224 protein-coding genes, 2 tRNA genes, 1 pseudogene and 1 riboswitch (2 of these 228 only partly in view) are annotated in these 220,950 nt (G+C 64.5%); of the genes and pseudogenes, 112 read left to right on the forward strand and 115 right to left on the reverse strand.

Annotated elements, in window-relative coordinates; translation table 11 throughout:
• Positions 1-813: the 5' portion of a metallophosphoesterase family protein gene (locus tag ACXAG6_RS01250; RefSeq protein WP_475334231.1), read on the reverse strand. It extends 15 nt beyond the left edge of the window; the window shows 813 of its 828 coding nt (coding positions 1-813); its start codon is at positions 811-813; its stop codon lies off the left edge, out of view.
• A complete protein-coding gene (locus ACXAG6_RS01255; RefSeq protein ID WP_475334233.1) occupies positions 810-1,748 on the reverse strand; it encodes a diacylglycerol/lipid kinase family protein in 939 nt (312 codons plus the stop codon). Before ACXAG6_RS01255 ends, ACXAG6_RS01250 begins: the two co-directional genes overlap by 4 nt.
• A 146-nt stretch (positions 1,749-1,894) precedes the next feature.
• Between ACXAG6_RS01255 and ACXAG6_RS01260 the strand changes: the two genes are divergently transcribed.
• The 3 genes and pseudogenes from ACXAG6_RS01260 (at position 1,895) to ACXAG6_RS01270 (ending at position 3,693) form a co-directional block, all read left to right on the forward strand.
• The gene (locus tag ACXAG6_RS01260; protein ID WP_475334235.1) at positions 1,895-2,476 is read left to right on the forward strand and encodes a hypothetical protein; all 582 of its coding nucleotides are present in this window, start codon (positions 1,895-1,897) and stop codon (positions 2,474-2,476) included.
• Between the two features lie 128 nt (positions 2,477-2,604).
• Positions 2,605-2,766 carry a hypothetical protein gene (locus ACXAG6_RS01265; RefSeq protein ID WP_168223073.1) on the forward strand — a complete coding sequence of 54 codons (162 nt, stop codon included), beginning with the start codon at positions 2,605-2,607 and terminating at the stop codon, positions 2,764-2,766.
• A 231-nt stretch (positions 2,767-2,997) separates the two neighbouring features.
• Positions 2,998-3,693 (forward strand): annotated as a pseudogene (locus ACXAG6_RS01270) (dimethylsulfonioproprionate lyase family protein).
• Positions 3,694-3,714: 21 nt separating this feature from the next.
• On the opposite strand, the gene ACXAG6_RS01275 reads toward ACXAG6_RS01270, so the two are convergent.
• The gene (locus tag ACXAG6_RS01275; RefSeq protein WP_475337893.1) at positions 3,715-4,974 is read right to left on the reverse strand and encodes an FAD-dependent monooxygenase; all 1,260 of its coding nucleotides are present in this window, start codon (positions 4,972-4,974) and stop codon (positions 3,715-3,717) included.
• Between the two features lie 43 nt (positions 4,975-5,017).
• Here ACXAG6_RS01275 and ACXAG6_RS01280 point away from each other — a divergent pair, with 43 nt between their 5' ends.
• From ACXAG6_RS01280 to ACXAG6_RS01295, 4 genes are all read left to right on the forward strand, one after another.
• Positions 5,018-6,343, forward strand: a complete 1,326-nt coding sequence (locus ACXAG6_RS01280; protein ID WP_475334237.1) for an amidase — start codon at positions 5,018-5,020, stop codon at positions 6,341-6,343.
• 155 nt (positions 6,344-6,498) lie between these two features.
• Positions 6,499-7,686, forward strand: a complete 1,188-nt coding sequence (locus ACXAG6_RS01285) for an aminotransferase class I/II-fold pyridoxal phosphate-dependent enzyme (RefSeq protein ID WP_475334239.1) — start codon at positions 6,499-6,501, stop codon at positions 7,684-7,686.
• Positions 7,687-7,706: 20 nt separating this feature from the next.
• Positions 7,707-10,580 carry a DNA translocase FtsK gene (locus tag ACXAG6_RS01290; protein ID WP_475334242.1) on the forward strand — a complete coding sequence of 958 codons (2,874 nt, stop codon included), beginning with the start codon at positions 7,707-7,709 and terminating at the stop codon, positions 10,578-10,580.
• A gap of 354 nt (positions 10,581-10,934) precedes the next feature.
• Positions 10,935-11,537 carry a LolA family protein gene (locus ACXAG6_RS01295; RefSeq protein WP_475334245.1) on the forward strand — a complete coding sequence of 201 codons (603 nt, stop codon included), beginning with the start codon at positions 10,935-10,937 and terminating at the stop codon, positions 11,535-11,537.
• Between the two features lie 65 nt (positions 11,538-11,602).
• On the opposite strand, the gene ACXAG6_RS01300 is transcribed toward ACXAG6_RS01295, so the two are convergent.
• Together ACXAG6_RS01300 and ACXAG6_RS01305 are read right to left on the reverse strand one after the other, a co-directional pair.
• Positions 11,603-12,190, reverse strand: a complete 588-nt coding sequence (locus tag ACXAG6_RS01300) for a transglycosylase SLT domain-containing protein (RefSeq protein ID WP_140012237.1) — start codon at positions 12,188-12,190, stop codon at positions 11,603-11,605.
• A gap of 102 nt (positions 12,191-12,292) precedes the next feature.
• Positions 12,293-13,174: an AEC family transporter gene (locus ACXAG6_RS01305; RefSeq protein ID WP_475334247.1), complete on the reverse strand. Its 882-nt coding sequence runs from the start codon at positions 13,172-13,174 to the stop codon at positions 12,293-12,295.
• A gap of 85 nt (positions 13,175-13,259) precedes the next feature.
• Between ACXAG6_RS01305 and hspQ the strand changes: the two genes are divergently transcribed.
• Complete coding sequence (hspQ, locus tag ACXAG6_RS01310; RefSeq protein ID WP_140012239.1) at positions 13,260-13,586, forward strand: heat shock protein HspQ; 327 nt, start codon at positions 13,260-13,262, stop codon at positions 13,584-13,586.
• Between the two features lie 31 nt (positions 13,587-13,617).
• Here the strand turns inward: hspQ and ACXAG6_RS01315 are convergent, their stop codons facing one another.
• The 3 genes from ACXAG6_RS01315 to ACXAG6_RS01325 form a co-directional block, all read right to left on the reverse strand.
• A complete protein-coding gene (locus ACXAG6_RS01315; protein ID WP_475334250.1) occupies positions 13,618-15,186 on the reverse strand; it encodes a gamma-glutamyltransferase family protein in 1,569 nt (522 codons plus the stop codon).
• Between the two features lie 316 nt (positions 15,187-15,502).
• On the reverse strand, positions 15,503-15,898 hold the full coding sequence (locus tag ACXAG6_RS01320) for an ATP-binding protein (RefSeq protein ID WP_475334253.1): 396 nt from the start codon (positions 15,896-15,898) through the stop codon (positions 15,503-15,505).
• 120 nt (positions 15,899-16,018) lie between these two features.
• Positions 16,019-16,363, reverse strand: a complete 345-nt coding sequence (locus ACXAG6_RS01325) for an STAS domain-containing protein (RefSeq protein WP_475334256.1) — start codon at positions 16,361-16,363, stop codon at positions 16,019-16,021.
• 93 nt (positions 16,364-16,456) lie between these two features.
• On the opposite strand from ACXAG6_RS01325, the gene ACXAG6_RS01330 reads away from it, so the two are divergent.
• Genes ACXAG6_RS01330 through ACXAG6_RS01345 form a run of 4 tightly spaced genes read left to right on the forward strand, consistent with a single transcriptional unit; the run spans position 16,457 to position 19,092 of the window.
• A complete protein-coding gene (locus ACXAG6_RS01330) occupies positions 16,457-17,617 on the forward strand; it encodes an acetyl-CoA C-acyltransferase (RefSeq protein WP_475334258.1) in 1,161 nt (386 codons plus the stop codon).
• Positions 17,604-18,080, forward strand: coding sequence for a GAF domain-containing protein (locus ACXAG6_RS01335; protein ID WP_475334260.1), 477 nt, complete (start codon positions 17,604-17,606; stop codon positions 18,078-18,080). The genes ACXAG6_RS01330 and ACXAG6_RS01335 overlap by 14 nt, the downstream gene beginning before the upstream one ends.
• Entirely contained in the window at positions 18,077-18,448 is a 372-nt protein-coding gene (locus ACXAG6_RS01340; protein ID WP_475334263.1) for a GFA family protein, read from the forward strand. The genes ACXAG6_RS01335 and ACXAG6_RS01340 overlap by 4 nt, the downstream gene beginning before the upstream one ends.
• Complete coding sequence (locus ACXAG6_RS01345; RefSeq protein ID WP_475334265.1) at positions 18,445-19,092, forward strand: RluA family pseudouridine synthase; 648 nt, start codon at positions 18,445-18,447, stop codon at positions 19,090-19,092. The genes ACXAG6_RS01340 and ACXAG6_RS01345 overlap by 4 nt, the downstream gene beginning before the upstream one ends.
• 48 nt (positions 19,093-19,140) lie before the next feature.
• Here the strand turns inward: ACXAG6_RS01345 and ACXAG6_RS01350 are convergent, their stop codons facing one another.
• Together ACXAG6_RS01350 and ggt are read right to left on the reverse strand one after the other, a co-directional pair.
• A complete protein-coding gene (locus ACXAG6_RS01350) occupies positions 19,141-19,809 on the reverse strand; it encodes a glutathione S-transferase family protein (protein ID WP_475334267.1) in 669 nt (222 codons plus the stop codon).
• 85 nt (positions 19,810-19,894) lie between these two features.
• Positions 19,895-21,616 carry a gamma-glutamyltransferase gene (gene ggt, locus ACXAG6_RS01355; RefSeq protein WP_475334269.1) on the reverse strand — a complete coding sequence of 574 codons (1,722 nt, stop codon included), beginning with the start codon at positions 21,614-21,616 and terminating at the stop codon, positions 19,895-19,897.
• 266 nt (positions 21,617-21,882) lie between these two features.
• On the opposite strand from ggt, the gene ACXAG6_RS01360 reads away from it, so the two are divergent.
• The 4 genes from ACXAG6_RS01360 to ACXAG6_RS01375 all read left to right on the forward strand — a co-directional run bounded on the left by ACXAG6_RS01360 (position 21,883) and on the right by ACXAG6_RS01375 (position 24,803).
• Positions 21,883-22,536: a redoxin domain-containing protein gene (locus ACXAG6_RS01360; protein WP_475334272.1), complete on the forward strand. Its 654-nt coding sequence runs from the start codon at positions 21,883-21,885 to the stop codon at positions 22,534-22,536.
• Positions 22,537-22,709: 173 nt separating this feature from the next.
• Complete coding sequence (locus ACXAG6_RS01365) at positions 22,710-23,342, forward strand: peptidoglycan-binding domain-containing protein (RefSeq protein ID WP_475334273.1); 633 nt, start codon at positions 22,710-22,712, stop codon at positions 23,340-23,342.
• 31 nt (positions 23,343-23,373) lie between these two features.
• A complete protein-coding gene (locus ACXAG6_RS01370; RefSeq protein ID WP_475334276.1) occupies positions 23,374-24,042 on the forward strand; it encodes a hypothetical protein in 669 nt (222 codons plus the stop codon).
• 2 nt (positions 24,043-24,044) lie between these two features.
• Complete coding sequence (locus ACXAG6_RS01375; protein WP_475334279.1) at positions 24,045-24,803, forward strand: metallophosphoesterase; 759 nt, start codon at positions 24,045-24,047, stop codon at positions 24,801-24,803.
• 116 nt (positions 24,804-24,919) lie between these two features.
• Here ACXAG6_RS01375 and pnp read toward each other — a convergent pair whose 3' ends face one another.
• The 6 genes from pnp to ACXAG6_RS01405 form a co-directional block, all read right to left on the reverse strand.
• Positions 24,920-27,055: a polyribonucleotide nucleotidyltransferase gene (pnp, locus tag ACXAG6_RS01380; RefSeq protein WP_475334280.1), complete on the reverse strand. Its 2,136-nt coding sequence runs from the start codon at positions 27,053-27,055 to the stop codon at positions 24,920-24,922.
• A gap of 218 nt (positions 27,056-27,273) precedes the next feature.
• Complete coding sequence (locus ACXAG6_RS01385; RefSeq protein WP_475334282.1) at positions 27,274-28,401, reverse strand: GAF domain-containing protein; 1,128 nt, start codon at positions 28,399-28,401, stop codon at positions 27,274-27,276.
• Between the two features lie 184 nt (positions 28,402-28,585).
• A complete protein-coding gene (locus ACXAG6_RS01390) occupies positions 28,586-29,299 on the reverse strand; it encodes a sterol desaturase family protein (RefSeq protein WP_475334284.1) in 714 nt (237 codons plus the stop codon).
• 139 nt (positions 29,300-29,438) lie between these two features.
• A complete protein-coding gene (gene rpsO / locus ACXAG6_RS01395) occupies positions 29,439-29,708 on the reverse strand; it encodes a 30S ribosomal protein S15 (protein WP_140012255.1) in 270 nt (89 codons plus the stop codon).
• A 161-nt stretch (positions 29,709-29,869) separates the two neighbouring features.
• Entirely contained in the window at positions 29,870-30,361 is a 492-nt protein-coding gene (locus ACXAG6_RS01400) for a DUF5665 domain-containing protein (RefSeq protein ID WP_475334287.1), read from the reverse strand.
• Positions 30,362-30,415: 54 nt separating this feature from the next.
• Positions 30,416-31,381, reverse strand: a complete 966-nt coding sequence (locus tag ACXAG6_RS01405) for a calcium-binding protein (protein WP_475334290.1) — start codon at positions 31,379-31,381, stop codon at positions 30,416-30,418.
• A gap of 221 nt (positions 31,382-31,602) precedes the next feature.
• Here ACXAG6_RS01405 and ACXAG6_RS01410 point away from each other — a divergent pair, with 221 nt between their 5' ends.
• Positions 31,603-32,508 carry a hypothetical protein gene (locus tag ACXAG6_RS01410; RefSeq protein ID WP_475334291.1) on the forward strand — a complete coding sequence of 302 codons (906 nt, stop codon included), beginning with the start codon at positions 31,603-31,605 and terminating at the stop codon, positions 32,506-32,508.
• Here ACXAG6_RS01410 and ACXAG6_RS01415 read toward each other — a convergent pair.
• From ACXAG6_RS01415 to ACXAG6_RS01455, 9 genes are all read right to left on the reverse strand, one after another.
• Positions 32,505-33,011 carry a DUF1643 domain-containing protein gene (locus ACXAG6_RS01415; RefSeq protein WP_475334293.1) on the reverse strand — a complete coding sequence of 169 codons (507 nt, stop codon included), beginning with the start codon at positions 33,009-33,011 and terminating at the stop codon, positions 32,505-32,507. The two genes, ACXAG6_RS01410 and ACXAG6_RS01415, sit on opposite strands and share 4 nt — an antisense overlap.
• Before the next feature lie 76 nt (positions 33,012-33,087).
• A complete protein-coding gene (gene truB / locus ACXAG6_RS01420) occupies positions 33,088-33,990 on the reverse strand; it encodes a tRNA pseudouridine(55) synthase TruB (RefSeq protein WP_475334296.1) in 903 nt (300 codons plus the stop codon).
• A gap of 81 nt (positions 33,991-34,071) precedes the next feature.
• Positions 34,072-35,397 (reverse strand): M16 family metallopeptidase, encoded by a 1,326-nt coding sequence (locus ACXAG6_RS01425; RefSeq protein ID WP_475334298.1) that lies wholly within the window; start codon positions 35,395-35,397, stop codon positions 34,072-34,074.
• Complete coding sequence (locus ACXAG6_RS01430) at positions 35,394-36,803, reverse strand: M16 family metallopeptidase (protein WP_475334300.1); 1,410 nt, start codon at positions 36,801-36,803, stop codon at positions 35,394-35,396. The genes ACXAG6_RS01425 and ACXAG6_RS01430 overlap by 4 nt, the downstream gene beginning before the upstream one ends.
• Before the next feature lie 118 nt (positions 36,804-36,921).
• On the reverse strand, positions 36,922-37,431 hold the full coding sequence (locus ACXAG6_RS01435; protein ID WP_475337894.1) for a DUF3035 domain-containing protein: 510 nt from the start codon (positions 37,429-37,431) through the stop codon (positions 36,922-36,924).
• Positions 37,432-37,502: 71 nt separating this feature from the next.
• Entirely contained in the window at positions 37,503-37,994 is a 492-nt protein-coding gene (gene lspA, locus ACXAG6_RS01440; RefSeq protein ID WP_475334303.1) for a signal peptidase II, read from the reverse strand.
• Between the two features lie 14 nt (positions 37,995-38,008).
• The gene (gene purH, locus ACXAG6_RS01445) at positions 38,009-39,598 is read right to left on the reverse strand and encodes a bifunctional phosphoribosylaminoimidazolecarboxamide formyltransferase/IMP cyclohydrolase (protein WP_475334305.1); all 1,590 of its coding nucleotides are present in this window, start codon (positions 39,596-39,598) and stop codon (positions 38,009-38,011) included.
• 18 nt (positions 39,599-39,616) lie between these two features.
• Positions 39,617-41,347, reverse strand: coding sequence for a heparinase II/III family protein (locus ACXAG6_RS01450; RefSeq protein ID WP_475334307.1), 1,731 nt, complete (start codon positions 41,345-41,347; stop codon positions 39,617-39,619).
• A gap of 187 nt (positions 41,348-41,534) precedes the next feature.
• Positions 41,535-42,758, reverse strand: a complete 1,224-nt coding sequence (locus ACXAG6_RS01455) for an RsmB/NOP family class I SAM-dependent RNA methyltransferase (protein WP_475334309.1) — start codon at positions 42,756-42,758, stop codon at positions 41,535-41,537.
• 70 nt (positions 42,759-42,828) lie between these two features.
• Here ACXAG6_RS01455 and ACXAG6_RS01460 point away from each other — a divergent pair, with 70 nt between their 5' ends.
• Positions 42,829-43,014, forward strand: coding sequence for a DUF1674 domain-containing protein (locus ACXAG6_RS01460; RefSeq protein ID WP_140012265.1), 186 nt, complete (start codon positions 42,829-42,831; stop codon positions 43,012-43,014).
• Positions 43,015-43,089: 75 nt separating this feature from the next.
• Here the strand turns inward: ACXAG6_RS01460 and dapB are convergent, their stop codons facing one another.
• The gene (gene dapB, locus ACXAG6_RS01465) at positions 43,090-43,908 is read right to left on the reverse strand and encodes a 4-hydroxy-tetrahydrodipicolinate reductase (RefSeq protein WP_475334311.1); all 819 of its coding nucleotides are present in this window, start codon (positions 43,906-43,908) and stop codon (positions 43,090-43,092) included.
• Positions 43,909-44,008: 100 nt separating this feature from the next.
• On the opposite strand from dapB, the gene rbfA reads away from it, so the two are divergent.
• The 6 genes from rbfA to ACXAG6_RS01495 all read left to right on the forward strand — a co-directional run bounded on the left by rbfA (position 44,009) and on the right by ACXAG6_RS01495 (position 49,653).
• Positions 44,009-44,428, forward strand: a complete 420-nt coding sequence (gene rbfA / locus ACXAG6_RS01470; protein ID WP_475334313.1) for a 30S ribosome-binding factor RbfA — start codon at positions 44,009-44,011, stop codon at positions 44,426-44,428.
• The gene (locus tag ACXAG6_RS01475; RefSeq protein WP_140015940.1) at positions 44,412-45,161 is read left to right on the forward strand and encodes a phosphodiester glycosidase family protein; all 750 of its coding nucleotides are present in this window, start codon (positions 44,412-44,414) and stop codon (positions 45,159-45,161) included. The genes rbfA and ACXAG6_RS01475 overlap by 17 nt, the downstream gene beginning before the upstream one ends.
• Before the next feature lie 101 nt (positions 45,162-45,262).
• A complete protein-coding gene (gene mutL / locus ACXAG6_RS01480; protein WP_475334315.1) occupies positions 45,263-47,119 on the forward strand; it encodes a DNA mismatch repair endonuclease MutL in 1,857 nt (618 codons plus the stop codon).
• Complete coding sequence (locus ACXAG6_RS01485) at positions 47,116-48,354, forward strand: DNA recombination protein RmuC (RefSeq protein WP_475334317.1); 1,239 nt, start codon at positions 47,116-47,118, stop codon at positions 48,352-48,354. Before mutL ends, ACXAG6_RS01485 begins: the two co-directional genes overlap by 4 nt.
• Before the next feature lie 166 nt (positions 48,355-48,520).
• The gene (locus tag ACXAG6_RS01490; RefSeq protein ID WP_475334320.1) at positions 48,521-49,273 is read left to right on the forward strand and encodes an SDR family NAD(P)-dependent oxidoreductase; all 753 of its coding nucleotides are present in this window, start codon (positions 48,521-48,523) and stop codon (positions 49,271-49,273) included.
• A 53-nt stretch (positions 49,274-49,326) separates the two neighbouring features.
• Entirely contained in the window at positions 49,327-49,653 is a 327-nt protein-coding gene (locus ACXAG6_RS01495; protein ID WP_475334323.1) for a DUF3775 domain-containing protein, read from the forward strand.
• A 67-nt stretch (positions 49,654-49,720) separates the two neighbouring features.
• Here ACXAG6_RS01495 and ACXAG6_RS01500 read toward each other — a convergent pair whose 3' ends face one another.
• Positions 49,721-50,113, reverse strand: a complete 393-nt coding sequence (locus tag ACXAG6_RS01500) for a rhodanese-like domain-containing protein (RefSeq protein WP_475334325.1) — start codon at positions 50,111-50,113, stop codon at positions 49,721-49,723.
• 73 nt (positions 50,114-50,186) lie between these two features.
• On the opposite strand from ACXAG6_RS01500, the gene ACXAG6_RS01505 reads away from it, so the two are divergent.
• The 4 genes from ACXAG6_RS01505 (at position 50,187) to ACXAG6_RS01520 (ending at position 52,713) form a co-directional block, all read left to right on the forward strand.
• Positions 50,187-50,543, forward strand: a complete 357-nt coding sequence (locus ACXAG6_RS01505; protein WP_140012273.1) for a hypothetical protein — start codon at positions 50,187-50,189, stop codon at positions 50,541-50,543.
• On the forward strand, positions 50,543-51,553 hold the full coding sequence (locus ACXAG6_RS01510; protein ID WP_475334327.1) for a TIGR00341 family protein: 1,011 nt from the start codon (positions 50,543-50,545) through the stop codon (positions 51,551-51,553). Before ACXAG6_RS01505 ends, ACXAG6_RS01510 begins: the two co-directional genes overlap by 1 nt.
• Before the next feature lie 119 nt (positions 51,554-51,672).
• Positions 51,673-52,107 (forward strand): hypothetical protein, encoded by a 435-nt coding sequence (locus ACXAG6_RS01515; RefSeq protein ID WP_475334329.1) that lies wholly within the window; start codon positions 51,673-51,675, stop codon positions 52,105-52,107.
• Positions 52,108-52,221: 114 nt separating this feature from the next.
• On the forward strand, positions 52,222-52,713 hold the full coding sequence (locus tag ACXAG6_RS01520) for a hypothetical protein (protein ID WP_475334331.1): 492 nt from the start codon (positions 52,222-52,224) through the stop codon (positions 52,711-52,713).
• A gap of 94 nt (positions 52,714-52,807) precedes the next feature.
• Here the strand turns inward: ACXAG6_RS01520 and ACXAG6_RS01525 are convergent, their stop codons facing one another.
• Positions 52,808-54,403: a Hint domain-containing protein gene (locus ACXAG6_RS01525; protein ID WP_475334334.1), complete on the reverse strand. Its 1,596-nt coding sequence runs from the start codon at positions 54,401-54,403 to the stop codon at positions 52,808-52,810.
• Between the two features lie 297 nt (positions 54,404-54,700).
• On the opposite strand from ACXAG6_RS01525, the gene dapE reads away from it, so the two are divergent.
• The 7 genes from dapE (at position 54,701) to ACXAG6_RS01560 (ending at position 60,981) form a co-directional block, all read left to right on the forward strand.
• Positions 54,701-55,849, forward strand: coding sequence for a succinyl-diaminopimelate desuccinylase (dapE, locus tag ACXAG6_RS01530; RefSeq protein WP_475334336.1), 1,149 nt, complete (start codon positions 54,701-54,703; stop codon positions 55,847-55,849).
• A gap of 46 nt (positions 55,850-55,895) precedes the next feature.
• Positions 55,896-56,162, forward strand: a complete 267-nt coding sequence (locus ACXAG6_RS01535) for a hypothetical protein (protein ID WP_475334339.1) — start codon at positions 55,896-55,898, stop codon at positions 56,160-56,162.
• Positions 56,162-56,473 (forward strand): type II toxin-antitoxin system RelE/ParE family toxin, encoded by a 312-nt coding sequence (locus ACXAG6_RS01540; protein WP_475334340.1) that lies wholly within the window; start codon positions 56,162-56,164, stop codon positions 56,471-56,473. The genes ACXAG6_RS01535 and ACXAG6_RS01540 overlap by 1 nt, the downstream gene beginning before the upstream one ends.
• Positions 56,470-56,886, forward strand: a complete 417-nt coding sequence (locus ACXAG6_RS01545; RefSeq protein ID WP_475334343.1) for a GNAT family N-acetyltransferase — start codon at positions 56,470-56,472, stop codon at positions 56,884-56,886. Before ACXAG6_RS01540 ends, ACXAG6_RS01545 begins: the two co-directional genes overlap by 4 nt.
• Positions 56,883-57,317, forward strand: a complete 435-nt coding sequence (locus tag ACXAG6_RS01550) for a GNAT family N-acetyltransferase (protein ID WP_475334344.1) — start codon at positions 56,883-56,885, stop codon at positions 57,315-57,317. Before ACXAG6_RS01545 ends, ACXAG6_RS01550 begins: the two co-directional genes overlap by 4 nt.
• Positions 57,318-57,401: 84 nt before the next feature.
• Positions 57,402-59,657 carry a ribonuclease R gene (rnr, locus tag ACXAG6_RS01555; RefSeq protein WP_475334347.1) on the forward strand — a complete coding sequence of 752 codons (2,256 nt, stop codon included), beginning with the start codon at positions 57,402-57,404 and terminating at the stop codon, positions 59,655-59,657.
• A 70-nt stretch (positions 59,658-59,727) separates the two neighbouring features.
• Entirely contained in the window at positions 59,728-60,981 is a 1,254-nt protein-coding gene (locus ACXAG6_RS01560; protein WP_475334348.1) for a lytic murein transglycosylase, read from the forward strand.
• A 66-nt stretch (positions 60,982-61,047) separates the two neighbouring features.
• On the opposite strand, the gene ACXAG6_RS01565 is transcribed toward ACXAG6_RS01560, so the two are convergent.
• The 5 genes from ACXAG6_RS01565 to dapD all read right to left on the reverse strand — a co-directional run bounded on the left by ACXAG6_RS01565 (position 61,048) and on the right by dapD (position 64,455).
• Positions 61,048-62,079: a sodium:calcium antiporter gene (locus ACXAG6_RS01565; RefSeq protein ID WP_475334351.1), complete on the reverse strand. Its 1,032-nt coding sequence runs from the start codon at positions 62,077-62,079 to the stop codon at positions 61,048-61,050.
• Positions 62,080-62,083: 4 nt separating this feature from the next.
• Entirely contained in the window at positions 62,084-62,335 is a 252-nt protein-coding gene (locus tag ACXAG6_RS01570; RefSeq protein WP_475334352.1) for a GlsB/YeaQ/YmgE family stress response membrane protein, read from the reverse strand.
• 95 nt (positions 62,336-62,430) lie between these two features.
• Entirely contained in the window at positions 62,431-63,300 is an 870-nt protein-coding gene (locus tag ACXAG6_RS01575) for a hypothetical protein (protein WP_475334354.1), read from the reverse strand.
• Positions 63,297-63,572: a hypothetical protein gene (locus tag ACXAG6_RS01580; RefSeq protein ID WP_475334356.1), complete on the reverse strand. Its 276-nt coding sequence runs from the start codon at positions 63,570-63,572 to the stop codon at positions 63,297-63,299. Before ACXAG6_RS01580 ends, ACXAG6_RS01575 begins: the two co-directional genes overlap by 4 nt.
• A gap of 55 nt (positions 63,573-63,627) precedes the next feature.
• A complete protein-coding gene (gene dapD, locus ACXAG6_RS01585) occupies positions 63,628-64,455 on the reverse strand; it encodes a 2,3,4,5-tetrahydropyridine-2,6-dicarboxylate N-succinyltransferase (protein WP_475334358.1) in 828 nt (275 codons plus the stop codon).
• A gap of 131 nt (positions 64,456-64,586) precedes the next feature.
• Here dapD and ACXAG6_RS01590 point away from each other — a divergent pair, with 131 nt between their 5' ends.
• Positions 64,587-65,426 carry an LOG family protein gene (locus ACXAG6_RS01590; RefSeq protein ID WP_475334361.1) on the forward strand — a complete coding sequence of 280 codons (840 nt, stop codon included), beginning with the start codon at positions 64,587-64,589 and terminating at the stop codon, positions 65,424-65,426.
• Between the two features lie 7 nt (positions 65,427-65,433).
• On the opposite strand, the gene ACXAG6_RS01595 is transcribed toward ACXAG6_RS01590, so the two are convergent.
• The 7 genes from ACXAG6_RS01595 to ACXAG6_RS01625 are packed head-to-tail and all read right to left on the reverse strand — an operon-like array spanning position 65,434 to position 70,489.
• Positions 65,434-65,634, reverse strand: coding sequence for a Trm112 family protein (locus tag ACXAG6_RS01595; RefSeq protein WP_140012293.1), 201 nt, complete (start codon positions 65,632-65,634; stop codon positions 65,434-65,436).
• Complete coding sequence (locus ACXAG6_RS01600) at positions 65,631-66,287, reverse strand: LON peptidase substrate-binding domain-containing protein (protein WP_140012294.1); 657 nt, start codon at positions 66,285-66,287, stop codon at positions 65,631-65,633. The genes ACXAG6_RS01595 and ACXAG6_RS01600 overlap by 4 nt, the downstream gene beginning before the upstream one ends.
• Before the next feature lie 27 nt (positions 66,288-66,314).
• Positions 66,315-67,229 (reverse strand): thioredoxin, encoded by a 915-nt coding sequence (trxA, locus tag ACXAG6_RS01605; protein ID WP_140012295.1) that lies wholly within the window; start codon positions 67,227-67,229, stop codon positions 66,315-66,317.
• A 39-nt stretch (positions 67,230-67,268) separates the two neighbouring features.
• On the reverse strand, positions 67,269-67,580 hold the full coding sequence (locus tag ACXAG6_RS01610) for a hypothetical protein (RefSeq protein ID WP_475334364.1): 312 nt from the start codon (positions 67,578-67,580) through the stop codon (positions 67,269-67,271).
• Positions 67,564-68,607 carry a hypothetical protein gene (locus tag ACXAG6_RS01615; RefSeq protein ID WP_475334367.1) on the reverse strand — a complete coding sequence of 348 codons (1,044 nt, stop codon included), beginning with the start codon at positions 68,605-68,607 and terminating at the stop codon, positions 67,564-67,566. Before ACXAG6_RS01615 ends, ACXAG6_RS01610 begins: the two co-directional genes overlap by 17 nt.
• The gene (locus tag ACXAG6_RS01620; protein WP_475334369.1) at positions 68,604-69,005 is read right to left on the reverse strand and encodes a hypothetical protein; all 402 of its coding nucleotides are present in this window, start codon (positions 69,003-69,005) and stop codon (positions 68,604-68,606) included. The genes ACXAG6_RS01615 and ACXAG6_RS01620 overlap by 4 nt, the downstream gene beginning before the upstream one ends.
• Positions 69,002-70,489, reverse strand: a complete 1,488-nt coding sequence (locus ACXAG6_RS01625) for an FAD-binding protein (RefSeq protein ID WP_475334372.1) — start codon at positions 70,487-70,489, stop codon at positions 69,002-69,004. The genes ACXAG6_RS01620 and ACXAG6_RS01625 overlap by 4 nt, the downstream gene beginning before the upstream one ends.
• An 89-nt stretch (positions 70,490-70,578) precedes the next feature.
• Here ACXAG6_RS01625 and ACXAG6_RS01630 point away from each other — a divergent pair, with 89 nt between their 5' ends.
• Positions 70,579-71,208 (forward strand): SGNH/GDSL hydrolase family protein, encoded by a 630-nt coding sequence (locus tag ACXAG6_RS01630; RefSeq protein ID WP_475334374.1) that lies wholly within the window; start codon positions 70,579-70,581, stop codon positions 71,206-71,208.
• Between the two features lie 258 nt (positions 71,209-71,466).
• Here the strand turns inward: ACXAG6_RS01630 and ACXAG6_RS01635 are convergent, their stop codons facing one another.
• Positions 71,467-72,255 carry an exodeoxyribonuclease III gene (locus ACXAG6_RS01635; RefSeq protein WP_475334377.1) on the reverse strand — a complete coding sequence of 263 codons (789 nt, stop codon included), beginning with the start codon at positions 72,253-72,255 and terminating at the stop codon, positions 71,467-71,469.
• 92 nt (positions 72,256-72,347) lie between these two features.
• On the opposite strand from ACXAG6_RS01635, the gene ACXAG6_RS01640 reads away from it, so the two are divergent.
• A complete protein-coding gene (locus tag ACXAG6_RS01640; RefSeq protein WP_475334378.1) occupies positions 72,348-73,316 on the forward strand; it encodes a hypothetical protein in 969 nt (322 codons plus the stop codon).
• A gap of 48 nt (positions 73,317-73,364) precedes the next feature.
• Here ACXAG6_RS01640 and ACXAG6_RS01645 read toward each other — a convergent pair whose 3' ends face one another.
• The 3 genes from ACXAG6_RS01645 to ACXAG6_RS01655 form a co-directional block, all read right to left on the reverse strand.
• Entirely contained in the window at positions 73,365-74,336 is a 972-nt protein-coding gene (locus ACXAG6_RS01645; protein ID WP_475334380.1) for an alpha/beta fold hydrolase, read from the reverse strand.
• 4 nt (positions 74,337-74,340) lie between these two features.
• The gene (locus tag ACXAG6_RS01650; protein WP_475334383.1) at positions 74,341-74,886 is read right to left on the reverse strand and encodes a L,D-transpeptidase family protein; all 546 of its coding nucleotides are present in this window, start codon (positions 74,884-74,886) and stop codon (positions 74,341-74,343) included.
• 154 nt (positions 74,887-75,040) lie between these two features.
• The gene (locus tag ACXAG6_RS01655; protein ID WP_140012302.1) at positions 75,041-75,727 is read right to left on the reverse strand and encodes a response regulator transcription factor; all 687 of its coding nucleotides are present in this window, start codon (positions 75,725-75,727) and stop codon (positions 75,041-75,043) included.
• 162 nt (positions 75,728-75,889) lie between these two features.
• Here ACXAG6_RS01655 and ribA point away from each other — a divergent pair, with 162 nt between their 5' ends.
• From ribA to ACXAG6_RS01670, 3 genes are read left to right on the forward strand one after another with little or no spacing between them, the layout of a single operon-like run.
• Complete coding sequence (ribA, locus tag ACXAG6_RS01660; protein WP_475334385.1) at positions 75,890-76,957, forward strand: GTP cyclohydrolase II; 1,068 nt, start codon at positions 75,890-75,892, stop codon at positions 76,955-76,957.
• The gene (locus tag ACXAG6_RS01665) at positions 76,954-77,370 is read left to right on the forward strand and encodes a hypothetical protein (RefSeq protein WP_475334387.1); all 417 of its coding nucleotides are present in this window, start codon (positions 76,954-76,956) and stop codon (positions 77,368-77,370) included. Before ribA ends, ACXAG6_RS01665 begins: the two co-directional genes overlap by 4 nt.
• Positions 77,370-77,855, forward strand: a complete 486-nt coding sequence (locus tag ACXAG6_RS01670) for a L,D-transpeptidase family protein (RefSeq protein WP_475337896.1) — start codon at positions 77,370-77,372, stop codon at positions 77,853-77,855. Before ACXAG6_RS01665 ends, ACXAG6_RS01670 begins: the two co-directional genes overlap by 1 nt.
• On the opposite strand, the gene ACXAG6_RS01675 is transcribed toward ACXAG6_RS01670, so the two are convergent.
• The 3 genes from ACXAG6_RS01675 to ACXAG6_RS01685 form a co-directional block, all read right to left on the reverse strand.
• On the reverse strand, positions 77,852-78,505 hold the full coding sequence (locus ACXAG6_RS01675) for a YggS family pyridoxal phosphate-dependent enzyme (protein WP_475334389.1): 654 nt from the start codon (positions 78,503-78,505) through the stop codon (positions 77,852-77,854). The genes ACXAG6_RS01670 and ACXAG6_RS01675 overlap by 4 nt on opposite strands.
• On the reverse strand, positions 78,487-79,986 hold the full coding sequence (locus ACXAG6_RS01680) for a tetratricopeptide repeat-containing sulfotransferase family protein (protein WP_475334391.1): 1,500 nt from the start codon (positions 79,984-79,986) through the stop codon (positions 78,487-78,489). Before ACXAG6_RS01680 ends, ACXAG6_RS01675 begins: the two co-directional genes overlap by 19 nt.
• Positions 79,987-80,111: 125 nt before the next feature.
• Positions 80,112-81,089 carry a porin gene (locus tag ACXAG6_RS01685; RefSeq protein WP_475334394.1) on the reverse strand — a complete coding sequence of 326 codons (978 nt, stop codon included), beginning with the start codon at positions 81,087-81,089 and terminating at the stop codon, positions 80,112-80,114.
• A gap of 271 nt (positions 81,090-81,360) precedes the next feature.
• On the opposite strand from ACXAG6_RS01685, the gene ACXAG6_RS01690 reads away from it, so the two are divergent.
• The 4 genes from ACXAG6_RS01690 to holA all read left to right on the forward strand — a co-directional run bounded on the left by ACXAG6_RS01690 (position 81,361) and on the right by holA (position 86,134).
• Entirely contained in the window at positions 81,361-81,906 is a 546-nt protein-coding gene (locus ACXAG6_RS01690; RefSeq protein WP_475334396.1) for a DUF3576 domain-containing protein, read from the forward strand.
• A 137-nt stretch (positions 81,907-82,043) separates the two neighbouring features.
• Positions 82,044-84,587, forward strand: coding sequence for a leucine--tRNA ligase (leuS, locus tag ACXAG6_RS01695; RefSeq protein ID WP_475334399.1), 2,544 nt, complete (start codon positions 82,044-82,046; stop codon positions 84,585-84,587).
• A complete protein-coding gene (gene lptE, locus ACXAG6_RS01700) occupies positions 84,574-85,107 on the forward strand; it encodes an LPS assembly lipoprotein LptE (protein WP_475334401.1) in 534 nt (177 codons plus the stop codon). Before leuS ends, lptE begins: the two co-directional genes overlap by 14 nt.
• Positions 85,108-85,114: 7 nt before the next feature.
• On the forward strand, positions 85,115-86,134 hold the full coding sequence (gene holA, locus ACXAG6_RS01705) for a DNA polymerase III subunit delta (RefSeq protein WP_475334403.1): 1,020 nt from the start codon (positions 85,115-85,117) through the stop codon (positions 86,132-86,134).
• Positions 86,135-86,146: 12 nt separating this feature from the next.
• On the opposite strand, the gene ACXAG6_RS01710 is transcribed toward holA, so the two are convergent.
• From ACXAG6_RS01710 to ACXAG6_RS01720, 3 genes are all read right to left on the reverse strand, one after another.
• Positions 86,147-86,560 (reverse strand): hypothetical protein, encoded by a 414-nt coding sequence (locus ACXAG6_RS01710; protein WP_475334406.1) that lies wholly within the window; start codon positions 86,558-86,560, stop codon positions 86,147-86,149.
• Between the two features lie 55 nt (positions 86,561-86,615).
• Positions 86,616-87,140: a hypothetical protein gene (locus ACXAG6_RS01715; RefSeq protein WP_140012314.1), complete on the reverse strand. Its 525-nt coding sequence runs from the start codon at positions 87,138-87,140 to the stop codon at positions 86,616-86,618.
• Between the two features lie 132 nt (positions 87,141-87,272).
• Positions 87,273-88,436, reverse strand: coding sequence for a TIGR03862 family flavoprotein (locus tag ACXAG6_RS01720; protein ID WP_475334408.1), 1,164 nt, complete (start codon positions 88,434-88,436; stop codon positions 87,273-87,275).
• 33 nt (positions 88,437-88,469) lie between these two features.
• On the opposite strand from ACXAG6_RS01720, the gene ACXAG6_RS01725 reads away from it, so the two are divergent.
• Entirely contained in the window at positions 88,470-88,772 is a 303-nt protein-coding gene (locus ACXAG6_RS01725; protein ID WP_475334411.1) for an HNH endonuclease family protein, read from the forward strand.
• Here ACXAG6_RS01725 and ACXAG6_RS01730 read toward each other — a convergent pair.
• Positions 88,732-89,379, reverse strand: a complete 648-nt coding sequence (locus tag ACXAG6_RS01730; RefSeq protein ID WP_475334414.1) for an enoyl-CoA hydratase/isomerase family protein — start codon at positions 89,377-89,379, stop codon at positions 88,732-88,734. The two genes, ACXAG6_RS01725 and ACXAG6_RS01730, sit on opposite strands and share 41 nt — an antisense overlap.
• Positions 89,376-90,128: an SDR family oxidoreductase gene (locus ACXAG6_RS01735; RefSeq protein ID WP_475334416.1), complete on the reverse strand. Its 753-nt coding sequence runs from the start codon at positions 90,126-90,128 to the stop codon at positions 89,376-89,378. The genes ACXAG6_RS01730 and ACXAG6_RS01735 overlap by 4 nt, the downstream gene beginning before the upstream one ends.
• 146 nt (positions 90,129-90,274) lie before the next feature.
• On the opposite strand from ACXAG6_RS01735, the gene ACXAG6_RS01740 reads away from it, so the two are divergent.
• The 3 genes from ACXAG6_RS01740 (at position 90,275) to ACXAG6_RS01750 (ending at position 94,265) form a co-directional block, all read left to right on the forward strand.
• Positions 90,275-91,780 (forward strand): DUF2125 domain-containing protein, encoded by a 1,506-nt coding sequence (locus tag ACXAG6_RS01740; protein ID WP_475334419.1) that lies wholly within the window; start codon positions 90,275-90,277, stop codon positions 91,778-91,780.
• A 351-nt stretch (positions 91,781-92,131) separates the two neighbouring features.
• The gene (locus tag ACXAG6_RS01745) at positions 92,132-93,484 is read left to right on the forward strand and encodes a TldD/PmbA family protein (protein ID WP_475334420.1); all 1,353 of its coding nucleotides are present in this window, start codon (positions 92,132-92,134) and stop codon (positions 93,482-93,484) included.
• Positions 93,471-94,265 (forward strand): 3'(2'),5'-bisphosphate nucleotidase CysQ, encoded by a 795-nt coding sequence (locus tag ACXAG6_RS01750; RefSeq protein WP_475334421.1) that lies wholly within the window; start codon positions 93,471-93,473, stop codon positions 94,263-94,265. Before ACXAG6_RS01745 ends, ACXAG6_RS01750 begins: the two co-directional genes overlap by 14 nt.
• Before the next feature lie 51 nt (positions 94,266-94,316).
• Here the strand turns inward: ACXAG6_RS01750 and ACXAG6_RS01755 are convergent, their stop codons facing one another.
• From ACXAG6_RS01755 to ACXAG6_RS01765, 3 genes are read right to left on the reverse strand one after another with little or no spacing between them, the layout of a single operon-like run.
• A complete protein-coding gene (locus ACXAG6_RS01755) occupies positions 94,317-94,814 on the reverse strand; it encodes a DUF6173 family protein (protein WP_475334423.1) in 498 nt (165 codons plus the stop codon).
• Positions 94,815-94,817: 3 nt separating this feature from the next.
• The gene (locus tag ACXAG6_RS01760; protein ID WP_475334425.1) at positions 94,818-95,852 is read right to left on the reverse strand and encodes an MBL fold metallo-hydrolase; all 1,035 of its coding nucleotides are present in this window, start codon (positions 95,850-95,852) and stop codon (positions 94,818-94,820) included.
• A gap of 10 nt (positions 95,853-95,862) precedes the next feature.
• Positions 95,863-97,569 (reverse strand): acyl-CoA dehydrogenase, encoded by a 1,707-nt coding sequence (locus tag ACXAG6_RS01765; protein ID WP_475334427.1) that lies wholly within the window; start codon positions 97,567-97,569, stop codon positions 95,863-95,865.
• A gap of 108 nt (positions 97,570-97,677) precedes the next feature.
• On the opposite strand from ACXAG6_RS01765, the gene ACXAG6_RS01770 reads away from it, so the two are divergent.
• Positions 97,678-98,628 (forward strand): L-threonylcarbamoyladenylate synthase, encoded by a 951-nt coding sequence (locus ACXAG6_RS01770; RefSeq protein WP_475334428.1) that lies wholly within the window; start codon positions 97,678-97,680, stop codon positions 98,626-98,628.
• A 53-nt stretch (positions 98,629-98,681) separates the two neighbouring features.
• Here the strand turns inward: ACXAG6_RS01770 and ACXAG6_RS01775 are convergent, their stop codons facing one another.
• Positions 98,682-99,275 carry a YqgE/AlgH family protein gene (locus ACXAG6_RS01775; RefSeq protein ID WP_475334431.1) on the reverse strand — a complete coding sequence of 198 codons (594 nt, stop codon included), beginning with the start codon at positions 99,273-99,275 and terminating at the stop codon, positions 98,682-98,684.
• A 124-nt stretch (positions 99,276-99,399) separates the two neighbouring features.
• Here ACXAG6_RS01775 and ACXAG6_RS01780 point away from each other — a divergent pair, with 124 nt between their 5' ends.
• Complete coding sequence (locus tag ACXAG6_RS01780) at positions 99,400-100,212, forward strand: protein-disulfide reductase DsbD domain-containing protein (RefSeq protein ID WP_475334433.1); 813 nt, start codon at positions 99,400-99,402, stop codon at positions 100,210-100,212.
• Positions 100,213-100,343: 131 nt separating this feature from the next.
• Positions 100,344-101,897, forward strand: a complete 1,554-nt coding sequence (locus tag ACXAG6_RS01785; protein WP_475334434.1) for an ABC-F family ATP-binding cassette domain-containing protein — start codon at positions 100,344-100,346, stop codon at positions 101,895-101,897.
• Between the two features lie 86 nt (positions 101,898-101,983).
• On the opposite strand, the gene ACXAG6_RS01790 is transcribed toward ACXAG6_RS01785, so the two are convergent.
• The 6 genes from ACXAG6_RS01790 to ubiA form a co-directional block, all read right to left on the reverse strand.
• Positions 101,984-105,352 carry an efflux RND transporter permease subunit gene (locus ACXAG6_RS01790; protein WP_475334435.1) on the reverse strand — a complete coding sequence of 1,123 codons (3,369 nt, stop codon included), beginning with the start codon at positions 105,350-105,352 and terminating at the stop codon, positions 101,984-101,986.
• Entirely contained in the window at positions 105,353-106,816 is a 1,464-nt protein-coding gene (locus tag ACXAG6_RS01795) for an efflux RND transporter periplasmic adaptor subunit (RefSeq protein ID WP_475334438.1), read from the reverse strand.
• Positions 106,817-106,966: 150 nt separating this feature from the next.
• On the reverse strand, positions 106,967-107,617 hold the full coding sequence (locus ACXAG6_RS01800; protein ID WP_475334440.1) for a DUF2268 domain-containing putative Zn-dependent protease: 651 nt from the start codon (positions 107,615-107,617) through the stop codon (positions 106,967-106,969).
• Positions 107,614-107,943: a hypothetical protein gene (locus ACXAG6_RS01805; protein ID WP_475334442.1), complete on the reverse strand. Its 330-nt coding sequence runs from the start codon at positions 107,941-107,943 to the stop codon at positions 107,614-107,616. The genes ACXAG6_RS01800 and ACXAG6_RS01805 overlap by 4 nt, the downstream gene beginning before the upstream one ends.
• A complete protein-coding gene (locus tag ACXAG6_RS01810; protein ID WP_475334445.1) occupies positions 107,936-109,912 on the reverse strand; it encodes an OmpA family protein in 1,977 nt (658 codons plus the stop codon). Before ACXAG6_RS01810 ends, ACXAG6_RS01805 begins: the two co-directional genes overlap by 8 nt.
• A gap of 72 nt (positions 109,913-109,984) precedes the next feature.
• Positions 109,985-110,944, reverse strand: coding sequence for a 4-hydroxybenzoate octaprenyltransferase (gene ubiA / locus ACXAG6_RS01815; protein WP_475334447.1), 960 nt, complete (start codon positions 110,942-110,944; stop codon positions 109,985-109,987).
• A 12-nt stretch (positions 110,945-110,956) separates the two neighbouring features.
• Between ubiA and ACXAG6_RS01820 the strand changes: the two genes are divergently transcribed.
• The 5 genes from ACXAG6_RS01820 (at position 110,957) to ACXAG6_RS01840 (ending at position 114,878) form a co-directional block, all read left to right on the forward strand.
• Complete coding sequence (locus tag ACXAG6_RS01820; protein WP_475334450.1) at positions 110,957-111,676, forward strand: 16S rRNA (uracil(1498)-N(3))-methyltransferase; 720 nt, start codon at positions 110,957-110,959, stop codon at positions 111,674-111,676.
• The gene (locus ACXAG6_RS01825) at positions 111,673-112,536 is read left to right on the forward strand and encodes a GNAT family N-acetyltransferase (RefSeq protein WP_475334451.1); all 864 of its coding nucleotides are present in this window, start codon (positions 111,673-111,675) and stop codon (positions 112,534-112,536) included. Before ACXAG6_RS01820 ends, ACXAG6_RS01825 begins: the two co-directional genes overlap by 4 nt.
• Positions 112,533-113,057, forward strand: coding sequence for a hypothetical protein (locus tag ACXAG6_RS01830; protein WP_475334454.1), 525 nt, complete (start codon positions 112,533-112,535; stop codon positions 113,055-113,057). The genes ACXAG6_RS01825 and ACXAG6_RS01830 overlap by 4 nt, the downstream gene beginning before the upstream one ends.
• 61 nt (positions 113,058-113,118) lie before the next feature.
• A complete protein-coding gene (locus tag ACXAG6_RS01835) occupies positions 113,119-114,489 on the forward strand; it encodes a glutamate--cysteine ligase (protein ID WP_475334455.1) in 1,371 nt (456 codons plus the stop codon).
• A 146-nt stretch (positions 114,490-114,635) separates the two neighbouring features.
• Positions 114,636-114,878: a hypothetical protein gene (locus tag ACXAG6_RS01840; protein ID WP_475334458.1), complete on the forward strand. Its 243-nt coding sequence runs from the start codon at positions 114,636-114,638 to the stop codon at positions 114,876-114,878.
• 37 nt (positions 114,879-114,915) lie between these two features.
• On the opposite strand, the gene plsY is transcribed toward ACXAG6_RS01840, so the two are convergent.
• Complete coding sequence (gene plsY, locus ACXAG6_RS01845) at positions 114,916-115,536, reverse strand: glycerol-3-phosphate 1-O-acyltransferase PlsY (RefSeq protein ID WP_475334461.1); 621 nt, start codon at positions 115,534-115,536, stop codon at positions 114,916-114,918.
• A 258-nt stretch (positions 115,537-115,794) separates the two neighbouring features.
• Between plsY and ACXAG6_RS01850 the strand changes: the two genes are divergently transcribed.
• Positions 115,795-115,950: a hypothetical protein gene (locus tag ACXAG6_RS01850; protein WP_475334463.1), complete on the forward strand. Its 156-nt coding sequence runs from the start codon at positions 115,795-115,797 to the stop codon at positions 115,948-115,950.
• Between the two features lie 42 nt (positions 115,951-115,992).
• Here ACXAG6_RS01850 and ACXAG6_RS01855 read toward each other — a convergent pair whose 3' ends face one another.
• The 6 genes from ACXAG6_RS01855 to ACXAG6_RS01880 form a co-directional block, all read right to left on the reverse strand.
• Positions 115,993-116,994: a Gfo/Idh/MocA family protein gene (locus ACXAG6_RS01855; protein ID WP_475334466.1), complete on the reverse strand. Its 1,002-nt coding sequence runs from the start codon at positions 116,992-116,994 to the stop codon at positions 115,993-115,995.
• Between the two features lie 67 nt (positions 116,995-117,061).
• Positions 117,062-118,339, reverse strand: a complete 1,278-nt coding sequence (gene pyrC / locus ACXAG6_RS01860; RefSeq protein ID WP_475334468.1) for a dihydroorotase — start codon at positions 118,337-118,339, stop codon at positions 117,062-117,064.
• Entirely contained in the window at positions 118,336-118,902 is a 567-nt protein-coding gene (locus ACXAG6_RS01865) for an aspartate carbamoyltransferase catalytic subunit (RefSeq protein ID WP_475334470.1), read from the reverse strand. Before ACXAG6_RS01865 ends, pyrC begins: the two co-directional genes overlap by 4 nt.
• The gene (locus ACXAG6_RS01870; protein ID WP_140012343.1) at positions 118,902-119,462 is read right to left on the reverse strand and encodes a hypothetical protein; all 561 of its coding nucleotides are present in this window, start codon (positions 119,460-119,462) and stop codon (positions 118,902-118,904) included. Before ACXAG6_RS01870 ends, ACXAG6_RS01865 begins: the two co-directional genes overlap by 1 nt.
• Positions 119,459-119,914, reverse strand: coding sequence for a hypothetical protein (locus ACXAG6_RS01875; RefSeq protein WP_475334472.1), 456 nt, complete (start codon positions 119,912-119,914; stop codon positions 119,459-119,461). The genes ACXAG6_RS01870 and ACXAG6_RS01875 overlap by 4 nt, the downstream gene beginning before the upstream one ends.
• Positions 119,911-120,852 carry an aspartate carbamoyltransferase catalytic subunit gene (locus ACXAG6_RS01880; RefSeq protein WP_475334475.1) on the reverse strand — a complete coding sequence of 314 codons (942 nt, stop codon included), beginning with the start codon at positions 120,850-120,852 and terminating at the stop codon, positions 119,911-119,913. Before ACXAG6_RS01880 ends, ACXAG6_RS01875 begins: the two co-directional genes overlap by 4 nt.
• A gap of 74 nt (positions 120,853-120,926) precedes the next feature.
• Here ACXAG6_RS01880 and ACXAG6_RS01885 point away from each other — a divergent pair, with 74 nt between their 5' ends.
• Genes ACXAG6_RS01885 through moaB form a run of 3 tightly spaced genes read left to right on the forward strand, consistent with a single transcriptional unit; the run spans position 120,927 to position 122,856 of the window.
• The gene (locus tag ACXAG6_RS01885; RefSeq protein ID WP_475334477.1) at positions 120,927-121,709 is read left to right on the forward strand and encodes a uracil-DNA glycosylase; all 783 of its coding nucleotides are present in this window, start codon (positions 120,927-120,929) and stop codon (positions 121,707-121,709) included.
• Positions 121,706-122,326 (forward strand): LysE family translocator, encoded by a 621-nt coding sequence (locus ACXAG6_RS01890; RefSeq protein WP_475334478.1) that lies wholly within the window; start codon positions 121,706-121,708, stop codon positions 122,324-122,326. Before ACXAG6_RS01885 ends, ACXAG6_RS01890 begins: the two co-directional genes overlap by 4 nt.
• Positions 122,323-122,856 (forward strand): molybdenum cofactor biosynthesis protein B, encoded by a 534-nt coding sequence (gene moaB, locus ACXAG6_RS01895; protein ID WP_475334481.1) that lies wholly within the window; start codon positions 122,323-122,325, stop codon positions 122,854-122,856. Before ACXAG6_RS01890 ends, moaB begins: the two co-directional genes overlap by 4 nt.
• A 73-nt stretch (positions 122,857-122,929) precedes the next feature.
• On the opposite strand, the gene ACXAG6_RS01900 is transcribed toward moaB, so the two are convergent.
• The 3 genes from ACXAG6_RS01900 to pgsA are packed head-to-tail and all read right to left on the reverse strand — an operon-like array spanning position 122,930 to position 124,238.
• Positions 122,930-123,373: a molybdenum cofactor biosynthesis protein MoaE gene (locus ACXAG6_RS01900; RefSeq protein ID WP_475334483.1), complete on the reverse strand. Its 444-nt coding sequence runs from the start codon at positions 123,371-123,373 to the stop codon at positions 122,930-122,932.
• Positions 123,373-123,618, reverse strand: a complete 246-nt coding sequence (gene moaD / locus ACXAG6_RS01905; protein ID WP_475337898.1) for a molybdopterin converting factor subunit 1 — start codon at positions 123,616-123,618, stop codon at positions 123,373-123,375. Before moaD ends, ACXAG6_RS01900 begins: the two co-directional genes overlap by 1 nt.
• 2 nt (positions 123,619-123,620) lie before the next feature.
• A complete protein-coding gene (pgsA, locus tag ACXAG6_RS01910) occupies positions 123,621-124,238 on the reverse strand; it encodes a CDP-diacylglycerol--glycerol-3-phosphate 3-phosphatidyltransferase (protein ID WP_140012351.1) in 618 nt (205 codons plus the stop codon).
• A gap of 114 nt (positions 124,239-124,352) precedes the next feature.
• On the opposite strand from pgsA, the gene ACXAG6_RS01915 reads away from it, so the two are divergent.
• On the forward strand, positions 124,353-124,766 hold the full coding sequence (locus ACXAG6_RS01915) for a hypothetical protein (protein WP_475334485.1): 414 nt from the start codon (positions 124,353-124,355) through the stop codon (positions 124,764-124,766).
• Between the two features lie 15 nt (positions 124,767-124,781).
• Here ACXAG6_RS01915 and uvrC read toward each other — a convergent pair whose 3' ends face one another.
• From uvrC to ACXAG6_RS01940, 5 genes are all read right to left on the reverse strand, one after another.
• Positions 124,782-126,626 (reverse strand): excinuclease ABC subunit UvrC, encoded by a 1,845-nt coding sequence (gene uvrC, locus ACXAG6_RS01920; RefSeq protein WP_475334488.1) that lies wholly within the window; start codon positions 126,624-126,626, stop codon positions 124,782-124,784.
• Positions 126,627-126,985: 359 nt separating this feature from the next.
• Positions 126,986-127,951: a calcium/sodium antiporter gene (locus ACXAG6_RS01925; RefSeq protein ID WP_475334490.1), complete on the reverse strand. Its 966-nt coding sequence runs from the start codon at positions 127,949-127,951 to the stop codon at positions 126,986-126,988.
• Between the two features lie 3 nt (positions 127,952-127,954).
• The gene (locus tag ACXAG6_RS01930; RefSeq protein WP_168222905.1) at positions 127,955-128,131 is read right to left on the reverse strand and encodes a hypothetical protein; all 177 of its coding nucleotides are present in this window, start codon (positions 128,129-128,131) and stop codon (positions 127,955-127,957) included.
• Positions 128,132-128,926, reverse strand: a complete 795-nt coding sequence (locus ACXAG6_RS01935) for a S49 family peptidase (RefSeq protein ID WP_475334492.1) — start codon at positions 128,924-128,926, stop codon at positions 128,132-128,134.
• A gap of 283 nt (positions 128,927-129,209) precedes the next feature.
• Positions 129,210-129,812 (reverse strand): TetR/AcrR family transcriptional regulator, encoded by a 603-nt coding sequence (locus tag ACXAG6_RS01940; RefSeq protein ID WP_475334494.1) that lies wholly within the window; start codon positions 129,810-129,812, stop codon positions 129,210-129,212.
• Positions 129,813-129,890: 78 nt separating this feature from the next.
• On the opposite strand from ACXAG6_RS01940, the gene ACXAG6_RS01945 reads away from it, so the two are divergent.
• Positions 129,891-130,400: an anthrone oxygenase family protein gene (locus ACXAG6_RS01945; protein WP_475334497.1), complete on the forward strand. Its 510-nt coding sequence runs from the start codon at positions 129,891-129,893 to the stop codon at positions 130,398-130,400.
• Positions 130,401-130,456: 56 nt separating this feature from the next.
• On the opposite strand, the gene ACXAG6_RS01950 is transcribed toward ACXAG6_RS01945, so the two are convergent.
• Complete coding sequence (locus ACXAG6_RS01950) at positions 130,457-131,656, reverse strand: ROK family transcriptional regulator (RefSeq protein WP_475337899.1); 1,200 nt, start codon at positions 131,654-131,656, stop codon at positions 130,457-130,459.
• Positions 131,657-131,842: 186 nt separating this feature from the next.
• On the opposite strand from ACXAG6_RS01950, the gene ACXAG6_RS01955 reads away from it, so the two are divergent.
• The 5 genes from ACXAG6_RS01955 (at position 131,843) to ACXAG6_RS01975 (ending at position 136,399) form a co-directional block, all read left to right on the forward strand.
• Complete coding sequence (locus tag ACXAG6_RS01955) at positions 131,843-132,856, forward strand: substrate-binding domain-containing protein (protein WP_475334499.1); 1,014 nt, start codon at positions 131,843-131,845, stop codon at positions 132,854-132,856.
• 92 nt (positions 132,857-132,948) lie between these two features.
• Complete coding sequence (locus ACXAG6_RS01960) at positions 132,949-134,010, forward strand: ABC transporter permease (RefSeq protein WP_475334500.1); 1,062 nt, start codon at positions 132,949-132,951, stop codon at positions 134,008-134,010.
• Positions 134,010-134,780, forward strand: coding sequence for an ATP-binding cassette domain-containing protein (locus ACXAG6_RS01965; protein WP_140012364.1), 771 nt, complete (start codon positions 134,010-134,012; stop codon positions 134,778-134,780). Before ACXAG6_RS01960 ends, ACXAG6_RS01965 begins: the two co-directional genes overlap by 1 nt.
• Positions 134,777-135,412 carry a nucleoside/nucleotide kinase family protein gene (locus ACXAG6_RS01970; protein WP_475334502.1) on the forward strand — a complete coding sequence of 212 codons (636 nt, stop codon included), beginning with the start codon at positions 134,777-134,779 and terminating at the stop codon, positions 135,410-135,412. Before ACXAG6_RS01965 ends, ACXAG6_RS01970 begins: the two co-directional genes overlap by 4 nt.
• A 108-nt stretch (positions 135,413-135,520) precedes the next feature.
• Positions 135,521-136,399 carry a DMT family transporter gene (locus ACXAG6_RS01975; RefSeq protein WP_475334504.1) on the forward strand — a complete coding sequence of 293 codons (879 nt, stop codon included), beginning with the start codon at positions 135,521-135,523 and terminating at the stop codon, positions 136,397-136,399.
• A 29-nt stretch (positions 136,400-136,428) separates the two neighbouring features.
• Here ACXAG6_RS01975 and ACXAG6_RS01980 read toward each other — a convergent pair whose 3' ends face one another.
• The 3 genes from ACXAG6_RS01980 to ACXAG6_RS01990 form a co-directional block, all read right to left on the reverse strand.
• The gene (locus ACXAG6_RS01980) at positions 136,429-137,028 is read right to left on the reverse strand and encodes a glutathione S-transferase family protein (RefSeq protein ID WP_475334506.1); all 600 of its coding nucleotides are present in this window, start codon (positions 137,026-137,028) and stop codon (positions 136,429-136,431) included.
• 90 nt (positions 137,029-137,118) lie between these two features.
• Positions 137,119-138,222, reverse strand: coding sequence for a chorismate synthase (aroC, locus tag ACXAG6_RS01985; RefSeq protein WP_140012368.1), 1,104 nt, complete (start codon positions 138,220-138,222; stop codon positions 137,119-137,121).
• A 385-nt stretch (positions 138,223-138,607) separates the two neighbouring features.
• Positions 138,608-139,387 carry a hypothetical protein gene (locus tag ACXAG6_RS01990; RefSeq protein ID WP_475334509.1) on the reverse strand — a complete coding sequence of 260 codons (780 nt, stop codon included), beginning with the start codon at positions 139,385-139,387 and terminating at the stop codon, positions 138,608-138,610.
• A gap of 121 nt (positions 139,388-139,508) precedes the next feature.
• Positions 139,509-139,620: riboswitch (TPP riboswitch) on the forward strand.
• 38 nt (positions 139,621-139,658) lie between these two features.
• Between ACXAG6_RS01990 and ACXAG6_RS01995 the strand changes: the two genes are divergently transcribed.
• The 3 genes from ACXAG6_RS01995 to thiQ are packed head-to-tail and all read left to right on the forward strand — an operon-like array spanning position 139,659 to position 142,838.
• Positions 139,659-140,636 (forward strand): thiamine ABC transporter substrate-binding protein, encoded by a 978-nt coding sequence (locus ACXAG6_RS01995; RefSeq protein ID WP_475334511.1) that lies wholly within the window; start codon positions 139,659-139,661, stop codon positions 140,634-140,636.
• Positions 140,612-142,159, forward strand: coding sequence for an ABC transporter permease family protein (locus ACXAG6_RS02000; RefSeq protein ID WP_475334514.1), 1,548 nt, complete (start codon positions 140,612-140,614; stop codon positions 142,157-142,159). The genes ACXAG6_RS01995 and ACXAG6_RS02000 overlap by 25 nt, the downstream gene beginning before the upstream one ends.
• Complete coding sequence (gene thiQ, locus ACXAG6_RS02005; protein WP_475334516.1) at positions 142,146-142,838, forward strand: thiamine ABC transporter ATP-binding protein; 693 nt, start codon at positions 142,146-142,148, stop codon at positions 142,836-142,838. Before ACXAG6_RS02000 ends, thiQ begins: the two co-directional genes overlap by 14 nt.
• A 125-nt stretch (positions 142,839-142,963) precedes the next feature.
• Here thiQ and ACXAG6_RS02010 read toward each other — a convergent pair whose 3' ends face one another.
• From ACXAG6_RS02010 to petA, 3 genes are read right to left on the reverse strand one after another with little or no spacing between them, the layout of a single operon-like run.
• Entirely contained in the window at positions 142,964-143,794 is an 831-nt protein-coding gene (locus tag ACXAG6_RS02010) for a cytochrome c1 (protein ID WP_475334518.1), read from the reverse strand.
• An 18-nt stretch (positions 143,795-143,812) separates the two neighbouring features.
• On the reverse strand, positions 143,813-145,141 hold the full coding sequence (gene petB, locus ACXAG6_RS02015; protein WP_475334521.1) for a cytochrome b: 1,329 nt from the start codon (positions 145,139-145,141) through the stop codon (positions 143,813-143,815).
• A gap of 14 nt (positions 145,142-145,155) precedes the next feature.
• Complete coding sequence (petA, locus tag ACXAG6_RS02020; RefSeq protein WP_475334522.1) at positions 145,156-145,716, reverse strand: ubiquinol-cytochrome c reductase iron-sulfur subunit; 561 nt, start codon at positions 145,714-145,716, stop codon at positions 145,156-145,158.
• Between the two features lie 297 nt (positions 145,717-146,013).
• On the opposite strand from petA, the gene ACXAG6_RS02025 reads away from it, so the two are divergent.
• Positions 146,014-146,694 (forward strand): outer membrane protein, encoded by a 681-nt coding sequence (locus tag ACXAG6_RS02025; RefSeq protein ID WP_475334524.1) that lies wholly within the window; start codon positions 146,014-146,016, stop codon positions 146,692-146,694.
• A 51-nt stretch (positions 146,695-146,745) separates the two neighbouring features.
• On the opposite strand, the gene ACXAG6_RS02030 is transcribed toward ACXAG6_RS02025, so the two are convergent.
• From ACXAG6_RS02030 to dapF, 4 genes are all read right to left on the reverse strand, one after another.
• The gene (locus ACXAG6_RS02030) at positions 146,746-147,360 is read right to left on the reverse strand and encodes a glutathione S-transferase (RefSeq protein WP_140012377.1); all 615 of its coding nucleotides are present in this window, start codon (positions 147,358-147,360) and stop codon (positions 146,746-146,748) included.
• A gap of 92 nt (positions 147,361-147,452) precedes the next feature.
• The gene (locus tag ACXAG6_RS02035; RefSeq protein ID WP_475334527.1) at positions 147,453-148,082 is read right to left on the reverse strand and encodes an FMN-binding negative transcriptional regulator; all 630 of its coding nucleotides are present in this window, start codon (positions 148,080-148,082) and stop codon (positions 147,453-147,455) included.
• Positions 148,083-148,154: 72 nt separating this feature from the next.
• Positions 148,155-149,411: a tRNA (N(6)-L-threonylcarbamoyladenosine(37)-C(2))-methylthiotransferase MtaB gene (mtaB, locus tag ACXAG6_RS02040; RefSeq protein WP_475334529.1), complete on the reverse strand. Its 1,257-nt coding sequence runs from the start codon at positions 149,409-149,411 to the stop codon at positions 148,155-148,157.
• Positions 149,404-150,222, reverse strand: a complete 819-nt coding sequence (dapF, locus tag ACXAG6_RS02045; RefSeq protein ID WP_475334531.1) for a diaminopimelate epimerase — start codon at positions 150,220-150,222, stop codon at positions 149,404-149,406. Before dapF ends, mtaB begins: the two co-directional genes overlap by 8 nt.
• Positions 150,223-150,323: 101 nt before the next feature.
• On the opposite strand from dapF, the gene ACXAG6_RS02050 reads away from it, so the two are divergent.
• Positions 150,324-150,399: transfer RNA gene (locus ACXAG6_RS02050), tRNA-Lys, on the forward strand.
• Positions 150,400-150,668: 269 nt separating this feature from the next.
• The gene (locus ACXAG6_RS02055) at positions 150,669-152,291 is read left to right on the forward strand and encodes a GMC family oxidoreductase (RefSeq protein ID WP_475334534.1); all 1,623 of its coding nucleotides are present in this window, start codon (positions 150,669-150,671) and stop codon (positions 152,289-152,291) included.
• Here ACXAG6_RS02055 and pdxR read toward each other — a convergent pair.
• The gene (pdxR, locus tag ACXAG6_RS02060) at positions 152,272-153,735 is read right to left on the reverse strand and encodes a MocR-like pyridoxine biosynthesis transcription factor PdxR (RefSeq protein ID WP_475334536.1); all 1,464 of its coding nucleotides are present in this window, start codon (positions 153,733-153,735) and stop codon (positions 152,272-152,274) included. The genes ACXAG6_RS02055 and pdxR overlap by 20 nt on opposite strands.
• 95 nt (positions 153,736-153,830) lie before the next feature.
• On the opposite strand from pdxR, the gene ACXAG6_RS02065 reads away from it, so the two are divergent.
• The 6 genes from ACXAG6_RS02065 to ACXAG6_RS02090 all read left to right on the forward strand — a co-directional run bounded on the left by ACXAG6_RS02065 (position 153,831) and on the right by ACXAG6_RS02090 (position 160,343).
• Complete coding sequence (locus ACXAG6_RS02065) at positions 153,831-154,952, forward strand: mandelate racemase/muconate lactonizing enzyme family protein (RefSeq protein WP_475334539.1); 1,122 nt, start codon at positions 153,831-153,833, stop codon at positions 154,950-154,952.
• A 35-nt stretch (positions 154,953-154,987) separates the two neighbouring features.
• Positions 154,988-156,241 carry an NAD(P)/FAD-dependent oxidoreductase gene (locus ACXAG6_RS02070; protein ID WP_475334541.1) on the forward strand — a complete coding sequence of 418 codons (1,254 nt, stop codon included), beginning with the start codon at positions 154,988-154,990 and terminating at the stop codon, positions 156,239-156,241.
• A 132-nt stretch (positions 156,242-156,373) separates the two neighbouring features.
• The gene (locus ACXAG6_RS02075) at positions 156,374-157,441 is read left to right on the forward strand and encodes an extracellular solute-binding protein (RefSeq protein ID WP_475334543.1); all 1,068 of its coding nucleotides are present in this window, start codon (positions 156,374-156,376) and stop codon (positions 157,439-157,441) included.
• Positions 157,442-157,486: 45 nt separating this feature from the next.
• On the forward strand, positions 157,487-158,623 hold the full coding sequence (locus ACXAG6_RS02080; RefSeq protein WP_475334545.1) for an ABC transporter ATP-binding protein: 1,137 nt from the start codon (positions 157,487-157,489) through the stop codon (positions 158,621-158,623).
• Entirely contained in the window at positions 158,620-159,486 is an 867-nt protein-coding gene (locus ACXAG6_RS02085) for an ABC transporter permease (RefSeq protein WP_475334547.1), read from the forward strand. The genes ACXAG6_RS02080 and ACXAG6_RS02085 overlap by 4 nt, the downstream gene beginning before the upstream one ends.
• A gap of 5 nt (positions 159,487-159,491) precedes the next feature.
• The gene (locus ACXAG6_RS02090; protein WP_475334550.1) at positions 159,492-160,343 is read left to right on the forward strand and encodes an ABC transporter permease; all 852 of its coding nucleotides are present in this window, start codon (positions 159,492-159,494) and stop codon (positions 160,341-160,343) included.
• 1 nt (position 160,344) lies between these two features.
• On the opposite strand, the gene speA is transcribed toward ACXAG6_RS02090, so the two are convergent.
• The 5 genes from speA to ACXAG6_RS02115 all read right to left on the reverse strand — a co-directional run bounded on the left by speA (position 160,345) and on the right by ACXAG6_RS02115 (position 166,846).
• Positions 160,345-162,240 carry a biosynthetic arginine decarboxylase gene (gene speA / locus ACXAG6_RS02095; RefSeq protein ID WP_475334552.1) on the reverse strand — a complete coding sequence of 632 codons (1,896 nt, stop codon included), beginning with the start codon at positions 162,238-162,240 and terminating at the stop codon, positions 160,345-160,347.
• 78 nt (positions 162,241-162,318) lie between these two features.
• A complete protein-coding gene (locus tag ACXAG6_RS02100; protein ID WP_475334554.1) occupies positions 162,319-163,404 on the reverse strand; it encodes a sensor histidine kinase in 1,086 nt (361 codons plus the stop codon).
• 2 nt (positions 163,405-163,406) lie between these two features.
• Positions 163,407-163,892: a response regulator gene (locus tag ACXAG6_RS02105; protein WP_475334557.1), complete on the reverse strand. Its 486-nt coding sequence runs from the start codon at positions 163,890-163,892 to the stop codon at positions 163,407-163,409.
• Positions 163,889-166,099, reverse strand: coding sequence for a sensor histidine kinase (locus ACXAG6_RS02110; protein WP_475334559.1), 2,211 nt, complete (start codon positions 166,097-166,099; stop codon positions 163,889-163,891). The genes ACXAG6_RS02105 and ACXAG6_RS02110 overlap by 4 nt, the downstream gene beginning before the upstream one ends.
• A gap of 24 nt (positions 166,100-166,123) precedes the next feature.
• Positions 166,124-166,846: a response regulator gene (locus tag ACXAG6_RS02115; RefSeq protein WP_475334561.1), complete on the reverse strand. Its 723-nt coding sequence runs from the start codon at positions 166,844-166,846 to the stop codon at positions 166,124-166,126.
• 168 nt (positions 166,847-167,014) lie between these two features.
• Here ACXAG6_RS02115 and ACXAG6_RS02120 point away from each other — a divergent pair, with 168 nt between their 5' ends.
• The 4 genes from ACXAG6_RS02120 to ACXAG6_RS02135 all read left to right on the forward strand — a co-directional run bounded on the left by ACXAG6_RS02120 (position 167,015) and on the right by ACXAG6_RS02135 (position 170,080).
• Positions 167,015-167,713, forward strand: a complete 699-nt coding sequence (locus ACXAG6_RS02120) for a DUF1045 domain-containing protein (protein ID WP_475334563.1) — start codon at positions 167,015-167,017, stop codon at positions 167,711-167,713.
• A 111-nt stretch (positions 167,714-167,824) separates the two neighbouring features.
• Positions 167,825-169,072 (forward strand): aminotransferase class V-fold PLP-dependent enzyme, encoded by a 1,248-nt coding sequence (locus tag ACXAG6_RS02125; RefSeq protein WP_475334565.1) that lies wholly within the window; start codon positions 167,825-167,827, stop codon positions 169,070-169,072.
• 74 nt (positions 169,073-169,146) lie between these two features.
• On the forward strand, positions 169,147-169,725 hold the full coding sequence (locus ACXAG6_RS02130; protein WP_475334566.1) for a polysaccharide deacetylase family protein: 579 nt from the start codon (positions 169,147-169,149) through the stop codon (positions 169,723-169,725).
• Complete coding sequence (locus ACXAG6_RS02135; protein WP_475334569.1) at positions 169,712-170,080, forward strand: hypothetical protein; 369 nt, start codon at positions 169,712-169,714, stop codon at positions 170,078-170,080. Before ACXAG6_RS02130 ends, ACXAG6_RS02135 begins: the two co-directional genes overlap by 14 nt.
• An 83-nt stretch (positions 170,081-170,163) precedes the next feature.
• On the opposite strand, the gene ACXAG6_RS02140 is transcribed toward ACXAG6_RS02135, so the two are convergent.
• The 3 genes from ACXAG6_RS02140 to ade all read right to left on the reverse strand — a co-directional run bounded on the left by ACXAG6_RS02140 (position 170,164) and on the right by ade (position 173,868).
• Entirely contained in the window at positions 170,164-170,454 is a 291-nt protein-coding gene (locus ACXAG6_RS02140; protein ID WP_140012407.1) for an HU family DNA-binding protein, read from the reverse strand.
• 130 nt (positions 170,455-170,584) lie between these two features.
• A complete protein-coding gene (locus ACXAG6_RS02145) occupies positions 170,585-172,069 on the reverse strand; it encodes an AMP nucleosidase (protein WP_475334572.1) in 1,485 nt (494 codons plus the stop codon).
• Entirely contained in the window at positions 172,066-173,868 is a 1,803-nt protein-coding gene (gene ade, locus ACXAG6_RS02150; RefSeq protein WP_475334574.1) for an adenine deaminase, read from the reverse strand. The genes ACXAG6_RS02145 and ade overlap by 4 nt, the downstream gene beginning before the upstream one ends.
• A 76-nt stretch (positions 173,869-173,944) precedes the next feature.
• Here ade and ACXAG6_RS02155 point away from each other — a divergent pair, with 76 nt between their 5' ends.
• From ACXAG6_RS02155 to ACXAG6_RS02170, 4 genes are all read left to right on the forward strand, one after another.
• Positions 173,945-174,928, forward strand: a complete 984-nt coding sequence (locus tag ACXAG6_RS02155; protein ID WP_475334576.1) for a DNA topoisomerase IB — start codon at positions 173,945-173,947, stop codon at positions 174,926-174,928.
• Positions 174,929-174,994: 66 nt separating this feature from the next.
• Positions 174,995-175,660: a class II aldolase/adducin family protein gene (locus ACXAG6_RS02160; protein ID WP_475334578.1), complete on the forward strand. Its 666-nt coding sequence runs from the start codon at positions 174,995-174,997 to the stop codon at positions 175,658-175,660.
• Complete coding sequence (locus ACXAG6_RS02165) at positions 175,653-176,510, forward strand: SDR family oxidoreductase (RefSeq protein WP_475334580.1); 858 nt, start codon at positions 175,653-175,655, stop codon at positions 176,508-176,510. Before ACXAG6_RS02160 ends, ACXAG6_RS02165 begins: the two co-directional genes overlap by 8 nt.
• Before the next feature lie 19 nt (positions 176,511-176,529).
• On the forward strand, positions 176,530-177,081 hold the full coding sequence (locus ACXAG6_RS02170) for an exopolysaccharide biosynthesis protein (RefSeq protein ID WP_475337900.1): 552 nt from the start codon (positions 176,530-176,532) through the stop codon (positions 177,079-177,081).
• A 12-nt stretch (positions 177,082-177,093) separates the two neighbouring features.
• On the opposite strand, the gene dxs is transcribed toward ACXAG6_RS02170, so the two are convergent.
• From dxs to ACXAG6_RS02195, 5 genes are read right to left on the reverse strand one after another with little or no spacing between them, the layout of a single operon-like run.
• On the reverse strand, positions 177,094-179,022 hold the full coding sequence (gene dxs / locus ACXAG6_RS02175; RefSeq protein ID WP_475334583.1) for a 1-deoxy-D-xylulose-5-phosphate synthase: 1,929 nt from the start codon (positions 179,020-179,022) through the stop codon (positions 177,094-177,096).
• A 9-nt stretch (positions 179,023-179,031) separates the two neighbouring features.
• A complete protein-coding gene (locus ACXAG6_RS02180) occupies positions 179,032-179,883 on the reverse strand; it encodes a polyprenyl synthetase family protein (protein WP_475334585.1) in 852 nt (283 codons plus the stop codon).
• 12 nt (positions 179,884-179,895) lie between these two features.
• Entirely contained in the window at positions 179,896-180,138 is a 243-nt protein-coding gene (locus ACXAG6_RS02185; protein WP_140012415.1) for an exodeoxyribonuclease VII small subunit, read from the reverse strand.
• A complete protein-coding gene (locus ACXAG6_RS02190; RefSeq protein ID WP_475334588.1) occupies positions 180,135-181,079 on the reverse strand; it encodes a histone deacetylase family protein in 945 nt (314 codons plus the stop codon). The genes ACXAG6_RS02185 and ACXAG6_RS02190 overlap by 4 nt, the downstream gene beginning before the upstream one ends.
• A gap of 36 nt (positions 181,080-181,115) precedes the next feature.
• Entirely contained in the window at positions 181,116-181,916 is an 801-nt protein-coding gene (locus ACXAG6_RS02195; protein ID WP_475334590.1) for a DUF4198 domain-containing protein, read from the reverse strand.
• Here ACXAG6_RS02195 and ACXAG6_RS02200 point away from each other — a divergent pair.
• Positions 181,915-183,057, forward strand: a complete 1,143-nt coding sequence (locus tag ACXAG6_RS02200; RefSeq protein WP_475334592.1) for a HupE/UreJ family protein — start codon at positions 181,915-181,917, stop codon at positions 183,055-183,057. The genes ACXAG6_RS02195 and ACXAG6_RS02200 overlap by 2 nt on opposite strands.
• Positions 183,058-183,060: 3 nt before the next feature.
• Here the strand turns inward: ACXAG6_RS02200 and ACXAG6_RS02205 are convergent, their stop codons facing one another.
• From ACXAG6_RS02205 to ACXAG6_RS02215, 3 genes are all read right to left on the reverse strand, one after another.
• Complete coding sequence (locus ACXAG6_RS02205; protein WP_475334595.1) at positions 183,061-183,969, reverse strand: DMT family transporter; 909 nt, start codon at positions 183,967-183,969, stop codon at positions 183,061-183,063.
• 63 nt (positions 183,970-184,032) lie between these two features.
• Positions 184,033-184,458, reverse strand: a complete 426-nt coding sequence (locus ACXAG6_RS02210; protein WP_475334597.1) for a hypothetical protein — start codon at positions 184,456-184,458, stop codon at positions 184,033-184,035.
• A gap of 76 nt (positions 184,459-184,534) precedes the next feature.
• On the reverse strand, positions 184,535-185,404 hold the full coding sequence (locus ACXAG6_RS02215) for a branched-chain amino acid aminotransferase (protein ID WP_475334599.1): 870 nt from the start codon (positions 185,402-185,404) through the stop codon (positions 184,535-184,537).
• Between the two features lie 159 nt (positions 185,405-185,563).
• Between ACXAG6_RS02215 and ACXAG6_RS02220 the strand changes: the two genes are divergently transcribed.
• Together ACXAG6_RS02220 and ACXAG6_RS02225 are read left to right on the forward strand one after the other, a co-directional pair.
• Complete coding sequence (locus ACXAG6_RS02220; RefSeq protein WP_475334601.1) at positions 185,564-186,070, forward strand: MarR family winged helix-turn-helix transcriptional regulator; 507 nt, start codon at positions 185,564-185,566, stop codon at positions 186,068-186,070.
• 8 nt (positions 186,071-186,078) lie between these two features.
• Positions 186,079-186,780 (forward strand): response regulator, encoded by a 702-nt coding sequence (locus ACXAG6_RS02225; protein WP_140015951.1) that lies wholly within the window; start codon positions 186,079-186,081, stop codon positions 186,778-186,780.
• 68 nt (positions 186,781-186,848) lie between these two features.
• Here the strand turns inward: ACXAG6_RS02225 and queG are convergent, their stop codons facing one another.
• The 7 genes from queG to ACXAG6_RS02260 form a co-directional block, all read right to left on the reverse strand.
• The gene (gene queG / locus ACXAG6_RS02230) at positions 186,849-187,868 is read right to left on the reverse strand and encodes a tRNA epoxyqueuosine(34) reductase QueG (RefSeq protein ID WP_475334603.1); all 1,020 of its coding nucleotides are present in this window, start codon (positions 187,866-187,868) and stop codon (positions 186,849-186,851) included.
• A gap of 72 nt (positions 187,869-187,940) precedes the next feature.
• Entirely contained in the window at positions 187,941-188,609 is a 669-nt protein-coding gene (gene fzlA / locus ACXAG6_RS02235) for an FtsZ-binding protein FzlA (RefSeq protein WP_140012424.1), read from the reverse strand.
• A 55-nt stretch (positions 188,610-188,664) separates the two neighbouring features.
• Positions 188,665-189,411, reverse strand: a complete 747-nt coding sequence (gene mtgA, locus ACXAG6_RS02240; RefSeq protein WP_475334605.1) for a monofunctional biosynthetic peptidoglycan transglycosylase — start codon at positions 189,409-189,411, stop codon at positions 188,665-188,667.
• Positions 189,412-189,451: 40 nt separating this feature from the next.
• The gene (locus ACXAG6_RS02245) at positions 189,452-190,357 is read right to left on the reverse strand and encodes a Hint domain-containing protein (RefSeq protein ID WP_475334606.1); all 906 of its coding nucleotides are present in this window, start codon (positions 190,355-190,357) and stop codon (positions 189,452-189,454) included.
• 178 nt (positions 190,358-190,535) lie between these two features.
• Positions 190,536-195,077 carry a glutamate synthase large subunit gene (gltB, locus tag ACXAG6_RS02250; RefSeq protein ID WP_475334608.1) on the reverse strand — a complete coding sequence of 1,514 codons (4,542 nt, stop codon included), beginning with the start codon at positions 195,075-195,077 and terminating at the stop codon, positions 190,536-190,538.
• An 11-nt stretch (positions 195,078-195,088) separates the two neighbouring features.
• Entirely contained in the window at positions 195,089-195,799 is a 711-nt protein-coding gene (locus tag ACXAG6_RS02255) for a hypothetical protein (protein WP_475334610.1), read from the reverse strand.
• Positions 195,800-195,967: 168 nt separating this feature from the next.
• Positions 195,968-197,404, reverse strand: coding sequence for an NAD(P)-dependent oxidoreductase (locus tag ACXAG6_RS02260; RefSeq protein ID WP_475334612.1), 1,437 nt, complete (start codon positions 197,402-197,404; stop codon positions 195,968-195,970).
• Between the two features lie 211 nt (positions 197,405-197,615).
• Here ACXAG6_RS02260 and ACXAG6_RS02265 point away from each other — a divergent pair, with 211 nt between their 5' ends.
• Complete coding sequence (locus ACXAG6_RS02265) at positions 197,616-198,419, forward strand: undecaprenyl-diphosphate phosphatase (protein ID WP_475334615.1); 804 nt, start codon at positions 197,616-197,618, stop codon at positions 198,417-198,419.
• Here the strand turns inward: ACXAG6_RS02265 and ACXAG6_RS02270 are convergent.
• Complete coding sequence (locus ACXAG6_RS02270; protein WP_475334616.1) at positions 198,416-199,399, reverse strand: complex I NDUFA9 subunit family protein; 984 nt, start codon at positions 199,397-199,399, stop codon at positions 198,416-198,418. The two genes, ACXAG6_RS02265 and ACXAG6_RS02270, sit on opposite strands and share 4 nt — an antisense overlap.
• 129 nt (positions 199,400-199,528) lie before the next feature.
• On the opposite strand from ACXAG6_RS02270, the gene ACXAG6_RS02275 reads away from it, so the two are divergent.
• Positions 199,529-199,615, forward strand: a tRNA-Leu gene (locus ACXAG6_RS02275).
• A gap of 799 nt (positions 199,616-200,414) precedes the next feature.
• Positions 200,415-201,854 (forward strand): FAD-dependent oxidoreductase, encoded by a 1,440-nt coding sequence (locus ACXAG6_RS02280; RefSeq protein WP_475334619.1) that lies wholly within the window; start codon positions 200,415-200,417, stop codon positions 201,852-201,854.
• On the opposite strand, the gene ACXAG6_RS02285 is transcribed toward ACXAG6_RS02280, so the two are convergent.
• Entirely contained in the window at positions 201,836-202,309 is a 474-nt protein-coding gene (locus tag ACXAG6_RS02285) for a MarR family transcriptional regulator (RefSeq protein WP_475334621.1), read from the reverse strand. The genes ACXAG6_RS02280 and ACXAG6_RS02285 overlap by 19 nt on opposite strands.
• A gap of 230 nt (positions 202,310-202,539) precedes the next feature.
• On the opposite strand from ACXAG6_RS02285, the gene ACXAG6_RS02290 reads away from it, so the two are divergent.
• The 9 genes from ACXAG6_RS02290 (at position 202,540) to ACXAG6_RS02330 (ending at position 212,955) form a co-directional block, all read left to right on the forward strand.
• Positions 202,540-203,040: a TRAP transporter small permease gene (locus ACXAG6_RS02290; protein WP_475334623.1), complete on the forward strand. Its 501-nt coding sequence runs from the start codon at positions 202,540-202,542 to the stop codon at positions 203,038-203,040.
• Between the two features lies 1 nt (position 203,041).
• Positions 203,042-204,352, forward strand: a complete 1,311-nt coding sequence (locus ACXAG6_RS02295; protein ID WP_475334625.1) for a TRAP transporter large permease — start codon at positions 203,042-203,044, stop codon at positions 204,350-204,352.
• A gap of 21 nt (positions 204,353-204,373) precedes the next feature.
• Positions 204,374-205,474 (forward strand): TRAP transporter substrate-binding protein DctP, encoded by a 1,101-nt coding sequence (dctP, locus tag ACXAG6_RS02300; protein WP_475334628.1) that lies wholly within the window; start codon positions 204,374-204,376, stop codon positions 205,472-205,474.
• Between the two features lie 121 nt (positions 205,475-205,595).
• On the forward strand, positions 205,596-206,870 hold the full coding sequence (locus tag ACXAG6_RS02305; protein ID WP_475334630.1) for an aconitase X: 1,275 nt from the start codon (positions 205,596-205,598) through the stop codon (positions 206,868-206,870).
• Positions 206,867-207,301, forward strand: coding sequence for an aconitase X swivel domain-containing protein (locus ACXAG6_RS02310; protein ID WP_475334633.1), 435 nt, complete (start codon positions 206,867-206,869; stop codon positions 207,299-207,301). Before ACXAG6_RS02305 ends, ACXAG6_RS02310 begins: the two co-directional genes overlap by 4 nt.
• A gap of 97 nt (positions 207,302-207,398) precedes the next feature.
• A complete protein-coding gene (locus ACXAG6_RS02315) occupies positions 207,399-208,598 on the forward strand; it encodes a TAXI family TRAP transporter solute-binding subunit (RefSeq protein ID WP_475334636.1) in 1,200 nt (399 codons plus the stop codon).
• A gap of 86 nt (positions 208,599-208,684) precedes the next feature.
• Complete coding sequence (locus ACXAG6_RS02320; protein ID WP_475334638.1) at positions 208,685-210,673, forward strand: TRAP transporter permease; 1,989 nt, start codon at positions 208,685-208,687, stop codon at positions 210,671-210,673.
• Positions 210,674-210,732: 59 nt separating this feature from the next.
• Entirely contained in the window at positions 210,733-212,049 is a 1,317-nt protein-coding gene (locus ACXAG6_RS02325) for an FAD-dependent oxidoreductase (protein ID WP_475334641.1), read from the forward strand.
• A gap of 18 nt (positions 212,050-212,067) precedes the next feature.
• Entirely contained in the window at positions 212,068-212,955 is an 888-nt protein-coding gene (locus ACXAG6_RS02330; protein WP_475334643.1) for a TauD/TfdA dioxygenase family protein, read from the forward strand.
• A gap of 45 nt (positions 212,956-213,000) precedes the next feature.
• Here the strand turns inward: ACXAG6_RS02330 and ACXAG6_RS02335 are convergent, their stop codons facing one another.
• Positions 213,001-213,912 carry a LysR family transcriptional regulator gene (locus ACXAG6_RS02335; protein WP_475334645.1) on the reverse strand — a complete coding sequence of 304 codons (912 nt, stop codon included), beginning with the start codon at positions 213,910-213,912 and terminating at the stop codon, positions 213,001-213,003.
• A 221-nt stretch (positions 213,913-214,133) separates the two neighbouring features.
• Between ACXAG6_RS02335 and ACXAG6_RS02340 the strand changes: the two genes are divergently transcribed.
• The 9 genes from ACXAG6_RS02340 to ACXAG6_RS02380 form a co-directional block, all read left to right on the forward strand.
• Positions 214,134-214,859, forward strand: a complete 726-nt coding sequence (locus tag ACXAG6_RS02340; protein ID WP_475334647.1) for a lysozyme family protein — start codon at positions 214,134-214,136, stop codon at positions 214,857-214,859.
• An 82-nt stretch (positions 214,860-214,941) separates the two neighbouring features.
• Positions 214,942-215,556 (forward strand): ribonuclease D, encoded by a 615-nt coding sequence (locus ACXAG6_RS02345; RefSeq protein ID WP_475334649.1) that lies wholly within the window; start codon positions 214,942-214,944, stop codon positions 215,554-215,556.
• Between the two features lie 9 nt (positions 215,557-215,565).
• Positions 215,566-216,543: a KpsF/GutQ family sugar-phosphate isomerase gene (locus ACXAG6_RS02350; RefSeq protein WP_475334651.1), complete on the forward strand. Its 978-nt coding sequence runs from the start codon at positions 215,566-215,568 to the stop codon at positions 216,541-216,543.
• 16 nt (positions 216,544-216,559) lie between these two features.
• On the forward strand, positions 216,560-217,177 hold the full coding sequence (gene lptC, locus ACXAG6_RS02355; protein ID WP_475334652.1) for an LPS export ABC transporter periplasmic protein LptC: 618 nt from the start codon (positions 216,560-216,562) through the stop codon (positions 217,175-217,177).
• 17 nt (positions 217,178-217,194) lie between these two features.
• A complete protein-coding gene (locus ACXAG6_RS02360) occupies positions 217,195-217,698 on the forward strand; it encodes an LptA/OstA family protein (RefSeq protein ID WP_475337902.1) in 504 nt (167 codons plus the stop codon).
• Positions 217,695-218,471, forward strand: coding sequence for an LPS export ABC transporter ATP-binding protein (lptB, locus tag ACXAG6_RS02365; RefSeq protein ID WP_475334654.1), 777 nt, complete (start codon positions 217,695-217,697; stop codon positions 218,469-218,471). The genes ACXAG6_RS02360 and lptB overlap by 4 nt, the downstream gene beginning before the upstream one ends.
• Before the next feature lie 12 nt (positions 218,472-218,483).
• Positions 218,484-219,791, forward strand: coding sequence for an RNA polymerase factor sigma-54 (locus ACXAG6_RS02370; RefSeq protein WP_475334657.1), 1,308 nt, complete (start codon positions 218,484-218,486; stop codon positions 219,789-219,791).
• A 108-nt stretch (positions 219,792-219,899) separates the two neighbouring features.
• Positions 219,900-220,472: a ribosome hibernation-promoting factor, HPF/YfiA family gene (gene hpf, locus ACXAG6_RS02375; RefSeq protein WP_140012437.1), complete on the forward strand. Its 573-nt coding sequence runs from the start codon at positions 219,900-219,902 to the stop codon at positions 220,470-220,472.
• A gap of 39 nt (positions 220,473-220,511) precedes the next feature.
• Positions 220,512-220,950, forward strand: partial view of a PTS sugar transporter subunit IIA gene (locus tag ACXAG6_RS02380; protein ID WP_475334659.1) — the 5' portion only. The gene runs 26 nt beyond the window's last position; only the first 439 of its 465 coding nucleotides appear in the window; its start codon is at positions 220,512-220,514; its stop codon lies off the right edge, out of view.

Here is a 220,950-nt window from a genome sequence, read left to right on the forward strand (position 1 = left end):
GCGCGGGCGGGCAGACACTTCTGCCTCGCCCGCCACCCGCTCCCATCCCGCACCACGGCGGGCGTAGGTTGCGCTGTCTCCGGGCTCAAACTCCGCACCCTGCGCGCCCCATGTGGTGACGGAAACACGCCCGCCCTCGGCGTCCAGCACGTTGAAATTGTTGGTCTCCTCGCGCAGCCGCGTCGAGAGGCCGGTGCCCGCCTGCACGAAGAGCAGCCCGGGAGCGGCGGTGAAGGGCGCGGCGGAGGCGGTGTGCAGATGGCCCGAAAGCACCACATCGGCCCCGCAATCCGACAGCGCCGAAAGCGCCGCGCTGGCCCCGCGCATCAGCTGCTTTTCAACCGTTGGCCCATGCTCGAGCGGATGATGCACCACCACCACCTTCAGCTTGCCCGCCCGCCCGGCAAAGGCATTGCACACCCGCCGCACCGTCCGCCCGGAAAACCTTCCGCGCTGCCATGAAAAGCGGTTGACGGTATTTACCCCCACCACCTGCATTTCGGCGTCTTCCACGCATGGCTCCAGCACCCTGTTGATGTGGCGCTTGTAGCGGTGAAAAGGGGTGACGAACCGGCGGAACAGGTTGTCGATCGGCGTGTCATGGTTGCCGGGCACCGAGAGCACCGGCGCCTCGATCCGGCTCAGGAAGTCCGCCGCCTGCCGAAACTGCCGCCGCCGGGCCCGCTGGGTGAAATCACCGGATATGACAACCAGATCGGGCCGCAGCTTGGCGATGGCCCTGAGCAGCGGGGCCTCAAGGTTGGCGTCGGCCTTGCCGTAGTGCAGGTCGGAGAGGTGAAGGATGCGTCTCATGCGGCTCCGGGCAGGATGATGGTGAGCGGCTCGTCGGCCATGGTGAAGTGGAAGGGGCTTTTCTCGGTGGATTTTTCGCCGTCAAACGCCACGAGCGACCGGGGCCGGGCCGTTTCAACGGTAAGATCGCGCGCCTTCAGCATATCATAATCGCGCCCCTCCTGCATGGTGCCGGTGATCAGCCGCCATGTGATCTTGAAGAGCTTTGCACGGCTGGTCGCCCGCCCGATGAGCACGGCAAACTCATCGTCCGCAATCGCCTCTTGCCCGGCAAGGCCGAACCGTTCGAGCTGATAGGCCGAGCGGGCGACGAAGAGCAGCGGCGCGCGCAGGTTGTGGGCTTTGCCATCTGCGGTGAGGCGCATCTTCATCGGGCGCTGAAACCGCAGGAAGGTTTTGAGCACCGACCAATGGGCCATGATCCGGCGGCGGCCCCAGCGTTTGTAAACCGTTTCGCGCTCCTTGAGGATCGCCGGGTAAACACCGAGCGAAGCGTTGTTCAAAAACACCCGCTCCCCCACCATGCCAACCGAGATATCATGGCGATGACCGCCAAGGATGGCCCGCGCGGCCTCTTCCGGGTCTTCCGGCAGGCCGAGGCCGCGAGCAAAGAAGTTGAAGGTGCCAAGCGGCAAAACGGCCAGCGCGGCGGGCTTGCCGAGCAGGCTCTGCGCCATGGCCATGGCCGTGCCATCCCCGCCTGCGGCGACAATGGTCGTTGCCCCATCGGCCAGCGCCTTGTCGACAAGGCCCGAAAGGTCATCCCCCGGGCTCCAGTGGCGCAGCATGGCGGCCTCGCCAAACACCGCAAGCGCGCGATCTATCGCCTCGGAATCGCGGGCGTTGGTGCCTGATTTGGCATTGGCGATCACGCAGATTTCGCCCGGCTCAATAGCAGGCTGGGCGATATCGGCAGGCTCTGGCAGGGCCACCATTTCGGTCTCCGGATGTTCTGGTTGCAGCGCGGCTTCGGGATCACAACTCGCGGAGCGGCGTTTGGTTGCCTTTGGCCGGTCTCGACATCACGCCACCTGCGGGCTAGCACCGGTGCGAGGCCGGGGGCTGTGAGGGTTAGAAAAACATGCGGTTTATTCAACGAAAGCTGTGGCTTGTCGGAGCCATGCTGCTGGGGCTTGCGCTTGCGGGCTGCGGCACGCCGCCCACCTCCACCCCCGATGACGTGGCACGGCTGGAGCAGGCCATTCTGGCGCTGGGGCCGGGGATTGACCCGGCAGAGGCCGCACGCGCAGCGCAGGTGAGCTACGCGGCAACGGCACGGCTGGCGGTGGCCTATGAAATCGAAGACGGGCCCCTGGTGCACAACATGAAGGTGAACGCGGGCAAAAAGCCCCGGGGCCTGTGCCGCCATTGGGCGGAAGACATGGAAAAGGCGCTGAAAGCCGAAGGCTTCCAAACGCTTGAGGTGCACCGCGCCATCGCCAACGCGCGCAACCCGATCCTGCTGGAGCACTCCACCTCGATCATCTCCCGCAAGGGCGACAGCATGTATGACGGGATCGTCGTGGACCCGTGGCGCGAGGGCGGCCACCTGACGTGGATCGGCACCCGCGAAGACACCCGCTACCCTTGGGAGCCGCGCCTTACCATCCTGAAATGGAAGCAGGAAACCGGGCGCACCAAGCGGATCAGCCGGGTCGATTGACCGCGCTGAACAATTGCCCCGGAAATGCCCGTTTGTTGCTGAAGTCCTGACAAAACACCCCTGTCATCTGCTTCTCGTGGGGGCGAGCTGTTCGCCCGGATGCTCAACGAGATCAAGGGACTGTAACTATGGATGAACTGCGTAAAATCGTGATGCGGGAAAAGGCGCAATCGGTTTCGAGCCGCGAGTGGAAGCACCGGCTCATGGGCTACGGCTACAAGCTGGAAGAAACCTCGACGGGCTATGTCGTCAGCTCGATGCGCGGCAATGAAGCCTTGCTGACGCTCTGAGCCGGGCCACACCGGACAGTTTTGCAACAATGCCGCTGCGCCGAAGCGCGGCGCGGCGTTACCCCCAGGTGTGAGCGCGGCACAGGTGATGCCCTTCCCCTGCACAGCCCATAGCGATGCAAATCCGCAAGCCGCGCGGCCTTAACGCGACGCGCGATGTCGCCCCTTGATTAGATCGGGCACCGCCGAGGCCCCTAGGTGTGGGCGGACTGACGCTTCCGGAGCCCGGCCATGAGCCTCCCCCCTGATCCGCCCGCCATCACCCTCTCCGACCGGCCCGACTGGCTTTACCTTCTGCGCGAGTTCGACTGGCTCTATCGCTACGGCTCGTCCGGCGGCAGCAAGCTGATCCGCGGCCATCGCAAACGGGTGCGCGACATGCTCTCGAAAGTGGTCGACTCCGGCCCCGAGCTGCGGCTGCGCGAGCCCAAGAAAATGCCGGTGGTCGCCCATCTCGGACGGGCGCTGGACCGGGGCGAACGCGGGGCGGTGGTTGGCATGGCGCGGGCGCTGTCGCGCGTGGCAGAGGCGCTGACATGGGAATACGGCTACGAGAAAGTGCCCCCGGCGCTGGCCCGGAAGTACGCCTAGTGCGAGGTGCTCGGCCCGCGCGGCCCGGTGATGAGTGAGCGGCTGATTCTGGGTTTCGTGCTGTTCGCGCCGAAGACGACCTATCCGCAGCACTCCCATGAGGACATCGAGGAAAGCTACGTGTCGGTCTCGGGCGCATGGTCGGAGAATGACGCGGCGGTGCACGCACCGGGCTCGCTGATCCTGAACGGCTCGGGGCAGGAGCACCGGATCACCACCGACGAGACCGAACCCTGCCTGCTGGCCTATGCGTGGATTGGGCCGGAAGAAAAGCTGAACGCGCCGGGGATGAAGCTGACCGGGACGCGCAAGAAGCGGGTCGAGCGCGGCATCTGAGAGCGCGGGCGTTTGACGCGCTTAAAGCGCCTTGCCCTGCAGAAGCCGCGGCAGATCACCCGTAAGGCCCGCCGCCTCCCGAATGAAGCGCCGCCGCGCATCGGGCAGCGCGGCCACGGCAGAAACGCCCAAGTCACGGGCGGCCCGCAGGAGCGGGTTGTCATTTGAAAACAGCCGATTGAACCCATCCGTCGCCAGCGTCAGCGCGGTGCGATCAAAGCTGCGCCACTGCCGGTGCCGCTCCAGCACCAGAGCCGCGCCCGGATCTTCGCCGCGCCGCCGCGCCTCGGTCACAACCTCCGCCAGCGTCGCCACATCGCGCAGGCCCTGGTTCAGCCCCTGCCCGGCAATCGGGTGAATGCCTTGCGCCGCATCACCCACCAGCGCCAGCCGCGCACCAATGATCCGCTCGGCCACGGTGAGCGTCAGCGGGTAGGAAAAGCGTTCGCCCTCAAGCCGGATCTCGCCAAGAAAGTCGCCAAACACCGGGCGCAGCGCCGCCAGAAAGGCCTCATCATCGGCCTTCGCCAAGTCTTTGGCCCTGTCGCGGCGCTCCGACCAGACGATAGAGCTGCGGTTGCCCGGCAGCGGCAAGATGGCCAGCGGCCCGGAGGGCATGAAAAACTGATGCGCGGTTCCGCAGTGAGGGCGTTCATGGGCAACCGCGCAGGTCAGCGCCGTCTGGCCATAGTCGCTGTCGCGCCGCGCAATCCCGGCGCGCCGCGCGGTGGGCGAGCCGCGCCCATCGGCCCCGGCCAGCAGCGCGCCGCGCAGCACCCGGCCAGAGGCGAGCGTCACCGCCACATGCCCCGGCTGCACCTCTTGCGCCACGATCTCTTCGCCCGCCAGCACCTCGACGCCCTCGGCCTTGGCCAGCGCCGCCATCAGCGCGGGACGCAGGTGGCGATCTTCCATCATGTAGCCCATCGGGCCTTCGTCGATCTCGCCGTAATCGAGGTGCAGCAATCCGCCCAGCACCCCTTCGCCGGGCCGCCCATCGCCGGTTTTTACGTGCAGGATCGGTTGCGCCTTGTCGGCCACCGCCTCCCAAACGCCAAGCGCACGGAACAGCCGCTGCGAGGCCAGCGCCAGCGCATAGGACCGCCCGTCAAAATCGGCGGCCACCTGCGCGCCCGCAGGCAAGCGATCAACCACCACAACCCGCGCCCCGCCCTTGGCGAGGGCCAGCGCAAGGCTCGCGCCGGTCAGCGCCCCGCCTGCAACGATTACATCGGCATCAAACATGCGGCGGACTATGGGGCGTGGGCCGGGATTGTCCATATGTCGCGGTGTCGCTACCGTCACCGCAACGAAGGAGAGGCGCATGGACTGGCACGGCAAATCGGCATCCGATCTGGGGCGGGCAATCGGGCGCGGAGATATTTCGCCGCTGGAATTGACCGAGGCCATGCTCGACGCCATCGACGCGCATAAGTTCGCCCCGCGCATCTACGCCCGCCTCACCCGCAAGCGCGCCATCGCGGAGGCCCGCGCCGCCGAGGCCCGCGCCCGCACCGGCACCCGCCGGGGCCTGCTCGACGGGGTGCCGATCAGCTGGAAAGACCTGTTCGACACGGCAGGCGTCGCCACCGAAAGCGGCTCGGCGCTTCTTGCAGGCCGCACGCCTGATCGTGACGCTCTGGTGCTGGCCCGTGCCTCCGCCGCAGGCCTCGTCTGCCTTGGAAAGACCCACCAGACAGAGCTGGCCTTCTCCGGCCTCGGCCTTAACCCCGTCACCCAAAGCCCGCCCTGCGTGAACGACCATGACGCCGTGTCGGGCGGCTCCTCCTCGGGCGCGGCCACCTCGGTGGCTTTCGGGCTGGCGGCGGCGGGCATCGGCTCGGATACCGGCGGCTCGGTGCGCACCCCGGCCGCGTGGAACGACCTCGTCGGGCTGAAAACCACCCACGGCCGCCTGCCGCTCACCGGCACCGTCCCACTCGCCGCCAGCTTTGATACCATCGGCCCGCTCACCCGCACCGTCGAAGACGCCGCCGAGCTGCTCGCCGTGATGGAAGCCGGTCGCGCGCCCGACCTGCGGGGAGCCACGCTCACCGGCACCCGCCTGATGGTGCTCGAAACCGTCGCGCTGGATGAGCTCTCCGGCCCCGCCGCCGCCGGGTTCAACAGCGCGGTGCAGCGGCTTCAGGCTGCCGGGGCGCTGGTGCAGCGCCGCAAGCTGCCCTTTGTCGCAGAGGCCATGGCGCTGGCGGGGCCGCTCTATGCGCCCGAGGCCTATGCCACATGGATAGAGGAGATCGAGGCCGCGCCCGACAAGATGTATCCGCCGGTGCTGGCGCGCTTTCGAGGTGGGCGCGACGTGCCCGCGACCGAACATATCGCGGCCTGGCAGGCGATCCACCACCACCGCGCCGCATGGGCCAAAGCGGTGGCAGGCTATGATGCGGTGCTCATCCCCTCGGTCGCCAACATGCCGCCCAAGCAGGCCGATGTGCTGGCCGACGAGGCGGTGTTTACCTCCGAAAACTTGCTCGCCCTGCGCAACACCCGCATCGGCAACCTCATGGGCCTGCCCGCGCTCACCCTGCCCACCGGCCTGCCCTCAACCGGCCTCATGCTGATGGGCACACCCATGGGCGAAGAGCGCCTACTGCGGCTTGGCGCGGCGGCAGAGAAGGCGCTGGCCTGAGGCGTTTCGCAAGACTTTGACTCAAATGCCACAATTCCCCCCTGACCCGGACCAAAATGCAACGGTTTCGCTGGACGGGGGCCCTTGCTGCGGCCTACTCTACCCTCAAAAGCGGGGCAAAGACCCCGCACCCGAGGCAGTAACGTACACACAAGATGACCTTTCCAGAGCGGTTTTCGAACCTGCCAGATTACGCTTTTCCGCGCCTGCGGAAGCTCCTCGACGGCACCCAGCCGGGAGGGGACGTGATAGATATGACCATCGGCGAGCCGCGCCACGGGCTGCCGGGGTTCGTGGCACCGATCCTCGCTCAAGCCGTTGAAGGCTTTGCCAAATACCCACCCAACGAAGGCACGCCCGAGCTGAAGGCGGCGATCACCGGATGGCTTTCCCGCCGCTATGGCGTTTCACTCGATCCGAACACGCAGGTGATGGCGCTCAATGGCACCCGCGAGGGGCTGTTCAACGCCTGCCTCGCGCTTTGCCCCGAACGCGCCGCCAACGGCGATACGCCCACGGTGCTCATCCCCAACCCGTTCTATCAGGTCTACGCGGTGGCCGCCGCCGCCGCCGGGGCCGAGCCGGTGCTGGTGCCCGCAACGGCAGAAACCGGCTTTCTCCCCGATTTCGCATCGCTCCCCGAGGATGTGCTGGCCCGCGCCGAGGTGGCCTATATCTGCTCGCCCTCCAACCCGCAGGGCGCGGTGGCCGACACGCTGTACTGGCAGGAACTGATCGGCATGGCCGAGGGCTATGGCTTCCGCATTTTCGCCGATGAGTGCTACTCCGAGATCTACCGCGATGTGCCGCCGCCCGGCGTGCTTCAGGTTGCCGCCGAAATGGGCGCGAACCCGGAACGCATCGTCAGCTTCCACTCGCTCTCCAAACGCTCCAACCTCCCCGGCCTGCGCTCGGGCTTCGTGGCCTCCGGCCCGGCCAACATGAGCGCGATCAAGCGCCTGCGCGCCTATGCCGGGGCACCGATGCCGCTGCCTCTCCAGCAGGTGGCACAAATGGCGTGGACGGATGAAGCCCATGTGGAAGAGAGCCGCGCGCTCTACCGCCAGAAATACACCATTGCCGACCAGATCTTTGGCAACTGGCCCGGCTACGTGCCGCCGCAGGGCGGGTTCTTCCTTTGGTTGCAGGTGGATGACAGCGAGCAGGCCACGCTCAAAGCATGGCGCGAAACCGGGGTGAAGGTGCTTCCGGGGGCCTACCTCGGGCGGGAGGTAAACGGGGAAAACCCCGGCGCGGGCTACATCCGCGTTGCGATGGTGACGAAAGATACAGACGAGCTGCAGGACGGGCTGACAAGGCTGCGTGACTGCCTCGCAGGTTGAGGGACAGGACGAGGAAAGACATGGCATATCAGGCAAAACACCGCGATCCGCTTTTCGACAGCGCCATGCAGGCGGCGATCGAGAAACGTGGCAAGGAGATGATCGGCATCGGGCTTATCGCCGCCGGGCTGCTGGTGGCTCTGATGCTCGGCTCCTACGTGCCGGATGATCCCTCGTGGCTCTCGGCCACCGATGCGCCCGCGCAAAACATCCTTGGCCGCTTCGGAGCCTCCATCGCCGGGCCGCTCTTCATTATCGTGGGCCACGCCGCTTGGGCGCTGCCGGTGATCCTTGGCGCATGGGGCGTGCGGTTTGCCCGCCACCTCGGGAGCGAACGGGCCCTGTCCCGGCTGGTGTTCGCCCCCATCGCCGTGGCGCTGGCCGCGATCTACGGCGCGATGCTGACGCCGGGTGGCGGCTGGTCTCACAGCTTTGGCCTTGGCGGGCTCTTCGGCGACACGGTGCTGGGCGCGCTGCTCAACATTCTGCCCTTTGCCGCGGGCCTTGGCGTAAAGCTGCTGGCCATCCCCTTCGGCCTCGCCGCGCTGGCCATGCTGGTGTTTGCGCTCGGCGCAACCAAACCCGAAATCAAGCTGCTGGCCCGCTTCCTCATGGTCGGCATGATCATGCTCTATGCCGGCGCGATGAAGCTGATGGGCAAGGGCGCGCAGGGCTCGCTCTCGCTGGCGCAGGCCATTCAGGCCCGCCGCGCCGCCAAGCGCGAAGCCGCTGCCGAGGCCGAGCTTCTGGCAGAAGCCGCCGCGCCCGCTGTTGCGCGGCATGATTTTACACCGCGCCCGCTGGTGGTGCGCGATGACGAACCGATGGAACAGCCCGTGGCCGCCGTGCCCGCAACCGAGCGCAAGGGCCTGCTGGCCAGCGTAACCGGCTTCGTCCGCCGCCCGGTTGAGCCCGAGCTGGTAGAGCCCGAGCCGCTGCCCGAGCATGACGTGGAGCAACCCAGCGATGACCGCATCCGCGCCCGCATCTCCGATGCCATCCGCCAACGCGCACGCGGTGGCGGTCAGGTGCGCCCGGTGCTCTCCAACGGCCTGCCCGCCGAGCCGCCGGTGCTACGGGCCCGCAAACCCCAGCCGCTTGTGCTGAACACCAAGGGCGCCGTGCCGCCCGCGCCCATGGCCATGCTCGACGAAGAGGCCGAGGTGATGGAGCCGGAGGCCGCGCCGCTGCCGCCGCAACCGCCGGTCAGCGCCGCCCCCGCATCTGCCCGCGTGGCGGCTCCCGCAGCCGCAACCGTGGCCCCTGCCCCGGCGCAAGAAGCCCGCGCCGTGGTGCAGCACCCGCCCCGCAAGCTGGCCCAGCCCTCGCGCCGGGCGCAGGCCGAGGCCCAGCCCACGCTGGCCTTCGACCCCGAAGAAGCCCGCTTCGAGCTGCCCCCGCTCTCGCTGCTCTCGCCCGCCAAGGCGGTGGACCGCAGCCACCTCTCCGACGAGGCGCTGGAAGAGAACGCCCGGATGCTCGAAACCGTGCTCGATGACTATGGCGTGCGCGGCGAGATCGTTTCGGTCCGCCCCGGCCCGGTTGTCACCATGTACGAACTCGAGCCCGCGCCCGGCCTCAAGGCCTCCCGCGTGATCGGCCTCGCCGATGACATCGCGCGCTCCATGTCGGCCCTCTCCGCCCGCGTCTCCACCGTGCCGGGCCGCTCGGTCATCGGGATCGAACTCCCCAACGAACGCCGCGAAATGGTGAACTTCCGCGAGATCCTCTCCGGCAAGGACTACGGCGACGGCAACCACCGCCTGCCCCTCGCGCTCGGCAAGGACATCGGCGGCGAGCCCGTTGTGGCCAACCTCGCCAAAATGCCCCACCTGCTGATCGCGGGCACCACCGGCTCGGGTAAATCCGTGGCCATCAACACCATGATCCTCTCCCTGCTCTACACGCTCCCGCCCGAGGAGCTGCGCATGGTGATGATCGACCCGAAGATGCTCGAACTCTCCGTCTATGACGGCATCCCCCACCTGCTCTCGCCCGTCGTGACCGACCCCAAGAAGGCCGTCGTGGCCCTCAAGTGGGTGGTGGGCGAGATGGAGGATCGCTACCGCAAGATGTCCAAGATGGGCGTGCGGAATATCGAGGGCTACAACGCCCGGGTGCGTGACACGCTGGCCAAGGGCGAGATGTTCAGTCGCACGATCCAGACCGGCTTTGACGATGACACCGGCGATCCGATCTTCGAGACCGAGGAGTTCAAGCCCGAGACCCTGCCCTTCATCGTCGTCATCGTCGATGAGATGGCAGACCTGATGATGGTCGCCGGCAAGGAGATCGAGGCCTGCATCCAGCGCCTTGCGCAGATGGCCCGTGCCTCCGGCATCCACCTCATCATGGCCACCCAGCGCCCCTCGGTCGACGTGATCACCGGCACGATCAAGGCCAACTTCCCCACCCGGATCTCCTTCCAAGTGACCTCCAAGATCGACAGCCGCACCATCCTCGGCGAGATGGGTGCCGAGCAACTTCTCGGCATGGGCGACATGCTCTACATGGCCGGCGGCGGGCGCATCACCCGCGTCCACGGGCCGTTCTGCTCGGACGAGGAAGTGGAAGAAGTGGTGAACCACCTCAAGAGCTTCGGCGCGCCCGAATACGTGAGCGGCGTGGTCGAAGGCCCGGATGACGACAAGGAATCCGACATCGACCTCGTGCTTGGCCTGGGCGGCAACACCGATGGTGAAGACGCGCTCTACGATCAGGCCGTGCAGGTGGTGATCCAGGATCGCAAATGCTCCACCTCCTACATCCAGCGCAAACTCGCCATCGGCTACAACAAGGCCGCCCGCCTCGTGGAGCAGATGGAAGACAACGGGCTGGTGACGGCGGCCAACCATGTCGGCAAACGCGAGATCTTGGCGCCAGAGCAAAACTGACGATCGGTGGGGCTCACCCACCCGGAGTCCCCGCCCTCATCCTGCTCCTGCGCGACCTCTCCCGAACATCGTAGGGTGGGCAATCTGCCCACCTTCCGCCCGGCCCGGTAACCACGATTGGGCCAAAAACTCGTATGCATCGGATGTGCATGATCTGTGCATCACATGTTGCCCTGCCGAGTTCCGGCAATGTTCACATCGGCAACCTTTTGGGACGTGGCACAAATCCGCTGTTAACAGATAGCTGGGGTGAACACCCCAAACTCGCCGCCTTGTTATCGCATATCAGGCTCAAACCCCCTAAGTAGGGCGTTAACGGGCATCACGCCCTGCACGTAACAAGAAAGGCGCCGCATGAAACTCCTGCGCATTCTCATGGCCCCGGCTCTGCTGATGGCCCTCGCTCTTCCGGCTGCGGCCCAAAAGGTCTCCCTGTCGGAATTGTCAAAGTATCTCAACAACTTCACGACCGCGACGGGTGAGTTTACCCAGATCAACGGCGATGGCACCATCTCCACCGGCCAGATCTACATCCACCGCCCCGGACGCATTCGCTTTGAGTATAACAAGCCCGATGAAAGCCTCGTCATGGCGGGCGGCGGACAGGTGGCGATCTTCGACTCCAAGTCCAATACCGGCCCCGAGCAATACCCGCTGCGCCGCACACCGCTCTCTATCATATTGGCCCGCAAGGTAGATTTTGGCCGCTCCGGCATGATCACCGGCCATAAGTCAGACGGCAAAACCACCACCATCCGCGCTCAGGATCCCGAGCACCCGGAGTACGGCCATATCGAGCTGGTTTTCACCTCTTCGCCGGTCGAGTTGCGCCAGTGGATCATCACCGATGATGCGGGCAATCAGACCACGGTGGTGCTTGGCGCGCTGAAGAAGGGCGGAAACCTGCGCTCTTCGCTTTTCAACATCCCGGCAGAGACCCAGCGCCGCGGCAACTGACACCCGGAAAACTCGGCATGGGGCCCCGCCACACGGCGCGGCCCCTTTGCCTTAACATTGCTGCCTCAGGCCTTGCCGCAGGCCGCCAGTTGGGCGCGGTAAACCTCTGAACGCGCACCCACTTCTCCGGCCACCCGCACAAGCCATGGCTTGGCATTGTAGCTCGCTTTGCGATAGCCGGTGTGCCCCTCGTGATAGGCCAGATACTGGTTGCGCGCATCGGTCAGCGCGATGCCGTTCCGCTCGCGGGTCTGGTTCATGTACCAACCCATGAAGTCGGTCGCGTCCTGAATGTCATCGCGCTTGGCGCGGCGGTTTCCGGTTTGGTCCTTATACTCCTGCCACGTCGCATCAAGCGCCTGAGAGTAGCCGAAAGCCGAGCTTTGCCGCCCCATCGGGATCACCCCGAGCGACCATTTGAAGGGCGTCCGCGCATCGCCGTCAAACTTGCTTTCCTGATAGATCGTCGCCATCTGCACGTGCACCGGCACGTTCCAGCGCCGCTCGGTGCGCTTCATCGCCCGCAGGTATTTGGGCCGCTCATCTACCAGGGCACATGCATTTTCCAGGTTGCGCGGACTTTCCAGCTCACGCCCACCACCGCAGCCCGCAAGTAGGGCCATTACCAGCACACAGCCGATTTTCCTGAACATCGTCGCTCGCTCGCCTCGTTGCGCGGTCTTTGCCGCTTTGGGGCCAGAATAAGCGAAATTGACGCGCGGGGGAACGCCCAACTGCGCGAGGCGCTTCACATTTCAGATCAGAAAGGCCAAGGCGAGCGGCAGGGCGGCGACCGATAGCAGGGTGGAAGCCACGACGAGGCCTGCCACGGCGGTGCTGTCGGCCCCGAAGCGTTCGGCCAGTAAGTAATTCGTAACCGCAATCGGTGTTATGAGTTGCAACACCAGCACGGCAAAGGCGGTGCCGGTGAGGCCAAAGGCCCAGCCTGCGCCCACAGCGATACCCGCGCAGAGCACCGCCTTCAGCAGCGAAAGCCAGAACGAACGGCCAAGGTCGCCGGGCTTCAGCCGCGCCACGGCCACGCCGAGGGTGATGAGCATCAGCGGGATGGCGACCTGCGCGATAAGGTCGATGGTGTTGGTGACCCAAACCGGGGTTTGCCAGCCTTGCCACAAAAAGAGCGCCCCCGCCGCGGTGCCAACAACCACGGGTTCTTTGAGCGATTTCAGTGGGTTGCCGCCACCCGAGACGAGCCAGATGCCGAAGGTGAAGCTGAGCATCGCCATGATCGCAAAGATCACCACGGCAAAGCCAAGCCCCTCTTCACCAAAGGCAAAGAGCGCCAGCGGCAGGCCGAGGTTGCCGGTATTGCCGAAGATCAGCGGCGCGAGATAGGTCCGCCGATCCAGTTTGAGGACGAAGGCGACAAGGTAAAACACTGCAATAACAGTGAGGTAGGCCGCAATGGCTGCTAGAGAAACCGCCGTAAGCGCCTGCGGGTCGATCTCGGTTTTCATCAGCGCGCCGAAGATCAGGCAGGGAATCGCAAGGGTCATCACCAGCCGGGTGATAAAGCGCATCGGATAGTCCTGCCCGAGCTTGACCCAGACAAACCCGATGGCCGCCAGAATGAACACGGGCGCGACGATTTGCGCCACTGTCAGAACGAGGTTCACACACTGTTTCCCTGTTTTTCCGGGCCGATTTATAGACATCGCCCTTGGCCTGCACTAACCATCGGCACGTGGGGAGCACAATGGTATGATGAAAACCCGGGCGAAATATCACCTCGGTCAAGTAGTAAAGCATCGCAAACACCCGTTTCGCGGGGTGGTTTTTGATGTCGACGCGATGTTTTCGAACACGGAGGAATGGTATGACGCCATTCCTGAAGAAAGCCGTCCGCCCAAGGACCAGCCGTTTTATCACCTGCTCGCGGAGAATGACCAAAGCTACTACGTGGCCTATGTCAGCGAGCAGAACCTGATTGCCGACTACTCCGGTGAGCCGGTAGACCACCCCGACCTGCCCGATCTGTTCGGGCCGTTCGAAGATGGCGTCTACCCGCTGCACTTCCAGCTCAACTAACTGAAACCACGCGCCTTTTTGCGCCCGACGGTCAGTAGCCGATGGCCGAACCGTCCTTGCGCGGGTCCGAAGCCCCAATCAGCACGCCCTCTGGCGTGATGCGGATGGCCTGCGCGCCGCCAATGGGCGCGGGCGGGGGCACCACCTTGTGCCCCAACTCGGCCAGCGCAGCACGGGTGGCCTCGGGGAAGGGGGCCTCAAGCTGCAACTCGCCCTTCTCGGCAAACAGGCGTGGAAAGTCGATCGCCTCCTGCGGATCCATGCCGAGATCCAGCATGTTTGAGGCGAATCGCGCGTGCCCGGCCGCCTGATACTGCCCACCCATCACGCCAAAGGGCATCTCCACCCGGCCGTCCTGCAGCATCATCCCGGGAATGATCGTGTGCATCGGCCGCTTGCCCGGGCCCGCCTCGTTGGGGTGGCCCTCTTCCAGCGAGAAACCCGCGCCGCGGTTTTGCATCAGGATGCCAAACTTGGGGCTGGCAAGGCCGGAGCCGAAGCTGTGGAAGATCGAATAGATGAGCGACAGCGCCATGCCGTCGCGGTCCACCACGCAAAGGTAAACCGTGTCGCGGTGCACCGCCTCGGTCACGCTGGTGACCTGCGCCATCGCCCGCTTGGGGTCGATCAATGCGGCAAGCTCTTGCGCGAGGCCGGGGCGCAGCAGGACCTTCGGGTCTTTCATGGAGGCCGGGTCTGCGATGAGCCGGTTGCGGGCGTCATAGGCCAGCTTGATCGCCTCGGCCTCGATATGGCTGCGCTCCGGGCCAAGCGGATCCATCGCGGCAATGTCGAATTCAGCGAGGATCGCGGCGAGCAGCAGGGCGGTGGTGCCTTGCCCGTTGGGCGGATGCTCGGCGATCTCGCGGCTGCGATAGGGGCCGGTGAGCGGGCTGCCCCAGTCGGCGCTGACGCTGGCGAAGTCTTGCAAGCTGTGGCTGGCCCCGGCGAGGGCGGCGCACATATCCTCGGCCACTTCGCCCTGATAGAACGCCTGCGGCCCCTCCGCCGCCACCCGGCGCAGCACCTCGGCCTGGCCCGGGCTGCGGAAGATCTGGCCAACCTCGGGGACGGCCCCGCCAATCAGGTAATGCTGGCGAGCCGCGCCCTGAAGCGTGGCCTCTGCGGCTTGCCAATCGCGGGCCACGCGCGGCGCCACGGGCACGCCCTCTTCGGCGTAGCGGATGGCTGGCGCGAGGCTTGCGGCGAGCCCGTTGCGCCCGAAGCGCTCCGATAGGGCCGCGAAGCCGGCAATTGCGCCCGGGAGCGTGACGGCATGGGGCGAGGTCAGCGGAATGGTCGGCCCGCCTGCGCGCAGGGCTTCCACGTCTATGCCTGCGGGCGCCCGGCCAGAGCCGTTCAGGGCGTGGATCTCGTCCGTCCCGGCAGGCTTGACCAAGGCAAAGCAGTCACCACCGATTCCGGTGCTCTGCGGCTCGCAGATGCCCAGCAGAACCGCTGCTGCGATGCCCGCATCCACCGCATTGCCGCCCGCCTGCAGAATCTCCACCGAGACCTGCGCCGCAAGCGGGTGCGAGGTGGCGCAGAGGCCATTGGTTGCAAAGACAGGCGACCGCCCCGGAATCTCGAAATTGCGCATGATTGTCCCTCCGGCGGCGAGACTAGGCGGCGCAGTGCGGGGCGACAAGGCGATGATGATAGGGAAAAATAAGACCTCGACGCCACGCACTGGGTGGGGGCTATGAAGCGTGGCGCCGAGGGAAGCTATATGCAGCTACCCGTCTAATTTGCTCTTTGATCCTGTCGCCGTTTGGGTGTGATCAGGACCATTTTGCGGCGCGAATTTCCAAAGGCGAAACAATTGCGTGCGTGGGGTGGATTGAGCGCGAGATTGGAACCGGGATTCCGGGTTAACCGGCTGGGTTTGCGGGCGGAGCGCTGCGAGAACAGCCGTGTCAGGGCATGGTGGCAAAATCCAGCGAGAAGCTCAGGCGATTCTGGCCACTGTCGCGGGTGTAGTTGAGGTCTTTCGAAAGCTGCCGGATCAAGAACCAGCCAAAGCCACCTTCCGGCAGAGCCTCCAGCGGCACATCAACCTCTGCGGCCCGACCCGCTGGCGCATCGAGCCCCGGCATGGCGCGACCATGATCGGTGACGGTGCAGAAAATCCTGCGCTCCCCCTGAAGCACGTTGATCTCGATGACGCCGGAGGCCGCCTCGTCATAGGCATGCTCGACGACGTTGTTCAGCACCTCGGCCAGCACCAGCTCAACGGTGCCACGATCTTCATCTGAGAGAGCGAGCGGAGAGAGGTTGCCCAACACGTGCTCCAGCGCGCGCCGCACCTCCATAGGAGTGCTTGAGAGCACAATCCGAAGCGCATTGTTTGGTGGGCACGCGGCGGGCGCGGGCTCAGGCTCGGTTGAGGCGATTGCGTGAACGCGGGCGCGGTTGGGCATGATGCTGCCCGGTCAGGCAGCGTTTTCGCCAGAGGCAAGGGCCGCCTCGGCAGAACTGTGGATGTTGAAGACCGTATCCATGCGCGTCAGCTTGAAGACCTTTGCCACCGTTCTGCTGAGGGCCGCCAGTTCAAGCTTTGCCCCGGGATCAACCTGCTTCATCGCGCCCACCACGGCACCGAGGCCCGAGCTATCAAGAAAGCCGACCTCGCCCATGTCGAGCACGATCCGCCCGGCGTGGCCCGACGTCAGCTCGCGCATGGTTTCCTTGAAGGCAACGGCCACTGCCGCGTCAATCCGGCTTTCGCGCACGGTGACGAGCAGAATGTTGCCCTTCTGGCTTGCGTCTAGGTTCATGGCCTGCTCCGTGTCAGTTGGGCGTGCCTCAGGCCTAGACGCGAAACCTTACCATTCGGTATGCAAGTGGCAGATATTTGCGGGGAGAGAGCAATGACACGGGTTGGAATTGCGGGGGCGGCGCGCACGCCGATGGGCGGGTTTCAGGGTGCGTTTGCCACTGTTACAGCGGCTGAACTGGGCGGCGCGGCGATCAGGGCGGCGATGGATCAGGCCGGGGCCGAGGCGGCGGACGATTTGCTGATGGGCTGCGTTCTGCCCGCAGGGCAGGGCCAGGCGCCCGCGCGGCAGGCAGGCTTTGCCGCCGGTCTGGGTGAGAGCCTGCCCGCGACCACGCTCAACAAGATGTGCGGCTCGGGCATGAAGGCCGCGATGGCCGCGTTTGACACCATTGCAGGCGGCGGGGCCGATGTGGTGATTGCCGGCGGGATGGAGAGCATGACCGGCGCGCCCTACCTGCTTCCCAAGATGCGCGGCGGGGCCCGCATTGGGCATGGCCAGGTGATCGACCACATGTTTCTTGACGGGCTGGAAGACGCCTATGACAAGGGACGCCTGATGGGCACCTTCGCCGAGGATTGCGCCGAGACGTTCCAGTTTACCCGGCAGGCACAGGATGACTACGCACTTGGCTCGCTGGAAAATGCGCTCAGCGCCCAGAAGGAGGGCCGTTTTGAGGGCGAGATCACGCCCGTTACGGTTAAAGGCCGCCGGGGTGAGACCGTGGTGGGCGAGGATGAGCAACCCGGCAACGCGCGGCCTGACAAGATCCCTACGCTCAAGCCCGCTTTTCGCGAGGGCGGCACGGTGACGGCGGCCAACTCTTCGAGCATTTCCGACGGCGCGGCGGCGCTTGTGCTGGCGGGCGAAGGCTCTGGCCTGCCGATCCGCGCCCATATCCTCGGCCATGCCTCCCACGCGCAAGCGCCCGGCTGGTTCACCACCGCGCCAGTGCCAGCCGCGCAGAAGCTGCTGAAGCGGCTTGGCTGGAGCGTGGAGGATGTGGATCTTTGGGAAGTGAACGAAGCCTTCGCCGTGGTGCCCATGGCCTTCATGCACGAAATGGGCGTGAGCCGCGACAAGATCAACGTCAACGGCGGGGCCTGCGCGCTGGGCCATCCCATTGGCGCAAGCGGTGCCCGCATCATGGTGACGCTGCTCAACGCGCTGGAAAAACGCGACCTCAAGCGCGGCGTGGCCGCCATTTGCATCGGCGGAGGCGAGGGCACGGCCATCGCGATTGAACGTGCCTGAGGTTGATTACGCCGCGCTGGCAAAGGTTATTGAAAGCCTGACCGAGAACGAGACCGATGAGGTCGCGCTGATGGCAACGCTAGCCTGTGAAATACACCATTCTGACGACCGGTTTGACTGGACAGGCTTCTACCGCGTCACCGAGCCCGGAATGCTGAAGATCGGCCCCTATCAAGGCGGACATGGCTGCCTGCAAATCCCCTTTGGCAAGGGTGTCTGCGGCACATGCGCCGAGACGGGAGAGGTGCAGCTTGTCGATGATGTCGAGGCCTTTCCCGGCCACATCGCCTGCGCCGCGACCACCCGATCGGAAATCGTGCTGCCGGTGCATGGGGCCTCCGGGCGGCTTATCGGTGTGCTCGATATCGACAGCGACCAGCCCGCCGCTTTCACAGAGGCCGACGCAGAGGGGCTGGGGCGGGTGCTCAACACGGTTTTTGGTAACGGCGGACATTGGCGATGAGCCTGCAAGGAAGCTGCCTCTGCGGCGCGATCCGCTTCGAGGTGACCGGCAAGCCAGAAGGCGTTTCTGTCTGCCACTGCGGCCAGTGCCGCCGCCAGTCGGGGCATCTTTGGGCTTCGGCCTATGTGAAGGACGATGAGCTTTCCGTTCATGGCGAACTGCAGTGGTATGCCTCTTCTGCGGAGGCCAAACGCGGCTTTTGCCCCACCTGCGGCAGCTTTCTGTTGTGGAAGCACCGTGACGAAGACACCACCAGCTTTGCGTTGGGCGCCATCAACGGCCCCACCGGCCTGACCCTACAAAAGCACATCTTCACCGCCGACAGGGGCGACTACTACGAGATCAGCGATGGGGTGGAGCAGCGGTGAGCGACACCTATGCCCCGCCGGACACGCCGCTGGACGTGCTCCACCACGACCATGAACTGCTTGCCGTCAACAAGCCCTCCGGCCTGCTCTCGGTGCCGGGCAAGGGCGAACATCTGGCTGATTGCCTGCTGTCGCGGGTGCAAGCGGCCTTCCCTGAGGCTCTGCTGGTGCACCGGCTGGACCGCGACACCAGCGGCGTCATGGTCTTTGCCCTCACTCCGCACGCTCAGCGCCACCTTGGCCTGCAGTTCGAGCATCGGCGAACCAAGAAGCAGTATGTGGCGCGGGTCTGGGGCGAGGTGGCGGAGCCCGAAGGCGAGGTGGACCTGCCGCTGATCGTGGATTGGCCCAACCGGCCACGGCAGATGGTGGACGATGAAAACGGCAAGCCTGCGCTGACCCGTTGGAAGCGACTGAAGGCCAAGGATGGCGAGAGCCGGGTGCGGTTGATGCCCGAGACGGGGCGTAGCCACCAGCTGCGCGTGCATATGCGCGAAATCGGCCACCCGATCCTCGGTGATCCGTTTTACGCCACTGGCCCCGCACTGGAGTTCCCCCGCCTGATGCTCCACGCCGAAATGCTCCGCGTGCTGCACCCGGATGGCGGAAGGGGTGTGAATTTTAAGGCGAAGGCGCCGTTTTAAGAGCCACTCTTCACCGCGCTCGCGCGCCGTGAGGGGCGGATGAGCGGCCTAGCGCGCGTATTTCACGGCGTTGCTCTCGATCTCTGCAATCTGGTCGGCCATCGCCTTTTGATAGGCCGGGCGGGCAAGGCAGCGGTCTCTGTAGGCGAGCAGTGTTGGGTGGTCTTCGATCAGCTTCAGCCCGTCGAGCCCGTGCAGCACGGCGGCCATCATCAAGTCCGAGACGCAGAAGGTATCGCCAAGCAGGTAGTCCTTGTCGCCCAGCGCGCTTGCCAGCCGTTTCAGCTTTTTGCCAGCCATCGCGCGGAGGGTCGGGGCGACCCGTTCTGCTGCCTCGCGGTCTTCCACGAAGGTCTGAACGGTGCCGACCACTCCGGTCAGCGGCTCGACTGAGTTCAGCGCGGCGAAGACCCAGCTGAGGGCGGCGTAACGATCCACCTCCGGGGGCAGAAGCACGTCGCTGGACTCGGCGATCCGCCAGACGATCGCGCCGCTCTCGAACATCGGCGCACCGTCGATTTCCAACACGGGGATCTGGCCGAAAGGTTGCCGCGCCAGATGCTCCGGCTTGCCTTGGCCACCCATCTCGACATGGGCCATCTCGTAGCCCAACCCGGCCTCCAGCAGGGCCCAGCGCACCCGGAAGTCGCGCACCTGACCCTTGGCGAAGTCGGGCACCCACTCATAGCCCCAGACGGTCAGCTTGCTGTCTTTCATGATGCCCTCCACGCTTGATGCGTTGACATCAACATGGAACGTGCAGGAGGGCAAGCCCGCCAGCACATGCCGGCGGGCTTGGGCTTCAGTAGCCGACAGTGGCGGCGTCTACCCGGCGGGGGTCGGAAGCGCCGAAGAGCAGACCGCTCTCCTTGTCGACCATGATTGATTGGGTCGAGCCCATCACCGTTTTGCGCGCCACCTTATGACCCTTCTGCTCAAGGATCGCGATGGTATCGGGGCTGATGCCTTCTTCGATGCGGATCTCGTCGGGCAGCCATTGGTGGTGGATGCGGGGGGCGGTGGAGGCTTCGGCGATGTTCATGCCGTGGTCGATCACGTTCATGATGACCTGCAAGGTGGTGGTGATGATGCGGCTGCCACCCGGGCTGCCCGTCACCATGAATACCTCGCCATCCTTCATCACCAGCGTCGGGCTCATCGACGACAGCGGGCGTTTGCCGCCCTCCACCGCGTTGGCGTCCCCGCCGATCAGCCCGTAAGCGTTGGGCACGCCGGGCTTGGCGGCGAAGTCGTCCATCTCGTTGTTCATCAACACGCCGGTGCCCTCGGCCACCATGCCCGAGCCGTAGGAGAAGTTGATGGTGTAGGTGTTGGACACCGCGTTGCCGTCCTTATCGACAATCGAGAAATGGGTGGTCTCGTTGCTCTCGTAGGGCGCGAGATTGCCCGGCTTGATGGTGCTGGAGGGTGTGGCCACGTTTCGGCTGATCTCGCCCCGGATGGCGGCAGCGTAGTCCTTCGAGGTGATTTCGGAGAGCGGCACATCGACGTAGTCGCTGTCACCCAGATACTCGGAGCGGTCGGCATAGGCGCGCTTCATCGCCTCGGCCATCAGGTGGATCGTCTCCGCCGAGTTATGGCCGAGGAAGCCCACCGGATACTCTTCCAGCACGTTCAGGATCTGCACGATATGCGCTCCGCCCGAAGAGGGCGGCGGCATCGAGACGATCTCGTAGCCACGGTAGCTGCCGGTGACGGGCTCGCGCAGCACCGCCTTGTAGTTCGCCATGTCCTCCGGTGTGATCCGCCCGCCCGCGTCCATCACCGCCTTGCTGATCGCCTCGGCCACCTCGCCCTCGTAAAAGCCGGCTGGCCCCTCGTCGGCGATCTTCTGAAGTGTCTGCGCCAGATCGGCCTGCACAAGCCGCTCACCCGGCTCGTAAAAAGCGCCGCCTTCCTTGAAGAAGATCGCCTCCGACGAGGGCCATTTCTTCAGCCGGCCCTCCAGCCCCTTCAGGCTGTCAGCAAGGCCCGGCGTCACGTCGATCCCGTCGCGGGCGAGCGCGATGGCGGGGGCGACGACCTCGGCCATCGTCATGGTGCCGTATTCCTCCAGTGCCATCTGCATGCCCGCAACGGTGCCGGGCACGCCGGTGGCCAACCCGGTGAAGCGGCTGAGGTTGCTATCGGCATTGCCCTCGGCGTCGAGGAACATGTCGCGGTCGGCATTGGCCGGCGCCATCTCGCGATAATCAATCGCCTTAGTCTCACCGCTCTCCGCATCGTGCACGATCATGAAACCGCCGCCACCGAGGTTGCCCGCGCGGGGCAAAGTGACGGCAAGGGCAAAGGCCACGGCCACACCGGCATCTACTGCGTTGCCACCGGCCTGCAAAATGTCGAGCCCGACCTGCGCCGCCACAGCCTCTTGCGCCGAGACCATCCCATTCTGGGCATAGACCGGGTGAAGCCGGTCATCCCCGGAGAAGATCGCCGCTTCCTGCGCGGCCAATGGCGCGGCGGCAAGCGAAAGGGCCAGCGCCCCTGCAATGACTGGTTTCATGTCTCTCTCCCTGTTGTTTGCCCTGTTCTTCCTCGCAAACCTGTGATGAGGTAACGCAGGGGCAACCGCATCGGCGTGTTTTCGCCCAAGAGTTGAGCGCCCCGGGCAGAACCGCTGTGCCAGCCCGCGCGTTGCCCCGAAACAGACGTTTCTCTCCCGGCGCAGCGACAAAACGCTCTCCTTCTCCCCAGGTGACGGGCCTTCCAATTCTGGCTGCGGGGCGTATCTATTGCCGCAAGGAAACGCTGCCCCTAGGAGGAAACCTCATGGCCCTGCGCATCAACGACACCGTCCCCAACCTGACCTTCCCCACCGATCTCGGCGAGCTGACCCTGCACGACTGGATCGGTGATAGCTGGGCGGTGATCTTCTCGCACCCGAAAGACTTTACCCCCGTCTGCACCACCGAGTTCGGTGCCGTGGCCCAGCTCGCGGATGAATGGGAGAAGCGCGGCACCAAGGTGCTCGGCGTCTCCGTGGATGGGGCGGAAGAGCATAAGAAATGGAAGGGTGACATCGAAGCCTTTGGCGGTGCCAAGGCGGGCTTCCCCATCGTCGCCGATACCGACCTGACCTTTTCCAAGGCCTTCGACATGTTGCCGGCAGATGCCTACCTGCCCGATGGCCGCACCCCGGCCGACAGCGCGACTGTTCGCTCGGTCTTCATCGTCGCGCCTAACAAGAAGGTGCAACTGATGATGACCTACCCGATGTCGGTCGGTCGCAACTTTGCCGAGGTGCTGCGTGCGCTCGACGGGCTGCAACGCACCTACGAACAGCCGCTGGCCACCCCCGCCAACTGGGAAACCGGGCAAGACGTGATCGTGGCCCTGGCGCTGGACGATGCGGCGGCGGAAGAGAAATACGGCGCGCTCGACAAGAAGCTGCCCTACCTGCGCTTTGCCAAGAACCCGGGCTGAGCCCGCAACATCCCATGAACGTGAAAAAGCCCCGTTGGAGTGAACGGGGCTTTTTTGCTAACCTCCGCTGTGAAAGGGGCACCGGGGCAACGCCCGGTCTCCGCGCAGAGGATTGAATGACGCACCCATACCGGCGGATTTTCGCCGCGCTTGTTCTGCTTTCAGGAGTGGCTGTGACCACTCTTCCGCCGCTCTCCGCTCAGGACTTGGGGGATGCTGCGGCTGAGCCAGAAGACGGGGCCGGGCTAGTGATCGGCGACGCTGCCGACCTTGCCGAAGAGGGCGTTGATACCGAGGGGATCGTTGGCGAGGACGTGCAGGTGACATGGGGCGACGATGGCGTGCCCATTGTGCGCGTGGCGATGCCGGCGACTGTCTTCATGCCGATTGAGGAGGAGGAGATGGAGGACATGTACTTCACCCTTCAGGAAGAGCTCAACCGGCTGGGCTGCGACGCGGGCACCGTCGATGGCGACTGGGGCCGAAACTCCGAGCGGGCCATGGCGCGGCTGCGGGATGCGGTGCCCGACATTGCCGAGATGGAGCTTTCGATCACCCTCGCCGGGCTGTTGCAAAAGATGCCCGAGGGCACCTGCCCGCTGGTCTGCTCTGTGCGTGAGGTGAAGGTGGATAACCGTTGTGAGTTGAAGACCTGCCCTTCGGGCCAGTATCTCGACACGCGCGGCTCCTGCCGGGTGCGGCAGGCCAAGGCCTCGAAACCGAAGCGCGCTACCAGCAGTGGCGGCAGCGGGGGTGGCGGGGGCCGCAAATGTGCAACCTACAACGGACGGACCTACTGCAATTGAGGCCGGCCGAGGGAGCGAGAAAGGGACGATGATGCTGAGATGGATCCTTGCGGCCACACTCATGGCCAGCCTGCCTGCCACACCGGCGGTGGCCGAGTTGAAGCTGCGTGTGAGCTTCTCGGAAAAGCAGGTGCGCTCGCGCGGGCTTGGGCGCTCGAACGACACCTGCCGCACCACCTATGACATCAAACAGTTCGGCGGGCTGCTGGCGATTGAAACCGTGAAGTCCAACTGCAAGACCTTCGAGATCGGGGCCGAGCGCGGAGCCGACGGATCGGCCTCGGCGCTGGTGTTTGAGGGCCGCTCCAGCCGCTCCACCAAGAGCTGCGCCTACACGGCCAAAACCCGCACGGAACGCTGCAGCGACGGCTCACGCGTGCGTCTGCCGCCCGGCATCAAGGTGGACTACAAGGCCAATGTGGAAACCCGGGCCCGTTACAACCTGACCCGCAGCGGGCTGACGGCGACGATGGGCATCAACCGGGTGCTGACCGATGCCGAAGGCAGCAAGCAGGTGATGGAAGCGGGCTTTCGGATGGTGGTGGCTTTGCAGGGCAACACCTGCAAGCTGACCGAGCTTGTCTCCTCTGCCACCACCAAGGTCGCCGAAGCCGGGCGAGGCCGGGTGGTAAAGGCGGCTCCGCAGCGGGAAAGCCGCAAGATGATCAAGGCCGAGTCCTGTCAGGTCATTAGCCGCTGAAGATGTTTCGACTGAGCAATATCTTCCGCCGGGCTGGCGCGCGTCCTGCTGTGCAGCCCTTCGACGGTGGCCCGCTTGCCCCTGACGCTCCCTTTGTTGCGGTGGGCGATGTGCATGGCTGCGATCATCTGCTGGAACGGTTGATCGACAAGCTCGAAGCAGAAGCACCGGGCCTGCCGATTGTTTTCGTTGGCGATTATGTCGACCGGGGCGAGGCTTCGGCGGCCGTGCTGCGGCGGCTGAAGACATTTTGCTCCGACGGGAAGGCCACCTGCCTGCGCGGGAACCATGAAGAGATGATGCTCGACTTCGCCCAAGGCAAATACCCGCGCTGGCTGAGACATGGCGGGCTGCAAACGCTGTCGAGCTTCGGGCTCGGCGCGGGTGTGTCGGAGACCGGCGGGCCGGGGCTGGAGGCTGCCCAGGCAGGGCTGGCCGAGGTACTTGAAGCCGAGGGCCTGCTGGACTGGATCAAGGACATGCCCCGCCAGTGGCAAAGCGGCAATGTTGCCGTCACCCATGCTGGCGCCGATCCCGCCCGCCCGCTGGACGCGCAATCTAACTCGCTCACCAATGGCCACCCCGACTTCTTTTCGACCCCGCGCAGCGATGGCACATGGATCATCCACGGCCATTACATCCGCGACACGGCGGAGGTCGCCCCCGGTCGTATTGCGATAGACACCGGCGCTTTTGCCACGGGGCGGCTGACGGCGGTGGTGGTGGCCTCCGGTGAAGACCCGCGCTTCATCGAGGCCTGAGCGGCACAGGGGCCATTTGCCACTCCCGAAAGAGGGCGCGGCGGCCAAGCCTCTTCAACATGCAAAAGGGCCCGAGGTTTCCCCCGGGCCCTTCGCTAATCCGAAAGTGAGTGGCCTCAGTCGGCCTTCTCTTCTTTCTTGATCTCTTCGCCGGTCTCCTGATCGACGACTTTCATCGACAGGCGCACCTTGCCGCGATCGTCGAAACCCAGCAGCTTCACCTTCACGTCCTGACCTTCGGTCAGCTGGTCGCTGGGGTGGTTCAGGCGGGTGTTGGCGATCTGGCTGACGTGCACGAGGCCGTCACGTTTGCCGAAGAAGTTCACGAAGGCGCCGAAGTCGACGATCTTCACGACCTTGCCGTTGTAGATCTTGCCTTCTTCCGGCTCGGCGACGATCGAGTGGATCATCTCGCGGGCCTTCTCGATGCACTCGGCATTCGGCGAGGCGATCTTAATGACGCCATCGTCGTTGATGTCGACCTTGGCACCCGAAACCTCGACGATCTCGCGGATCACCTTGCCGCCCGAGCCGATCACTTCACGGATCTTGTCGGTGGGCACGTTCATGGTTTCGATCCGCGGGGCATGCGCCGAGAACTCGGTGCGGCCAGCGGTCAGAGCCTTGGACATCTCGCCGAGGATATGCAGACGGGCGTCCTTGGCTTGGGCCAGGGCGGTTTTCATGATCTCGGGCGTGATGCCTGCAACCTTGATATCCATCTGCAGCGAGGTGATGCCGTCTTCGGTGCCAGCCACCTTGAAGTCCATGTCGCCGAGGTGATCCTCGTCGCCAAGGATGTCGGTCAGGATGGCGTAGTCGCCGTCTTCTTCCAGCACCAGGCCCATGGCCACACCGGCCACGGGGGCCTTCAGCGGCACACCGGCGTCCATCATCGAGAGCGAACCGCCACAGACGGAGGCCATCGAGGAAGAGCCGTTGGATTCGGTGATCTCGGAGACCACGCGAATGGTGTAGGGGAAGTCGGTCGGTGCGGGCAGCACCGCCTGAAGCGCACGCCATGCCAGTTTGCCGTGGCCGATTTCGCGGCGTCCGGTAAAGCCGAAGCGGCCAACCTCACCCACCGAGTAGGGCGGGAAGTTGTAGTGCAGCATGAAGTTGCTGCGGTAGTTGGCGTGCAGCGCGTCGATGATCTGCTCATCGTCGCCGGTGCCGAGCGTGGTCACAACGAGGCCCTGCGTTTCGCCACGGGTGAACAGCGCCGAGCCGTGGGTCCGGGGCAGAATGCCGACCTGGCTCTCGATGGCGCGCACATCGGTGGTCGAGCGACCGTCGATCCGCTTGCCGTTCTTCACCACGTCGCCGCGCAGGATGCCGCTTTCGAGCTTTTTAAGGGCCGAACCCAGGTTCGCATCCTCTTTCTGCTCATCGGTCAGCGCCTCAAGGATCTTCTCCTTGGCGGCGGAAACGGCAGAGGTGCGCTCCTGCTTGTCGAGGATCGCGTAGGCGGCGCGCATGTCGGCTTCGCCAGCGGCCTTCACGGCCTCATAGAGCTCCGAGTAATCCGGCGGCTGGTAGTCGAAGGGCTCTTTGGCGGCCTCTTCGGCCAGGTCGATGATCAGGTCGATCACCGGCTGGATCTGCTCATGGGCGAAGGTCACGGCACCCAGCATCTCGTCTTCGGACAGCTCGTAGGCTTCCGACTCGACCATCATCACCGCGTCCTTGGTGCCGGCGACCACGAGGTCAAGGCGTTGGTCGGGGTTCAGGCGCAGCTGGTCCATGTCCTGCACTTCGGGGTTCAGCACATATTCGCCATCTTCAAAGCCGACGCGGGCGGCGGCAATCGGCCCCATGAAGGGGGCACCGGAGATGGTGAGCGCGGCCGAAGCGGCGATCATCGCCACGATGTCAGGGTCATTGACCAGATCGTGGGAGAGCACGGTGCAGATCACCAGAACTTCGTTCTTGAAGCCGGGAACAAACAGCGGGCGGATCGGACGGTCGATCAGGCGCGAGGTGAGCGTCTCTTTCTCGGTCGGACGGCCTTCACGCTTGAAGAAGCCACCGGGGACTTTACCGGCGGCGTAGTATTTCTCGTTGTAGTGCACGGTCAGCGGGAAAAAATCCTGCCCGGGCTTTTGCGTTTTCGCAAAGGTCACGTTGGCCATGACAGAGGTTTCGCCCAGCGTGGCGATCACCGAGCCATCGGCCTGGCGGGCCACACGGCCCGTTTCGAGAGTGAGGGTCTCTTCGCCCCACTCCATGCTTTTCGTCGTAATTTTGAACATATTCGTTTCCTGTGGGGGAGCACTCCCGGGCGTATCCCGGGTCTCCCGTTTGAGTGGCGGCCCCATTGCCGCCGGCCCCTTTCATCTATTCCATCGAGCACCGGGGCCTTGGTGCAACGTCTCAGATGGCTGGGCCATACAGGAAAGTTGGAGCGATGGGAAGCGTTGAGACGTGTGCTCCGCGCAGGCACATCGCAGTCGGGCCAGCGGGGGCTGCCCTAATCCGCCAGTCGCTCTCGCGGTAGGGTGATGCGGCGGGTCATGCCTTCGGGGCGCAGATCGGTATGCAACGTGCCATCAAGCTGGCCTTCGATCGCCATGGAGATCAGCCTTGTGCCGAAGCCCTCCGGCTTGCCTTGCTCTGTTGTCGCGCGCCCGGTTTCTTCCCACAGGATATTGAGCGCGTCGTCCTCCACGCCCCAGCGGACCGAAAGGCGGCCTTCGGCGGCGACCAGGGCACCATATTTGGCTGCATTTGTTGCCAGCTCATGCAGGGCGAGCGAGAGAGAGGTGCTGGCGCGGGGGCCGAGCACCACGTCAGGGCCGTCAAGCGCGGTGATGTGCTGGGCACCATAGGGCGTGAGCAGGGTTGTGAGCAGGTCGCGCAGCGAGATCCTGTCTCCCACCGGCTTGCCGGCTTCGATGATCGGGGCCAGCAGGTTGTGTGCCTTGGCCAGCGCCTGCAGCCGTGCCTCCAGCTCCGATGCACTCTCGCCATTGGAATGGCTAAGGCGCACCATGCCGGAGACCACGGTGAAGAGGTTTTTCACCCGGTGGTTCAACTCCTCCACCAGCAATTGCCGCTCGGCCAGCGCCTGATGCAGACGGATCTCGCTTTCGACGATCCCGGCGATGTCTTCCAGCGCCTTCAACTGCTCTTGCGACCACTCGTGCGCCTCTGCGTCTATCGCGCAGAACGAGCCGAGAACCTCGCCGCCCGGGCCATGCACAGGCACACCGAGATAGGCCACCACGCCCATATCGGCCACGGCGCCATTGCCTGCGAGAAGCGGGTGGACAGTGGCGTCAACCACGGCCAGCGAGGTGCGGGAGGAAACGACATATTGGCAGAATGAATGGCTCAGCGGTGTTTCCCGCTCTTCCACCCCGGCTTCCTCGAGGCCGGACTGCGCCTTGAAAAACTGCTTTTGATCATTCACCAGCGAGAGCAGCCCGACCGGCGCGCCGGTGATCTGCCGAGCCAGCCGCACCGCACGGTCGTAGACCTCTTCGGGGACGGTATCCATCAGCCCGGTTTGTTTGAGATCGGCCAGCCGCTCGGTGCGCCCAAGCTCGGCCCTGTGGCCCTCGGGTTCTGCTGTTGGAAAACTCGGCACGGTGGCCATCAGCGCCGCCTTTCTTGCGTGTCGTTCGACCCAAGGAATTATCAGGCCAAGCGCGGGGGGACCATTGCATTAATGGCCGGAACCAGCCGTTTGAGCGACTTTCCGGCCTTTCGAAGGCCGAGAAAGGGGGCGTGTGTGTCTTAGGACATCCGGGCACAGCCGGAACGTGCATGCTAACCCAGCGTCAGGAGATGTGCCGCGGGGTTTTGGAGATGCCATAGGCCTTACGCGCGGTGACAAGGCGAAGGTCTTGCGGGTCCATCCCGATGCTCATTATTGTGTGCCGGTCATACCGGGCTCGGGCGCGAGCCGGGTTGTGGGCGGTGCCAAACAGACGGTCAATCCACGCCATCCCGGCGGTGACGTGAAAGGTGGCGTGATGGTCTTGGTAGTGGTGCGCCATATGCTCGCGCGTCACCCACTTGCCGAAGCGGCCCTTGGGCACGTTGAGATGCGCCAGCGTGTGGCAGTATTCGTAAAAGGTGAAGGCCGAGGCTGAACCGACAAAGAGCGCGACCCACGCAAACTCCACCGCGGGCCACAGCCCCACGAAGGGCCAGAGCACCAGCAGATGCGCCGCGAAGGATATGGCGGCAAAGCGGAGTGGAAACCAGTGATCGTCGCCGGTGAAAAACTCTTCGTCGGCGGGAAACTCGTGGTGGCCGATGTGGCTGCGATAGAGCTTGTTGAACGGGCTCTGCGCAGTAGGCGGCTCGCGGTGGTAGATAAAGCGGTGGATCAAATACTCGTTGAACCACTGGATCACCACGCCATAGGCCAGCGCCGCCAACATCCAGAGCTGAAAGTCGAACATCAGCAGCCCAAGGCCCGCCAGCCAGAATGGGAACAGCCGGTGCAGCCCACCCATGTGGATGATGATGCGCAATGCAGGGATCATCTGCCTCCTCCTGCGGCCAAGTCTGGCCGTGCTCGCCCGACCCGGTCAACCGGAACGCCACGTCGGCGCGGAAGCGCGCGCAAACGAAAAAGGGGCGGCCCGCAGGCCACCCCTTCGATCTTGTCCCTGGCGTTCCGTCTTAGCGGCGGATGCCCAGCTTGCCGATGAGATCCCGGTAGCGGGCCTCGTCTTTGTTTTTCAGGTAGTCCAGCAGCTTACGGCGCTGAGCCACGAGCTTGAGAAGGCCACGACGACCGTGGTTGTCCTTCTTGTGGGTCTTGAAGTGCTCGGTGAGCGTGCTGATGCGCGAGGAAAGGATGGCAATCTGCACTTCGGGCGAACCGGTGTCGCCTTCTTTGGTGCCGTGTTCCTTGATGACGCGGGCTTTTTCTTCAGCGGTGATCGACATCGGGGTCTCCTTTGGTTGGTGTGTGCGGGCGCAAGCCGGGATGTCGTCCAGCAGGGTCCATGGAGTGTGCCTCCCGGGCGGTGCCGGGCGACAGGGGGCGCGTATAGGCGATGGCGGCGCGGATGGGAAGGTGATTCGTGCGGCTTGCCCTGCGCCCGGCTTTACTCGGCATTGGCCGGGGGGATTTCTCCGGGCTCGGCCTGCGGCGGGTCTTGCTGCGGTGCCTCTTCGCCGCCTTCGGCATTGCTGCCTCCGCCTTCGGGTGCTGGCAATTGCTCGTCCACGCGCTGCTCCACCTCCGCTTCGGTTTGCTCCTCCTCCAGCTCGACATCTAGCTCTGCCGCCCATTCGGCCAGAATCGGGATGAAATCGACCTGACTGAGGAGATAGGCGAGGACGGAGACGAGCACCGTTGCGCCGACCACCGAGCCAAGGCCAAAGGCCATGCCGCGCAAGAGTTGAAAGGCCACCAGCCGCCAGAACTGGGCGTAGACCCGCAGGAACTTGTGATCGTTCAGCTTGGCGACCTCGTCACGCAACGCCACTATCTCGTTGCGCAAATCGGTGCGGGTGGCATCGTGCTCCACTTCGGCCTCGGCTGCCACCTGAGGGGGCGCGGGCTTGGAGGAGAGGTGCGGATCAGGGTCACTCATGGGATGAACCCTAGTCGAATATCCAGCTTTGAAAACCCGTCAGAACGGTGCGGGTCAAACCGTTGCTGAGGCCGACATCGGGACAAGCTGGATATCCTCGGGCGAAAGCGCGCCGCCGCCGTGCACTACGCCGATGAGCTCGCCATCGGCGTAGACTTCCACAGCATCGCTGTTGGCCTCGCCTATGGTAATCTCGGGGGGCGCATCGCTCGCGATATCATCCCAGAGCAAGGCGAGGCTGTCTTCTCCGGGCTCGAAATCCATTATCTCGGCCACGGTCTCTTCCACGAGGTCGGGGCCGAGGCGGAACAGATCGGCCCCGTCGCCGCCGGTTGCCACGTCACCATCGCCCAGCAGCAGAATGTCATCACCTGGGCCGCCATTCAGCCAGTCGACGCCAAGGTCATCGTCGCCCGCGAGCGTGTCATGTCCGGTGCCGCCCTGAAGGTTATCCTGCCCATCGCCGCCAAACAGCACGTCATCGCCGAGCCCGCCTTCCAACTGATCGGCATCGTCGCCGCCCAACAGGGTATCGGCCCCGTCACCCCCTGTGAGCCGGTCTTCGCCCGCGCCGCCGAGAAGCCTGTCATCGCCCGCACCACCCCAGAGCGCATCATCACCGGTCCCCCCCTCAAGGCGATCGTCATTTGCCTCGCCAAAGAGGCTATCAGCGCCCGCGCCGCCGTGGATGGTATCGTTACCGGCCTCTCCGAAGGCAACATCATCGCCCTCGTAAGCCATAATCTGATCGTCGCCCTCATAGCCCTGCAGAATGTCATCGCCCGCGCCGCCATCCAGCAGGTCGGCGCCGATGGTGCCGGTTTGGGTGCTGCCGCTATCGGGCTCTGTCGGGTTCAGCGCGCCGGCCTCGCCCAGCACGGCTGCTTCCTCCGTCGGGTCGATCGACGTGGTTTGGTTGGTGCTTTGGCCGCTTTCGTCGAACTCCGCAGCATCCTCATCCGCATCGTCGCCGCTCTCGACAACACCGATCACGGCAGAGCCAACGAGAACCGCGCCCATGATACCAAACAGCAAGAACATCCCGGCTACCCCGCAACAGCCCTTTCGGCGCCGGGCGGCGCAAGAGCCGACCGGTCGCACAGTCACTGGCTTGGGGATAAAGCCCAGATGTGGGCATTTCCCTTACGCGGGATGGAATTGTGCCTAGATTATGCAACAAATGCTAATCACCTGCCGCGCCCGGGCTGGCATGCGGCGCGGCTTGCGGAGATGATCTGCCTATGGTTTCCGATTGGATCATTCCTCTGTTGTTCTTACTGCTCGCCCTTGCGCTGATTGCGCTCTGGCTTCGGCTGCGCGCGCGGCGCAGGGCGGAGATGGCAAGCGCGGCGGAGGCTGGTGGCGCTGCGGGCATTGGCGAGACCGTGGTGGACCCCGATCAGCCTGAGGTCTTCCCGCCGGAGATCATGGCCGTGCGCGAGGAGTTGTCGCGCATCCGGGCAGAGGAGGAGGCCGAAGCGGCGGCGAAACGGGAAGCTGATGCAGCGGACGCGCCCGAGCTTGCGCCGGAAGAAGAGGCTGGTGAGCCTGTCGCCGAGGAGGTGGTTGAGGAGATCGCTGAGGGGCTTGTTACGCGCGATGAGGCTGAGGATAGCGCCGCGCCGGACACGCCTGCGGATGGGGGTGCCTCGGAGGCTGGCGCGGTGCTGGCAGAGGAGGCCACAGCTGAGCAGGCAGAGCGAAAGGGTGAGGCAGGGGAGGCCGACCCTGCCCCGGAGGCTGTGGACGACGAGCCGGAACCGCAAGTCGATGTGGCTGCCGAGGAACCCGATGAAATGCCGAGTGAGGAAGAGGCTGAGGAGGCGGGCGACCGATACGATCCTGATGGCCGACTGATCCTGCCCATGGCCACGGGGGATGTGATCGTTGCCACCGAAATGCCCCGCAGGCTGGAACTCACCGTTACGCGCCAATGGCCGGTTCCGAGCGTGCAGGGATTTGACCCGCAAGCCGAGCGCTTGGTGGTGCTTTATGACGGGCCGGAAACCTCGGATGTGGTGATGCTGCCCACGGTGGATGGGCGCTGGCAGGTTAGCCTTGGCGGGCGGCCCGTGGTGCAGGTGGAATGCGCCGCTGGCCCGGAGGCGCTGGCCGGGGCGCTCGAAATCAACCCCGCCGCAGCCTAGCCCCAGGGCCGGGGCTGCTCGGTATAGGCGATATAAAGCGGGTGTTTGGGCTGGCCGTGCTTGGTGAGCCCGAGGTGAAACAGTGGCCAGCCGCCCTGCCGCAGCAAGGCCTCTACGGCCCGGCCCCGGTCCAGATGCTCGCCATGACTGCCCCATGCGCAGATGATCCTGTCGGCCCAACCGCAGCTTTCGAGGATCGCCATATCGTTTTCCGGCCCCACCGGATCGGCGGCGGCGCGCATGGCCTTCGGGTCTGTGTCGCGCCATGCGAAGATGTTGGTGACACGGAAGCTGCCGAAGCCCAGCGTGCGCGCCCGCCGCTCGCAGCGCTCCACCGTTGGGTCGTTTTGCACCTCGGTGGCGGTGGAGGGGTTGAGCATGATGAAGAGCGCCTTCTCGCCCTGCGGCTCCCATGTGCGGGTCAGCAGGTAGCGGTAGCGCTCGCAGTCGGAGTAGACGGCGGTGGAGGGCGCATCGCCCTTGGTGTGGGTGCGGGTGATCATGCCTGCTCATCCGTCCTTCGAGACGTCTTCGCAGCCGGGGCGAAGAGACGGCGAGGTCGTGGATGAGCCGCCCGGCTCACCGGTTCAGCACCCGTGCGGGGTGAAACTCGCCGCCCATGTAGCGGCCTAGGGCTACGGCGCGGCCTTGGTGTGCAGCCCAGCATTCCTCACCGAAGTCTGCATCCGAAGCCACGACAGGCGCAGGGTTGCCGTGCGCGATGCGATTGGCGGAGGCCTCGTTGACAGTGACCCGCGCCAACTCTTCCAGACCGGCTTCGAGAGGCACCAGCAGCGCGTCGATCTCCGGGGTGCGCGCCAACTCTTCGACCTGCTCCAGCGTAACGGCGTTTTCAAGATCGAAGGGGCCCGACCAGCTGCGGCGCAGCGTGACGACATGGCCGAGGCAGCCCAGTGCCTCGCCCAGATCGCGGGCGATGGAGCGCACGTAGCCGCCCTTGCCGCACACCATCCGCAGCTCGGCGGTATCTGCATCGGGGCGGGCCGTAAGCTCAAGGCTCTCGACCCAGAGCGGGCGAGCCTGCACCTCGAAATCCTCGCCGTCGCGGGCCAGCGCATAGGCCCGTTCACCATCTATCTTGACGGCGGAAAACTTGGGCGGCACCTGCATGATGTCGCCGGTGAAGCGGCCAAGCGCGGCCCGGATTTCATCATCGGAGGGGCGGGCTTCGGCTGTCGCGATCACCTCGCCTTCGGCGTCATCGGTGTTGGTCGCCGCGCCCAGCCGCACGGTGAAGTCGTAGCACTTTTCGGCATCGGTGATGTAGGGCAGGCATTTGGTGGCCTCGCCGAAAGCCACAGCCAACAGCCCGGTGGCAGCCGGATCGAGCGTGCCCGCATGGCCGGCCTTCTTGGCCTCAAACGCCCAGCGCAGTTTGTTTACGCAGGCGGTGCTCGTCGGCCCGGCGGGCTTGTCGAGGATGATCCAGCCGGAAATGTCGCGTCCCTTACGGCGGGCCATGGGGCCTCCCTTGGTTTTGAGAGGCGCGGGGTAGCGCGGAGGCGCTGCGCGGTCAACCGGGGGCAGCGCAGCAGCGATACGTCAGTTGCCCGCTGTATCCTCCAGCCCCTCGGGCGCACCGACCACGACGAAGTGCAGCCCTTCAGGGTCGATCAGCTGCCCGGCGACGCGCTGGATATCTTCTACCGTCACCGCCTCGACATAGCCGTTGCGGTTTTTGATGTAATCCACGCCGAGCTCTTCCATCTGGAGGCCAACGAGAATGTTGGCGATGCGCCCGTTGCCATCAAAGCGCAGCGGGTAGGCACCGGTGAGGTACTTCTTCGCCCGCTCCAGCTCATCGGCACTCACGCCTTCTGCGGCGAGCTTTTCCCATTCGGCCTTCACCACATCAACGACCTGCGCCACACGGCCATTGGCGGAGGCGACATTGCCGCCGATGAGTTCGCCATAGTCCATTGGCGCGACGTAGGCATAGATCCCGTAGGTCAGCCCGCGCTTTTCACGGACCTCTTCCATCAGGCGGCTGTTGAAGCCGCTGCCGCCCATGATCTGCATCATCACGAAGACGGGGAAGAAATCGGGGTCATCCCGCTTGATGCCTTTTTGCCCGAAGGCCACCACTGATTGCGGCGTGTCATAGGGCACGACCGTGAGCCCGCCGGAGAGATTGTAATCAATATATTCGGGCAATTCGGCACCGGTTTCAGGCAGACCGGAAAAGAGGCTGTCCAGCAGGCCGGAAAGCTCCTCGGCGTCGATATCGCCCACGGCGGAGACACAGAGCCTGTCGCGGGCCATGACGCGGGCCTTGGCGTCGAGCATGTCTTCACGGGTCAGCGCGGCGATGCTCTCTTCGGTGCCGTTCAGATCGGTGCCGTAGGGGTGAGCGCCCCATGCCAGCCTGTCCCATGTGTTTCCGGCGATCTTGTCGGGGTCATTGTCATTTGACTTGATGATGGACTGAACCTGCCCGCGCACCCTGTCGAGCGCGTCCTGATCGAAGCGGGGTTCTTCGATGGCCAGGCGGAGGAGCTCAACCACCTCATCCATGTTCTCGGTCAGGAACTTGGCAGAGATTCTCAGCGCATCGTTGTGAACGTCGAAGTCGATCGAGGCGGCGAGGCTATCGCGCGCGGCGGCCCATTCGCGGGCGTTCATATCGCCAGCGCCTTCTTCAAGGATGGCGGTCATCAGGTTGATGGCTCCGCGCTTGCCGGGCGCATCCAGCGAGGCCCCGCCCTTGAAGCGAATCTCAAGCGCCACGAAGGGAATCGAGGGTTCGTTTACCAGCCATGCATCGACGCCGCCGGGCGAAGTGATTTCTTCAATCTCCACCTCGGCCTGCGCGACCAAAGGCAGAAGGGCAACCAGCAGCCCGCAGGCGATCCGCGTGATGAATCTCATTGCGAAATCTCCTCGGTTTCCGGTTGCTGTGCCTCGGCCGGCGCGGGTGCGCTTGCGGGTTCGGGCGTTGGGTCTGCGGTGCGGGAAGCGTAGCCAGTGACGGAGTTGCGGTTGTTCAGCACTTCGCGGGCGGCCGCCATCACATCTTCAGGCGTGACAGCCTGCAGCACCTCGGGCCAAGCCTGAATATCCTCCACGGTCAGCCCCGTGGTAAGCCCCTCGCCATAACGGCGGGCGAGACGTTGGAGATTGTCCTTGGCGTAGATCTCGCTGGCCTTCAGTTGCATCTTGATCCGCTCGAAATTGTCCATGTCGATCCCGTCCTCAAGGAAGGCCTCGATCACCCGGTCCATATCGGCCTCGGCCTCTTCAAGGCTGCGGCCGGGCACCGGCACCACGTAGAAGCCGAACTGGCCATCATCCAGACTGTTGCCGGAGTAGAAAGCCGCGGAATAGACGGCGAGGCTTTCATCGAATTGCAGCATGCGCCCCATCAGCGAAGAGGTCGGCGGGCCGCCCATCAGCTCTGCGAGGAAGGTCAGCGCGGCGGCCTTTTCCTGTGCGCCGCTGTCGCGCTCCGGGGCGAGGTAGGTGCGCACCACATAGGGCTGCGAGATTCGGGGGTCTTCAAACTCCAGATGAACGGCGGCGCGGTGCGGCGGCTCTTGCGGGCGGGCGCGCGGCTTTAGCTCCGGGTTGGCGGGCAGAGGGCCAAAGTGGGTTTCGGCGAGGCGCTTCACCTCTTCGGGCTGCACATCACCGGCAACCACGAGGATGGCGTTGTTGGGCGAATAGTGGAGCTTGTAAAAGTCGAGCGCATCCTGCCGCGTCAGCCCCTCCATCTCGTGCTTCCAGCCGATGATCGGAATGCCGTAGGGGTGATTCATCCACTGTGCGGCGCGGCGATCCTCTCCGAACAGGGCGGACGGATCATTCTCGATGCGTTGGTTGCGCTCTTCGAGGATCACCTGAAGCTCGGTGGCCACGTCTTCCTCGGTGATCAGGAGGTCTACCATCCGGTCGGCCTCCATCTTCATCATCAGTTCCAGCCGGTCAGCGGCGACGCGCTGGAAGTAACCGGTATAATCCCAGGATGTGAAGGCATTGTCGCTGCCGCCGTTCTCTTCGACTACGCGAGAAAACTCACCGGGGGCCAGATCATCGGTGCCCTGAAACAGCAGATGCTCCAGAAAGTGCGCGATGCCGCTCTTGCCGGGGGCCTCATCGGCGGCGCCGGTGCGATACCAGACCATGTTGACGACCACCGGCGCGCGGTGATCTTCGATCACCACAACGTCCATCCCGTTATCCAGCGAAAAGGTTGTAACCTCTTCAGCCGCAGCGGGCTGGGCGGCGAAGGCAAGGAGCGCGAACAAGGCGGCTCCGGCGCGGCGGATTGGGGTCATCAGCGCTCCTCTCAAAAGATGCGAGGGCTACCCTAGGCATGGTGCGAATATGCGCAAGTGGGGCAACGGGGTTGTGAAGCCCGGTGTAACGCGCGCAGCCTTGCGGTTTGGTTAACGATTACTGATAGGCACCGCTGGGCGGGGCGGCGGGCGTCTTTGCTCCGGCGCGGCGGAAGCGCTGCAACTCGGCTTGCTGATCCAGCGACTGGCGGCGATAGGCCTTGTAATACACGTTTACGTTGGCGATCCGCTCCAGCAGCCGCCCATCGTTGCGCTTGCGATACTCGTAATCCTCTGCTGCCAGCACGCCGCGAATATTGCGCGTCAGGCCGAAGCGGCTGACGTGGCCGATCAGCCCTGGCTCGCCCCGGATTTCGCCGCTGCGGTTGAGGCTGTTGGGGTTGCCCCCCAGCGCGGCCACGGCATCCTTGAAGGGCGTCGCATCGGCGCGGTTGCTCCCGCCCGGCGTGGGCGGCGGCAGGTCTCTGTAGCTTTCAGGTTGCTGGATCGGCTTGTTGGGCAGAATGGAAAACTCATCGGGCGTGTCCTGCCCGCGCTGGATGTTCATCAGCTGCGGCTCGCGCGAGCAGGCCGCAACCAACGCGCATAGAGCCAGACCGAGCACCATGCGCCCGGCTGCTGTCTTCCACTTGTGAGCCCCTGAAACCACTCGGCTGTTCCTCAAGTCTTTTGCCCGTTCTAGCGCGTTTCACCGCCCTCGTCAGCCGCCTTTTTCTCGCCGGTCCAGAGGATCAGCCCAAAGGCCCCGGCAAAGATGAAAACATCGGCGAGGTTGAAGAGGTAGGGGTTGGAGATGCCGCAGCAGGACATGTTGAGAAAGTCGACCACGCCCGGGTGCAGCACCCGATCGAGCGCGTTGGCCAGCGCGCCCCCGATGACAAGCCCGGCAGAGGCAAAGGCGCGGGCCAAGGTAAAGCTGCGCATGGCCCAGATCAGCAGCAGCGCCGAAAGCACCACGGCCACACCAATCAGGAAATAGGCTTGAAGCGGCGAGCCCTCGCCAAAGAGGCCGAAGTTGATGCCGTCGTTGTAGCCCAGACGGAACACGAGGAACGGCGGCCACACATCTTCGCGCAAGACCACCGGCAGGCGGACCACTTCAAGGATCCACCATTTGGAAAACTGGTCGATCCCGAAGGCCAGAAGGGCGGTTATGGTGAGCCAGCGCATCCCTCTTTGCCCGCTCAGTGCCGGAAGTGGCGCATGCCGGTGAAGACCATGGCAATGCCCGCCTCATCGGCGGCGGCAATTACCTCGTCATCCCGCATCGACCCGCCCGGCTGGATCACCGCCGTTGCGCCCGCCTCGACCGCGGCCATCAGGCCATCGGCGAAGGGGAAGAACGCATCGGAGGCCACCACGGAGCCTTTGGTCAGCGGCTCGGAGAGGCCCAGCGCCTCGGCCATATCAAGGCTCTTGCGGGCGGCGATGCGGCTGGAATCCACACGGCTCATCTGGCCGGCCCCCACGCCCACGGTGGCACCGTCCTTGACGTAGATGATCGCGTTGGATTTCACGTGTTTGCCCACGGTCCATGCAAAGAGCAGGTCGTTCAGTTGCTCGTCGGTTGGCTGCACCTTGGTCACGACCTTCAGGTCATCCTTGGCGATGTGGCCGACGTCCTTGTCTTGCACCAGCATCCCGCCGCTGACCTGCCGATAGGTGAGCATTGCCTCGCGCGGATCGGCCAATGCGCCGGTGGTGAGCAGGCGCAGGTTTTTCTTGGCGGCAAACACCGCCTTGGCCTCGTCATCGGCACGGGGGGCGATGACCACCTCGGTGAAGATCTCGGAAATGGCGCGGGCGGTGGCACCATCGAGCGTGTGGTTCAGTGCGATGATGCCGCCGAACGCGGAGGTGCGGTCACAGTCAAAGGCGCGGCGGTAGGCCTCTTCCAGCGTTTCGCCACGGGCCACGCCGCAGGGGTTGGCGTGCTTGATGATTGCGCAGGCCGGGCCGTCTTGCACGGCAAACTCGCTGACCAGCTCGAAGGCGGCATCGGTGTCATTGATGTTGTTGTAGCTCAACGCCTTGCCCTGATGCTGCTCGGCGGTGGCCACGCCGGGGCGGTTTGAACCATCGGTGTAGAAGGCCGCGCTCTGATGCGGGTTTTCGCCATAGCGCATGGTGGAGGCCAGCGTGCCGGCAAAGGCGCGGCGGCGCGGGGTGGGCTGGCCGATTGCGCCCGCCATCCATGTGCTCACCGCAGCGTCATAGGCAGCGGTGCGGGCATAGGCGGTTTGGGCAAGCTGCTGGCGGAAGGCGAGGGTGGTTTTGCCGTCGTTCTCATCCAGCTCGGCGATCAGCGAGGCGTAATCCTCGACATCGGTCACCACGTTCACGAAGGCATGGTTTTTGGCTGCGGCGCGGATCATCGCCGGGCCGCCGATGTCGATGTTTTCGATGCAGGTGTCGTAATCCGCGCCCTTCGCCACGGTGGCCTCGAAGGGGTAGAGATTGACAACGAGCAGGTCGATCGGCTGAATCTCGTGCTCGCTCATCGCGGCCACGTGCGCCTCGTTATCGCGCAGCGCAAGAAGCCCGCCGTGCACGCGCGGGTGCAGCGTTTTCACCCGTCCGTCCATCATCTCGGGGAAGCCCGTCACATCGGCCACGTCGCGCACATCAATGCCCGCCTCGCGCAGCATCCCGGCGCTGCCGCCGGTTGACAGAATCTCAATGCCGCGCTTGGCCAGAAGCTCAGCAAGCTCCACCAGCCCTTCCTTGTCGGAAACGGAAAACAGCGCACGGCGGATCGGTTGCAGGTTACTCATCGGCATCGGCCCCCTCGGTCAGCCCTGCCCCGCGTCCTCATCCTCGGCGTCATCGTCGTAGGGCGCGCGGAGCGTATCTCGGATGGCGAGCGGGGTATCCTGTGCTTTCGCCAAGGTCCAGCCGATCTCGTGCCCGTAATCCATGACTTTGGCAGAAAGGACGATCTGACGCGCCGCTCTTGGCTTGATCCGCCCCTGTTCGAGGTAGACCGAAGGCTCCAGAGACAGCTCGGCACTGCCGGTGTAGCGGAAGACCCAGATCTCGCCTGACTTCAGCGCCATCGACACCGCCATGCCGCCCATGTCGATTGTCGCGTCGACATCGGGATGCAGGTGGAAATGTGCGGTAAAGGCCACGCCTTGAAGCTGCATACGCGTCATCGCCGCGTCGAAGGCGCGGCGGGCGTCTTCGGTGAAGGCGCGCAGGGTGTCGGTGCCAGACAGGAGGCGGCCCGCCGGGTCGAGGTTGAGCCGCCGCATGTGGGTGAGGCCGTGGGTGGAGCTATAGCCATCATGGCCCGCCAGCAGATGGATGCCGGTATCATCGGCAGTGCGTTCCACCTTCACCTGGCGCGGCACATCCTCCAGAAACTCGCCTCGCTGCCCGCTCGCCGTGGCCAGCCGGGACGAGGAGTAGCGCTCGACTGCGAGCGTGGAGTGTGAGGCGGTCGCGCGGCCTGCACGGCGCCAGCTTTCACCAAAGCTCGCCCCCGAACCGCAGCCGACGATCACCGGGCGGCGGCCCGATGTCAGCTCGAAACCCAGTGTTGAGGCATGGGCGCGGGCCGAGGCGGGGCCCTGCGGGGGGCGGGCTGCATCGACGATCACGGTGGTGCGACCGGCGGCGAGGCGCGCATAGCCCATCGACAGCCCTTCACCCGGCCCGTCGCGCACGCCAGACGCAACCAGCGCAGCATCCAGCCGCCCCTCCAGCCCACGCCCGCCGCCATGAAAGCGCGCGAGACCGCCATCGGCATGGCGCAGGGCGCGCAGGGTGGGGGTGATCCGGGCGATGGCACCGGTGAGGGGGCGGGGAATGGGGTGATCTGCCTCGACCAGCGCATGGGTGACCCATGTGAGCAGCGTCAGGACCTCCATCAGCTCTTCGGGGTTGCGGGTGGGAATGCCGCCTTCGGCATCGACCTGTCGGTCACATTCCTTCGACAGCGCCCGGAGGGCCGGGCCAACCCGGGCCTCCATGCCTTTCAGCGACAGCCCGGCATAGATCAGCCCGGTCAGCGCCTCGAAACGCGGCAACCCCGGCGCGGCAGAACGCCAGCGGCGTGACAGAAAGCGCGCCTGCCCGGCCAGCGCCTTGAAATAGGCTTGGCTCTGCTCGGGGTTTCGCCCGTTGAGCAGAAAGATCGCGTGGTTGATCCAGCGGATCAGCCGCCGCCCTGTGAGATCGGGTGTCCAGCCCGCGCCCTGACCCTGCCCGAAGCGCTCGATCCACAGCCATGTCCAGGCCTGCGCCTTCTTGCGTGCGCATAGATCGCCAACGGCGGCTAGATCATCGAGCCACGAAAAGCCCATCAGCGCCTCGGTGAAGTCGGGCGCTGGCGCAGGCATGTCCCAGATCGAGCGGTCATCGCCCTGCGCTTCCACGAGGTAGCCGGCGAAGAGATAGGTGCCCGCCACAAGCTGCCGCCCCTTGGCAAAGCTGCCGATGGTGCGCGGTTCGGGCTGGCTGGTGAAGGCCGTGGCCGGACGCGCCCAAGTGGCCAGCCGAGCCTGCAGCCGGTTGGCCATGCGTGTCCACTTCGCGGAGGGATGCTTTGCGAGGGTGCCTGCCATCATGCTCTCGGGTCGCCGTGTTGGGCGGTTTGTTGATTTTGGAATAGAATAAGGCGGCGCGGCGCGGGTGTCACCGGCGAAATGGGCCTGATTGGAAACGGGCGGAACCCGGCTTCCGCCTCCCCTGCCCCACGGCCCGGCCCTATGGCTTGTGCAGAACGGCGATGAAAAACCCGTCCATCCCGCCGCGCTCGCTCCAGAAATCCGGCCTGAGCCGCAGGCTGTTGCCCGCGCGCCAACCATCTTCGATCCACTCCGCCTCGGGCTGGACAGGGTTGAGGCCGGCCACCTGCGCCTCGCCTTCTTCGGGCAAGAGCGAGCAGGTGCAATAGACCAGACGCCCGCCGGGCTTCAGCCAGTTCATCGCCCGCTCCAGCATCGCCGCCTGAAGCGCGAACAACTCCTTGAGGCCCTTGCCATCCTTCACATGCGGCAGATCGGGGTGGCGGCGGATGGTGCCGGTGGCCGAGCAGGGCGCGTCGAGCAGGATTGCGTCAAACTGCTCCTCCGGCTCCCATTTGAGCGCATCGCCCGGCACAAGCTGCGCAGCGAGGCCGGTGCGCGAGAGATTTTCGTCCACCCGGCCGAGCCGCCGCGTTGAGAGATCCAGCGCCACCACATCTGCCCCCGCTGCCGCGAGCTGCATTGTCTTGCCGCCGGGCGCGGCGCAGAGATCGAGCACCCGCTCGCCCGGCTGGGCGTTCAGCAATTTGACGGGCAAGGCCGCGGCGGCGTCTTGCACCCAGAAGTCCCCCTCTGCGAACCCCGGCAGCGCGGTTACCTGCACGGGCCCGGTGATCCGGACGGATCCCGTGGGCAGCAGCGTGCCGCCCGTCGCCTCGGCCAGCGCCGCCGCATCGCCCTTTGCTGTCAGGTCCAGCGGCGCGCCTGCACCGTGGGCGGCTTCGATCTGCGCCACCACGGCATTGCCATAGGCCGCCCCTAGCCGCCCGCGCAGCCAGTTTGACAAGCGCGTGGGCGGCGCGGCATCGAAGGCCGCCTGCCCCTCTTGCGCCACCTTGCGCAGCACTGCATTGGCCATACCGGTCGCGCGGGGGCTGGCCTGCCGGGTCAGGCTCACCGCCTCGCTCACCACCCCATGCGCCGCCTCGTCCAACGCCAGAAGTTCCACCGTGGCCAGCCGCAGCACATCGCGCACGGGGGCGGGCGGTGCCTTTTTGAGGTAGGGCTTCAGGGCTGCATCGGCCGGGCCAATGTTGCGCAGGGTGGCACCGGCAAGCCGCTGCGCGCGCGCCAGCACCTCAGGTGGCGCCTGCGTGGCCGCCACAAGATCCGACATCATGATCCGCTGCGCCAGAACGCCCTTGATGAATGAAAGTGCCAGCTCCCGCGCCGCATCGGCCATGGGCCTTCCCCTTTTCCCGTCAGGTCTCGCGGGCTATATCACGAGCCGAGCCCTGACAAGGAGCGCCGTGATGGCCGACCGCCCCGAGACCAAGAAAGACCTGCCTCCTGAGGCCCAGCGCGCGCTGGCCGAGGCCGAAGAGCGCCGCAAGGCCGCCAAGGCCGATGAGCTACCGAAAGAACTCGGAGGCCGCGACGGCCCCGAACCGGTGCGCTATGGCGACTGGGAGAAAAAGGGGTTGGCGATCGACTTCTGAGGGGGCTCGTTCGCCCTTCGAGGCGTCCTCGCCCGGGCGAAGAGGGCCCTGGAGGGGCCAATGAGCCTGCCTGGCCTAGCTTTCGCTTAGCCCCAGAACATCCAGCATCGAGTAATGGCCCGGCTTGCGGCCCTGCCCCCAGAGCGCCGCCTTCAGCGCGCCCTTGGCAAAGAGGCTCCGGTCGGTCGCGCTGTGCGAGATCGTCAGCCGCTCGCCCGGCCCGGCGAAGATCACGTCATGCTCGCCGATGATGTCGCCGCCGCGGATGGCCGAAAAGCCGATCTGCCCGCGCTTGCGCGCCCCGGTTATCCCGTCGCGCGCGGCCTCATACACCTCTTTCAGCCCATGACCGCGCCCCTCGGCAGCCGCCTCGCCCAGCATCAGCGCAGTGCCAGAGGGCGCGTCCACCTTGTGCCGGTGATGCGCCTCGACCACCTCGATGTCGAAGTCTTCATCGAGCGCAGCGGCCACTTTCTTCACCAGAACTGTCAGCAGGTTGACCCCGAGAGACATGTTGCCAGCCCGCACGATCACGGCGTGGCGCGCGGCGAGGTCGATTTTCTCGATGTCGTCATCCGTGAGCCCGGTGGTGCCGATCACATGCACCGCCCGCGCTTGCGCGGCCAGCGCGGCTACCTCAACCGTTGCGGCGGGGGCGGTGAAGTCGATTACCGCTTGCGCCTTTGCCATGGCCTCCAACGGGTCTGCCGTGACTTGCACGCCCAGCGCTGCGCCGCCCATGGCTTCGCCCACGTCGCGGCCAATCCACTCGTGGCCCTCGCGCTCCAGCGCCCCGGCCAGCCGCATCACCGGGCTTTCCTGCACGCTCTGCACCAGCATCCGACCCATCCGGCCGGAGGCTCCCATCACCACGATCCCGGGCACATCCATCATCTCACATCGTCCTTCTTGCGTTCGGCCCCGTTTAGCTGACGCGGCGGCGCGGCGCAAAGCCCGCCTTGCGCGAGCCGAACCGGCGTCTTATGTCCGGGCCATGGCGAAGAACAAGTTTCATGAAGGGTCCGGCCCCTCGCAGCGTCAGCTCCGCGTGGGTGAAACCATTCGGCGGGCATTGGCACAGGTGCTTCAGCGCGGCGAGGTGCATGACGATGATCTCGGGCGAATCTCGATCACCGTCAGCGAAGTGCGCTGCTCCCCCGATCTGAAAGTGGCCACAGCCTATGTGATGCCGCTTGGCGGCTTTCATGCTCAAGAGGCCTTGGAGGCCCTGCGCCGCAACCGCTCGGAGCTGCGCCGCGCCGTCAACAAATCGCTGGCGCTCAAGTTTTCGCCCGAGTTGCGCTTTCAGCTCGATGAAACCTTCGACCGGATGGATGACACCCGGCGGATGTTTTCGGAAGAGCGTGTGCGGCGCGACATCGAAACCGATGAAGATGATGACGCCGCGGATTAAGCGCCTTCTGGCCCCGCTGCTTGCGCTGCTCACCGCTGCGCCGCTCTCTGCCGCGCCAGCCTGCCGCGACATCGCCCATCAGGGCCGGGCTTATACGCTTTGCACGCTGGATGCCGCGGCAGATGATATTCGCCTGTTTCACTCCGACGGCGGTAGGGTGATCGGCAGTTTCGCCCGGCTGGAAGACATGCTGGCGGAAGAGGGCCTTGCCCTGACCTTCGCGATGAACGCGGGCATGTATCACGAAGATCGCAGGCCGGTTGGCCTTTACCTCGAAGAGGGCCGCCAGACGGCGCCGCTTGTTGCCAACCCGGGGCCGGGCAATTTTGGCCTCCTGCCCAACGGCGTTTTCTGCCTGATGGAGAACCGCGCCGCCGTTGTGGAAACCCTCGCCTATCGCGCCAACCCACCCGCCTGCCGCTACGCCTCGCAATCCGGCCCGATGCTGGTGCTGGACGGCAAGCTGCACCCGCGCTTTCTGAAAGACAGCACATCGCGGCATTTTCGCAATGGCGTGGGCGTCGCGGCGGATGGCCAGACCGTGCATTTCGTCATCTCCGACGAGCGGGTCACCTTCTGGGAGTTTGGCACCCTGTTTCGTGATGCGCTCAAAACCCCGAATGCGCTGTATTTCGACGGCTCCGTCTCGCGGCTCTTTGCCCCCTCGATCGGGCGGCATGACACCGGGTTTCCGCTCGGCCCGCTGGTGGGCGCCGTGGTGCCAAAAGGCTGATTTCGCGGCTACCCGCCAAGGCCCCGCCAGCCTCGCCCTGCCCCGAAACGCCCGACAAAACCCCTCGCAGAATCGCTCCGCCCCATGCTACCCCTAGTGGCATGAATGCGCCCCACCTCAATATAGGCCCTAAGACGAGCCTCGATCTGCCGCAAATCCGGCAACTCGACGAAACGGTTATCAACCGGATCGCCGCGGGCGAGGTGGTTGAGCGCCCGGCATCCGCCGTTAAAGAACTGATCGAGAATGCGCTTGATGCGGGGGCCACCCGGATCGACGTGACGATCTCGCACGGCGGCAAGACCCTGATCCGCGTCACCGACGACGGCTGCGGCATTCCCGCTGCCGATCTGCCGCTGGCGCTCTCTCGCCACGCCACCTCCAAGATCGACGGCTCTGATCTGCTGGACATCCGCTCCTTTGGCTTTCGCGGCGAGGCGCTGCCCTCGCTCGGCGCGGTAGGGCGGCTTGTTATCACTTCCCGCTGCGCGTCTGGCGATGCCGCACGGATTTCTTGCACCGGCGGCAGCCTCGGCGAGGTGAAACCGGCGGCGCTCACATCCGGCACGGTGGTTGAGCTGCGCGATCTGTTTTATGCCACCCCGGCGCGCCTTAAGTTCCTTCGCTCCGACCGGGCGGAAACTCAGGCCATATCGGAGGTGGTGAAACGGCTGGCGATGGCCGAGCCCTTCACCAGCTTCACCCTACGCGACGAAACCTCCGGCGAGCCCCGCACCACCTTCCGCGCCGATGCGCAATCGGGCGATCTCTTTGACGCACTCGCGGGCCGCCTTGCCACCGTGCTGGGGCGTGACTTTGCCGAAAACGCGATCCGCCTAGATGCCGAGCGCGAGGGGCTGCACCTGACGGGCTACGCGGCGCTGCCGACCTATTCGCGCGGCTCCTCAGTGGCGCAGTTTCTCTTCGTCAACGGACGGCCGGTGAAGGACAAGCTGCTGATCGGCGCTCTGCGTGGCGCTTATGCCGACTACCTCAGCCGCGACCGCCACCCGGCGGCAGTGCTGTTTCTTGATGTCGATCCGCAGCGGGTGGATGTGAACGTGCACCCGGCCAAGTCGGAAGTGCGCTTTCGCGAACCGGGCGTGGCGCGGGGGCTGATCGTTTCGGGCATTCGCCATGCGCTGGCCGACGCAGGGCACCGCGCCTCAACCACCGTGGCGGGCGAGGTGCTGGGGGCGATGACGCCTGAACGGGCGGCGGAGGAGCCGCCGCGCGTGTATCAGATGGACCGGCCCGCGAGCGAACGCGCGCAGAGCTACCGGTTCCCATCGCCGGTGATTGAGCCGATGGGTTTTGCAGAAGCGCCGACGGGCCGGGTCGAGGACACCCCGCAGGGTGTGGATGAGCCCCTCACCCACCACCCGCTAGGCGCGGCGCGGGGGCAGGTGCACGAAAATTACATCATCGCCCAGACCGAGACCGGCATGGTCATTGTCGATCAGCACGCCGCGCATGAGCGCCTCGTCTACGAAAAGCTGAAGCGCCAGATGGCCGAAAACGGCGTGGCCGCGCAGGCGCTGCTGATCCCCGAGATCGTGGAACTTTCGGCGCAGGATGCCGCGACCCTGCTGACCCATGCAGAAACCTTCACCCGCATGGGGCTGACGCTGGAGCCCTTCGGCGCCGGCTCCATCGCCGTGCGCGAAACCCCGGCGATTCTCGGGGAGATCAACGCCGAGGCCCTGCTGCGGGATGTGCTGGACGAGCTGGATGACATTGGCGAAAGCCAGCTGGTGCAGGAAAAGATCGAAGCGATCCTCTCGCGCGTTGCCTGCCACGGTTCCATCCGCTCGGGCCGCCGCATGCGGGCCGAGGAGATGAACGCCCTGCTGCGCGAGATGGAAGCCACCCCCCACTCCGGCCAGTGCAACCACGGGCGGCCCACCTATGTGGAACTGAAGCTGCACGATATCGAGCGGCTCTTCGGGCGGCGATGAACGAAACGGCCCCCTTCACCCTCCGGCTGGACGATCCGGCCACGCTGGTGCTGTTGGCCGGGGCCCTCATCGCCCTTGTGCTGCTGGCGCTGCTCATCACCACCGTGCGCCGTGCGGGCCGGGCCGCCGAGGCTGCGGGGCAGATTGGCACCGTGTCGCGCGCGGTGGAAGCCTTGGCGCAGGGGCAGCACGAGCTTGGCGGGCGGATCGCCTCGGTGTCTGAAAGCCAGCAAAACGGGCAGGCTCAGATTGTCTCTGCCATGGAAGCCCGACTGGCCGAGGTGCAGGCGCAGATGGCCGACCGGTTGCATCAGACGGCGCTGCATTCAGCACGCACTCTCAACGATATGCAGGAAAAGGTGACTGAGACCCTCTCCGGCTCTTCCAAAGCCACTACCACCTCGCTGACCCAGCTCACCGAGCGGCTGGCGCAGATCGACAAGGCGCAGGCGAATATCGAGAAACTCTCGGGCGATGTGCTGGGGTTGCAGGACATTCTCTCCAACAAGCAGACCCGGGGTGCCTTTGGGGAGATTCAGCTAAACGACATTGTCTCCAAGGCCCTCCCGCGCGACAGCTACACGCTGCAGGCCACTCTGGCGAATGGCAAGCGGGCGGATTGCCTGATTCACCTGCCAAACCCACCCGGGCCCATCGTCATTGACGCCAAGTTTCCGCTGGAGGCTTACGAACAGCTTCGCAATGCCGCGAGTGACTCAGACAAGACTGCCGCCGCCCGGGCGATGCGCACGGCGGTGAAGGCCCATATCTCCGCCATCTCCGAGAAGTACATTTTGGAAGGCGAAACCGCCGACGGGGCACTGATGTTTTTGCCGTCCGAGGCGGTTTATGCCGAGTTGCATGCCAACTTCCCCGAGGTTGTGCGCGAAGGTTTTGCCGCGCGGGTCTGGATCGTTTCACCCACCACCTGCATGGCAACGCTCAACACCATGCGGGCGGTGCTGAAGGACGCGCGAATGCGGGAGCAGGCGGGCGCGATCCGCAAGGAACTGGCGCTGTTGCACGGCGATGTTGAGCGGCTGGGCACCCGCGTTGGCAACCTTGACCGACACTTCGGGCAGGCGGCGAAAGACATCGAGGATATCAAGATCTCTGCCGAGAAGGCCGGCAAACGCGCACATCGGCTCGACAGCTTCGATTTCGAGGAACTTGCACCGGCGGATGGCGGGCAGGTTGTCCCCCTTACTGGCCCACCTTCCGGCTCCACACGCTGAAACCTGCTCAATTCGCGGGCAATGGCGTGAATTTGAACGTCATCCAGCCGCCGAGTTGAACCTCCCCGTGGCCCACGCGTTATAGTTGGATAGGTACGGCGCAGAATCACCCCGCGCCGGTGACCGCATTTGAACAACTCAGAGCTTTACGGAGGAGAGAGATTTCATGATCGAATGGCAGGGTAAACGGTATTGGATTATTGGTGCAGGCTCCGCGCTTGGCCGGGCTCTGGCCGATCAACTCTCTCGTGTGGGTGCCGAGCTGATGCTGACCAGCGCCGAGCCCGAAGCCATGGAAAAACTGGCCGAGATGCTACCCGGCAAGGCCTCCGCAATGACGGCTGACGTTTCGGATGCTGAAGCCATGAGCGTGGCCGCAAAGGATGTAGGCGCTGTCGATGGCGTGATTTACCTGCCCGATGGCCAGGGCGGCCATGGGGCCCGCACTTGGGACACTGCCGCGATCAAGAAGGTGATCGACCGTAACCTCGACGGCGCGTTGAACACCGTGGGCGCGGTACTGCCCGGAATGGTGGAGGCCGATAAAGGCCACCTGCTGCTGGTCGCTGGCCTCTCGGCCTACCGCGGGCTGCCCGGTGAAATCGGCTATGGCACCTCTATGGCTGCGGTGATGCACCTTGCCGAAGAACTCTATGCCGAACTGCGCAACTCCGGCGTTCAGGTCCAGCTGGCCTGCCCCGGCCACGTGATCGAGCCCGAGCCGACCGCAGAGGGAGACACCCCCGCCGCCCTGCCCCCCTCTGTCATGACCTCGGAAGCCGCCGCGCGGGAGCTCTTTGAGCATATGAACGATGATGTCTTCCAGCGGAGTTTCCCCACAATGCGGGGCTGGGTTGTGCGGTTGTCGCAACTGATGCCCAACTGGCTCTATTATCGCCTGTTCCGCTCTCAGCTCTGAGGGGCTGGAAACCCCGGGCGCGCAGTGTCAGACTTCGCACAGGAGGTGCGGCCATGCTCGATATATCCATGCAGAAGATCGTCCGTGTTATCGCGCTCGCGCGGGAGTACGGCAGCGACGGTGTTTCAACCCGCAGCTACATTGCTGGGCTGAACGAGGACGAGCAATCGAGCCTCGTGGCGCTGATGTGGGTGGGGCGCGGCAGCTATGATGCGGATGACATCGAAGAAGCGCGCCGTATGGCGGTGGCCGAGAAGACCACGCCGACCGAAACCTATCTTGGCGGCGAGCCGCAGCTTGCCGACATGCTGGAAGACGGGTTGGATGCGCTTGATATTAACGTGGCTGAGGCCGAGGACCATTTGCGCGAGCGGCCCTGAGCTGATTCCCTTGCATCGCGGCTCCGTTGTGGGTGAGCTGACGCCGCATCAGCGGGCTACTTCTGTGTCAGCCCTTCTTGGGGCGCTCCTCAACCGGCCCGCCCGCCTTTTTCCAGCCTGCGAAACCGTCGGTGATGTGGCTCACGCCCTCTAGCCCCATCTCCTGCGCCACCTTTGCCGACAGCGCCGAGCGCCAGCCCGACGCGCAATAAAACACGAAGCGCCCGCCGCTCTGGAACTGCTCCTTGGCATAAGGGCTTTGCGGGTCGATCCAAAACTCCAGCATCCCGCGCGGGCAGTGGAAGGCGCCGGGGATCATCCCCTCCCGGTCAAGCTCGCGCGGATCGCGCAGATCAACGAAGGTAACGCCTGGCTGGCCATGCGCGCCCAGCACCTTTGCCGCCGGGGCGTGTGACACCACCGCATTGGCCTCGGCCACCATATCCTTTACTCGTTTCATCGCCTTCTCCCCCTCGGTCTTGCTTGACTTCATCCGCCTACCGGAACACCTAGCCTAGACAGGAGGATATGACATGGCCCCGCGCAAGGAAAAGAAGCCTCAGGCGGTTTATACGCTGCTGGTGGAAGTGGGCCGCAAGCCCGGTGACGGCCTGCCCGACGGGGCAAAGGGCGCGGCGCTGATGTGCTATGCGGCGGGTGTGGACGAGGCCGAGGCTGTGCGCGAGACAGTGGCCATCCTCAAGCAGGCCGACATGGCCCCGCTCGATGTCACCGGCTACGGCACGCTGGAAGAGCGCGAGGCGCAGGGCCATGAGATTGGCGAAGATGAGCGCGGGCTGATGGCCCGGGCCGCGGAAGAGAACGCCGTGATTGTGGCTCAGATGACTCCCTTCTTCGATGAGAGCACCCATGAAGGCGGGGAGGCCTGATGGCCGACCGCCTGCTTCAGGTCATTGCGACAACCGAACAGATCGACACGGTGGTGGACTGCCTGAAGGAGCTGCCCCCGGATCATTGGTGGCGCCTGCCTGCCGACAAGGATGAGGGCCGCCAGATGCTCTGCGTGGCGCTCTTCAAACGCGACACGCAGGAGGTGATGGACGCCATCAGTGACGCGCTGGAAAGCGAGAAAGACTGGCGGCTGTTCTCGGTGCCCACCGAGGCCAGCCTGCCGGAACTCGATGACGACGATGAGGAAAGCCGCCGCGCCGAGAAGGAGAGCGTAAGCGCCCGTGAAGAGATCTATCGCGAGGTGCGGCAGGGCACGGCGCTGACGGTCGATTACCTTGTGATGACGGCGCTGGCGGCGATGGTGGCGGCCATTGGCCTGAGCCAGGGGCAGGTGGCGGTGGTTATCGGCGCGATGGTCATTGCGCCCTTGCTTGGCCCTATCATGGCCTTCGCCTTCGGCACCGCGCTGGGCAACTTTGCGCTGCTCGGCGTTGCGACACGCGCCCTTGGGGCGGGGCTTTTGGTGGCCACGGCCGTGGGTATTGCCCTGGGGCTCATCATGCCCGGCTCCTACCCCGACACGTCGATGATGGATTTCTCCGGTGTACTCAGCCTGCGCACCGTGGCTCTGCCCCTCGCGGGCGGGGCGGTGGCCGCGCTGATGATGTCGGGCGGGCAGACCACCGGCCTTGTCGGCGTCATGGTGGCCGCCGCCCTGTTGCCCCCTCTCGCCGCCTTTGGTCTCTTTGTCGGCGTCTGGGATATTCCCAATGCGCTACGGGCATTGGCGACGGTGATGACGAATATCGTGGCCATCAATCTTGCCGCGCAGGTTGTATTTCTGCTCAAGGGCATTCGCCCCCGCCGCTGGGAAGGCTCCGACCACAAAACCAGCGTTCGGGTGGCGCTTGGGGCGTCGGGGGCCTTGGTGCTGCTCATGGCGCTGGCGCTTTGGGCAGCGGGCCACGGATACGTGCCGGGGATATAATCCGCCGCTTTGCAGGGCAATTAACCGAGAATTCCCACCAATACCCCAAGCCCGCCCCATTTGTGCCGCGCTTTCCCGCCTAGATGGAAAGCGACTGAAAATGAGGCCTGTGCGCACCCATGAAACAATCAATTGCCGCGATCAAATGGGCGCTCAACGCCGTGATGATCGCAGCCATGCTGGGTATGGGCTGGCTTGGCTACAAGTTTGTGACCGAGCCGGGATATCTCGCGGAACTGGCACTTGGGCTTGAGAGAGATGACGCCGGATGGGCCGCCCCCGGCCTTGATATGGAGGGCACTGCGCCCGCAGACGACAGGGTTGTGACCTCGCGCCTGCCGCAGGCCAGCGGTGCCCCGCAGAAGAGCGCAACCAACACACAGCGCCGCGTGAGCAATAGCTCAGGCAGCGGGACGACATCGAGCACGGGCACCTATGCCCCGCGCACCACGGCAACCGACGGGCTTCGGACCGTTCGCCGCAAGAAAGAAGAATCCGCGCCGGCCTATGCACCGCCGGTGGCGCAAAGAAAGGTGATCCGGGTTGGCGAGTGACCAGCCCCCGGACCACGACGAGAGAGCAATGAAGAGGGCGGGCATGGTGCCCGGCTGCACCGAAGGAAGAACTGACGGGCCAGATGCCCGGGTGAACGGAAAGGCAGGCAAGATATGGCACAAGTGCGGATAATCCTGATCGTCGCTGTCCTCGCCGTAATGGGCGTGATCGGCTACATGCAATATGCGTCTGTTTCTGGCGTAAGCGGCGCGCTCGACGCGGCTGACGGCGAAGACTACGCCGCGCTCGACGAGAGCACAGATACCAAGCGATCCACAGCCTCCAGCGGCTACTCCGGCGGCAACCTCATCAAGTCGACCAAAACCACCAGCCGCGTTGGCGGTGACAAGACGATCACCATTCAGCGCAAGGCCCCGAGCCTTTGGACGCGCATTCGCATGTGGTTTGGCTACCAGCCCGAAGATGCCCACCGCCGCGACTTTGCCCGCCTCAAGGCCCAGCGCGAAGCCGAGGCTCGCCGCAACAAGGGTGTGAATTCGGCCACCGGTCGCAAGGAAAGCACCGCGCGCGTTTCCTCGTCTGGCTCTAGTGTGAAGCGCAAGGCCGCTCCGAACAAGTCGGTCGCCAGCGCGCTCGGCAACTAAGGCCGCCGGGCCTTAGGATACCGATACGCAATCAGGGGCCATTTGCGAAGTTCGCAACGCGCCCCAACGCGCGATCCGGCGTTACTGCCGCGCCTTAGGCCGCCTGCAACGCCTCCGCTGCCCAAAGCCGCGCCTCGTAGCCCGAGAGCATGCGGCGGGCGGCGGGGCCGTAACCTTCCCCGGTTTGCGGGTCGAGTTCCGGGAAGATTTCGCAAATCTCCGCCACGATCTCTGCCTCGAAGCTGTGCTGCATCTGGCCGCCCGGCAAAAAGCTCTCGGTCGGGAGCCCTTCGGAGAACACCACCTGGTGACGGTCGAAGAGTAGGTGCACATATTCTACCTCGCCCCCCTCAAGCCGGGTGACCGAGTTGCCGTTGACCAGCTCTTTGGCAGCTACAAGCACCTCCCCATCACCAAACAGAAGTTCTGCGAGCGGATCGCGGATCATCAGCCGGTGAAGCGGTGAGATTGTCAGCGCGCGATGCTGGCCGAAGGTGCCTTCGCGGATATGAATCGGTGCCATCGCCCCCTCTGCAGGCACGGCACGGCGCCCGATCCAGCGCAGCGGCTGCGGGCCGTCGTCATGTGTGAGCACCATGTCACCCGGCGAAAGGCTCTCCACCGGCACTTCGCCGTCTGGCGTGGCGATCATCGTGCCCGCGACGAAGCAGGGCACCTGATCGAGCTTGACGAAGCCGGTATCTGTATGGCCTAGCCCGTCGCTGATGGCGTAGGTGAAGGTAACTTCTTCATCATCCCCATCGCTGTCGACGGTGATCGTGCCATCGGCATTGAGCGTAACGGTCTGGCCTGTGCCAAGCGTCACACTATCCCCGGCGGTAACGGCCACACCGTTGATATGGGTGATCGTCATCGTCGCGCCCGTTGGGCCGATATCGTTTCCGGTAAGGTCGAATTCCTTGCTGAAGTCGGTGCCCATGGTCAGGTTGTCGGTGATGGCCACGAGGTCTGTCTGCACCGAGTCGGCGGCGATCAGCAGGTTGGAATCATACGAACTGTCGGAGGTATCCGCGATGCCGATCCGGATCGTGTTTTCCTCGCCCGCGTTCACCGGCATGGTCAGCGTCATCGTCACCGTGAAGCCATCCATCTCGGTGTTGAAGGCACTGCCCATGTTGTCGATGAAGAGGTTGGAATTGTCGGCGTGGTTGACGTTGGTCACCGAGGTATCGCCCGAGCCAACCTCCAGTTCGACGTATTCGCCGTTAACCCAGACGGCGACGATGTCGTTGTAGATCGAGTCCGCATACTCCGGGTACTCGTCTGAGGAGAAGACGAACTGGATGGTCATCACATCGCCTTCGGGGATGAAGGTCGCATCCAGATAGGACGCATCATAGGTGCGCGTCCCTGCAATCTCTTCAAAGTCGCTGTCCGGCGGATCCGAGTTGAACCAACCGGTGTTCATGTTGCTTGATGTGTTGGTGTCTTGGTTGGCGTCGCCGTAGCTGTTGGTAAAATCCGTTGCCCGCCCGGTGGAGAGGATTACGCCGCTATCTCCCGGCAGAACACCGGGCGAGGTGCTGTTGCCACCCGTATAGATGCCCGATGACCGGTCGTCGCCGGAATAGGTGGCCGAGACCACCTGAACGCTGTCACCAAAGATGGTGTTTGCCATATTGGTGGCGGTGGCGTTGGTGTTGATTGAAAGTTCCGATGCCGCAACCATGCTCTGTCCTCAATGAGCCGTCGGCATGGCACGAGGGCCCGGCACGGGGCCGGTCCTTCGGGGGTGGCTCGGTGCGCGGGTTTTCCCGTCTCTCCGGCCTCTGCTCTTCGCCCTGCCTCGGGTCGATTTTCTCGTTTGTCGAAAAATGCCACGATTTCGGCGGCTTGTCAGCACATTTGGCTGGCGGTGGCACAGGCTGTGGGGCGGCGGCAACAGCGCCTTGCCCCGGGGCGGCCCGATCGAAACTGGTGCCCGGCAAGCGGAGGCGGTATTTCGGGGGCAAAAGGAGCCCCCGCCATGACGACCGACCCTGTAGAGCTGACCCGCGCCCTCGTGCAGTGCCCCTCTGTGACACCAGAGGAGGGCGGAGCGCTGCTGCTACTGGAAGACCGGCTTTCGGCAGCCGGATTTACCTGCACCCGAGTGGATCGCGGCGGCGTATCCAACCTGTTTGCCCGCTGGGGCCGCGCGGGCAACGGCAAATCCTTCGGCTTCAACGGCCACACGGATGTGGTGCCGGTGGGCGATGAGGACGCGTGGACCTTTCCGCCCTTCGGCGCGCAGGAGGATGATGGCTGGCTCTATGGTCGGGGGGCGACCGACATGAAGAGCGGTGTGGCCGCTTTCGTGGCCGCGGCCATCGACTTTGTGCAGAATACCCCGCCTGAGGGCTCGGTGGTTTTGGCGATTACCGGTGACGAGGAGGGCGATGCGCTGGATGGCACCACCGCGCTGCTGGACTGGATGGCCGAGAATGGCGAGCGGATGGATGTGTGCATTGTCGGTGAGCCGACCTCGCTCGAAGAGATGGGCGACATGATGAAGATCGGGCGACGCGGCTCGATGAACGCCCATTACGTGCTGCGCGGCAAACAGGGGCATAGCGCCTATCCGCATCGTGCGATCAACCCGGTGGCGGCCATGGCGCGACTTTGCGACAGGCTGGCCAGCCGCGAGCTCGATATGGGCACCGAGCATTTCGATGCCTCCACGCTGGCGCTCACCACCATCGACGTGGGCAATGTGGCGACCAACGTGATCCCGGCGCAGGCGCGGGCCACGGCGAACATCCGGTTTAACGACGAGCACACCGGTGAAGGCCTGACCGAGTGGCTGAAGGCCGAGGGCGACCAGGTGGCCGAGGAGTTTGGCGTGGAAGTCGAGTTGAAAGTGAAGGTGAGCGGCGAGGCCTTCCTGACCCCGCCGGGTAAACTTTCGGCGTTGGTGAGCGCGGCGGTGGAGGCGGTGACGGGCCGCGCGCCGGAGCCCTCGACGACCGGGGGGACAAGCGACGCGCGCTTCGTGAAGAGCCACTGCCCGGTAGTGGAATTCGGCCTTGTCGGGCACAGGATGCATCAGGTGGATGAGAGGGTGCGAGTCGAGCAGATTGGCCAGTTGAAAGAGGTGTATGGCCAGATGCTGGCGGCCTATTTCGCCGAGGCGTGAACCCACAAATGTTGTTTTGTGGGGCGAGGCAGGTTAGCTTTGGGCCATGCCTCGCCTGTCGATAGATATCACCGCCGAAGAACACCGGAAGCTGAAGGCCATTGCCGCGCTTCGGGGGCAGTCGATCAAGGATTTCGTGATGAGCCGGGCACTGGGGGATGCGTCTGAAGTTTCGGCAAAGGACGAGGCGGAAGCCATGAAAGAACTGCGGGCGTTTCTGAAACCTCGGATCGAAGAGGCCCGGCGTGGGCAATTTTCGAGCCTGTCGATGGATGAGATTGCAGCAAAAGCAAAGGCCGACATGGCTGACTGATGGCAGCCTACCAGCTAACCCTCTCCGCCGAGGCCGATATTATCGCTATATGGCAGTACACTGCGCGGCACTGGGGAGAAGAGCAGGCACAGGCTTATCATTCGGAGCTTGAAAGATGGTTCTCTCGTCTTGCCGACGCGCCGCACCGAGATTTTGAAACGATAGCATCAGGGCTTCGCTCCTCACGTTCCGGGCGGCATGTGGTTTTCTGGATTGCACGCGTGGACGACATCCCGGAAACCATTGCAATCCTGCCCGAACGGATGAATCTGTTCGCGCAGCTGGCACACAGGCTCGACCCAACACAATGACCCTCACCATCACCCCGACCCACGACCTAGATGCATGCTTTGCGCTGCGCCGCGAGGTGTTCATGCGCGAGCAGGGGTTTTCGGAGGCGGAGGAGTTTGACGGCAAGGACGGGGCGGCGCTGCATTTGCTGGCGAGCGAGCGTGGCGAGCCGTTGGGCACGGCGAGGGTGTTTGTGGACGAAGGGCGGATCGGGCGGATTTGCGTTGTGCAGAGGGCGCGGGGCACCGGGCTGGGCGCGGCGCTGGTGCGGGCCGGAATGGACCTGCTGCGCGAGCGGGGCGCCACCCGCGTGGTGCTGGATGCGCAGGTGCGGGCGATGGGCTTCTACGAGGGGCTGGGATTTACTGCTGAAGGCGATGTCTTTGACGACGGGGGTGTGCCGCACCGCAGGATGACGGCGAAGTTGCAATGACAACGGGCACCGCCCTGCACATCGCCCGGACCAAAGATTTTGCCACGTGCCTCGGGTTGCGGATGGAGGTTTTCGTGGCGGAGCAGGGGGTTCCTGCGGAGGTCGAAAACGACCAAGAGGACGCCGGGGCGGTGCACCTGTTGGCGCGTCTCGGGGGCAAACCAGTGGGCACGGCGCGAGTGATGCGCGATGGCGCGACTGGCAAGATCGGGCGGGTTTGTGTGCTGAAACACCTACGAGGCACCGGCCTCGGGCTGGCGCTCATGCAAGCAGCGCTTGATGAGCTGCGGGAGATGGGCGGGATAACCCGTGTGATCCTTGGCGCGCAGGTCTCGGCACTTCCGTTCTACGCCCGGCTCGGCTTTTCACCGTATGGAGAGGCGTTCGACTCAGTCGGCATCGCTCATGTGATGATGGAACGGGCGCTTTAGGCACGGCTGCGGGCGAAGAGCAAAATCGCGTGGCCCTGCGAAATCCGCTGTTGCCTTGGCCCATGCCCTGCTACCTCTTTCCTCATGGCCGAGCTCCCAACGAAAAAAGACATTCTGGACTGGATCGCCGCCCACCCGGAGGCCTCCAGCAAACGCGATATCGCCAAGGCGTTCCACATCAAGGGCGCGGCGCGGATCGACCTGAAGCGGATGCTGCGCGAGCTTGAGGACGAGGGGCACCTCGCCAAGAAAAAGCGCAGCTACCGCGACCCCGAGAAGCTGCCGCCGGTAGGCGTGCTGACCGTCGTTGGCCCCGATGCGGATGGTGACCTTATGGCTCGCCCGATGGAGTGGCATGGCGAGGGACCGGAGCCGAAGGTGCTGATGATCCTGCGCAGCGCCGATGGCGCGCTGGGCGCGGGAGATCGGATCCTGGCCAAGCTGCGCGAGGTGAAGGGCGAGGAGCACCATTACGAGGGACGGTTGATCCGCAAGATCGGCACCAACCCAAAGCGCATCCTGGGCGTTTACCGGAAGGGCGCGGAGGGCGGGCGGATCGTGCCAATCGACAAGGGCGCAGACCGCGAGTGGACAGTGGCCAAGGATGCCACGGCGGGCGCGAAGGATGGCGAGCTGGTCGAGGCCGAGCAGGCCGGGCCCAAGGGCCGCATGGGCCTGCCCAAGGCCCGCGTGGTCGAGCGGTTGGGCGACCCGAGCAAGCCCAAAGCGGTCTCGCTCATCGCCATTCACCAGCACGGGATTCCCGACGCCTTCGACGACACAACTATCGCCGAGGCCGACACGATGAAGCCCGCTGGCCTGAAGGGCCGCGAAGACCTGCGCGATGTGCCACTGATCACCATCGACCCGGCAGATGCGCGCGACCATGACGATGCCTGCTACGCCCGCCCTGACGACGACCCCAAGAACGAGGGTGGCCATGTGATCTGGGTCGCGATTGCCGATGTGGCGCATTACGTGCGCCCCGGCTCGGCACTGGACCGGGAGGCCCGGGAGCGGGGCAATTCCACCTACTTCCCCGACAGGGTGGTGCCGATGCTGCCCGATCGGCTTTCGGGCGATCTTTGCAGCCTGCACGAAGGCGTGCCGCGAGCCTGTATCGCCGTGAAGATGCGGGTGGATGCCCATGGCGAGCTGGTCGGCTGGGAGTTTGTGCGCGGGTTGATGCGCTCGGCCGCCTCGCTGAACTACGAAGAGGTGCAGCAGGGGATGGACGGCGCACCCAACGACAAGGTCGGGCCGTTGATGGAGGAGGTGATCAAGCCGCTCTATGCTGCCTATGGCGCTCTGGTGGATGCCCGAAACCGCCGCCAGCCGCTGGATCTTGACCTGCCAGAGCGCAAGATCGTGCTGGCCGAAGATGGCACGGTGGCTTCGGTGCAGTTCAAGGATCGCTTGGATGCGCACCGGCTGATCGAAGAGTTCATGGTGCTGGCCAATGTCTGCGCCGGCAAGGAACTGGTGAAACGCGGCAAGCCTCTGCTGTTCCGGGTTCATGAGGAGCCGAGCGTGGAGAAGCTGGAGGCCCTGCGAGAAACCGCTCAGGCCTCGGGGCTGACTTTGGCCAAGGGTCAGGTGCTGAAGACCGAGCACCTCAACCGGCTTCTGGCGCAGGCGGCGGGCACAGACCACGCCGAGCTGATCAATCTCAGCACCCTGCGCTCGATGACTCAGGCCTATTACTCGCCCCAGCACATCGGCCACTTCGGCCTAGCGCTGGGCACCTACGCCCATTTCACCTCGCCGATCCGGCGCTACTCCGACCTGATCGTGCACCGCAGCCTCGTTACGGCCCATGGCTGGGGCGATGATGGCCTTTCCGATCAGGAGATCGAGGCGCTGGAGCAGACGGCGGTGCATATCAGCGAGACGGAACGCCGCTCGATGACCGCCGAGCGCGACACGACTGACCGCTACCTTGCCAGCTATCTCGCGGAGCGGGTGGGCAACGAATTTGGCGGGCGAATTAGCGGCATTGCCCGCTTTGGCGCCTTCGTACGGATGGACGAGACGGGAGCGGATGGGCTGATTCCGATCCGCTCGCTGGGGCAGGAATACTTCCACTTCGACCGCGAGGCGCAGGAGTTGATGGGCTCTGATACAGGCCGCGTTATCGGCATTGGCCAGCGCGTGACCGTACGGCTGGCCGAAGCGGTGCCTGTGACCGGCGGCCTGCTGCTCGATCTGCTGGAAATCGAGGGCGAAGCGGTAAAGCCCGGGGCCTCGGCCAAGCGCGGCCGCCCCACGCGCCGGAAGGAAGGTAAGGCGAGGGCCAAGGCGGCCAAGAGCCGCAAGGTGGCCCGCCGCCGCCGTAACTGAGCTGTGCTTTGGCACGGGCGGCATTTTCGCTATGCTGAGGCCAAAGATCTGGCAGCAGACGAGCAGAATCATGAAGGCACTTACGACCGGCGTTGCAGCCGCACTACTGGCGGGCATGGCTCAGGCCAGCCCGGCGATTATCGAAACCTCTATCCGCCCAGTCACCCGGCCCGCACAAGGGGGGCTGCCGGTGGTTGAGGTGGCCAACAAGGGGTTCGAGCGCTGGATTGAAGCGTTCAAGGCCAAGGCCCGCGCCGAGGGCATCGACGCCGCCCTGCTGGAACGCGCCTTCGAGGGGGTCACCTACAACACCACGATCATCCAGCGTGATCGAAACCAGAACGAATTTACCAAGACGATCTGGGATTACCTCGATACCGCTGCCTCCGACCTCCGCCGCGACAACGGCAAAAAGGCACTGGCGAGGGAGTTGGAAGCGCTTACCGCCATAGAAGCCAAGTACGGCGTTCCGAAAGAGATCGTCACCGCCATCTGGGGGCTTGAGAGCGCCTATGGCACCTTCAAGGGCGATACCGATATCGTCGAGGCGCTGGCGACCCTCGGTTTCGACGGGCGGCGGGGTGCCTTCTTCGAGGCTCAACTCATGGCCGCCTTCCAGATCCTACAGGCGGGCGATACCGACCCGCGCGGTATGACCGGCAGCTGGGCCGGGGCGATGGGCCACACCCAGTTCATCCCCACCAGCTACCTCGCCCATGCCGTCGACTTCACCGGCGACGGCAAGCGCGACATCTGGGGCGATGACCCAACCGACGCGCTCGCCTCTACAGCGGCCTACCTCGCCGATGCGGGCTGGGTCACCGGCATGCCCTGGGGCATGGAGGTGCTGCTGCCCGAGGGCTTCGACTACGAGATCGCGGGCGAGCACGTGGAGAAGTTCGCCGCAGAGTGGAACGCGCTGGGGGTCCGCGACATCGAGGGCAACGAACTGCCCGACCACGGCCCCGCCTCCATCCGCCTCCCCGGCGGCTCCAAGGGCGCGGCCTTCCTGACCTACGGCAACTTCATGGTGCTGGAGCGCTACAACACGGCCGACGCCTACGTGATCGCCGTCGGCCACCTCGCAGACCTCATCGGAGGCGGCAAACGTATCCAGTCCGGCTGGCCGCGCGAAGACCGCGCCCTGACCCTGCCCGAACGCGAAGAGCTGCAAACCCGGCTGGAGGCCGCAGGCTTCGACCCCGGCGGGGTAGACGGCAAGATCGGCCCCAAAACCCTGGCAGCGGTGCGCGCCTACCAAAAGCACATCGGCGTCATCCCCGACGGCTACGCCTCGCTGCATATCCTGCAGAAGCTGCGGTAGGGTGGGACTTGTCCCGCGGCCGCCCCGCGTAGGGTGGGCAATCTGCCCACCGCCCGGAGCCACCCCTCACGCCCCCAGCACCTCCACCGCCACAGCCGTCCCGTAAATCCCCATCATCAGCACGCTCTCGATCCCGATGCGCCCCGGCCCCTCCCTCTGGCGCAGGATCAGCCCGGCCATCAGCACCGCCGTCATCAAGAGCCCCGTCGCCAGCCAGTAGAGGTCGCTCATCCCCACCGCGTGGTAGAGCGAGCCGTCGCGGTAGGCCACATCCGAGAACACGAGGAACAGCGTGTCGAAGGTGTTGCCCCCGATGATCCCGCCCACCGCCAGTTGCAGCGCCCCGCGCCGCACTGCCACCAGTGTCGTCACCAGCTCGGGCAGCGAGGTCACCACCGCCGTCACCAGTGAGCCGACGAGGCTCGACGCCAGCCCGAAGCGTGTCACGAACTCCTGCCCCCCTTGCCCGATCACCCAGCCGCAAAGCGCCATCGCCCCGGCCAGCGCAACGAACACTACCACAGGGCCCCGCGCGCTCTTGTGTGCGTCCTCGGCATCCCCCGGGTCATCCGTGCGCGTGTCGCCCGTCTCCACCGGCTCCCACATCGGCTCTTCGCGCACGGAAGCCGCCAGCCGCACTCCTGCCGCATAAGCGATGAAGAGGGCGACCGAGACGGGGTGAATGCCGAAGTACGCCACATCCGGCCCGGCCATCGCCGCCACCGGCAGGCTGAGCAGGATCAGCAGCATTACGCATTGGAAGAGGTTCGCAGGCTCGGCGGCAGCATGCTCGAGGTTCGCCCGCTTGTGCAGCGTGTCGGCAATCGCGAGGAACAGCGTTTGCGCCGCGATCCCGCCCACCGCATTGGAAAAGGCAAAGGAGGCATCCCCCTGCGCCGCCACGGTGACGCTCACCACCACGCCCGAAAGCGATGTCGCCCCACCCAGCAGCACGCCGCCCACCAGCGCCTCGCCCACCGCCGTGCGGTCGGCGATGATATCGGCCAGCGCGGTCGCCCGGATCGAGGCCACCACAACAATGCTCGCCGCCACGGCGAAGGCGACGAGGAGCCAAGTCAGCGATAGGTCTGTGAGCACGCCGTCAGGAGCGGCGCGCGATGGCCCGGCAGCCGAAGATCAGCAGGCAGGCGCCCGCGATCCCGACGATCAGCTGCGGAATGATCCGCTCGGCGGCATAGATTCCAAGCAATTGAAGCAGCAGGTTGAGCACCAGCGCACCGACGATGCCGAGCACGATATTGGTGATGAGGCCGGTGTCGGCCCTCATGATCATGCTGGCGATCCAACCGGCGAGGCCGCCGATGATGATTGAGAGAATCAGTCCAAGACCCATGGGTCCATCCTTTCGGTTCAAGAAGGTGTTACCGTCTCAACCCGTCAGCCATGGGCGCGGTTCCCCGGTTCGAGCATGCCACACCGTTCAGGTGCTCACGCCACATCATCCCACGGCACCATCACGGCCTGCTCAGCAATCTTCTGAGGCATCCAATCCCAGTAGGGATCCCATTCGCCCGGCGGGCCGCTTTCCAAAAGGTGACGGATGCCAGCAAGAATCGGCTTGCGGACATGCTCCGGCGCGGCCACCAGCCGTTTGGCGTGCCTCATCCAGCGAAACGTCATCTGGTCAAAATCGCCGTTGTGGTGAAGGTCGTCGAGCACCAGAAGCGCGACGCAGGGAAACCACGTGGCGCCATTGTCCGGGTCATGCCCGGTGAGCTCCACCACCTCCGCCGGATACCACCGCTCGCCTTTCGGAAATCGGCAATCCTGCGTATCCAGCACCGCCTTCAGCGCCTCCGCATGGCGCTCTGCATCCATCCCGTAGTCCGCCATGGCCACCGCATCGACCATGCCGCGCAGCTCCCGCGCGATCTCCACCAGCGGCGGGATCACCCGTTCGGCGGGCAGGCTCGTCACCGGCTCCGGCAATTCCATGTTCAGATGATCGGCCTCCTCCACCGCGTGGAGCCCCCGCACCACAGCCGCCCGCCGCGCGCCCGTCTGGGTGGCCATAGGCAAATTTTTCGGCGCAAACCCGATCTGCCCATGTACGGCGTCGCCAATCAGAAGCGCCGTCGCATAGCTCGCCAACTCGGCATCCGGCCCAAGCGCGATTTCTCTCAGCAGCAGTATGCGCGGCAGGCAATCGTTATCGCAGGGAAGCTGAAGATCCTCCTCCAACGGCACCGCCACCAGCCGCTCCGGCCCCCGTGCCTCCACCACAGGCCGGATGGCCTGCGCCATGCTGCGCAGATCATGCAACACCTGCCGGCGCGGCCAGTCAGAAAATCCGATCACGCCGCTCCAATCCGCCGCGCAGCAAGGGCAGAGCGAGTCGACAGGATGAGCACTGCGAGGAAGGGCAATACAAACACCGCAAGGAGCACCAATAAGCTCGCGCCATCCGAAGGTTGGCTGACATAGATCGCCATCATCATCGGCTCGAAGAGCTGTGCCAGCACAGCGATGGCAAGCGCCATATCCAGCGCCACCGGTGCCCAGGCTTCCAGCCACTTGGGCCGCTCCCCCCGACGCCTGCTGCGCCGGGAGAGTACATAGCTCAAAATCATCGCGGCCTCATTTACGCGTCTTGCCGAGGGATTCCGCGGATCGTGCCACGAGAGATCAGTCGCGCAGCAGCTCGTTGATCCCGGTCTTCGAGCGGGTCCGCTCGTCCACCCGCTTCACGATCACCGCGCAGTAGAGGTTGATGCCGTTCTTGCTGGGCATCGAACCCGAGACGACCACCGAGTAGGGCGGCACCTCGCCATACATCACCTCGCCGGTCTCCCGGTCGACGATCTTGGTGGACTGGCCGATGTAAACGCCCATGCCCAGCACCGAGCCCTCGCGTACGATGCAGCCTTCCACAACTTCCGAGCGCGCGCCGATGAAACAGTTGTCCTCGATGATCGTCGGCCCCGCCTGCATCGGCTCCAGCACGCCGCCAATGCCCACGCCGCCGCTCAGGTGCACACCCTTGCCGATCTGCGCGCAAGAGCCGACCGTGGCCCATGTGTCTACCATGGTGCCCTCGTCCACATAGGCGCCGAGGTTCACGAAGGAGGGCATCAGCACCACGCCGGGCGCGATATAGGCGCTCTTGCGAACAATCGCATTCGGCACCGCACGGAAACCGGCGGCCTTCCACTGGTTGTCACCCCAGCCCTTGAACTTGCTGTCCACCTTGTCCCACCAGCCGCCACCCTGCGGCCCGCCGGATTGCTCTTCCATGTCCTTGATCCGGAAGCCCAGCAGCACCGCCTTCTTGGCCCACTGGTTCACGTGCCAGTCGCCGCTCTCACGCCGCTCGGCCACCCGCAGGCGGCCGCCGTCCAGCGCGGCCAGCGTATCCTCGATCGCCTCGCGAGTTTCGCCAGTGGTGGCGGGGGTGATTGCATCGCGGCCCTCCCAGGCGGCTTCGATGGCGGCTTCAAGCTGGGCGTTCGACATGGGGACATCCTCCGAAATCTGATCGCAACCGTCATAGCGCCCCGCCACACGGGCGCAACCCACCACGCGCCCGGCTTCCCTCTCCATCGCGCCCGCGATACCGTCCCCCCAACGAACAGGAAGGACGACCGATGAACGACGCCAGCCGCTTCCGCGACGCCGGAGAAGACAAGCGCACTGCCCATGAAGTGCCCGACACCCCGCAAACCCGCGCCCCGGCCTACACCCTCGCCTTCGCCGATGAGGATTTCCTCTGCCGCGACGAGCTGCGCCCCGTGCGCCTGCAACTGGAGCTGCTGAAGCCCGAGCTGCTGATGGAAGAGCACGGCATCCGCTCCACCGTGGTCCTCTTCGGCGGCGCCCGCATTCCCGAGCCCGCGAAAAAGGACACCGCCCGCACTGAGACGCTGGCAGAGCTCTCCGCCTTCTACGACGAGGCCCGCACCTTCGCCCGGCTGATGACCGAGCGCAGCCTCGCCTCGGGCGGCACCGAGGACGTGGTGGTCACCGGCGGCGGCCCCGGCGTGATGGAGGCCGGCAACCGCGGCGCGGCCGACGCTGGCGGCCACTCCATCGGCCTCAACATCGTGCTGCCCCACGAGCAGGCGCCCAACGAATACGTCACCCCCGACCTCTGCTTCAACTTTCACTACTTCGCCATCCGCAAGATGCATTTCCTGATGCGCGCCCGTGCCATCGCCGTCTTCCCCGGCGGCTTCGGCACGCTGGATGAAACCTTTGAGGCGCTCACCCTCATTCAGACCGGCCGCATGCAGAAAGTGCCCTTCCTCCTGTTCGGAAGGGCCTTTTGGGAAAAGATCATCAACTGGGACGCCCTGAAAGACGCCGGCACCATCAGCCCAGACGATCTTGACCTGTTCAAGTTCGTGGACTCGGCGGAGGAGGCGGTTGCGGCCATCGACGGCTGGGAAGGCGCGGGTGAGAAGCGTGGGGAAATTCCGGGGCGGTAGGGCGCCCTCAATCGTCGATCCGCCGGGCCTCGTCTACCAGCATGATCGGGATACCGTCGCGGATTGGAAAGGCGAGGCCGGCGCGTTCGGAGATCAGTTCTCCGGCCTCAGAGTCATAGCGCAACACGCCTTGGGTCTCGGGGCACACGAGGGCCTCCAGCACATGGCGCTCAACCCCGGAATGGGCGGTGGCCGTTTCGTCGCTCATTGTAGCCGTTCCTCTCCGTCTTCGCCGCTGCGCAGGGCAAACTCGATCAGGGTTACCAGCGTTTCACGCCGGGTTTCGAGTGAAGGCGCCTCCAGCAGCGCCTGTTTGTCTTCAACCTCGAAGGGGCAGAGCATCGACAGCGAGTTGATGAGCAACTCGTCATCGGCTTCTTCAAGGCTGTCCCAATCCGTCGACAGGCCCTGCGCCTCGAAGTAGCGGCAGAGCTTGGGCATGAAGCGTTCGCGGTTGAAGCCCTTGTCGTGCTCGGGTTGGCCGAGATCCCGGTCAAACCCCTTCCAGCAAGGTTTGACACGCCGATAGGGCGTAAAGCCCTCGACACTTTCCTGAATCCGGAAGCGCGAGATGCCGGTGAGGGTGACCATGTAGCGACCATCCTCGGTTTCGGAAAACCCGGTGAGCCGCCCGGCACAGCCGATCTTCTGCAACCGCCCCGGCTCGCACCCGCAGCCCTTGGGGCCTTCGCAGGGTTGGACCATGCCGATCAGGCGGGTGGAGGTTTTCAACGCATCGTCGAGCATCGCAAGGTAGCGCGGCTCGAAGATGTGCAGCGGCAACCGGGCGCGCGGCAACAGCAGCGCTCCGGGCAGCGGGAAAATCGGGATCGTTTCGGGAAGATCGCCTGAGTGCATCATGGCCATCAAGGTAGGCCGCGCCGCGCGTCAGGCAAATATCATCGAGGAGAGTTTACGACGGCCCGTCAGCACCACCGGATCCTGCGGTTTCAGCGCATCGAAGATGGTGAAGAGCTGGGTCTTGGCTGCGCCGTCGTTCCACTCGCGATCCCGGCGGAACAGTTCGAGCAGATGATCCACCGCCGCTTCGGTATCGCCGTTGGCATGAAGCGCCGTGGCAAGGTCAAACCGGGCTTGATGGTTGTCGGGATCGGCCTCGACGGCAGCAGTCAGCTCGGCAACGGGGCCTGCGCTTTCGGCCTGTTTGAGCAGGTCGATCTGGGCGCGGGCAGCCTCCACCTCGGCGCTTGTCGCCACGGCTTCCGGCGCGTTGTTCAGCAGGGCGTCAGCTTGCTCCACCTGCCCGGCGGCGATATAGGCCCGCACCAGCCCGCCATAGGCCTGGGCGTTCTCTGGCTCTTCCTCAAGCACCCCAGCGAAAACCTCGGCGGCATCGGCGGCGGCACCCTCTTCCAGCATTTCCTCAGCGGCGTTGATCGCATCGGCCAGCCCGCCATCGGCCTCTGGGGCCAGAGCGGCGATTTTGGCAACAAACTCCTTCAGCTGGCTTTCGGGCAGCGCGCCTTGAAAGCCGTCAACCGGCTGGCCCTGCCAGAAGGCATAGACCGTGGGGATGGACTGGATGCGCAGCTGCCCGGCGATGCCTTGGTTCTGGTCGACATCGACCTTGGCCATCTTGACCTTGCCCTTCTGGGCGGTCACGGCGGCCTCGAGCTGAGGGCCAAGCGTTTTGCAGGGGCCGCACCATGTGGCCCAGAAATCCACGATCACCGGCACCGTCTGCGAGGCTTCGATGACCTCCGCCATGAAGTCGGCTTCGTTCACGTCCTTGATCAGGTCGCCTGCGGGGGCTTCGGTGTTGCCTTGGCCAAGTTCGAGCATTGGGGCCTCCATCATCTATTGAACGGGTAGATGGAGCACTCAGCCCTTGTTTGCAAGGGCACCGGGCAGAGGCAGGCAGCCGGTGAGCCCCGCGGGGAGCACCAGTAGCGCTCCGGCGCGGTAGAGACGGGCTGCAAAATCGGGGGAGTCGCTCTTCAGGGTGACGGTTGCCGCGCTGGCGGAGATGACGGCGGCATCCTCGGGCAGCCCGGCAAGAAAGGCCTCGCCGGGGAACATCACAACTGCCGCTGGAGCCGCATCGGAGAACCGCATGACAAGCGCCATGGTGGCGACCCATGCGATGAACAGAAGCGGGGCCCAGAGGGCAATGCGCTTAATAATCGTGGACATGCTCCACCATAGCGCCGTTTTCACGAAGGAAGGCGGCAAGATCGGTGACTTGAATCAGCACCAGTGATCGGGTGTCGCCGTAGCCCTGCCGCTCGCGGGCATAAAGCGCGCTGGGCAAAGGCGTGTCGGCAATTGCGGTGAGCATGATGTCGTCGTTGCCGGCGATTTCGATGAAGTCAGCGCCGCGCGCGGCCATCTCTTTCATCAATTCGGTGAGGGCGCGATAGCGTGGAGTTTCCAGCACCAGCCCTTCGGAGCGGCTTTCGATGATCTCGACGCCCTCCAACCCCTCAAGTTGAGCCTGCTCACCCTGCACCACCATCCGCAGCCGCAGCGCATCGGCGCCCACACCGGCCACCGCCTGTTCGATCACGCCCGCGTAGGCGGATTTGGCGGAAAATTCGATGCCCAGCGCAAGGCGGCGCTCATTGTCACGCTTGCTGCCTTCACTGGCTTCAGCATGCTCGGCGATGTCGCCTTTGAAATCCCATTTGTACCAAGGGGTTTGCTGAAGGAAGGCCGCATAGTCGCGGGCCTGCCGCGCAGAAACCTCATCCAGCGCGGAACGCTCAGGGCCGCGAATCCATGTGTAGACACGGCCCACCGTCTCTTCATAGGCGGCCTTAAGCATCAGCTCGGCGGTGAAGCTGACGCCGATCACATAGGCGGTTTGCTTGGTGGTCCAGTCAAAGCCGCCGTGCGCGGGCGAGGCCTTTGAGAGGGCACAAAGCGAGCCCCAAAAGCCGCCAACCGCGCGGAAATAGCTAAAGTCATGCGGGTCACCCGAAGAGATCACCTCGGCATAATCGTCATAGGCGTGAACGATGTGCCACTCGGGATAGGTCATCAGCGTGCGGCCCTCGGCGCGGTGCCATTCGGGCGGCAACAGCGGCTCATACTCCTTGCGAATGTAGTCCTCGCCGCGACAGGCCACCTCGACGTAGCCGACCGGGGCCAGCAGCGCGAGCAGCAGCAATACCGCCACCACCAGCAGCCGTTTGACCCATTTCCAGACCCAGCGGATCATTTGCGATCCAGGAACAGGCCCGCAAAGAGGGCAAAGCCCCCGAGGCCGATGTGGGGCAAGTTGGCGAGGATCTTGAAGCCGAAGGGCAGATCGAGCACGCCGTTGGTGAAGATGCCCATGTCGAGGTAGCCCGAACCGAAGGCGAGGCCCATCGCGCCGTCGGCGAGGTAGAGCGCGCCGAAGATCAGCAGGAAGAGCTTGGAGGCGCGGTGCGAGGTGAGCGCGGCCCCGAACGCCCAGAGGGCGGAGACGAGGTGCAGCGCGTCATCGAATATGTCGAGCTCGAAGATGCCGAAGGCCAGCCCCTCGCTGTCGGTTATGCCGGGCACGTAGTTGAGCGCAGCGGCCCCGATCAGGGCGAAGAAATAGCCGAAGGCGATAATGCGGAGTGTGGTCATAGGAGCCCCAGATAACTGTCCCAAAGGTTGTTGCGGAGCAGCAGCCCCGGGTCGATCTCGCGTTTGCGCGCGGCAAACTCCTGCGCGCGCGGGTAGGCCACCATGAGCTGGTCGAGCGTGGCGTGCGGGCGGTAGGGCAGGTAGTAGGCCCCGCCGATGGCGTTGATACCGCCAATCAGGGCGCGGGTCATCCGGGCCATGTCGGCCTCGCCGCGCGCGGTCATTTCCTGGCTGAAGGACATGACTGCGGCGATGCGCGGCACCCGGGCGTAGGAGAGCCAGCTTGTGCTGTCGGTATCCACGAAGCGCAGGGTGACATTGAGAAACTCCTGATAACTGGCCGGGATCACCTCGCGGCAGACCTGGAGAAAGTCGGAAAACCGGTCAAAGGGCACGAAATACTCGTGGAGGATATCTGTGCGGCGCTCGTCGCGGTCATCCAGCGTCACGACCGGCTCGTTCATCAGCGCGTTGCGATTGGCGGCCCCGGCGAGCATCGGCGCGGCGCGGGACTCCGTCCACCAGCGCCAGCGCTTCATCCGCTCGTTGCCAAGCTGCCAGCGGTAGAGACGCGCGGCGGCCTTGGAGGTGAACCCAGAGGCGTATTCGGCAGGCGGAATCTCGTCACTTTCAGGGTCTTCACTGTAAGTAATCAGCAGCGCCTCTTCCATGAAGCGGGCACGGCCCACGTTGAGACGGCCATAGGCCATGGGGATTTGCGGGTTATCCACGGCGGCGCGGAAAGCAGGAGCGAAGGCCTCGGCCTCCATCCGCGTGAAGCTGGGGATGAGGCGCTGGTTTGGCACCATATCCACCTCCATCTCGGTGATCAGGCCGATGAGCCCATAGCCACCCATCGCCATGGCGAAGAGTTCGGCGTTCTCCGTGCGGCTGGCGGTGACAAGCTCGCCATCGGGTAGCACCATCTGCACCTCACGCACGGTGGAGCCCATCGGGCCATAGGGCACCGGCCAGCCGTGGGCATTGACCGAGAAAGTGGCAGCGAGCCCGAAATCGGAGTTGGATTGCATGACGGCGGGGCCAAAACCTTGCGGATCGAGCGCGGCGATCACCTCGTACCAGCGGGCACCTGCGTGGGCACGGTAGGTGCTTGCGGTCGTGTCTAGCTCCACGAAGGGGTTGCGATAGCTGATCGCCGTGCCCTCGCGAGGGATCGCCTGCCCGCCCATCGAGTGCCGCGCCGCGCCAAGGTTTACCGGGCGGCCCTCCGCCTGCGCCTCTTTCAGCTCGGCGCGCAACTTGGCCACCAGCGCCTCGCCCGGATCGTCGGTGAGGATGACATGCTTGGCCACCGGGGTTTCGCTGAGGCCGGAGGCGTCGTTCATCGTGTTCACGCGGCCCTCGGGCGTACGCGAGCGGGTGCCTGCCAGCACCGGCACGTCGCTCTTCAACCACTTGGACCCGGCCACACCTGCCGCCGCCCCCGCGCCAAAAACCACGGCCCTACGGCCCAACTTGCCCATCACACACCCTCGCTTTTGCGCCATCTTGCCAATGGACGCCGCAACGGAAAACGTAAAAACTGAGCAGCGGGGCATGCAGGGAGACAACCGTGGCACAAAGGATTCTATGCTTTGGCGACAGCAACACCTTCGGCACACCGCCGATGGAGGCCCACGGCGGACATGCGCGCTTTGGCCCCGACACCCGCTGGCCCCGGGTCATGGCAGAGGCCATGGGCGGGGTTGAGCTGATCGAAGAAGGGCTGCCGGGGCGCACCACCTGCCACGATGACCCGGTGATGGGCGCCATCATGAACGCCGAGCCGGCCTTGCGGATCGCGCTGCGCAGCCATGCCCCGCTGGACCGACTGCTGATCATGCTGGGGACGAATGACCTTAAGGCCCGCTTTGCGCCCTCTGCCCAAAAGATCGCCGCCGGTCTTGCAGGACTGCTGGACATCGCGGCCAGTGCCCTCGAGGCGCCAAGAAGCCCGGGATTGAAGATCACGCTGATCGCGCCGCCCCCGCCGATCGAGTCTGGGCTCTTCGCCGCGGAATTTGCCGGGGCCGCCCGTATTGGGCCAGAGCTTGCTCCGGCCCTGAACGCCCTCGCAGAAGCGCGTGGTCTGGATTTTTTCGACGCCGGATCACAAATTTCAGTGAGCCCGGTGGACGGCATTCACATCGCGGCTGCAGACCATGTTGCGCTTGGAAAGGCGCTGGCAGCACATCTCACCTGATTTCGCCGCGCCTACGCGCGCCGACCGGGGGCGCCTCGCTTCGCTCGGCGTGGCCTGCGTCTCATCCGCATTCTCTGCCTCATCCTCGCGAGGACTGACAGGGTTTACCGCAATAGGTTTTAGGCCTCCGGCGGGGAGTATTTGGAGCAAGAAAATGAACAACTTGATTCAAATTGCCCGCACTTGCTCTCATTTTCTTGCCGTAAATACTCCCGGGGGTGTGGGGGCAGGCCCCCACTGTGCCGCCTGCTGCTCACGCTACAGGTCGAATTCCGCGAAGACGGGGGCGTGGTCGGACGGTTTTTCCCAGCCGCGCACCGAGCGGAGGATGCGGCTGGAGTGGGCGGCGTTTGAGATATCGGGCGTGGCCCAGATATGGTCCAGCCGGCGGCCTTTGTCGGCGGCATCCCAATCTTTTGCGCGGTAAGACCACCAGCTGTAGAGAAGCCCCTCGGGGATGTCCTTGCGGGTGATGTCGACCCATTTGCCCGCGTCCTGCGTTGCGCCCAGCGCCTCTACTTCAACGGGGGTATGAGAGACGATCTTCAGCAGCTTCTTGTGATCCCAGACGTCATCTTCACGCGGGGCGATGTTGAGATCGCCCACAAGAATTGCTTTCTCCGGCGTCTCTGCATGGAAGGCATCGCGCATCTCGGAGAGGTAATCGAGCTTTTGGCCGAACTTCTCGTTCACCTCCCGGTCAGGCACATCGCCCCCTGCGGGGACGTAGAAGTTGTGGACGGTCACACCGTTTTCGAGCTTGCCAGCTATGTGGCGGGCGTGGCCGAGCTTGGCGTAATCCGCCGCGCCAGCCTCTTCCATCGGCAGCTTGGAGAGGATCGCCACGCCGTTGTAGCCCTTCTGGCCGCGCGCGACCATGTGGGTGTAACCCAGCGCCTGAAAAATCTCGACCGGGATCTTGTCGACCGGGCTTTTGCACTCCTGCAGGCAGAGCACATCGGGGGTTTCCTCACGCATCAGACGCGCCACGAGGTCGGCCCTCAGCCGCACCGAGTTGATGTTCCATGTTGCCAGTGAAAATGCCATGCCCGCCTCCGTTGTTCCGGGTCGGGATAGCGCGGGGGAAGCCGGGTTTCCACCCCTTGCCCTGCCGCTGCTGACAGCGCAGGCTTGGGCGTATGAAACAGCTCCTCGTCGCCGCCCTCCTTGCCCTTGCCGCCCTGCCGGGCCGGGCCGATGCCCCGCCGCAGGGGAGCTTCATGCTGGGCAGTTATATCTGGCCCGAGCACGTGCTGCCACGCTCGGTGGTGCTGACCTTCGAGGGCGAACAGATGCAGCTCGAATTCCTCTATCCGCTGCCTTTGGATCAAGAGGCCTGCGACCGGGAGGGGGTATGCGAGCCAAGGGTGCAGGCGGCCACGGCAACCGCGCGGATCGATGCGGGAAAGCTGGTGCTCAACGCCTTCGAGATCGACAGGGCGGCGGCCATCGAGCCCTCCAGCGAGACCCACGTCGGCATGCCACAAGACGCCGTCTACACCAACTTCGCGATCAGCTTTTTCCAGATGGCCCGCTTTGCTCCAAACGAGCACGGGTTCACACTGGACAGTGCCGGCACGACGCTGGAGTTCTTCGAGGTGCGCGGTGACGACGCTTTGGCGATTGCCGCGCTGCCGGTGATCTTTGAGCAATCCATTGCCAAGATGGCGGGCTGCGAGGTGCGGGCGCTGGCCCCCTTGCTGGCCGAGACTGAACCAACAAAGAAAGAGGCACGGTTTCAGCGGGTGATGCGCGGCTTTGGCACCTCGTTGGACTATGATTTTGCAGCGCGGCGGGCCGCGCCGAGGATGGCCGAGCCGACCGAAGAACAGAGGATGCAGGCGGCGAAGCTGCGAGCGGCCTCCGGCCTGCCGGGGATGGTCGCGGCGATCTTTCGTACGCCCGAAGAGGGTGGCCTCGACGCGTTCAGGGCACAGATGGGGCTGAAGATGTTCCGTGACGATGCCGAGGCCTTTGACGCTGCCGTGGCCGCCTACGGCGACGCCCTGCCCGATATGATCGCCTTTCTGCGCCACGTGCCCACCGTGCCGGACCGGCTCAACGTGGACGGCCTCTGCGCAGACCCGTCGTTGGGTTTCATGGACTGACCTCCGCCACCGGGCGGCAAACAAAACATGAAATGCGCCGTAAGGCGCTCAATTGGATTGCGGTTCAATCCAGGCGAGCGCGTCTTTCAGGGCGCTCATGAAGGCGGCCGGGTTTTCGATTTGCGGGATGTGGCCGAGGCCGTCCAGCTTCCACAGTCGCGCACCGTCAACCAGAGCCGCCAGCTGTTCGCCCTGGGCCAGCGGGGTTGCGGTGTCTTCCACGCCCCAGAGGATGCCGAGCGGGAGGGTAAGTGCGCGCCAGCCCTCTTCTGTCACGCTGGCTGCACCTTCGGGGCGGGTGACGAGGGTGGGCAGCCAGTCGGCCATGGCGGCGGTGGTGCCCGCGCGCTTCATCGGAGCATTCAGCGTGGCCACATAGGGGGCGGCGCGCCCTTTCTTGTGCAGGAAGGCCTTCAGCATGGGCTTCATCGCCCAGGGGTTGGTGATGGTGGCCGAGACAGCAAGTTGGCGCAGCGGGCCGGAGCGCAGCGGCAGCGGCGGCGGGCCGGGCTGAGCCTCAAGCCCGATGGCGCCGTCCACCACGATGAACCCGGTGAAGGCCTCCGGCTTGGCCATGACGGCCTCGGCCCCCGCCCCTGCGCCGAAGCTATGGGCCACCAGCACCGGCCGCACGTCGAGCGCTTCGGTCAGCGCCAGCACGCGTTGGCCCTGTGTCACACGGCTATAGTCACCCGCCGCATCCCGCTCCGACCAGCCCATCGGGGGCATGTCGAAGGCGATGGCGCGGTAGCCTGCGCCCTCCAGCGCAACGATGGTTTCATCCCAGAAGGCCGACCAACCAACCGAGCCATGCACCAGCAGCACCGGGGTCGCCTCCTTGGGGCCGTAGTCTATCACGTAGACCTCGCCCATCGCGGTTTGCACCATGCTGCCCCAGCGGGGCGCTTCGGTTTGGGTTTCGCGCAGGGCGGCCATGCCGCGCAGCGCAAGCAGGGCGACGACGACGAGCACCACAAGAACGGCGGCAAGCTTCAGGAGGAACTTGATGAAACGGCCCACGGGATTACTCGCTGATGGTGATGGGGGTGCCATCGGGCACAAGTGACCAGATCTCGCGCATCTCGGCATCGGTCACGGCAATGCAGCCGTTGGTCCAATCCCACGCTCGGTGCAGCCTGCCAATCCAGCCCCACCCATTGGCGATGCCGTGGATCATGATGTCACCGCCGGGGCTGTGGCCCGCCGCCTCGGCGCGGGCGCGGTCATCGGCATTGGGGTAGGAGATGTGCAAACTGAGGTGGGCGATGGAGTTCGGGTTGCGCCAATCAATCACGTAGCTGCCGGTGGGGGTGCGCTCGTCACCCTCGCGGGCCTTGTGGCCCTCGGGCGCGGCACCGAGGCTGATGGTATAACTGGCGATTGCCTCACCATTCCGCAGAAGGTCCATGCGGCGGGCGGATTTATCGACCCGGATCTCATCGGCCTGCTCCGCCTCGGGGGCCACGGCAGGGGCTGTGCCCGAGCCGACGCGCGCCATTGCGGCGGTGTAGGCCACGAGGCCGAGAGCGAGGACGGCGAGGGTGGCCGCGATCTTCAGAACACGTTTCATGCGAGCGGTTTAGCACCCCGTTCACAGCCCGTCATCCTCGGGCTCGACCCGAGGATGACATCCAGCCGATGCAGGCACCAAAAAAAGGCCCGGGTGCAAACCCGGGCCAGTCCAACAGGGAGGTGTGGCCATTACCCCGGCCACGGAGGGATTTTTATGCCACCAGCCGGTAGCCGCCGCTCTCGGTCACCAAAAGGCGCGCGTTGCTCGGATCAGGCTCGATCTTCTGGCGCAGACGGTAGATATGGGTTTCCAGCGTGTGCGTGGTCACACCCGCGTTGTAGCCCCAGACCTCGTGCAGCAGGATATCCCGCGGCACCACGCCCTCGGAGGCGCGGTAGAGGAACTTGAGGATGTTCGTCTCTTTCTCGGTGAGGCGAATTTTCTTCTCGGCGTCATCCACCAGCATCTTCATCGAAGGCTTGAAGGTATACGGCCCAAGCTGGAACACGGCATCTTCCGATTGCTCGTGCTGGCGAAGCTGGGCGCGGATGCGGGCCAGCAGCACCGGAAACTTGAAGGGTTTGGTCACATAGTCGTTCGCGCCCGCATCAAGGCCGAGGATGGTGTCGGCATCGCTGTCTTGGCCGGTGAGCATCAGGATCGGGCATTTCACCCCCTGCTTGCGCATCAGCTTGCACAGCTCGCGGCCATCGGTATCGGGCAGGGCCACGTCGAGGATCACCAAGTCGTAGATCGCGTTCTTGGCCTTTTCCATCGCGCCCGCGCCGTCTCCGGCTTCGAACACGTCAAAATCTTCTGTCATCACGAGCTGCTCGCTCAGCGCCTCGCGCAGGTCTTCGTCGTCATCGACGAGGAGAATTTTCTTCAGGTTGGCCATGGAAGGCTCCTTTCTTCTGCTCTCTCGGATGTGTGAACGGTGCACGGGCTCGGCAAGATTTGCTGCAAATCGCTCACGCAACCGTGTGCGAGGGGGCGGAAATGTTTCATATTCCTACGAAAACCCACTAGATGTGCCCCGAGTTCCCCTGAGGTTTCACGCATGAGCCTGCTGCCCACCCCGCAAGAATTACGCGCCCGCGCTCGTGCCGATCTGCGGCTTGGGCTGCCTGTTGTGATCGTGGGCGAAGGGGAGGCGGCGCTGGTAATGGCCGCCGAGCAGGCCGCGCCGGAGCGCGTGGCCGAGCTGGCACAAGCGGGGGCCTACCTTGCAATAACCGCCCGGCGGGCCGAGACGCTGAAGGCCCACGCCTATGACGGCGACATGGCGCGGCTGCTGCTCCCGAGTGACGGGCAGGCCGTCTGGGCGGCGGCGGTGGCCGATCCGGCGACCGACCTCGCAACGCCGATGAAAGGGCCATTCAACGCGCTTCGCGGGGGTGAGGGCTGCCCTGAACTTGCCCGCGCGGGCATTCGGCTGGCGAAGGAGGCGCGGGTGCTGCCCGCCGTGCTGTTGGCCCCGCTCACCGGACCTGCACCAGAAGGCCTGACACGGATCGCCGCGAAGCTGGGAGACGCGCTGCCCCCCTTTGCGGAGGCCATTTCAGCGCGCCTGCCGATGCGGCTTGCGGGTGCAGGCCGGGTGCATGTGTTTCGCCCAGAGGACGGGGCCGAGGAGCATTACGTGATTGAGGTGGGCCGCCCGGATCGGGACGCGGCAGTGCTGACCCGCCTGCATTCGGCCTGTTTTACCGGCGATGTTCTGGGCTCGCTGAAGTGCGATTGCGGCCCCCAGCTCCACGCCGCCTTGGCCGCAATGGGGGACGAGGGCGGCGGGATGCTGCTTTATCTCAACCAAGAGGGCCGCGGCATCGGGCTGGCCAACAAGATGCGCGCCTATTCTCTTCAGGATCAGGGGTTTGACACGGTGGAGGCCAACCATAGGCTGGGCTTTGAGGATGACGAGCGCGACTTCAGGATTGGCGCCGCCCTGCTTGGCAAAATGGGTGTTGGCCGGATACGCTTGATGACGAACAATCCCGCCAAGATCGCCATGATGGAGGCGCAGGGCGTGAAGGTGGTGGAACGGGTGCCGCTACAGGTGGGCCGCACCGCCGAGAATGAAGGGTATCTGGCCACGAAGGCCGCGAAATCAGGGCATTTGCTATGACACCTGCCGCATTTCTGAACGCCGCCGCGCGGCTTGAAGATTTCTCTCAGGCTGAAGTGGAGGCGGCGCTGGGGCTGCGGCTGACGGCCACGCGCAAATCGCAGGCCTGGGTCGGGTTCAATGCACCCGGGTCCGGGCCGTTCAGCGGCTTCGAGTTGCGCAGCCCCGGGCCTTCAGCGCGGTTCGGGGGGCTGCTGATTGCGCGTTTCGGCCAGCCCGAGCCGATGACGCGGATGAAACCGCTGCTCGATCAGCTGCGGTTTCTGCGGATGGAGCCTAATCCGCCGGGCGCAGGCGGGCCGCCCACGGCGGGGCATTGGTTTCAACTCGGGCCGCATGAGCTGGCCGCGACGGTTCTGCTTGGCGCGCCGGAGCGGGTGGCGGCGCTCGCCGTGCATGGCGCCTATCCGTGATGCGGCTCACCCCGCGCGGGCTGTTTTCTGAGGGGCGTCTCTTCCCCGCGGTTATCGGCCGGGGTGGCGTGACGGCAAACAAGCGCGAGGGCGACGGCGCGACCCCGGTGGGCCGGCACCGCATTCTGGCCTGCTACTACCGCGCTGATCGGGTGCCCGCGCCTGCCCCTTGGGCCATTGCAATCGGGCCGCGTGACCTGTGGTCGGACGCGCCGGAAGATGCAGCCTATAACACGCTGGTGCAGGCCCCCTACCCCGCCAGCCATGAGAAGATGTGCCGCGCAGACCGGCTTTATGACATCGTGCTGACGACGGATTGGAACACACCCGCAACCCCCGGCACGGGCTCGGCCATCTTTCTGCATCGCTGGCGCAAACGCTGCCACCCGACCGAGGGCTGCATCGCTCTTCGCCCTGACCACCTTACCTGGATCGCGGCGCGGGCGGTTCCCGGCACGCGGCTGCTGGTGCCGGGAAGGCCCTAGCCGGGCACCCGCCCCCCAAAGATGGCCGACCCCACGCGAATGTGGGTCGCGCCCAGAGCAATGGCCCGCTCGAAGTCGGCGCTCATGCCCATGGACAGGCCGGTGAGCCCGTTGCGCTTGGCCATCTTGGCAAGCAGCGCGAAGTGCAGCGAAGGTTCCTCATCCACCGGGGGGATGCACATGAGGCCCCGAACCGGCAGGGACAGCGCCGCGCACTCGGCCACGAAGCCATCCACTTCAGACGGCAGGCAGCCCGCCTTTTGGGCCTCCTCGCCGGTGTTGACCTGAATGAACAGGTCGGGGCAGCGCCCCACCTCATCGGCCAGCCGGGCAATGGTGGTGGCGATCTTGGGGCGGTCCACGGTGTGGATGGCGTCAAAAAGCTCCATCGCCACCCGCGCCTTGTTGCTTTGGAGCGGGCCGATCAAGTGCAGATCGACGCCCTCGAACCGCTCCCGGAAGCCGGGCCACTTGCCCTGCGCCTCTTGCACGCGATTCTCGCCAAAGCAACGATGCCCCTCGCCCAACACGGCCTCGACGCGCGCATCAGGCTGCACCTTTGACACGGCGATAAGGGTAACGTCCTCACGCGCCCGGCCCGCGCCGTCGCAGGCCTTGGCGATGCGGGCTTCTATGTCTTGTAGTGCCAATCCAATACCCCATGCCGCTCAAGCGCATCGGTCAGCGGCTTCAGATCATCAGCGTATTTCTCCCAAGCACGGGCCGAAGACTTGTACATCGGCTGGCGAACCTGGTGGAGCGAAAGCGTCTTCACGTCGCGCTTGGTTTTGTGGAAATCGAGGCAGGCATCCTCCCACTCCAGCCCGGCGGCAGCAATGAGCTTGCGGCTCTGCACCTCTGGGTCGTTAACCAGCTCTTCGTAGGCAATCTCGGTGAAGGCGTCGGGCAGCGTCTTGCGCCAGAACTCCATGCACTCGACAAACTTGGAGTAGTAGAGTGCAAGACTTTCAAGATTGTAGGCGTAGGTGTGCGTGTTCTCGGCGAAGACGTTCTTGTAAATTGACAGGAGCTGATCGCGCGGATCGCGCCGGACCACGATAATACGCGCATTGGGTACAAGCTCTCGGATCAGGCCGATAAAGCGGAAATTCGAGATCGTCTTGTCGGTCACCAAGTTATCAAAATCCATCCGCTTGCGAAACTCGACCTCAACCTGCTTCGGGAAAACTTCATACTGCGAGTCCTTCAGTTCGAGCGTGTCTCTCCACTTCTTCGTCTTTTCGTCGCTCATGACGAGGCGCATCATCTTGGACAGAACAGCAATCTCGCCGCCGCCTTCCACCTGGCTGTGGCTAGCGATGATCTGCTCTACTAGCGTGGTGCCGGAACGTGGCAAGCCGGTCACGATAATGGGCGCGAAGGACACATTGTCGAGCGGCGGCGTTTCTGTTCTCCAGGAGATCGGACTCTGGAGACGAAGCAAAGCTTCAGTCTCCTGTTCAATGTCTTGAGGCTTGAACGGAGATGCCTCGCCAATCATCCGGTTGCCTTCGTTCAGAAAACGAAACACCTTGTCATACTGACCAGTGTCTTCCATTGCCTTGGCAAGGGCAAAGCACAAGTCGGCCCTCATCCGACCCTGGATATGCGGATCCGCGTAAGCCTCAAGCATCTCGCGGATCACTGGCTCGCCTTTCTTGACCTTCTTGCCGTGAAGCCAGGCACGATAGACGATTCCGTTTCCCGGCGTGATACGGAGCGCCTTGCGAAAGTGCTTTTCAGCCCCATCGAACTGCCCCAATTGCTGATACAGGAGGGCCAGCTGCATCTGGACCTCATAGTCCCTTGCATCAAGCTTGGCGAGTTCCTGATAGGCCCGAATAGCCTCTTCAGTGTCACCTGCGTCGGCCAGGGTCTGGGCCAGCTCCTTGAGCACAACAGGTTCACCACGTTTAAGCCGCAGCGCTCGGTTCAGCGCCGCGACAGCAACATTGAAATCCCGCACTTCTCTTGCGATGCGCCCGATCTGGTAGTGCGCTTCGGCTGTCTGGGGGCGTACCGCGACGATCTCGTTGTAGATGTCATGCGCCTCTCTGAGCTTGCCGGATGAATGCAGCTTCAACGCACGCTGGTAGAGCTGGGGAATGTCGTTGATTGCGATGCTCGCCATCACCTGCCTGCTATATCTTCAGTTTCGGGTCAGTAAACAGGTAGCCGATTTCCCGGCTGGACTGAATCCCAAAAAAGAAAAGAGCGGGCACAAGGCCCGCTCTTCCCGAAAGGTTTTCGACTGGCTCAGAAGGCCATCGACAGACCCAGCGACCAGGTGTCGACGGTGTCGCCACCGGCGTCGGAGAGGTCGGACGAGCCGTAACCGGCCAGAACCGAAGCGCCGCCGCCGAGGTCGTAACCAGCGGTGAGGCCCCAACCGGTGAGCTCGGTGCCGTCGAGGTCGAACACACCGTAGTTCATGTGCACCGAGAAGGCATCCACGGCGTAGCCAACACCGAGACCGGTGTGGGTCACGTCAGCATCGGTGCCGTCGATCGAGAAGTCGGTGAAGGTGAAACCAGCGGTCAGGCCGGAGTCCAGCGTGACGGTTGCACCAAGGCCGAGAGCCGACACTTTGACTGCCGGAACAGTCGATGCTGACGTCGGGAAGTTGTCGACGAGCACATCGATGTTGGTGATCTCAGCTTCCTGGTAGCCAAGGCCGAGGGCCAGGTCAGCACCACCAAGATCGGTGGAGTACTTGAAACCGATGGCGTAGCCGTCGTCACGTGCGCCAGTGTCGTCCATCTCGAGCGAGACTGCGACGCCGAAGTCACCGAAGGTGTTGTCGTAGCGGACGATCTGGCCGTCATAGGCACCGTCGAGCCAGTTGCCGTTGTAACCGATGTGACCGGTTTCGTCGTCATTGATCGAACCGGGGTTGCCGATGTTGCCGGCGTCGGTCAGGGCCCAGTCAAGAGCGCCGTCGGTGTCACCCATGGTGACGGTGCCGAACGAACCGGAGATGAAGACAAACGCGCCGCCATCGTCATCAGCGGAGAAAGCGCCGTTTTCGTCGAGGTCGACGCCAGCACCGAAGGTCAGGCCGCCGTCAGTTTCACCGGACATACGGAATTCGACGTCGATATCTTGGAAGAACTGAGTCTCCATATCGGTGCCGCCGTAAATACCCATCTCGGCCCAGCCGGAGACGGTAACTTCTGCCGACGCGGCGCCAGCGAAGGCGACCAGCGCGGTCGAAGTGAGAAGAACCTTTTTCATCTTGTTTCCCTCGTTATCAAAGGTCAGCCCAATCAGGGGAATCCAGACTGGGTATGTGAGGCTGTTTCGCTCTTTCGCCGTGCGATTGCAATAATGGCGAAAACCGGGCGTGGGGACTCTCTGGCATATGGTGCAAACCTGCCACAGTGCCACGCGCGCCCACAATTGCCTTATTCCACGCAGATGGCGCTGCACGCGGCGGGCAAAAAGCCTTGTGGGGGTGCGGCGGCTCGGATAGATAAGCAAAAAAGGGTGAGAGGGGCAGCTTTTAATGACCTTCCGGAAGGGACTGCGGGCAGCGGGAATAACTGCGATGGTGCTGACGCTCTCCGCGTGCGGCGTGAGCGGGCGGCTGGGCAACAGCCTGGGTGGAAGCTCGGGCGGCAGCTCGGCAGGGATTCGCAACGCCCCGGCGCAGCCCCGCGAAACAGACCGACTCGGTCGGGAGATTGTCGGCGGGCGTGTTCGCACCTCCACCATCTGGGATCTCTTCGGCAACCGGGACGACCCGAACATCACCGTTGAGGTCAACAAGTACATCTGGCGCGCCTCGCTGGAAGTGCTGAACTTCATGCCGATCCAGACGGTCGATCCGTTCTCCGGCGTCATCGTCTTTGGCTACGGGCGCCCACCCGGCGGTGGCAGCCCCTATCGCGCGACCGTCTATGTGCAGGATCCGGCCCTCGACGCCCGCTCGCTCAAGGTGGCGCTCCAATCGCGCAACGGCAGGGCAGTCAGCGCCGATACGGTGCGCGCCGTCGAGGATGCCATCCTCACCCGCGCGCGGCAGCTGCGCATTCAGGACGGAAAGTTGTGATGGTGGGTTAACACCCACCCTACAGCCCGTTCACACCACAGATTCGCTCACGCAGCCCCGCGCCAACCCGCTGGACCCTGCGCCGCGCCCGCCGTAAACACGCCGGGACCATATAGAATACCCGCAAGGCAGCGCAGATGACCCGTTTCACCCCCGCAGAGATTGAACCCAAGTGGCAAAAGGCCTGGGATGATGCCCAGACCTTCAAGGCGGAGCGCGACGAGAGCCGCCCCAAGTATTACGTGCTCGAGATGTTCCCCTACCCCTCCGGGCGCATCCACATGGGCCATGTGCGCAACTACTCCCTCGGGGATGTGGTCGCCCGCTACAAGCGCGCCCAGGGCTTCAACGTGCTGCACCCGATGGGCTTTGACGCCTTCGGCATGCCCGCCGAAAACGCCGCGATGAACTCGAACGGCCACCCGAAGGACTGGACCTACTCCAACATCGAAACCATGGTCGACCAGATGAAGCCGCTGGGCCTCTCGCTCGACTGGTCGCGCATGTTCGCGACCTGTGACGTGGAGTATTACGGCCAGCAGCAGGCGCTGTTCCTCGACATGCTGGCGGCCGGTTTCGTCACCCGCCGCAATGCGACGGTGAATTGGGATCCGGTCGACATGACCGTGCTCGCCAACGAGCAGGTGATCGACGGCAAGGGCTGGCGCTCTGGTGCCGAGGTGGAGCGCCGCGAGCTGACGCAATGGTTCTTTAAGATCTCCGACATGTCGGAAGAGCTGCTGGAGGCGCTGGACAGGCTGGAGGACTGGCCCGAGAAGGTGCGGCTGATGCAGTCCAACTGGATCGGCAAGTCGCGCGGCCTGCAGTTCGCCTTCGAGCGCACCGACGGCGGCGAGCCGTTGACAGTATATACCACCCGCCCCGACACGCTGCTCGGCGCGAGCTTTGTCGGCATCTCGCCCGATCATCCGCTGGCGAAGGAGCTGGCCGAGCAAAGCCCAGAGGTCGCCGCCTTCCGCGCCGAATGCGCCAAGGGCGGAACCACGGCAGAAGAGCTTGAAACGGCGGAGAAAAAGGGCTTCGACACCGGCCTCACGGTGCGCCACCCCCTCGACCCGTCCAAAGAGCTGCCGATCTGGATCGCCAACTTCATCCTGATGGACTACGGCACCGGCGCGATCTTCGGCTGCCCGGCGCATGACGAACGCGACTACGAGTTCGCCACCAAATACGGCCTGCCCATCACCTATACCTTCGCCCCCGCCGATGGCGCGCTGGACGAAACCGCCGCCTTCACCCCGCCCAAGAGCGAGAAGGTGCGCTTTACCCGCGCCATCGCGGGTGACGAGCTGCAAACCGGCGAAGAGGCCGTGGCCGCCGCGATCGCCCGCGCCGAATCCGAGGGCTGGGGCGAGGGCGTCACCAAGTTCCGCCTGCGCGACTGGGGGCTGTCGCGCCAGCGCTACTGGGGCTGCCCGATTCCGGTGGTGCATTGCGAGGCCTGCGGCGTGGTGCCAGAGAAAAAAGAGAACCTCCCCATCGAGCTGCCCTATGACGTGTCCTTCGACACGCCGGGCAACCCGCTGGACCGTCACCCCACGTGGCGCGACTGCGCCTGCCCGTCCTGCGGCGCGCCCGCCAAGCGCGAGACCGACACGATGGACACCTTCGTCGATTCGTCGTGGTATTTCGCCCGCTTCACCGCGCCCCGCGCCGAAACGCCGACCGTGGCGGAGGATGCGGACTACTGGATGAACGTCGACCAATACGTCGGTGGGATCGAGCACGCGATCTTGCACCTGCTCTACTCCCGCTTTTTCGCCCGCGCGATGCACGCCACCGGCCACCTGCCGGAGAAGTCGAAAGAGCCGTTCAACGCGCTGTTCACGCAGGGCATGGTGACCCACGCGATCTACCAGACGAAAAACGCCGGGGGCCGCCCGGTCTATCACTATCCCGAGGATGTGGTGGTGGGCGAGAGCGGCGCGACCCTGAAGGACGGCACCCCGGTCGATGTTGTGCCCTCCGCCAAGATGTCGAAATCCAAAAACAACGTCGTCGACCCGCTGAACATCATCGAAAGCTACGGGGCCGACACCGCCCGCTGGTTTGTCCTCTCCGACAGCCCGCCCGAGCGCGACGTGGAATGGACAGCCTCGGGCGCCGAGGCTGCCAACCGGCACCTCGCCCGTGTCTGGCGCATGGCCTCCGAGATCGCGGCGGATGATAGTGCCTCAGGCGCCGAAGACGCGGCCCTGCAAAAGGCCCTGCACAGGACCATCGCGGATGTGACCGAAGGGGTGGAGAGCTTTGCCTTCAACACCTCCATCGCCAGGCTCTATGCCTTCACCAACACGCTCTCCAAATCCAAGGCGGGCGGTGCGGCGAAGAAAGAGGCGATGGCGACCATGGCCCAGCTGATGGCCCCGATGACCCCGCATCTGGCCGAGGAGGTCTGGCACATGCTGGGCCGCGACGGCCTGATCACCGAGGCCGCTTGGCCCAAGGCCGACCCGGCGCTGCTGGTCGAAGATACCGTCACCCTGCCGATTCAGGTGAACGGCAAGCGCCGGGCGGAGATCAGCGTGCCCAAGGACATGGACAAGGCCGAGGTTGAAAAGCTGGCGCTGGCGGAGGAGGCTGTGCAGCGCGCGCTGGATGGCAACGCGCCGAAAAAGGTGATCGTGGTGCCGGGACGGATCGTGAATGTGGTGGCGTAGGGCAACCGAGGCTCTCGCAGGCTGGGTGAAACCCACCATCCGGCGGGCGACGCGGTGGGTTGCACCCGCCCTGCTGCTCGCCGCCTGCGGCTTTGCTCCGCTATACGGCCCCGGCGGGCCGGGTGACACGCTGCACGGGCAGATAGAAATTGCCGAACCCACCACGGAGAACGAGTTTGAGTTCGTCGCGCGGGTAGAAACGCGGCTGGGCCGCGCAGCCGCCGCACCCATGCGGCTGGATTACACCATCACCACGCGCAGCGACGGGCTTGCGATCACCGCCGATCAGGAGACGCAGCGCTACAACCTCATCGGCGAGGTGCGCTATCAGGTGACCGACACCACCACGGGCAACGTGCTGTCCACTGGCCAGACCAACAGCTTCACCAGCTTTTCCGCCACCGGCACAACCGTGGCCACCACCACCGCCGAGCGGGATGCCCGCAAGCGGCTGATGGTGATTCTGGCCGATCAGGCCGTTACCCACCTGCTAGCCAGCGCCGAAACCTTCTTGCCGTGAGTGCGGCATGAAGCTTTCGACCCGCGACGCCAACGCCTTCTTCGCCAAGCCGACGCCCGGGCCCGGGATCTTGATTTCTGGGGCCGATGCGATGCGAGTGGCGCTGAAGCGGCAGGATTTGCTGAAGGCTCTGGTGGGGCCGAATGGCGAAGAGGAAATGCGGCTCTCGCGCCTCTCTGGCGCCGATCTGCGCAGCGACCCTGCGGCACTGCTGGACGCGGTGCGCGGTGCGTCCTTCTTCCCCGGCCCGCGCGCGGTGCATGTGGAGGGGGCGACAGACGGGCTGACGGATGTTTTTGCCACCGCGCTGAGTGAATGGCAGGAGGGCGATGGCATGGTCGTGGCCACCGCCGGCAGCCTGAAGGCCAGCTCCAAGCTGCGCAAACTCTTCGAGAAAGACGCGCGCGCCCGCTTCGTGGCGATCTATGATGACCCGCCGAGCGCCGCAGAGATCAAGGACAGGCTTGGCGCGGCGGGGTTGGCGAATGTGGAGCATGCCGCGATGGAAGCGCTGGTGGCGCTGGCCTCGCACATTGACCCGGGCGATCTGCGCCAGTTCATCGAGAAACTCTCGCTCTACAAACTTGGCGATTCCGCGCCGCTGAGCGAGGCAGAGATTGCCGCGCTTGCACCGGCCACGACAGAGGCCGGGGTGGATGAGTTGCTGAACGCCGCCGCCGAGGCAAAGCGCGACCAGATCGGCCCGCTGATGCAGCGCCTGGAAGGCCAGGGCGTAAACCCGACGACGCTTTGCATCATGGCGGGGATGCACTTTCGCACCCTGCATGTGGCCGCTTCCGACCCGGGCGGCCCGGCGCAGGGAATCGCCAAGATGCGCCCGCCGGTCTTTGGCCCGAGGCGCGACAGGATGATCCGGCAGGCGCAAAACTGGGGGCTGGTGCGGCTGGAACGGGCGCTGACGTTGCTGCTCGACACCGACCTTGCCCTGCGCTCGGCGGGCCAGACCGCGCCGCAGATGGCCCAAGTAGAGCGGGCAATGATCCGGCTGGCGATGATGCCCCGCTAGGCCGCCGCTCGTTCAATCTTCGGGCTTGAGCACCACGGATAGCTCCGGCACCAGTTTGAAACCGCCCGAATCCAGGTCGACCGCCTCTTCACGCAGGGCCTTGGCCTCGGCGGCAAAGCTGTAATGCATCTGCTTGGCGTCGGGCTGGTTGCCCGGCAGGCGGATGTTGCAGCCAAACACCCAACTCTGCACCTCCTCCAGCGCAGAAAAAGCGAAGCGGCCTGAACGCCTGTCATAGAGCACCGGCGCGACAGGCAGATCGCAGCTGTCGGGCTCCTGTGCCCCGGCCTCGGTGATGGCGAAAAACACGAACCCCTCGCTCTCATAGGCCAGCACACCACCTGCCTTGCCGCGCACCAGATCACAGGGCGCCGGCAGTGGCGCGTAGATCGTGAACTCACCAAGGCTCAACGCGCAGGCTGCCACCGAGGCCGGGGCCTCCTGTGCCTGTGCCTGCGCCGCCGCCCCCGACGCGAGTGCGCTACAGAAAGAAAACGCGCACGTGATCGGATGAGCTCGCATATTCTTCTCCTATCATGCCGTATGAACCTTGGGTGTTGGTGCTGTCGTGCAGGTCGAATCCGTCGATATGATGCGGACTCCCGAAAAACATGATGCCCCGCAGCTTCTGCCCCTCACCGGCCTTCTTCTTTAGCCAGTCAAGCACAGGATAGAAGGTGCCGTCAGCCTCATAAACGCCGGGCTCGCTGGCACGCACCCCGGTTGTAGGATGGGCCGGTCGGATGTAGCGGCGTGGGCGCTTGAGGTAAACTTCCAGGTAATCCGCCAGGGATCGCGCGCCGCGCGCCCGCCCGTGGCTGCACAATGGGCCAAACCGCTCTTCGGTGTAGCGCTGTCCCGTCCCGTTGAAGGGCCAGGCTGCATCGACCAGAGCACTACTAACGCGGATGGCACATTGGTTGGTGTATCCGTCGCTGCACGGGCTGCGGTTGTTGCGCACGTAGTTGGCCTGCGCCGCCTTGAAACGTTCCCAGTTCAGGCTCATGGGTTTTCCTCCGTGGAGGGCACTCGGCACAGCTGCGGAGTCCCTGACAAATAGGTTGGTTCTTGAAACAGGGTCAGCTTAGAGACAGCCCTGCCGCGCGCTCAACTCGGAGCTGCACGGCAGATGCGTTATTCACGCTTTTTGAGCGGTCACGATGTGGCGCGCGGCGCTTTGCCCGGCCCAACGGCCCGTCGCGAGGCAGCCGGTGATCAGGTAGCCACCCGTGGGAGCCTCCCAATCCAGCATCTCGCCGGCCACAAAAACGCCATCGCGGGCCTTTAGCATCAGCGCCCCGTCTACCGCTTCGCGGCGCACACCGCCGGCGACAGAGATTGCCTCGTCGAGTGGGCGAGGGCCGCTGTGGGTGACCGGCAGGGCCTTGAGAAGTGCGGCCAGCGCGGAGCCTGCCGGGAGCGGTCGGCCAAACTCCATCAGCAAGGCGCGGACAGCAGGTGAAAGGCCGAGCCGTTTACGCAGACGATTGCCAATACTCTCCTTGCCGTCCTTTGCCAGACGGCCGACGGCTTCTTCGCTGCTCATGTCGGGCAGCAGATCGAGCAGCAGCGGCTCCCCGTCTCGCGCCGCGGCAGAAACTTCGTAGATCCCGCCACCTTCCAGCCCTCGGGCCGAGATGACAAACTCGCCCCGACTCTGCAGCGGGCCCGCGATGAGGCGGGTGCCTTTGACGGGACTGCCGAGGTGCGGGGTCATATGGGCAGACCAGCTGACCACAAGGCCCATGTTCGCCGGACGGAAGGGGGCGAGAGGCACGGCTTCGGCGGCCAGTATATCAGCCCATGCGCCATCGGAGCCAAGCCTTGACCAACTGGCGCCGCCAAGAGCGAGAACCGTGGCCTTTGCTTCGATGCGCTGCACACCATCCGGGGTCGAGAAGAGCGCCGCCGCGCCGTCCCATCCCTGCCAGCGCCACCGCGTGCGGATGTCGACCCCCTCCAACCGTCCCAGCCAGGCCCGGAGCAGTGGGGAGGCCTTCATTGCGTTGGGAAAGACCCGTCCGGTTGTCCCGGTGAAGCAGGGCTGCCCCAGCGCCTCGGCCCAGGCCCGCACCTCGGCCGGACCGAAGGCCGATACCATGGGTGCCAGCCAATCGGTGCCATAGGCCGCGGCAAAGCCCTCCTCCTCCTTGGTCAGGTTGAGGCCAGATTTGCCCGCCATCAAAAACTTGCGGCCCACAGAGGGCTTGGCCTCGGCCAGCAGTACGCTGCGGCCTGTACCTGCAAGCACCTCCGCCGCTGCCAGCCCTGCAGGGCCACCGCCAATTACCAATGCATCCATTGCCGCTCCTGCCATTTGGCCCATCTATGCCCCATGGAAGACGCGCCGCCCATATGCCCCTTGTGCCACAGGCCCATTCCGGCGGATGTGCCGCAAAGCCGCCACCATCTTGTGCCCCGGCTGCGTGGCGGCAAGGGCGGGGAGACGGTGCTGCTGCACCATATCTGCCACAAGGAAATCCACGCCACCTTGAGCGAAACCGAGCTGGCGCGGAGCTATACCACACCCGAGGCGCTCAGAGCGCATCCAAGGCTGGCAAAGTTCATCGCTTGGGTCGCCAAACGTCCCCCCGGCTTCAGTCCCCGATCAACAGGCTCCCGGCGCCGGGCACGGTGACGCCCCGGCACATCGCCTTGATGCCCGCGCGGGTTTCAGGCGTGGCGGCAATGGCGGCTTCACACAGGGCGGCGGCTTCCGGCAACAGGGCCTCCGGCTCTGCAAGGCGGTCGACCAAGCCCCAAGACACAGCCTCTTCAGCCCCGATCTTCTGGGCGGCCAGCAGGATCATCCGGGCACGGCCACGGCCCACGAGCGCCGTCAGCCGGGCCGGGTCGGAGGGTTGAGGTAGGTAGCCAAGCTTCATCACCGGGTAGAAAAACCTAGCGTCCGACACCGAAAGCCGGAGGTCGCAGGCCAGCACCATGCCGAAGGCCCCGCCCGCCAGCGTGCCGTTCAGGGCGGCGATGGTGAGGGCGTCACTCTCGGCCACCGCATGAGAAAGACGCTCCCATAGCGGCGACGTGGCCAGCCCGGCCTTGGCGGCCTCAAGATCGGCCCCGGCCGAAAAGACCTTCCCCGCGCCGGTCAGCACCAGTGCCCCGCCCGGCGTGCCCTCCACCGCCTCGATCAGCGCCTCCAGCATCTCGCCGGTGAGCGAATTGGCCTTGTCCGGGCGGTCGATGGTGACGGTGCGCAACCCGCCCTCGTCGGCGACGCGGATCATATCAGGCCCACCTTGCGGCGTATCTCTTCATCCCTCAGCGACACCTCCGCACCGCAAAACTCATCGGCCTCGCTAGAGCACATCCAGAGCAGCGTCTTGGCTGGCCAGTCAGGGGCGATGTGCTCGGACCAGTCAAGCTGGCTGACCGGGTTGATCCCGCTGGCCTTGATGTCGCGCTGCATCTGGGTGGCCACGGTGCCGGGCGACAGCGAGATGGCGCGAATGCCGGCCTCGCGGTTTTCCTTGTCGGCCATCCGGGTGAGCATCAGCGCCCCCGCCTTGGACGCGCAATAGGCCGACCATGCCTCAACCGGCCCATGCGCCGCGCCCGACCCGATGGTGAGGATCGTGCCACTGCCTTCGGCGAGCATCACAGGCAGGGCCGCGCGCATACCATTGAAGACGCCCTTGAGATTGACGTCGATCACCTGCCCCCATGCCTCGGGGTCCGCCTCGGCGAGATGCGTGATGGGCTCGAGTATGCCCGCATTGTTCACCAGCACGTCGAGCCGCCCGAATGTCTTCACGCAGGCATCGACTGCGGCTTCCATCTCCCAGAACCGGCTGACGTCGCACGGAATGGCCAGCGCCACATCGGGGCCAAGCTCGCCCGCGAGGTCGGCCACGGCCTCTTCGCTACGGGCCAGAAGCGCAACCTTTGCCCCGGCCGCGGCAAAGACACGCGCGGCTTCTGCCCCAATGCCACGACTTGCACCGGTGATCATCACAACCTTGCCGTTCATTTCCATGGCACGCCCTCCTGTTTCAGCTTTCTTCCAGAGATAACGGAAAGGTGCCTGTCGTCCACCCGCTTCGAGCCATCGGGCACTTGACCCCGCCCGCGCCGCACGGGAGGATGACGCCACTTCATTTCTGCCCGAAAGGACTTTGCCCGATGAAACCATTCCTCCGCCTCACAGCTGCCGCGGCTGCGCTTTGCGCCGCCAGCCCCGCAGCATGGTCACTCACCGCTGAAGAGGCCTGGGAGGCCTGGGTCGGCATTGCCGCCGAATACGGCGAAGAGGTCACCGCCGCCAACACTTCCAAATCCGGCAACGTGCTCACCGCCTCGGGCGTGTCCGTGTCGATGGAAATGGAAGAGCTGAACCTGTCGGGTGATCTGGGTGACGTAACCTTCACCGAGAATGGTGATGGCACCGTGGCAATCGCGGTTCCTTCCGCCTTCCAGATGATGATGGTGGCCGATCCGGAATATGGGGAGAAGGTCGAACTCACGCTCGACTTCTCCATGGAAGGCCTCGATATGACGGCGGCCGACGCCGATGGTGAGGGAGCAGCCTTCTCTTACGATGCACCTACGATGACCTTCACTCTGGGCGATATGAAGGTGGATGGAGAGGCAGTGCCGATCAACTTTGTCGGCACAATCGGCGGCAGCACCGGCACCTATACAAAAGCGGGTGATATCGTGACTTCGGTGTTCAACGCCGACAGCCTGAAGATCGACTTCGATGGCCGCGATCCCGAAGGCGAAGGCCGGGGCAAGGGCACGATCAGCATGGCCGACATCAGCTCCACCTCCACCGGCAAAGGCCAACTCATCTTCATGGACCCGGAGGCCATTCCGGAGTTGCTGAAATCTGGCGCCTCGGTGCAGGGCTCCACCAAGGTTGGCGCAACCACCTTCGCGATCGAGGGCACCGATGCAGGCGAAAGCTTTGCGATTTCGGGCGATATGGACGGTGGCACCGGCTCGGTGAAGCTGGATGCCGATCAGGTTCTCTACGCTGTCAACTACACCGGCTTCGACATGACCATGTCGGGCAGCGAGATCCCGTTGCCGGAAGTGACCGTCGGCCTTGGCGAGACCTCCTTCAACATGATCATGCCAATCGCCCAGTCCGAAGCGCCCAAGCCCTACATGCTGGCCGTGGGCCTCAAAGACCTGACCATCGCAGACGGCATCTGGAACATGTTCGACCCGGGCACCGTGCTGCCGCGTGACCCGGCAACGCTCACCTTCAACCTCGCGGGCACCGGCAACTGGCTGATCGACATTCTCGACCCAGAGGCCATGGCCAACCCGCAGGGGATGCCCGGTGAAATCCATTCGCTGAACATCTCCGACGTGCTCCTGAAGGCAGCAGGCGCCGAGTTGACGGCGGAAGGCACTTTCACATTCGACAACACCGACCTGATGACCTTTGGCGGCATGCCCGCGCCCGATGGCACGCTGCGCGCCAAGCTCTCGGGGGCCAACGGCCTTTTGGACAAGCTGGTGACCATGGGCTACGTGCCCGCCGATCAGGCCAATGGCGTCAAGATGATGTCGGGCATGTTCTTCCGCCCCGGCGATGGCCCGGACGTGCTGACCACCGAGATTGGCGTGTCGCCCGATGGCACGGTTTCGGCCAACGGCATTCCGATCCCGCTGCAGTGATCTGCTACGATCTCGATAAAGGCCCCCGTTGCGCAATTCGCACCGGGGGCCTTTTCTTTTCAGGCGTGGATTGCCGCCACCGCACCGTTGCTGTGCCGCTTTAACCGGCAATGGCTGTGCTGAGGCCATCGGTCTGTTCCGGCAACCTTTTTGCCTCGGCCCCAGAGGCTAAACTCTCGTCAGCTTAATGCCTCCGCCCTCGAACGTCGGCCTTGGGTGGCGCGGGGCTCCGAACAGCCCGGCGGCGCATCCGCTGCCCGTTTTTTCGGCGCTCCGGCCTTGCCTCGCATCGCCCCGGCGGCTAGCTCAGTTCGGCAGGTGTGACCGCCACCGCCGCGCAGAAGGACAGAAATGACAGATAGCACAAGCCTTGAGAGCCTGACCGAGGCGCTTCTTGCCGCCGCCCGCCGGGCTGGCGCAGAAGCCGCCGACGCAATGGCCGTGGCCTCCACCTCGCTCTCCATCGACACCCGCGCAGGGGCGCTGGAGCAGGCAGAACGCTCGGAAGGCACCGAGATCGGGCTGCGGGTTCTGGTTGGCAAAAGGCAGGCCTGCGTCTCAGGTTCCGACCTGCGGGCCGAGACGATGTACACGATGGCGGAGCGGGCAGTGGCCATGGCCCGGCTTGCCCCGGAAGACCCGCACTGCGGGCTCGCTAGACCCGAGCAACTGGCGCAAGACTGGGACGTCGCCGCGCTGGAGCTGGCCGACCTTGGCAGCGAGCCAGAGGCCGCTGCGCTGCAAGAGGCCGCGCTGGCCTGCGAGGCTGCTGCCGCCGCTGTGGAAGGCGTGAGCCAGATCGAAGGCACCTCGTCAGGCTTTGGCCGCAATGCCATTCACCTCGCGGCGAGCAACGGCTTTGCGGGCGGCTACACCCGCACCGGCCATATGCTCTCTGCCTCTGCCATCACTGGCAGCGGCACCACGATGGAACGGGACCATTGCTATGAGCACCGTATCTTTGCCGCCGATCTGCCGACACCGGAAGAGGTAGGCCGCAAGGCCGGTGAGCGCGCCGCTGCGCGTGCCGGTGCCAAGAAACCGCCATCGGGGCGCTTTGGCGTGCTCTATGATGAGCGTGCAGCCTCTTCACTGATCGGGCACCTGCTCTCTGCCGCAAACGGCGCTGCCGTGGCACGCGGCTCCTCTTGGCTGGCTGGCAAGATGGGGGAACTGGTGCTGCCCGAGGCGCTTTCGCTGATCGAAGAACCGCTGCGCCCGCGCGTGTCTGGCTCCAAGCCCTTTGACGGCGAGGGGCTGCCCACGCGCACCGCGCCCATCGTGGAAAACGGCCGCCTTGCCCGCTGGGTGCTCGATCTTGCCTCCGCCCGCAAACTGGGCCTGGAAAGCACCGGCAACGCCGCCCGCGGCACCTCCGCCCCGCCCTCACCTTCGGTGAGCAACCTCACCCTCACGCCCGGCAACGCCAGCCGCGAAGCGCTGATGCGCGACATGGGCACCGGCCTGCTGGTGACTTCGCTGATTGGCTCCACCATCAACCCCAACACCGGCGACTACTCGCGCGGGGCTTCGGGCTTCTGGGTGGAAAACGGCGAAATCGCCTATCCCGTGCATGAGTGCACCATTGCGGGCAACCTGCTGGAAATGCTGCCAACGCTTGTGGCCGCCAATGACGCCGAAGACCACAAATCACGCCGTATTCCCTCGCTCCTCGTCGAAGGCCTCACCATTGCCGGAGCTTGAGGCCGCAGACGACCTGACGTTGCTTGTGGAAGCGGCGGAAATGGCGGGCGAAATCGCGCTGCGCTACTTTCGTTCCGAGCATCGCGTTTGGGACAAAGCCGATGGCGCAGGCCCGGTGACGGAGGCCGACCTCGCGGTTGACGCGATGCTGCGCAGCAAGCTGATGGCCGCGCGCCCCGATTATGGCTGGCTGTCCGAGGAGAGTGCTGACACGGCCGCACGGCTCGACAGGGAGCGCTGCTTCATCGTCGACCCGATCGACGGCACCCGCGCCTTTACGGCTGGTGAGCCGAGCTGGGCACATTCACTGGCCATCGCCGATGCGGGGCAGATCGTTGCCGGAGTGGTGGCAATGCCCGCCAAAAACGCAGTTTACGCTGCTGCAAAGGGCAGCGGATCCACGCGCGATGGCGAGGCGCTGCGGGTAACGGCCACACCGGGGCCGGATGATGTGACAATCGTCACCGCCAAGCCAAACCTCGCGCCCCAGCTCTGGCCCGGCGGCGTGCCGCGCCATAGCCGCCACTACCGCCCGTCACTGGCCTACCGTCTCGCACTGGTCGCCGAGGGGCGCTACGACGCGATGATAACCTTCCGCGACAGCTGGGAATGGGACATCGCTGCCGGGGCGCTGATCGTGGAAGAAGCCGGAGGCCGGGTGACGGATCGCCGGGGCACGCCGCTGCGCTTCAACACGCCAGATCGGCTGACGGCAGGGGTGATTGCCGCGAATGATGAGTTGCATGGCGGGCTAATGCAAAGGGTGACGAAAGACACCTGAAGCAGCCCCTTTGGATGGGCGATGAGGGCCTAGCCAGCCGTAAACAGCGGCTCATCCGCCCTTCGAGGCGTCCTCGCCCGCGTCTGCATCCGGCTCCGAAAGCCCCCGCGCCAGCCGAAAGCCGATCCGCTGCGCCTTCTGCTCGCCCTTGGGTTTGGGCAGGGCGCGGAGGGTCACGTTGAGCTGGGTCACATGCTGCACCAGCTGCATCCGCCCGCCCGAGGGATCGCGCCCATAGAAGCTGACGATATCAGGCGCGAAAAAGCCGATCCCCTCGATCCGCAGCAGCCCCGCGCCGCCATCAATCATGCCCATGGCGATCTCTTCATCGGAGTCGAGCTGCTCTTCGAAGTTCTGGATGTAGAGAATCAACCGCTCGTAGGCCCATTCGGCGGGCGATTTCTCCTCTGCCGGGCGGGTGCACATGGCATCGGGCAGCGGCTTTTGCTCGGCCGTCGCAGGCGCATCCGGATCGGCGTGAACAGCACGGGAGCGCGGCAGGGCACTTGCCTCATGGGCCTCGGCCACGGTGCGGATATCGTCTACCATCTCTCAGTTCACCCTAAAGATATATGCGTCATCCGGGCCAACCTCGCGGCTCACCTTGCCCGTGACATAGAGGTGGTTGAGGTGACCCACGGCCTCGACCAGCGCCAGCCCGTAGGCACCACCGGTGATCTGCCGCCCGAAGATCGGCTCGAAACAGTCATGCGCAGAGCCGGGCGTGGCGGAGAGGTGCTCCAGCAGCCGGGCGAGCGCGGTGTGGTGATTGTCGGCCATCTGCACCAGCCGCGCGGGCAGGCCGGTGAAGGGCAGCTTGTGGCCGGGCAGAACCAGCTGGTCACCACGGGCGTGCGCAGCCAGACGCTCGCAGCTTTCCAGCCATTCGCCCACCGGGTCGGCCTCGGGCTCGGTGGGATAGACGCCAAGGTTGGGCGAGATGGAGGGCAAGAGCTGATCGCCGCCCAGCACAAGCGGCGCATCCTCGCACCAGAAGGTGGCATGATCGGGCGCGTGCCCCTGCCCCAGCCGAACGCGCCAGCGCCGCCCACCCATGGTGATGTCATCGCCCTCTTCGATCCGCGTAAATCCCAACGGCAGCGGCACCGTCATATCGGCAAAGTTGAAGGGCCGCTCGTTGCAGCGTTTTTCGTAGATCTCGGGGGCCATCCCGGCGCGGCGCCAGAACAGCTTTTGCGCCTCCACCGGTCGCTCCTGCTCATCGAGTTGCAGCATCCGCGCAGTGAGCCAGGCCACCCGCGTTGCGACGATCTCGGCCCCCTGCTCGGCGAACCACCCGGCCAGACCGATATGATCGGGGTGATGGTGGGTGAGCACCACGCGGCGCACCGGCTTGCCGCCCATCGGGCCAGCCAGCACCTGCTCCATCTGTGCCCGGGCCTTCGCCCAGTTCATTCCACTGTCAATCAGCGTCCAGCCATCGCCCTCATCGAGCGCATAGAGGTTGACGTGATCGAGCGCCATTGGCAGCGGCAAGCGAAACCAGAGGATGCCGGGGGCAACCTCTACCGCCTCGCCGGGTGCAGGCGGGGTATCCCAAGGGAAACTGAGGGGCTGTGCGTCCATAGGCTTGGACCTAGGCCATCAGCTCCTCGTTGGAAAGGGCATCCATCCCGTCCCCGCCCATCCGCACTTCGGCAGCAAGCCCCGCGTGCTGAGGCAGCAGGCGCTTGATGTAAAAGCGGGCAAGCCCGGCGCGCGGTCCGGTGTCTTTCTCGGTCATGGCGGAAGCGAGGTGGTAATGTGCGCCAAGCACCCGCGCAAAGGCCCGCAAGTAGGCCACGGCCACGGCACCGCGCGCCTCCATGTCCATCTCCAGCACAGCCTCGGTCAGCTCGCGCTGAACCTCGGCGGCATTCCACACCGCATCCGTCATCCGGGGGAAACGGCCGCGACCGGCCTCGGCGGCGTCTTGAACCTCGCTCAGCAGAGTCAGCGCTGCCTCGCCGCCATCCGCCAGCTTGCGGCCCACCAGATCGAGGGCCTGAATCCCATTGGTGCCCTCATAAATCGTGGTCACCCGCACATCGCGGTAGAACTGCGCCGCACCGGTCTCTTCGATAAAGCCCATGCCACCATGCACCTGAATGCCCGTGGCGGCCACTTCGCAGCCCACATCGGTGCCATAGGCCTTGGAGATCGGGGTGAGGAGCGCGGCGCGGGCGGCCCATGCGGCCTCGCCGGTGGCATTGGCCATGTCGAGCGCCACGGCATTGGCCAGCGCGATGGCCCGCGCGGCCTGCGTTTCGGCCTTCATCGTCATCAGCATCCGTCGCACATCGGGGAATTCGATGATGCTGCCCGAGCCGCCCACCTTGCCCTGCTTGCGCTCGGCGGCATAGGCCATTGCCGCCTGCGTGGCAGCCTCGGCCACGCCGATGCCCTGAATGCCCACGCCAAGGCGGGCGTTGTTCATCATGGTGAACATGGCCGCCATCCCGCCGTGTTCCTTGCCGATGAGCCAGCCCTTGGCGCCGTCATATTCCATCACCGCCGTGGGCGAGCCATGCAGGCCCATCTTGTGCTCAAGGCTGACCACCCGGAGGGAATTGCGCTCGCCGGGAGTGCCATCCTCATTGGGGATATTGCGCGGCACCATGAAGAGGCTGATGCCCTTGGTGCCGGGCACCCCATCGGGCAAGCGCGCCAGCACGAGGTGGCAGACGTTCTCGGCAAAGTCAGCATCACCCCAGCTGATATAGATCTTCTGCCCGCTGATGCTGTACGTCCCGTCGCCGTTCGGCTCGGCCTTGCTGCGCAGCGCACCCACATCGGTGCCCGCCTGCGGTTCGGTCAGGTTCATCGTGCCCTGCCACTCACCGCTGATGAGCTTGGGCAGGTAGGTGGCCTTGATCTGGTCGGAGGCATGGTGCTCCAGCGCCTCGATCTGGCCCTGTGTCAGCAGCGGGTTCAGCGCCAGCGACAGGCAGGCACCATTCATCATCTCGTTCACCGCTTCCATCAGCGCAATCGGCAGGCCCATGCCGCCATGCTCGGGGTCGGCGCTGATCCCGATCCAGCCGCCCTCGGCAATCGCCTTGTACCCCTCGGCAAAGCCGGGCGATGTGCGCACCACGCCGTTTTCCAGCACTGCGGGGTGCAAGTCTCCGTTGCGTTGCAGCGGCCCCAGAACCTCGGTGCAAAGCCGCCCGGCTTCGGTGAGGATCGCATCAACCATCTCACCGCCCGCCTCGGCAAAGCGCTCTGTCTGTGTCACCTGATCGTAACCGACCACATGATTGAGCAGAAAGCGAAATTCATCGACGGGCGCGGTATATGGCATATGCAGTTCCTCCTCTGCTGACCTTGAGAGGCCACGCGACGCAGCATAAGAGATGAGACGGGCGTGCCCAAGCGAAACGCATAAAACGCCGCGTCACGGAGAGAGCGGATGACCGAGAGGCTGGAAGGTGAGGCAGGGCTGACGCGGGCGGTGGAGCTACTGCGCGCGGGCGAGCTTGTGGCGATCCCGACCGAAACGGTCTACGGGCTTGCCGGCGATGCCCGCAAAGGCGAAGCGGTCGCGGCGATCTTCGAGGCCAAGGGGCGGCCACGGTTCAACCCGCTGATCTGCCACCTCGCATCACTGGAGGCCGCCGGGCGGTTTGGCGTGATTGAGGGCGCGGCCCTGCGGCTGGCAGAGGCCTTTTGGCCCGGTCCGTTAACTCTGGTGGTGCCGCTCCGCGAGGCGACGGGGCTTTCTCCGCTGGTCACGGCGGGCCTGAACAGCGTGGCCCTCCGGGTGCCAGCCCTGCCCCTCGCCCACCGGCTGCTGGGCGCCTTCGGCGGCCCGCTCGCCGCCCCCTCGGCGAATCCTTCGGGAAAGATCTCCCCCTCAACCGCTGCGCATGTGGCTGAAGGGCTTGAAGGGCGAATCGCGGCGGTGCTTGACGGCGGGCCAGCGAATGTGGGGCTAGAAAGCACGATCATCGACTGCACCGGGCCTGAACCACGCCTGCTGCGCCCCGGCGGCCTGCCGCTGGAAGCGCTGGAGGCGGCGTTAGGCACCCCACTCGGGCGTGACGCTCCCACGGATGACACGGCCCCCTCGTCCCCCGGGCAGCTGTCATCTCATTACGCCCCGGGCAAGGCTGTGCGGCTGAACGTAACCACACCTCCGGAAAGCAGCCTGTTTCTGGCCTTCGGTCCCGGCTTCCCGGCAGCAACGGCCAACCTTTCGCCATCCGGCGATCTGCGCGAGGCCGCCGCAAACCTCTTTGCGATGCTGCACAAGCTCGACGCGCTTCCGGGCGCAGAAATCGCCGTGGCGCCAATTCCGCAACGCGGCCTCGGGCTGGCGATCAACGACAGGCTCACCCGCGCCGCCGCACCGCGAGGTTGAGGCAAACGCCACCTGCGGCTTTCGGTGGCCTCGCTGCGCTCGGGAAGGAAAAGTCAGGCGCGGCCCGCGTCACCGCTCAGCAGGCGAGGGTCGACGCCGAGGGAGTTCAGGGCCTCGGTCCACTTGTCGGCATCGCCGGTGCCAAAGACAATCTCGGGTGTGGCGTCGCAGGTCAGCCAGCCATTGCGGGTGATTTCCCCCTCCAGTTGGCCCGGGCCCCAGCCGGAATAGCCCAACGCAAGAATCGCATTTTCCGGGCCCTTACCGCGGGCCATGTCTTCCAGAATGTCGACCGTCGCTGTCATCCCAAAGCTGGGGCTCACCTCAAGCGTGGCCCCTTCACTCCGGTAATCGGTGGAATGCAAGACAAAGCCGCGCCCATGTTCTACTGGGCCGCCAACATAAATTGGCGTCTTGGCGCGGCTTGGCGGCAACTCGATATCGCTGGCGATGTCCAACTGCTTGAGCAACTCGGAGAAGGTCAGGTCATCTGTCGTGCGGTTGACGATCAGCCCCATGGCGGCCTCGTCGGAATAGGCACAAACGTATATGACGGCACGTTCGAATCGCGGATCGCCCATGCCGGGCATGGCGATGAGCAACTTTCCGGTGAGGTCCATCTCTTCTTGGTTCGAGGCGTTGAGCATAGCTCAATGATGGGGGGTGCGGGCGCGCGGTGCAAGGCATCGCTGCGGCTCATCGGCCACGCCGCCTGCCCTCTCGCCCAAACGTGATTTCACCGGAGCCGCGCCGGGCCTATGCTGCGCCGTCATGAAAACTCTCCTTGCCACCCTGCTTGCCCTCACCCTCTTCATCCCCGTCGCAGGGGCGGGCACCTATGGCACCACGCCCGGCGAGGTGGTCAAGGCCGAGGTGCTGCCCGGCTGGACCACCAAGCGCGGCACGCGGATGGCAGCGCTGCGGCTCACCCTGGCGCCCGGCTGGAAGACCTATTGGCGTGCCCCCGGCGAAACCGGGATTCCGCCGCACTTCGACTGGTCGGCCTCGCGCAATCTGGCCCGCGTGACCCTGCATTGGCCTTCACCACAGGTCTTTGATGAAGCCGGGGTGCGCACCATCGGCTACAAGCGTGAGCTGGTGCTGCCGATAGAAATCACCCCAACAGACGTAGGCAAGCCGGTGGAACTGGCTGCGGATGTCGACCTTGGCGTGTGCGAGCACATCTGTGTGCCGGCCTCGCTCAGCTTCCGCGCGCCGCTCTCGGGCAAGGGCAGCTTCGATCCGGCGATTCAAGCCGCGTTGAAAGCCCGGCCGATGACAGCGCGAGAAGCCGGCCTGTCGGGCGTTACCTGCGTGGTCGACCCGATATCGGACGGCGTACGGGTGACCGCGAGCATCCCCGCAGAACGGATCGGCGGGCGCCGTGTGGCGGTGATCGAACCGGGCATTCCAAGCGTCTGGGCCTCCGAAACCGAAACCCGCCGGGAGGGCGGCACATTGATGGCCAGCGCCGAAATGGTGCCCCCCGCAGGCCGGGCCTTGGCCCTGTCGCGCAAGGCCCTGCGGGTGACTTTGCTGGGCCGTGGCCGCGCCATCGACATTCAGGGCTGCCCCGCACCCTGAGCCGCGCCAAAACCCACAAAACTTGACCCAGCCACCCCGGCCCCTTACATCCGCCCCATCCAAGGGAGCACCTGACATGAACCTGAACCTCACCGCAATCGCCCTACCCGCGTTCTGCTTTGAGGTCTCTCATGCCTGCTCTTTGTCTTTCCGCCGTTCCGCTCACCGCTGCTGACGGCACTCCCCTTACCCCACCCCTCAACCTGACCTTCGGCCCCGAGCGCACTGGCCTCGTGGGGCCAAATGGCGTGGGAAAATCCACCCTGCTTGGCCTCCTGGCAGGCCATCCGCCGGGGGGTGGCACAATCGACCGGCAAGCAACGGCGGGGCAGCTTTTGCAAAGCTGGCCGGATCTGTCGATCACGCTCGGCGCGGCACTCGGACAAGACGAGCCGCTGGCGCGGATTGCGCGGATCGAGGCGGGCACACCGGAAGGGAATGACCTTGACCGCGCCGACTGGCTGCTGCCCGCCCGGATCGAGGCGGCTCTGGCGCGGGCCGGTTTGCCCGGGTTCGATCTGGCGCGGCGGCTTGGCAGCCTCTCTGGCGGGCAGCGCACGCGAGTGGGGCTGGCGCGGCTGCTGCTCGACAAGCCGGATATCCTGCTCATGGACGAGCCCACCAACAACCTTGATGCAGAAGGCCGGGCACTTGTGTCCGAGATCATCCGCAACTGGCCGGGCGGGGTGGTGGTGGCAAGCCATGACCGGGCCCTGCTTGCGGATATGGACCGGATCGTCGAGATCACCCCGCAGGGCGCATTTGTGACGGGCGGTGGCTGGGCAGCCCATGTGACTGCGCGAGATGCCCGGCAGGCCCGGGCCGCCACCGAGCTGGAGCGGGCGCGGCGCGAGGAGGCGCGTGTGGCGCGGGAGCTTCAGGCCGCCAAGGAGAAGGCCGCGCAGCGGGCGCAGGCGGGCAAGAAGGCGCGGGCGAGCGGCTCGCAGCCGAAGGTGTTGACGGATGCGATGGCTGATAGAGCGGGGCGCACGCAAGGCGCGGATAAGCGGCGCGCCGAGCGTCTTGAGGCCCGGGCCGAAGCGGCGCGGCAGGCGGCGGCGCATGTCGGCCCGGCACGGGCGCTGGACATCTGCGCGGAGTCCATACGGGGCGAGGCGGTGGTGCTGCGGCTGGACGGCGTGATTCTGGAGCGTGGGGCGTTTCGGCTGGGGCCGGTGGACGCCGAGGTGGCCATAGGCGAACGGGTAGCGCTAACCGGGCCGAATGGAGCGGGTAAGAGCACCCTGATCGCCGCCATTCGCGGGCAAATCGAACCACGGGCTGGGCAGTTATCCGTGACGGAGAACCTGGCCACGCTCGATCAGCACGCGGGCGACTTAGCGCCGGAGCAAAGCCTGTTGGAAAATGTCACGCGGCGCCATCCCGGCATGTCTCCCCACGACGCCCATGCGCTGCTCGCCCGCTACGGCTTTCGGAATGTGGCAGCGGAGACACCCGTGGCCCGGCTCTCCGGCGGGGAACGGTTGCGTGCAGCGCTGGCGATGGCGCTTGGTGGGCAGCCTCCGGCCCTGTTGCTACTCGACGAGCCGACAAACCACCTCGACATCGAAACGGTGGAGCTGCTGGAAGAGGCGCTGCGGGGCTACACCGGCGCACTGCTCGTCACCAGCCACGACAGCACCTTTCGGCAGGCCATCGGGCTGACGCGCGAGATCGTGCTTTAGGGCCGCGTTGCAGAGGCAGCTCATCGGTCCCCACAGCCCTCTTCGCAGCTGCGATCAGGAGGCGATGCCCCGATGCGCGGCCTCAGTCAGGCTGTGCGTCGGTGCGCGGCGATGAGGCCCAGCGCCCCCAGCGCAAAACCCAGGAGGATCAGCGCAAGCGCGCCAAGGAGGAAGAGGCCGAGCGCGGCAGCCAGCCCCGCTGCGGGCACCAGCGCCCCGAGCAGCGGCCAGACCGCGCCGGTCACAATTGCCCATCCCAGCGTGGCGACAAACCACAGCACCAAGGCCACCGCCACCAGCCCCACGATGCCCGAAACCCCCCGCGCACCCGCGCGAAACTGCCCGGCGCGGCGCAGGGCCTGAAACTGGCGCAGCACATCCTGCTGCATCGCCAGCAGCGAAGGCACCACAAGGAGCACCAGAAACATGCCAAAGCCGAGGCCAAAGACCAGCGTCACCACCGTGGGCTTCAGAAACTGCGCCTGACTGGAGGGTTCATAGAGCAGCGGCGCAAGGCCGATCACCGTGGTGAGCGTGGTCAGCAGCACCGGGCGCAAACGGTCACAGGCACCATCAACAATGGCCGGAAACAGCCCGCGCTCACGGCTGTATTCATCCACAGTTGTCACCAGCACGATACTGTCGTTGATGATGATTCCAGACATGCCGATCAGCCCGACGACCGAAAACATTGAGAGCGGCAACTGCCAAATCTGATGGCCCCAGATTGCGCCGATAAGGCCAAACGGGATGACGGCCATGATCAACAAAGGCCGGGTCCAGCTGGAAAAAATCCATGCCAGCACGAGGTAAATCCCGATCATGCAGGCCCCGAAGCCTAGGATGGCATCGGACAAAAACTCGCTTTCCTGCTCCGAAAGCCCGCTCATCCGTGAGGCAACACCGTATTTCTGCTCAATCTCGGGCAGGATCACCTCCTGAAGTTGCAGCATGATCTCGGCCGCGCGGGCCGGGTCACCATCGTCAAGGTCGCCGGTGACGGAGACGAGGCGGATGCCATTTTCGCGGTCGATGGTGGAAAAGCCGGTCTGCCGGCTAACCTTCACGATATCGGCCAGCGGCACGTAGGCCCCCTCCGGGGTGCGCATCATCGTGCGGTCGAGGAAATCGGCCGTCAGCTCCTCTTCCGGCAATTCCACGCGGATAGCAGAAGAGCGCGGACCATCGGGGAAGGTGGCCGCCTCGATGCCGCCAAGGCGGTTGCGCAGCACCGAGCCGAGATCATCAATCGAGAAGCCCAGCTCCTGGCCCTGCGGCGTGAGGTCGAGGATCAGCTCTTCCTTGTCATAGCTGAGCGTGTCTTCCAGCGCCGAGACTTCGCCAAACTGCGAAAGCCGCGTTTTCAGTCCCTCTGCAGCGGCCTTCAGCGTGGCGACACTGGCGCCCGAAAGCTGCACATCCACCGCATCCCCGCCCGGGCCGCCGCGCCAGCCTCGAAAGCTCACAATCTCCACCAGAGGATGCTTCTCGACGCTTTCCTGAAGATCGGCCACGAACTTCGAACTGGTGTAGGGGCGCAGGTCGGGGTCAATCAACTCGACGGCGATGGAGCCAAGCAGGTCTTCATCCTTGCTGTCCACCCCCGAAAGGCCACGGCCCGTGTTGCCGCCGATCTCGGCCACCGCATAGGCCACCGGATTGCGGCCAAACTCGGCCTCGTATTGCGTGCCCAGCGCCTCGACGGCGGCCTGAAACATCCGCATCTGAGCCACTGTGTCGGCGCGGTCCGCCCCCGGCGCCATGGCGAAGTTACCCGACACCGAGCCCTCCTCCGGCGCAGAGAAAAACCGCCACTGCACATTGCCGCGCACCAGTTCACCCACCTGCACGGCCAGCAGCACGAACACCGCCGCCAGCACCGGGTAGCGGGCCCAGACCACGGTGCGCATCAACCGGCGAAAGAGGTGGTCGCGCACCCATGAGAACCCCTTGTTGAACTGGCGCGAGGGCCAGTCATACCATGCCGGCTTTTTCTGGGTGGCCGCCAGCGCGTGGGCCATGTGGTTGGGCAGGATGACAAAGCACTCGATCAGCGAGGCGATCAGCACCGTGATAACGGTAAAGGGAATGTCGGCGATCATCTCGCCAAAGCGCCCCTCGATCACCGTCAGCCCGGCAAAGGCGATGACAGTGGTGATCGTGGCCGAAAATACCGGGCCGAACATGCGGATGGCGGCATTCTCGGCAGCCTGAAATGGCCCCTCGCCCAGCCTTCGCGCCCGAAAGTCGGCGTGTTCGCCCACCACGATTGCGTCATCCACTACGATCCCCAGCGTGATCAGCAGGGCAAAGAGCGAGATCATGTTGAGCGTCAGCCCGGCGGCCCACATGATGGCGATTGCAGCGAACATCGACACCGGAATGCCCATCGCCACCCAGAAGGCGGTGCGCGCATTGAGAAACAGGAACAGCAGGCCAAGCACCAGCGCGAGGCCCATCAGCCCGTTCTCGATCAAAATGTTCAGCCGCCCCTCGATCGCCTCGGAGCGGGTGCGGATCAGGTCAATCTTCACCCCGGCGGGCAGGGTCAGCTCCAGCTCGGCGGCCACCTCCTCCACCGATTCCTGAATGCCGATGGCGTCGCCCTGCACAGAGCGGTCCACCCGCACCGAAACGGCAGGGTTGGGGCCGACGAAATAGGTGCGGTTGCGGTCTACCCCCTCCACCCGGATTTGCGCGAGGTCACCAATGGTGAGGTCCGGCTTGAGGACGATCCCGGCAATCTGGTCGGGGCTGCGCTTGGCCACCCCGGTGCGCACCCGCGCCGCCCCGCCCGAAACATCGCCCGCCGGGTCGGCCTCGGCCTCGGCGGCAATGGCATCGGCGATCTGCCGCATCGTCACATCGTTGTTGATGAGCTGTGCCGAGGGCACCTCGATGATGATCTCCGGCGCCGCAACGCCCCTGATCGTCGTGCGCGTCACCCCGGCCTCGAAGAGCCGGGCCACGAACTCATCGGCATAGCGCGCCAGCAGCTCCACCCCCACCGGGCCGGTGATGATCACATCCGTCACCCTGTCACGCCAGGCGGAGCGGGTAACAACGGGCTCATCGGCCTCTTCGGGCAGGTTGGTTATGCCATCCACCGCCTGCTGCACATCCTCGGCGGCGCGAGCCATGTCATAATTGGCCTCAAACTCCAGCCGGATAGACCCGGACCCTTCGCGGGAGGTGGCATCGCTCTCCTCTACACCGTCCACCGCCAGCAGCGCTGGCTCCAGCACGGCGATGATACCGCTGTCGACATCCTCTGCCCCCGCCCCGTCCCAAGCGATGGAAACGCGCACGCTGTCGAGCACGATATCGGGGAAGAACTGCGCCCGCATCCGCGGAAAGGCTGCGACCCCGGCCGCGATCATCAGCACCAGCACAAGGTTGGCCGCCGTCTTGTGGCGGGTGAAGTAGCCCAGAATGCCCGTCGCCCGCCCAGCCATTTATCCGCCCATCCGGCTTTCGATCCGCTCCACCGTCTCGGCAGGAACGCGATCTTGCGCGAGTTGGGCGAGCACGCGCTCCTTGGCGTCGGCGGGCATGCGGTTGTTGCCCTCGATAAAGGCGATAAGCCGAGCGCGGCGCTCTGGCGTCAGCTCCACCAAATCCTCGGGTGTGGGCTCTGCGGGCGCGGGCACGGTCTCGCCCAAGGCGCGGGCGCGAATGCCGGGGCCCACAAGCGGGCTTCGCTCGGAAACAATGAGTGCGCCCGCGTGGCCCTCGGCGCGGATGATGATCTCGTCGCCCTGCCGCCGAAGCACCTCAACCTGCGCCAGTTCAAGCCGCTCATCGGCGTTCAGCACCAGCACCGTACCCGCCGCATCCACCGCTGTGGCGGGCACCACTGCCACGCCCTCCAGCGCTGGCTCTTCGATGGTGACGGTCACAAAATCGCCGGGCCGGAAGCCGCCGGTCTCGGACAGGTCGGCATAGATCACCCGGCCCGTCTGGCCCTCGCCCACTGCGCCGCTCACCCGATCCAACCGGCCTTCGGCCACGAGGTCGAGCCCGGAGACATCGAGCCGCACCTGCATCGACGCAGGAATAAGCCGCCCATCATCGCCCAGTAGGCGGGCGTATTGGGCGGTGCTGAGGCGGAAGGACACTTCCAGCGCGTCAGGGTCGATCAGCGAGGCCATCAGCTCGTTGGCCGCCACTAGCCCGCCCTCGACCACGGCGACATCGGCAAGGGTGCCAGAAAAGGACGCGCGGATTTCATGGTCAGCCAGATCGCGCTCGGCGTTGGACAGGCCAAGTCGCGCGCGGCTCACACCGTTGCGGCCCACATCCACGCGGCTTTGCGCCGAAGCCACGGCCTGACGTTTGGACAAAACGGATTGGTCGGCAGAGGCCGCAGCAAGCTGGGCCTCTTCGACGGCGGCGGCCGAGCCCACGCCGCGCTCGCGCAAACTTTCCTGCCGCGCAAGGGCTTGCTCGCGCAGCGCCGCCTGACGCTCGGCGGCGGCCTGATCGTCACGCGCAAGCACAAGGGCCCGCTCTGCGTCTGCCAGCTCAGCCTCTGCCTCGGCCAGATCGGTGCGGGCATTTTCCAGCGCCGCCTCGGCATTCACCGGGTCGATCCGCGCCAGAAGTTCGCCTGCTTCAACAGTGCCACCCTCGGTAAAGGCCTCAGACAGCTCAACGATCCGCCCGCCAACCACGGCGCGGATATCCAGCGTGCGCTCGCTCAGAACCTCGCCAAACGCCGTCATTACCGGCACGGCGCGGCCCGGCTCCAGCCGCACCACGTTAACGCCCGCCACACGCTCACGCGCGGGCCGCGACCCGGCTTCCCGGTTCATTCGCTCTTCAACCGCGCCCCAAAAGCTGGCGCCCGCCACGGCCAGAAGCCCGAGCGTGACCGAGAGAAGAAACAGCCCCACAAGGGACCGGCGCAAAAAGTTCATAGTTGTCCTCTGCCTCAGCAGACCGAAATCACCCTAGCCCTGACGCAGAAAGACGCAAAGGCACAAGCGTGTTACGCTCGGCAACGGGGTTTCCGTCGCACAATTTTTGCAGATTGCGCAGAAAATGTAACGCAGCCCCGCGCTGTGCTGTCAGACGAGCGCTCGGAAGTGCTCTGGCGGATCGTGAGCCAGCGCTGCCGCCGTGGCGGTGGGGTGCTCCTGAAAGTAGCGGGCCACGAGCTGATAGGCCGCCGAGTAGCCCAGCCAGTTGGGCATTTCGCCGGTGCCGAAGAACCATGCGCCGTGATCGTAGGAGGCATCGCGCCAGTCATCGCGGATCCTCGGGCCCCATGTGGCGAGCGCATCGGGCACGGCCACCTCCCACGGCTCCAGCGGTGCGCCGAAGAGCTCCTGCGCGAAGTGGCAGGCCAGCCCCTCCGACACCAGCGTGGCCCCCAGCGTGCGGCCATAGCCCGGCCCATCCCAGCGGGCAGCGTGGTGCAGCTCATGCGCCACCATCCGCTCAAACCCCTCGCCCTCATTGGCCTCCAGCGCCGGATTTTCGGGATCGACCGTGAGGATAACGATGCCCGGCCCGGGCGCGAGGCCAACATGGCCCTTTTCGCGGATCACCTGCTTGCCAGCCCGCAAGATCACATCAAGCGGGCCAAGGGGCAGGTAAGAGGCGGCGCGGGCATGGGTGGCACGGAGTGCCTCGGTCAGCCAGTCGGTGCAGCCGGTCAGCTCGCCGCGCGCGTTGCAGATATGCAGGGATAGCGGTGGCGCGGCGGCGGCAGTCATCCGGCCTGCTGATGACGCTCGATATAGCTGCGCAGCTCTTCGGCCTCGCGCCGCGCATCGCGCAGCCCGTCCATCGCCGCTGTCAGTTCGGCCTCTGTCTGAGAAAGCTGGTTGGTCAACTCGGCCTCGCGCTGCTGGAGGTAGGCAATCGCCTGATCGCGGGTTTCTTCGGCCTCGTGGAGCGATTGGGCCATCTTGTCGAGCTCACCCATCTCCGATTGCGTGACCCGGCTAAGACGATGGATCAGCCAATTGGCAAACCATCCCAGCATGAAAGCGACAAAGAGAATGATCGCCGTAACGATGATGAACTCTGATCTACTCACCCGCGCTCTCCGCCTCGCCTTCTTCTTCGGTCGCACCGTCATCTGACGGGTTCTCACCTTCTGCCCCATCATCCGCGGCAGCGCCACCCTCTTCGGCCTCGGCATCCCCAGCTTCGCCAGACGCGTCATCCTGCGCGCCAGCAAGCTTGAATTCGATACGGCGGTTGGCCTCACGGCCCGCTTCGGTTTCGTTGTCAGCGATGGGCTGGGCCTCACCATAGCCAATGGCCGTGATCCGGCCGGTCAGCACGCGGCGCTCCATCAGCGCGTTGAGCACCGCATCGGCCCTCTGCTGCGAGAGCTGCTGGTTCATCTGCTCGCGGCCCTGGCTATCGGTGTGACCGCCGATCTCGAAGGCAAATTCGATCTCCGAGCACTTCCCCTTCAGCACCTCTGCGATCTTGTCCATCACTGCAACGGCACCGCCGGAAATTTCGGTGGAGCCAGGCTCGAAGGTAATCTTGGTGGCCTCGTTGATCGCCACGATCTTGGCAAGGCACTGCTCGGGCGTGGGCAGATCAGCCAGCGGGTCGAGCGCCGCCTGATAGGTGACGGCGATCTCGAAATGCGCACCTTCGCCCAGCTTCGCGGCAAGGTGCCGGGCGATCTCGGCCTTGGCATCAGGGTTGCCGGTGATGCCGCGCACTTCGATATAAGCCGGCTGCACGACAACAGAACCGCTGTTCAGCTCCGAAAGCGCAGTAAGCCCCGCCAGCACGCGGATCGGCCAGCCATCGGGCAGATCCGGGTCAAGCCTTGTAGCCAGATATACTGCCTCGGAGCCGAAACTGGCCTGTGCAAAGCTGCGCACGGCCTCGCGCACCTGCTCGTTGGTCACCCGCCCTCTCAGTTGCACCCGGCCCTCGGGCGAGCGGGTGGCAACAAACTCCGGCGGGCCCTGATCGGCTTCACCGGTGCCGTCGACGTTGGCCTTCTCGGGCAGTTTGGAGGTGAGCGAGAATACATCTGGCAGGTTGCTCTCCAGCTCTCCCACCACGCGGTCAAAGGTCGATTGCGAACTGCCGGCAAGGGCGACGAGAGAAACATCGGCATCCGAGAAGGTCACAGCACCGCCGCCCAACTCGCCCACCGCCGCAATCGCCTGTTCGGCAGCTTCGGCCCAGTCGGGGGTGGGCACGCCAAGGCCCAGCACGCAATCGGCCTGCCCCTGAAGCCCCACGGCGCGGGCGGCTGAAAGAATGCGCCGACGCGTGGCCTCGGTATCGGCAGAGCAGGCATCAAAGCGGGCGGTGCCGTTCTCGTCGATCAGGAAGCGCAGTGTGAAAGGCGTGATAACGGGACGGGGCGCGGTGATATCCACCACCAGCCGCACGCCTTCGGGTGCCCTGCGGGCCAGCATGGTTTCGAGATTGCGCTTTTCAGCGCCCGAGGCGCTGATGGCCGTAACCGCCACCCGGTCGGCGGCAATGGACACCTTGGAGCGCGGCAGCATTTCAAGCGCATAGAGCCCAAACTCCACCGCCGTCTCCCAGCCCTCGGGCAAGGGGTAATCAGCGGTTTCCAGCAGGTCGGTGATGCCCACCTTCTCGCCCACAGCCCCGGCGATCCGCTCGGCAAAGGCATCGCGGTCGATCTCGGCGGGGATCAGCCCGATCATCGACACGCCTTCGTCGTTCCGCAGGATCTCGATGGAAAACTTGGGCGCGGTAATCGGCTTGCCCGGCTCTACCTCGATCTCGTCGATCACGCGGGAGGCATCCACCACCGCTCCGGTGGCAGAGAGCGCCCGAAAGCGCGCGGCCTCGTTGGGCGCAGTGCCCGTGAGCCGCACTTGCAAGCCATCGGTTTCAACCGCCGCCCAATCATGCCCGCCTTCAATCAGCGCCGTTTTCACCGCCGATTGCGAACCGCGCTCGATCAGACCTGCGGCGGCGGTAGCGCTGACATAGCACAGCACGGCAGCCAGAATGAGGGCGGCAAAGGTAACGAGCTTGGGGCTGAGGCGCATGAACACTCCGGCGCGGCTGCGGGTTGGACCTTGCTTTAGAGCGCCGGGGCCACGGGCGCAATCATGCTGCGATCACAGAAGGATGACAGCGGCGAGAAACAGCACGGGGATCAACCCGGCGTCCCGGTTTGAGCGAAACAACTTGAGGCAGATCGCCGGATTGTCGATGTCGAGCCGCGCAAGCTGCCAGGCCATATGCCAGCCCATCGCCCACGCCCCGCAAGCGGCAAGCGCCAGTTGCAAAGGCGAAGCCGGCTCGATCAGCGCGGCGATCATCGCCACGGTCAGCAGGGTGATGGTGAGCGCGAGGAAAAGGCGGAGGATAGACGGCGAATTGTCCCCGAACAGCCGGGCGGTGGATTTCACCCCGATCAGCGCGTCATCCTCGATATCCTGATGGGCATAGATCGTGTCGTAAAAAATCGTCCAGGCAATGCCCGCGAGATAGAGGAACGCCGGCGCAAGGCTGAGCGCATTGGTATGCGCGGCCCAGGCCAACAGCGCACCCCAGTTGAAGGCAAGCCCAAGAAAGATCTGCGGCCACCATGTGAATCGCTTGGCGAAAGGATAGACGCAAACCAGCGCAAGCGAGCCGATGCCGAGCCAGATCGCCGTGGGCGGGAAGGTGAGCAGGATGAGGAAGGCGGCAAGCGATTGCACCACCATCCACGCCAGCGCCTGCTTGACGCTGACCGCGCCCGAAGGGATGGGCCGCGAGCGGGTGCGGGCAACCGAGCCGTCGATATCGCGGTCGGTAATGTCGTTCCACGTGCAGCCCGCGCCGCGCATCAGGATGGCGCCAAGGCCGCAGCCAATGATGATCCACAGGTCAAACCAGCGCCAGCCGGAGGAGGCGGCGGCCAGCAGCACGCCCCACCAACAGGGCAGCAACAGCAGCCATGTGCCAATGGGTCTGTCGAGCCGCGAAAGGCGAAAGTAGGGCCGCGCGGCGGCGGGGGCCCAGCGGTCGACCCAGTTGCCGGTGACGGCATCAGCCACTTGCACGTCTGGCGTTTCGGTCTCGGCGTGCATATCTCTGGCCCCATGAAAGCGAAAACCCGCCTCCATGTAGACCACCCGCTGGGCGCGGGGCAAACCGTTGGATTGTCGCGGGAGCAGGCGCATTACCTTTTTGCGGTGATGCGGCTCAGCGTGGGCGACGGCGTGTTGCTGTTCAACGGCGAAGCCGGCGAGTGGCTCGCCGAGGTGATCGTGGCCAACAAGCGCAACCCGGTGCTGCAATGCCGCGCGCAGACCGGCCCGCAGGTGTCGCCCCCCGACGTCTGGCTTTGCTTCGCCCCGATCAAGAAGGCCCGCACCGACTTTATCGTCGAGAAGGCCGCAGAGATGGGCGCGCGGCGGATCGTGCCGGTGCTGACCGAGTTCACCAATGCCGAACGGGTGAAGGTGGACCGCCTTCAGGCCCACGCGGTAGAGGCCGCCGAGCAATGCGGCGGAACCTTCGTGCCACGAGTCGCAGAGCCGGTGAAACTGTCGGCCCTGCTGGGAGACTGGCCCGAAGGCCGCAGCCTGATGTTCTGCAACGAGGCGCTGGTGGGCGAAGACCGGCGGCTGGGCGGAACGCCCGGCCCCTGGGCGGTGCTGATCGGCCCCGAAGGCGGGTTTTCGGAAACGGAGCGCGAGAGGCTGGCCGCCATGCCCCAAGCCCATGCGGTGAGCCTCGGCCCACGTATCCTGCGCGCTGACACGGCAGCCGTCGCTGCGCTGACCCTCTGGCAAACCACCCACGGAGACTGGCGATGATCCGGCAGGCCCAGCCCGGCGAGGAGGCACGGCTGGAATCCTTCCTAGCGCAGCATCCCAACACCTCGATGTTTCTGCGCGGCAACCTCGCGGCGCATGGGCTGGTGCCCTCCGATCACCCGCATTCCAGCACCTGTTGGCTGGCAGAGACCGAGCGCGGCGAGATCCGCGCTGTGGTGGGCTGCAACAACGATGGCTTCCTGATGGCGCAGGTGCCCGAGGAGATCCCGGGCTTCTGGGGTGCCGTCACCCATGCGCTGGCGGGGCGGAAAGTGGCAGGGATGACCGGGGAAGACGGGCAGGTGCGCGACGCGCTGGCCGGGCTTGGCCTATCGGGCGCCCCCTTCACGCTGAGCCATAATGAGCCGCTCTATCGGATGGAGCTGGACAGGCTCGAAGACCCGGGCGCGCAGCTGCGGCAGACGCAGCCGGGCGACGAGGCGATGCTGAAGAGCTGGTTCATCGAGCATTTTCTCGACACGGGCTTTGCCACCAACAAGCTGCAAGCCTCCGCCGATGCCCGAAAGCGGGCAGCACGTGTGGTGCATGAGAAAGATCTGCGGCTCCTGCTTGAACACGGCTACAAACCGGTGGCCATGGCCGGGATCAACGCGCGGGTCGCCAATATGGTGCAGCTCGGCTCTGTCCACGTGCCACGCGATCTGCGCCGGGGCGGGCGGGGCCGAAAGGTGACGGCAGCCCTCCTCGCGGAAGAGCGCGCAAGGGGCACCGAGGTGGCGGTGCTCTTTGCCAACAACGCGGCGGCGGCACGGGTTTATGAGGCGATCGGCTTCGAGTTGGTGGGGCGTTACCGCATTGCCATCCTCTCCCGCCCGGTGCCTGTGGGGGTGGTGGCATGAGCCTGATCCGGCCAGAGGCGCGGGCGCATCTCTATCGCTGGCGCGAGTGCATCGCCGGGGCGGTAATCATGGTCGTGGGTGTCTGGCTGGGCCTGCGCACTTCTGGGTTGGTATGGTGGTTCGCAATAGCGATGATCACCGTAGGCGGGCTTGGCTTTTACGCCGGCATGCAACGCGCCCTGATCCGGCCCCGCTCTGGTGGGCAGGGGCTGATCGAGCTGGACGAAGGGTCGCTGCGCTACCTCACTGGCGCGGGCGGCGCGGTGATTTCCCTGCCCGAGGTGGTGCGCATCGAGATCGAGACCACTAGCGAAGGCCCGATGGTGGACGATCTGTTCTGGCTCTGGGTCACGCCGGAGGGCACGGCACGCATCCCGGCCTCCGCCGCAGGGTCGGAGAAGATGGTGGATGCCCTTGCCGCCTTCCCCGGTGCCCGTTACGAGCAGGTCATCGCGGCCTCGGGCAGCACCGAGCCGCGCCTGTTCATCGTGTGGCAGAAGGATAGACTTCTGGTGCATTGACTTCATCGGCAATGCCGCCAAGTCTGACCGTTCTAGCGGCAGAAAACCCCGGAGCCAGAATATGTCTATCCCCCAGTCCGGCGGCGGGCCGATCGAGCGGCACGAGCAACTTGCAGAGTACCTGGCCGATGGCTGCAAGCCTAAGGACGACTGGCGAATTGGCACGGAGCATGAGAAGTTCGGCTACTGCAAGGACACGCTGAAGCCTCTGCCCTATGAGGGCACGCGCTCGATCCATGCGGTTCTTTCAGGCCTGCGCGACCGTTTCGGTTGGGCGCCGGTGGAGGAAGCGGGCTACCTGATCGGGCTGGAAAAGGACGGCGCCAACGTGAGCCTTGAGCCGGGCGGCGCGCTGGAGCTTTCGGGCGCCCCGCTGGAGACCATCCACCAGACCTGCGACGAGGTGAACGAGCACCTGCGCGAGGTGAAGGAGGTGTCCGACGAGATTGGCGTGGGCTTCATCGGGCTCGGCGCCGCCCCGATCTGGACCCATGACCAGATGCCGCTCATGCCCAAGGGCCGCTACAAGCTGATGGATGCCTATATGGGCCGCGTTGGCAGCACCGGCACCACCATGATGCGACGCACCTGCACCGTGCAGGTAAACCTCGATTTCGGCTCCGAGGCAGACATGGTGCAGAAGATGCGGGTGGCCATCGCGCTGCAACCCATCGCCAACGCCCTCTTCGCCTCCTCGCCCTTTTTCGAGGGCAAGAAGAACGGGGTGAAGAGCTACCGCAACTACGTCTGGCGCAACCTCGATGCCGACCGCACCGGGATGCTGCCCTTCGTCTTCGACGAGGGTTTCGGCTTCGAGGCCTGGGTGCAATACGCGCTCGATGTGCCGATGTACTTCGTCTACCGCGACGGCAAATATATCGACGCGCTCGGCCAGTCGTTCCGCGACTTCCTCAAGGGCGAGCTCCCCGCGCTGCCGGGCGAGACACCGACGCTAAGCGACTGGGCCGATCACCTCACCACGATCTTCCCCGAGGCCCGGGTGAAGAAGTTCATCGAGATGCGCGGTGCCGATGGCGGGCCGTGGCGGCGGCTCTGTGCGCTGCCTGCCTTCTGGGTCGGCCTGACCTATGACCAGACCGCGCTGGATGCGGCATGGGACATGGTGAAAGGCTGGAACGCGGAAACCCGCCACAAGCTGCATGTCTGCGCAGGCGAACAGGGGCTGGCTGGCGAGGTGGACGGGCTGAAAATTCTCGATCTCGCACGTGAGGCGCTGAACATCGCAGAGGCCGGCCTGAAGGCGCGAGCGCGGCCCGGGTCGGGCGGCATGGTGCCGGACGAAACCCATTTTCTGAACGCGCTGCAAGAGAGCGTGGCCAGCGGCCAGACCCTCGCCGACGAAATGCTGGAGCACTATGACGGCGACTGGAATGGCGACCTGAGCCAAATCTACGCCGCCTACAGCTACTGACCTGCTCAATCCGTGAGGCTTTCGTGAAAACTCCCGTCATGAAGGGGGCGAAAGCACACGGAAATGTTAACCTTACTTGACCCAACGGTAAAAAAGTGCCCAATCTCGTGGCACAAAACATTGAACGCGAAGAGGGAAGTTATTCAATGCGCGACACAATTATCAAGATTTTCGACGTCCTTATCTGGGTTATCGGTGGCCTGACCGCCATCGGCGGCATCATCGGCGGCATCATTGCGCTTGCGCAGGGTGAAGTGGTGGGCCTCGCTCTGATCGTCGGCGGTATCCTCTATGCCGTGATCATCATGGCTCTGTTTTTCATCCAGATCGGCATCTACTACCACACCAAGCGGACCGCCGAAGCGGTGGAAAAGCTGGCCGGTCGCTAAAACGCGCCACAGCTCCTAGAGATTGCAAAACCGGGCCTCAGGGTCCGGTTTTCTTTTTCTCGCCAATGCGGGTTTCGGTGCCCGCTTTCATCCGCTGAATATTCTCAACATGTCTTACATAAATAAGAACGGTCAGCGCGATCCCGAGAAAGAAACCGTTGCCGTAGCCGAGGGTGAACATCCAGAAGGTGCAGGTGGCCGCCGAGATCAGGGCGGCGAGCGAGCTGAGCCGGGTGGCCAGCGCCACCACCAGCCAAGTGCCGCAGGCGGCGAGGCCGGTGAGCGGGTGCAGGGCGAGCAGGGTGCCGAGGAACGTGGCCACGCCCTTGCCGCCCTTGAACTTCAGCCACACCGGAAAGAGGTGGCCAAGAAAGGCAAACAATCCAGCAACTTGGGCGGCATCTTCGGCCAGCAGCGCACGCGCCACCAGCACCGCGATTGCGCCCTTTCCGGCATCCAGAACGAGGGTGAGAAAGGCAGCCGGTTTGTTGCCCGTCCGGAGCACGTTGGTTGCCCCGATATTCCCCGAGCCGATAGCGCGCAGATCACCCAGCCCGAACAGCCGCGCCATCACGAGGCCGAAGGGCACGGAGCCAAGCAGATAGGCAGCCAGCGCGGTCAGCGCGAGGGCTTGAAAACTGGTCAGTAGTTCGGGCATCGAAGCTCCTTTTCGCCTCCCCTATGCGCTGAATCGCGGTTTTTGGGCAAGTGGTTAACCGCCCCGGAGGTAACATAACACCACAGGCACAAGTGATGCACATCCCATGCACAACCCATGCATACGAGAATCTCAGCGCACGGCCCACCGGCGAAACCCTGCCGGAACGTGCGATGCCACAACATTCTGGCAACGCTCCGCGACCGGATCCCGGCCCGGGCTCGTTACAGACTAAACACAGCCTGAACGGACCGACCGATGACCCTCAACATCTCAACCCTGATCACCTGCATCGCCGTCTGCCTCGTGGCCGGTGCCTTCATGCTTTCGCAAAGCAATGCCATCGCCCATGGCCAGAACCCGCAAGCCGAACCGGTGGGTATCTCACTGAAGGCCTCTGCCGACCTGCGGTAGGCTGGCAGGCAGCCGAACGAGGGTTGCGGCAGCTTGGAGCGCTCAGCTTGAGGCCAGCGCGGCGGCCTGTAGGGCGAGCTCTGTTGCGTGGAAGCAATGGGCCTGTGGCATGGCGGTTTCGCTGCGGTTCAGCACATCATCCCGCAGGGCCGCGCCATAGGGCAGCGGGGTGTCGGAGCAGTCGATGTGGCGGGTGCCTTGCGCATCGGTCAGGAACAGGTGGTCCGCCCCCGGGCGGCCCTCGATATCCATGTATTTGCGCAGCTCTATCGTGCCTGTCGTGCCGGTCAAAAAGCAGCGCCCATCGCCCCAAACGGGAGAGCCAGCGGGGGTGAACCAATCGACCCGCAAAAAGCCCAGCGCGCCGGTGTCTGCCTCCACCACCGCATGGCCGTAATCGGTGAAGCCGGGATATTGCGGGTGGGCGTGGTTGGCCTCGGAGGCTTGTAGCACGCGGGCCGAAGCCGCGCCGGTGAAGGCAAGGAACTGCTCGAACTGGTGCGCGGCGATGTCGGTGAGTATGGAGCCGTTTTGCACCGGATCCCAGAACCACGGGTAGCGCTTGCCATAGTCACCAATGCGGTGGGGGCCAAAGCCCGTCATGTGGATGACCTCGCCAATCGCGCCTTCGCGCACAAGCTGGAGCGCCCGTGTGGTCGCCTTCTGGCGGTAATGCTCGGAATAGAGCACCGACCAGATGCGCCCCGTCGCCTGCTGGCTTGCCTTGATCGCGGCCAGCTCATCAAGCGAGAGGCAGCCGGGCTTGTCGACCATCACATCCTTGCCTGCCTCCATCGCCCGGATCGCCAGCGCGGCGCGGGCGCACGGAATGGGGGCGGCGACGATAACGCGGATGCTCTCGTCGGCCATGATCTCGGCCTCGGTGCAGCGAGTGGCTTGCGGGAAAGCCTCTGCATAGCGGGCGGCAAGACCATCCTCCTCGGCGGCAAAGCGGGTGAGGGTGCAGCCCGCGTTCAGCATAGCCTCGGTCTGGCCGTAGATATGGCCGTGGTTGAGGCCGATGGTGGCAAAGTTGAAGGGCATGGGCACGGTCTGGATGGTGGGTTTTACCCACCCTAGGGAGTCTGGCGCGGTTTGGCGAGAAGGTCGCTCAGCCGAAAACGCGGGTGCCCGCGACCCATGTGCCAAGCACCCGGCCTTCCATGCGCTGGCCGTCGAACGGCGTGTTCTTGGACTTGGAGCGCAGCTTTGTGCGGTCGAGCAGGAAGGGCGCGGAGGGGTCGAACAAGAGCAAGTCCGCCGGGGCGCCTTTGGCGAGGCGGCCCGAGGGCAGGCCGAGGCGCGCGGCGGGCTTGAGCGACAGGGCGCGGAAGAGTTGCGGCAGGGTGAGCGCGCCGGAATGGATGAGGCGCATAGCGGCGGGCAGCAGCGTTTCTAGCGCGACAGCCCCGGAGGCGGCCTGCTCGAAGGGGAGGCGCTTGCTCTCCTCGTCCTGCGGGGTGTGCATGGAGGAGATCACATCTATCAGGCCGGAGGCGACAGCCTCGACCATGGCCAGCCTGTCCTCTTCTTCGCGCAGCGGGGGCTTGAGCTTGAAGAAGGTGCGGTAGTCGGTGATGTCGTTGGCGTTCAGCGTCAGGTGGTGAATCGAGACGCCTGCGGTAATGTCAAACCCGTTGCCCTTGGCCCGCTCCAGCGACGGCAGGGCGCGGGCGGCGGAGAGCTGGTCGAAGTGGTAACGCGTGCCTGTCATCTCGACCATGGCGATGTCACGGTCCACCCCCATGCGCTCGGCCATGGGGGAGACGGCGGGCAGGCCCATCAGCGTGGCGAGTTTGCCGGAGGTCGCCGCCGCGCCCTTGGAGAGGGTCGGCTCCTGCGGGTGGCCAACAACCAGCGCGTCCAGATCGCGGGCGTAGGAGAGGGCGCGGGCGAGCACCTTGGTATCGGCCACGACCTTGTCACCATCGGAAAAGGCCAGCGCGCCCGCGTCCTTCAGGAAGGACAGCTCTGCCATCTCGCGCCCTTCGCGGTTTTTCGTGAGCGTGGCCATGGCGTGGATGTTCACCGGCGCGGCCTCACCCGCGCGGCGGGTGACAAACTCCAGCGTCTCTGGGGAGTCGATTGCGGGCAGCGTGTCGGGGCGCATGATGAGGGTGGTCACCCCGCCCGCCGCCGCCGCCGCGCCCGCCGATTTGAACGATTCCTTGTGCCGCTCGCCGGGCTCGCAAATCTTTACCCCAAGATCGACGATGCCGGGCGCCAGCCATTTGCCGCCGCCATCCACCACCTCAGCCCCCTCGGGCGCAACCATCGGGCCGGTGGCGACATCGGCGATGATCCCGTCTTTCACCAGCAGGTGACCGGGCGCCTCGGTAAGCGCTTCCGGGTCGATCAGGGTGACATTGGTGAAGAGGGTTGTGGTCATTGAGACTGTTCCTTGAGGGCCTTGCGCGCCAGCCCCATCACATGCGCCCCGTTCTCGATCAGCTCAAAGCCGATGCGCCGGGTGAAGCTGCGCTTGAAGCCATTCTTGTTGCGCCGCGTATAGGTGGTGGTGGCAAACCAGAGCGTGTCACCCCGTGCCGACTGCTCGAGTTCCAGCCTGTCGGTGAGGGGATAGCTCTTGAGCTTGCGGGTGCCAAGAACCTCGGTGGCGATAAAGCCGCGCTTGTTGGTCAGCGTGTAATTGGTGTGCCTCCGCTGGTAGGCCTTCCAGAAGTACTTGCCGAAGACCATGTAGAGCCCGATCGCAAGAAAGGGCAGGCCGAAGAGCGGGAAGAACTGGAAGATGCCGGGCGCATTGCGCGGCGTGCCCATGGAGCTGGCCATGCTTATCCAGAAGATGGCGAAACCGGCGAAGAACAGGCCAAAGAGGCTTTCAAAGATATCCTTGCCGCGCACCACCACGCCCGCAGAGGGGCGGCCCTGCCAGAGGATCTCTTCGTCGTCGTCAAGAAGGCCTTCCCAGCCGGGGGGAGGTTTGCTCATCAGCCCTTCCCCCGTATTGCGGTCAGCGCGGTTTCGGCCATCACCGCATCTTCGGCGGAGAGGCCGGTGAAGCCGACAGGGCCGGGGCGGGAGGTGCGATAGTGCCCGTCAGCGTCACGGTAGCGCCGCGCGGGGGGGAAGAAGAAGTAAACGGCCCAAGGCCCGTCTTCGTCGCGGCCCCTTCGATTGATCTTGCCGGATTTGCCGATCGACAAGCGTATCAGCCTATGCCCGCCGTGCAGGATCAGCGCGCGGGTTTTCGTAACGCCGTAGCGGGTGCGCCGGTTGGCGGCACGGGCGTAGGCGGGGGCGAAGAAGGAGAAGATCAGCCAGAGACCGCTCGAGATGGCGAGGAAGATGACCCAGATCAGCGTGCCTCCCTCCATCTCGTCGAGGTTGGCGAGGCCGATCAGCAGGAAGAACAGAAAGCAGGCAAACATGACCCAGCCGGTGATACGCAGGAAGACATAGGCGCCGGGCAGGGTGCGGGTAAAGGTGGGCCTGCCCTGCCAGAGCAGGGTTTCGTTGGGCTTGAGATGGGGTTCAATACCGTCGCTCATTGCTCCGCCTCCTTTTCAGCAAGGGCCGCGTTGATCCGGCGCACCATTTCGCCGGGGCGCGAGATGTAGCGGGCCACCACCTTGCGGCCATCGGTGCGGGTGATGAGAACGCCGCGCAAAAGGGTGGTTTTGACCCGGGCGATCTCATTCAACATGAGGTCTGTCACCAAGCCGTCGTTATCGTGAAGGCGCAGCCTATCGGGGTAGAGCACCCAGCGCTCACGGCGGTGGCGAAGCCATTTTATGTGGTCGTCAAAGACGAAGCCCCAGAGAAGCGGGCTGATGATGAAGACGACCAGCAGCGAAACCCAGAAGGTGAGCGGATCAGCCTCGCGCAGGCCGGTGGGCACGATGCCGAAGAAGAGGCTGGTGAGCAGACCGACGATGAAGAAGCGGAACAGGAAGTTCCGGAAGGAGGGTGCCCAGCTTGCGATGGCCTCCTGCGCCGTCATGCCGCGCGCGATGCCTTGAGGTTTTGTGCCAGCAGGTCCATCGCCGCCATGCGCACGGCCACGCCCATTTCGACCTGTTCGGTGATGACCGAGCGGGTGGGGTCGTCGGCGGTGGCGCTGTCGATTTCGACGCCGCGGTTCATCGGGCCCGGGTGCATGACGATGGCATCGGGTTTGGCGTGGCCAAGCTTGTCGGCGTCGAGGCCGTAGCGGTGGAAATACTCCCGCTCGGAGGGGATGAAGCCGCCGTCCATCCGCTCGCGTTGGAGTCGCAGCATCATCACCACATCGGCGTCCTTGAGGCCCCCGGCCATGTCATGCGTCACCTCGCAGCCCAGATCGCGGAAGGCGGCGGGCACCAGCGTGGGCGGACCGACGAGGCGCACGCGGGCCTCCATCTTGTTTAGCAGCATGATGTTGGAGCGCGCCACGCGGCTATGGGCGACATCGCCGCAGATCGCCACCGTCAGCCGGTGCAGGCGGCCCTTGTGGCGGCGGATGGTGAGCGCATCGAGCAGGGCCTGCGTGGGGTGCTCGTGCCGCCCGTCGCCCGCGTTGAGCACCGCGCAGTTGACCTTTTGCGCCAACAGGTCCACCGCGCCGGAATGGGGGTGGCGGACCACCAGCAGGTCGGGGTGCATGGCATTCAGCGTCAGCGCGGTATCCAGCAGGGTTTCGCCTTTTTTGATCGAGCTGGCCTGCATCGCCATGTTCATCACGTCTGCCCCGAGGCGCTTGCCCGCAAGCTCGAAGCTGGCTTGGGTGCGGGTCGAATTTTCGAAGAACATATTGACCTGCGTCAGCCCTTCCAGCGCCTTGCCGTGCTTCTCGGCAGAGCGATTCAGCCCAGCATAGTGCTCGGCGAGGTCGAGGATGGCGGTGATTTCATCGGGGGCGAGATTGGCGATGCCAAGCAGGTGTCTGGCGCGCAAGGTCATGGTTGGCTCCCCGGAAATTTGCGCCAGTGTATAGCAGGCTCGCACGGGGCGGCAACATGGGGTAAGCCGTGGGTATGGACGGGGATTTCGACCGAAACGCAATGTTGGCGGCGCTGGCCTGGCAGGTGGAGCTGGGCGCGGTGGATGCCATTGGCGATGCGCCGGTGGACCGCTTTGAGGTAAAGCCGGAACCGAAGGCCAAACCTGCCGCCGCAGCCGCGCCCCATGCGCCCGTCGTGGTGCCCGAGGTCGATATCGTGGCCGAGGCCCGCGCCGCCGCCAAGGGGGCCGGGAGCCTTGAGGCCCTTGCCGCCGCGCAGGAGGCCTTCCCCCATTGTGAGTTGAAACGGGGGGCGCGCAATTTTGTATTTGCCGATGGTCGCCCCGAGGCGCGGGTGATGGTGATCGGCGAGGGGCCGGGGGCCGAGGAGGATGCGCAGGGCAAGCCCTTTGTCGGGCGCTCCGGCCAGTTGCTCGATAAGATGTTCGCCGCCATAGGGCTGGCGCGGAGTTCCGAGGATGCGGCTTGGGCGATCTACATCACCAATGTCGTGCCCTGGCGTCCGCCGCAAAACCGCGACCCGCTGCCCGAAGAACTGGCGATGATGCGCCCCTTCGTGGAACGCCACATCGAACTTGCCGCGCCCGAACTGATCGTGCTCATGGGCAACCCGGCCTGCGGCTCGATGCTAGGCAAGCGCGGCATTACCCGGCTGCGCGGTAATTGGCACGAGGTCTGCGGGGTGCCGGCGATGCCGATGTTCCACCCCTCCTTCCTGCTCCGCCGGGCCGAGATGAAGCGCCACGCATGGGCCGATCTGCTGACAGTGAAGGCGCGGCTGGAGGGGCTGGGATGATTGACGCGCTCACCCTGCTGGCCTTCCTGCCCGCCGCGCTGGCGCTCAACCTTACGCCGGGGGCCGACATGATGTTTGTGCTGGCGCAGGGCCTCAAGGGCGGGCGCGGACCGGCGATGGCGGCCAATGCGGGGATTTCGGCGGGATGCTTGGTCAACGTCGCGGCTGCGGGGCTGGGGCTTGGCGCGGTGGTGGCCGCGCTGCCCGGGGCCTTCGAGGTGATCCGCTGGGCGGGGGTGGCCTATCTGCTGTGGCTCGCCGTGGCCACGCTGCGGGCAGGCGGGCCCGGGCAGAGCCGTGCCAAGCCACTCGCCCCGGCGCGGGCCTTTCGGCAGGCACTGGTGGTGAATGTGACCAACCCCAAGGTGATCCTCTTCATCCTCGCCTTCCTGCCGCAATTCGTGGACCCGTCTCGCGCCGTGCTGCCGCAATTTCTAGCGCTGGGCAGCGTGCTGGCGGCAGGTGGCTTTATGATCAACGGCGCTGTCGGCCTCGGGGCGGGCTCATTGGGGCTGGCGCTGACGCGCTCGCCCCGCTTCGCCCGGGCGCTGTCGTGGATCACGGCGGGCATCTTCGGGGTATTGGCGGCGCGACTGGCCCTGATGGAGCGCACATGAGCGAGCGAGAGTTTATCTCCACCCGGATCGCGGTACTCACCGTTTCCGACAGCCGCAGCATGGCCGAAGATCGCTCCGGCGACACCCTCGTCGCCCGGATAGGGGGGGCGGGCCATATTCTGGCCGCCCGCACAATCCTCCCCGACGAACGCGACGAAATCGCCAACCAACTCCGCGCGTGGTGCGCCGACCCCCAGATCGACGTCATCATTTCCACCGGCGGCACCGGCCTCACCGGGCGCGATGTGACGGTGGAGGCGCACCGCGATGTCTACGAGAAGGAAATCGAGGCCTTCGCCACCGTCTTCACCCATGTCTCCATGGCCAAGATCGGCACCAGCGCGGTGCAATCGCGCGCCACCGGCGGCGTGGCCAATGGCACCTACCTCTTCGCCCTGCCCGGCTCTCCCGGTGCCTGCAAGGACGCTTGGGACGAGATTTTGGTGAAGCAGCTCGACTACCGGCACATGCCCTGCAACTTCGTTGAGATCATGCCCCGGCTGGACGAGCACATGCAGCGGCAGAAATAGCCGCCACCCTGTTCATTTTCTTGCTCTAAATATCTCCGGGGGGTGCGGGGGGCTGGCCCCCCGCTGCAACGGCTCACCACCGCTTCAGCGCATCCTCATCGGCCTCAACGGCCGCCACCCAGCCCGCACCCTCCCGGGTAAGCTCCTTCTTCCAGAAGGGCGCGCGCGACTTCAGGTAATCCATCAAAAACTCTGCCGCCTCGAAGGCCGCCACCCTATGGGCCGAAGCGGTCGCCACCATCATGATCTGTGCCCCCGGCTCCAGCCGCCCGTGGCGGTGGATCACCAGCGCCCCGGTCAGCGGCCATCGGCCCTCGGCCTCTTCCACGATGCCAGAAATCGCCTTTTCGGTCATGCCCGGGTAATGCTCGATCTCCATCGCCTCCAGCCCGCACGCAACATCGCGGACAACCCCGGTGAAGCTGACGACGGCACCTGCCCCGCCTTGTGCGGCGGAAAAGCGGTTCAACTCGGCCCCGGCATCAAAGCTCTCGGCCTGCACGCGAACCTCGGCCATCAGCCGCCCGTCATCGGCGGAAAGAAGGCCACCTCGCGCACGCCCTCAAGCGGCGCGTCAAAGTCGGATAGCTCCTGATCGAGCGCCACGCGCAGGGCGGTTACATCCTCGAAAGCGGCGGCATAGCGTGGCTCGCGCGCGCGCAGCTCTTCCACCAGAGCGGCCACGGTTGGGGCTTGGGTTTTCACCTTTTCTTTCGGCAAGCCGATCCGCTCGCGCACCCAAGCGAAGTAGAGCACATCCACGGTCATTTTGGCCCTTTCAGGAACGGCAGCGCCTTGCGGAAGTAATCCCAGCCGGTGAGGAGCGTCAGCGCCCCGGCGATCCACAGCACCCAGATGCCGGCCACCGTCGCCCAGCCTGCCGGGCCATCGCGGAATCGGGCCAAGCCGCCGGGGCCATCACCACGATGGGTGAGCCAATCGAGGCCGGTGCCAAGGAACAGGATGGCAATCGCCACCATCTGCGCCGTGGTCTTCCACTTGGCGAGTTGCGTGACCTTGAGCGTGCCCGCGGTATCGCCAAGAAACTCGCGCAGGCCCGACACAAAGACCTCGCGGAACATGATCAGCGTCGCGGGCAGCAGGATCCACGGGTTCATCCCCGAAAAGCCGGTGATGACGAGCAGCGCAATCACCACCATTGCCTTGTCTGCAATCGGGTCCAGCATAGCGCCGATCTTGGTTTCCTGCTTCCACTTGCGCGCCAGCCAGCCGTCAAAGAAATCGGTGGCGGCGGCGGCCATGAAGAGCACCAACGCAAACCAATCGGCCCAAGGGCGGCTGAAGTAGAGGAACATCACCGCCACGCCGGGGGCGGCGAGCAGGCGGAGCACCGTCAGGATATTTGGGATCGTCCAGACCATGAGAGGGGTTTACCCCAGCCGGGGGGCACACGGAAGTGGCTCGATTTCACGCTGGTCGGGCTGCTGGGTTTTGGAAACTCGTGCTAACGTTACGGCAAACAGCAGGAGTTTGCGATGTCCGGAGTACTTTCTGACGCACATGGCCGGTACACCGGCAAAGGCCGATGGGCCGATGCAAAGGGCGACAGCCATAACTACACCGTTGAGTTGGAGCTGGTGCCCGAAGGCGAACACGGGCTTTGGCTGCGGTTCAGGCATGTCTTTACTGAAGAGCAGACGCCCGATGTGGTGATGCAGCTCCCGTTGCAGATTGCCGCTCCGGGCATCCTTACATTCGAGCTTGCGGGCATGCCGCAGGGCCTGGGTTATTACACTGACACAGCGCTGCACTTTACCCTCCCCGTGCAGAATGCGGCGGTGGAGGTCACGCATATCTTCGGCAACGGGGGCTGCCACGTGCTTGGCTCGAGCCAGAAGAACTCGCTCGGCCGCTACATCATGTGGGAAGAGCACCTGCGCCGCACGTAGCGCTGACCGGCAGCCCTAGCCCTTTTCGTGAAAGTAATCGTAGATCTTTTGCGCCAGCCCCTCGCTCACCCCATCTACCGCCTTCAGGTCGGCAAGGTTGGCACGGCTCACGGCCTTGGCCGAGCCGAAATGCGCCAGCAGCGCCCGCTTGCGGGTGGCGCCCACGCCCGGCACCTCATCCAGCGGGTTGGCCACCATCGACTTGGCCCGCTTGGCGCGGTGGGTGCCGATGGCAAAGCGGTGGGCCTCGTCGCGCATGCGCTGGATGAAATAGAGCACCGGATCATTGTGGCGCAGCGCCATCACCCGCTGCCCGGGGCGGTGGAACTCTTCCTTGCCGTGATCCCGGTCTACCCCTTTGGCGACACCGATGAAGGGCACGTCTTCCACCCCAAGCTCGGCCATGATCTCGCCCACGGCGCTCACCTGCCCCGCGCCGCCGTCGATCAACAACAGGTCTGGCCATGTGTCTGACTGGCGGTCGGGGTCTTCTTTCAGCAGGCGCTTGAAGCGGCGGGAGAGCACCTCTTTCATCATGCCGAAGTCATCGCCGGGCACCAGCTCTTCGCCCTTGATGTTGAACTTGCGATACTGGCTCTTCACCCAGCCATCGGGGCCCATCACCACCATGCCGCCCACGGCATTGGTGCCCTGAATGTGGGAGTTGTCGTAAATCTCGATGCGCTGCGGCGGAGCGGCGAGGTCGAAGGCCTCGGCAAGGCCCTTGATCAGTTTCGACTGCGCGGCGCTTTCGCTCATCTTGCGCGCAAGGCTCTCGCGCGCGTTGCGCAGCGCACCTGCCACCAGTTCGGCCTTCTCGCCACGCTGGGGCACGCTCACCTCCACCTTGCGCCCTGCCGCCTCGGTCAGCAGCGCCTCCATCACCTCGCGATCTTCGATGTCATCGCTGATCAGCACCAGCCGGGGCGGCTCCTTGGTGGAGTAAAACTGACCCATAAAGGCTTGCAGCACCTCCGCCGGGCTCTCTGCCCCGCCAAGGCGGGGGTAGTAGTCCTTGTTGCCCCAGTTCTGCCCGGCGCGGATGAAGAACACCTGCACGCAGGCCTGCCCGCCTTCCATGTGCAGCGCGATCACATCCGCCTCGGGCGTTGAGCGCGGGTTGATTCCCTGCGCGGTCTGAAGGCTCGTCATTGCGCGGATCCGGTCGCGCAGCGCGGCGGCCCTTTCAAACTCCATCGCCTCGGAGGCCTCCTGCATCTGCTCGGCCAGTTGCGACTGCACCTTGGTGGAGCGCCCTTGCAGAAACCGCTCTGCATCGCCCACCAGCCCGGCATACTCCGCCTCGCTCACCTTGCCCACGCAGGGCGCGCAGCACCGCTTGATCTGATAGAGCAGGCAAGGGCGCGTGCGGGTTTCAAACGTGGCATCCGTGCAGTTGCGCAGCAAAAAGACCTTCTGCAACTGGTTCAGCGTCCGGTTCACCGCCCCCGCGCTGGCAAAGGGGCCGTAATAGGCGCCTTTCTCCTTCTTCGCGCCCCGGTGCTTCTTGATCTGCGGAAAGGCATGATCCTTGGCGACGAGGATATTCGGAAAGCTCTTGTCGTCGCGCAGCAGCACGTTGAATTTGGGTTTGAGCTGCTTGATGAGGTTTTGCTCCAGCAGCAGCGCCTCGGTTTCGGTCGCCGTGGTGAGGAACATCATCGAGGCGGTTTCGGAAATCATCCGGGCAATGCGCGGGCTGTGCCCCGTAGGGCGAGCATAAGAGCTGACCCGCGCCTTGAGGTTGCGGGCCTTGCCAACGTAAAGAACGCGGCTCTCCTCATCGAGCATCCGGTAAACCCCTGGGGAGCCATCCAGATGTCGCAACTGATCGCGGATAACCTCGTGACCGGCCTTCATCGCACCTACTTTATTTAGTTCATGATTCCCCGCCATGGCTGCAATGGTAGTTGACCAAGGGCAAGAGGAAAGCTCTCCACTGTTTCTGTGGATAACTCTTGGGAGAAATGCGAGACCGGGCGAAAATTCCCTTGTTTCCCGGCGGATTCCAGACTTTGCTTAATTTTTGGGCTTTACTATAAGATATTGAAATCAAATGGAAAAATTTATTGCCGCTCATAAATTAATGATTTCATTACATAAAATATGTCGGATTTGTAACGCCGCAAGCCGCCTAGGATAACTCGGTCCGCCCTCCCGCTCCTGACGCGGTTGGCAGGAGAAAACCCGGACGTAGAGGCAAGGCGGCGGTCTGCGCCTCAGACGACGACCACCACTAAATATGCCACGTATAGAAAGCTGAATATGGCCCCGACGGCCCGGCCCATGTTTTGCCGCAGGAAGACGAAGGGGATCAGGAACAACGAGGCGGCCAGCATCACCCACAGGTCGAACTGCAGGATCTCCGGGTCCACCGGGATTGGGCCAACGAAGCTGGCGATGCCGATGATCGCCAACAGGTTAAACATGTTGGAGCCAATCACGTTGCCCAGCGCCACATCGGCCTGATTGCGCAGCGCGGCCATGACGGTGGTGGCGAGCTCGGGCAGCGAGGTGCCGATGGCCACAAGTGTGAGGCCGATCACCGTGTCGGAAACGCCCAGCACCTTGGCGATGTTCACCGAACTATCCACCAGCAGGTCGGCCCCCAGCGGCAGGCCAATGAGGCCAAGCGCGGTGTAAACGCCAATCTTCCACCACGGCATGGATGGATCGGCCCCTTCAAGGTCGACCTCTTCATCAGCGCCGTAGTCCTGTGTTTCCGTCGCGCGGCGGTGGTTGCGCGCGGAATGAAACGCATCCCAGAGCACGCCCGAGAGCGCCGCCACCAGCACCAGCCCGTGCCACCAGCGGATCGGCCCGAAGAAGCAGGTGGCGATAAACAGCAGCGAGGCTGCGATCATGAACATGTAGCTGCGGCGGGTGTCGTGATCGCGGGTGGCGAGGGTCTTCATCAGAGCAGGCACGCCGAGCACCAGCAGCACATTGGCGATGTTGGACCCCACCACGTTGCCCAGCGCGAGGCCACCTGCATTGTCGCGCACGGCATTGACCGAGATCAGCAACTCCGGCGCGGAGGTGCCGAAGGCGACAATGGTGAGCGAGACGATCAGGGCCGGAATGCCAAGCCGCAGCGCGATGTTCACCGCGCCACGCACCAGCGCATCGCCGGCAAGAAGCAAGATCACGAGGCCCAGCCCCGCAATCAGGAGATCATAGGCCATAGATCAGCTCTTTCCGCAGGCGCAGTCACCCGCCCCGATCCGGAAGGCCCCGCATTTGGGACACTTCTGCGCCGTCTCCACGCGCTTTGCCGGAGGCTTCTTCTTGGCGACCTTCTTCTTGCCGAAGATCGCCAACAGGCCCATCACGGCCAGAAAGAGGATGACTGCCTTGAGGAGCATCTAAAGCCCGAACCTCGCCCACATGGCCCGGTCTTCCACCGCGCCCACCGCCCCGTTCATGGCCTCTGCACCGATCCGCCGCAAGAGCCCGCGCTTGGGGCCGTGCACGGCAAAGCGGGTTTTGTCGCCAAAGCGGGCCTTCATCGTGGGGATCAGGTGGCCAACCGCATCGGCCAGCCCCACCTCCACGGCCTGCTGGCCAACCCAGATGTCGCCGGTGAACAGGTCGGTGCCCTTGGTCAGCTTGTCACCGCGCCGCGACTTGACCTGCGTGATGAAATTTCCGTGGATCACTTCTTGCAGCGCCTTGAGGCGGGCCACGTCTTCTTCTTTCTCCGGGCGGAACGGGTCCATGAAGCTCTTGGACTGCCCGGCGGTATGCACCCGCCGCTCGATCCCGTGCTTGGCGATAAACTCGGTCAGCCCGAAGCTGGCGGAGATCACGCCGATGGAGCCGGTGATGGAATTTGCATCCACGAAAATCTCTTCAGCCGCCGTGGCCAGCCAATAGCCGCCGGAGGCCGCGACATCTTCGACGAAGGCAAAGACCGGCACCTCTTTTTCTTCCGACAGGCGGCGGATGCGGGCAGCGATTAGGGCGCTTTGGGTCGGTGAACCGCCGGGCGAGTTGATCTGGAGCGCCACCGCCGCGGGTTTGCCCCTGCGAAAGGCCCGCTCGATCGGCGCTGCCATGCCAGCATCAGAAAGCCCACGCGCCCCTCTGCCTATGGCGCCCTGAAGGCGAACGACAGACACAAGGGGGGGCTGTTCGAGAAAGGGGATAAATCGGCGCATGGCCTCTCATGTATGTGTGCCCCCCTGCACAAGCAAGGCGTGGCGCTGCCTCTGACGGTGCGTCACGCGGAGGAACCGCGCAGGAGCCCATGCAGGCAGGCATTCCGCACAACAGGCTGGTTCGGTTCAGGAATGTTTTGGGAGATGATCGGCAGTGTGACTTCGCCGGAACGGTGCTACTTTCGCCGGGGTCTAAGCAACGCGCCGGGGCACGCCAGCCTTGTGGCCCCTGCCCCCCCCAAAGATCGGCCTGCCACAGCCGATGGGGATCACACTGAATGGGTTACGCGGAGGCGAAAAGCCTCCAGGTGAGCATGAGCGCGTGATCTGCGCGGGCGCGGACCTGCGCCTCCGAAGGCGCGGGCGCCGCATGGATGGCGCGGCGAATTTGCAGGTCGCCCAGCAGCAGAGACAGGTAGGTGTCGCAAATCGCGGCTGCGTCGCCACCTTTTAGAGCGCGGGCGTCCAGCGCCTTCTGGCAGAGCGCCAGGATCATCGGCCGGACCTGCTTGCGTCCGGCCTCTGCCAGCGCCGCTCCAAGCGACCCGGAAGGATCGCCCGCCGCGGCCCTTGCCAAGGCCACGGCGCGCGGGCCGGTGAGCAGCCCAAGCAGGAGCGGGCCAATGCTGTCGAGCGCCTCAAGTGCAGAGGCGTCCTCCGAAAGCGCGGTCTCCAAACGGGCGATCAGGTCTGCGCCGTTCCGCTCGGCCATGGCGCGAAACAGCCCGAGCTTATCACCATACCAGTTGTAGAGCGTTTCGTTGGACGCCTTCGCGGCCTTCGCCACGGCCAGCATCGACATACCGGCGGCGCCCTTCTCTTCCAGCAGCGCATAGGCCGCCTCGATGATCTGGCTTTCGCGGGCTGCCCGCTTCTCGTCTCGCATTGCTACCTCCGCGTTGACAGTAACCGTACTTGCAATTACGGATAGCCGCAAGCGTAATCATGTATACGGATTTGAGCCATGCTGACCATCTTTCGCCTCGCCGCCCTGCTGTCCCTGCTGCCCTGCGGCGCGCTCTTCGGGTTCTTCTACGCCTGGGTTTGCTCAACGATGTGGGGGCTTGATGCCGCCGCGCCGGAGGTGGCCATTCGCGCGATGCAGGCGATGAATGCTTCTGTCCGTAACGCGGTGTTCGCCCCTGCCTTCTTCGGCACTGGCCCGGCCCTGCTGCTCACCGCTTTCCTCGCATGGAAGAGCGGGCAAGGCCGTGCGGTGGTGGGGCTGTTTGCGCTAGCGGGGCTGGTGGCCCTGTTCGGCGGGTCGGTGCTGACCCTCGCGGTGAACGTGCCGATGAACGAGGCGCTCGCGCTGGTGAGCGATGCCGAGATCGACGCCGAAGCTGCGCAGATCTGGGCCGAATATTCCGCCCCCTGGCAGTTTTGGAATCAGCTGCGCACCGTCTTCACTGGCATAGCGCTGGCACTGGCGGGCGTAGGGTTGCTGGTGGCCGTCCCGGCAGGGGAGCGTTGATCGCCGCCGATCACGCCAAGCCCGCTTCCAACCGAGGCCAAACCGAGAGACACCCCTCAGTAGGCCGTCAGCCCGGCGTTGGCGTTTAGCAGAAACTGCGAAAAGATCGGGGCGCTGGCTGCGCCGATGCCCCGGGCAATCTCTCCGATGCTTCCGGCCTCGATGCGCGGTTCGATCAGCCCCCGCGCGTCTTGGTTGACGAGATAGCGCCGGACCCGGCTGACAAGATCATTCCGCACTTCAGTGGGAAAGGCCCCGTCGATCACGATCGCCTCGAAGTCGATGACCGAGCAAACCGAAAGCGAGGCCTTGGCCAGCTCTTGCGCGGTCTGGGCCATCCAAGGGTCAACGTAGCGCGACAGCATGCTCCAATCCTGCGGCTTGCGCCACAGCAGCTTCGGGTCCACCCCGGCTTCAATCAGCCGGGCTTCCAGCAGGTGAATGGAGGCAACGTCTATCATTTGCAGGCTCTCGCCCTGCGGGCCAGTGGTGCGCATGGAGCCGAGCGCCCCGGCGTTGCCCTGATTGCCCTCGAAGACTGTATTGTTCAGCACCACCCCGCCGCCAATGAACTGGCTGACGAAGAAGAAGGCATAGTCGCGAAACTCCTTGCCGCGCCCGTAGAGATGCTCGGCATGGCAAGCCGCGGTGCCGTCGTTGAGCACGAAAACCGGCAGCTCGCTGAACTTGGCCACCTCCTCGGCAAAGTCGATGTCTTTCCACGACCGAAACCGCTCGGCGGTGTGGCCGATGAGGTCATGCCACTTCCACAACTCGAAGGGCGCGGCGATGCCGATGCCACAGAGGCGGCCGCGCTCTTCGGGGGACATCTGGTCGATGAAGCTGGCAAGCCCGCGTTTGAGCAGGCTGAAGACGGCCTCGGGGAAGGGGTAATCATAGTGCTCCTGCATCTGCTGACGCACCACGCCATCAAAGCCGGTGAGCACGAGGTCGGCGCTGCGCCGCCCGATCTTGAAGCCAACTGAGAGCACGCCATCAGGATTGAGCCGCATCGGGATGGAGGGCTTGCCTACCTTGCCACGGCTCGGGTCGCCGCGCATCACGATGCCATCCCCTTCGAGGCGGCGCAGGATGATCGAGATGGTTTGGGGCGACAGGTTAACGAGCCGCGCAATATCGCTGCCCGCCATCGCCCCGCGCCGCTGGAGCACCGACAGAACCAGCCGCTCGTTATAGTTACGAACGCCCGACTGGTTGACCCCGCCGCTCAGCCCCTTGATTTCAGTGCCATCCATCGGCTTGGCCATACGAAACTTCCTGCCCCAAAGGAAGTAGGCCATCCGTCCGTTAATAAATCAAGTTTATTTATTTATTGACAGACGAACGGGAATCGCGCTCTTTACGCTGCAACCCCGGGCGCAATCCGCCGGGGGGCGGATCAATGGGAGATCCAGATAGCAACGCTTCCCAGGGAGGAAATCATGAAGAAACTCGTCGCAACAACTGCGCTCGCACTCTGCGCCATGTCCGGCACCGCGATGGCACAAGACATCGGCGCTTGCCTAATCACCAAGACCGACACCAACCCGTTTTTCGTTAAGATGCGCGAAGGCGCCGAAGCCAAGGCCGCCGAGCTGGGCGTCACGCTCAACAGCTATGCCGGCAAGGTTGACGGCGACCACGAAACGCAAGTGGCCGCCATCGAAACCTGCATCGCCAACGGCGCCAAGGGCATTCTGCTCACCGCCTCCGACACCAGCTCCATTGTGCCCGCCGTTCAGCAGGCGCGCGATGCGGGCCTCGTGGTGATCGCGCTCGACACGCCGCTCGACCCGATCGACGCTGCCGACATGACCTTTGCCACCGACAACTTCCTCGCCGGTGAGCTGATTGGCCAGTGGGCCGCCGCCACGCTGGGCGACGAGGCCGCCAACGCCAAGATCGCCATGCTCGACCTCGCCGTCAGCCAGCCCACCGTGGGCGTGCTGCGCGACCAGGGCTTCCTGCAGGGCTTCGGCATCGAGCTGGGTGACCCGAACAAGTGGGGCGACGAAGAAGACCCGCGCATCGTCGGCAATGACGTGACCGCCGGTAACGAAGAAGGTGGCCGCAAGGCGATGGAGAACCTTCTGGCGACCGACCCCGAGATCAACGTGGTTTACACCATCAACGAGCCCGCCGCTGCCGGTGCCTATGAGGCGCTCAAGTCGATTGGCCGCGAAAACGACGTGCTGATCGTTTCTGTTGACGGCGGCTGCCCCGGTGTGGCCAACGTGAAAGACGGTGTGATTGGTGCCACCTCGCAGCAATACCCGCTGCTGATGGCCTCCAAGGGCATCGAAGCCATCGTCGCCTTCGCCAAGGACGGCACCAAGCCGGCCAACACGCCCGGCAAGGACTTCTTTGACACCGGCGTTGCGCTGATCACCGACAAGCCCGCCGAGGGCGTCGAGAGCATTGGCACCGACGAAGGCACCGAGCTCTGCTGGGGCTGACCCGGCACACAGCCGACTGAGCCACGAACGGGGCGGGCACGTCCGCCCTGTTCAAACCGGCAGGCGCAAGAGCCTGCCTCCCGGGGGGACACATGTCACAATCTGATAATTACGAGGCCTCTGCCTCCAGCGCACCCAGCGAAGTTGCGTCTTTCGACGGGCACAACAAGAGCCTGATCGACCGGCTTCAGCACCAGTTGCACACCACGCCGGCGCTTGTGCCGCTCATCGTGCTCGTGCTGTCGATCATCGTTTTCGGCCTCACGCTTGGCGCAAGGTTCTTTTCTCCCTTCGCCCTCACGCTGATCCTGCAACAGGTGCAGATCGTCGGCATCGTGGCCGCCGCGCAGAGCATTGTTATCCTCACAGCGGGCATCGACCTGAGCGTGGGTGCCATTGCGGTGATCTCCTCGGTCATCATGGGGCAGTTCACCTTTCGCTACGGCGTTCCGGTTGGCCTCTCCATCGTCGCTGGCCTCACCCTCGGCACCGCCATCGGCGCGTTGAACGGCTGGCTGGTGGCGCGGGTCAAGCTGCCGCCCTTCATCGTGACGCTCGGCATGTGGCAGATCGTGCTGGCAGCCAACTTCCTCTATTCCGCCAACGAAACCATCCGCAGCCAGGATATTGCCGAGGCGGCCCCCCTGCTTCAGCTGATGGGTGCCAAGTTCAGCGTGGGCGGCGCGGTGTTTACCGTTGGCGTGGTCTTTATGCTGATCCTCGTGCTGATCCTCGCCTATGTGCTGCGCCACACCGCTTGGGGCAGGCATGTTTATGCCGTGGGCGATGACCCGGATGCGGCGGAGCTTTCGGGCGTGAACGTGCGGCGCACGCTGATCTCGGTCTATGCGCTCGCGGGCCTCATCTGCGCCTTCGCCGGATGGGCACTGATTGGCCGGATCGGCTCTGTTTCACCGACCTCGGGCCAGCTTTTGAACATCGAGAGCATCACCGCCGTGGTGATCGGGGGCATCTCGCTCTTCGGCGGGCGCGGCTCGATCCTTGGCACGCTCTTCGGAGCCCTGATCGTAGGCGTCTTCACCCTCGGGCTGCGGCTCGCCGGGGCCGACGCGCAGTGGACCTACCTGCTTATCGGCACTCTCATCATCGGCGCAGTGGCCGTCGACCAGTGGATCAGAAAGGTGGCAGCCTGATGGAACCCATTCTCAAAGGCCGCGGCCTCACCAAGCGCTATGGCCGCGTGACCGCGCTCGACAATTGCGACTTCGATCTGATGCCGGGCGAGATCCTCGCCGTCATTGGCGACAACGGGGCAGGCAAGAGCTCTCTCATCAAGGCGGTCTCGGGGGCGGTGATCCCCGATGCAGGCACGGTGACGCTGGAGGGCAAAGAGGTAAACTTCTCGTCGCCGATCGACGCGCGGGAGGCGGGCATCGAAACCGTCTATCAGACGCTCGCCATGTCACCCGCCCTGTCGATTGCCGACAACATGTTCATGGGCCGCGAAATCCGCCGCCCCGGCTGGCGCGGCAAGCTTCTGCGCCAGCTTGACCGGCCCACGATGGAACGGATGGCCCGCGAAAAGCTCACCGAGCTTGGGCTGATGACGATCCAGAACATCAATCAGGCGGTGGAAACCCTTTCGGGCGGCCAGCGTCAGGGTGTGGCCGTGGCCCGCGCTGCGGCCTTCGGCTCCAAGGTCATCATCCTCGATGAGCCCACCGCCGCGCTGGGTGTAAAGGAAAGCCGTCGCGTGCTGGAGCTGATCCAAGACGTGAAGTCGCGCGGCATCCCGATCATCCTGATCAGCCACAACATGCCCCATGTCTTTGAGGTGGCAGACCGTATCCACGTGCACCGGCTAGGCCGCAGGCTCTGCGTGATCGACCCGCGTGATTACACCATGTCAGACGCGGTGGCCTTCATGACCGGCGCAAAAGAGGCCCCCGCGGAAGCAGCATGACACGCACCCTCGCGTCATTGCCCGCGTTGCAAGAGGCCGTTCTGGCCACCCCCAAGGCGGGCCGGCGCAGGGTGGTCGCCCTTGCGGGCGCACCCGCCAGTGGAAAATCGACGCTGGCCGACGCGCTTTGCGCCTCGCTGAAAGAGGCCGGGGAGCGCGCGCAGGTGGTGCCGATGGATGGCTTCCACCTGCACAACCCGATCCTCGTAGAGCGCGGGCTGCTTGCGCGGAAGGGCGCGCCGGAAACCTTTGATGCGCCCGGCTTCCTGCACCTCGTCCGGCGATTGCGCGATGAGGCGGAGGTGGCCTTTCCGCTCTTTGATCGCGCACGGGACATTGCGATTGCCGGGGCGGGGCTTGTGGATGAGGCCTGCGATACGGTGATTGTGGAGGGCAACTACCTGCTGTTTGACAGGCCGGTTTGGCGAGACCTCCGCCCGCAATGGGATTTGGCCGTGGTGATCGACGTCGAACTCGCCACGCTGCGCGAACGGCTGGTTGCCCGCTGGCACGATTATGGCCTCTCCGGCCCCGAAGCGACCGCGCGGGCAGAGGGCAACGACCTTGCCAATGCGCAACTGGTCGCAGAGGCCATGCTGCCTGCCGACGTCACCGTAACAGCACGCGGATAGCCAGACGCGGCCGGGAGATGGCCGAAAATCCTTGCCGCCGTCATGCAATTCGGCTGGACCCTCCTGCGCTCCGGGGGTAGCCCGGATGTGTGATTGCAGGAGGGACCAGTGGACATTCGAGCAATTTTGATGGGGCTTTCATTCGCCTTCATCTGGTCATCCGCCTTCACCTCGGCGCGGATCATCGTCACCTCGGCCCCGCCGCTCGCCGTCTCTTCCGTCCGGTTCTTTCTGGCAGGCTGCATTGCGCTGCTGATTGCGCGGGCGCTCGGCCAGAGCTTTAGCCTGACGCGCGGCCAATGGCGGGCGACGGTGATCTTCGGGATTTGCCAGAACGCGCTCTACCTCGGCCTCAACTTTATTGCGATGCAATGGGTGGAGGCGAGCTTTGCCGCCATCATCGCCTCTTCGATGCCGCTTCTGGTGGGCCTCATCGGCTGGGTGGCTCTGGGTGACAGGCTGCCCCGCATGGGGGTGCTCGGCCTCGTCATGGGCTTTGGCGGCGTGCTGCTGATCATGGGCGCGCGGCTGGAGGCGGGGGTGAGCCTTCCGGGGGTGGCGCTTTGCGTCACGGCGGCCTGCGCGCTGGCAGTGGCCACATTGGCGCTGCGCGGCGCGAGCGGAGGCGGGGGCAACCTCATGGTGGTCGTCGGCTACCAGATGCTGATTGGCGGCGCATGCCTCGTGGTGCCCTCGGTGCTGGTTGAAACGTGGGCATACACACCCAGCACGGGGCTGACGTTGGCGTTCATCTACACCGTCTTCGTGCCCGGCCTGCTGGCCACGTGGATCTGGTTCAAGCTGGTCGGCAGGATCGGCGCGGTAAAGGCAGCCACCTTCCACTTTCTCAACCCGTTCTTCGGCGTGCTGGTGGCGTGGATCTTCTTGGATGAGCACATCGGGCCGCTGGATATTGCAGGCGTCGCGGTGATCGCTGTGGGCATCTTGCTGGTGCAACTGGCCAAACAGAAGAGGGTAGAGGCGTAAGGCGGGCCAGCGCCCGCCCTACGCTTTTCTCAGGCGTTGTCGCGGGCAGCCACGGCCTGCACCGCAGGGCGCGCCACCACACGGTCAAACCATGCTTCGATGGCGGGCCGCTTGGGCAACCAGTCGCGGTTCCACTGGTAGGGCGAGGCCATGATGAGATCGGCAGCGGAAAAGCCGCTTTCGAGCAGGTAGTCCCGCCCATCGAGCGCCGCTTCGAGCCTTGCGATCATGGCCGGCATGTCGCGATAGGTGGTCACCCAAATCGGATTGTCGGCCACCTCGCAGACCATGCCCATGATAAGCGGCTCTGCCACGCCCGCGTAATAGGACAGCCACATCAGAAAGGCTCCACGATCCGGGTGGCCGGGCGGCACGGCGGTTGGGGCCTCGGGGAAGAGCTCGGACAGCAGGGCGAGGATGGCCGCGCGTTCGGTGATGAGGCTGCCATTCACCTCAAGCGCGGGCACCTTGCTCTCGGGGTGAGGGTTGGCCGCGTCAGGGCCGCCGGTGCCATCCTGCCGGGGAACGGTGACGATTTTCGTCTCTATCTCTGCGGAAAGGCCCATTTCTTCGATCGCTATGGCAACCGTGCTGCTGCGCGAATTCGGGGCGTGGTAAAACTTGATCATCGAGAGTCTCCTTTTGCTGAAGGCACCATAGCAGCCCTCCCCTGACAGGGTGGTGTCAGGAGGGGTGGCAGGGGCCCCGTCAGGAGGTGATCAGCCAATTTTGCCGGGCAAACCTTCGCCCACCTGCCCGCGATGCAGCAGGATGTGATCGAGAAGCACGCAGGCCATCATCGCCTCGCCCACGGGCACGGCGCGGATGCCGACGCAGGGATCGTGCCGGCCCTTGGTGATGATCTCGGTCTCTTCACCCGCCTTGTTGATCGTCTTGCGAGGCTTGAGGATGGAGGAGGTTGGCTTGACGGCGAAGCGCACCACAAGGTCCTGCCCGGTGGAGATGCCGCCGAGGATGCCGCCCGCGTGGTTGGAGGAATAGACCGGCCCACCCTGGCTCATGGCGATCTCGTCGGCGTTGGCCTCGCCGGTGAGGCGGGCGGCGGCGAAACCGTCCCCGATCTCGACACCTTTGACGGCGTTGATGCTCATCATGGCGGCGGCAAGGTCGGTATCCAGCTTGCCGTAGACTGGGGCGCCGAGGCCCGCCGGGGCGCCGCTGGCGACCACCTCGATGACCGCGCCCACCGAGTTGCCAGACTTGCGCAACTCGTCGAGATAACCGGCCCAGTCTTCGGCGGCCTGCGCGTCGGGCGTCCAGAAGGGGTTGTTATCGATCTCGGCCATGTCGTAGCGGGCCGGGTCGGCTGCGCGCTCGCCCATGCTCACCATGAAACCCTTGATCGAGAGGCCCGGCACCAGCTTGGCCAAGGCATTACGCGCCAGCCCGCCTGCGGCCACCCGCGCGGCGGTTTCACGCGCCGAGGAGCGCCCGCCGCCGCGATAGTCTCTGATTCCGTACTTCTGCCAATAGGTGATGTCGGCATGGCCGGGGCGAAACTTTTCGGCGATGTCGCCATAGTCCTTGGAGCGCTGGTCGGTGTTGCGGATCATCAGTTGCACCGGGGTGCCTGTGGTGACGCCCTCGAACACGCCCGAGAGGATCTCGACCTCGTCGGCCTCGCGGCGCTGGGTGGTATACTTGTTTTGCCCCGGCTTGCGCTTGTCGAGCCAGACCTGGATCTGCTCTGCCGTGACCGGAATGCCGGGAGGACAGCCATCGACTGTGCATCCCAAAGCGGGTCCGTGGCTTTCGCCCCAGGTGGTGACGCGGAAGAGGTGGCCGAAGGTGTTGAGGCTCATGTGCGCGGGCTCCTTTGGTCGCAAGGAGTTATCCGCTGCGTCGCGCCCTGCCAAGGAGAATCAAATCGGCAGAAGCTCGGGACATACGATGATGACTGCGCCACCGCCCAGCTCTTTCAGAGGCCCCCGGTGGCACTGGGGGAATCCCGAGCTCCTGCCGATTCAGTTCAGCAACGAGTCCCCGGTAACCAAAAGGGGGCGATCGTAACCACACTGGTCTTAGCGAGGCGCTTGGAGCGCCTTCGTTATGTCATTGGACATACCACCAAATCCGCCACCCATGTTGCCCGATCAGCGACAATCGCCACAGAAGGCCCAAAATGTTGCAAAAGGGTGACGTTAGGTTAAGGAAGGTTAACTAACGGTTAACGCGACATAAAATAGATCAAGGCAACGGCAGGTTGTGGATGACCGCGCGCCGGGAGGAGAACACCGGCAGCTCAGAGCGGCCCTGCGTAAGCGGGATCGTGAGGCCGACAGAAACCCAGTTTTCGCGCTCATCCAGCAAATCAAAGTGGTGCTGCCCGACGGCAACCGAGAGCAAAGCCGCACGACCCGAGGCGCCGGCAGCGGGCAGATCAAGCCATGTGTCGAGCCCGAAGGCGAGGTGGTAAAAGTCTTGGTCTCCACCGGCCATGTTCAGCGTGTCTTTTGAAAACGCCCCATAGCCAGAGAACCGCCCCTGCCCGATGTAGCTCACCCGTAGGCCCCGGTTGGTGGCATAGCCATCCACGCCCAGTGCACCGCCACGGGTTTCGCCAAAATACAGCTCCGCACCAAAGCCCGACGGCAGGCGCACCGCGGCTTCCCCGCCAATGGCAAAGGCAGCGCCCCCTTCGGATTGAGAGCCGAGCCACAGGTAAGGGCCAACCGAGAACCCATCGCCAAGCGGGCGTGTGGTGAGGTGAAAGAGCGCCTGTGCGGTGCTCAGGTCAGCCTCCCCCGCGCGGGCGGTGGACAGGGCAAGATCAATCCCGAGGTCAGCCCAGCCAAGCCCGTAGTCGGCGTGCGCCGTGCCCAATAGCCGGTTGTATTGCTCCCCCCTAGGGAAGCCGCCAGTTTCCAACGACACCCCGGCAAAGCGAAAGCCGTTCGCCTCCTCTGCGTGGGCCGACAATGGCAAGGCAAACGCAAAGGCAACAACTGTGGTGAGGCGGCGTAGCATGGCGGAAGTCTCCGTTGATCAGGCCCACAACATTAGGGCGGTCGCTTAAGAAGGAAACGGACAGCCGCGCTTATTCCACAAGCGTGACCTGCTTGCCATCGCCCGGTGCGGCCCTATGGTGTGCCGCACCTCGGGGTGCCCTTGCAGAAGGGCTGAGATGTGGCCATGCGCGCCATGAACCCGCTGAACCTGAACCGGCTAAAACCGGCGGAGGGAAGGTTTCGAGATACCTCGATTGCCCGCTCCGCCCGCATGCAATGGAGGATGACCCATGAAAGCCCCCCTCATCGCCGCGGGATTTGCCCTTGTCGCCAGCACGGCGGCAGCGGAAACCCTGACGGTCTACGCGCCCGATTACTTTGCCAGCGAATGGGGGCCCGGCCCCGCGATCAAGCAGGCCTTCGAGGCCGAGTGCGGCTGCGAGTTGCAGTTTGTGACCGGCGACGTGCTGCCACGCATCCTGCTGGAAGGCGACCGATCGGAGGCCGATGTGGCCATCGGCCTGAGCCAGGATGAAATGGCCCGCGCCGCCGAATCAGGCCTGTTTGCACCGCACGGGCAAGATGTTTCGTCCCTGACCATGCCGGTGAACTGGGAAGATCAAACCTTCCTCCCCTTCGACTGGAGCCACCTTGCCTTCATCTATGACAGCACCCGGATGGAAACCCCGCCCGCGAGCTTCGAGGCGATGCTGGAAATGGCTGATGACACCCGGATCGTGATTCAGGACCCGCGCGCCTCTGCCGCCGGGCTGGCGCTGGTGATGTGGGTGCAGGCGCTTTACGGCGAAGAGGCCGGGGCGGCATGGGAGCGGCTTGCTCCCAAGATCCTCACCGTCACCAAGGGCTGGAGCGAGGCCTATGGGATGTTCACCGAGGGCGAGGCCGACATGGTGCTGAGCTACACCACCTCGCCGGCCTATCACATCGTTGCCGAGGGCGACGAAACCAAGCAGGCGGCGATCTTCGAGGAAGGAAACTACCTTTACGTCGAACTCGCCGCCAAGCTGGCGGGCACCGACCAGCCCGAACTGGCACAGAGCTTTATGGATTTTATCCTCAGTGACGGGTTCCAGACGGCCATTCCGGAGGGCAACTGGAGCTTTCCAGCCAAGCTGGATGAGGCCAAATGGCCCGAGGCCTTCCGCAACCTTCCGGTGCCCGACAAGGTGCTCTACGTCGATGCCGCAACGGCAGAGGCGATGAAGGCGGATGCGATAGAAACATGGCGGCAAGGGCTCAGCCAATAACCCGATGGCTCGCAGGGGCCGCGGCGGCGCTTGTGCTGGCGGTGACGCTGGGCACGCTCGCCGCCGTGGCGTGGCGGGCCGAGGACTTTGCCGCCGTCGGCCCGGCGGCGCGGGATGCGCTGTGGTTCACGCTATGGCAGGCCGTGGTTTCGGCCAGCCTGAGCGTGATTCTGGCGGTGCCGGTCGCGCGGGCACTTGCGCGGCGGCGGTTTTTCGGGCGCGGGGCAGTCATCACCTTGATGGGCGCGCCCTTTATTCTGCCCACAATCGTCGCCGTGCTGGGCCTCGTCGCCGTCTTCGGGCGTTCCGGCGTGGTCAACGTGGCGCTCCGGGCGCTCGGCCTGCCCGAGGTCAGCCCATATGGCCCGCAGGGGGTGATTCTGGCGCATGTCTTCTTCAACCTGCCGCTGGCGGTGCGTCTTGTGTTGCAGGGTTGGCTCGCGATCCCGGCGGAGCGGTTTCGGCTGGCGGCCTCGCTTGGCATGGGCGCGGGGCCGATCCAGCGGGGCATTGAGTGGCCGATGCTGCGGGGCGTGCTGCCCGGCGCGTGGCTGCTGATCTTTGCGCTCTGCCTCACCAGCTTTGCCGTGGCGCTGGCGCTCGGCGGCGGGCCGCGCGCAACCACCGTGGAACTGGCGATCTATCAGGCGTTTCGCTTCGACTATTCGCTTGGCGCGGCCTCGGTGCTGGGGCTGGTGCAATTTGCCCTCGCGGGCGCGGCGGCGGCGCTGGCATGGGGGCTGGCGCGGCCTACGGTGTTTGCAGGCGGCCTTGGCGGCGTGGTGCGGCGCTGGGACGGGGGCGGATGGCTGCGCTGGCAAGACGGGCTGGTTGTGGTGCTCGCCGCCCTCTTCCTGCTTGCGCCGCTGGTAGCGGTGGCCCTGCGCGGCGTGCCGGGGCTGGCGGAGATGCCTTGGGCCGTCTGGCAGGCCGCCGGGCGCTCTGTGGCGGTGGCGCTGGGCTCGGCGGCGCTCTGCCTTGCGTTGGCCCTGCCGATGGCGCTGGCGGCGCGACGCGGGCTCTGGGTGCAGCTCGTCGGCGTCCTGCCCATCGCCGCTTCGCCGCTGGTGATCGGCACTGGCCTCTTCATCCTCTGCTATCGCTGGATTCGCCCCGACGAGATCGCGCTGGTGGTTACAGCGCTTGTCAACGCGGTGCTCGCCCTCCCCTTTGCCCTCGCCGCGCTGGTGCCCGCCGTGCGGGAGATGCGCGCCGGGTCAGGACGGCTGGCCGAGAGCCTCGGCATGACCGGTTTGGCACGGCTGCGGCTGGTGACGCTCCCCACCCTGCGCCGCCCGATCGGCTTTGCCCTCGGCCTCGCCGCCGCGCTTTCGATGGGAGACCTCGGGGTGATCGCGCTCTTTGCCGATGGCGACACCGCCACGCTGCCCTTGCAACTCTACCGCCTGATGGCCGCCTACCGGATAGATCAGGCCGCGGGCGCGGCGTTGCTGCTGCTGGCACTCTCGCTGGGGCTGTTCTGGGGATTCGACAGGGGAGGGCGGGCCAATGCTGGCGCTTGAGGGGCTGCGGCTGGAACAGGGCAACTTCGCGCTTCAGGCGGATTGGACGGTGGAGGCCGGCGCCCGGGTGGCGGTGATCGGCCCGTCGGGCGCGGGCAAATCGACCCTGCTGATGGGCATCGCCGGTTTCGTGGAGCCTGCGCGCGGGCGGGTGGTTTGGGACGGAACCGACATTAGCGGGCTGGCACCGGGCGCGCGACCCGTGTCGGTGCTGTTTCAGGAAGAAAACCTCTTTGGGCACCTGAGTGTGGAGCAAAACGTGGGGCTGGGGCTGCGCCCCGACCTGCGGCTCGCGTCTGGTGACCGGGCGCGCGTGGATGCGGCGCTGGAGCGGGTCGGGCTGGCAGGCATGGGCGCGCGGCTGCCACGTGAGCTGAGCGGCGGGCAGAGGAGCCGGGTGGCGCTGGCGCGGGTGCTGCTGCGCCAAAGGCCGGTGCTGCTGCTCGATGAACCCTTCGCGGCGCTCGGCCCCGCGCTGAAGCGCGAGATGCTGGCGCTTGTGCGCGAGATCGCAAAGGAGAGCGGCGCGGCGGTGCTGATGGTCACCCATGACCCGGAAGATGCGCGCGCCTTTGCCGGGCAAACGGTGGTGGTGGCCGAAGGCCGGGCCGAGGCACCTGTGGCGACAGGCCCGTTGCTGGACGATCCGCCCGAGGGGCTCAGGGCCTACCTAGGGTAGCTCTTCGCGGCCCCCGGCCCCTCATCGCCCCTGCGAAGACGCCTCGAAGGGCGGATGAGCATGCCCCGAAACGAAAAAGGCGCGAACCGTGAGGTCCGCGCCTTTTGTCATTCTGTCGCCTGCGCTCAGGCCTTGGCGTTCAGCGCCTTGGCCCTCGCCTTATGCGGGGCCCAGAGGCGCTTGTTGGTGAGGTAGAGCAGCACCGAGAGGAAGATGAGGAAGCCAACGATCAGGAAGCCTGTTTCCTTGCGCTGCATCATCTTGGGCTCGGCAGCCCACATCAGGAAGGCGGCAACATCCATTGCTTCGTGGTGCAGGTCATTGCTGTGGCCGTCGTCAAATTCCACATCTTCGCCCACCAGCGGCGGGGCCATCGAGATCCAGCCGCCGGGGAAGGCGGTGTTCTCGTAGAAGACCGAGCCGTATTCCTCTTTCTCCTCGCCGGTGTAGCCGGTGAGCAGGGAGGCGATGTATTCGGCGCCGCCCATGCCCTTGAAGAGCTGGTTCATACCGGTGCCATAGGGTCCGTGGAAGCCTGCGCGGGCCTTCGCCATCAGGCTGAGGTCGGGCGCGCCGGCGGTGGTGACCGCCGGGAAGTTGTCCGCCGGGGTGGGGGTGCGGAACTCGCCCAGCTCGGCATCGTAGAAGTCGCGGTTGGCGTCTTCGTCGAGGATGACGATCTGCGAGGCGTAGGCGCGCACCTGATCTTCGGAGTAGCCCAGCCCGCCCCCTTCGGCCATCGACCGGAAGGAGACATACTTGAGGCCGTGACAGCCCGAGCAGACCTCGGTGTAGATCTTCAGGCCGCGTTGCAGCTGGTTCTGATCATACTTGCCGAAGGGGCCTTCGAAGGAGAAGGCATAGTCTTCGATGTGGCCCTCGCCCCCCGCCGCAAGGGCGGAGGTGGCCGGCATGGCCAGTGCGAGCAGGGCGGTGAGTGCGAGTTTGCGGATCATGTCTCTCTCTCCGTCCTCTTATTCGGCCGGCGTGGCCGGTTTGGCCTTGCCGTAATGGGCGTTGAAGTCGTCTTCGATCGTGGCCGGACGCGGCAGCGGTTTCTCGATCACGCCCAGCAGCGGCAGGATCACCAGGAAGTAGGCGAACCAATAGGCCGAGGCCACCAGCGAGAAGCTGGAGTAGGGCTCTTCTGCCGGCATGGCACCGAGCCACATCAGCACAACGAAGTCGATCACCAGCAGCAGGAACCACCACTTGAACATCGGGCGATAGCGGCCCGAGCGCACCGAGGAGGTATCAAGCCAGGGTGCCAGCGCCATCACCGCGATTGCGCCGAACATCGCCAGCACGCCGAAGAACTTGGCGTCGATGATGCCGAAGCTGATCCACTCGGCGAACATCACCACCCAGACGTCGGAGGTGAAGGCCCGCAGGATCGCGTAGAACGGCAGGAAGTACCACTCAGGCACGATGTGTGCCGGCGTCGAGAGCGCGTTGGCCTCGATGTAGTTGTCAGGGTGGCCGAGGTAGTTGGGCATGAAGGCCACAACCGCGAAGAACACCGCGAGGATCACCGCGAGAGCGAAGAGATCCTTGATCACGAAGTAGGGCCAGAACGGCAGGGTATCGGCCTCGGCCTCTTCCTTGCTCGCGGTCCGCACCGCAACCCCGGTGGGGTTGTTGTTGCCGGTGGTGTGGAAGGCCCAGATGTGCACCGCCACCAGCGCCGCGATGACCATCGGAAGCAGGTAGTGCAGCGAGAAGAAGCGGTTCAGCGTGGCGTTGTCCACCGCAGGGCCGCCGAGCAGCCAAGTCTGGATGCTTTCGCCGACGAAGGGGATCGCGCCGAAGAGACCGGTGATCACCGTGGCCCCCCAGAACGACATCTGACCCCAAGGCAGCACGTAGCCCATGAAAGCCGTGCCCATCATCGCGAGGTAGATCAGCATGCCAACGATCCACGTCACCTCGCGCGGGGCCTTGTAGGAGCCGTAGAAGAGGCCACGGAAGATGTGGATGTAGACTGCGAAGAAGAACAGCGAAGCGCCGTTCATGTGGGTGTAGCGGATGAAGTAGCCGCCGTTCACATCGCGCATGATGTGCTCGATGGAGGCAAAGGCATAGTCGACGTGGGGCGTGTAGTGCATCACCAGAACGACGCCGGTGGCGATCATCAGCACAAGGCAAAAGGTGAGGACGATGCCCCAGATCCACCACCAGTTCAGGTTCTTGGGGGTGGGGATCATCAGGGTGTCATAGGCGAGCCCGACGATGGGCAGGCGCGAGTGAAGCCACTTCTCGATACCGGTCTTGGGTTCGTAGTGGTCGTGCGGAATACCGGACATCTGCGTTCCCTCCCTTAACCGAGCTGAATGGTTGTTTCGTCGACAAATTCCGCGACCGGAACTGGCAGGTTCTCTGGCGCGGGGCCTTTACGGATGCGGCCAGACGTATCGTAGTGCGAGCCGTGGCAGGGGCAGAACCAGCCGCCAAACTCACCGGCACCGTCACCCAGCGGCACACAGCCGAGGTGGGTACAGACGCCCATCATCACCAGCCATTCGCCGTTCTCGTCGAGCGAGCGGTTCTCGTCGGTGGCGGGCAGGCCGGGCTTGTTTTCGTTCCGGTCGATCGGGTCGACCAGATCGGCCATCGCAACGGCGCGGGCCTCTTCGATCTCTTCAGCGGTGCGGCGGCGGATGAACACCGGCTTGCCGAGCCACTTCACGGTGAGCTGGGTGCCCACTTCGACACCGCTCACATCGACGCGAATCGAGCTGAGCGCCCGCACATCGGCAGAGGGGTTCATCTGGTTGATGAGACCCCATGCAGCACCGCCGGCAACGACGGCACCCGCCGCTCCGGTTGCATAATAGATGAAATCCCGGCGTGTACCTTCGGGCTCGTGAGTGTCCGACACGGGTTGTTCTCCTTCTCACCGGCCCGGCGCGTAAGCGGGCCATGACGCGGCATGACAAGGGCGTGAGCCCAGCCATTTCGCGCGGTTATTAGCTGCCTGCATCGCGCCAGTCCAGCGGACATTCCCGCACAGTTGCGGCCAAGTGACGCAAAAAACGCGCGGAGGCCGGAAAAAGGGCAGCAAAGCATCACATCGCACCCTGCGTCACCGGCGCGGCTGTAAATCGGCCCGTGCCGTGCTAGGTGAGCTTACAGACACATGACGACCACATGACGACCCCTCGGAGCAAAGCCTTCCATGCGTATTCCCGCCCTTCCTCGCCTCGCTGCAGCACTCACCCTCGCCCTGGCCGCTCTTCTGCCCGCCGCACGGCCGGCTGCGGCGGAGATGGAGCTGAGCTTCTACACCGGCTACCAGACCGCCCCGCACAGCCGGGTGGAGGGCAATGACGGCACCTCCGATTTCTCGTTCCTGTCGGAATGGGAAGGCCGCCCCTTCGAGGCACCGCCCTACTACGGCATCCGGGCTACGTGGTGGCGCAGCGCCAACCTTGGCTTCGGGGCCGAATTTACCCACACCAAGGTCTATGCCACCGATGAGACCCGCGACGACAACGGCTTTGACCGGCTGGAGCTGACCGACGGGCTCAACATCATCACCGCCAACGTGCTCTACCGCTGGCCCGGCCAGTGGGCCTCTGGCAAGCTGACCCCCTATGTGGGCGCGGGCCTCGGCATTGCGGTGCCGCATGTGGATATCACGCCCACCGGCGGCGCAAAGACCTTCGAATACCAGTTTACCGGCCCCGCCGCGCGCTGGATGGCCGGGGCCTCCTACGCGTTCAACGACACATGGTCGGTGTTTGGCGAGTATCATGGCACCTATTCGGCCAACAAGGGCGACCTTGAAGGCGGCGGCGAGTGGGAATCAAACATCCTGACCAACGCCATCAACATCGGCGTCAGCTACAACTTCTGAACGGGTTGGGCTTGCCGGGGCGGTGGGCATATTGCCCACCCTACGGCCCTATCAACCTTCGGGCGGCTTGGTGGCCTGCATCGAGGGGCGCTCGCTGAAACGGGCATACCACTCCGCCAGCGCCTCGTTTCCACTGCGCCAATCCCGCTGAGGGTGGCGAAAATCCGCATAGCCAAGGCCGCAGGCCAGCGCGATCTGCGCCGCATCAAGCGGGCCCGAGAGGTGGCTCATCCAGCGCGAGTTTGCCGCCGTCGCCGCGCGGTGAGCCTTGCCCCACTGGGCTTCAACAATCTCAGGGCTCTGCTTTTCCTCCGGGCGCAACCGGGCCTCATAGGTCATCAGCAGCACCGCCTCGGTCAGCCCATGGGCCAGCGCCTCAAGCGTCAGCACCTCCCAGATTCGCGATTCGGGGTAGAGCGTCTTGCCGCTCTGGGCGTCGAGGAACCGGCAAATCACCCGGCTGTCGAACATCGCCGGGCCATCGGGCCGCTCCAGCGTGGGGATCTTGCCCAGCGGGTTCTGCGCCAAGGGCATAGTGCCCGGCGCCAGCGGTGTGCCCGCTGCCTCAACGCATTCTATCTCCTCGGCCAACCCCGACTCATGCGCAACCACCATGACCATCCGGACAAAGGGCGAGGCGGGGCTGTGGTGGAGAATGTAGGGCATTTCTGGCAACCGTCTGGGGCAATGGACAATTCACGTTGGCTCAAGAACGCCGTGCTGGCAAGTTAACCTTGTCGGGGCGCCCTTACCCTGCGTTACTCCGCTCCCAGCATAAGCGCCGCCAGAAGCGCCGGATCCTGCCCGATGCCATAGCCCTTCACCTGCCGCGCCGCCGCCTGCCGGGCCTCCGCAGGCTTGTTCTGGCCAAGCTTCCACGTGCTCTCCACCTTCTCGACCACAAAGCGAAACGGCTGAATCATCCGCATGAACCGCGCCAATACGTCGGCAGGCATTTTGTCGGCGGTCCATGGGGCCTTGGGGAGGAGGCGCTGCTCAAAATGATCTGAGAGCGCATCGAGCACACCGCGCAGGGCGGCATCGGGCAGCCGCTCCAGCTGGCCGTCGAGTTGCACGGCAACGTAGTTCCACGTCGGCACCTGATCGTCCATCTCGTACCAATCGGGCGAGATGTAGCTGTCAGGCCCCATCACCGAGAGGCGGGCAGGCATAGGTGCGGTGCAGGCGCGAGCCATCGGATTGGAGCGCATCAAGTGGAGCGTGGCGGTGCCTGCCTCTGCGTCGAGCAGAAAGGGCACATGGGCGGTGAGCGGAAAGACCTCGCCATTGGCCGCCAGAGTGCCAAAACCGCGCTCGGCTGCAAAAGCAAGGTTCTGGGCAGTGGGGGCGTCGCGATAGATCGGGTTTGGGTGCATCGGAGCGGTCATCCTCGGGCTTGACCCGGGGATCTCTTGCGGTTGGAGACCTTAGGGTCAAGCCCGAGGATGGAGGCGTTGTGGTCAGGCCGCGGTGAGGCGGGCGTTGTCGGTGCCGGTGATCGTGGCCGTCACAAGCGCACCCTCCGGCTGGTCAGAGGCGAAATGCACCTCGGCAAACTGCTCGGTGCGGCCCATGCGGGCGGATTCGGTGAGCACGCTGTGAGTGCGGCCCTGTTGCGCCGCGAGATGGCGTGCAACGGCAGCCGCCCCGGCGGCGCGCAGTCGAGCGGCGCGGGCCTTGATCTCGGGGCCGGGCACGGCGGGCATTTTCGCCGCCGGGGTGCCGGGGCGCGGCGAGTAGGGAAAGACGTGCAGCCAGGTGAGGTGGCAATCTTCAACAAGGCGCAGCGAATCTTCGAAGTGCGCTTCGGTCTCGGTCGGGAAACCGGCGATGATATCGGCACCAAAGGTCATTTCTGGGCGCAGCCTACGGGCCTCTTCGGTAAAGCGGATCGCATCATCGCGCAGGTGGCGGCGCTTCATCCGCTTCAGGATGAGGTCAGCGCCGTGCTGAAGCGAAAGGTGGAGATGGGGCATCAGGCGCGGCTCGGTGGCGATGGCCTGCATCAGGTTTTCATCCACCTCAATCGAATCAATCGAGCTGATCCGCAGCCGGGGCAGATCGGGCACCAGCTTTAGGATGCGCATGACGAGATCGCCCAGCTTGGGCTGTGCCGGAAGGTCGGCACCCCAACTCGTAAGGTCCACGCCCGTCAGCACCACTTCGTTGAAGCCCTTACCCACCAGCCGCTTGATCTGCTCGACGACCACACCCGCAGGCACGGAGCGCGAATTGCCGCGCCCGAACGGGATGATGCAGAAGGTGCAGCGGTGGTCGCAGCCGTTTTGCACCTGCACATAGGCGCGGTGCCGGCCAAAGCCATCAATCAGATGGCCGGCGGTTTCGGTGACCGACATGATGTCATTCACCTGCACACGCTCGGTCTCACCGATGAAGTCGGGGGCCAACCCGGCCCATGTGTCCGGCTGCATTTTCTCAGTGTTGCCGATCACATGATCGACCTCGGGCATCTCGGCAAAGCTCTCGGGCGCAGTCTGCGCCGCGCAGCCGGTGACGATAAGGAGGGCCTCGGGGTTTTCGCGGCGCAGCTTGCGAATATCCTGCCGGGCCTTGCGCACAGCCTCAGAGGTGACGGCGCAGGTGTTGACGATCACCGCGCCATGCAGCCCAGCGCCCTCGGCCAGCTCGCGCATCGCCTCGGTTTCGTAAGCGTTGAGGCGGCAGCCGTGGGTGGAAAAGATCGGCGCGTCAGCCATGCCAGACACCATCGAAGACATGGGCGGTAGGCCCGGTCATCCAAACGCCATCTTCGCACCAGTCGATGTGGATGGTGCCGCCGTCGAGGTCGATGGTGACCTTGCGCCCGGTCAGGCCGCGCCGGTGTGCAGCCACGGCCACGGCACAGGAGGAGGAGCCGGAGGCAAGGGTGATTCCGGTGCCACGCTCCCAGACCCGCATCCGCAGGTGATCGGGGCCGATGACATGGGCAAACTGCACGTTGGTGCGCTCGGGGAACAACGGGTCGTGCTCGACCTCGGGGCCGCGCACGGCGAGGTCCACGGCCTCGGCGTTATCCACGAAGAAGGTACAATGCGGGTTGCCCATGGATGTGCCCACAGGGTCGCCCGTTAGCGGCAGGTGGAGCGTGTCGGCCGCGCGGGCAAGCGGGATCTCGCGCCAGGTGGTGAGCGGCGCGCCCATGTTGACGGAGGTGAGTCCGTCGCCGGCATCAACGCAGGGCAACAGGCCGCGCTCGGTGAGGAGGGTCACGGCGGGTTTGCCCCTTTCCTCCATCAGGTAACGGGCAATGCAGCGCGTGGCATTGCCGCAGGCCGCCGAAAGCGAGCCATCGGCGTTGTAGAAGGTGAGCTTGGCATCGGCCTTGTCGCTCAGCTCGATCACGGTAAGCTGGTCAAAGCCCACCCCCCGGTGCCGGTCGGCAAGGGCCATCGCAAGTTCCGGAGTCACGACCACGCCGCCCGCGCGGTGATCAAGCACCACGAAGTCATTGCCAAGCCCGTGCATTTTCATGAAGGGCAGGCCAGAGGGAGGGGTCTGGTCGCGCATGGGCGGGCATATACAGCGCGGGGGGTGCGCTTTCCAGCCCGGGGGCGAAGATTCCCGCTTGACCCCCCTTGGGGGATTCCCTAGAGAGCGGGCCTCAGAGTGGGCCGTTAGCTCAGTTGGTAGAGCAACTGACTTTTAATCAGTGGGTCGCAGGTTCGAATCCTGCACGGCTCACCACTTGCATCAGATTTCCTTTGTGGGATCGCACCTTGCGGTCCGCATCCGTGCGACGTCACTCGCTGGGTCGAGCAGCAGCTTGATTGCGCCCAATGCGGCGACCTCGCGGAACTGCGCGCCTGTTCTTCCCTCCGCGTCTCTAGCGAAATCCCCGGGCAGCAGGCACGGCAGTGGCTCCAGCCACGCCGAATTGGTCCTGTCGAAGCTGCTGAATGGCCCCGTGACGGCAGACCGTTCACCCCTTACCCTCAGGCGCTAAAACGGCGGGGATGACGGCTTTGGAAACGAGCGAATGCGATGTGGTGGTGGTTGGCGCGGGCTCTTCGGGCTGTGTCGTCGCGGCCCGGCTCTCCGAGCGCCCGGGGCTGCGGGTCTGCGTCATCGAGGCAGGCGGGCGCGACCTGAGCCCATGGGTGCGCATGCCCATCGGTTACGGCGGCGCCTTCTATCACCCCCGCCTCAACTGGCGCTATTACACCGAGCCCGAGGCAGGCCTTGGCGGGCGCAGTGCCTATTGGCCGCGCGGCAAGGTGATTGGCGGTTCAAGCTCGATCAACGCAATGGTCTTTATCCGGGGGCAGGCCGAGGACTACAACAGCTGGGCCGCGGCGGGCTGCACCGGCTGGAGCCACGCCGATCTGCTACCCTACTTCAAGCGGCTGGAAGACAACACGGCGGGCGAAAGCGCGTGGCGGGCGACCGGCGGGCCAGTGGGCGTCAAGGATGTTTCCCAAGAGGTTCACCCCCTGTCTCACGCCTTCGTCGCCGCAGGCCGGGCAGCGGGCCATGCGGTGAACCCCGATTTCAACGGCGCCTCGCAGGAGGGCGTCGGCTTTTACCAGATCACCACGCGCGGCGGCTTCCGCTCTTCGGCGGCAGCGGCCTATCTGCGACCTGCCCTGAGGCGCAAGGCCCTGCGGCTGGAGACGGGTGCCCATGTCACGCGGCTGCTGTTCGAAGGGCGGCGCTGCACCGGCGTTGAGTTTCGGCGGGGCGATACGGTGCATCAGGTGAAGGCGCGGCAGGTGGTGCTCTCTGCCGGGGCAATCGGCACGCCGCAGATCCTTCAACTCTCGGGGATTGGTGACTCCAAACGGCTCAAATCCCACGGAATAGAGACGATTCATTCCGCGCCCGAGGTGGGCCGCAACCTGCAAGATCACATCGGCTTCGACCTTGTTTATGAGGCGACCGTACCCACACTCAACGCCACCCTCGGCCGCTGGATCGGGCGCGTTGGGGCCGGGATGCGATATGTGATCACACGCAGCGGGCCGCTTTCGCTCTCGGTCAATCAGGCGGGCGGATTTGTGCGCAGCGATCCTGGGCGCATCAGGCCCAACCTCCAGCTCTACTTCTCGCCGCTGAGCTACACCAAAGCGGTGCCGGGCAAGCGGCGGCTGATGAAACCCGATGCCTTTGCAGGCTTCATGATTGGCGTCTCCAACTGCCACCCCAAGAGCCGGGGCGAGCTGCACATCCGCTCGCGCGACCCTCAGGAGGCACCGGCGATCCGCCCCAATTATCTGAGCGCTGCCGAAGACATGGAGGAATTGCTGGCGTCGGTGCCGATCATGCGGGCAATTGCCGAGCAGCACCCGCTGGCCAGCATCACCCGCGCCGAGCTGAAGCCGGGGCCCGCAGTGACCGAGCGCGAGGCGCTGGTAGATTACATTCGGGCTGTAACAGGCTCTGTTTTCCACCCCTGCGGCACCTGCGCGATGGGGGCCGAGGACAGCGCGGTTGTTACGCCCGATCTGCGCCTGCGCGGGATCGAAGGGCTGACAGTGGCCGATGCCTCGGTGATCCCCTCCATCACCTCGGGCAACCTCAACGCCCCGGCGCTGATGATCGGCGAAAAGGCGGCAGACCTTATCGCGGCGCGGCTCTGAGCGCGTTTGCCAACCGCTCGACCCCGCGCTGCACCTCGATCCGGGGCACCGCCGAAAAGCCCAGCGTCAGCCCCTGTTGCGCGACGGGGGCCAGCGCAAAGCGCGACAGCGGTGCCGTGGCCAGCCCCTCGGCCCGCGCCGCCTCTGCCGCTGCCATCTCATCGCGCGGCTGCGGAAAGTATCCCACCGTATGAAAGCCGGTCTCCGTGGGCTGCACATTGAGCAGCCCGCCCAAATGGCTCTGCGCCGCCTCCAGCAGGGCATCGCGCCGGTCGCGATAAAGGTCTCTCATCCGGCGGATATGGGCCGAAAATCGCCCCTCCTCGATAAACGCCGCCACCACCGCCTGCACCGAATGCGACACCCCATGCGCCGCCGCTTCAAGCGTGCGGGTGAACACCTCTGCCAGCCCCGGCGGCACAACCGCATAGCCCAGCCGGATCGCCGGAAACAGCGCCTTGGAGAAGGTGCCCACGTAAATCACCCGCCCCCCCGCATCGAGCGCCTTCAGCGGCGGCAACGGGGCGCGGCCATAGTGAAACTCGCCCACGTAGTCATCCTCAATCACCCAGGCCCCGGCCCTTTCGGCCTCTTCCAGCAACTCAAATCGCCGGTCGCGTGACATCGGCACGCCTAGCGGATGCTGATGCGCCGGGGTGGTAAAGGCGGCGCGAAATTTCGGCTCGGCGGCGCGACCTGCGGCAACATCAATCCCCTGCCTATCCACCGGCACCGGCACCAGCCGCGCCCCACGCGACAAAAATGCGTTGCGCGCGCCGATGGCACCGGGGTTTTCAATCCATACAGGGTCACCCGGCTCCAGCAGGATCTGCGCGATCTGCACAAAGGCATCCTGCGCCCCGGCAAAGACGAAAACCTCCCCCGGCGCACAACTGAGGCCCCGGTTGGCGCGCAGGTGCTGGCATATCGCGTCACGCAGGGCAGGCAGCCCCGCGGCCTCTGGGTAGCTCATCAGCCCGGCACGGGAGCCGCGCCAATACTTCGCCTGCATCCGCGCCCATTGCGCCATCGGAAAGGCATCAAACGCGGGCATCCCGGTAACAAAGGGGCGCGGGGTGCGCGGGTGTTCGAGCCGAGGGAAGTACCGCTCCGTCAGGTCTTTGGCGACATGCGAAACCGTCTCTGTTGCAGGCGCGGCGGGCGCATGCGGGCGTACCTCCTCCGACACATAGGTGCCCGCCCCCACATGGCTCGAGACCATGCCTTCCGAGGCCAGTTGCTCGTAGACAGTGACGGCGGTGGTGCGGCTGACGCCGTGATCTCGCGCCAGCACGCGGGTGGCGGGCAGGCGGGTTCCGGGCGGCAACGCGCCAGACAGGATCAACTCGCGCAGACGGGTGGTCAGCTGCATTGAAAGGCTGGCAGCATCCGCCCGGTCCACCGAGAGGCCGGGAATCAGCGCACCACCCGCGTATTTGGCCATCCGATCCTCCAATTGGTCTGCCAGCCTTTGCGGAGTGGACCTTATCGGCAGACCGTTTGGCAAGTTCTATCGGCCCGTAACCGGGAGTCCGCACCATGCGTCTGACGAAAATCGAAACCTTCGCCACCCCCGATGTGGGCTTCGTGCGTGTCACCGATGAGATGGGCCGCGAAGGCTGGGGGCAGGTCTCCACCTATCAGAGCGACATCAGCGCCGCCGTGCTCCACCGGCAGGTGGCACCGCATGTGCTGGGCCTGGTTTTCGACCCCGACACAGGCCAGGATGACCTGTTTCAGCGTGCATGGGAGAAAGAGCACAAGTTTCCCGGCTCCTATATGTGCCGTGCCATCGGCGGGGTGGAAACCGCCCTGTGGGACTTGCGCGGCAAGGCGGCGGGCAAGCCGGTGGCCACGCTGCTCGGCGGCAGCCCGGGCAAGCTGCGTGCCTATGCCTCCTCGATGAAACGCGACATCACGCCCGAGGCCGAGGCGGAGCGCTTTCGGCGGTTGCGGGGCGAGCAGGGGTTTGATGCCTTCAAGTTTCGCATTGGCGCGGAATGTGGGCGGAATAGAGACGAATGGGAGGGCCGCACCGAGGCGATCATCCCCGAGATTGCCGCCGCGATGCGGGGCGAGGATGTGGCGCTTCTGGCCGATGCCAACTCCTGCTACGCGCCCGCCGAAGCCATGCACTACGGGCGGATGCTGCAAGATCACGGGATCACCCATTACGAGGAGCCCTGCCCGTATTGGGAGCTGGAACAAACCGCAGAAGTCACCGCCGCGCTGGAGATCGACGTAACCGGCGGCGAGCAGGATTGCTGGCTGCCCACATGGCGCCGGATGTTCGAGCTGAACGCCGTGAACGTGGCCCAGCCCGATGTTCTCTATCTCGGCGGAATCGGCCGCACGTTGCAGGTTGCGAAGATGGCAGCGGCGGCGGGCCTGCCTGTTACCCCCCATGCGGCCAACCTCGGGCTGGTCACGCTGTTTACCATGCACCTCCTGCGGGCCATCCCCAATGCCGGCCCCTATCTGGAATTCTCGATTGAGGAGGCCGACTATTACCCGTGGCAATACGGCCTCTACCGAAATGATCCCTACCGCGTTGAAGGCGGTCAGGTAGAGGTCACCGATGCGCCCGGCTGGGGCGTGGAAATTGCGCCAAACTGGCTGGAGACGGCTGAGTACAGGGTGAGCGAGGCCCCAGCGGGGTGATTGCGCAGACCCGGAGCGGCGGGCAGGATCACGGGATGAAGACAACGCCCTATTGGTGGGATAGCGCCCCGCCCGCGCCGATCGAACGGGGCCAACTCCCGTCCCGGGCCGATGCCGTGGTAATCGGCTCCGGCTACACCGGGCTGCATGCCGCGCTGCAAATCGCGCGGGGCGGGCGCAGCGTGGTGGTGCTGGAGAAGGGGCAGGTGGGCGAGGGCTGCTCAACCCGCAACGGCGGCCAGCTCAGCTACTCGATCAAGCCCTCCCTGCGCGCCCTTACCGCCAAGCACGGGCCAGAGATAGCCGCCGCGATTCGCGCCGAAGGCCCCGCTTCGCTTGCTTTCACCGGCGATTTCATCCGCACTGAAGGGATCGACTGCGACTTTCGGCTTTGCGGGCGGTTCGACGGGGCGGCTACTGCGCGGGCCTATGTGGAGATGAGCCACGAAGCCGATGGCAAGAACATCATCGCCGTGCCAAAGGAGCGCCAGCGCGAAGAGATCGGCACCGATCTCTATCATGGCGGCGTGATCTACAAGAATTACGGCGGGCTGGACCCGGGCCGCTATCATGCCGGGCTGTTGGCAAAGGCGCTGGAAGCTGGGGTAATGGTGCTGCCCCAATGCGGCGTCGAGGCGATGGACGAGGGGCCAAGCGAGGTCACCCTGCGCACCGCGCACGGCAGCATCACGGCGGCGGATGTGGTGATTGCCACCAACGGCTACACCCCCAAGGCCACCCCTTGGCACCGGCAGCGGGTGATCCCCATCGGCAGCTACATCATCGCCACCGAGGAACTGCCGGAGGAGGTGATGGCCCGCCTCTTCCCGCACAACCGGATGTATTGCGACAGCCGCCGCGTGATCTACTACTACCGCGCCTCACCCGACAGAAAGCGGGTGCTCTTTGGCGGTCGCGCGGCAGCGGGAGAGGCCGGCGCAGCGGTGGCAGCGCGGCGGCTGAGGGCCGAGATGGTGCGGCTCTTCCCCGAGCTTGCGAGCACCAAGATCACCCATAGCTGGATGGGCTTCGTTGCCTTCACCTTCGACAAGCTGGCCCATACCGGCGACAAAGGGCGCATTCGTCATGCCATGGGCTATTGTGGATCGGGCGTGGGTATGGCCTCTTATCTCGGCATGAAGGCGGGGCTCAGGGTGCTCGGCGATCCGGCGGGAGACACCGCGATGACGGCCCCCAGCTTCCCCACGAGACCGCTCTACTCGGGCGATCCATGGTTTCTGCCCGCTGCGGTTGCAAGCTATCGCCTGCTCGACCGCTTCGGTTTGTAACGGCTGTGTATCGGTTTGCCAGGATGCATGAAATGGACCTTTCGGACCAAACCATTCTGGGCTTCACTCTCCATCAGGCCCGCGTGAGACGGGCAGGAAAATCTATAAATGACCCCAACCGGAGGATCTGACATGAAACCAACCATCCGCGCCCTGCTCGCGGGCACCACAATGGCTTTTGCCGCTGGCACCGCCAGCGCCGAAACCCTGCGCCTGCTCACCTGGGGTGGCTATGCCCCCGAGAACGTGATTGCCAAGTTCGAAGAGGAATACCCCGATATCGACGTCGAGGTGACCCTCTCCAACAACGAAGAGATGATCGCCAAGCTGCGCGCCACCGGCGGCACCGGCTTTGACCTTGCCCAACCCAGCCACGACCGGGTCTATGCCGCGCAGTTGGAATACAACATCTACAAGCCGCTGGATCTGAGCAAGATCAACACCGACGCGATGACGCCCAACCTGCTGGACGGCGTGAAGGCCAACACCACCATCGAAGGCGAGGTCTACTCGGTGCCGCACCAGTGGGGCACCTCCGGCGTGATGGCCAATATGGCCGAAGCCCCTGACGTGACCGGCTGGAACGACCTCTGCGACGAAAAATACGCTGGCCGCACTTCGATGCGCCTGCGCCGCACCATCCTGCTGGGCACCGCCTTCGGCATGGGCAAAGACCCGTTCGCCCTCTACGCCGACCCGGAAGCCTACCAGCAGATGCTGGACGAGGTGACCGAGAAGCTCATCGCCTGCAAATCGGTCATCAAGACCTATTGGAGCGGTGGCGACGACCTTTCGGCGCTGATGCTCTCGGGCGAGGTCGTGGTGTCTGAAACATGGGATTCCACCGCCTTCAAACTCTACGGCGAGAACCCCGATATTGTGTTCGTGCCGCCAGAAACCGGCGCGCTGGCATGGATCGACACCTTCACCATCCCGCGCGGTGGCGAGGCGGACGATGCGGCCTACAAGTGGATCAACTTCGTGCTGCGGCCCGAGATCACCAAGATGATGTCGGCCTCCACTGGCGCCATTGCCGCCGTGCCCAACGGGATCGACCTGATGCCCGAAGACAAGAAAGCCGCGATTTCGGCAGGGTTTGATCAGGAAGACCTCGATAACCTGAAGTTCTTCGCCAACATCCCGCCGGGAATCGAAGACATGGAAGGCCTCGCTCTCGAGCGCATCAAGGCTGCCAACTGAGAGAATGGGCCGGGGCCTTGCGCTCCGGCCCTTTTTCATTGCGGGATGGCGGGACAAGTCCTGCCCTACGCCCGCCCGGAAGACAGAAAGACCACCCCCATGTATGACCTGAGCTGCACCGATCTGACCAAGAAGTTCGGCACCTTCACCGCCGTCTCCGATGTGTCGCTCGACATTCCCTCAGGCTCGTTTTTCTCGATCCTCGGACCATCGGGCTGCGGCAAGACCACGCTGATGCGGATGATCGCAGGGTTTGAGAGCCCCACCGCCGGAGACATCCGGATCAAGGGTGAAAGCGTGCTCAACCTGCCGCCCAACCGGCGCAACGTGAAGATGGTGTTCCAGCATCTCGCGCTGTTTCCGATGATGAGCGTGGGCGAAAACATCGCCTATGGCCTGCGCTGCCGGGGCGAGCCGAAAAGCGAGATTGCCGGCAAGGTGGCCCGCGTGCTGGACCGGGTGGGCTTGCCGGGCAACGAAGACAAGAAGATTGATCAGCTTTCTGGCGGGCAAAAGCAGCGCATTGCCATTGCCCGCTGCATGGTGCTGGAGCCCGACGTTCTGCTGCTCGACGAGCCGCTGGGCGCGCTCGACCTCAAGCTGCGCGAGCATATGAAGATCGAACTGAAGCAGTTGCAGCACCAGTTTGAAACCACATTTCTTTACATCACCCACGACCAGTCCGAGGCATTGGTGATGTCCGACAACGTGGCGGTAATGAACGCCGGGCGCTTCGAGCAGATCGGCGCACCAAAACAGCTCTACGATGCCCCCGCCTCCGGTTTTGTCGCCGGGTTCGTGGGCGATGCCACTGTGCTTCAGGGCAAGCTGGGCGAAGTGCGCGGCACCCAGGGCCGCGTGGTTCTGGAGGGAGGCAACGAGGTGGTCGGCACCGTTTCGGACCGCAGCACCACCGGAGATGCAGTCGAGGTATTTCTGCGGCCAGAGGCGTTGAAGCTCGGTGAGGGCGAGTCTGGCTGCAAACTCGCAGGCAATGTGGAAAGCCTGCTGTTCAACGGCGCGTCCAGCCGCATCCTCGTGCAGACCGGGCGCAACCTGATCGAGGTGGCCGACCCCGAGCAACGCAGCGATGTTGCCGAAGGCCAGACCGTCACCGTCAGCTGGAGCCCCGAGCGCGCCCGCATCTTCGCCCGTCGCCCCGGATCGGAGGCCGTGGTATGAGCCGCGATGCGGGCAAACTCTCTCTGATCCTGCTGTTCACGCCCTTTGCGCTTTGGATCGGCCTGCTCATCATCCTGCCGCAGCTCGGCATCGGCTATGTCTCGATCCGCGAAAAGGTGGGGATCAACCAGTACGAATACGGGTTCAAGAACTACGTCGATTTCATCACCGAGCCGGTCTATCGCAACACCCTGCTGCGCACGGCCTGGATGAGCATTCTCGTCACCGCTCTGGCGCTGGTGATCGGCTTTCCGATTGCCTGGTATATCGCCAAGATCGCCCGCGAACGCTCCCGCGCCGCGCTGTTCCTGATGTGCCTCATACCTCTCTGGGTGTCGGACTTGGTGCGCGCCTATGGCTGGATCGTGCTGCTGCGCGAAACCGGGGTGATCTCGATGACGCTGGTGAAATGGGGCATCATCAACGAACCCATCGAAATGCTCTACAACGACATGACGGTCATCATCGGCCTCGTTTACACCGTGATCCTTTTCATGATCGTTCCGTTGGTTTCCACCCTGCAAGGCATGGACGACGCGCTGCTGGAAGCGGGATATAACCTCGGCGGCTCGCGCATCACCGTCTTCCGCCGCATCATCGTGCCCTATGCCATGCCGGGCATCGTGGCGGGCTGCATCATCACCTTCATGCTGACGGCGGGCAGCTACCTGACGCCGATCCTGCTGGGGGGCAAAAACTCCAGTTGGTTTACCGAGCAGATCTACAACCAGTTCATCACCCGATATAACTGGGAGAGCGGCTCGGCCTTTGGCGTTTCGCTCCTCGTCTTCACCTCCTTCGTGGTCTGGGCCGGGCTCCGGCTGACCGGGCAGAGCCTGGCGACCACCGTGGCAAAGGAGTGAGCGTTATGCAGGGTTCTCGCGGCCTCATGTGGATCTACCGCTCTTACGTGGTGGTGTTCTTCCTCTACCTCGTCGCCCCACTCGTTGCGGCGGGTGTCTTTGCCTTCAACGATTCCATGTTCCCCTCGCTGCCATGGAACGGCTTTACGTGGGATTGGTTCTTTTCGCCAAACGAGCCCAAGCTCGGCCTCTTCCATGACGACCGGCTGCTGCAAGGCCTCGGCAACTCGCTCTACATCGGCGTCATCGTTGCCGCGCTTTCGGTGGCGGTGGGCACCTGCAACGCCTTCCTTTTCGTGCGCAAGGACTTCCGCTTCAAGAACGCGCTCTACGTGCTGATGGTGGTGCCGCTGGTGATCCCGGGCGTGATCCTCGGCATTTCGATCCTCGTTCTGGCCTCAACCATCGCCGGCCTTGCCGACCAATGGTTTGGCGTGTTCCTCACCTCGCTACGTCCCGGCATCCCGCTGGTGGTGATGGGCCAGTTCTCCTTCCTCGTCACGATCACCTCGCTTGTCATCATCGCGCGGCTGGAAAAGTTTGACATCTCGCTCGAAGAGGCGGCGCTGAACCTTGGCGCATCTCGCCCGCGCACCTTGGCAACCGTCACGCTGCCGTTTCTCTTTCCGGCGATGTTCTCGGCCTTCGTCGTGGCCTTTCTTGTGTCCTTCGAGAACTTCAACACCACGCTCTTCCTCGTCGGCTCCGATTCACCGCTGACGATCACCATGTATGACCGGATGGTGAAGGCAGGCAGCACGCCGGTGCTCAACGCCACATCGGTGGTGCTGATGCTCGGCTCCGGCCTGCTGGCGCTGCTTTCGGTTTTTGCCCAGCGGCCCAAAAAGCAGGCGTGAGTTACTCGAAGTAGGTGTAACCGTTCATCGAATTGCGGAAGGCCTCGATCAGCTTGCGGCCCTCCCGCGCGTCAATCCCGCCCTCCGAAATGGCCGCATCCACCCGTTTGCGGAAGCCGCCGGAAATGTCGCGCGGGTTGTACTCGACGTAGCTGAGCACCTCCGAAATCGTGTCCCCCTGCAACTCTTCCACAAGGTCAAAGCCGCCATCGTCGCGCAGGGTGATGGTAGCCACGTTGGTATCGCCAAACAGGTTGTGCAAATCGCCAAGCGTCTCCTGATAGGCCCCGACGAAGAAGGTCGCAAAGTGGTAGCGTTCGCCTTCTTCCACCGCATGCACCGGCAGGGTGCTGGCGGTGCCGCCCTCCAGAATGAAGCGGTCAATCTTGCCGTCGCTGTCGCAGGTGATGTCGGCCAGAATCGCCCGCCGGTCGGGCACCTCGTTGAGCCGTTGCAGGGGCACCAACGGGTGAAGCTGGTCAATCGCCCACACATCGGGGAGCGACTGGAAGAGCGAGAAGTTGCAATGGAGGATGTCGGCGGTGCTGTCGAGCTGGTCCAAAATCTCCGACGGGCCGCCGGGGGCCTCGGCAATGTCATGGATCCGCGACATCAGCCAAAGATAGATCCGCTCGCCGCGGGCCACCTCGCGCAGGCCAACCGCGCCCCGGCGAAACATGGCGCGCAACTCGTTGCGATAGTAGCTCGCGTCGTTGATGCACTCCTGCAAGCGCTGCGGCTCCAGATAGGCGGCAATGGCAGCAATGTCTGACACGAGGTGATGGTCACCCGGCTCCGGCTCGGGGGCGCTTTCCACGTCATAGCGGGTGGTTTCCAGCACGTCGAAGACCAGCGCGGCAGAAAGCGCCACCACCCCGCGGCCGCTTTCGGTGACCAGCGTGGGGTGGTCCACGCCCGCCTCGTCCATCGCATATTTCACGGTTTCCACGATGTTCGAGCAATATTCGGCAACCGAATAGTTCACCGAAGATTCCGTCGCCCGGGCCTCGCCTGTGTAGTCAATGCCAAGCCCGCCGCCGAGGTCGAGGTGGGTGAGCGGAACGCCCTCGCCCAAGAGTTCGGTGAAGTAGCGGCAGGCCTCCGAGGCGGCGCGGCGCACGTCGTTCACATCGGGGATCTGGCTGCCGAGGTGGCTGTGCTGCAGGGTCAGGCAATGCAGCAGGCCCGCCGCCTTGAGCTTTTCCACAGCCGTCACCAACTGCTCGGAGTTGAGGCCAAAGGCCGAGCGGTCGCCCGAAGAGGCGGCCCAAGCGCCGCCGATCTGGTTGGTCAGCTTGATGCGCACGCCAAGCAGCGGATCTATCCCCAACTCCTTGGCGACCCGAATGGCGATTTCAACTTCGTTCAACGATTCCAAAACGATATAGGTGTTGAACCCGGCCCTGCGGGACAGTGTTGCAAGGCGCACGAACTCTTCGTCCTTGGTGCCATTGCAAATGATCAACGCGTCCTTCGCGAGAGGCTGGCCAAGGGCGATCACCAGTTCGGGCTTGGAGCCCGCCTCCAGCCCGTAGCCCATCGGCGCGCCGTATTCCACCAGCCGCCGCACCACCTGCTCCTGCTGGTTTACCTTGATCGGAAACACCCCCCGGTAGCTGCCCCCGTAGCCGGATTTCTCGATCGCCTCGGCAAAACTGCCGGTCACCCGGCTGAGGCCGTATTCCAAGAATTGCGTCACCCGAAGCAGTACCGGTGTTTGTATCCCGCGCTCCGAAAGCGCGTTGACCACACCGGGCAGGCTCACCGGCGTCGCGTTGGGGGCCAGCGGGTTGACGAGGCCGATCTCGCCGTTCTCCATCACCTCCACAAGGCCACGGCCCCAGCGGTTGACGCCATAGATTGCATGGGGGGCGGTTTGGCTTTCGGGCTGTGTCACCTGCGGCTCCTGCGGATATCTGCGGTTGCTGGCAGGATGGTAGAGCAACAGGGCGGCTCTGCAACGGGGCAAGTCGGGTCAGCCGGTGCAGGCGAGCGGTTTGGGCCTGCGAGGCAGCACAACGTGAATGGCGGTGCCCTCCGTGGTGCCCTCATCGCACCAGATGCGGCCGCCGTGCCTGTCGACGACCTTGCGGCAGGTGGCAAGGCCAAGCCCGGTGCCGGGGATGGCCGCGGCAACGGGCAGGCGTTTGAACGGCTCAAAGATGGTTTGCCGGTATTCGGGCGGCACACCGATCCCCTTGTCCTCAACACTCAGGCGCACCGCCTCCGGAGTTTCGCTGCAGTGGATCGTAATGCGAGGCGGGGCATCGCCCGCGTATTTGATAGCGTTGCCGATCAGGTTTTGCAGCAACTGCACGATCTGCGGCATATGGCAGGTAAACCGGGCGCGGCCCTTGCTCACCACTTTCGCGCCGGTGCGCTCAATCTCTTCCAGCAGCACCGTCCGGGCCGCCTCGACTAATTCGTCGCTCGTCACCTCCTCTTCCTCGGTCTCATGGTCAAAATGCACGTGGCCGGCGAGGCTTGTGACCAAGTCATTCAACCGGTCAGCCGATTTGCCGATTAGCTGAACATCCCGCCGCACGTCTTTGGCGGTGCCCTCGGCCAGATCCTCGTTCAGCTTGTCGACCAGAAAGCGCATGGAGCGGATCGGGGCTTTCAGATCATGCACCAGCACCTCGGAAAACACCGAAAGATCCTCGCGCTGCTCATCAAGCTGCCAGCGCATCCGGGCGAGCTTGCAGCCGGTCTTGATCACCCGGTCGAGCGCGGCGGGCGAGAGGTTGCGCTTGGGCAGATAGTCTATCGCGCCGCGCTGGATGGAGTCCTTGGCGATCTCCTCGTCCCCCTGCCCGGTCATCATGCAAATGGCGGCGCGGGGCCAGCGGCGACCGAGCGGAACAATCAGGTCAGCGCCGCTGGCATCCGGCAGCATGTAGTCGAGAAACACCATATCGGGCGCGGGCAGGTCGCAGGCCATGGCGGCTTCGGCATTCACCGCCTCGTGCACCTGCGAGGGATCCTTGCGCTGGCCGAGCAGGCGGCGGAGCAACTTGCGGTCCCCCGCATCATCGTCGATCACCAAAAAGCTCAGCGTCATCCTCAGACCTCGGAAAGCGGCGCCTCGCGCGACATGTCAGGGAGCACAACGATGCGCCAGAAGTGTTCTACCGTGTCGATCAGCTCCAAAAAGTCCGCCCCGGCGCGGCCCTTGATGATGTAGCCGGCGACGTTCTGGTCATAGGCGCGGAACACATCGGTTTCATCTTCCGAGGTCGAGAGCATGAACACGACAGCGCGGTGAAGGCGCGGGTCGACGCGCAGCTCTTTCAGAAACTCATGGCCGTTCATGCGCGGCATGTTGACGTCGAGCAGCAGCACGTAATGCTCGGGGGGCTTGCTCTCGCCTTCGCCGCGCAGAAAGGCGAGTGCCTCGATCCCGTCGCGCAGGCGGTGGATCGGGTTGGCGATATGCGACTTCGCGAGCGCGCGCACCACGGCCTTTGCATCGCCGTCGTCATCTTCGACGAGCACGATATTGAGCAGGTTATGTCGGGCCTCGAAAGGGCGGGGTGCCACGGCGTTCATGCTGCGATCTCCTCTTCTGGGGCGTGTTGCGCGCGCGGCCAGCGCATGCGGAAGGTCGTGCCGCGGGTGCCCTCGGATTGAAGTCTTATGTCGCCGCCCACCACGTCGACATGTTTGCGCACAATGGCCAGCCCCATGCCGCTGCCTTCAACCTCGTCCCGGGGCCGCAAGGTCTGGAAGATCTGGAAGACCTTTTCATGGAAATCGGGGGCAATGCCCGGGCCGTCATCTTCCACGCTGAAGTGCCAGGCATCGGCGCGTTCCGCGAGGGTGAGCCGCACCTTGCCATCGGGCCTGTCATGGTGCTTGAAGGCATTGCTGACGAGGTTGAGCAGCACCACCTGAAGTGGCATGCGCGGCAGGGTGACCTCGGCCCACGGCCCCTCGATCTCAATCCGCATGCCCTTGGGTATGTGGAGCAACCCGCGCAGCTCCTCAATGAAGGCGGTGCCGGTGAGTTGCTCCTGAGACTGTTTGGTTCGGCCAATGCGGGAGTGTTCCAGTAGATCGTTCAGCAGGTTTTCCATCCGTTTGGCGCGGCTTTGCAGCAGATCGAGGCTTTCGCGGGTGTCTTCTGTCAGATGCGGATCCAGATCGTCTGCCAGCCAGCCCGCGGCGTTCTGGATCACCCGAAGCGGGGCCTTCAGGTCATGGCTGGCGACATAGGCAAACTGGTCCAACTCCTCGTTAGAGCGCCGCAGCGCCTCGACCAGCTCGGTCGTCCGCAACTCGGCAGCGCGGCGCGCGGAGATATCGCGCACCATGCCGATGAATTTTACTTCGCCATCCAGTTCGGCGCGGCTGACCGAAATCTCGATGGGCAGGCCGCGGCCAGACTTATGGCGCCCGTGAATTTCGCGATTTTCGGCCATGCGGGCGCCATGCGGCCCAACTCGGGACGCGCTGACGTAGGCTTGATGAGTATGCGCAGTGTCCTCAAACATCAGCACCGTCAGGGGCTTGCCGCGCAACTCCTCGGCGACGTAGCCGAACATCTCTTCTGCCGCCGGGTTGATATCTTCGATAACGCCTTCCCCCGAAATGGTGATCAGCCCGTCGCCCACGTTTCGCAGCGTCCACGATAAACGCGCGTGACCTTTCTCAAGCTCTCGCGACATTTCGTCGAAACGTTGGGCCAAATCCCTCCCGAGAAATTGGGTGATGGCCCCGGCAAACATCGCCAGAAGCACCGTGATTAGCGTATGCCGGATGACAAGGCCGCCGGTGTTCCCGATCACGCCAGCAGGTGCCCCGAAGGTGAGCACGCCAAACTGCACCGGCAGCGGGCGCAGCCTGTCCATCGGCACGGTGTGCAGATACACAGTCTCATTGCCCAGGTCCGCAAAGCGGTTCTGCCCAACCCGGGCCCCTAACGCCTCAGCTTGAGGTAACGGGCTATACCCGGCATCCTCATGGTGGAAGAGTCGCGAACTGCGCCCGCCCGCTTCATAGAGCACGTAATCACCAGCGCTGTTGACTACAGCGACGGTTTGATCGAGCAGCACGTCCGGCTGGGCGGTTTGCAGCAACGCCTCGTAATCGGCGTTGATCACAATCGCGCCAAACAGCCCCCCGTCTGCATCCGGTAGCGGGTGGACCAGGCGGATCGTCACGGGGCCGTCCCGTTTGCCATGCTCCCGGTTGTAGGAAACTCGAGAAAAATATGCCTCAGAGCGCGGATCGGCCCGAAGACGGGCAAGATAGGGCTCCTGCGCTTTTTGCTGCAGCTCTGCATCAGGGGTGCGCTCGATCTCGCCGCTGCGCTGATCAACACGCACGGCTTCGCGCCAGCCACCTTCGGCGAGGATGAGGCGCACCTGGGTGTAATGCGGATGCACCTCGAGCTTGTTGGCGAAGATCGTGGCCAGCCGGTCTTTCCACTGGTCGAGCGAGGACTCGTCCAGCGGATCAACGCTATCGGGCGCGGAAACCGCCCTCTCGATCCCCCCGATGGGCGGATAGTTCGACAGTATGGCACCATCGTCCTGCATGTCATGGAACACACCCGAAATCTGCTCGGCATAGAACTGGGCGCGCTGCTGAAGCCGCAACTGCTCCGCCTGCAAGGCGTCGGCGCGGGTGGTGAAGACATGGTAAGCCCCATAAAGCGCACTGACCGTAACAACCACGCAGACAGCAATCAGCGTGAGTCGCATGGTCAGCCGCTCGGCAGACAAATGCTTGTAGGCCGCCCGCGAATTCTTCATAGGGCCTCCGCTCTGTGTGGGTGGCTAGGTTGTGCCGTTGACGAGTTTGATGTTGCGCGCCGTTTCCAGCTTGCTCTGCTCGACGATGCTGGTGAGATCGTCGAGGAACACGACCAGATCCTTGCAGCCGCGTTCCAGCAGGGTGACGTGCTCATCACTGGTGGCCTCTTCCTCCCCCGCGCGGACCTTGCGGATTTGGGCGAGGGTGCCCGAGAGAATTTCCCGCATTTCCGGCCCGCAGGAGGTGAGAAACTGCGTGATCGTGTGCTTCATCTTCTCCTGAAAGGCGCGGGCATCGGAGATCGAGGCATAAAACATGCGCCGCTCGAAGGCCGACACCATGGATTTGCGCAGGTTGTCGACAGACATTTCCTCCTTCACCAGATAGTCGGCGCAGCCCCGGCGCATGGCTTCCACGGCAATGGCGCGGCGGGTGACGGAGGTGAGCATGATCGGGATAACCTGGCTCTGCTCCTCATGGCCGAGCAAGACCTTGAGCGCATCAAGCCCCGTCTCCATGCCGAGGTTGTAGTCGATAAAGGCCACGTCAAAGGGCGTATCTAGCTTTTCGCGCATTTCAGCGATGGTGTAGGCCTCGGTCACCTCCAGATCGAGCCCCGCCCGCTCACAGATGCGTTGCAGGCGGAGATGGTCGATATCGTCATCGTCCAGCACCAGCGCGCGGAGGCGCATTGGCATGGCGGCATGGGCGGCTGGGGTCGGGAAGGGGATTGGCTGCGACGTCATGAACGCACTCCTGCATCTGGGGGCAAGCGGATTGACAAGACTGTAGGGCGCGCTCCGTTAACATTCGGTTGCCATCTTGGGCACGCGAGCCTCGACTTTCTCTAAATCTCGCCACAGTTTGCGCCCCGCGTCATGAATCTGTTGCCCCCATGCCGGAGGATCAGGCCAATGCAGGACTTCAGCCGATATGCCGTCTATTACGCGCCACCCGAGGGGCCGCTCGCCCGCTTTGGCGCGCAATGGCTGGGGTGGGATGCCGCCGCAGGGGCCGAGGTGGCGCAGCCTGACCAAACCGGCCTTGATATGCGGGCCATCACCAAGGCGCCCCGGGCCTATGGCTTTCACGGCACCATCAAGCCGCCGTTCCGGCTGGCCGAGGGCCAGAGCGCAGCGGCGTTGGAAGTGGCGCTTGCAGAGTTTTGCGCCGGAGCCGCACCGGTTTCGCTTGAGGGGCTGACGCTGGCGCAGATCGGCAGCTTTCTGGCATTGGTGCCCGAGGGCGATGCAACCCCGCTGACCGCGCTGGCCGGGCAGGCTGTGCAGGCGCTCGACCGCTTCAGGGCGGTGCCCGGGCCCGAGGAGCTGGCCCGCAGGCGCGGCGCGGGCCTCACCCCTCGGCAAGACGCGCTTCTGCTGCGCTGGGGCTATCCCTATGTGATGGAGGAGTTCCGCTTTCACCTCACGCTCACCGGCAAACTATCCCCATCACAGGCTGAGGTCGCCGAGGCGGAACTGCGGCGTCGGCTGGATGGCCTGCTTCCCCGCCCCTTCCGAATAGACGCTCTTTGCCTTTTTGGAGAGAGCGCGAAGGATGGCCTCTTTCACCTCCTGCACCGCTATCCGCTCGGCGACAGGCAAGGCGGCTGACGGACAGGCCCGCTTTGAAGTCGACGTCGCTCATCCACCTGCGCAAAACCCATCCCACCTTGTAGCCCTGGGTCTGCGGGCATAGAGGAAGGCCAACCAATGGAGGCGCAGATGCTTGGCAAAACCCCGGACCTGATAGAAGACGTGCGGGCGCGGTTCGCCCATGTAGAGAGCTGCCCGTTCTCCGGCGAGCGGATCTTCTTCGAAAACGCGGGCGGGGCGCTGACCCTCAAGTCGGTGGTCGAAACCACTGCCAAGTTTGCCGCAATCCCCGATAATCAGGGCCGCGATAACCCGGCCTCGGCCCATCTCATGGATGTCATCGCCAAGGCGCGGACCGATGCAGCGACCTTCTTCAATGCCAACGGTGGGCAGGTGATTGTGGGCGAGAGCGGCACCGAGCTGCTGTTTCGTCTCGCCCGCGCCGCCTGTGCCGGTCAGCCCGCGGGCAAGGTCATCAGCTCCACGCTGGAACACCCCGCCAGCCGCTCTGCCGCAGCGCTGGGGGCCGAGGCCGCCGGGCTGGAGCACATCGTGGTGCCCCATGACAACGCAACCGGCACCATCGGGCCAGCGGCCTATGCCGCCGCGATGAGCCCGGATGTGCGCGTGGCCACCATCGTGCATGCCTCTCCCGTCACCGGCATGGGCACGGATGTGGCCGGGATCGCGGCCGAGATTCGCGCCATTGCGCCCGATTGCCTGATCCTCGTCGATGGCATCCAGCACGCCGCCCACGGCCATGTCGATGTCACCGCTGCCGGCGTCGATGGCTACGTGGTCTCGCCCTACAAGATGTTCTCGCGCCACGGCTTCGGCCTCGCCTGGCTGTCCGACAGGCTCGCCGCCCAGCCGCATGATACGCTTCAGGGCGGCGGCGGATGGGAGCTTGGCACGCGGGACACCGGGGCCTACGCCGCCTTTTCGGATGTGATCGACTACTTCACATGGCTCGGCGCTGCCTTGGGAGAAACCGGCGAAAAACGCGCCAAGATCGAGGCCGCCGCCGCCGCAATCCACGCCCATGAGACAGACCTGACCAACGCCATGTTGCACGGCACCGGCAACCAGAAGGGGCTGGCCGAGCTGCCCGGCGTCACCATCATCGGCGGGGTCGACAACCCGGCACGCGAGGGGCTGGTCTCTCTCACGCTCGATGGCCTCTCCGCCGAAAGCCTCGTTTCGGCCCTGCGCGAGCGCGGCATCCGCACCCACGCCCGCAAGGCCGACCATTACTCGGGCAACGTGCTCACCCCACTGGGCCTGCCCGGCTGCGTGCGGGTCTCGATGTGCCACTACAACACCGAAGGGGAGGTTGCCGCCTTCCTCTCGGCCATGGCGGAAATCGCAGAGCGCTGACACACGCTTTACGGGAATCGGCGCAGGGCCTATGCTGCCCGTATTGATCGTTTCCTTTTGAAAGCACTATTCCAATGGCCAAGAAAATTCGCCTGTCGTTCGACGATGGCCCAAAACCCGTGTCAGCGCTCACCCAGATTCTGAAAACCCTCGAAGACAACAAGATCATCGCCGATTTCTACGTGAACGGCGTCGAGATGGAGGACTCCGGCGGAAAGGCGGCGGTGCAAGCCATCCACGCGGCGCATCACAAGGTTGAAAATCACGCCTTCCACCACGTCGCACTAAGCCCGCTACCAATTGAAAAACTCCGCGAAGAGGTGCGCAGCAATCAGCAGATCATCAAGGATGCCATCGGCGTGGCCCCCACCCGGCTGCGCCCGCCCTATGGGGATGGCATGTGGACCAACCCCAAAGACCCGGAACTCCTGCAAGTGGCTCAAGAAGAAGGCCTGACCATCACCCTCTGGCGGGTCGATACCGAAGACTGGAAGGCCCCCATGGCGGGCAAGTGGGATTGGGTCATGGCCGAGGTCCAGAAATGGGCAACGAAAGACCTCAACGACGTGCTCATGCATGTGCTCGACACCACCGCCCGCGACCTGCCCGAGCTCATCACGCGCCTCAAGGGAGCCGGCTATGAGTTTGGTTAAGCTCACCGCGCTCTCACTGCTCGTCTCGGTCGCCCTCGCAGCCTGCCGCGAGGAAGACACCGCCACCGCCTCTCTGGCGGAGGCCGCAGCCAGCTACCGTGAAAACAGCGATGCCGCGAGCCTCGAGGCTGTCTCTCAGCAGATCGGGCCGGGCACCAAACGCGCCGAGGTGGAAGAGCTGATCGGCCCGCCCACCTATTCGCCGGTGGAGGGGGTGGCGATGTATGCCTCCGAAGACCGTCAGAAGGTGGGAGAACGTGAGCTGACGCTGGGCCTCATCGTCGATTACCGCGACGCCGACGCGCAGCTTACCGACAGCGTTCAAACCGTCAGCTACGGCCCGATTGGGGAATAGCCGCCAACAGCCGCACCCCGGCAAACGAAAAGGCCGCCCGAGTGGGGCGGCCTCGAAAGCCTTGGCAGCTTTTGCGCTCGGGCTTAGCCGTTCACGCTGTCTTTCAGAGCCTTGGCGATGGTCATCTTCACCACCTTGTCGGCCTCTTTCTTGATCTGGTCGCCGGTGGCGGGGTTGCGCACCATGCGCTCGGGGCGCTCGCGGCAGTAGATTTTGCCAACACCGGGAAGGGTCACGGCACCGCCGGCAGACACTTCTTTGGTGATGATTGCGGTGATCGCTTCCAGCGCCGCGGCAGCCGACTTCTTGTCGCTGTCCAGTTCTTCGGCGATTGCAGCGACCAGGGCAGTCTTGGTCATCGGTTTGGTTGCCATGTACTTGTCTCCTCGTAAGTGACCCATCTGTGGGTCTTATGTTCGGCAAAACTACGCCATCTTGCGGCGTCCCACAACGTTTAGTGGCCTTCAAGTCAATAAATCAAGGCGTTTTCTGGGGTTTTTGGCCTCAAAGGAAGGCGGTTTCGTCGAAACTGCGCAATTTCCTGCTGTGCAGGCGTTCCAGAGGCATGGTTCTCAGGTGTTCCATGGCCCTTATGCCGATCAACAGATGGTTCGCAACCTGTGATTTATAGAACTCCGAGGCCATACCAGGCAGCTTCAACTCGCCATGCAGCGGCTTGTCGCTGACGCACAAAAGCGTGCCGTAGGGCACCCTGAAGCGGAAGCCGTTGGCCGCAATCGTGGCGCTCTCCATATCCAGGGCAATCGCCCGGCTCTGGCTGAGCCGCTGCACCGGGCCGGACTGGTCGCGCAGCTCCCAGTTGCGGTTGTCGATGGTGGCCACCGTGCCCGTCCGCATGATCCGTTTCAGGTCAAACCCTTCCAGCCGGGTCACATCGGCCACCGCCTTCTCCAGCGCAATCTGGATCTCCGCCAGCGGCGGGATCGGCACCCAAACCGGCAGGTCATCGTCCAGCACGTGATCTTCGCGCAAGTAGGCGTGGGCGAGCACAAAATCGCCAAGGCTCTGGCTGTTCCGCAGCCCGGCGCAATGGCCCACCATCAGCCACGCGTGGGGGCGCAACACGGCAATATGGTCGGTCGCCGTCTTGGCGTTTGATGGGCCAACGCCAATGTTCACCAGCGTGATCCCCGCGCCATTCTCCGCCTTCAGGTGGTAGGTCGGCATCTGGGGCATCTTCGTCGGCGCGATGATCTCGGCCTCCGGGTCAGTGATTTCAACGTTCCCGGTGCTTACAAAGCTGGTGTACCCGCTCTTCGGATCGGCCAGCACATGCCGGGCGTAGGCCTCGAACTCCTCAACGTAAAACTGGTAGTTGGTAAACAGAACGTGGTTCTGAAAGTGGTCCGCCGCCGTGGCCGTGTAATGGCTGAGCCGGGCCAGCGAATAATCAATCCGCTGCGCGCTGAACGGGGCCAGCGGGTGGCTGCCATCTTCGTGGAGGTAGCCAAACTCATCCACGATCGCATCGTTCGTGGTGCTCAGGTCCGGCACATCGAACACATCGCGCAGCGGATAGCGCATCGCCCCGTCCTGCGGCACCGTCACATGGGCATCATTGGCCACCGCAAAATGCACCGGGATCGGGGTAGAAGACGGCCCGATCAGCACCGGCTGGCGATGATTGCGAATGAGCAGGCCAATCTGCTGTTTCAGATAAGACCGAAACAGGTCTGGCCGGGTAACAGTGGTAGCGTAGGTGCCCGGCCCGGCGACATGGCCAAAGGCAAGGCGGCTGTCGGTCTTGGCGTGGCTGGTCGTGGTGATGCGGATCTCGGGATAAAAAGCCCGGTAGCGCACCGAGGGCGCATCGCCCGTCACCGCCTCGCTGAAGTGCCGTGACAAGAACCGAGTGCTGTCGTGATACAACTCCTCAAGGCGGGCCACCGCCTTGCCCGGATCGTCGAACAGCTCTGCCTTCTGTCCGTCCGGCGTTACCACCGGGGTGATCTGATCGCTTGCGTTCATGTCGCCCCCTCCTCAAACAGCTCCGTCAGCTCAAACTTCGTAACATCCACAAGCCCGAGGTCCGAAATCCTGAGTTCGGGTATCACGACCAGCGCGAGGAGAGAATGCTGCATGTAGGCGTTGTTGAGCGTGCAGCCGCAGGCTTCCATAGCGCTCACCATCTGCGCCGCCTTCTCGGCAACCTCCTGCGCGGGGCTGTCGCTCATCAGCCCGGCAATCGGCAGTTCCACCAGCGCCAGCTCCGCCCCATCCTTCCAGACAGTCACGCCGCCGCCCACCTCGCCCAGCCGGTTGGCGGCCAGGGCCATCATCTCCCGGTCCGTGCCGACAACGATCATATGGTGGCTGTCATGGGCCACCGTCGAGGCCATCGCCATGCGCCCCTCGTAGCCGAAGCCTTTGACAAAGCCGTTGGTCACACCCCCGGTGCCCCGGTGCCGCTCCACCAGCGCAATCTGGCAGGTGCCATCCGCGCCCTCGGCCACGCCATCCACAACCGGCAAGTCTTCGGTGAGGGCCTTCGTCGGCGCTTGGTTCTCGACCACACCAATCACCCGAGCGCGAACCGAGTTCGCCCCCTCCGGCGCCGTGATCACAAAATCCGCTGCACCAAGCGACTTGCCAAGGTTCACCGTTGTCCGCGCATGATCCGGCCAGTCCAGATGAGGAAAATCGACACTAACTTTGCCGCTTTCAGCCACCAACTGCCCCTTGGCCCAAACCTTCTCAATCGGCAGGGCTTTAAGGTCGGAGGTCAAAATCACATCCGCCCGCCGCCCCGGCGCGATGGAGCCAAGCTCCCTCTCCAGCCCGAAATGCGTCGCCGTGTTTACCGTCGCCATCTGCAAGGCAACCAGCGGCTCGCAGCCGCATTCAATCGCATGGCGCACCACCCGGTTCATATGCCCGTCGTTCACCAGCGTCCCCGAGTGGCAATCATCCGTGCAGAGGATAAAATTGCGCGGGTCCAGCCCCTTCTCGGTCACCGCGGTGATCTGGCTTTCCACATCATACCACGCGCTGCCCAGCCGCATCATCGAGCGCATCCCCTGCCGCACCCGCATCACCGCGTCCGCCTCGCCGGTGCCCTCGTGGTCATCCGCCGGCCCGCCGGCCACATAGGCATGGAACGCCGGGCCAAGATCGGGCGAGGCATAATGCCCGCCCACCGTCTTGCCCGCCCGCTGCGTGGCGGCAATCTCGGCGAGCATTTTGGCATCGCCCGCGCTGACACCGGGAAAGTTCATCATCTCCCCCAGCCCGATGATCCCCGGCCATTCCATCGCCTCGGCCACATCATCGGGCGTAATCTCAAAGCCTGTCGTCTCCAGCCCCGGCGCAGAGGGCGCGCAGCTTGGCATCTGGGTAAAGATCGAAACCGGCTGAAGCAGAGCCTCATCGTGCATCAGCCGCACGCCCTCTAGCCCCAGCACATTCGCAATCTCATGCGGGTCGGCAAACATCACCGTGGTGCCGTGCGGGGTGACGGCCCGGGCAAACTCCGCAGGCGTCAGCATGCCGCTCTCAATGTGCATATGCCCGTCACACAGCCCGGGGATCAGGTAGCGCCCCTCGGCCTCCACCACCTCGGTGCCGTCCCCGATGCAATGCGAGGCATCGGGGCCGACATAGGCAAACCGCCCCGCCTTCACCGCAACCTGCCAGCCGTCAAGCACCTCGCGGCTCTGCACGTTCACCAACCTGCCGCGGCGGATCACCAGATCCGCCGCCGCGCGCCCTGCGGCCACCGCCACCAGTTCCGGTGCCGCCTCCGCCCATGTTTTGAAATCAGCCGTCATGGCGCAATTGTCCATGGCGCGCGGCCATCCGCAACCCCTGCCGGAACCGCCCCCGCGTCACCGGCGTTTTCAGCCCATGAACGTCGCGCCCGCCTCCCTCGTCTACTACCCCGACAGCCGCCCCGGCATTGCCCGCCGCCGCTGCGGGCGCGGTTTCACCTATACCGCGCCGGATGGCACCACCATTGACGACCGAAGCGAGCGCGCCCGGCTGAAGGCATTGGCCGTGCCACCCGCCTATGAGGACGTGTGGATCAGCCCCAAAGTGAACGGCCACCTGCAAGCCACCGGCTACGATGCCCGCACCCGCAAGCAATACCGTTACCACCCGGATTGGACGGCGTTTCGCGCCGCCACCAAATACGCCGAACTCCCCGCTTTCGGAGAGGCCCTGCCCGCCATTCGCCGCCGTGTCGCCCGCGACCTCACCCTCGACGCGGGCGAAGAGCCTTTCGCCCTCGCCGCCGTCATCGCCATGATGGACAGGCTCTCTCTGCGGGTCGGAAACAGTGACTATGCTACCGAAAACGGTACCTATGGCGCCACTACGCTCCGCTCCCGCCACCTGCGGCTGCAGGATGGCGACCTGCACCTTGGCTATACCTCCAAGGGCGGCAAGAAGGTGCAGCGCAAGATCGGCAACAAGCGGATGCAGCAAACCCTACAAAAGCTCGATGACCTCCCCGGCGCCGAGCTGGTGACATGGGTGGATGAGGAGGGCGACCCGCGCACCATCAGTTCCTCGCGCGTAAACGACTGGCTGGCCGATATCACCGGAACGCCGGGCATCACCGCCAAAACCTTCCGCACATGGTCCGGCTCCGTCGCGGCGCTGGAGGCGGCAAGTTTGGCTGAAACGGTCACGATCAAGGGCATGTCCGAGGCCGCCGCCAAGCGCCTCGGCAACACCCCCACCATCGCCCGCAACAGCTACATCCACCCCGCCGTCATCGACCTCGCCAACGACCCATCCGCCCTGCCCGATACCGCGCAAGACCGCCCCGGCTTGCGCCTCGCCGAGCGACGGCTGTTAAAGCTCATCGCCCGCTGGACACTCTAGGCAGAGGCTCGCCACGCGCCCTTACGCCCTCTTGACCCGGTGGCAGGGCCGACTATTCGTTACCCAATGCAAAAAGGTCTATTCTCCAGCCTGCCAAGCATCAGCAATTGGCCCGATCGCACCGATCTTTCGGCGGCGAGCGGCTGGGCTCTGCGCAATGGCCTCGCCGATGCGGGCGACTTTCTCTGTCTTATCAGGGCAGATGACACATCGCTTCTCTGGTGCGATGGCAGCGGCTGCACCCCGGATGACATCCGCACCGACCCGCCCGAGGGCATCGGTGCCACACTTTCCGCCGCGCTCACCGCCCTGCCCGACACGCGCTGCCTGCTCTTCGCCCGCCCGCCCCAAACACGGGCGCTGGCCGCACTGACCGAGAGCCAGTTGCAGCCGATCTGCCCGGATTCCTCTCTGTTTCACCACAAACATCTCGTCGATTCCGATTTCGGGGGGCGCACGCCAGAAGATGAGGGCGGCCGTCTCGCCGCCTTGCTTTCTTCTCCCGGTCTCCGGGCGGCGTTGATCGGCAACCAGGGCGTGCTCACCTTCGGACCCCGCGTGTCTCACGCGCTTTCCTTTCTGCATCGCTTCGAGCGGGCTGCCGGCACCTATCTGCGCGCCCTGTCCACCGGCCACAGCCTCCGCCGCCTCCCCGACGAGCTCGCATCCACACAGCCTGAGCCGGGTGCCGAGGCCTTCTTTGCCGCCGTGAAGCAGCAAAACAGTGCCTGACGCACCGGGGAAAACCCTGCTCTCCCTCGGTCACGGCTACTCCGCCCGCGCACTCGCCGCGCGTCTCGCGCCCGAGGGGTGGACGATCATCGGCACCACCCGCAGCGAGAGCAAGCTGCAGGCCCCCCACGCCGAAATGCACCTCTGGCCCGGCACCGATCTTGCGCCCCTCGCCGCCCGCGCCAGCCACATTCTGCTGAACGCCGCGCCCACGGAAGAGGGAGACCCGTTTCTGGCCGAAATAGGCTCTATCCTTGCCGAAAGCGCCCCTGACTGGCTTGGCTACCTCTCCACAACCGGCGTTTATGGTGACCACGCAGGCGGTTGGGTTGATGAGCAAACGCCGCTCTCCCCCTCCACCCGGCGCGGCGAGATGCGCACCCAAGCCGAGGCCGCGTGGCAAGCGCTGGCCGCCACCCACGACCTGCCCCTGCACATCTTCCGCCTTGCTGGCATCTATGGCCCCGGGCGCGGCCCATTCGCCAAGGTGCGGGCAGGCAAGGCCCGGCGTATCATCAAGCCCGGTCAGGTGTTTTCGCGGATCCATGTCGAGGACATCGCCCAAGTGCTCGCCGCCTCCATGGCCCGGCCCGCTCCCGGCGCGGTGTACAACCTCTGCGATGATGATCCGGCTCCGCCGCAAGACGTCATCGAACACGCCGCCAATCTCCTCGGCCTACCCTTGCCACCCGCAGTTTCTATCGAAGACGCGGAACTTTCTCCCATGGCCCGCAGTTTTTATGCCGAGAGCAAGCGGGTGAGGAATGACCGTATCAAGCGAGACCTTGGAATCGAGCTCCTCTACCCGACGTACCGGGACGGGCTCAGAGCACTCCTCGAAAGAGAGTGACATTCGGTCGTTGTCTGATGTGCTGGACGCGCTCGACGGGCTGACATCTGCCAAAACAGTTTCGGTTCAGGACTTGCTCGAAGAGGTCGGCGTTCGCGCGTTTGCGCCCCTCATCCTGATTCCCGCGCTCATTCTCGTTACGCCGATTTCGGGCATCCCGGGTCTGCCAACCCTTGGCGCGGTGCTGGTCGGGCTGGTGATTGTGCAAAAACTGCTTGGGCGAGAGCATCTTTGGCTCCCCGGGTGGCTGACCCGCCGCAAGGTTCGGGGCGAGAAGCTGGCAGATGCTGTCGACTGGATGCGCAAACCCTGCCACTGGATCGACAAACACTCCCGCAAACGCCTCAGCCCCTTGGTCTCGCGCCCCGCAAACTTGGTGGCAGCGGTTGTGATCACACTAATCTGCGTGATCATCCCGTTCTTGGAACTGCTGCCAATGGTCACCTCGCTCTTCGCGGTGGTCATCAGCCTCTTTGCCATCGGGCTCCTGCTCCGCGATGGGTTGTTCACGCTGGTTGGCTATCTATGGATCGGCGTTGCGGCGGGTGCGATTTACTGGCTGACGGGCTGAAACAGGCTCTGCTCAGGCGCGTTTGGAGCCAATCTGCGCCACATCCAGCACGCTCAACACCTTCGCTTCAATCTGCTCGGCATTCATCGCCGCCTCGGCCCACATGTCACGCGGGCTGGCCTGGTCGATGAAGGTATCGGGCAGCACCATAGAGCGAAATTTCAGCCCCTCATCAAACACGCCCCCTTCGGCGTATAGCTGTGCCACGTGGCTGCCAAAGCCGCCAATCGCGCCTTCTTCGATTGTGATCACGGCATCATGCTCGGCGGCGAGCCGCAGGCAAAGCTCCTTGTCCAGCGGCTTGGCAAAGCGCGCATCGGCAATCGTTGGCGTCACGCCGCGGGCGGCCAGCGCCTCTGAAGCCTGCATCACCTCCGCCAGCCGCGCCCCGAAGGACAGCAGCGCCACGCCTTTGCCTTCCTGAATCACCCGGCCCTTGCCGATTTCCAGTGGAATGCCGCGCTCCGGCATGTCCACACCCACGCCCTCGCCGCGCGGATAGCGGAAGGCAATTGGCCCGTCGTCATGCGCAGCCGCCGTGGCCACCATGTGCCGCAACTCCGCCTCATCGGCAGCAGCCATCACCACGAATCCGGGCAAGTTGGCGAGGAAGGCCACATCAAACGCACCCGCATGGGTCGCCCCATCGGCCCCCACCAGCCCGGCGCGGTCGATGGCAAAGCGCACCGGCAGGCGCTGGATCGCCACGTCATGCACAACCTGGTCGTAGCCGCGTTGCAGGAAGGTGGAGTAGATGGCGCAGAAGGGCCTCAACCCGCCCGCCGCCTGACCGGCTGCAAAGGTAACGGCATGCTGCTCGGCAATACCCACATCAAACACCCGCCCGGGGAAGTGCTTGCCCACAAGGTCCAGCCCCGTGCCATCCGGCATGGCGGCGGTCACGGCGGTGATACGCGGATCGGCCTCTGCCTCCTGAATCAGGCTCTCTGCAAAGACTTTCGTGTAACTCGGCGCATTGCTCGGCGCCTTTTTCTGCTTGCCGGTGACCACATCGAACTTGGCAACACCATGCCCCTTGTCGGGCGCTTCTTCGGCGGGCGCATAGCCCTTGCCCTTCTTTGTGATCACATGGATCAACACCGGCCCATCTGCCCGCGCCTTTACCGTGCGCAACACCGGCAGCAGCTGCTCCATATCGTGCCCGTCAATCGGCCCGACGTACGAGAAGCCCAGCTCCTCAAACATCGTGCCGCCAACCGTCACGCTCTTCAGCAGCTCCTTGGCCCGCCGCGCACCCTCTTGGAACGGCTCTGGCAGCAGGCTCACCGCCCCCTTGGCCGCCGCCTTGAACTCTTGAAACGGCGCGCCGGCATAAAGTCGGCTGAGGTAGGCACTCATCGCGCCGGTCGGCGGGGCGATCGACATCTCATTGTCGTTCAGCACGACGAAAAGCCGCTTGCCGAGGTGGCCCGCGTTGTTCATCGCCTCATAGGCCATTCCCGCACTCATCGCGCCATCGCCGATAACGGCAATCGCATCGCCCAGCGGCGGATCGGCGGGGGCGCCAAGATCACGGGCCACGGCAAAGCCCAGCGCCGCACTGATGCTGGTGGAGGAATGCGCCGCGCCAAATGGGTCATAGGGGCTTTCGGAGCGTTTGGTAAAACCGCTCAGCCCGTCCTTCTGGCGCAGGGTGCGAATGCGGTCGCGCCGCCCGGTCAGGATCTTGTGGGGGTAGCACTGGTGCGACACGTCCCAAACCAGCCGGTCGCGCGGGGTGTCAAACACCGCATGAATCGCCACTGTCAGCTCAACCACGCCAAGCCCGGCCCCAAGGTGGCCGCCGGTCTGGCTGACGGCATCAATCGTCTCGGTCCGCAGCTCGCCCGCCACCTGCAGCAGCTCGCTATCGCTCATCTGGCGCAGGGCGGACGGGTCATTCACCCGGTCGAGAAGCGGCGTGGCTGGGCTCTGGCTCATTCTGGCCTCCTAACTGCGGCGGGCAATAACGAAACGCGCGACCTCCCGCAACGTTTCCGCCGACGGCCCGTAGGGCTCCAGCGCCGCAATGGCGCCTTCCACGAGCTCAGCGGCACGTTTCCGCGCAGGTTCTAGTCCGAGAAGCGAAACAAAGGTCGCCTTGCCCCGGGCCGCATCCTTTCCAACCGCTTTGCCTACGGTTTCTGCGCTTCCCTCTACATCCAATATGTCATCAAAGATTTGAAAGGCCCGCCCGATTGCATCGCCATAATGTCGCAGGGCAGCACTTTGAGCGCCCGCCATGCGCGGCCCGGCCAGCGCCGACCACGTGATAAGCGCCCCGGTTTTCCCGGCCTGGAGCGCCTCGATCTCGGGCAGGGTCAGCGGCGTTTCGGCGGTTTCGGCGGCAATGTCAGCCGCCTGCCCGCCCACCATGCCCGCCACGCCCGCTGCCTCGGCCAGGCTCTGCACCAGCGCAATTCGGGCCTCCGCAGGCAGGCTTGCACCGGCGATCAGCTGAAACGCGAGCGATTGCAGCGCATCGCCTGCCAGCACCGCCGTTGCCTCATCCCATTTGCGATGCACCGTTGGCTGGCCCCGCCGCAGGTCGTCGTCATCCATACAGGGCAGGTCGTCATGTACGAGGCTATAGGCATGCAGCGCTTCGATCGCCCCGGCCACCGGCCCCGCCGCCGCGTCCACGCCATAGAGCCGCGCCGATTCCACCACCAGAAGCGCCCGCAGCCCCTTGCCGCCTCCGCAGGCATAACCCATCGCCTCGGCCACGCGCCCTCGCTGCGGCACGGCACCAGCAATCGCCGCGCTGGCCAGCTCACGGGCCTCAAACAGTCTCTGTTTCACGGCAAAACGCCCCTAGTCGACGTCCAGCGGCTGGGTGCCCGTGGGCGCGCCCTCGGCGTCTGTGGTGATCTTGGCTACCTTCTCCTCGGCGGCCTTCAGCAGAGCATCACACTTAGCGCGCAGCTCCGAGCCACGCTGATAGAGGGCAATCGAATCTTCCAGCGGCACGTCTCCGCCTTCCAGACGGCCCACCACGTTTTCCAGCTCGCGGATCGCCTCCTCGAAGCTCATCTCAGCCACCGGCTTCTCGCTCATCTTTCGCCCCGCTTCATCAAAACCTTCACATGCGCCGCCGTGCTCGCGGCCAGCGCCTCCAGATCATATCCGCCCTCCAGCGTCGAGACCACCCGGCCCCCGGCATGGGCATCCGCCACATCGCACAGCCGCTCCGTTGCCCAGGCAAAATCCTCTTCCACGAGGTTCATCTGCGCCAAAGGGTCGGCGCGGTGGGCATCGAAGCCAGCAGAAATCAGCACTAGCTCCGGCGCAAAGTCATCCAGCGCCGGCAGCATCTCGGCCTCCATCACCCGGCGAAACCCGGCAGAGCCCGTGTCAGGCGGCAGCGGCACGTTCATCACGTTGTTGTCGGCCCCGGTCTCATGCTGCGCGCCCGTGCCCGGATAAAGCGGTGATTGATGGGTGGAGATGAAAAGGCAGCGGGTTTCATCCCACAACAGGTCTTGCGTGCCATTCCCGTGGTGAACGTCAAAATCCATAATCGCCACACGGCTCAACCTATGCACATCCAGCGCGTTTTTTGCCGCGATAGAGACGTTTCCGAACAGGCAAAAGCCCATCGGCGTGGCCTTCTCTGCATGGTGGCCCGGCGGGCGGGCGGCAACAAAGGCGTTTTGCGCCACATCGCGCATCACCCGCTCCACCGCCGCCACGCAGCCCCCCGCGCCACGCAGCGCCGCCTTGAGCGAACCGGCCATGACATGGGTATCGGCATCTATCGAGGCCCAGCCATCGCCCGCCGCCTCAACAGCCCGTTCCACCGCCGCCACATGCGCTTCGGGATGCACCCGCAGCAGTTCGGCCCGGTCGGCCAGCGGGCAATCATGCCAGTCCAGCGCCGCAAAATCCGGCCCTTCCAACACCTCCAATATCGCCTCAAGCCGCGCCACCCGCTCGGGGTGGCCGGGGGGCGTAAGGTGCTTCAGGCAGTCGTCATGGGTGAATACAGCGGTTGTCATGGCGCTACCCTGCCGCGCCGCGCCCGCACTCGCAAGCTACTCGGGCACACGAAACGTGAGAGAGGCCCAAAGCGAGCGCCAAACAGGCCCGGCGTCCACGTCGTCATTCTGGGTGCTCTGCACGATCACGGAATCCACCAAGTACTCATGGCCCGGCGTCACATCAAAGCGAACGCGCCCGCCACGCGTGGTCTTCAGTTGAAACACCTCAACGCTCCCATCGGGCGCCTTGTCGAACACCTCCACCTGCGTGTTCCCCAGCTTGGCACCGTAGTGATAAAGATCCACCAGCATCCCGGCGCCAAGATTGTCGGCGTAGGGGTTCAGCACGGCAACAAGCTCGAGGTCTAGCCCCACCTCAACATCCGCGCCCTCACCATGGCCCACACCAACAAGCGCCTTGGCATAACGGCGGTAAGCCTCTTTGAAGCCCGCGTCCGGCAGGCCGCGCTGGCGATGCACCCCTTCGAGAAACGCCCAATCCTTATGGGCGAGGAAGCGCTTGAACACTTCGATGTCCTTGTAGGTCACCGTCAGGTCGCTGGTTTCATGCACCGCCACGTTCAGCCCCTCCGCCGGGGCCGGGACGTTGAGCGCCGGGCGGTCCCCCACCCGCGGCGTCACCTCTGTCTTGCCAGCCGGGGAAGTCACAAAGAACTGCTCCGAGCGCCCGGGCACAAACACGTAACCCCCGCCTTTGAACTCTTGCCCTACCCGGAACTCCGCGCTTAGCGTGCCCCCAGCCGGCACCTGATAGGCATCGGGCGAAATCCAGAATTCATGAGCCTGCGCGGGAAGCGCGGCGATGAGGCAGAAAGCGAGCGAAGCGAAACGCATGAAGACCCTTACCCTTTGGCAGTCCCTACGGACACTGGCACTCGCCCTCCTGCTGTCAACCCACGCCTCCGCGAGCGCCGCGCATGAGTTAAACCCATCTGTGGCCGATGTGACGGTTTCGGCAGAAACAGTGACACTTCAGGTCACTCTCAACGCAGAGGCCATTTTGGCCGGGGTCGATCAATCCGCCGGAGAAAACACCGACGATGTGCCACAGGCCGAGGCCTATGACGCCCTGCGCGCCCTGCCTGCGGAAGAACTCGCAAGCCGTTTGCGGGCTGTCTGGCCGGAGTTGCAGGACGATTTCGAAGTCTTGGCAGGCGATGCGCCCGTCTCCCTCACGCTGGGCGAGGTGTCCGTCGCGGAAGTGCCAGACGCGTCTCTCCCGCGCGATACAACGGCTGTGATCACAGGCGCCCTGCCGCCCGGAGACGCGCCCGTTACTATCGGCTGGGCCTCCACCCTTGGCCCGCTGATCCTGCGCCAGATGGGTGGTGGAGAAGATGCTTATTCCGATTTCCTCAACCCCGGCACCAGCAGCCAGCCTCTGCCCCGCTCGGGTGAGGTGGTAACAGAAGGCGGGTTTGCGCTTTTCGCCCGCTATATCGTGGTTGGCTTCGAGCACATCATCCCCAAGGGGCTGGATCATATCCTGTTTGTGCTCGGCCTCTTTTTCTTTTCGCTCCACCTGCGCCCGCTGCTCTGGCAGGTCACCGCCTTCACTTTGGCGCACACCGTCACGCTGGCGCTCGCCAGCCTGAAGATCGTGCTGATCCCGGCACCCGTGGTGGAGCCGCTCATCGCCGCCTCCATCGTCTATGTCGCGGTCGAGAACATCTTCGGCGGGCGGCTCGGCTGGCGGCGCATCGTCGTTGTCACCCTCTTCGGCCTGCTGCACGGCCTCGGTTTCGCCTATGTGCTGGGTGATGTCGGGCTGGAGCCATCGCGGTTCCTGGCAGGGCTGATAGGCTTCAACATCGGCGTCGAGATCGGGCAACTCACCGTCATCGCGCTCGCGTTCCTGACCGTGGGCTACTGGCTGGGGCAGAAACCTTGGTATCGCCGCGCGGTCGCCATCCCCGCCTCCCTCGCAATCGCCGCCATCGCCGCCTTCTGGGTGGTCGAGCGCACGCTGCTCTGAGGCCTATTTCATCGTCGCGTTGATCTTGCCCCGCGCCGCCCGGTCCTTGCCCAGCTGTTGCTCGCGCCAAACGATAAAGACGCCCGCGCATATCACCAAAGCCGCGCCGCCCAGCATCTGCAATGTCGGCAGCTCGTTGAACACGAAGTAGCCGATCACCAGCGCCCAGATCATCGAGCTATAGGTGTAGGGCGCCAGCAGGGAGGCGTCGGCATAGCGGTAGGAGGACGTCACAAGGATCTGCCCGGCCCCGCCGATCAACCCGGCACCCACCAGCAGCAGCCACTCCTGAGGGCTTGGCCAGACCCAGCCCCACGGGATCGTCAGAAGAGAAAGCAGCGTGGCCGTGCCCGAGAAGTAAAAGACAATGGCCGCCGTCGACTCCTTCGACGCCATCGCCTTGACGAAGATCTGCGCCAGCGAGGCCAGAATGGCGGACGAAAGCACCATCACCGTGCCGATAAACTCCCGCTCGCCGCCCGAAAGCGTCAGCCGCGGCCACATGATGATGAGCACGCCCACCAGCCCCACTGCCACCGCGCTGATCCGCAGCAGGCGCACCCGCTCCTTGAGCAACAGCGCCGCGAAGATCACGATGAGGATCGGCGTGACAAACCGCAGCGCGGTCACTTCCGGCAGGGGCAGGTAACGGAGCCCAAGAAAGCCCAGCCCCATCGCAGCCGAGCCCGCAATCGCCCGAATCGCATGGCTCCGCACGCTCTTCACCTTGAGCCCGCTCGGCATGTCTCCCCTGATCCAGAGCCACAGCACGATCACGGGCAGTGCGCAGCCCGCGCGGAAAAACACGGTCTGCCCCACCGGAATGCCCTCCGCCGCCTTCACAAGCGCGCCCATGATGGTGAACATGAATATGGCGCTCAGAGTGAGCGAAATGCCGACGAGAGGTTTCATTATACAGGTTTGTCCGGGTCTTGCGCCCTTAGACCACGCCGCGCCCCAAGGTGCGACCGCAAATTATTCCGCCGCGGCGCGCACCGTCATCCGGTAGGCCGAAACTGCCGCCTGTATCCCCTCCGAGGCACGCGAAAGCGGATAGGGGCCCAGACGGTTGCTATGCACCCTGAAGATTACGCCCGCCCGCTCGCGTTCGGGAATGTTGAGCACGTAAACACGCGCGTCGATCCCCTTTGCGGAGAAGCTGCGCCGGATCTGCCTCGCCATTCGGAGGCCATCCGCCGCGCTCGGATCATGCAGCCGCAACTGCACCTGCAAATCCCGCGCCTCCCCCACCTCTCCACGGAACACCACCTTCTCAATGGTTTGCGCCAAGGGCCGCAAGGTCGGGTCACCCGTGATCTTGTAATAGCCCAGCGCAAGCGCAGAGGGCAGCGCAACAACAAAGGCGAGGAACAGACCGTATAAGAGCTGCTTGACCCACATGCGGGAGCCTCCAAACACAGGAAAGGCGGGCCCAGTCTCCCAGCCCCGCCTTTCAATCCGGTTAAGAGGTACCCGGTCAGCTCCTCACAAGCTTCTCATAGCTGTCGCTCATGTCACGGGTCAGCGCGCCTACCTCAAACTTCCAGTCGCCAATCTCGCCCACCGGGGTCACCTCGGCGGCGGTGCCGGTCAGCCAGCATTGCTCAAAGCCTTCCAGCTCCTCTGGCATGATGTGGCGCTCATGCACCTTGATCTGCCGCTCCTCCAGCATCCCGATCACGGTCTGCCGGGTGATCCCGTTGAGGAAGCAATCAGGCTTGGGCGTATGCACCTCACCATCCTTGACGAAGAAGATATTGGCCCCCGTCGCCTCGGCCACGTAGCCGCGGTAATCCATGAACAGCGCGTCCGAGCAGCCCTTGGCCTCGGCCTCATGCTTGCTCATCGTGCAAATCATGTAGAGCCCCGCAGCCTTGGCATGCACCGGGATCGTCTCGGGGCTCGGCCGCTTCCACTTGGCCACATCCAGCTTGGCGCCCTTCATCTTGGCGTCGCCGTAGTAGTTGCCCCACTCCCAGCCAGCGATGCCCACGCGCACCGGGTTCTTCATGGAAGAAACGCCCATGTCCTCGCCCGATCCGCGCCATGCGACGGCCCGCACATAGGCATCCGTCCAGCCATTGGCCTTCAGCATCTCGTATTTCGCCGCTTCCAGCTCATCGACAGTGTAGGGGATATCAAAATCCAGCCACTTCGCCGAGGCAATCAGCCGCTCGCTGTGCTTGCGGCTCTCGAAAATCGTGCCGTTGTAGCAGCGCTCGCCCTCGAACACGCTGGAGGCATAGTGCAGCCCGTGGGTCAGCAGGTGCACATTGGCGCTGCGCCAGTCCACCAGCTTGCCATCCATCCAGATTTTGCCGTCACGGTCATCATAGGCTCCAACCATCGGACCCTCCTCCAATTTTTCGAATATTGCGCACGAAAGGTCCGTACCGGACACAATCTTGCGCAAAACCTGCGACTCGCTACCAATCCATCCTTGGAAAGTCAACAAGGCTGACATAATATCCGCCACCAAGAGGAGAAATCCAGACAGGACAACAACATGGCCGACGGCCCCGGTAATCCGCAATCGAGCGAAAGCCTGCTGTTTCTGACCGATGAGCAGTTACGCAAGGGAATCGAGGCGATGTTCTTCGCCTATCGCGGCTTCACCGCTGATCCCGATCGTATCCTCGGCGAGCTTGGCTATGGCCGTGCACACCATCGGGCGGTGCATTTCATCCACCGCTCCCCCGGCACCACCGTCAACAACCTGCTCTCCATTCTCGGCGTCACCAAACAGTCTCTCAACCGCGTGCTGCGCACCCTCATCGAGGATGGCCTTGTTGAAAGCCGCGTGGGCCGGCAAGACAGGCGCGAGCGGCACCTTCACCTTACAGAAGCGGGCACCCGGCTGGAGCAGCGCCTGTCAGACGCCCAGCGCGACAGGATGCGCGCCGCGTTCCGTCAAGCCGGTCCCGAAGCCGTGATTGGCTTTCGCACCGTGCTCGAAGCGATGATGGACCCGGAGCTGCGGCATCACTATACCGCGCTCAAGGAGGGGAACTGATGGTTTCGATCGACCAGTGTGACGCGCATCTACTGATCGTCGATGATGACGAGCGGATTCGCGGGCTGTTGCAAAAGTTCCTGCTGCGCCACGGCTTTATCACCACCTCCGCGCGCGACGCCGCCCACGCCCGCCGCCTGCTCTCCGGGCTGGAGTTTGACCTGATCGTGATGGACGTGATGATGCCCGGCGAAACCGGGGTGGAGCTGACCCGCGCCCTGCGCGAAACCGTCACCACCCCCATCCTCCTGCTTACCGCCAAGGGCGAAACCGAAGACCGGATCGCAGGGCTTGAGGCCGGGGCAGATGACTACCTCGCCAAGCCCTTCGAGCCCAAAGAACTGCTGCTGCGCATCAACGCCATCCTGCGCCGCGTGCCCAACGAGGTCGCGGTCGATACCGGCCCCAAGGTGCTCTCCCTCGGCCCGGTTCGCTACGATGTCGCCCGCGGCGAGATGTGGAAGGGCGAGGAGATGGTTCGCCTCACCGCCACCGAAAGCGCCCTCATGCGCATCTTCTCCGCCCAGCCCGGTGCCGCCGTCACCCGCAACAAGCTGGTCGAAGACTTGGGCCGCGATGGCGGCCAGGCGCAGGAACGCGCCGTCGACGTGCAGATCACGCGGCTCCGGCGCAAGATCGAAGCCGACCCAAAACAGCCCCGCTACCTTCAAACCGTGCGCGGCGAAGGCTACATGCTCGCCCCGGATTGAGCGCCGGTTCGTGGAGCGGCACCCACCCTGCGGAAGGCTGTAGGGTGGGCAATCTGCCCACCACCCGCTCACCCCAACTGCGCCACCGCCCAGCGCGCCGCATCCGCCACCACTGGGTCACTGTCTTCACAAAGCCCCTGCGCCACCGGCTTCAACCGCGCCGCACCCGAGTTGCCAATCGCGTAAAGCACATTGCGCACAAACCGCCCCCGCCCGATCCGCTTGATCGGCGAGCCGGAAAACCGCGCCCGAAACGCCGCATCATCCAGCCCCGCCAACTCTTCCAGCGCGGGCAAATCCGTCTCTATTCCGCCGCGATACCGCATATCCGCCGCCTCGACGGCAAACTTGTTCCAAGGGCAAACCGCTAGGCAATCGTCGCAGCCGTAAATCCGGTTGCCCATCAGCCCCCGCAACGCCTCGTCCACCGGCCCCGCGTGCTCAATCGTCAGGTAAGAGATGCACCGCCGCGCATCGAGTTGATAGGGCGCGGGAAATGCCCCGGTCGGGCAAACCTCAAGGCACTTCCGGCAACTCCCGCAATGGTCCACTTCCGCCGGATCAGGCTCGATTTCCAGCGTCGTGAACACACTCCCGATGAAGAACCACGAGCCCATCTCCCGGCTGACAAGGTTGGTATGTTTGCCCTGCCACCCAAGCCCCGCCGCCTGCGCCAGCGGCTTCTCCGCCACCGGCGCGGTATCGACAAACACCTTGATCTCCCCGCCGAACTCCTCGATCAGCCAGCGCCCCAACCGCTTCAGCCGTTTCTTGACGATATCGTGGTAATCGCGCCCCCGCGCATAGGCCGAGATCATCCCCTTCTCGCGCTCCCCCAGCGCCGCCAGCGGGTCAAACTCCGGCCCGTAACTCTCGCCCAGCACCAATATGCTCCGCGCCTCGGGCCAGAGCGCTGTGGGGTCTTCACGCCACTCAAGGCGCTTTTCCATCCAAGCCATCTCGCCATGGCGGCCCTCCCGCAGGAAGGCCCTCAGCCACTCCGGCACCCGGTCAAACGGCGCTGCCCGCGCCACGCGGCACAGCGAGAATCCCTCCTCAAGCGCACGTGCAACGATGGCGTCCTTCACCACCCCGCCCCATTTTCTTGCTGAAAATATCTCCGGGGGCGTGGGGGCTGGCCCCCACTCCAACGCCTGTTCCTAAAAATCCAGATCGGCATAATGCGGCGGCGGCGGGAAGCCCGGCACCTGATCGGCCAGCAGCCCCCGAAAGGCGGGGCGGCTTTTGATCTTGGCGTACCAGTCCTTCACGTTCTCGCTCCGGTTCCAGTCCACATCGCTAATGTAGTCGAGCGCACTCAAATGCGCGGCGGCGGCAAAATCGGCCAAGGTCATCGCATCCCCCGCCAGCCAGCGCCGCTGATCCAGCAGCCAGCTCATGTAGTCGAGGTGATACTTGATCGCCTTCGCCCCCGCCTTCACGTTGCGGCTTTCCGGGTAGCCCGCACCGGTGACCTTCTTGTTCACCCGCTCATAGAGCAGGTTCGCGGTGACTTCGTGATGAAACTTGTCGTCAAACCACGCGCAAATCCGCCGCACCTCGTAGCGCCCCTCGGCATCCTTCGGCATCAGCGGCGGCTCTGGATTTTTCTCTTCGATGTATTCGCAAATCGGCTGGCTCTCGGCCATCATCACGCCGTTCATCCGCAGCACCGGCACCTTGCCCGCCGGGTTGCGGCGCAGGAAGTCGGGCTCCTGCTCCCAGTAGCGCTCTTCCACCAGCTCCACCTCAAGCCGTTTCTCGGCCATCACAAGGCGCACCTTCCGACAGAAGGGCGACAGCGGCACGTGGTACAGACGGTGGCTCATGAACTTCCCCGATATTCGTTAATGCCACCGTGATAACGCGGCCACCGGCCAACCTTCAATCCTCGAAACAGGCAGCCCGCCCATCGGCGGCAATCGTCGCCGCGCCATCGGCAATCCGCACGGCGCGTTTTCGCAGGGTGGCTGTGGGGCGCGAGGCGGAGCGCTTCTTGGGGTTGGGCAACACGACAGCAAGCAAGGCGCCCTGCATCGGCGTCAGATCACGGGGGGCCACGCCAAAGTAGTGATAGGCCGCCGCGTCGATGCCAAAGACACCCTCATCAAACTCCGCAATGTTGAGGTAAATCTCCAGCATCCGCCGCTTGCTCCACACCGCCTCGGCAGCGGGGGTGATCAAGGCCTCCAAGGCTTTGCGAAACCAGCTCCGGCCCTGCCACAGAAAAACGTTCTTCACCGTTTGCTGGCTGATCGTCGAAGCGCCCCGCGTGCCGCCGTCTTCCAGCGCGTCGCGGATCGCGTCCACGTCAAAGCCCCAATGCAGGCAGTAGTTGGCATCTTCGGCGGCCACCACGGCCCGCACTGCAGAGGGGGCCACCTCCTCAATGCCGATCCACTGCCGATCCACTTCGCCCAACCGGCGCTTTTCCGACCAGATCGTGTGCGTCGTCGGCGGGTCGATAAAGCTGTAAAGCAGCACCACGAGGAAGGTCAGCGCCACCGGCACCAACATAACCAGCAGCAGCCTGCGCCAAAACCAGCGCCACGCCCGACGCACCGCCGGCGGTTTCGCCTTCGCCTTCTTGCTCTTTCCAGAGCGCTTCTTTGCCGTTGCTGCGCGCGCCATCCCGTCTGCTATACGCCGCCGCCGCGCCTCAGAAAAGCCGTCAGGCAAAAAGCGCGGAAGCGTCACGCGCCCGCATCACCGGCCGGCTAACCCGCCCGTGCGCCCGCCCCACCCATTCGGGGAAGAGCGCGGCAAGCTCCGCCCTGGTCTCGCTGTCCGCGCTGGCAAACTCGCCGCCCGGGTCAAAACTCTCGGTTGGCACGCCCTCGGCCTCGATGATCTCATGGCCATCAAACATCAGGTGCAGATAGGTCACCTCGCGGCAGGGCATCAGGTGCACGCCGTCATGGCCGAGTAGGCTCTTGGCCGCCACCAGCACCTCATCCTCGCCAAAATACATCTGCGCCCGCCAGCCCTCGATCAAGATCCGATGCTGCTGCGACACAACCAGATCGCGCGTGTTGCCCAGCGTTCCGGCTGCAATCCGCACCGGCGCAAAGGCACCCGCTCCACCAATCCGCCGCTGGCCGACCCAGACAAGCGGTTGCAGGCCCTTGTCGCGCGTCATCACCAGATCGCCCGCCACAAGCTCTTCTGCCGGGCGCAACCCGCCCTCACAGGCAATCAGCGTGCCCGGCGTAAAGCACGGCGGCCCGAGATCATCCACATCCAGCGGACCCTGCCCGCTTACCCATGTGGAGCTGACAAAGGTGCCGTTCGCCAGCGCCTGCCCGTCCGTCGGGGTAAAGACCCGCCCGCCATCTGCGAGGTAAAAGGTAATCCCGGTGTAGGTTACATTGCCAACCCCGGCGACGTTGATCGTCACCGTATCGCCCGGGTAAGAGTTGGTCACATCGCTCCCGTTCACGCTGTCGCCGTTAAAACGGTCAACATCGCCATCGCCGTTGTTGTCGACGAGGTCCATCGTCACCCAGTTAACCGTTGCGCCCACAGAGGGCGGGTTGGCCGGGTCAAAAGTAAAAAACTGGTCTGTATACGTCGGCATCTCTGCTTCCACATGGATACCCGCCCCCACGGCGGTAACAGGATGAATGTGGCAGCCAAAAAGGGCATGGCGAGGGTAAGAACAGGGCGTTTCCGCCGCAATTGATCGAGCCCCCACACCAACGAAAAGGGGCAGCCAATGGCCGCCCCGATCTCGTCTTATCTGATGAAAACAGGCTCTATTCCGCCGGAACAGCACCTTCTTCCAAGGAAAGCGGATGGCTGAGATTGGCCAGCATCTCCTTGGGGCAAATCTGCACGAAGTGCGGCAACTCGCTCTCCCAATGCTGAAGGATCGACTCGGCCCTCCGGCTCTTGGTTTCCTTCAGATGGTTGGTCACCAGCTCATGAAGCTGCCGCTCCCAATGGTCCACCGTCACCGGATTGGTCACCAGCGTCTCCATGTTCATCATGTCATGCGCCTTGCCCTCCGGGTCGTAGAGATAGGCCATGCCGCCCGTCATCCCGGCACCAAAGTTGGCCCCGATGCTGCCGAGGATCACGGCCACGCCGCCGGTCATGTATTCACACCCGTTCGAGCCGCAGCCCTCGATCACCGTCTTGGCGCCCGAGTTACGCACCGCAAAGCGCTCGCCCGCCCGACCGGCGGCATACAGATAGCCGTCGGTCGCGCCATAGAGCACCGTGTTGCCGATGATCGTGTTCTCGCTGGCTTCCAGCGGGCTGCTCATGGTCGGGCGCACCACAATCGTGCCCCCGCTCAGGCCCTTGCCCACGTAGTCGTTGGCGTCACCCGCCACCTCCAGCTTGAGGCCGGGGGCGGCAAAGGCACCAAGCGATTGCCCGGCAGAGCCAGAGAGCTTCACCGTCAGGTGATCCGACAGGAAGGCGTTGCGCATGCCAAAATTCTGCACGATGTGGCTCGACGTGCGCGTGCCCACCGTCCGATGCGTGTTTTGCACCGCATACTGCAACTGCATCTTCTCGCCGTCCCGCAGGAAGCGCTTGGCATCCTGCACGATCTGCGCATCCAGCGTATCGGGCACCGGGTTACGCGGGCGTTCCTGAGTGTAATCCACCTTGTCCGCACCATCGACGCAGATCAGCAGCGGGTTCAGGTCAAGATCGTCCAGATGCGCCGAACCACGGCTCACCTGCCCGAGCAGATCGGCCCGGCCAATCACCTCGGCCAGCGACCGCGCACCGATAGAGGCCAGAATCTCCCGAACCTCCTGCGCGTAGAAGGTGATGAGGTTAACCACCTTGTCGGCATTGCCGGTGAACTTCTCACGCAGGTCATCGCGCTGGGTGCACACGCCAACCGGGCAGGTGTTGCTCTGGCACTGGCGCACCATGATGCAGCCCATGGCGATCAGCGCCGCGGTGCCAATGCCGTACTCCTCGGCCCCCATCATCGCGGCCATCACGATGTCACGGCCCGTGCGCAGCCCGCCGTCCGTCCGCAGGGTGATGCGGCTGCGCAGGTTGTTGAGCGAGAGCACCTGATGCGCCTCCGTCAGACCCATCTCCCAAGGCAGGCCGGCGTATTTGATCGAGGTCGCCGGAGAGGCCCCCGTGCCGCCATTATGCCCTGAAATCAGGATGTTGTCGGCCTTCGCCTTTGCCACGCCCGCCGCAATCGTGCCCACACCGGAGGAGGCAACGAGCTTCACCGTCACCTTCACCGTCGGGTTGATCTGCTTGAGGTCGTAGATCAGCTGCGCGAGGTCTTCGATCGAGTAGATATCGTGGTGCGGCGGCGGCGAAATCAGCGTCACCCCCTTGGTCGAGTGCCGCAGCCGGGCGATCAGGTCGGTGACCTTCATGCCGGGCAGCTGGCCACCCTCGCCGGGCTTGGCCCCCTGCGCCACCTTGATCTCAAGCTCTTCGCAGTGGTTCAGGTACTCCGCCGTCACGCCAAAGCGCCCCGAAGCCACCTGCTTGATCTTCGCGCTCGGGTTGTCGCCATTCGGCTCAGGCACAAAATGCGCCGGATCTTCGCCGCCCTCGCCCGAGTCACTCTTCGCGCCAATCCGGTTCATCGCCACGTTCAGCGTCTTGTGCGCCTCAGGGCTCAGCGCCCCGAGAGACATACCAGGCGTCACGAAGCGCTTGCGGATCGCCGTTACGCTCTCCACCTGCTCCACCGGAATCGCCTCGCCCAGCGGCTTGATCGCCAGCAGGTCGCGCAGGTGGATCGGCGGGTTGGCCTGCATCTTGGCGCTATACTGCTTCCAGATCTCAAACGAGCCCCGGTCACAGGCGCTCTGCATCAGGTGCATGCTCGACGCCTCCCACGCATGGGTCTCGCCCGAGCGCCGCGCCTTGTAGATGCCGCCCACCGGCAGCACCGGCGTTGCGCCTTTCAGCCAGCCCGCGGCGTGGATCTCTTCGGCCTTCTTCTGAATGCCGGGCACACCAATGCCGCTGATCCGGCTGGTCATGCCAGGGAAGAATTCCGCCACCATCGCCCGGCTCAGGCCCACGGCCTCAAAGTTCAAGCCGCCGCGATAAGACGAGATCACCGAAATCCCCATCTTCGACATGATCTTCAGCAAGCCCTGATCAATCGCCTCGCGGTATTTCTTCACCGCATCCGTCAGGCTCATGTCGAGCAGGCCCCGCTCGATCCGGTCGGCCAGCGAATCCTCGGCCAGATAGGCGTTCACAATCGTCGCGCCACAGCCGATGAGCACCGCAAAGTAATGCGGATCAAGGCACTCCGCCGAGCGCACGCCAAGCGAACAGAAGGTCCGCAGCCCCTTGGCCGTCAGCCCGCTGTGCACGGCACTGGTGGCAAGGATCATCGGCATGGCCACCTTGTCCTCGTCCGAATGCTGATCGGTCAGCACAATATGCCCGGCGCCCGAGCGCACCGCGTCCTGCGCCTCGGCCCGAATCCGCGCCAGCCCCTCCTGCAAGGCATTCGGCCCGCCATCGCGCGGGAAGGTACAATCAATCTCGCACATCTCCGCGTTGAAGTGCTTTACCAGCTCTTCAAACTGCGCATTGGCCACAAACGGGCTTTCCAGCACGATAATCTCGGTCTGGCTGCTGTCTTCATCCAGCACGTTCTTCAGGTTGCCGAAGCGCGTCTTCAGGCTCATCACCCGGTATTCACGCAAGCTGTCGATCGGCGGGTTCGTCACCTGGCTGAAATTCTGGCGGAAGAAGTGGCTCAGCGGGCGATACTTCTTGGACAGCACCGCAGAGGGCGTGTCATCACCCATGCTGGCAATCATTTCCTTGCCGTCCTCGGCCATCGGCGCGAGCACCTGCTCAAGGTCTTCAATCGAATAGCCCGCCGCGATCTGCCGCTTGCGCAGCTGGTCGCCGGCAAACAACGGCTGCGCCTCAATGCCCACCATCGCCTCGTCGAGATCGTTGATCTTGCCGACCCACTCGCCAAACGGCAACGCACGGGCAAGCTTGTCCTTGATCTCCACATCGTGGAACAGCAGGCCTTTCCTGGTGTCCACGGCAATCATCTGCCCCGGCCCAAGCGCGCCCTTTTCGCGCACGACAGACTCGTCAATCGTCACCATCCCGGCCTCGGAGCCTGCAATCAGCAGCCCGTCGCCGGTGACGACATAGCGCATCGGGCGCAGCCCGTTCCGGTCAAGCCCGGCGCACACCCAGCGGCCATCGGTCATCGCGAGCGCGGCGGGGCCGTCCCACGGCTCCATCACCGAGTTGCAGTAGCTGTACATGTCGCGCCACGCCTCGGGCAGCTCAACCGCCTGCTTGCTCCAGCTTTCGGGCACCAGCATCGTCTTGGCCATCGGCGCGGAGCGCCCGGCGCGCACCAGCACCTCGAACACCGCATCAAGCGCAGCGGAGTCAGAGGCTCCCTGCGGGCAGATCGGCTTGATGTCTTCCGCCATGTCCCCAAACGTGGACGAGGCCATGCGGATCTCGTGGCTCTTCATCCAGTTCAGGTTGCCCTTGATGGTGTTGATCTCACCGTTATGCGCCAGCATCCGGAACGGCTGGGCCAGCCACCACTGCGGGAAGGTGTTGGTGCTGTAGCGCTGGTGATAGATCGCAAAGGTGCTCTCAAAGCGCTCGTCCATCAGGTCGGGGTAAAACTCGGCCACCTGCTCGGCCAGCATCATGCCCTTGTAAATGATGCTGCGGCAGCTCAGCGAGCAAACGTAGAAGGCCGGCAGGCTCGCCGCCTGCGCCGCCTTCTCGATCCGGCGGCGAATAACATAAAGCTCGCGCTCAAACGTCTCCTCGTCCACATCCTTGATGTTCGAAATCAGGATCTGCTCGATCTCGGGGCGCGTCGCATTGGCCTTCTCGCCAAGGCAGGTGATGTCCACCGGCACGTGTCGCCAGCCATAAATGTAATAGCCCATCCGAAGCACCTCGGCCTCAACGATGGTCCGCGCCCGCTCCTGCGCACCAAAGTCGGTGCGCGGCAAAAACACCTGACCAACGGCGATCAGCTTCTCCTTGTCCGGTACATGCCCAGTGCGCTCGATCTGGTCGTAGAAGAAGCTCACCGGAATCTGCACATGGATGCCCGCGCCATCGCCCGTCATGCCATCGGCATCCACCGCGCCGCGGTGCCAAATCGCCTTCAGCGCCTCGATCCCGTTTTCCACCACCTGGCGGCTCGGCTTTCCGTCGATCGAAACAACCAGCCCGACCCCGCAAGAGCTTTTCTCTTCGCTCTCGTGATACATGCCATTTTCGCTGAGCCACTCGCGTTGCTGCGTGTGCTGCGCAGCCCAGGCCTCATCATACTTGGTCATGGTGGTCTCCTTCACTGGCTCACAGGCGGCAAGAGGCTCGCCTGCAGCGCGTTACATCCGTAGCGGGGCCGAAAATCGTCAAACCCCTTTTCGCCGGGAAAGATGAACTCCCGCGGCGTGTTATCTTCCTGCCAGCGCTCCGCGCCGTCGAAGTAGCTCTCCTGCCCAAGCATAAAGAGCCGCTCATCTTCAAAAACGTATTGCTTGCCCTCGGCGGCAAAGATCAGCTCGCCGGCCTCGTCGCGGGTCTCGGAGGAAACGTTGACGGTTTTCAGCGTCACCCCGTCAATCACCTCGGTCTTGCCGGTGGCCACATCGCGGCCCCGGGTGTTGAGCTTCATCACCTCGTCGCCGGTTTGCTCAATGGTGGTAAAGTCGTAGCTGTCCTGCCCCGTTTCCAGCAGCTCAGAAATGCTGATCGGGTCGGGGCCCGGCTCATAAAGCCGCTCGGTGGTGCCGGTGTTGAAGTAAAAGGCATCCACCCACTGAAACTCGCGGTCATAGACATGCAGGCTCGAAGGCCCGTCGATGTCGTGAGACACCTCCCAAGTGGTGCCCTCGGGGGCATCTTCGCAGCGCCAGTAGTGAGACACAGTGCACGCCCGGGTGTGAACCGTCAGAAACCCCGCGCAGCCCTCGGGCGGGCTGGTTGATTGCGCCACGGCACTGCCCGCCGCAAATGCAGCGAGGGTGAGGGGCAGGAGTGTCGCAATGATCTTCACGGGGTCTTAACTCTTTCGCGGCTCTGGGTCAGCTTGGCTGTCCTTTGGGGGTGTTGAGGGGTGGCAAGGTGTTGCGTCACCAAGGCTGACCTTTAACACTTGTCGTGTGCATGGCCTGTGCATCACTTGTGCATCAGTTGTGCCTGTGACCTTTTGCCTTTTCGCCCCTTATTCTGCAGCCACCGCACGGGCGGCATCGAACTTCTCAAGGATCGCCTCGGCGGCCTCCCGACCATCGCGGATCGCCCATACAACAAGGCTCGCGCCCCGCTGAATGTCGCCCACCGCATAGACGTTTTCCATCGGCGTCTCATGGGTCAGGAAATCAGCCTTCACAGTGCCCCAGCGCGTCACCTGAAGCTCGGGCTGATCCCAGAGTTTCGGCAATTCTTCCGGCTCAAAGCCCAGCGCCTGAATGACCAGATCGGCCTTTTCCACATAGTCCGAACCTTCAATGAGTTCCGGGCTTTGGCGGCCGCTGGCATCGGGAGCACCAAGGCGCATCTTCTGCACCATCACGCCTTCAACAACCTCTTCGCCGGTGAAGCCCTTGGGCGCCGAAAGCCAGACGAATTCCACGCCCTCTTCCTCGGCATTGGCCACCTCGCGCTGAGAGCCGGGCATATTGGCCCGGTCCCGGCGATACAGGCACTTCACGCTCTTCGCGCCCTGCCGGATCGAGGTGCGCACACAGTCCATCGCCGTGTCGCCCCCACCGATGACAACCACGTTCTTGCCTTCGGCGTTCAGCGTCCCGTTCTCGTAGTCCTCGACCGTGTCACCAAAGCTCTTCTTGTTAGAAGCCGTAAGGAAATCAATGGCTTTCACGATACCCTTGGCCCCCACGCCGGGCGCCTGCAGCTCGCGCGTCTTGTAAACGCCGGTGGCAATGATCACCGCGCCGTGGGCCTTCTGGATCTCCTCAAAAGAGATATCCTCGCCCACGTTGCAGTTGAGCTTGAAGGTCACGCCGCCGTCTTCCAGCTGCTTGTTGCGGCGCATCACCACGTCCTTCTCCAGCTTGAAGCCGGGGATGCCGTAGGTCAGCAGGCCGCCCGCACGGTCGTAACGGTCATACACCGTCACCTGCACACCCGCGCGCCGCAGCATGTCTGCCGCCGCCAGCCCGCCCGGGCCCGCGCCGATGATACCCACGCTCTCTTCGCGTTCCTGATGCGGCTTCGGCGGCTCAACCCAGCCATTTTCCCAAGCGGTATCAGTGATGTACTTCTCGACAGAGCCAATGGTCACGGTGCCGTGGCCGCTCATCTCGATCACGCAGTTGCCTTCGCACAGCCGGTCCTGCGGGCAAATGCGACCACAAATCTCGGGGAAGGTGTTGGTGGCCTGGCTCAGCTCATAGGCTTCTTTCAACCGGCCCGTCGCGGTGAGTCGCAGCCAGTCGGGGATGTTGTTGTGCAGCGGGCAATGGCTCTGGCAGTAGGGCACGCCACACTGGCTGCACCGACTCGCCTGCGCCTCGGCGCGCTCCGCCGCAAACTCTGCGTAAATCTCTTTGAAATCATTCGAGCGTACATTGGCCTCCCGCTTCTCGGGCATCTGGCGTTCTAGCTCGACGAATTTCAGCATGGGCTGCTTGGCCATGACGTCTCCTTCACTGTCCCCGCCTCCCTACCACGCGGGGCGGGGGGAATAAAAGTCAACTGAGCTGACCTATTTTTGCGATTTTGGATACCTTCGCTGCGCGATAGGTGTCAACTCCCTAGATTTTGTGTAAGTAGAGTTTACCTATTTTCCCGCTTCCCTCTGTCTGCCTGTTGTATAGGCTGCGGCAAAACCAAACGGGCGGGCTGAAATGGAACTTTGGCAGTTACTAGTTGTTGCGATAATTCAAGGGGTTACGGAGTTTTTGCCAATCTCCTCCTCGGGCCACCTCATCCTTTTGCCGGGCCTTACCGGCATGGAGGATCAAGGGCAGGTTATTGATGTGGCAGTCCATGTCGGCACCCTTTTTGCCGTCATCCTCTACTTCCGCACCGATGTCGCCGCCGCCGCCGCAGGCACCCTCCGCCTCGCCCGTGGCCGCATCGACACGCCGGGCGCCCGCCTCGCATGGCTGCTCATTCTGGCAACGATTCCCGTCATCCTCTTTGGCCTCGCGCTCAAACTCACCGGCCTCGATGATCAACTGCGCTCCGTTGCCGTGATCGGCTGGACAATGCTCATCTTCGGCCTCGTCCTCTATTGGGCCGACCAGAAGGGCCCGGAAACCAAGGAAGATTCAGACTGGAACCTGAAAGACGCCCTCATCATGGGCCTCTGGCAGGCCGTCGCCCTAATCCCGGGCACCTCCCGTTCCGGCATCACCATCACCGCCGCCCGCAGCCTTGGCTACAAGCGCGAGGACGGGGCGAAACTGGCGATGCTGATGTCGATCCCCACCATCGCCGCTTCGGGCATTCTGTTGGGTGCAGAGGTGGCCGCCAACGCCGATGCTCAGGTTGCCAAAGACGCCGCAATCGCCGCGCTCTTCGCCTTCCTCTCGGCCCTTCTGGCATTGGCGCTGATGATGCGCCTGCTGCGCTCGGTCAGCTTCACGCCCTACGTGATTTACCGGGTGGTGTTCGGCCTGTTCCTGCTGTGGTGGGCTTACGCTTAAGCCTTCAGCTTACCGGCCGATTCCTTGATCGCGTCATATTGGCCGGAGGGGCGGAATTTCCACATGTAATCAGGGAGTTCAGCTTCCATCGGGGTCGGCTGAATATCCAGCGCCTCAAAGCCCGTGGCCCCCTCGCCGACCACATTGTCAACGCTCAGGCTTTTGACCTGATCGCGGTTGATGAGGCTGTTGGTAAAGAGCCCGCCCGTGAGGGTTTGCGCAAGATCGAGCGAACCAGCCAGAAGCCGTGCAACAAAGGTTGGCTGCGCAATCAGGATCTTCTTGCGCCGGATGATCTTCAGCACCTTTTCCACAAGCGCCCGGATGGTCAGCACCTCCGGCCCGCCAAGCTCGTAAATGCCCGGTGCCGCCTCGCCCAGCGCGGCTTTTTCCGCCGCTGCGGCCACGTCATCCACGAAGACAGGCTGCACTTTGGTGCCCGCGCCGATCACCGGCATCACCGGCCCGAAGCGCGACATTGAGGCGTAGAGGTTGATGAAGCCGTCTTCCGGCCCGAACATTAGCGAAGGCCGCAGAATCACGGCGTCTTCAAAGGCCTCACGAACGGCCGCCTCTCCTTCGCCCTTGGTCCGGTAATAATCGCTCGGCCCATCCGCATCGGCCCCGATGGCCGATACGTGCACAAATCCCTCAACGCCCTGCTCCGCCGCGATCCGCGCGATCCGGCCAGCGCCATCGACATGCACGGCGTCCATGTTGTTCTTGCCATAGGTGCCACCGACACCCACGCAGTTGATCACAAGATCAGCACCCTGCATCGCCTGCGCCACCGAAGCGTCATCACGGATGTTACAGAAGATCGGCTCAACCTGGCCGACAACGCCATAGGGCCGCAAAAAGCCCGCTTCATTGGGCCTGCGCACCGCAGCCCGCACCCGCCATCCCTGCTTGGCCAGCCGGCGGGCAATGTAGCGCCCCAGAAAGCCGGAACCGCCGTAGATGGTAACGAGTTTCGACATGTCGGATGTCTCCCTTACTGGCTGAAATGCTGATAACTTCCCGAGCCTCGCACGGCAAGGCGCGATTGGACGCACAGGAGTGGTTGACAGCCCCTCGCAGCACATATATCTGCCGCCCTCACGACACCTGCCCAGGTGGCGGAATTGGTAGACGCGCCAGCTTCAGGTGCTGGTATTCGCAAGGATGTGGAGGTTCGAGTCCTCTCCTGGGCACCATTGACCCCGCCAAAGGTCAGCCAGAATCAACACATTGTAGAGCTTGTAGACGTACCCGGCGCTCATTCATGCCGCAGTAGGGTAGCTGAATTCTGACTCCCCTAAGCGATTCGAGCATTGGCGATACCCCTGCGTGCCACCAAATGGTCTTGAGCCAGCGGCGAGGAGCGCTGATATATATTAATCCTCACGCGGGTTCCGGTCGTCACCCGGCTTAGCGCGAGCGCGCTCAGGACAGCGCCCACTCCAGTGGCGCGGCTTACGGTCTTCAATGTCAGGCTGTCGCCTCGGAGCGTACCGCAGACCACCACAGGCAAGTGCTCGATCACCAACCGAACGATGAGCCCGTTCAGAGCCGTTGTCACCAGAGCAAGAGCGATAATGGAGTGCCCAGCGGCGTAATGAATTCCGTTGGCCAGTTCTTCTTATAGTGTGCCGCGGCCAAAAGTGCCTGACGGCGCAACACTCTATCGTGGCGCGGAACTCAGCTTGTAGGCCTGAAGCTCGGTAGCCGACAGCCTCCGGCGCATATCGTGCTGGATCTTGCGCTGCCGGAGCGTCGGAATTTGCCAGTCAGGCAAGTGCGTTGGAAGGTGTTTCCCCGTGAGGTATTCGACGGGAGGTCGCTGGGTGTTGCTCAGGACGCGATGGACACTTTTGGGTTGGCCTCGTTCAGTTGGAAGCGGTCGACTTCGCAATCAAGCGCCGGCTTGTGGAGTTCCCCACCCCACGCACAGCCATTGACAGCATTTACTTATTTTAATAATTATTACGGCAACTACAAGGGGAGGGGCCGAAGGTGGATCAACAGGGGCGCTCAGACGAGGCGATTGAAACGATCAAGATCCCAGCCACTGACATCGATGTCGCCTATGAGGCAGACGTCGTAGTTGTCGGCGCTGGCCCGGCAGGCTTCGGATCTGCGCTAAAAGCGGCCCGGATGGGGGCGAAGGTCGTCATTATCGACAAGCTCGATATGCCCGGCGGAGTTCACACATCAGGCCTTCAGGGTCACGCCGCTGAAGGCATCGGTGGCATCCACACCGAACTGATGGAGCGCTTTGCTGCCCACGGCTACATATACCGCGCCGATGCCACGACCCATGCAGACTGGGCCGGCAACCCTCTGTCGCACTACGAACGCCGCAAGACCCCAGGCGATGATTTTACCCGTCTTTCTTTCAATCCCGAAGGCTCCGGCAGCGTGATGGCGCAGATGCTCCATGAGGCTGGTGCGGTGGCACTCTACGATACCCGCTTTGTAGACTGCATCATTGAACAGTGCGTAGGCGACGCCACGATCGCGGCCATCGTCGTCGAAAACAACAGTGGCCGATTCGCGATCTCGGGCCGGGTTTTCATTGACGGCTCGGGCACCGGTTTGCTCGCAGCGAGAGCCGGCGTTCCCTATGTTTCCGGCGGTGGCGGGCAGCCGGAGGGCACCGACTGGGACGGGGTGAATCGCCCCGTGCCCGGCGGCTTGCTTTGGACCATGCACGGCATAGACCTGCCGGCCCTCGTCCGCCACCAAGAGCAGGCCAGCGACCCCTTATTGGAGAAAGCGATCGCCGAGGCGCGGGCCGCGGGCGACATTCCCGAAGGCCTCTACCGCCCGACCATGAAGGGCGAGAACGTCTACGCCAGCATGTATATCGGCCATCCCACGCTTGACATGAGTCCAATGGCTGCAGAGGGAACCTACTGCCTGTGGCAGAACGTGCCCTACGAGCTTGGCCTGCACATGGATGAGAGCGGTGAGCACAACTCTCTGGCGATGCGGTTGCTGCGCGGCTACGTGGATGCAGAAGCCCGCTTCCTGAAGAAATACGTCCCCGGTTTCGAGGCCGCCACCATCGGCAACGTCGGACGATTCGTGGGCGTGCGCGACGGGCGCCACCCTGTCGGCGAGCACGTCTTCTCGCTCGAAGATGCGCGCGCGGGCACCGAGTTCGCCGATGCCGTCACCGAGCCAATGACCAAGCCGTTCTATTGGGACAAATACAAGCCCTACACGTTCACCGTGCCCTACCGAAGCTTCCTGCCCAAGAAGGTGGGTAACCTTCTGCTTTCGGGGGCCTCGCTCTCGTTCACCTACGAGACGCTCTTCATGGTAATGCGCAACTTCCCTTGGTCCACGCTTACCGGCGAGATCGCAGGCTTCGCCGCCGCCCGCTGCATCGAGAAGAACATCGGCCCGAAGGAGCTCGACTGGACGGCACCCTACGGGCCGGGCGGCTGAGCGGGAGGGTTGGTTAGATGCGGGTGGTTGACGGGCAGGCCGACGAGCACTTCGAGCAAGCTTCCCAGTTCGGCGAGCGCCGGGGCTTCTGGTGTGGCTTGCAGCTCTGCGGTCCGGGCCTCGATCAGCCGTCCCACGCGCATGGCGGCCTGCCTGCCCTCCGGGGTGAGCGACACCTGCGCCCGTCTCTGGTCCGTGCCCGAGGCGGTGCGCTCGACAAGCTCCAGCTTGGTGAGTTCGTTGAGCACACGGCTCACGTTGGGCGGCTGCATGAAGGAGCGCAAGGCAAGCTCGGACGGCTCCAAAAAGGGCTCGTCATAGAGGTTGCGCAGCACGCGCCACTGCCGCTCGGAAATGCCCGCTGCCCGGAACAGCGGGCGATAGAGCTGCATGATAGCCTCGCGCGCGCGCAGCAACCTTACCGGCAGCGCCTCTGCGAGACCGGTCGCGGGCATCCAGGCCTCCGTCTCGGTCGCGCTTGCCGCGCTACCGGTTGCGAGGTCGGAACTGTTGGGATTGAACGCAGTCACTGGCAGCCTCGAGACAAGTTGATTGGGGCACGCAAATACGGGCCTAACCGTGTTATCCGAAACACCACATCCAATCAACTTATGATAATAATTATTATGGCAAGTATTTTGAATTCTGCGCGCAGACCGGGCGCATGCAACCGGGCGAGAGCGCGATGATCCGGCTGATAGGGTTGCTCGACACCGTGCTCATGGTCATCGCCACGGCGGTTTTGACCCTGATGTTGGGCCATGTCACGCTGGAAGTCGTTCTGCGCCTGTCCGGCGTGAACGCGCAGCTGCAAACGATCACCTTCGTCTCGGCCTGGTACATGGTTGCGCTGGTCTTCTGCGCCCTGCCTTGGGCCGAGGGGCGGGAAGGGCACATCAGCGTCGATGCCTTTACCTCGCTGCTGCCAGACTCGCTTCGCCGCGCGATGTCGCGGGTGTTCAACGGCGTCACGGCGCTCTGCCTCGGCTTCCTGGCCTGGCTCTCCACCGCGCAGGCCTGGGATAAGACGCTCGATGGCGAAATCTGGGAGACCTCGACGGGCTACTTTCTGGTCTGGCCGGGGCGCTGGACCGTCGCGCTCGCCTTCGCCGTTCTGACCCTGCGCTACACGCTGCGCTGCCTTGGCAGCCAGGGGGCGGATGCACCCGCCGAGTGGAGGGCCTGAAATGGATGGGCTCTGGATCGGCTTTGCGGGCTTCGGCGTCGTTCTGCTGCTGGTCGCGCTGGAGTTTCCGGTCGGGGTGGCGCTCGGCCTCGTCGGGGCCGTGGGGATCTACATGCAGATCGGCTATCGCCCGATGGTCGGCATCCTAGAGACGACGCCTTTCGAGTTCACCGCAAGCTGGTCGCTCTCGGCCATTCCGCTCTTTCTTCTCATGGGCAGCGTGATCCAGCGCTCCGGGCTGGCCGGGCACGTTTACAACTCGGCCCGCCTCTGGATGGGTACGCTCCCCGGCGGTCTGGCCGTCGCCACCAACGTGGCGTCGGCGGGCTTTGCCGCCATGTCGGGTTCCAGCATGGCCACCGCGGCTGCGATGGCACGCCTCTCGGTGCCGGAGATGCTGCGTGCCGGATACAACCGCAAGCTAGCTTCCGGATGCGTGGCGAGCGCAGGCACCCTTGGCGCGCTGATCCCGCCCAGCATCCTGATGATCCTCTACGCGATCTTCGCCGAGGTCTCGATTGCCAAGATGCTCGTCGCCGGCATCCTTCCCGGGCTGCTGACGCTGGCGGTCTACATCGCCATGATCATGCTCCTCAGCTGGCGTGATCCGGCCCTAGCGCCGGGCCTCGCCACCCGCGCCAGCCTGCGCGAAAGGGTTGCAAGCCTCGCCCCCGTCTGGCCGTTGCCGCTGATCTTCTTCGGCGTGCTGGGCGGCATCTACGGCGGCATCGTCACGGCGACCGAAGCGGCAGCGCTTGGCGTGCTCCTGTCGCTCTTTGCGGCGCTGCTGGCCGGTGGCTTCTCGTGGCGCCTCATTGCCGGCTCGCTGATGGAGACGCTGGGCAGCACCGCGCGGATTTTCTTTGTCGCCATGGGCGCGATCATCTTCACCAAGTTTCTCGCTCTTACGGGCATCTCGACCACGCTGGGCCGCAGCTTTTCGGGCTTCGCCGACAACTACCTGCTGCTCGTGCTTGCCGCCTCGCTTCTCTTTCTGGTCCTTGGCATGTTTCTCGATCCGCTTGGCGTGATGCTCATCAGCCTGCCGATCATCCTGCCGGTCTTCAAAGCCGTCGACGCAGACCTGATCTGGCTCGGCGTCATCGTGGTGAAATACATCGAGATCGGCCTGTTGACTCCGCCCGTGGGCCTCAACGTCTACGTCGTGAAAAGCGCACTCGGAGGCGAGGTGCCTCTGGGCGACATCTTTCGCGGGGTGACGTGGTTTCTGGTCTGCGAGGTCATCATCATGGCCCTGCTCATCGGCTTTCCTGAAATCTCACTGGTCCTGGCCAACGGGCTGGGTGTCTGACACATCGCAAGGGAGGAAACTATGCGTTTCAGATTGAGGACTTACCTGGCCGCCGCGCTCGCGCTGGCCTTGACGGCTCCGGGCTTGCAGGCACGCGACCTGCGCTACGCGGCCTTCGTCGGCACCCAGCATCCCTCACTGAATGCCTCGCTCGAACCTATGTTCGAGCGGCTGCGCGAGGCCACCGACGGCGAGCTGAACTTCACCGTCTTTCCGCTCGGCCAATTGCTCGGTGCCCGAGCGATCCTCGAGGGGATCGAGGACGGCATCGCGGATGGGGGCATGGTGGTGCCGCACTGGTATCCCTCCGATATCCCCTCCGTCGTGAACTACGCCAACATGGCGGTCTACGGCACCGATCCCTTCGCCATCGCCGGCGCGGTCAGCGAGGCGATGCTGCTCAACTGCCCGAGCTGCGTGGAGGAATATGCCGAGGCCGGCGCTCGGATTCTCGGGGCCTATTCCACCACGCCCTTCGTGCTGCAATGCACCACGCCCGTGGCCTCGCTCGCCGATCTTGACGGCTTGCGGGTCAAGACGACCGGAATCATGGGGCCTCGTCTCGAGCGCCTCTCGGCCGTTCCCTCCAACATTCCGTCCCCTGAGATGGCGGAAGGGCTGCAGCGCAACCAGCTGGATTGCGTGCTGGCTTCGATGGACTGGTATTCCTCCTACGGTCTTGAGGGCATCGTAACCGACATCACCGAGGCGCCGCTGGGCACCGTGCGGGGCATGTCGCTGATGGCCTTCAGCACCGAAACCTGGAACGACCTCTCCGAAGAGCACCGCGACTTAATGCTGCGCGAAATCACTTATGCGGTCGCCGATATGATGATTGGGCAGGAAGCCCTTGCCCAAGTTTCGCGCGACAAGGCCGAGGCACAGGGTGTCACCTTCCACAAGGGAGACGACACGCTCGCCGATGCCCTGGCGCCGTCCGCCGTGGATGAGGAGCTGATCGCCGCCTATGCCGCCGACATCGGGCTGGAAGGCTACGCCGAGCAGATCGAGGCATTCAGGACAGCGCTGGCCAAGTGGGAGGGGATCGTCGCCGACACCGGGCATGACCGCGAGGCCTTCGCGCAGGCCCTCTACGACGAGGTTTACAGCAAGCTCGACTGACGCAAAGGGTGTGGCGGCAATTTTTCTCGAAACGCAAAAGCTGATACTCGCTTTTCGGCCTTATCACGGGAAGTCGCTGCCACTAGCCTGATCCAACAGCCAGCATTCCCGGGGAGGAGAAATGCAGCTCACAGATGCCGAGAAGGCCATGCGCGACGGCGAAAAAGGCCCTGCCGTTGCCCGCGCGATGGACTTGCTCACCCGATACGGCGAGGCGCTCGGTGCCGAGCGCTTGGTAGAGACCCGCAATGTTGCGGGCGCCTACAACGCCTCGACGCCCTCTGTGCGCGCCCTCGCCGAGGAGGGCTTCGACAAGGTCTTCTCAGAGCTGAACCTCGACAGTGACGAGGTCGTGGACGTACCGCGTATGGCGGTGCCCACCTGCCAACTGATCACCGGCATCGACCTCGACAACCACGAACTCCAAGGCGCCGACCCGGCGCTGGTGGAGATGCAGCGTGCGGGCGAGAAGTACCTTGGTAAGCGCGGCGTCAACATGATGTGCACCTGCACGCCCTATCAGGTCGGCAACGTGCCGGTGCAGGGCGAGCATTGCGCCTGGATGGAAAGCTCTGCGGTGATCTACTGCAACTCGGTGCTGGGCGCGCGCACCAACGTCGAGGGCAAGGAGAGCACCGGCGCCGCAGGGCTGACTGGCCGCATCCCATACTGGGGCCTGCACCTGCCCGAGAACCGCCACGCCAACCGGCTGATCCGGGTAGAGACCGAGGTGGACGACATGGCCGACTGGGGCGTGCTCGGCTATTTCACCGGCTTCGAGGTGGAAGAGAACAAGCCCGCATTCGATGGCCTCACCCATCTGCCCGACCTCATGAAGCTGAAGCACTTCGGCGCCGCCGCCGCGTCATCGGGCGGGGTGGAGATGTATCACATGCCGGGGATCACCCCCGAGGCGCCGACGATGGACGCAGCCTTTGGCGGGGCCGACCGGCCCGAGGCGATCGTCTTCGGCGAGGCCGAAAAGCGGCGGACATGGGCGCGGCTGCAAAATGCCACCGATCGCAAGCTCGATTTCGTCATGCTGGGCTGCCCGCACAACTCGATTGAGCAGATGTCGCTGGTGGCCGAGTTGCTTGATGGGCGGAAGATCCACCCCGACACAGCGCTTTGGGTGCATACTCCCCGGGCCATCCGGCAGATCGCGGATCGCTCCGGCTACACCGATATCATCCGTGCCGCTGGCGGTGAGGTCATGTCGGATACCTGTCCTTCGATTTCGCGGCGGATGCCCAAGGGCGTGCGCGTCATCGCCACCGACAGCGCCAAACAGGCGCACTATCTGCCCGCCATCGGCAAGGTGCAGGGCTGGTTCGGCTCGGTCCAACAATGCGTCGACAGCGCCGTGGCGGGCGAGTGGTTGGGGGTGGTGCAATGACCACGACCCGCCCCCGCACCGTGACGCTCCGCGGCCGCAAGGTGGTGGGCGGCAAGGCCCGCGCCGAGGCGCTGGTGACGCGTCAGACCATCTCGGGTTGGGGCGGGATCAACGAGCGCGACGGCTCGGTGATCGAACTGCACCACGAGCTGAACGGGCAGAGCTTTGCTGGCAAGGTGCTGGTTTTTCCAGGCGCCAAGGGCTCGTCGGGCTGGTCGGCCTATTTCCACATGTGCCGCCTGAATGGCACCGCCCCCGCGGCGATGATCGTTACACGGATGACCACCAAGATCGCGCTCGGCGCGGTGGTGACACGGGTGCCTACGGTGACGGACCTCGATGGCGACCCCTTCGAGCTTATCGAAACCGGCGATGTGGTGGAGGTCGATGCCGATGCGGCCAGCGTGACCATCATCAAGCCGCCGGGCTGAGAAAATACCGGACCGGCGCGCCTGGGAGGGTGCTGCGCCGGATACGCCGGACCAATGGGGCAGACCCGCCCCGCACAACAAGGAGGAGACAAGACAGATGTTGAAACGCGCAACTCACCTGCTCGCAGGTGCCGCCCTTGCAATGGGACTGACCACAGCAAGCGCCACTGCTCAGGACTATGCATGGCCCGAATACTTCTCGGTGGTCACCCCCATCGTCGGCACCGCCAACCACTCGCTCGCCGTCGCCTGGACCGCCGAGTTCTCGGCGCAGACCGAGAGCCGTGCCCGGGTTTTACCTGCACCCAACGGCTACGCCCGTGCCGAGTGGCTCAACACAGGCGAGGGCCTCGTGGCGATGGTCCAGGCCAGCGACTATTTCGACCTGATGGACGCCAACGAAGGGTATGCCACCCCCACCAGCGGCCCCTCCGATAGCCGCGTGGCGGTGATGAACATGATCACGCCGTGGGGCTACATGGTGCGCGGCGACAGCGCGATCCAGAGTTTTGACGACATAGGCCCCGGCACACGCATCGCCTTCTCACCGTCGTCCTCCTTCTTGGTCGCTGGTGTGGATGCACTGCTGGCCTACCGCGGGCTCACCCGCGACGACGTTGAATTGGTGGAAGTCGGCAACTATGGTGCCAACACTAGGATCACTGTCGAGGGCCGCGCCGATGTGACCTTCACCTCGCCGCTCTCAGGCACCAGCTACGAGGCCGAGGCCAACCCCCAAGGCATCCGCTGGCTGGCCTTGCCCAAGCGAGAGGATGACCCCGAGGCCTTTGACCGCTACCGGGCGATCCAGCCGGGCTACGTGCCGATCGAGATTAGCTCCGGCGTGCCGAGCTCTCAGGGCCTCTACATGGATCATGCCTATCAGGCCAATCACGTGCTGGCCGACGGCGACGCAGAATTCGTGTACCAGCTCGCCAAGTGGCTCGACGAACATCATGGCGATTTCGAGAAGGACTTTACCCACGCCAAGATGATGTCGATGGCGAGCCTGGAGAGCTTTCTGAACGTGGGCGCGCTCCAACCGATCCATGATGGCGCAATCCGCTACTTGAAGGAAAAAGGCGTCTGGACCGACGCGCATCAGGCCCGGCAAGACAAGCTAGTAGACATGGCCAAGGCCCGCGTGGCGCTCTGGGAAGAAACCCTGGCGGAAGCCGAGGAAAAGGGCATCGACGTGTCGCCCGACAGTGCTGAATTTGCCGAGCTCTGGACCACCAAGCGCGACGCCGCGAGCGGCGGCAAAACCTACGGCGAGATGGTTCTCTCGATCGAGTGAGCCCTCCCCTGCCGCCCGCGTTCCCCGAAGACGCGGGCGGCTAAATCTCCAAAGTTTCCACCCGACATCGCGTCAAAGGGCCAGACATGAGCACCGACCAGACACCCCAATCCAGCGCTCTCGCCGATGAGGCCGAAGCTGCCGCAGCCGCAGCCGCCGTGCCGCAGAGCTTTCGCGATCAGGCCGAGGAGCGCTGGCTGTCGATGCCGCTCTGGGTCCGAGCCTTGGTGCTGGTAATGTCGGCCGGTGGGGTCGCGCTTTCGGTGGCATATATTTTCGCCATCGTCCCGATGCTGGACCTCACCTACTACTTCTTACTGATGGCCGCTTTCCTGCCTGTGGTCTACCTGCTGCTGCCGGCTTGGGCGAGTGAGGGTCGGGTGACCTGGGCCAGCTACCTGCCCGCCATCGCGATCTGCGGGCTGACGCTTTTCATGGCATATCAGGCGCGCGGGCTGGTGTTCGGCACTTGGGTGCCGGTCAAGGAGACTTGGCAACTCGTGGTCGCGGCCTCGATTTTTGTGCTGGTGCTTGAGGCTGCGCGGCGTTCGGGCGGCTACATCTTCCTTGTCATCTGCATTGCTCTCGCGCTTTACCCGGTCTACGCCTACTATATGCCGGGCATCCTCTGGGGTCCGCCGACGACGCTCTCCCGCACCATCGCCTTCAACGTTTTCTCCGGCGACGCGATGCTGGGTGTGGTGACCCGGGTGGTTGGCGAGCTGATCATCGGCTTCCTGATCCTCGCCGCCCTGATGGTCGCCACCGGTGCGGCCGATTTCTTCCTCAACTTGGCGATGGCGCTGATGGGGACGTCCCGCGGCGGTGCGGCCAAAGTCTCGGTGCTGGCCTCTGGTTTCTTCGGCTCCCTTTCCGGCTCGATCTTCGGTAATGTGGTCTCCACCGGCTCGGTGACGATCCCCAGCATGAAGAAGGCGGGCTTCCCCGGCCACTACGCCGGCGCGCTGGAGGCCTGCGCCTCCACCGGCGGCATGTTGATGCCGCCGGTCATGGGCGCGGTGGCTTTCATCATGGCCGACTTCACCAACACCGAATACCGCGTGATCGTGCTCGCCGCTCTGATCCCCTCGCTGCTCTACTACTTCGGCCTCTACTGCCACGTTGATGGCTTTGCCGCACGCAACGGCCTCAAAGGCCTTAAGCGGGCCGACCTGCCCCGCGTGGGCCGCGTCCTCAAGGACGGTTGGCCCTTCATCGTGGTGCTCGCCTTCCTCGTCTGGGGCCTCGTCTTCATGCGCTGGGAGCGGCTGACGCCCTTCTATGCCTCCGCCCTGCTGCTGGTGCTGACCACCCTGCACCCACGCCTGCGGATCAAGCTCGGCCGCATCCCCGAACTGTTCTACCAGGTCACCAAACTGCTCAGCCAGACCATGGGCCTGCTGCTGCCCACCAGCTTCATCCTCGGCGGGCTGATGGCCACCGGCGTGGCCCCGGTGATCGCTGCTTCGCTGGTGCGGATGGGCGGTGACGGCCTCGTGCCCGTGCTCGCCATCGGCATCGGCGTCTGCCTGATCTTCGGGATGCTCGGCATGATCGTCGCGGCCTACCTGATGCTGGCGCTCACCCTCGCCCCGGCGCTCGAGCAGATCGCGGGCCTCAACACCCTCGCGATCCACCTCTTCATCGCCTATTACGCCTCGCTCGCGGCGATTACCCCGCCGGTGGCGCTGGCCGCCTTCCTCGCCTCGCGGATCTCCGACAGCGACCCGATAAAGACCAGCGTCCACGCGGCGCGGCTCGGTATCGTGCTCTACTTCGTGCCGATCTTCTTCCTCTTCGAGCCGGCGCTGATCCTGCAGGGGCCGTTCTACCTCACTATCGCCTGGACCGCGCTCAACATCCTCGCCGTCATCACCATCGCCGCCGCCTCCGAGGGCTACGTGCCCTGGCGCGGCAGGCTTGTGGGCTGGGCACGATGGCCGCTCTTCGGCTGTGGTTTGCTGATTGGCTTCCCCGAATGGACCAGCACCGCCATCGGCCTCGCGCTCGCCGCAGCCCTGGTGCTCCTGGGCAGCCGCGCCGCACCGCGAGAGGCGCCCGCCGGCGCAACCTGACACGCGGGCGGCCCGCCGCCCGCACCACGACGAACCAAAATTCAACGGAGTCTACACGCATGTCCTACGGTCGCCCGATCAACCCCGCCACGACGGTGGTGCGCCACACCGGCGATGTCCTGCACCGCGAGTTGGAGGTCGACCTCTGCGTGATCGGCGCGGGCATCTCCGGCACCACCACGGCGCTGGAAGCCGCCAAGCTGGGCAAGAAGGTCGCCATCGTTGACGGCCTCCCGGCGCTCGGCGGGCAGGCGGTGAACTCCATCATCGGAACCTTCTGCGGCCTCTACCAGAACGGCACCCACGGCCACCGCTACACCTTCGGCATCGCCGACGAGATGCTGGCCTACCTCGAGGCCAACGACGCCTGCTTTTACCGCCACGGCCCGATGACGACCGTAGTGCATTACAACGAGGTCGCCCTGTCCCGCTGGGTCGAGACCTCGCTGGACAAGGCAGGCGTCCTCCCGATCACCGGTGCGATCCTGCGCGAGGTGGAACGGGACGGGCGGCGGATCACGGCGGCCAAACTGGTCACCCGCTACGGCGACGTGACCGTGCGCGCCGAGGGCTTCGCCGATTGCTCGGGCGACGCCGCGCTGGCCTATCTGGCCGGGCTGGAGTGCCGCGAGCCGGATGAGAAGGTGTATGGCACCCAGCAATGCGTGGTGGAGGGACTGAACTTGGAGGTCGAGCCGCCGGAGCGCGACGAACTCTCCGAGCGCATCGCGCAGAAGGCCAAGGACTACGGTCTGCTGCGCCACGGCGGCATAGCCTTCTACTTCCCCGGCAAGGATGTGGCAGTGCTGAACATGACCCACATGGAAACCCCGCTTGACCCGCTGGAAGCCTCGAAGGTGGGCCAGTTCGGCAAGGAGCAGGTGGACAGGGGGATCGAGCTGCTCAAGGCCGAGTATCCCGAGTTCTTTGGCAATATCCGGGTACGCAACTACGGCTTCCCGGGCATCCGCCAGACCCGCTGGATCAAGGGCGCGCATCATCTCGTGGTCGACGAGGTGGTGGGGCAGAAAAAGTTTGACGACGCGATCGGCCGCACTGCATGGCCGATCGAGCTGCACAACGCGCCCGAGGGCTTCGTGTGGAACACCTTCGACGAGAACCACACGCACTACATTCCCTTCGGCTCGATGATCTGCCCAGAGGCCGACAACCTCGTCGCCGTGGGTCGCTGCATCGATGGCGACCCGGCGGCGCTCAGCTCGGTCCGGGTGATGGGCCCCTGCATGGCGCAGGGCATGGCCGCTGCCCAAGCGCTGGACCTCGCCGGCTCCGGCTCCGTGCACCAGCTCGACATGGCCGCACTCCAAGAGCGGCTTTCCGACAACCTGACCCGCACCGATGGTGTTGCCCCTTAGGATGAGAGGAGAATGACTATGGATACCAGACAGCTAGAAAACGGCTTTGGCGTCGAGATCACCGATGGGCTGGATGTGCTCGCCCCCCTGAGCCCCGCAGAGATTGCCGAGATCGACGCGCTGATGGATCGGCACTCCATCGTCGTGATCCGCAATCAGCCGATGAGCGTTGAGGAGCAGCTCGCCTTCACCCGCCAGTTCGGCCCGCTCGATCAGGGCTTCAAGAAGGTGGTGGCCAAGAAGAACACCAACACTCAGGTCACCCATGCCGAGGTGGGCGACATCTCGAACATCGGCAAAGACGGCAAGCCGGTGCCGCGCACCGACAAGCGGGTTCTGAACAACATCGCCAACCAGATGTGGCACTCCGACAGTTCGTTTCAGAAGCCGGCGGCGAAATATTCCATGCTCCATTCGGTGCAAAACCCGAGTTGGGGCGGCGACACGGAGTTTGCCGATCTGAAGGCGGCCTATGACGCGCTGGACGATCGGATGAAGGCCTTCCTCGACGGAAGAGAAGCCGAGCACTACGCGCTGCATTCGCGGTTCTTGCTGGGTGACGACAGCTATGACGCCGAGCAGAAGGCGGCGATCCAGCCAGCGTGGTGGCCGATCGTGCGCACCAACCCGGCGACCGGAAGGAAGCACCTCTTCATCGGCGTTCATGCCCGTCAGATTGATGGAATGACTGTGCCGGAGGGCCGTATGATGCTGGCGGACCTGCTGGAACACGCCACCCAGAGGCAGTTTATCTATCGCCACAAGTGGCAGACCGGCGATACCGTGATTTGGGACAACCGCGCCACGCTGCATCGGGGCCGCCACTTCGACCTCGACGAGCCGCGCGAGTTGCGCCGCACAACCACGCTAGACGACCGCGCACCGGAGTTGCAGCTCGCCTCCTGACATCGCAATGCGGTGGGGCCCTCAGCCCCGCCGCGCAACGTGCCGTCAGAGCGGCGGCACGGGCTTGCGCTCCCATGGCGCTTCATCAAACTCTTTCTTCAGAAACTCCAGCAAAGCGGCCACCTCGGGCCGGTGCAACTTGTTGTTGGGCACCATTGCTTTGAACCAAAGTTGCACGACGGGAAAATCGGGCAGCACCTCCACCAGCCTGCCCTCCGCCAGATCTTCTTGCACCAGAAATCCCGGCGCGATGCAGATGCCCAAGTGATGACGCGCCGCAAAGTGCAGCAGGCGCGAATCGTTGACGGTGAAAACCGGGTTTACCGTGACCGAGATCGGCCCCCCCTCGCTCTCGAAAAACCATGTCATTCCGGCGGCAACGTAAATGATGCAGCGATGCTCCAGCAGATCGCCCGGGGTGCGTGGGGTGCCATGGGCGGCCAGATACTCGGGCGTCGCCACCAGCACGCGCGGGTAATAGCACAGCGGCATCTCATGCACGCTGGCAAAACTTTGCGGCAGGCCGCCGAGAGCAATATCGAAACCTTCCTCCAACGGGTTCACCGCGCGGTCGATCAGCATCAGCTCTGTGGTGATCGCCGGGTTCTGCGCCATGAAACGGGCAATGGAGCGCCCGGCGAAGAGCGTGCCCAAGGTGGTGGGCGCCTTTATGCGCAAATGACCCGTTAGGCCCGTCTCGGGCGGTGCGGCCCCGACCAGCGTGTCTTCCAACTCGCTCACCAGCAATTGCAACCGCGGGCGCAGCCGGTCGGCTTCGGCGGTCATCACCAGCGCACGGGTGGAGCGAATGAAAAGGCGGTTGCCGATGTGGGCTTCAAGCCGCCCCACGCGCTTGGTTATTACCGAAGGTGCGACACCGATTTCACGCGCGGCGGCAGAAAAGCTGCCTGTGCGTGCCGTGGCGAGAAAGGCCTTGATATCAACAAGAAGCGTCATGCCTGGGTGCCTTTCGCTGAAGATGGCCCGCGCGCAACCATGGGCGCAGTGCCGGCGCAATGCAACGCGGCGGGCACGCTCTATGCGCCACTATGACGGTTCAGGCTCAGTCGCACCAATTGGGCGATGGCCCTGCTTGGCAGCTGAAGTCGCATCGTAACCATTCCTCAAACTCTTCCTGCCACAACAGGCGTGACGGATCGCACTCAGAATGAGGCTGAATGATTTACCGCCCGGCTTTCATCGCTCTTTGGTTTACGCTCCTGCTTGCCACCTCAGCCAATGCTGCCGAGCCGCTTTTTGGCGGTGCACGGCCGCTGGTTGCGCCTGTGGGGGCCGAAATTGGGCCGGGGCCGAGCCTTTTTGCCGGGAATCAACAGGGCGGATTTTTTGCCCCCCTTCCGGAGCGGCGCGCGAGGGATGAGGCCGCGCGAGAAGCACCAATACGTCGCGGCTGGACGACCGAGGCCGTGTATGCCGAGTGGATTCGCGGGCTGATCGCTCAGGCCGAGGCCGGGGCGGCGGGCTATGACGCTGTTGTTCTGAGCGCCAAGGTGAAGCCACCACGCCGCCCGACCGAGCTGACCATTGCCGAAATTTACGAATGGATCGAGGACACGCCCGGCCAGAACCACGCGATCGGGCGATATCAGTTTATCCCTGTCACACTCCGGCGCCTCGTTGACCATCTCGGCACGCCGCCAAACTCGCGCTTCACCCCGGACGTGCAGGATGCGCTGGCCGACCAGTTGCTGCGAGAAGCAGGGCTCAGCGCGCTTCTGGCTGGCAAGATGCCCCGCAAAACCTTCATGAACCGCCTTGCCGCCATCTGGGCCGGGCTACCCACTTCATCGGGCAAATCCCACTACCACGGGCACGCGGGCAACAAGGCGACCATGAGTTGGCGGCACTTCGAGGCGGAAATGGCAAAATTCTTCCCTGAGTGACGGGATTTGCCACGTTTGCGGCATTTGATTTCGCACCCGTTAGGGCCTATCTCGGCTCAAACGGATAAAAAGGCAAACCACCGTGGCAAAGACCCATCTCTACAAAAACGACCTTCCAGACGGGCTCGACCTTGGCCCAGTGGTGGCCATCGACTGCGAGACGATGGGGCTCAACCCGCATCGTGACAGGCTGTGCCTTGTGCAGATGTCGGGCGGCGACGGCGAGGCGCATCTGGTGCAGATCGAAAAGGGCCAATCAGCAGCGCCCAACCTTGCTGCGATGCTGGAGAACCCTGATGTTCTGAAGCTCTTCCACTTTGGGCGGTTTGATATTGCCGCGATGTACAATGCCTTCGGCGCACTGGCCGCGCCCGTCTATTGCACCAAGATCGCTTCCAAACTGGTGCGCACCTTCACTGACCGGCACGGGCTGAAATACCTTTGCCAGGAGCTAATCGGGGTGGATATCTCAAAGCAGCAGCAAAGCTCCGACTGGGGTGCGCCCGAGCTGACCGAGGCGCAGCAAAGCTACGCCGCCTCCGATGTGCTCCACCTGCACAAGCTGCGCGATGTGCTGAACGAACGGCTGGCCCGCGAGGGGCGCACCGAATTGGCACAATCCTGCTTCGACTTTCTGCCAACCCGTGCCAAGCTCGACCTCGCCGGCTGGCCCGAAATCGACATATTCGCCCATTAGGCTGACGCGATGAACATTCAGGAGCCCTTCAACCCCGCCACGCTCATTGAAGCGGGCAAGCGGGTGATCGCCCTTGAGACAGAGGGGCTAACGCGGCTGGCTGAGGGGCTTGGGCCGGGCTTTGCCGAGGCCTGCGAAATGATCCTCGCCGCGCCGGGGCGGATCATCGTGTCTGGCATGGGCAAATCCGGACATATCGCCCGCAAACTTGCTGCCACATTCGCCTCCACCGGCACGCCTGCGCATTTCGTCCATCCCGCCGAGGCCAGCCACGGCGACCTTGGGATGATGAGCCAGGGCGATGTAGCGTTGCTGCTTTCCAACTCCGGCGAAACCCCCGAGTTGGCTGATATGATCAGCTATACCCGGCGCTTCGCCATCCCGCTCATCGGCGTGGCCTCGAAAGCCGAGAGCACACTGCTCTCTAGCGCCGATTGCGCGATTCTGTTGCCCGGTGCCGAAGAGGCCTGCGAAGAAGGGATCGTGCCAACCACGTCAACCACGATGACGCTGGCGCTGGGCGATGCCTTGGCGGTGGCGCTCATGAAGCACCGGCGTTTCACACCAGAAAAGTTTCGCGACTTTCACCCCGGTGGCAAGCTGGGCGCGCGTCTCGCCAAGGTGCGAGACCTCATGCACAACCACGATGCGCTGCCTCTTGCCACTCCGGGGACGCCAATGAGCGAGGCCCTGCTTACCATGAGCCAAAGCGGTTTTGGCGTGGTAGGCGTAGCCGCACAGGATGGTAGGCTTCACGGTATCGTCACCGACGGTGACTTGCGCCGGCACATGTCCGGGCTTCTGGATCATACCGTGGATGAAGTCATGACCGATAACCCCCTGACCATCGGCCCCGATGCCCTCGCCGCTGAGGCACTGGCGTTGATGAACAGCCGTAAGATTACCTGCCTTTTCGTTCTTTCGAGCGATGGTCGGGCGGAGGGGCTCTTGCACATTCACGATTGTCTCCGCGCCGGCGTGGCCTGAGCGGCGGAGCGCGGCGATGTCGGTTTACGACAACAGCTATTCCCGCTTCGTTTCAATGGCGAAGATCGTGTTGCCACTGGCCGCGCTGGCCATGCTCTCGACGCTCTTTCTGGTTGCCCGCACGGTGGACCCGACCCGCTCGATCCCTTTCGCCGATGTCGACGTGAACGAACTGGCCCGCGAGCAGCGCATATCCGCGCCAAACTATTCGGGCGTCACCCGCGATGGCTCGGCTATTTCCATCGCCGCCACCACAGCCCGGCCCGATCCCGAGAACGGGCATCGCGTTTCGGCCACGGATCTGCGCGCCCAACTCGAAACCGAAGGCGGCGGCACCTACGAGCTTTCGTCTCTTTCCGGGCAGATCGACACGCAGGAAGGGCAAGCCGTGCTCGGTGGGGGTGTGATCATCACCACACCATCCGGCTATCGGATCACCTCGGATGAGATTACCACTGCTCTGGAGCGCACCGAGATCGAATCGGTCGGCCCGGTGAAGGCTGAAGGCCCCGCCGGAACGCTTGATGCGGGCAGCATGCGCCTGGCTCCGGCGGATGACGCCAACGAAGACGGCGGATTCCTTCTGGTTTTCAAGAATGGGGTGAAGCTGGTATACACCCCGCCAACCGAATAGGAATTGTCTCCGTGACTTTGAAGCGCCTCTTTACTGCGTGGCTTTTTGTGCTTTTCGCCGGACTCTCGGCCCCGCTCCATGCACAGGGTGCCAATGTCGCCTTCGGGGCGCTGAAGCATGACAGCTCGCTTCCGGTGGAAATCGCCGCCGATCAGCTCCAGATCAACCAAGAAACCGGCCGGGCCGTATTTCGTGGCAACGTCAAGGTTGGCCAGGGCGAAATGCGGCTGACGGCTGCGATGGTGGAAGTTGAATACGAGGGCGGCGAAAGCTCGACCGGCAAGGTGAAGCGACTGCACGCGACCGGCGGTGTGACGCTTGTCAGCGGCGCCGAGGCGGCAGAGGCGCGGGAGGCCGTTTATACCATTGGCACCAGTCAGATTGTGATGACCGGTGACGTTCTGCTCACGCAGGGCCAGAACGCGCTTTCAAGCCAGAAGATGGTGGTGGATCTCGACAAGGGCACCGGCGTGATGGAGGGGCGCGTGCGCACCGTCTTCCGTTCGGACAGCGAAAATTGAGCGACACTGACACCAATACCAAGCCCGACCTGCGTGTGGCCGGTGGTGATGCGGGGCTGCGCGTGGCCAACATGCGCAAGAGCTACCGCAAGCGCCTCGTCATTCGCGATGTCAGCATGGATCTGGGCCGCGGCGAGGTGGTGGCCCTGCTGGGCCCCAACGGCTCGGGCAAGACCACCTGTTTTTACGCGATTGCCGGTCTGATCGTGCCGGAGAGCGGGCAGATCACAATTGACGGGCGCGAGGTGACGAGCCTGCCAATGTATCGCCGTGCCAAGCTGGGCATCGGCTACTTGCCGCAGGAAATGTCGATCTTTCGCGGGTTGAACGTGGAAGATAACATCATGGCCATCCTCGAAATCGCAGAGGCCGACAGGCACAAGCGGCGCGAGCGGCTGGAAGAACTTCTCTCGGAATTCGCCATCGAACATCTTCGCCGCGCTCCGGCTCTGGCGCTGTCGGGCGGTGAGCGGCGACGTGTGGAGATTGCCCGCTGCCTCGCCGCAGACCCGAAGTATCTGCTACTGGATGAACCATTCGCCGGCGTCGATCCGATATCGGTGGGCGAAATTCGCCACCTTGTGACCGATCTTAAATCTCGGGGCATCGGCGTGCTCATCACCGATCACAACGTGCGCGAAACGCTGGAAACCGTGGACCGGGCCTACATCTTGCATGACGGTAAAATCCTGATGAGCGGGACAGCTGAAGAGGTGGTGCAAGATGAGAACGTGCGCCGTGTCTACCTCGGCGACAGCTTCCGCATTATGTGACGGCGGGCCCGGATGAGCGGCCCGAAAACCCGACTTGAGCTGAAGCAGGCACAGCGCCTCGCTCTTTCGCCTGCCCTCCAGCAATCCATCGGAATTTTGATGCTGACGGGCGGTGCCTTGGAGGAGGTAATTGCCGAGGCTGCCGCCGATAATCCCTTTTTGATCTATAGGCCGTTTGAAGGAGGCGCCAGCGCTGCCCAAGGCGCAACCCCTTACGAGCTTGCGCTTCAAACCGTTGCCGCGCGCCCCAGCCTTGGCGAGCACCTGAGCGGGCAGATCGCCCTGATGGACCTTTCACCCGCGGTCGACGATGCGGCCCGGCGGCTGGCCTATGATCTCGACGAGAGTGGGTTTTTTACCCAGACGGATGTTGCCGCGCTTGCAGAAGAGCACGGGCTTTCGAAAGGGGTTGCCGGGTTGGCAGTGCAGGCGATTCAAAGTTGCGAGCCCACAGGGGTGGGGGTGTTCAGCCTGATGCAGTGCATCCAGTTGCAACTCACAGAGAGCGGCCTGCCCCCGCAAAGGGTGCAACTGGTGCTGGCGGGGCTGCCCTATTTCAGCAAGGGCCAGACCGAGCTGATAGGCCCGGCGCTCGGCCTCACCAGCGACGAGGCCGCCGAGATCGTTGCCTTGGTTCGCTCACTCGATCCGGCTCCCGGCCGCGCCTTTGACATGGCAGAGCCTGTCGTGCGCGTGCCCGAACTGCTGGTGACCGAAGATGAGGCCGCCGGGCTTCGGGTGGAGCTTGTGAATGACAACGGGCCTCGGCTGAAACTCGACAAAGCGCTGGCACAGGCGCGCGGTGAAAAGCTGGCCGCGCATCTGGCCGAAGCACGGGCGCTGATTTCGGCGGTGCGCTACAGGGGCAAGACCCTGCTGGCTGTCGGAAAGGCGGTGGCCGACGCGCAGGCCGCCTTCTTTACCGGGCGAAGTGATGCACTTGCCCCGCTTACCCGCAACGTGATTGCCGGTCAGCTGGGACTGCACAAATCAACCATTGGGCGGGCCATCTCGGGCAAGACACTCATCTGGCGCGGGAGGATCATCGAGCTCGACTCACTCTTTCCGGCGGCGTTGCGAACCGGGGGTAACCCGGCGACTTCGAGCCATACGGCACAGCTCGCCATTTCGCGTCTTGTTGCCGCAGAAGCGCCCGGCGCGGTGCTCTCTGACGAGCAGATCTGCTGCAAGTTGAAGCAGGATGGAGTTGACATCTCACGGCGAACTGTCGCCAAATACAGAAAATGCCTGAACATACCACCCTCAAGCAAACGCAGACGCCTGCTGACCCAGTCAGCGGAGCGACGCCGAGCTCGCTGAAACGCCCGCCAAGCCACACTACATAGAGATTGCCCACCGGCACGCATGGCGTTGTGCCGTGCTCTTGCCGATGGGATGAAGACCCCGAAGAGACCCCCAGGAGGTGCCATGCGCTACCAAATCAGCGGAAAACAGATCGACATCGGTGAAGCACTGCAAACACACGTCCAATCCGGACTTGGTGCCGTGGTTGATAAATATGCCGAGCGACCGACCGATGCGAATGTGATCTTTTCCAAAAGCGCCCACGAGTTTGTTTGTGAGTCGACGATCCACCTCTCAACCGGCCTGACGGCATCAGCCAAGGCCCATGCGGCAGAAATCTACTCGGCCTTCGAGCTCTGTTGCGACAAGATGGAAAAGCAGCTGAGGCGTTATAAACGACGGCTGAAAGACCACCACAAGGACCGCACGGAGCCGGTTGAATTCATCGGCGCGTCTTCGTATATCCTCGCCGCATCGGAAGATACCGAGACCGAGGAACCTGAGAGCCTTCAGCCCATGATCATCGCCGAGATGGAGGCCCGCGTGCCTGCACTCTCCGTTGGTGAGGCTGTGATGCAGATGGAGCTTCAGGGTGCCCCGGTTCTGGTCTTCCGAAATGAAGGGCATAGTGGTGTTAACGTGGTCTACCGTCGAGATGACGGCAACATTGGCTGGATCGACACCAAACAGGAATGAGTGACGCCCCGTTCAAGGGGCGGGAAGGCCGGGCAGGACATGGAGCTGCAAAAAATCCTCAAGCCCGAGGCCGTTAAGGTCTTGCAGGGTGTGAGCAGCAAAAAGCGGCTGTTTCAGCAGCTCGCAGAACTTGCGCAGTCCGCCTATGGGCTCGAGCCGCAGCGCTCGGTCGATGCCTTGATGGAACGCGAGAGTCTCGGCCCCACTGGTGTGGGCCGGGGCGTTGCCTTGCCGCACGCCCGGCTGGACGGTCTGGGCAGGGTTGTGGGCGTATTTGTGCGCATCGAGAAAGCCGTGGATTTCGACTCGGTCGATCGCCAGCCTGTTGATCTGGTATTTGCGCTCTTCGCGCCTCAGGATTCGGGCGTAGATCATCTCAAGGCGCTTGCCCTCGTCTCGCGCACCCTGCGGGACAGCGGCGTTTGCAGCAAGCTGCGCGCCAATGATGCCCCGGCGACCCTGCATGCCATTCTGACAG

This window comes from Vannielia sp. ABF1_015 (genome assembly GCF_056160745.1).

Coding starts and splice junctions, on each gene's coding strand:
- ACXAG6_RS02350 (WP_475334651.1), top strand. CDS start 215,566: ATGAACATTCAGGAGCCCTTCAACCCCGCCACGCTCATTGAAGCGGGC.
- ACXAG6_RS01980 (WP_475334506.1), bottom strand. CDS start 137,028: ATGATCAAGTTTTACCACGCCCCGAATTCGCGCAGCAGCACGGTTGCC.
- ACXAG6_RS02315 (WP_475334636.1), top strand. CDS start 207,399: ATGTTGAAACGCGCAACTCACCTGCTCGCAGGTGCCGCCCTTGCAATG.
- ACXAG6_RS01515 (WP_475334329.1), top strand. CDS start 51,673: ATGAAACAATCAATTGCCGCGATCAAATGGGCGCTCAACGCCGTGATG.
- ACXAG6_RS01965 (WP_140012364.1), top strand. CDS start 134,010: ATGGAACCCATTCTCAAAGGCCGCGGCCTCACCAAGCGCTATGGCCGC.
- ACXAG6_RS01425 (WP_475334298.1), bottom strand. CDS start 35,397: ATGAGATTCATCACGCGGATCGCCTGCGGGCTGCTGGTTGCCCTTCTG.
- leuS (WP_475334399.1), top strand. CDS start 82,044: ATGACCCGTTTCACCCCCGCAGAGATTGAACCCAAGTGGCAAAAGGCC.
- ACXAG6_RS01810 (WP_475334445.1), bottom strand. CDS start 109,912: ATGCGCCTCAGCCCCAAGCTCGTTACCTTTGCCGCCCTCATTCTGGCT.
- ACXAG6_RS01560 (WP_475334348.1), top strand. CDS start 59,728: ATGAAGGCACTTACGACCGGCGTTGCAGCCGCACTACTGGCGGGCATG.
- ACXAG6_RS02265 (WP_475334615.1), top strand. CDS start 197,616: ATGGAACTTTGGCAGTTACTAGTTGTTGCGATAATTCAAGGGGTTACG.
- ACXAG6_RS01385 (WP_475334282.1), bottom strand. CDS start 28,401: ATGGCCACCGTGCCGAGTTTTCCAACAGCAGAACCCGAGGGCCACAGG.
- ACXAG6_RS01545 (WP_475334343.1), top strand. CDS start 56,470: ATGACCCTCACCATCACCCCGACCCACGACCTAGATGCATGCTTTGCG.
- ACXAG6_RS01950 (WP_475337899.1), bottom strand. CDS start 131,656: ATGGATGGCACTGAAATCAAGGGGCTGAGCGGCGGGGTCAACCAGTCG.
- ACXAG6_RS02055 (WP_475334534.1), top strand. CDS start 150,669: ATGACGGCTTTGGAAACGAGCGAATGCGATGTGGTGGTGGTTGGCGCG.
- ACXAG6_RS01655 (WP_140012302.1), bottom strand. CDS start 75,727: ATGGCCAACCTGAAGAAAATTCTCCTCGTCGATGACGACGAAGACCTG.
- ACXAG6_RS01955 (WP_475334499.1), top strand. CDS start 131,843: ATGAAGAAACTCGTCGCAACAACTGCGCTCGCACTCTGCGCCATGTCC.
- ACXAG6_RS01540 (WP_475334340.1), top strand. CDS start 56,162: ATGGCAGCCTACCAGCTAACCCTCTCCGCCGAGGCCGATATTATCGCT.
- ACXAG6_RS01520 (WP_475334331.1), top strand. CDS start 52,222: ATGGCACAAGTGCGGATAATCCTGATCGTCGCTGTCCTCGCCGTAATG.
- ACXAG6_RS02125 (WP_475334565.1), top strand. CDS start 167,825: ATGCTTGGCAAAACCCCGGACCTGATAGAAGACGTGCGGGCGCGGTTC.
- ACXAG6_RS01595 (WP_140012293.1), bottom strand. CDS start 65,634: ATGAGCGACGAAACGGCCACCGCCCATTCCGGGGTTGAGCGCCATGTG.
- ACXAG6_RS02105 (WP_475334557.1), bottom strand. CDS start 163,892: ATGAACGCCGTGGCACCCCGCCCTTTCGAGGCCCGACATAACCTGCTC.
- ACXAG6_RS02090 (WP_475334550.1), top strand. CDS start 159,492: ATGCAGGGTTCTCGCGGCCTCATGTGGATCTACCGCTCTTACGTGGTG.
- ACXAG6_RS02010 (WP_475334518.1), bottom strand. CDS start 143,794: ATGATCCGCAAACTCGCACTCACCGCCCTGCTCGCACTGGCCATGCCG.
- ACXAG6_RS01790 (WP_475334435.1), bottom strand. CDS start 105,352: ATGGCTGGGCGGGCGACGGGCATTCTGGGCTACTTCACCCGCCACAAG.
- ACXAG6_RS02205 (WP_475334595.1), bottom strand. CDS start 183,969: ATGAAACCTCTCGTCGGCATTTCGCTCACTCTGAGCGCCATATTCATG.
- purH (WP_475334305.1), bottom strand. CDS start 39,598: ATGAGTAACCTGCAACCGATCCGCCGTGCGCTGTTTTCCGTTTCCGAC.
- dxs (WP_475334583.1), bottom strand. CDS start 179,022: ATGAGCCAGAGCCCAGCCACGCCGCTTCTCGACCGGGTGAATGACCCG.
- ACXAG6_RS02220 (WP_475334601.1), top strand. CDS start 185,564: ATGGCCGACGGCCCCGGTAATCCGCAATCGAGCGAAAGCCTGCTGTTT.
- ACXAG6_RS01600 (WP_140012294.1), bottom strand. CDS start 66,287: ATGATGCACTCAGGCGATCTTCCCGAAACGATCCCGATTTTCCCGCTG.
- ACXAG6_RS01280 (WP_475334237.1), top strand. CDS start 5,018: ATGGACTGGCACGGCAAATCGGCATCCGATCTGGGGCGGGCAATCGGG.
- ACXAG6_RS01505 (WP_140012273.1), top strand. CDS start 50,187: ATGGCCCCGCGCAAGGAAAAGAAGCCTCAGGCGGTTTATACGCTGCTG.
- pyrC (WP_475334468.1), bottom strand. CDS start 118,339: ATGACCACAACCCTCTTCACCAATGTCACCCTGATCGACCCGGAAGCG.
- ribA (WP_475334385.1), top strand. CDS start 75,890: ATGAGCCTGCTGCCCACCCCGCAAGAATTACGCGCCCGCGCTCGTGCC.
- ACXAG6_RS01670 (WP_475337896.1), top strand. CDS start 77,370: ATGCGGCTCACCCCGCGCGGGCTGTTTTCTGAGGGGCGTCTCTTCCCC.
- ACXAG6_RS01580 (WP_475334356.1), bottom strand. CDS start 63,572: ATGATTTTGAGCTATGTACTCTCCCGGCGCAGCAGGCGTCGGGGGGAG.
- ACXAG6_RS01625 (WP_475334372.1), bottom strand. CDS start 70,489: ATGGGCAAGTTGGGCCGTAGGGCCGTGGTTTTTGGCGCGGGGGCGGCG.
- ACXAG6_RS02260 (WP_475334612.1), bottom strand. CDS start 197,404: ATGGCCAAGCAGCCCATGCTGAAATTCGTCGAGCTAGAACGCCAGATG.
- ACXAG6_RS02245 (WP_475334606.1), bottom strand. CDS start 190,357: ATGCCGACGTATACAGACCAGTTTTTTACTTTTGACCCGGCCAACCCG.
- ACXAG6_RS01960 (WP_475334500.1), top strand. CDS start 132,949: ATGTCACAATCTGATAATTACGAGGCCTCTGCCTCCAGCGCACCCAGC.
- ACXAG6_RS02290 (WP_475334623.1), top strand. CDS start 202,540: ATGATCCGGCTGATAGGGTTGCTCGACACCGTGCTCATGGTCATCGCC.
- ACXAG6_RS01665 (WP_475334387.1), top strand. CDS start 76,954: ATGACACCTGCCGCATTTCTGAACGCCGCCGCGCGGCTTGAAGATTTC.
- ACXAG6_RS02140 (WP_140012407.1), bottom strand. CDS start 170,454: ATGGCAACCAAACCGATGACCAAGACTGCCCTGGTCGCTGCAATCGCC.
- ACXAG6_RS01885 (WP_475334477.1), top strand. CDS start 120,927: ATGGACGGGGATTTCGACCGAAACGCAATGTTGGCGGCGCTGGCCTGG.
- ACXAG6_RS01460 (WP_140012265.1), top strand. CDS start 42,829: ATGGCCGACCGCCCCGAGACCAAGAAAGACCTGCCTCCTGAGGCCCAG.
- ACXAG6_RS01875 (WP_475334472.1), bottom strand. CDS start 119,914: ATGACGGCGCAGGAGGCCATCGCAAGCTGGGCACCCTCCTTCCGGAAC.
- ACXAG6_RS01740 (WP_475334419.1), top strand. CDS start 90,275: ATGAAACCATTCCTCCGCCTCACAGCTGCCGCGGCTGCGCTTTGCGCC.
- ACXAG6_RS01390 (WP_475334284.1), bottom strand. CDS start 29,299: ATGATCCCTGCATTGCGCATCATCATCCACATGGGTGGGCTGCACCGG.
- gltB (WP_475334608.1), bottom strand. CDS start 195,077: ATGACCAAGTATGATGAGGCCTGGGCTGCGCAGCACACGCAGCAACGC.
- ACXAG6_RS01820 (WP_475334450.1), top strand. CDS start 110,957: ATGAAAGCGAAAACCCGCCTCCATGTAGACCACCCGCTGGGCGCGGGG.
- ACXAG6_RS01615 (WP_475334367.1), bottom strand. CDS start 68,607: ATGATCCGCTGGGTCTGGAAATGGGTCAAACGGCTGCTGGTGGTGGCG.
- ACXAG6_RS01370 (WP_475334276.1), top strand. CDS start 23,374: ATGCTGAGATGGATCCTTGCGGCCACACTCATGGCCAGCCTGCCTGCC.
- ACXAG6_RS02000 (WP_475334514.1), top strand. CDS start 140,612: ATGGCGGCAAGGGCTCAGCCAATAACCCGATGGCTCGCAGGGGCCGCG.
- ACXAG6_RS02190 (WP_475334588.1), bottom strand. CDS start 181,079: ATGACAACCGCTGTATTCACCCATGACGACTGCCTGAAGCACCTTACG.
- ACXAG6_RS02370 (WP_475334657.1), top strand. CDS start 218,484: ATGAGCGGCCCGAAAACCCGACTTGAGCTGAAGCAGGCACAGCGCCTC.
- dapF (WP_475334531.1), bottom strand. CDS start 150,222: ATGCGCGACCAGACCCCTCCCTCTGGCCTGCCCTTCATGAAAATGCAC.
- ACXAG6_RS01430 (WP_475334300.1), bottom strand. CDS start 36,803: ATGACCCCAATCCGCCGCGCCGGAGCCGCCTTGTTCGCGCTCCTTGCC.
- ggt (WP_475334269.1), bottom strand. CDS start 21,616: ATGAAACCAGTCATTGCAGGGGCGCTGGCCCTTTCGCTTGCCGCCGCG.
- ACXAG6_RS01780 (WP_475334433.1), top strand. CDS start 99,400: ATGAAAACTCTCCTTGCCACCCTGCTTGCCCTCACCCTCTTCATCCCC.
- ACXAG6_RS01685 (WP_475334394.1), bottom strand. CDS start 81,089: ATGAAAAAGGTTCTTCTCACTTCGACCGCGCTGGTCGCCTTCGCTGGC.
- ACXAG6_RS01795 (WP_475334438.1), bottom strand. CDS start 106,816: ATGAACTTTTTGCGCCGGTCCCTTGTGGGGCTGTTTCTTCTCTCGGTC.
- ACXAG6_RS01610 (WP_475334364.1), bottom strand. CDS start 67,580: ATGTCCACGATTATTAAGCGCATTGCCCTCTGGGCCCCGCTTCTGTTC.
- ade (WP_475334574.1), bottom strand. CDS start 173,868: ATGACGGCTGATTTCAAAACATGGGCGGAGGCGGCACCGGAACTGGTG.
- ACXAG6_RS01275 (WP_475337893.1), bottom strand. CDS start 4,974: ATGGACAATCCCGGCCCACGCCCCATAGTCCGCCGCATGTTTGATGCC.
- ACXAG6_RS02185 (WP_140012415.1), bottom strand. CDS start 180,138: ATGAGCGAGAAGCCGGTGGCTGAGATGAGCTTCGAGGAGGCGATCCGC.
- ACXAG6_RS02270 (WP_475334616.1), bottom strand. CDS start 199,399: ATGTCGAAACTCGTTACCATCTACGGCGGTTCCGGCTTTCTGGGGCGC.
- truB (WP_475334296.1), bottom strand. CDS start 33,990: ATGGCCCGCCGTAAGGGACGCGACATTTCCGGCTGGATCATCCTCGAC.
- dctP (WP_475334628.1), top strand. CDS start 204,374: ATGCGTTTCAGATTGAGGACTTACCTGGCCGCCGCGCTCGCGCTGGCC.
- pdxR (WP_475334536.1), bottom strand. CDS start 153,735: ATGGCCAAATACGCGGGTGGTGCGCTGATTCCCGGCCTCTCGGTGGAC.
- ACXAG6_RS01340 (WP_475334263.1), top strand. CDS start 18,077: ATGAGCCTGCAAGGAAGCTGCCTCTGCGGCGCGATCCGCTTCGAGGTG.
- trxA (WP_140012295.1), bottom strand. CDS start 67,229: ATGCTCGAACTTGGCCAAGGCAACACCGAAGCCCCCGCAGGCGACCTG.
- ACXAG6_RS01650 (WP_475334383.1), bottom strand. CDS start 74,886: ATGAAACGTGTTCTGAAGATCGCGGCCACCCTCGCCGTCCTCGCTCTC.
- ACXAG6_RS02285 (WP_475334621.1), bottom strand. CDS start 202,309: ATGCCCGCGACCGGTCTCGCAGAGGCGCTGCCGGTAAGGTTGCTGCGC.
- ACXAG6_RS02210 (WP_475334597.1), bottom strand. CDS start 184,458: ATGTGGGTCAAGCAGCTCTTATACGGTCTGTTCCTCGCCTTTGTTGTT.
- thiQ (WP_475334516.1), top strand. CDS start 142,146: ATGCTGGCGCTTGAGGGGCTGCGGCTGGAACAGGGCAACTTCGCGCTT.
- ACXAG6_RS02025 (WP_475334524.1), top strand. CDS start 146,014: ATGCGTATTCCCGCCCTTCCTCGCCTCGCTGCAGCACTCACCCTCGCC.
- ACXAG6_RS02305 (WP_475334630.1), top strand. CDS start 205,596: ATGCAGCTCACAGATGCCGAGAAGGCCATGCGCGACGGCGAAAAAGGC.
- ACXAG6_RS02065 (WP_475334539.1), top strand. CDS start 153,831: ATGCGTCTGACGAAAATCGAAACCTTCGCCACCCCCGATGTGGGCTTC.
- ACXAG6_RS01940 (WP_475334494.1), bottom strand. CDS start 129,812: ATGCGAGACGAGAAGCGGGCAGCCCGCGAAAGCCAGATCATCGAGGCG.
- ACXAG6_RS02115 (WP_475334561.1), bottom strand. CDS start 166,846: ATGACGTCGCAGCCAATCCCCTTCCCGACCCCAGCCGCCCATGCCGCC.
- fzlA (WP_140012424.1), bottom strand. CDS start 188,609: ATGAGCCACCGTCTGTACCACGTGCCGCTGTCGCCCTTCTGTCGGAAG.
- ACXAG6_RS02080 (WP_475334545.1), top strand. CDS start 157,487: ATGGCGGGACAAGTCCTGCCCTACGCCCGCCCGGAAGACAGAAAGACC.
- ACXAG6_RS01720 (WP_475334408.1), bottom strand. CDS start 88,436: ATGGATGCATTGGTAATTGGCGGTGGCCCTGCAGGGCTGGCAGCGGCG.
- ACXAG6_RS01775 (WP_475334431.1), bottom strand. CDS start 99,275: ATGCTCAACGCCTCGAACCAAGAAGAGATGGACCTCACCGGAAAGTTG.
- rbfA (WP_475334313.1), top strand. CDS start 44,009: ATGGCGAAGAACAAGTTTCATGAAGGGTCCGGCCCCTCGCAGCGTCAG.
- ACXAG6_RS02110 (WP_475334559.1), bottom strand. CDS start 166,099: ATGAAGAATTCGCGGGCGGCCTACAAGCATTTGTCTGCCGAGCGGCTG.
- lspA (WP_475334303.1), bottom strand. CDS start 37,994: ATGCGCTGGCTCACCATAACCGCCCTTCTGGCCTTCGGGATCGACCAG.
- dapB (WP_475334311.1), bottom strand. CDS start 43,908: ATGATGGATGTGCCCGGGATCGTGGTGATGGGAGCCTCCGGCCGGATG.
- lptC (WP_475334652.1), top strand. CDS start 216,560: ATGTCGGTTTACGACAACAGCTATTCCCGCTTCGTTTCAATGGCGAAG.
- uvrC (WP_475334488.1), bottom strand. CDS start 126,626: ATGAAGGCCGGTCACGAGGTTATCCGCGATCAGTTGCGACATCTGGAT.
- ACXAG6_RS02195 (WP_475334590.1), bottom strand. CDS start 181,916: ATGCGTTTCGCTTCGCTCGCTTTCTGCCTCATCGCCGCGCTTCCCGCG.
- ACXAG6_RS01730 (WP_475334414.1), bottom strand. CDS start 89,379: ATGATCCGCGTCGCCGACGAGGGCGGGTTGCGCACCGTCACCATCGAC.
- ACXAG6_RS01375 (WP_475334279.1), top strand. CDS start 24,045: ATGTTTCGACTGAGCAATATCTTCCGCCGGGCTGGCGCGCGTCCTGCT.
- ACXAG6_RS01260 (WP_475334235.1), top strand. CDS start 1,895: ATGCGGTTTATTCAACGAAAGCTGTGGCTTGTCGGAGCCATGCTGCTG.
- ACXAG6_RS02035 (WP_475334527.1), bottom strand. CDS start 148,082: ATGACCGCTCCGATGCACCCAAACCCGATCTATCGCGACGCCCCCACT.
- ACXAG6_RS02135 (WP_475334569.1), top strand. CDS start 169,712: ATGAGTTTGGTTAAGCTCACCGCGCTCTCACTGCTCGTCTCGGTCGCC.
- dapE (WP_475334336.1), top strand. CDS start 54,701: ATGACGACCGACCCTGTAGAGCTGACCCGCGCCCTCGTGCAGTGCCCC.
- ACXAG6_RS01680 (WP_475334391.1), bottom strand. CDS start 79,986: ATGGCGAGCATCGCAATCAACGACATTCCCCAGCTCTACCAGCGTGCG.
- ACXAG6_RS01640 (WP_475334378.1), top strand. CDS start 72,348: ATGAAACAGCTCCTCGTCGCCGCCCTCCTTGCCCTTGCCGCCCTGCCG.
- ACXAG6_RS01770 (WP_475334428.1), top strand. CDS start 97,678: ATGACCGAGAGGCTGGAAGGTGAGGCAGGGCTGACGCGGGCGGTGGAG.
- ACXAG6_RS01535 (WP_475334339.1), top strand. CDS start 55,896: ATGCCTCGCCTGTCGATAGATATCACCGCCGAAGAACACCGGAAGCTG.
- ACXAG6_RS01835 (WP_475334455.1), top strand. CDS start 113,119: ATGTCTATCCCCCAGTCCGGCGGCGGGCCGATCGAGCGGCACGAGCAA.
- ACXAG6_RS01935 (WP_475334492.1), bottom strand. CDS start 128,926: ATGCGCCGATTTATCCCCTTTCTCGAACAGCCCCCCCTTGTGTCTGTC.
- ACXAG6_RS01350 (WP_475334267.1), bottom strand. CDS start 19,809: ATGAAAGACAGCAAGCTGACCGTCTGGGGCTATGAGTGGGTGCCCGAC.
- lptE (WP_475334401.1), top strand. CDS start 84,574: ATGTGGTGGCGTAGGGCAACCGAGGCTCTCGCAGGCTGGGTGAAACCC.
- ACXAG6_RS01900 (WP_475334483.1), bottom strand. CDS start 123,373: ATGGCCGAGGTTCGCGTGCAGGCCGAGAGCTTTGATGCCGGGGCCGAG.
- ACXAG6_RS01450 (WP_475334307.1), bottom strand. CDS start 41,347: ATGGCCAACCGGCTGCAGGCTCGGCTGGCCACTTGGGCGCGTCCGGCC.
- ACXAG6_RS01765 (WP_475334427.1), bottom strand. CDS start 97,569: ATGCCATATACCGCGCCCGTCGATGAATTTCGCTTTCTGCTCAATCAT.
- ACXAG6_RS01415 (WP_475334293.1), bottom strand. CDS start 33,011: ATGATCACCCGCACCCACACCAAGGGCGATGCGCCCTCCACCGCCGTC.
- ACXAG6_RS01360 (WP_475334272.1), top strand. CDS start 21,883: ATGGCCCTGCGCATCAACGACACCGTCCCCAACCTGACCTTCCCCACC.
- ACXAG6_RS01550 (WP_475334344.1), top strand. CDS start 56,883: ATGACAACGGGCACCGCCCTGCACATCGCCCGGACCAAAGATTTTGCC.
- ACXAG6_RS01925 (WP_475334490.1), bottom strand. CDS start 127,951: ATGGCCTATGATCTCCTGATTGCGGGGCTGGGCCTCGTGATCTTGCTT.
- ACXAG6_RS01990 (WP_475334509.1), bottom strand. CDS start 139,387: ATGCTACGCCGCCTCACCACAGTTGTTGCCTTTGCGTTTGCCTTGCCA.
- ACXAG6_RS01785 (WP_475334434.1), top strand. CDS start 100,344: ATGCCTGCTCTTTGTCTTTCCGCCGTTCCGCTCACCGCTGCTGACGGC.
- ACXAG6_RS01590 (WP_475334361.1), top strand. CDS start 64,587: ATGAACGACGCCAGCCGCTTCCGCGACGCCGGAGAAGACAAGCGCACT.
- ACXAG6_RS02100 (WP_475334554.1), bottom strand. CDS start 163,404: ATGACGCTGAGCTTTTTGGTGATCGACGATGATGCGGGGGACCGCAAG.
- pnp (WP_475334280.1), bottom strand. CDS start 27,055: ATGTTCAAAATTACGACGAAAAGCATGGAGTGGGGCGAAGAGACCCTC.
- ACXAG6_RS01400 (WP_475334287.1), bottom strand. CDS start 30,361: ATGAGTGACCCTGATCCGCACCTCTCCTCCAAGCCCGCGCCCCCTCAG.
- ACXAG6_RS01290 (WP_475334242.1), top strand. CDS start 7,707: ATGGCATATCAGGCAAAACACCGCGATCCGCTTTTCGACAGCGCCATG.
- ACXAG6_RS02335 (WP_475334645.1), bottom strand. CDS start 213,912: ATGACGCTTCTTGTTGATATCAAGGCCTTTCTCGCCACGGCACGCACA.
- ACXAG6_RS02215 (WP_475334599.1), bottom strand. CDS start 185,404: ATGGTTGGAGCCTATGATGACCGTGACGGCAAAATCTGGATGGATGGC.
- ACXAG6_RS01745 (WP_475334420.1), top strand. CDS start 92,132: ATGACAGATAGCACAAGCCTTGAGAGCCTGACCGAGGCGCTTCTTGCC.
- ACXAG6_RS01510 (WP_475334327.1), top strand. CDS start 50,543: ATGGCCGACCGCCTGCTTCAGGTCATTGCGACAACCGAACAGATCGAC.
- ACXAG6_RS02295 (WP_475334625.1), top strand. CDS start 203,042: ATGGATGGGCTCTGGATCGGCTTTGCGGGCTTCGGCGTCGTTCTGCTG.
- ACXAG6_RS02200 (WP_475334592.1), top strand. CDS start 181,915: ATGAAGACCCTTACCCTTTGGCAGTCCCTACGGACACTGGCACTCGCC.
- ACXAG6_RS01840 (WP_475334458.1), top strand. CDS start 114,636: ATGCGCGACACAATTATCAAGATTTTCGACGTCCTTATCTGGGTTATC.
- ACXAG6_RS01570 (WP_475334352.1), bottom strand. CDS start 62,335: ATGGGTCTTGGACTGATTCTCTCAATCATCATCGGCGGCCTCGCCGGT.
- ACXAG6_RS01800 (WP_475334440.1), bottom strand. CDS start 107,617: ATGACTGCCGCCGCCGCGCCACCGCTATCCCTGCATATCTGCAACGCG.
- ACXAG6_RS01930 (WP_168222905.1), bottom strand. CDS start 128,131: ATGCTCCTCAAGGCAGTCATCCTCTTTCTGGCCGTGATGGGCCTGTTG.
- ACXAG6_RS02030 (WP_140012377.1), bottom strand. CDS start 147,360: ATGCCCTACATTCTCCACCACAGCCCCGCCTCGCCCTTTGTCCGGATG.
- plsY (WP_475334461.1), bottom strand. CDS start 115,536: ATGCCCGAACTACTGACCAGTTTTCAAGCCCTCGCGCTGACCGCGCTG.
- ACXAG6_RS01315 (WP_475334250.1), bottom strand. CDS start 15,186: ATGCGCAATTTCGAGATTCCGGGGCGGTCGCCTGTCTTTGCAACCAAT.
- ACXAG6_RS01850 (WP_475334463.1), top strand. CDS start 115,795: ATGACCCTCAACATCTCAACCCTGATCACCTGCATCGCCGTCTGCCTC.
- ACXAG6_RS01870 (WP_140012343.1), bottom strand. CDS start 119,462: ATGAGCGACGGTATTGAACCCCATCTCAAGCCCAACGAAACCCTGCTC.
- ACXAG6_RS01285 (WP_475334239.1), top strand. CDS start 6,499: ATGACCTTTCCAGAGCGGTTTTCGAACCTGCCAGATTACGCTTTTCCG.
- ACXAG6_RS01500 (WP_475334325.1), bottom strand. CDS start 50,113: ATGAAACGAGTAAAGGATATGGTGGCCGAGGCCAATGCGGTGGTGTCA.
- ACXAG6_RS02160 (WP_475334578.1), top strand. CDS start 174,995: ATGCAAAAAGGTCTATTCTCCAGCCTGCCAAGCATCAGCAATTGGCCC.
- ACXAG6_RS01525 (WP_475334334.1), bottom strand. CDS start 54,403: ATGGTTGCGGCATCGGAACTTTCAATCAACACCAACGCCACCGCCACC.
- ACXAG6_RS01995 (WP_475334511.1), top strand. CDS start 139,659: ATGAAAGCCCCCCTCATCGCCGCGGGATTTGCCCTTGTCGCCAGCACG.
- ACXAG6_RS02325 (WP_475334641.1), top strand. CDS start 210,733: ATGTCCTACGGTCGCCCGATCAACCCCGCCACGACGGTGGTGCGCCAC.
- ACXAG6_RS01620 (WP_475334369.1), bottom strand. CDS start 69,005: ATGACCACACTCCGCATTATCGCCTTCGGCTATTTCTTCGCCCTGATC.
- rpsO (WP_140012255.1), bottom strand. CDS start 29,708: ATGTCGATCACCGCTGAAGAAAAAGCCCGCGTCATCAAGGAACACGGC.
- ACXAG6_RS01865 (WP_475334470.1), bottom strand. CDS start 118,902: ATGAGCAAACCTCCCCCCGGCTGGGAAGGCCTTCTTGACGACGACGAA.
- rnr (WP_475334347.1), top strand. CDS start 57,402: ATGGCCGAGCTCCCAACGAAAAAAGACATTCTGGACTGGATCGCCGCC.
- ACXAG6_RS01760 (WP_475334425.1), bottom strand. CDS start 95,852: ATGGACGCACAGCCCCTCAGTTTCCCTTGGGATACCCCGCCTGCACCC.
- ACXAG6_RS01755 (WP_475334423.1), bottom strand. CDS start 94,814: ATGGTAGACGATATCCGCACCGTGGCCGAGGCCCATGAGGCAAGTGCC.
- mtaB (WP_475334529.1), bottom strand. CDS start 149,411: ATGGCTGACGCGCCGATCTTTTCCACCCACGGCTGCCGCCTCAACGCT.
- ACXAG6_RS01490 (WP_475334320.1), top strand. CDS start 48,521: ATGATCGAATGGCAGGGTAAACGGTATTGGATTATTGGTGCAGGCTCC.
- ACXAG6_RS01325 (WP_475334256.1), bottom strand. CDS start 16,363: ATGAACCTAGACGCAAGCCAGAAGGGCAACATTCTGCTCGTCACCGTG.
- ACXAG6_RS02070 (WP_475334541.1), top strand. CDS start 154,988: ATGAAGACAACGCCCTATTGGTGGGATAGCGCCCCGCCCGCGCCGATC.
- hspQ (WP_140012239.1), top strand. CDS start 13,260: ATGATGAAAACCCGGGCGAAATATCACCTCGGTCAAGTAGTAAAGCAT.
- ACXAG6_RS01635 (WP_475334377.1), bottom strand. CDS start 72,255: ATGGCATTTTCACTGGCAACATGGAACATCAACTCGGTGCGGCTGAGG.
- ACXAG6_RS01495 (WP_475334323.1), top strand. CDS start 49,327: ATGCTCGATATATCCATGCAGAAGATCGTCCGTGTTATCGCGCTCGCG.
- ACXAG6_RS01320 (WP_475334253.1), bottom strand. CDS start 15,898: ATGGAGGTGCGGCGCGCGCTGGAGCACGTGTTGGGCAACCTCTCTCCG.
- petB (WP_475334521.1), bottom strand. CDS start 145,141: ATGTCCGGTATTCCGCACGACCACTACGAACCCAAGACCGGTATCGAG.
- ACXAG6_RS01300 (WP_140012237.1), bottom strand. CDS start 12,190: ATGTTCAGGAAAATCGGCTGTGTGCTGGTAATGGCCCTACTTGCGGGC.
- ACXAG6_RS01855 (WP_475334466.1), bottom strand. CDS start 116,994: ATGCCCTTCAACTTTGCCACCATCGGCCTCAACCACGGCCATATCTAC.
- ACXAG6_RS02330 (WP_475334643.1), top strand. CDS start 212,068: ATGGATACCAGACAGCTAGAAAACGGCTTTGGCGTCGAGATCACCGAT.
- ACXAG6_RS01830 (WP_475334454.1), top strand. CDS start 112,533: ATGAGCCTGATCCGGCCAGAGGCGCGGGCGCATCTCTATCGCTGGCGC.
- dapD (WP_475334358.1), bottom strand. CDS start 64,455: ATGTCGAACGCCCAGCTTGAAGCCGCCATCGAAGCCGCCTGGGAGGGC.
- ACXAG6_RS01455 (WP_475334309.1), bottom strand. CDS start 42,758: ATGGCCGATGCGGCGCGGGAGCTGGCACTTTCATTCATCAAGGGCGTT.
- ACXAG6_RS02320 (WP_475334638.1), top strand. CDS start 208,685: ATGAGCACCGACCAGACACCCCAATCCAGCGCTCTCGCCGATGAGGCC.
- ACXAG6_RS02075 (WP_475334543.1), top strand. CDS start 156,374: ATGAAACCAACCATCCGCGCCCTGCTCGCGGGCACCACAATGGCTTTT.
- ACXAG6_RS02085 (WP_475334547.1), top strand. CDS start 158,620: ATGAGCCGCGATGCGGGCAAACTCTCTCTGATCCTGCTGTTCACGCCC.
- ACXAG6_RS01915 (WP_475334485.1), top strand. CDS start 124,353: ATGTCCGGAGTACTTTCTGACGCACATGGCCGGTACACCGGCAAAGGC.
- moaB (WP_475334481.1), top strand. CDS start 122,323: ATGAGCGAGCGAGAGTTTATCTCCACCCGGATCGCGGTACTCACCGTT.
- ACXAG6_RS01825 (WP_475334451.1), top strand. CDS start 111,673: ATGATCCGGCAGGCCCAGCCCGGCGAGGAGGCACGGCTGGAATCCTTC.
- ACXAG6_RS02155 (WP_475334576.1), top strand. CDS start 173,945: ATGAACGTCGCGCCCGCCTCCCTCGTCTACTACCCCGACAGCCGCCCC.
- ACXAG6_RS02130 (WP_475334566.1), top strand. CDS start 169,147: ATGGCCAAGAAAATTCGCCTGTCGTTCGACGATGGCCCAAAACCCGTG.
- ACXAG6_RS01945 (WP_475334497.1), top strand. CDS start 129,891: ATGCTGACCATCTTTCGCCTCGCCGCCCTGCTGTCCCTGCTGCCCTGC.
- ACXAG6_RS01890 (WP_475334478.1), top strand. CDS start 121,706: ATGATTGACGCGCTCACCCTGCTGGCCTTCCTGCCCGCCGCGCTGGCG.
- aroC (WP_140012368.1), bottom strand. CDS start 138,222: ATGAGCCTCAACACCTTCGGCCACCTCTTCCGCGTCACCACCTGGGGC.
- ACXAG6_RS01255 (WP_475334233.1), bottom strand. CDS start 1,748: ATGGTGGCCCTGCCAGAGCCTGCCGATATCGCCCAGCCTGCTATTGAG.
- ubiA (WP_475334447.1), bottom strand. CDS start 110,944: ATGCACGCCGAGACCGAAACGCCAGACGTGCAAGTGGCTGATGCCGTC.
- hpf (WP_140012437.1), top strand. CDS start 219,900: ATGCGCTACCAAATCAGCGGAAAACAGATCGACATCGGTGAAGCACTG.
- ACXAG6_RS01715 (WP_140012314.1), bottom strand. CDS start 87,140: ATGAGCCTGAACTGGGAACGTTTCAAGGCGGCGCAGGCCAACTACGTG.
- ACXAG6_RS02120 (WP_475334563.1), top strand. CDS start 167,015: ATGCAGGACTTCAGCCGATATGCCGTCTATTACGCGCCACCCGAGGGG.
- ACXAG6_RS02310 (WP_475334633.1), top strand. CDS start 206,867: ATGACCACGACCCGCCCCCGCACCGTGACGCTCCGCGGCCGCAAGGTG.
- ACXAG6_RS02340 (WP_475334647.1), top strand. CDS start 214,134: ATGATTTACCGCCCGGCTTTCATCGCTCTTTGGTTTACGCTCCTGCTT.
- ACXAG6_RS01265 (WP_168223073.1), top strand. CDS start 2,605: ATGGATGAACTGCGTAAAATCGTGATGCGGGAAAAGGCGCAATCGGTT.
- ACXAG6_RS01410 (WP_475334291.1), top strand. CDS start 31,603: ATGGTTTCCGATTGGATCATTCCTCTGTTGTTCTTACTGCTCGCCCTT.
- ACXAG6_RS01725 (WP_475334411.1), top strand. CDS start 88,470: ATGGAAGACGCGCCGCCCATATGCCCCTTGTGCCACAGGCCCATTCCG.
- pgsA (WP_140012351.1), bottom strand. CDS start 124,238: ATGGTCTGGACGATCCCAAATATCCTGACGGTGCTCCGCCTGCTCGCC.
- ACXAG6_RS01475 (WP_140015940.1), top strand. CDS start 44,412: ATGACGCCGCGGATTAAGCGCCTTCTGGCCCCGCTGCTTGCGCTGCTC.
- ACXAG6_RS01880 (WP_475334475.1), bottom strand. CDS start 120,852: ATGACCTTGCGCGCCAGACACCTGCTTGGCATCGCCAATCTCGCCCCC.
- ACXAG6_RS01405 (WP_475334290.1), bottom strand. CDS start 31,381: ATGGGCGCGGTTCTCGTTGGCTCTGCCGTGATCGGTGTTGTCGAGAGC.
- mutL (WP_475334315.1), top strand. CDS start 45,263: ATGAATGCGCCCCACCTCAATATAGGCCCTAAGACGAGCCTCGATCTG.
- ACXAG6_RS01295 (WP_475334245.1), top strand. CDS start 10,935: ATGAAACTCCTGCGCATTCTCATGGCCCCGGCTCTGCTGATGGCCCTC.
- holA (WP_475334403.1), top strand. CDS start 85,115: ATGAAGCTTTCGACCCGCGACGCCAACGCCTTCTTCGCCAAGCCGACG.
- ACXAG6_RS01435 (WP_475337894.1), bottom strand. CDS start 37,431: ATGGTGCTCGGTCTGGCTCTATGCGCGTTGGTTGCGGCCTGCTCGCGC.
- ACXAG6_RS01485 (WP_475334317.1), top strand. CDS start 47,116: ATGAACGAAACGGCCCCCTTCACCCTCCGGCTGGACGATCCGGCCACG.
- ACXAG6_RS01690 (WP_475334396.1), top strand. CDS start 81,361: ATGACCTTCCGGAAGGGACTGCGGGCAGCGGGAATAACTGCGATGGTG.
- ACXAG6_RS02145 (WP_475334572.1), bottom strand. CDS start 172,069: ATGAACGCAAGCGATCAGATCACCCCGGTGGTAACGCCGGACGGACAG.
- ACXAG6_RS01330 (WP_475334258.1), top strand. CDS start 16,457: ATGACACGGGTTGGAATTGCGGGGGCGGCGCGCACGCCGATGGGCGGG.
- mtgA (WP_475334605.1), bottom strand. CDS start 189,411: ATGGCGCGCGCAGCAACGGCAAAGAAGCGCTCTGGAAAGAGCAAGAAG.
- ACXAG6_RS01970 (WP_475334502.1), top strand. CDS start 134,777: ATGACACGCACCCTCGCGTCATTGCCCGCGTTGCAAGAGGCCGTTCTG.
- ACXAG6_RS01735 (WP_475334416.1), bottom strand. CDS start 90,128: ATGGAAATGAACGGCAAGGTTGTGATGATCACCGGTGCAAGTCGTGGC.